We start from the raw sequence: 230,686 nt of genomic DNA, 5'->3' as shown, positions 1-230,686 counted from the left end.
AATTCTGAAGCGAGCTGGGACGACCTTGCAGGTAATCAACAAGGGCTACGCGCATTTCTTTTGCAGTGGCGAAACGATCGGTGGGATTTTTTGCCAGAGCCTTCAGGATGATAGCTTCAAGCGCCGGATCAATGTCTGGGTTGATCTCTCGGGGAGGAATGGGCGCATCTTGCACTTGCATGAGGGCAACGCTGACCGCGTCAGGTCCATCAAAAGGAAGCTGGCCGGTGGTTGCTTCATAAAGAACTACGCCAAGCGAATAAATGTCGCTTGCAGCGGTGAGTTCTTTGCCTTGTGCCTGTTCAGGGGAAATATAATGCGCCGTTCCTAAAACCGAAGAGGTTTTAGACATAACGGAGTTTTTTGCGCGAGCAATGCCAAAGTCCATGACCTTAACGTTGCCATCGGGCTGCACCATAATATTTTGCGGCTTGATATCACGATGCACGATATCAAGACCATGTGCAACGGAGAGTGCCTGGCACACCTGCGAACCAATCTCGGCAACTTTGCGTTGATTGATAGCGCCGCGCTCAATAATGGCGGTCTTAAGATCAGAACCGCGGACATACTCCATAACAATGTAGTAAGTGCCTTCGTCTTGACCCCAGTCATAGACATTTACAATAAAGGGGCTTTGCAGGTTGGCTGCAGCTGCAGCTTCTTGCTTGAAGCGCTGGGTGAAGCTGGGATCTGCGGCATATTGAGGCAACATGACTTTGACCGCAACTAGCCTACCCAAGACATTGTCTTGAGCTTGGTAGACTTCGGCCATGCCGCCGATGCCGATTCGCTCGGTAATTTGGTAGCGGTTATTGAAAACCCTGCCAATCATGCTTCCGGTCACGTTTAAACTCCTTTTGGTCACATGCTGGGTTATTCGCGATGTAAAATCATTATAGATTAAATGATACTTCGCACCAGCATACTATATTTTAAAGTGCTCCTTGTACCTGCAATGCAACTCTTAACACATTTTGCGCTTTTGCGGCGCCAACTCCCTCTTCGCCATCTTCAATTATGATGGCTACCACGACATTGGGGTTGTCGGCGGGAGCCATGCCAACAAACCAGCTGTCGTTGCTGTCTTCTTTCTCGGCGGTACCCGTCTTGCCTGCCACCTCTACGCCTTCTATTGCGGCGCCACCACCAGTACCTTGCGTTACTACGCCGCGCAGAATATCTTTTACTTCTTGTGCGGTTTCCTTGCTGGTGGCTTGCATAAGCTTACTTGGCGTGGCGGTCAGCGAACGTTCGCCATTTGCGTTGTATACGCCATCTACCAGGTATGGCTGCATAATGACACCATCGTTGGCAATGCCAGCACCAACAAGCGCCATCTCAAGTACGGTGGCTTGAGGTCCAGCAGGGCTTGGGTGATTGTTGGTTTCGTTTTCGCCAACGGGCTCACCTGCGGCTGCCCAAGCTGTCTCCCACTCGGTCATATCCTCAGGATTGGGCATGAGCGAGGTATAGAGCGGCAAGGCGAACTCAATGTCGTGATTAAAGCCAAACGCATCGGCACCTTCCACCAAACGTTCAGAACCAAGCTCAGCGCCTACCTGGCCAAACACGGTGTTTGATGAAAGCTCGGTTGCGCGCGCAAGCGTAATATTGCCGTAGTCGTTTTTATCGAAGTTTGAAACGGGCGCGTTGCCAATATCCATGGTACCGGGGGAGGAAAAGACCTCATCAGCGGTTGCCACGCCGTCTTCAAGCGCAGTGGTGAGCGTCACTATCTTAAACGTTGAACCGGGGGCATAAAGTGCTTGTGTTGCACGGTTAAGCAAAATGGAATCATCTTGCGCATCCCCAGCATTTGCCGCATCAAGCAGGCTTTCAAAATCTGCTGCATTGTAGGTGGGCGATGACGCCAATGCCAGCACTGCACCGGTGGTCGGGTCAAGCACCACGCAAGCCCCTACGCGATCAACAAGTGCATCTTGTGCGGCCTGCTGAATCTTGGAGTTGATGGTGAGCGTGACGTCGTTGCCCGGAGCACTTGCGCCAGCCATATAGTTCAAGACGTCGGTAAAGGTGGCGAAATTACGCTCGCCTTTGAGCGTGTCGTTATAAGCTGCTTCAATGCCTGAAGTACCAAAGCGCGATGAGGCATATCCCACAACATGCGCGGCTAAGTTGCCCGCAGGATAGACGCGATCATATGTGCCATTTTCGTTTTCAACGCTTTGTGCCAACACTACGCCATCATAGGTTGAGATGGTGCCGCGTTCGTTATGCGCTTCTTTCATGAGCGTGTGGTTGTTGCCCGGTAAGTTTTGATAGTACGACGCTTGCACCACCATAATATAGGTGAGGTTAGCCACCAGCAGGGCAAACATAAGCGAGAATAAAAGCATGCAGTTAGTCAGGCGTTTTCCCATAGATACACGCCCGAGCACACTGTTGACGTTGATGGTGCCCGTAGCGCTTGTCATCTCAGCGCCTACACCGGTGCCTTCGTCGCCACAACGCAAAAGAAAGCCAACTGCAATAAAGCTTGCCAACAGCGAAGAGCCGCCTTGGCTGATGAAGGGCAACGTCAAACCTGTAAGAGGAATCAGCTTGGTGACGCCGCCAACAATAATAAAAGCCTGCACTACAATCATGGAGGTTAAACCTACTGCTGCAAAAGAGCTCACGTCACTCTTTGCGCGCGCGGCGGTCACAAAACCACGAATGGCGAAGCACAGGAATAAAAGCAAAATACCCGAAGCGCCAAGCAGACCAATTTCTTCGGCAATATCGGCGAAGATGAAGTCACTTTCAACAACGGGGATGGGGATATCGCCCGCCAAACCACGACCAAGGCCAACGCCAAAAAGGTCACCATCGGCAATGGAGTAGAGCGCTTGGGTGAGCTGATAGCCCGTATTTTGCGCATCGGCGAAGGGGTCTAACCACGTATTAACGCGCACTTGTACATGGTCAAATGCCATGTAGGCTCCTACGCAACCCACAGCAATGAGCCCCAAGCCTATAACAAGGTAGAACTTCTTTCCTGTTGCAGCATAAAGCATGATCAAGAAGAGGAAGAAGAATACCACTGCGCTACCAAGGTCTTTTTCAAAGACCACAATAAGCAATGCAATAAGCCACATAAACAAAAGTGGCAACAACGTCCTAAAATCAGGTAGGCGAAACGGTCCAATATGCCAGGTGAAAACGGAGAGCATCTCACGGTTTTGCGCAAGATATCCCGCCAAGAAGAGCACAATGATGATCTTTGCTAACTCACCTGGTTGGAATGAAAAACTGCCGATATGCAACCAAATACGTGAGCCGTATATCTCTTGGCCAAGCCCTGGAATGAGTGGTGAGAGCAATAGTGCAAAACCGACAATCATCAGGGTGTATTTATAGTTAGCAATCTTGTCGAGGTTGCGACAAAATGCCAATACCAACACCATGCAGCCAATGCCCAAAAACAGCCATATAAGCTGGTTAACTGCCAAATTGGGCACGAGGCGTGTGACAAAAGCAATGCCGGTACCTGAAAGAGCAAAGGATATGGGTAAAAGCGCCGGGTCGGCGCCGGGTGCTAGTTTGCGAATGGCCAAGTGAGCCACGAAAAACGCTCCGAAGATTCCAAGCGGAACACCCAACGTGTTCATGTTGAGCGAAAGCCCTTGGTTGATGGCCATCATGGCAAAAAGCAGCACAACAAGCGGCGCTGCAATGAGGAGTAATACCAGTTCCAGGTTGCGTCGCGTCATGCTGTGGCCTCCGATTGTTCGGGGGCGGAGGTACCAGTAGCGTCGGGTGAGTCTTCGTTGCCCGTGGCGTCAGCGGAGTTGGGCGCATCGGTGCTACTATCAGTTTTGTTGGCGTCATTGGCGTGTGCGGCTGCTTCACTCTCGTATTCGCGCACTAGACTCTCGGCTGCCGCAAGATTGTCCACTTGAATACCTGCTTCAAGCCGGTATGCGGTGCCAGGTTGTAAGTCTTCAACGGAAACATCGGTTACCCGATTGAGCTCAGAAAACGACAGTCCCATCACGCTGCCAGGGACGCCCGTATAAATTGCAACTTTGCCATCTACTTCTGACAGATAGGCACGTGAGTTCAAGTAAGTATAGCCGCCCCATATAGCACCAGCAATTATGGCGGCCAAAAGCAGCAAAATGAAAAATACTGTGAGGCGTGCCTTGAGCTTAACGCGCTTGAGGCGCTTTTTTGCTTGACCAACAACGTCAACAACAATGACGGTAACGTTGTCATGGCCACCAGCAGTGATTGCTTCGTTGACCAGCTGTGATGCACAACGTTGCGGATCGCGTACGCGGCGAAGCGTGTTTTCAATCTCAGGATCTCGAAGCATTCCTGACAAGCCATCAGAGCAGATGAGCAGCCTATCTCCCGCTTCGACATTGAGTTCAAAAATATCTGGTCGCATGAGGGGGTCAGAACCCAATGCGCGTGTAATAACTGAACGATTGGGATGGAATCGTGCCTCTTCGGGCGTAAGTTGACCCGCCTCAATCATGTCGGCCATAAGCGAGTGATCACGGGTGAGCTGCTGTAAGTGTCCCCGATGGAGCAGATATGCGCGCGAGTCTCCGACTTGTGCAATGACAAGGCGCTCGCCCTCAAGCATAGCCGCGGTAACGGTTGTGCCCATGCCTTCTCGGCCGCGACCGTCATGCTGCGCAAGGATGACTTCGCGATTTGCCTCTTCAACGGCGCGCTCAAGTTGTTCGCCATCGGGGTGAGCGGGCGCTTGCTGCTCAAGTACGCTTACGGCAATTTCGGACGCCACTTCGCCAGCGGCATGTCCGCCCATGCCATCAGCAACTACATATAATGGTGGCGCAACAATGAGGCTGTCTTCATTGTGATCACGCACGCATCCAATGTCAGTGCGACTGCCAAAGGTGGTAAGTGCGCTTTTACGCGTGCGCGGAGTTGATTTGTAGGAGCGAGACTTCGCCATACTAGGCATACCTTACGCGAATGGCCACGTCGCCCACGTTTACGACGTCGTTGTTGTGCAGAGCAGTGGGTCCGTCAATGAGTTGACCGTCAACACCAGTGCCGTTCGTTGAGCCTAAGTCCTCAACGAACAAGTTTTGACCCATGAGCGAAAAACGCGCATGACGACCGGAAACATATCCTGCGCCAATAACGATATCGGCACCGGGTGCGCGACCCACAATGACGGGGCCGCGAACAACTACGGAAACGCCGCGCAACTCTTTAGGGCCGCGTTCCACCGATAGTGTCCACGTGCGGTCTTTCTTGCGTTGGCCTTTGACCAACCCAATGCCGGTGCGCATGATGGCGAAGAGGAATAAATACAACAACGCAACGAAAAGGAGTCGGATGATGAGAAGAACAATATCAACCACAAGCTACCCTTTCAGTTGCGCTGTATAACTCTTATGCGAATAAGGCATTACGCCTGCGAAAAGACGAAATTGGTGGTGCCGATTGTGATTCGGTCGCCGTTCGTGAGCGGCTGTGAGGCAATTTCACGTCCGTTTACGAAAGTACCATTAGTTGAGCCAAGGTCCGTAAGCACCCAGACACCTTGTGGTGAAAGTGTTAACTCAGCATGGCAGCGAGAAGCGTTGATGTCGGGAATGGTGATGGAGTTCTTAGACTCGCGACCAAGCGACAAACGGGAACCAACCAGGTCGTAGGCGCGCTGCGTATTGGTGTCCACCAGGCGAGCTTGCACAGCACCTTGCGGAACGCCACCAACAAAGGCAACGGTTTGTCCAGGTTGTGCAGCAGCGGCTGCTTGCGCAACGCCATGAGTGGCAGCTCCGGTTGCGCCGGGAACTGCAGAAGCACCGGGAGCCATGCCAGCGGCAACACCTGCGCCCACGGCGGCAGCGCCTGCTGCCACGCCAGCTGCGGCAGCTGGATTGATGGGCTGGCTAGCACGTTGTTGGAGCGGCTGGCTAGCGCGCTGCTGCAACGGTTGGCTGGCGCGCTGTTGGAGCGGCTGACTTGCATGTTGATGCTGGTCAAAAGGTTGGCTTGCACGCTGGTCAAACGTTTGGCTTGCACGCTGTGCTTGCGGCTGCTGCGCTACGGGGCGACTAGGCAGCGGCACTGAGTCGCGATATTCGTCATAGCCTGCGGCATTGAAGTCGCGACTGTTAAAAGTATATTCGCCATAATCAATAGAGTAATCAAGCTCGTCTTCCGGCACATACGGAAGGGGCTGATGACTCAAGTTTTCAGGTGAGAGATCATCGTAGGTTTGTGCACCCGGATGACCTTGTGCACCGTATCCTTGTTGACCATATGCTTGCGCTTGCGGGTAACCTTGCGCGGCACCGCGATTAGCTGCAGGGTATCCAGCTTGTGGCATGCCCTGGCCAGCAGGTGCGCCATATGCTTGCTGCGGGTAAGCTGACTGAGCGTAGCCGCCACCAAAGGCAGCACCAGCAGGAGCAGCCAGGCCATAACGCTGCATCTCTTCATTGCGCAATTGCGCAACAATAGGAGCTGCAACGGCTTCAGCAATGACGTCAAACTTGCCATGTTTCAAGGAGTCATCAACGATAAATCGTACGAGGGGCTGGCCGTCCATTACGAGGCCTTGTTCGGCGGCTTTAGCGGCAAGGTAGGTTTCGGTCTCTCCAGCAAGCGTTGGGTAATAACCAAACAAGCGCTGATCATCATCAGCGTTTACCAGCACCGTGTACAGCGTAGGAGCGTATTGCTTGCCCGCGCCTACCATCTTCTCACGGCGCATCTGCTTCTCTGCTTTTTTCGCTATTTGAACGGGAGAAATAGGGGCGTCGAACATTTTGTCCGCTGCTCCTTCAAACGTATCTTCCATTCTGCCTTCGAACTTCGAAAGAAAGCCCATGGTGTCTCCTTTGTGTGGGGCAGCCATGTCGGCGCGGCGTTTAAGAATGCCCGTGCTTATATGAGGCGCCCGTGTTGTGCGCTTGCTCAAAAAGCAGTGCAAATAAGGCCGATTTGGCTGCATGCCGTTTGCTTGGTTGTATGTTAGTTGCTGCGTTTCGCTTAACGACTATGCAAGCCTTAATCATGCCACAAAATTCGACAAATTTCTCCACACTTTACGCAATCGCCACGAATGTTAAGGGTTGTGGCAGAAATTCTTAAGGCCGAACTTGTCTCTTGCGTTTCTTTGCATGATGCAAGGAGGCGAACCCAGCGGTGTTTTGGCTCAGTTTGCTATTCCTCAGTATCAGCAGATTCCACCAGGCGCATCAACTCTTGTTGCGTGTGCACATCAAGCTTTCGGTAGATGTGGCGGATGTGCGTTTTGGCGGTTCCTTCCGAAATAAAGAGCTTCTCCTGAATGTATGAGGAATTGTGTCCTTTTGCTAAAAAGAACATCACTTCGGTTTCTCGGCGTGACAAAAAGTAGGTATTTGCAACGGTTTCGCATTTAGCGCGAAACCGTCCGCGTTTTTGATCGGAGGAGTCATCACGAAGTTGTTGGCCCAACATAGCGCGTCGCGCATCGCTCACCTGCGAGTCATGTGTTTCTTGTAGGGTTGTAGTCTCGGTCTGTGGCGGTACAGCAGATGCTGGGGATTCTGTTTGAGCGGTAGGGTGTGTTGTTGCCGCGGCATTTTGAGCTGGCATGCCTGTGACAGAAGTTTCTATTGGCGGCTTTGTGTTGGCTGTTGCCAAGGGCTGTTCTGTTGCAGATGCCTGAATAAAGTTTGGGGTGCTTTGTGCGTTTGCTGAGGTTTGATCTATGTTGTGATACACCTGGCGTACGAGTGGGCAAGGAATGACAATAGCCTCAATTTCACGTTCGCGAGGCAGCAACGCATATGCCAAAACCATAACCGCCATTGCGGCCATCAGAATAATTTCTTCCCGGAAAGGCGTGCTATCAAGCCAGCTCACAAGAGCGCCGGGCAACAAAGAAGCTGCCAATATGGCAACCGCTAAAAGACCACGGCCAATGCCGAAAACAAAAATAGGCGACAAACGGAAACGCTGTGAGATTTCGCCAAAGAAAATCCAAAGAAGCGCTTCAAAGCATAAATAGCCCGTAATCAGAAGGAAGTCAATGAACGTCGTATTACCTGTAGCAGACACCGGAATGAGCAGTACGGTAAGTGCAATGAAAGGAATAAGAGGGCGGAAATAGACATTCCATTTATCTGCTCCGCCTAAAGCAATGATAGTTAAAAGCACCAAGATAGTTGCAAACCCGCCACCGAGCAAGATGACAAGCTGTACGCTGGTGTCACTTGCAGGGATGATAAATTGCACTGAGATTTGACGCATCATGCCAAGCGCAAGGCCGAAAGCGAAGACAGGAAGACCAAAGCGCGCAATGAATTTTGCGTGATTGACAGGCAAGGGCTTAAAGATTGGCAGCTCGTTGCGCTTGTCAAAGGGGTCGGGCGTGTATTTATAAAGGATGGCCAGCTCAAGCAGTGGCACAATCCCTATGAATAGACCCGCGAAGGGAAACGGCAGCAGATTGAGAGCTGCGCAATAGACCGCCATTGAAACGGTGATAGCCACGCCAGTATTGAGTACGATGGACGATGCGTCACAACGCGCGAAGGCTGTGCCCCAAAACAAGAGCAGAATTGCAGAACCAATGCCGGTGAGAACGCCAGCAATGATTTCAATGACTTCCAAGTAAGGCGATGTGCTTCCAAAGGGGAACAACAAGCAGAGCGTTCCTATGCTGCAAAGAAGTGCACCAGCTGTTAAAACACGCTTTGACACATAGAACTGCAAGAATTTCTGATCGGTTAAACCGGCAAACAGCAGACAGAGTGCATATACCACAATAGAGACAAAATGCGTGAGTGTTACGTGCGTGCTATAGAAGCCTTCAATCATGGCATGTGTGCCATAAAAGGTTGTGGCGTTAAAAATAGCGGTAAATACCCAAGCTTGATGTAGACCATATCCAATTGATAGCGCATTAAGTTCGCCAAACGCAGAATCATCCCCAAAATCAGCGTTGATGGTAATGCGCGGAACACGTACCCCCATACAAAGTCCCTTCAAATATATTTTCTCCCACTGCCTATATTACGAATGTTTGAAGCTTTGGTATAGGGTGAGAGCGATAATTATTTTCACTTAGGATTTATTGCCGTGCTTCTGTACTGGGGTTTTAGAAAAATCATCCTGCAGGGATGATGTGGACACAAAGTGACAGGGCACAAAAAAGAAACGCGCAAAAGAGCTGGTCGACTCTTTGCGCGTTTCACGTGCGTGCAATTTCTCTAGGCTTGCACGGTGATGACCACGTTGTCGAAGCGCTCCAGGGAGGTGTCTTCGCCACCCTTAGAAGCGGTGTCGTATGTGGTCTGCGTGCCGGGCTCTTGCGTGCCAGCTCCATACACTTCAACGGTGTAGTTGGAACCTGCAAGGCGGTCGGCAAGGCTCTCGACGTCGTAATTGTGGATGGCGTCGAGACCATTTTGATCCTGGCTAGACATGATAGCCTCATCAAGGCAAACTGCAGCATTGCTGCCTTCCGGAACGAAGATCAGGCTTGAAGTGACAGCGCCGCCAGTAGCGGTTTCGTCAACGACGCAAAAAATTTCAATTGCGCCCTTACCATCAGCTGCGTCCGAAACTGCTTCGTCATGCACGTGGTAAAACGCGTATGCCGGAACAGCGATAAGTGCTGCGCACAGGCAGGCCAAAATGGCGATGGCAAAAATCTTTTTGCCAGAAGCTACGTTGGTCATTAGTGCCCCCAATGCATTTCGGGTGCTCCGCCATGCTTCAACGTGCTATTGATTATGAGTGCCAAGTATTGGTAGGTCAAGGCTGAAATATGCGCGGATGACCATGTCAAAGCTGACTAAAATCGCAGTTCACGCCCATAGTATGATGAAAGTGATCCAAGAATAGACCTCACGGGATGATGGGGTTGTAAGCGCGGTGCCTATACTAAATCACGAAGAGGATATCGAATAACAATCTGAGGAGGTGTGCTGTATGGCATCACCGTTTAGTGACGCCATTGATGCGCTGGATGCGCTTGAGGTCATTTCTTTTGAAGAGGAGTTTGACCCGCTGGCCATCAATAACGAGGAACTCAATCAAGAAGAGATGGATGATGATAACCCTTATGACATCGTCGATTATCCGCTTATTCGCAATATGCCCGAAGGCATGCGTCGCGAAGCCGTTTTTACACCGGCTCGTCAAGGCAGTGCGCAACAGGCAATTTTGTCAATGGTTCATCGAAATCCTGCGCGCAGACCGGTGCTCATGGGAATCGTGAAGCTGTGCGAAGGTGGATGTCCTTCAACTGAAATCACCGCGCAAGTTGATGCTTGGCAAGAGCACAATCGTAGCGTGTATGCGCCCATGACTTTGTGTCGCATGTTAGAACGTGCGGGTGCGCTTACGCTGGAAATGCCTGAAACGGCTGACGAATGTGAGGATGTTGCGGAAGGTGTGGCCTATTTGGATATCACCGAGTCGGTGGATCCTATTTGGCATGCAACTGAGGCAGGTCTTGAGGTGTATGACCTGATTATGGGCGGAGATCCATTTCGCAAGATCGTGCTTGGCGAAGACGTCAAATACCTTGAGGTGTATGAATCAGTAATGGACTATGTTGCTGAAAAGCCTCGTTCGCGCGAAGAAATTGAGAATTTGGTAGACACGTTTGAGATCGTAAAAAAGCCGCGCCGTTTCGGCGGTCATTTCATTGACATGCTTGAACAAACCGACGCAATTATCTGGCGTGACCGTGCGTGGAATATGACTGATTTGGGAATGCGTTTGCTGCCTGAAGTGAAAGCGGCAAGGGGGTAAATGATGGAAGAGATGCAAAAAGAGTCGGTTGATGTGGCCGAATTGATGGAAATGCGCGCACAGGTTTATGGCATGCTGGCGCGACTGTATCGAGTTGAAGTGGATGCAAAAACGCTCGACGAACTGCGCGGGATGCGATTCCCAACGGCAACAGGCAACACAAAGGCAGACGAAGGTTACCATCAGCTGTTTGCTTACTTGAAAAACACTTGGGATGACTCGGTAACTGAGCTGGCAATTGATTATGTTCGCACCTTCATTGGTCATGGGGTTAATGGGTATTCGGCGGCATATCCTTTTGAGAGTGTCTACACCTCAGAACGCAGACTGTTGATGCAGGAAGCACGTGCAGAGGTTTTGCAGACGCTTCGTGACAACGGCTTGAAGCGCGGTAGTTGGACCGAAGGCGAAGATCATATTGCGCTTGAGCTGGAGTTTATGCAGCGAATGAGCCTGCGTTGCGCTGAGGCGCTTGCTGCGGGTAATGACGATGAGGCGTATAAGTGCGTCGAGAAAATGAGCACGTTTATTGAGGAGCATTTGCTCAACTGGGTGCCGATGCTTGTTGCGGATATGCGCATGTATGCACGCACGATGTTTTATCAGGGACTTGCACAACTCACCTTTGGTCAGTTAGAGCAAGACCGTGCTGTGTTGGCAGAATTGTTGGAGAGCGCTCAACAAGCAGCGTAAGGGATTAATGCAGCGCAGGTGCTCTGTGAAATCCTGTGCATTTTGAAACGATTTGTGAGCCAGGTTTATGGCAGCAGTGTAACAAGCTTGCTGCTATGACCTGGCTTTTTTGTTGCTTTGCATTCTTTCGACGGCTTTCGTGCTCATACAAAGCGTGAAGCCTTTGCACGCAGCCAGCAAAAAAGCTGCCCAGGAAATAACCTGAGCAGCTTTTTATACGAGAGAAAGAAAACCTTGTGGCAATAAGCAGCTTGGCGTTGCTTGCTTACTGCTCGAACTCACCAAGCACTGCTTGGCCGCCAACGGTACTTGGCGTTTGTGCTCCTGCTTCGGCGATATAGCAGGTAGGTCGCACGATTGCTACGCGCTCATCGTTGACGGAACGAACGCGCACAACTTGCATCTTGGTGCCTTCAGCAAGTTCAAGTGGCGCATTGCTAAAGGTGGATAGCACAAGCAATTCGGTGGCTTTTTCGACACCTTGAACGAAGAGCTCGCGCTGGCTATTGAGGATTGCCTCACGCTCCTCATCAGTGGAAACAACCTCAAAGGCGTTGCGATTCGGGATGAATCCATCCACGCAACCAGCAGCAACAACAATACGCGCGCTGCAACCAACAAGTGCGTCGTATGATCCAAGGCGAATTGCGTGAGGGTCGTTGGCGAAGTGTGGCTGCAGCTGTGCATCGCGAACGAGCGCATAAACGGCATCAACAGTTTCGTCGCCCTCAAGCACTGCTGCAAACTGGGCAAACGCACCATTTTCTTGGGCTCCCACAACGCGAAGCAGCGCGTGACCCTTGCGTTGTTGCACATCAGCAATACGCTGTTGACCCTCATCAAAGCGATCAGCAAGCACATAAGCACGCAAGAACGGCTCTTCGGCATCTTCGGCTTTCAGCGAGCTCAGCGTGGATAAAGCTCCCAACAAATCCGTGTTGTGTTCGTGAGCAAAGGTAAGCAGGCTATCCCACGCGTCTGAATTGGTCAGATAGTTGCCATATCCGCACCATGCGCGCCATGCAGCGCCGTCGGAAGGATTGGCAGCCAAGTTGAGCAGGGTATACGCCATGAGCGACTCCGCTTTTTGAAGAGTTCGCGGGTCTCCACCAAGCGTATCAAATCCAGCCTTTGCTACCTTGAAGCCACGCTTAATCAGCATTGTTTCTAGTGCACGTGCCCATTGCTTGTTTGGAGCAATCACGAAAATGTCGCGCTCAAACAAGTCCGGGTTTTCGTCTTTGATAAGGCGAAGGTACTTGGTGAGTCCATTAAACTCATCCTGAGGGGTGTTCCACTTAATGGAAAGCACGCCCGAAGGTGCAGAAGAAGGAGCTTTTACATCCGAGGTCAAGGGCGAATTGTTAGTTGCAAGCGCTTGGCGAGAAGAAGCCAAGGGTGCATTTTGCGGGTCTAAAGCGATGATTGCATCTGCAAAAGAGGTTACATCAGGGTTTCCATATGCGCAGGTCAATTCAAATACGGTTACGCCACGACGCAAGGTGTCAAAGTTGGCAAACCCTTCAGGATGCGGATAGTTGGTAGCGCATGCAACCGTTTGTGCCACGTTGCCAGCAACTATCAATTGCTGTTTGGCCAGCAGACAGATGCATTGTTGTTGTGCGCGCGAGAGATTTTGATAATCGTCGACCAAAACATCATCATAGGCTTGTGCGTCAGCGGCACCGATCTCGCTACCCAGATAGTGTGCACACAAAAAGGCAATCTCCTCGGGTAACATGGCATTCATGAATTTCAAGAGCTTCTGCCCGTGCTCATACACCGTTTGCTCTTCGCCTAAATCACAGACCTCATCAGCGGCAACGCAATCGCACAGACGCTGTTCAAAGTGGCGAATCATACCACGCAGTCTACGCGTGGGAGTGCCGAGCGTCTTGAGATCCTCCAGAAAGAAGTTGCGTTCGAAAGTGTTGAGAACACGGGGCGTGCGGCCGGTGGCAGCTTGCGCGCGCTCAGTTGCCAACAAGGAGAGGCACACCTCTTGTATGCTGTGAACATTAATTGCGGCAGCGGAGGTAGCGTCGGCAGCGCCGGTGGCAGCTGTGGCAGCGTTGGCAGCAGGAGCATCTATAGCATCTGCAGCGTCAACCAGCGCTTGAACAAGGCGATCGCGGAAAGCTTGCGCACCATCAGCCGTTGAGGTGACTACCAGCACAGACGCTGGATCTACGCCTTCGCCAAGAAGACGAATACAGCGGGCAATGAGCGCTTCAGTCTTTCCTGTGCGACCAGCGCCAACAATTTTGATAAGCCTGTCGGACGAACAAGCAATTTCTTCATGCAACATGTTCTCTCCTTAAGCTACAAACGCGTTTGTCAGCGAATCAAAATCGCGCTCGGTGCCATCGGCGTAGTGAATTGTCCACTGAGAAAATTCCAGCTCATAGTCGGCCTCCGGAAGCGTGTAGCGCGCCTCCATCTTTTCGTGCAACTCAGCTTCTTCGGCAATGCGCTTTGCCACTATCTCTTCAGCAGTCATTTCATTTTCTGGGCGCGCCAGATCCGCTTCAACGCGCGCTTTAAGAACGGGGTCTTGTGCCTCGCGCTGCGCAGCCTGTTTTTTTGCGGCCTGTTCAACAAGCTGCGGAGACTCAAGGAACAAGGCATCAGCTTGTGCCTCAGCAACATCGGCTTGTGCTTGCTTCTCGGCGGCAATGCGTTCAGCCTCTGCAGCAGCTTCTGCTTCGCGTGCAGCTTTGGCGGCCATGCCCATACGCGCTTGCTCCTCAAGAGAGGTTGCGCTTGGCATGCTCACCGAAACAACCTCTTCGCCAAGAGCACCCGCATTGAGCGCCGCGCGAAGTGCATCAAGGTTGGTGCACACTTCAGGAGATACGCCGCTTGCTGAATCAAGCTTAATACGGGCAATTAGCTTGCCATTCTCAAGGTTGATTTCAAGCCACTCAAACATGAGGGGATCGGCGCCTTCTTCGCGCTGGCGAAGGTTGTAAATCTTCATCTGGTTGTCCAGCTTGTGAATTTGGTTGTAGAGCCAATGCAGCAAAATATCGTTCCATAGAGCGTCAGCGCCTTCTGCTGATGAATCAAGGTAGCGATGTGTGCCAAGGTTGTTGATGTTGAGGCGCATCACGTTGCGCACGGGGGCTTGGTTATCCGCCTCAACCTGAGTTCCCTCAACGGTTGCGATAGTCTCAGGAGCATGCGTGCGAATGACCGGTGCACCAATATATGAGTAGCAGCGATCAATTTCAGCACGAAGCGCCTTAGAGTCAATGCGCTCATCCAAATCTAAGATCAGAAGCGGGGAAGGATGCAGCTTCTTTTCCATCTTTTTGTCCTCTCTGTTTGGTTATCCTCTTCGCAAAAAAGTATAGATGCAGGTAAAAAGCCGAAATAATCCGAGCAGGATGACCTTTTGGATGATTCAGCACCCCATAAACATACGCACGTTATGACTGAGAAAACGAACCTGTCCATAAACTGAATCTCGTGAGGCAGCGAGGTTTGTCGCCATCACGCAACCAGTCGAAGGTTCTCCTTCCCTCCTAGCGCCTTGGACGCTTTGATGGTCATCAACGGCGAAGCATAGTCGCGGTTGGCTGGTGAAAATGCGAAGCTCACAAGGTGTGAAACATCGTCCCCTTCGATGTATCTCCTCCCAAGCTTTCGTTGGTTGTGTGACGGCGGCAAACACGCTGAAAGAGAGAAACGAAAAGAGAGGAGGGGAATATGGCGAAACTTTCACTAACTCGTCGAAGCTTTTTGAAGGCTGCTGCTATCGCAGGTGCTGCAAGCACGTTGAGCTTTGCTTCCGTACCTTCGACAGCACTTGCTGAAGGAACTGACGAATCTGCCGGTGAAGTTGAGCGTATTCGTTCCTGCTGCCGCGCATGCGGCAAATGCGAGTGCGGTGTGTGGGTGACCGTGCAGGATAATAAGGTAATCAAGGTTGAGGGTGACGAATCAAACGCCCACAGCCGTGGTCACTGCTGCGCGAAGTCTCAGTCATCCATGCTTGCACTGTATCACCCCGACCGTTTGCGTTATGTCATGAAGCGCACCAACCCCAAGGGCGAAGACGATCCCGGTTGGGTTCGTGTTGGTTTTGCTGACGCTATGGATGAGATTGGTGCGAAATACAACGAACTTATTGACAAGTACGGTGGAAAATCAATTTTCTCCATGGGTGGTACGTCTCGCGTATGGGCACAGCCCCCGTATGGCACGCTGAAGTCAGTCTTTGGAACGCATAACTTCCACTCAGCATACGAGATCTGCAAAGGCCCGCGCCACTTTGGCGGCGTGTTGACCGACGAAAAGGGTTCTCCTTGGATGGAAGTTGAGCAGGGTCCGATTGTTTATCTGCAATGGGGTACTGCAGCTGAGTATTCAAACTACGACTCTACAAACCGTACAGTTGTAGACTGCTCGCAGCGTTCTTACAAGCACATCTTGGTTGACCCGCGTATGACGCCGCTTGGAAAAGAAGCTGATTTGTGGCTTCCGATTCGCGTCGGTACTGACCTGTGCTTGTCATGCGGTTGGCTCAAGTGGATCTTAGACAACGATGCATATGACCGCGCTTTCGCCGAGCGTTGGACCAACGGTCCTTTCTTGTGGAATCCCGAGGAAGACGGCAAGACCGTCAAGGGCTACTTCCTGGAAATGAATGGCGGCATTCACATGGAGAGCCGTTTGATTACTGAGGCTGATTTGGATCGCGAATGGGTAAGCCAATATTGGGAGCCTGCTGATCCGCAATATTCTTATCGTCGCTTCATCTGCTGGGACGAGAACAACAACAAGCCGACGTACTGGGACGCAGAAGAGTGTCAATGGGAAGGCGAAAAGCACAAGATCCCAACGACAGGCGTATGGATTGAGCATCCCTACAAGCCCATCATTGCTGATGCATGGCTGCCGGATCCTTCGAAATTCGCTGACCCTGCTGACGCAACGTATGATGCATATTGGACGGGCGAAGGCAACGAGAAGGGTGCCAAGTCAAACCCGGCTGGTCTGCCTAAAAAGCCCGCACTGTTCCCCAACGGAGTAGAAATCAAGCTGGCAAATGGCAAGACCATTGAAGCTAATACGGTATGGGAAGAATTTGCTCATTCACTGGAAGAGTACACGCTTGACTATGTATCAGAGGTGACCGAGGTTCCTGCGGACAAGATTGAAGAGGCTGTTCGCATTTATACCACGCGTCTGAACCCCCTGCATGGCAACGGTGGTATTCACTATCAGCTGGCTCCCGACCAAACGGGTCATGCAGTACAAAACACTCGCGCACTGCAGCTTATTGCATGCTTGACGGGTAACTCTGACGAACCTGCAGGTAACCGCGGTTCTTCTAAAGCACAGGTTGACGGCTGCTGCGGTCGTGCCAACATGATGAAGACTGATCACGACCCGGTTGACTGGGGAATTCGTGAGGGTATTGGCACGATGGAGCTGGGCAATACTCCGCGCGACCTTACTATTGAAGAGCAGATTCCGCTCATCCAGAACTTCGTACAGTATCTTATTGACGAAGAGTCTCCGCTTGCTGAGCGCTATGGCAATCATGTTCCCACTGATGAAGAGGCATGGTGGATTGCAGAGCGTAAGGGTGGCGCTTACAAGAGCTCGCGTTCTTACCCGGGTCTTAAGACGCCGTTTGAGGCAAACGAGGATCAGATTTCTGCTGAGCGCTTCCCGCTGCTTCGCTTCTGGAATAGCTGGACCGACGCAAGTTCAATTTGGGATGCAATTCGCGAGATTGACTCACCCTATAAGCTTCATGGCGGTATCTGCATGTCCGGTGACTTCATGAATCAGTCAAACCTGCTTGAGGCATGGGATGCATTGACGCAGCTGGACTTCTGGGTAGACATTAACTTGTGGTCATGCCCCAACAATGGTTGCGCTGACTATGTCTTCCCGTGCTTGCACTGGCTTGAGGTTAACACCGGTCGTGTATCGCAAGGCGCTGGTGGCATCTTTGGCGCTGGTCAGCGTGCTGTTGAGCCGATTGCAGATTGCGTATATGACCCGACGTTTGTGGTTTGTCTGCACAAGTCTATGGGTGTTCCGTTCAATGATCGCGATCCTGAATATGATGAGTGGCTCAATCTTGACTACCACGACTTCGTTCAAAACGGTGGCACCGTTGGCTACGAAGAGCAGGAGTATCGCGTACTCAAAGATGCAACCGACTGGTGGAAGACTGAAGAGTTCCCCGATGGTCCTGACTTCCCGCAATATGCGGCTAAGTTCCAGGAAGAGGGTTGGTTTGACTGCCGTAAATGGCATCCCGAGCGCTGGGGTACGTATCGCCGCTGGGAGATGGGCTATCGTCGTCAGCAGGCAGGTTACAACCTCTATGCTGCTGTTGATGAGAAGTGTGCATTCGGTACACCTACGGGCAAGGTTGAGATCTGGTCAACCATTGCTGAGTCCTATATTGGCGATGACGTTGAGACCTTCGCCGAGGTTTGCTCACCTGATCGTGCGGCATATGCAGGCGATATTCCTGATATCGACAAATTCCCGCACTGGTTTGAGCCGAAGAACTCTCGCGTTGCTAACCCTGAATGGTACGACGCAGAGTTGGTTGAGAGCGCTCAGTACAACTCCGACAACTACCTCAACAAATCCTTCACGGCTATTGTTGATCCGTTTGGTGTTGGCGCTAATGCAGACGATGGCGAACCGGACAACTTGGAAGCCTACAAGAAGGCTGTCAAGGAGAACCCGGAGGCAACCTTTATCTGCACGTCAGGTGCTCGTCAGCCTGTCTATTTCCACTCCGAGCATCGCCAGTTGCCGTGGTGCCGCGAGCTGTGGCCAAGCCCGCGCTTTGAAATCAACCCCAACGACGCTGCACGTCTGGGACTGGAGCAAGGCGACTGGGTATGGGTACGCACACCATGGGGTGCAATCCGCGAGGTAGTGGACTTGTATTACGGCATCAAAGAAGGTACCGCAAACGCCAACCATGCATGGTGGTATCCCGAGGTTGACACGGCCTCTCATGGCTTTGAGCTTGTTGGCATCAACTGCACGATGGACAAATATGCTCAATGCTGGATCTGCGGTGCGTCGCAGTTGCGCGGTAATCCTGTTGTTGTTTACAAGGCAACGGCTGAGAATTCGCCGTTTGGCAACCCAGTACCGTGTGATCCGGAAGGCAATGAGGTTATTACGAACGCGAATGACCCGCGCTTGAAGGAATGGTTATCTAACGACCCGCGTCTTGAGGATTCAAAGGTAGAGCTTACCTTCGCCAACCTCAACGCAAAGGGCTTACAGACTGCTCGCAGCTTGATTAAGGAATAGGAAGGAGGTTTTCAGCATGTCGAATTACGCAATTATCACGGACTTGAACCGCTGCACGGGATGTCTTGCTTGCACTGTTGCGTGCAAAGCTATCAACGGCGTTGACGTGGGCAACTTCTGGATTAAGACCCTGCGTGTTGGGCCCCATCCTACCGAAGGTGGCTCGGGCACGTTCCCGGATGTGGAGATGTACTTCCTTCCGGTGCAATGTCAGCATTGCGAAAACCCTGAGTGTGTAAAGGTGTGCCCAACAGAGGCGTCATATATTGCTGAAGACGGCACCATTCAAATTAACAAAGAGAAATGCATCGGTTGCCAATTCTGCGCTATGGCTTGCCCCTATGGCGTTCGTTACCTCAACGAAGAAGAACGCGTTGTTGAGAAGTGCACCATGTGCGAACAGCGTATTTCACAAGGCGAGTTGCCTCAGTGTGTTGCGCAGTGCGGTGCACGTGCACGCTTCTTTGGTGATCTGGATGAAGGTGTTGAAAACTTTGAGGCACCAGCGCATCCGGACACGCCAGGCTGCCAGTATGACGAGATGACGCAAACCCGCGTCAAGCTTAAGGATTACGTGGAAGCCTACACCGATGATGATATTCACCACCTCACGAATACAGGCAATGATCCCAAGATCATGTACCTGCTTCGTGAAGGCCGTAAATGGAGGGAATAACAGATGGAATTGCAATGGCCTTTGATTCTCTTCACCTTCTTTAATTGCCTGGCCGGCGGCATCTTTTTGATGCAAGGCGTTTTGACCCTGATGGGTCATGGCAAGAAGATGCAGCTTGCATCGCTCATCTCTGCTCTTGTGGCTTTGGGCGTAGGTGGTTTGTGTGTATTTATGCACCTCCAGCATTGGGAGCGCATGTTTAACGGCTTCGGTCATATCACCTCAGGCATCACCATTGAGCTCATCTTCGTCGTGCTCTTTGCAGTGGCGCTGGTGCTCTACTTCTTGATGATGCGCCGTTCTGAGAGCGGTTTTGCTCCGAAGTGGTGTGCGGTGGTAGCAATTGTTGTCAGCATGGCACTGCCTATTGCAACTGGCGATAGCTACCTCATGGCAGCGCTTCCTGTGTGGAATACGCCGCTGTTGCCAGCCTATTATGCCGCGAACACCATTTTATTGGGCGGCTTTGCAGCAGCAATTATTGCAGCTGCAGTGAAGGTTGACGATGTGGATGCTACGGGCAAGGTTTGCATGCGTGCAGCATTTGTAGGTGCGGTAGTAACAGGTGTTATCACCATCATCTACGCGGTACTCATCAACGGCATGACCGATATGTATACCGATGTTCAGTATTACTTCGATCCCACTTTGCCTGACGTTGGCATGGTTGATGTGGCGTCATATACCGGTGCCATCTTGAGCGGATCTTTGGCACTGCCGTTCTGGCTTGGCAATGTGATTGTTGGCTGCGTTGTCCCAGCTATCATTTCTGGCTTGGCTATGGCAGGCAAGCTGAAGTGCGAAGGCACCACGCTGCTAGGTGCTTCAGTTGTTGCTCTGATCTGCGCAATCGTGGGTTCATTTATCTGGCGTGCGCTGCTGTACATGGTGGCAATTAGCGCGCTGCCGTTCTACTAAGAAGAGCGTGAGGTGAACAAGGCGCTTGGCAATTCTGGTCGGTTGCACGGTGCCTTGTTCGCCACAGAGTTTTGAAAACTCATGATAGACGGGGCTTGATCTTATTCTTGCTCCGCACATAGCTTCAACGACAAGCCCCGTTGTTCATGGATTTTCAAGCTGGTCAATGTGGATCTGGCTCACTGAGCTACTGGTCAGTCTGGTTGTGTGTGTTTTGAAGAGGAGGAGCATATGACCGAGCAAAAGGATACGGACGTCAAGCAGGTTGCTTCGACGCCGTCTGAAAAGCGCGCGCATGAGCCTATGAGCGTGTCGCGTCGTTCGTTATTTATTGGTGTGGGGTCAACGGCTGCGCTTTTGGGATTGGGTGCCCTGCGTTATGTGGGTCACACCCCGGTAAATCGCCCGCCCGGAGGACAAGATGAAGCAGCTTTAGTGAGCGCGTGTATTCGTTGCGAGCGCTGCTATGAGGCGTGCCCGCGCAAAATTATTGTTCCGGCAACTATTGAGGATGGCCTTTTAGGAATGCGCTCTCCTCAGCTGGACTTTTCGGCAAATTATTGCGATTTTTGTCGCGAAGAAAATGGTGGCGTGCCCCTTTGTACGCAGGTGTGCCCCACGAATGCTTTGCAATTGCCTGCCGATGCAGTGCTGGGAAATCCTGAGACTGGTGAACGTGGCAACGTCATCATCGGCATTGCCAAGATTGATGAATATAGCTGCTTAGCATTTCGTGATACGGGCTGTCGTGCCTGCTATGACGCATGTAAATATGACGCAATTCGTCTTGAAGGAACTGATACAAACCCGCGCGTGTATGTAGAGGCAGATAAGTGCAATGGATGCGGTGCATGTGAGTCAGTGTGCAAATCGTTATCGGCAGGTTCAATTGTAAGTGGTGCCACGCATCGTGCCATTATCGTTGAGCCGGTTGAGGCAGAATAAGGGGGCTTACATGAAGACGAAAAATCTGCGTACCGCTATTGCGGTTGGTATCTTTGTCGTACTGGCTGCCGGACTGATTTTCGGCGTTTCGTTTGGTACGCTTTCGGGCTTTGGTTGGGATGATTTCTCGGTGCTTTGCCCGCTTGGCGCTTTGGGCACCATGATTGCAACTAAGACGATGATCCCGCGTGCGGTGGTAAGCCTAGTTGCAATGATTTTGTTTTTTGTGGTGCTTGGGCGTGCATTCTGCGCTTGGGCATGTCCGGTTGGAGTGTTTGATCGCATTCGTGCATTCTTTCGTTCTCCGAAAAAGCGTAAAGAGATTGAGCAGGCAAAACATGATGAAATGTTAGCCATTTCTCGCCAAGAGCTTGAGGCACGCGGCGTTGCAGTCAAAAACGCAGAGCACGCAGATGCTCAGTGCACGCATTCGTGCAAAACGTGCGGAGGGTGCCAGCCTTTTAAACATGGTAAGTTGGATAGCCGCCATGCGGTTTTGGGTGGCGCGCTGTTGTCCACGGCAATTTTTGGATTTCCGGTGTTTTGCTTGGTTTGCCCGGTGGGTTTGACGTTTGCGACTGTTTTGGTGGTGTGGCGCCTGTTTTCAGCGGGCGATATGACGTGGTCGGTAATTTTGATTCCGGCGTTCTTAATTGTTGAGTTGGTGTTGTTGCGTAAGTGGTGCACGCGTTTTTGCCCGTTGGCAGGTCTGATGAATTTGTTTTCGCGTTTTTCTAAAACGTGGGTTCCCACCATTGATGATAGTAAGTGCTTAGAAACCGCCAAAGAAAGCGCATGCGGCCGTTGTGCTATGGCTTGTGAGGCTGACATTAATATTCGCCATCCTGAATTTGGCGAACGCACGATGGCAGATTGTACGCGTTGTCGAGCCTGTATTGATGCATGTCCGACCAAGGCAATTTCGATGCCGTTTTTGGTGCGCGCGGGTCACAAAGTGACACTTGCTGATGCTGAGCAGGATGTACTTGAGGGTATCCAGGGCGCCGAGCGGCGTGCAGAGGCAGCGTTCAGCCCGCTTGATAAAGCAGGTGAGTAAGATGACTAACTGCGGGCAAGCAAATCGCAGTATCATCGGTGCCTTTGAAGCAATTGATGGAGTTGCTATTGCGGTTCATCAAGAGCGATGCGCAAAGGTTCGCAATCGCAATGTGGCATGTTTGAAGTGCGCCGATGCGTGTACGTCAGGCTGCATCTCGCTGGTGGATGGTCAACTGGTTATTGACGCGCAGAAATGCGTGGGGTGCGGGACGTGTGCGACGGTGTGCCCAACGTGCGCCCTTGAAGCAAGAAATCCCACAGATGCAATGTTGCTGTCTGAGTGCCTTGCTCATCGCTGTGGTGACGAAGTGGTAATTGCGTGTACGCCGCTGCTTGACGTGGTTGGCGAGTCCGATTGCGCAGCTCATCTGGCAGAGCTTGATAATGCTGCGCGTGTGGTGTGCTTGGGGCGCGTTGACGAGTCGGTTGTGGTTGCACTGGCTAGTGAAGGAGTGCAGCGCATTCGCTGTGTGTGCGGATCGTGCGAGCACTGCGAACAAAAGCATGGGCTTGCCACAGCGCATGTGGTGGCGCAGACAGCGAACGATCTGCTCGTGGCGTGGGGCAGTGCTGCGCGCATGGAGGTGGAGATGCTTTCCACAGGTGATGTGCAACTTGGATGCGAGCCTATTCGCGCTGATGGGATGGAAGATGCCTCAGCGGGCGTAGAGAGGTGTGCACCTGCTTCAAGCGCGGCGCCGATGCGCGTTATGAAAGATGGTACGCTTCCGCACTTTTTGCCCGACAGGCGCGAGCGTTTGCTGAATGCGTTGGCTGATCTTGGTGAAGCGCAAGATGAGACCCTTAATACGCGTCTTTGGGGGTTAGTTGTCATCAATGGCGCCAAATGCGTTTCATGTCGAATGTGTGCGACGTTCTGTCCGACTGGAGCGCTTACCAAATTCGATGAAGCTGATGGCGTGATAGGCATCAACCATTATCCAGCTGACTGCGTGAAGTGTGGAAGTTGCCGCGATATTTGCCCTGAAGATGCCATAGTTTTGCTGGATAGCGTCAAGACGTCGGTTGTGATGGAGGGGCACGTGCATCGCTATGTTATGGATCCGCGTGCGGTTGAGTTGCGCAACAACCCTCACCAGATTTTGCAGACCATGCGTCAAAGCTTTAACGGAGATATTTTCGAACGATAGATGGTCGAAGTATCCCCTCGGCCTCCTGTCCTGTGCCGACATGCACCATCATCCTCTTCAACTGGTGCGTGTCGGCTTTTTGTATGGGCGCACTCTGTTACGTATGTACTTTGCTCCAGTAGGTTTTGCGCCACTAGGCATTTTGCATAAAATACTGCATGATTTACAAAGTTTGGTGAATTTGAGGTAGCCAAGTGTGGCGGCCGAATGTGACGGTCGTAAGCAGTAGACCAACTCAGTTGACGAAAAGAGAAAGAGCCCCATGGTACGAATTCCTCATGCTCGAATTGAGCAGATCATTGCCGAAGATGTGCCCTACATTGATCTGACCAGCATGGTTTTAGGCATTGATTCTCAGCGTGGAAAAATGGAATTCTATACGCGACAAGATTGCGTGTTGGCTGGTGTGCAAGTCGTTAAACACATAGCTGAGCAGGTTGGATGCTGCGTAATTTCTTCCTGCGAAGATGGCGAAACTCTTGTTGCGGGGAAAACTTTCATGACACTTGAGGGGAGCGCGGCAGATTTGCACGTGGCGTGGAAGGTGTGTCTTAACACTTTCGATCATCTCTCGGCCGTGGCTACAAAAACACGCGAGATGGTTGAGGCTGCACATCGCGGAAACCCCAGCTGTGAAATTCTCACAACCCGCAAAAGCATGCCAGGTGTAAAAGACCTGCTCACAGAAGCCGTGCTGATAGGCGGTGCATTTCCTCATAGGCTCGGGCTTTCAGAAACCGTGCTCGTTTTTGATCATCATATGACGTTTCTTGGCGGCTTTGATGCTTTCCTGGAGCAAATCCCCTCTATCAAAACGCGTTGCGTGGAAAAGAAGCTCTTTGTGGAAGCTAATGCTGAACAGGCACTCCGTTTGGTGAAAGCCGGTGTTGACGGCATTCAGCTGGAAAAGATTCCTGTCGAAGAGTTGGCAGCACTTGTGCAAGCTATTCGACAGATTAACCCGCATGTAACGCTGGTGGCTGCAGGAGGAATTAACCCGGACAACGCACAGGCTTATGCCGCAACGGGAGTGGATGGGCTTGCAACAACAGCACCGTTTTCAGCGAGCCCCTTAGATATGAGCGTTCGCATGTTAGCTCTCTAGTTCGCCCAAAACTGCTTCAACATCCACAGGCGCAAGCTGCTCGGGCAGCACTCCGGATGTGGCGTGCGCAGAAGGGGACGTGGTGTCGGCGGTGGAAGTGTCGGTGGTTGCGGCGTCGCAGGTGCATTGCTCAGCGCGCTTTTCTGCGCGAAGTGGCAAGTATTCGCTGATCACGATGCCGGCAAAAATGAGCGAAAACCCAATAAAGAGCGGAAGGGTGAGAACTTCGCCCAAAAAGAGAATAGAAAAACTCACGCCAAAAACTGATTCGGTAGCCAAGAACAACGATGCGGGCGCTGGGTCAACGTGTGCAACAGCGGTATTTTGGAAAAGCAGCGCAATGCATGAAGCAAAAATCCCGAGATATCCGAGATTAATCAAGGTGTCGGTAGAAAGCGTGGTGAAATTGGGCGTTGGCTCGGTGATGCCGCCGACAACAAAGCCTAAGATACCTGCAACTAAAAATTGAATTACAGTGAGAAGTGTCATATTGCGACCTGGGGCATATTTTGCCGTAAGCAATACATGAATGCTCAAAAAGAGCGCCGAAAGAAGCGTGATAAGGTCGCCAAAACGCAAATTAAAACCACTGCTGCCGGCGTAAGAGACGCATCCCACACCAGCAACGCACACTAATGCAGCCACAATGTTATAGGCGGTGGGTTTTTTATGAGTGATAAGCCAACCTAAAAACGGAATGATGACGACATAAAGCGTGGTTAAAAACGAGCTATTTGAAGCGGTAGTGTCGGTTAGTCCTGTTGAGTTTGCCCAATACGACAAGAAGAGAAAGAGACCCAAAATAGTGCCAGTACGCAGGTGCGATGCGTCAATAGAACGCACTCGACGCAGTGAAAGTATGCCTAAAAGAATGCCTGCAATAGTAAAGCGTACGCCGACCATCCACGAAGGGGGAAACGCATCTACCGTTGATTTGATTACAACAGTACCTAAGCCCCAGATACCCGCTGCTACCAAGAGCATGATTTTGTAGCCGGCGGATGAAGATGCTTTGATGCGTGTTATTGCCATGCAGTTACTTCCCCCTGTGATACTGGTTCAATTGTTCTTTGAGAACTTGTCTATCGCGTAACTAAATTACAACTAAGCAACTACTGTTGAGCGGAGTGCTAAACAATAGGTTTGTAGCTGATAGAGTAATTAGAGTATAAGAGAAATAGTCTCAAAGGTGAACTTGAGGAGGTGCCTTATGCCAACCATAAAAGAGTTCGTGCAATTTGCGCGCGAATCACGGCAAGATAAAGGTACCGAAAGCAGAAAACGCCTTCATGAAATTGAGCATATCGTGCGCAAATACCATGTCTTTTCAGGTCTAACACCCGAAAAGGCAACGCATTTGCTGGAGGACTTGGGGCCAACATTTGTTAAAATGGGGCAAATTGCGGCGAACAGAAGCGATATCATCCCGCAAGCATATGCTGATGCATTCAAGCAGCTGCGTGCAGACGTGCCTCCAATGCCATTTGAAACAGTAGAGGCAACGCTCAATGCCTCGTTGGGACATCCCTGGACAGAAACGTTTGATGTGCTTGAGCCGACACCGCTCGGATCGGCCTCTATCGCGCAGGTGCACAAAGCGCGTATTGCTGAAAACCCGCGTGGTCCGCGCAATGCGAAGGGCGAATACGCACCTATTTCTGAAGATATCCTCGTGCCTGGCATGTGGGTAGCCGTGAAGGTGCGTCGGCCAAATGTGGCTGAAAAGATGCTTTCTGATCTGGCGCTTATTCGCCATGTGGTTGCGCTTGTTGGATTGACTAATACTACTGACGGCATCAAGTTGTCGCTCATGGATCTTGTAGATGAACTTGAGCGAACCACCAAACAAGAGATTAATTTCTGCGTTGAGCTTGAAAATCTAGTAAAGTTTCGTCGGCTTTTGGCAGATCAGCCTGGTATTGAATGTCCACGACCGTTTCCGGTTATCAGTTCTGATGACGTGTTAGTTATGGAATATGTTCAAGGTCCAATGATTAATGATCTTGAGGCTATTCGTGCTGAGGGGCTTGATCCGGCGCAATTGGGACACACACTGGCAGAGAGCTACGTTACACAAGTGGTGGAGAATGGTTTTTTCCACGCAGACCCGCATGCAGGCAATATTTTGGTGCGCGATGGCACTATTGTCTGGATTGATCTGGGCATGGTGGGCACGCTTAATGCCAGTGAGCGCGGAACTATCATGCGCATGATGCATGCCGCTGCTGAAAACGACGCTTTCGCAGTTATGGAAGCACTATTGGCATGTTCTACCACTCATGGCGAAGTTGATCATGGTCGGCTCTTGGAGCAGCTGGCGAATCTGCTTACGCTCTATAGCACCATTAATCTTGCTGATATTGATGTAGGCGCAGTTCTCACGCAGATCTTGGAATTACTTCGTACGCAGAACATGTCTTTACCGCCAGCATTTACTCTTCTGGCACGCAGCATGGTTGCCGTTGAGGGTGTGCTGGTTGAAGTTGCGCCGCAAGAAAGCATAGTCAAGATCATTTCTCACCATGTGCGCAGCCATGATTTGAATCTTGAAACCATAGAGGCGAAGGCGCGCGAATTGACGATAGCAGCTCTTTCATCTGCTGAGTCATTAACGCGCTTGCCAACGCAGGCATCGCACACGCTTCAGATGCTTAATCGCGGGCAGATTTCTGTCGGTGCTGACCTGGAGATTCCGGCAAATGCTTTGGCGGCGTTGTATTCCGTAAGCGGAACCATTGCCATGGCGCTGATTTCTGCGGGCTTATTTGTGGGCTCATCAATGCTGTGCACCACGAACATGGCGCCTAAGTTGTTAGGCGTGCCCGTTTTGGGCGTGCTGGGCTACATTGGAGCGTTTGTGCTGGGCGCATATGTGGTATGGCGAAATATCGTGATACGACATCGCCAGAAAAACGACGAAAGATTGTAGTGGTGTATAAATGCGCCAAACAAAAAACTCCCCAACGCCAGAGGGATGACATTGGGGAGCGAATAAGCCTGTGCTTATGCCGTTAGCAGCACATTACTTCTGATCAGCTACAACCGCATCGTCGGGCTCGTCAGAAAGCGCCTTGTCAACGGTGATGACGAAATTGGGGTTAGTGCCTGATTCGGTGTCAGAAACAATATCTGCCTCGTGTGCACTTTGCAATGCGTCCATCTCGTCAAGTGCGATATTAGCACCAGGACATGCGCTGATGCATGCTGGCATTTCTCCGCGCTGACGACGATCATAGCAGCCATCGCACTTAAACGTCGTGGAGCTTTCCTCGTCATAGCTGGGTGCGCCATAAGGGCAAGCGCTTACGCAGGTCTTGCATCCAATGCATTTGCTGTGGTCTTGAAGAACCGTGCCATCCTCAAGCTTGCTGTAGGCTCCCGCGGGGCAGTTCTCTAGGCATGCCGGTTCTTCGCAATGGTTGCACGACATGGAAATGAACGAGAATGCCTTGGGGTCGTCTTGGCGAATAGTGGTTACTTCGCGAAGCAAAACACCTTTGTTAAGTTGCTTTTCACTTTTGCATGCAATGGAGCATGTTTTGCAGCCATAGCAGTTTTTGTTGTTCATCCAGAAACCGATAGCCATGATGTTACGCCTCCTTCTTCACATCAACGAGGGTCTGGTTGCAGCAGTGGGTTCCGCCAAGGGTCTTCCACTTGTCATTTGTTACGTGGCTTGAAGAGCCGCCTTGCTGCTCCCACCAACCATTCTGCAGACCGATAACACCTTGCTTGATGAGGCCATTTACGCGAGCAACGCCATGGTGCTCACCGCGATCGTTGAATACTACAACCTTGTCGCCGTCTTTGATTCCGCGCGCATCTGCATCGTCGGTGTGGATGAGAATGTGTGCCTCGGTGTCGCAGATTTCGTCCATCCACGGGAGGGCGTGGAAGGTTGAGTGAACGCCGCGATAGGTCTTTTGCTGCACGCTGAAGAGCGGATACTTCTGAGCAAGCTCATTGTCGTTACGGGCGTCTTCTTCAGAGCGGGTGTAGGTTACAATCGGGTCGAAGCCTTCCTTTTTCCACGCCGGAACCCAGAACTCGGCCTTTTTGGAAGCGGTCAAGAATTCGCCATCCTTGTAGGGGATGTAGTCTGGACCTACCACGTCAATAGCCTTCTTCTCTTTGAGTTCGTCAAGCGTAACGCCTGTGGGCTCAAGAACATTAGAGATGAGGGTGTCCATAGGAACGTCGAAGGCATCGCCAAAGCCAAAGCGCTTTGCCAGTTCTGTGAAGATCTCCAAGTCAGATTTTGATTCGCCTGGACCGTCAACAGCTTTTTCGACAAGCTGAATCCAGTGTGAGCGAGCATTTGCCAGCACGCCTTCCATTTCAAACATGCCCGTACAAGGAAGCACGAGGTCAGAGTAGAGTGCGGTTGAAGTCATGTAGTGCTCAACGGTGACAACAAAGGGGATTTTCTCCAACGCTTTGCGAACCATATTGGTGTTTGGCCATTGGGTCATCGGGCTGCCCGTCATCGACCAAAGCACGTTAACTTTGAGCGGATCCTCATTAAGGACTGCCTCGCCAAACTTAAAGCGTGGAATTGCGGGAACTTCGTGGTCAAGTTTAGGAACCTCAATAGGTGTGCCAGTTTTAACCTCGTTCATGCCACCTGCGTCAGAAACGCCATCGCCGATATGGCCAACTTGACCGCAGAAAGCTGCAAGATATGCGCCGATAGCTGTTGCATAGGTGCCATTCTCAGTGCGCATAAAGCCACCCATGTTTTGGATGATCATGGCATGTTCTGCCTGCGCATATTCGCGAGCAATACGCTCAATATCTGCAGCATCAACGCCACATTCTTCGGCGGCTGCTTCAGCTGTCCAAGGAGCTGCGTTGGCAGCAATCAGCTCAAACTCGGTGTTGTAAGAGTCAGCTTCAGGCAAGCCATCAAGGGTGAGTGCTGGGGTTGCGCCTGCGGTGTCATGACGAACAATTTCGCCACTGGTGGTGTCATAAACCACAAACGACGCTTTGTCTTCGGCGTCTTCCAGGACTGGTTCGCCCGTTGCTTTGTCTACGAGGCATGCTGCGCAGGTATGTGCAAGCATAAACTCTTCGTCATAGAGCTTTTCGGAAATAATGGTGTTGAGCATGGCCAAACCAAGCGCAGCATCGGTGCCAGGCCAAGGAGCCAGCCAGTCGGTTGCCTTTGCGGCTGACTCGGTGTAAACCGGGTCAATTACCACCAATTTGCCGCCGTTTTCGACAACTTTCTCGAAACGCTGGAAGTAACCTTGCTTAGAGATTGCAGGATTATTTCCCCAGATCACGCAGTATGTGCTGTTTTCAATTTGATTGCGCGTATCCAAGAAACGCTGACCGTAAATAGGCGTAATTGCAGCACTTGTACCTGCGCAGCACAAGCTACCAACAGTCGTTGAGGCGCCACCCAAGTGAGCGAAAAACGCCGTGGCAACTGGACCATGCATAGCGCCGAAGTTGCCCGATCCTGTCACGTAGCAGATGGACTCTACGCCGTCAGTGGCAATGGCGTCTTCGAACTTCTCCTGGATCAGATCAAACGCCTCATCCCAGGTGATCTCTTTGAATTTGCCCGAACCTTTGTCGCCGTCACGCAAAAGCGGTACGGTAAGACGATCGGGATCGTTGGTCATGTATGCGCGAGCAATACCACGTGCACACGCAGCGCAATCGTTGAGCTCAGATGACTCAACCTTTACCAGCTTGCCGTCAACGACATATCCCTTGAGATTGTGATGTTGGCACTCGGGCGGGCAGGTTGAATAGAAGATTTCTGCGTTTGCATAGGGATCTTCGCCCGTAGTTGGCAAATCGCCCTCTCCCTTAGACGCATCGGTAGCGCCTTGGTCGGTGGCTGCAGAACAGCCAGCTAAGCCAACGACAGCAGCGGTTGCTGCTGCAGCACCTACGAATGTGCGGCGCGTCAGCTTTGGTTCGGCGACGTTGTTCAAAGAACGTTTCGTCATAGAACTCTCCTCCTCCGTGTAGAAACACCCTCATCAAGTGTTGGACTGGAACCTCCTCAGTATTCCAGTACCACTTGTTGGGATAATTGTGGCAACTGGGCGAAAACGACTCAATGTTTTGGTGCATAACTTTGTATTAAAAAACTGTGACAAATATTAAAAAAGAATTACCTTCGTGTTGGGGTCTTTCGCCAAGAAACAAAGATCAGTGATAATAACAAAGATAGGCGAAGGAGGAGTCGTGAGGGGCGACAAACCTGCAACAAGCGATGAGCCCATCAGGGCAATTCGCTATGGCATTCGATTTAAGATTTTTCTCTCAATTGCCGCCATCATGGTGGTGTTGATGGGTATTGATATTGCCTGGAATGTCTATCTGCAAAATGAACAGGTGCAAACAGAAGCGCGCGAAAAAGCGGAGGTGTTAGCCGCGGAAATGCGCGCGGCGTGGGACTTTGTTGATATGAACCAAAATGTTATCAATCGTGCAGAGGATGGTACGTTTCGCACGAAACATTTGGTGTGCGTGGTGGCCGCGAAATCAATTTCGATGCTCTTCACAACTGAGACCGACTATTCCATTCGATTCACCAATGAAACTCCTCGTCAGTTAGCAAACGCTCCCGATTCCTTTGAGCAATCAGCGCTTGATGCTTTCAATGCGGATTCTACGCTTAAAGCATACTGGCGCGTTGAAAAGAATGCAGATGGCGAAAGCGTTTTTCGTTACTCTGAGCCGCTCTACGTGACCGAGTCGTGTTTGGAATGTCACGGGGAGCCGGTGGGTGAACTTGACCAGTATGGATACCCAAAAGAGGGTATGGTTGTTGGCGAAGTTGGCGGCGCTCTTTCTATTACCGAGCCCATGAATATCTATCAAAGCGGCGTACAGACGAGCGTCATTCAGCAGGTCATCATGGTGCTGTGTATGATGTTGGCAGCATTTGCGGGCGTGTATTTTGTGACGAGTAAAATCATTTTGCGACCCATTGATGAGCTGCGCAATGCAGCCGAAAAAGTGGGCGAGGGCAACTTTAATTATGCGCTCAACACCAAGCGAAAGTTTATGAATCAACCCGATGAGTTGACTGAGCTGACAAGCGATTTCGACAAAATGGCGCAAGATTTGCAGGTGCTCTATGATGACCTGGAAGGGCAAGTTCGCGAAAAAACCGAGGATCTCATGGTCTTGAACGACCTGCTCAACTACCAGAAACGGGAGCTCAAGCTAGCCATTGATCGGCTCGGTGAAGAGGTTGCTTACAAAAACGAGTTCTTCGCCATTGTTAGTCACGAATTGCGCACGCCACTTACGTCTATCTTGGCATATGCGCGCATCTTGTCTGAAAACGATACTCTTGACGCTAAAACGCGCGACGCGGTGTGTGAGATTGAGATGAATGCAACGTTGCTTTTGTCGATGGTAAATAACATCCTGGCAATTTCAAAACACGCGGCGAAAAAAGACGAGCTGCTTCCTGAACCAGTTGACTTTGTTGATTTGGTGGGTCTTGTGAAGCGCTCGCTTGAGCCCATTGCGCAAAACAAAGACGTTGCGCTTTGCACTAGTGTTGGGGCGGATGTTCCTATAACCATGGCAGATTGGGAGAAGCTGCGCCGTGTTCTGGAGAATCTTGTTAACAATGCTATTAAGTATACTCACCGCGGTGGTTCAGTTGAGCTGGCGGTCTCTTTTGATGGCGAAGATATCGTGATTAAAGTTGTAGATGACGGTATGGGGATTGCGCCTGAGGATATTGACGAAGTATTTGAACTTTACAAACAGGCTGGTCAGTCAGCAAATAGACGCTATCGAGGAACAGGACTCGGTCTTGTTGTGGTGCGAAATGTGGCTGAGCTGCATGGAGGAAGCGTGTCGGTTGAAAGTCAAGTGAAAGTGGGAAGCACTTTCACGGTACGCATACCTTATGTTGCTCTTGACGAGGGAGAAAGCGATGAAGATTTTACTTGTTGATGACGAACCTCGCATTGAGCGACTGGTGAGAGATATGGTGGTGGATGCGGGCTATGAATTCGCCTACGCCGAAAATGGCGCGGAGGCGTTGCGTATTATTGAAGAATGCAAGCCTGATCTCGTCATCATGGATGTCATGATGCCAAAAGTGGATGGTTTTACAGCATGCAGAGAGCTGCGCGCAAAAGGCATCACTACTCCCGTTATTTTTCTCTCCGCAAAAGGTGACATTGTTGATAAAGGCGTCGGGTTTGCCGCTGGCGGTGATGACTACATGGTTAAGCCCTTTGATCCGCGTGAGCTGCTCATGCATATCGAAGCACTCCTTCGACGAGCTCATATGCAACTACTTCAGCCTTCGTCTAACAGCGCGATTACCCTTGGTCGTCTGGAGCTTGATATGGGGCAACATCGCATGCTCAAGGATGGGAAAGTGGTTCCGCTGACGCCTAAGGAATTCAACATAATGTCGGTGCTGGCACATAATCCCGGTGTGGTGTTTTCGCGTGAGCAGCTGGTTGAAGCGGTATGGGGACCAGAGTTTGTGGGTGAAACGAGCAGCATCACGGTTTTCATCAAGAAGCTTCGCGCAAAAGTTGAAGACGATCCAACACAGCCGCTCATTATTGAAACGGTATGGGGAATTGGATATCGGATCAATCCTGATGAGTGTTAGAAGCGCGTGACGTAACTCACGCTGGGTGCTGAGCGCTTACTTGCGATGATTTCGCGATTGTATCTTGTTTGTCTGCAAGCGATTCGGTATACTTCATGTTCGCGCTTATTGAAGCGCCTTTGCGCCAACGTGGCTCAGCTGGTAGAGCAACGCACTCGTAATGCGTAGGTCAGCGGTTCGAATCCGCTCGTTGGCTCCAGAGTATTTTGAAGGTCGGCAGGCATTTGCTTGCTGGCCTTTTTCTTTTTATCCCTTATTTCGTGAGGTTTGGCAGGAAAGGCGTCCGCTTAGATGGATGGGGGTAAAGCGTGGCTGACGTTTAGCGCATCTGTTGTTGCGGTGAGGCCGTTAGCGGGGTTTATTTATGAACAAGTCACCAGGTCATAGGTTATACTGCATCAGGAGTAATGCTGGTGAATGGCTCGGGTGGCTTCGTGCTGAAATTGCGTTGCATGATGCCGGATCGGTTTGCCTGGCTCCAGCAAAAAGAGCGGCTTCGGGGAAACAAGATAGCTCACATATATGCGCAGTTATTAAGGGAGGCTCGTTTTCATGCACTCCGCCGCGGATGCAAAACAAACTGTTCTCATCGTAGATGATTCTGCTATGAATCGTGCGCTTTTGGCGGACATGATTGGCGAAGAATATAACATTATTGAGGCTGCTAACGGTCTTGAAGGCGTGGGGTATATTCAGTCGCTCGGCACAGCAATTTCGCTGGTGCTTTTGGATATTGTTATGCCCGAGATGGATGGCTTTGAAGTATTAGCCGTCATGAACAAAAATGACTGGATCAAAGAGATTCCCGTCATTATGGTGTCCTCGGAAAAGGCTTCAGCATATATTGAGCGCGCTTACGAATTGGGCGTTACTGACTTTATCAGCCGGCCTTTTGATGCCAATATTGTCCGCCGCCGCGTGACAAACACGCTCATGCTCTACGCTAAACATCGTGCGTTGGTGGGTATGGTTGCAGATCAAATACACGAACGCGAAAAAGGCAACAGCCTCATGGTTGCGGTTCTTGGCCAAATTGTCGAGTTTCGCAATGGAGAAAGTGGCCTGCACGTTCTGCACGTCAGCACGATGACCGACATTTTGCTTAACTACATTGCAAAATGCACCGACCAATACGGCCTGACCGCAGAGCAAATATCGCTCATTTCCATGGCATCGTCTTTACATGATATTGGCAAGATTTCTATTCCTGATGAGGTGCTTAACAAACCGGATAGGCTCACTGATGAAGAGTTTGAGTGCATGAAAACCCATACCATCATTGGCGCTCAAATGCTTGATGATCTAGCGCTGTATCAAAATGAACCTCTGGTAAAGGTGGCCTATGAAATCTGCCGTTGGCATCATGAGCGTTATGATGGCCGCGGATATCCTGATGGCCTCAAAGGTGATGAAATTCCCATTTCAGCGCAAGTGGTCTCTTTGGCTGATGTGTATGATGCATTGATCAGTAAGCGTGTTTACAAGGACGCATATTCGCATGAAAAGGCAATGGAGATGATCTTGAATGGCGAATGTGGTCAGTTCAACCCATTTTTGCTGGAATGCTTCAAAGAGTGCTCTGAAGAGATTCGCGGACAGTTGGACAGTACGTCATTAACGGGTCACTCAAATCGCACAGTTAATCGCATTGTTGAGAGCGTTGCGCGGCCTGAATGCGTTGCCGCGTCTTCGCGTACGCTTTCAATGCTGGAATATGAGCGCATGAAGTATCGCTTTTTTGCCTCAATGTCTAACGAAACACAGTATGAATATACCGAGAATCCGCCCATGATGGTGGTGTCAGACTGGGGTCATAGCGAACTCAACAGTGAACAAGTCATTATGGATCCCTATCATAACAAGCGCATTGTTGGAGCTTTCGGCGAAGAACTGCTCAAGTTAGTTCACGATGCACTTCGCAATACCACGCCTGATGATCCAATTGTTCGTATGGATTTTGAAGGAATGGTTGATGGTAAGTTGCGCTGGTATCACTTTACGGCGCATGCAATATGGTCAAACGATGACGTGCCTGTCTACACGGGCTCTATCGGAAAAATGGTAGATATCCACGAGAGCCACCAGCACATGGTTGAGCTGCAGCACAAGGCAACACACGATCATCTTACGGGACTGATGAATCATGCGTATGTTCGCAAAGCAATTGCTGAGCGCATGGCGGCACATCCAGATCACACCTTTGTATTTATGCTCATTGATCTGGATAATTTCAAAAAGGCCAATGATACTCGGGGCCACCTCTTTGGTGATCAGGTATTGCAACACCTTGCTGGGCAGTTAAAAGGCAGCGTTCGCACTAATGATATTGTGGCTCGTGTAGGTGGCGATGAGTTTTTAATGTTCATGGAACTCAATACGGATCCCTGTGCACCTATTGCACGTATTTATGGTTCTATTGGCGGTGCGTTTGAAGGATTTGAGATTTCCATTAGTATGGGAGTTGCTATTGCGCGGGGAGAATCAACGGATTACGATACCATGTTTCGCCATGCTGACCAGGCGTTATATGCAGTAAAACGCGCTGGTCGGGGGCAGTATGCGTTCTTCGAGGATATGGAAGATGTGATCGAAGAAATTGATGCACAAGATACGGCTCTGTCAGCTATTGATCTGTCTGAGGCGTAGGGTGCGAAACTGACGGGCAGAAAGGTTTCGCCTAGAGGAAGGAGACGTGTGTATGTCGCTTGAAAGCTGCTATGAGCAATTTGGCGGAGACCTGGAGGGTGTTCGCGGGCGATTACTCACCGATGAGCGCATCAAAAAGTTCATGAGCATCTTCTTGCAGGATACCAGCTATCAGCTTTTGCTGGACTCATGGGAATCAGGCAATACCGCAGAGGCTTTTCGCGCGGCACACACGATGAAGGGTACGGGACGAGATCTGGGATTTACGCCCCTGTATGAGGCCAGCGCTGCGTTGGCTGATGCGCTGCGTCTGGATGAATCAGGAACCCCCGCCAACAGAGATGCGGCTCCTGCATTACTTGAACAAACGAAACAAGCATATGAGCTGGTTATTGGCGCAATCACGTCCGAATTGAACAGGTAGCATCTGGTGTGAATGCCTCAGAAGGCATGCGCACTATGGATAAGAGTTTGCACGAATTGGTGAAGGCTGGCAAAATTACCAAGGAAATAGCATTGAGTTGCGCCATTTGCCAAAAAGCGCCGAAGAAGCGCTTTGAGGCTGACGGGCTCTAAGTCATAAGGAGACATAACGTTCATGGGACTGCGATATGCGGGTGCGCGCGTTATTAGTGCGGCATCAACCTGGGGTTTAAAGCACCTTTTCCATAGGCCGGCAGCAAACTTTCCCGGCAAAGTTGCACTATATGTGGATCCGCAAGTGATTGGCGATGCGCGTGGCAAACTTGAGCGCGGTTCTGTTGTCGTTGTGGGCACGAATGGCAAAACAACGGTGACGAACTTGTTGGCTGATGTGCTTGAATGTGCCGGAATGAGTGTGGTTTGCAATCGCACGGGTGCAAATTTAGATTCGGGCATTGCAACGTCGCTTTTGCATGCGGGTCATGCTGATTGGGGTGTCTTTGAGAGCGATGAGCTGTGGCTGGCGAAAGTGTTGCCGCAGCTTCAAGCAGATTATGTCGTACTTCTCAATCTGTTCCGCGATCAGTTAGATCGATGCGGTGAGATAGATAGAATTCAAGATAGCATTGTGGGTGCACTTGCGTCTTCGCCCAAAAGCGTTTTGGTTTACAACGCTGATGACCCACTTTGTGCCTACATTGCCGAGCAGGCAGCACAGGCGGTCGGTCGTGAGCATACCCCTTCGATTGCATTTGGCGTCAGTGCGTCCATGGGACTTGCGCAGAATACCGTTACTGATGCTACGATGTGCCAGCGGTGTTCCACCATGTTCACGTATGATTTTCGCCAATATGGACAGCTGGGCGAATATATCTGTCCTAGCTGCGGTTTTAGCAGGCCAGCACTTGAATTTGCTGCAGAGAATGTAGAGCTTGCATCTGATCATGTGGCATTTGAGGTAGTGCGTCCGAGCGAAAACAATGCAGGAATATCACTTAGTGCGCCGTTTAATGGTGCGTATATGGTGTATAACTTGCTGGCGGTTGCTGTTGGAGCCGAGTTGCTGGGCTGCAGCGGGAAGGCAATTCAGCAAGCCATTGACGCGTTCAATCCACAAAATGGTCGTCTTGAGACTTTTGATATTGCGGGACGGACTGTTTTGCTTAATCTGGCGAAAAACCCCACGGGATTCAATCAGAACCTCAAGATTGTGGCACAAGATGATCAGCCTAAAGTAGTCGCCTTTTTCATTAATGATAAAGAAGCCGACGGTCGTGATGTGTCGTGGTTGTGGGATATTGATTTTGAAGAGTTGGCAGACAGCGGGCGCATGCAAGTATTCGCAGGTGGCATTCGAGGTAAAGATATGCAAGTGCGCCTGAAGTATGCCGACATTCATGCTGATGTTGTTGAGAGTGCAGAGGATTTGCTTGCGCGCATGCAGAAGCTGCCCACTTCGCACAATGCCTACGTGATTGCAAACTATACGTCGTTGCCATTGGTTAAGGCCGCACTTGAAGCTGCAGCAGCGGACACGAGTACAGCTGAGTCAGCTGTGGAGCTAGCCGCGAGTGCTTCCGACCCATCAGCAGCTGCGGGCACAGTTGAGCCAGCGGCGGGCGGAGTTGAGGAACCTACGGACAACCCTGTTGTCATTGCGCATTTGTTCCCAGATCTGCTTAACCTCTACGGTGATGGCGGTAACGTACGCGTACTTGAGCAGCGTTTGCGCTGGCGCGGCATCCCTGTTGAGGTTGTTCGCGTACAGCATGGTGACACCATTGATTTAGCGCAGGTGGATCTTGTCATGATGGGTGGCAGCCCTGACCGAGAGCAACGCCTTGCTTCTGCTGATGTGGTTGCAATGCGCGATGACCTTAAAGACTATGTGGAAAATGATGGGCCCTTGCTTGCTATTTGTGGCAGCTATCAGATGCTTGGTCATGAGTGGCTTTTGGACGGTCAAACAGTTGAAGGTCTTGGGCTGATTGACATGACCACGCGACGACCGGGTACTTCGGCAGACAGACTTACCAACAACATTGCGCTTTCGTCGCCTTTGGCAGCCCATCCGGTTGTTGGCTACGAAAACCATGCTGGTCGTACCTATTTGGGCGAAGGAGTAGAGCCGTTCGGGCAGGTTACTTCATCGGTTGGATGCGGCAACAACGAACAAACTCATGCCGATGGCGTTCGCTATAAAAACCTCATTGGCACGTATTTGCACGGTCCTTTGCTTGCGAAAAACCCCGAGATAGCCGACCATCTGTTGACCGAGGCACTCAAGCGTCATACGCGTCGTAGCGGCATTAAGCATGAGCCACTTGCGCCGCTTGATGATGCGGCTGAGCTTTCGGCGAATGCTGCTATGGCGGCCAAGCTGGGTGCATAGGGGCGCAGAAAAACAGAGCGCAACGTGACCGAAGGCTGTTCGCGCGACTCCTTTCGCCTGTGGGATTTTCTCAGAGATAGGCGCTTTGTCTTGCAAGGAAGCGTGTAGCCATGTCAAAATACCTCCATGGACTATAAACGCAGCAATGAATCAGACTATTATGCCCATGACGATGCGCCCATGCCTCAGCATGCGGGTGCAACGCGTCGTATGTCTTCGCGATCGCAAACTCCTGCATCGCGTTATTCACGAACTCGTTCTCAAGAGCAGTATGGCGAATCAGTAGGGCGGGTGCGCCCAGAGCGTCAGTCTGCGCAACAATCTGCGCGTTCGGCAGCGCATTCACAAGAACATGCGCGAGGGCGTAGCGCAGGGGATGACGCGCAAGCTTCGCGTGTTTCGCCGACACCGCGCATGAGTCGCAAGCAGTACGTGGCGCGCCAATCTCAACGACGCAAAAAGGTTGTTGTGATTGCGGCAGCTGCTTTGGCTGTCGTGCTGTTTGCTGCTACTGCTGCATTCGGATACATCGGTGGCATTTTTGGCAATTTTGGCGCGGGTGTAGACGACGATCTTCGCAATGTTTTAGTTGAAACCGATATGGCAAATGAGCCATTTTATATGTTGCTCATGGGAACCGATGGTTCTGCTGAGCGCGATGAATCGGGAGATTTTGGCGAAGCGTATCGTACTGACTCAATTATGCTCGCGCGAATTGACCCGGTGGACAAGCAAGTTACGTTGGTATCCATCCATCGCGATACGATGGTTGATATGGGCGAATACGGCTATCAGAAACTCAACGCTGCCCATGCGCTTGAAGGTCCAAGCCTTAGTGTTGAGGTAGTTTCGCAGATGTCAGGAGTGCCAATTTCGCACTATGCCGAGATCAACTTTGACGGTTTTCGCGATGTTGTCAACGCGCTTGGCGGCATTGAAGTTGATGTGCCTATGACCATTGATGATGCAGATGCGGGCGGACATTTGGATGCTGGTTTGCAGACGCTCAATGGTGATCAGGCGCTCATTCTGTGTCGTTCGCGCCATGCGTATGACGAAATGGGAGATGGCGATTCTTATCGTGCGGCAAATCAGCGTTTAGTGCTTTCCGCAATTGCCAAAAAGCTGCTGTCATCAGACATTGTGACCATGACAAGCACTGTGCAGACGCTCTCAAATTATGTCACTACTGATTTGTCGCTGACTGACATCATCGGTCTTGCTCAGGCAATGCAAGGACTTGATACGTCAACGAGCATGTATACCGCAATGGAGCCCACTACTTCAGAATATATCAACAACATTTGGTATGAGATTACCGACGAAGAAGCATGGGCAGAGATGATGCGCCGTGTTGACCAGGGGCTGCCGCCTACAGAAGAAGACATAGTTGATGAGGTATCAGGCACCATTTTGGCCGATTCAGGAACAGGACAGTTTGAGGGGCGCGATTCAAGCTTGAATCCCGATGGCTCTCTTAGGCGCAATGGTTTGGTTACGGTACGTAATGGAAACGGCATCAATGGTGCAGGTGAAGAAGCTGCTGGCCTCATTCAAGAGATGGGTTATCGGGTAGATTCGGGCAACGCTGACAGTTTTGATTATCCGCAAACGATGGTGATATATGGCGCAAGCGCAAATCAAGAGTTGGCGCAAGAATTACAGCGCAAGCTTGGATGCGGAACGCTATTTTTGAACGACGGGACGTTTGCTTTTGATGGCGATTTCTTGGTAGTGCTTGGTGCCGACTGGAAATCTCCTGCCGCCTCTTCTGACACGAATTAATTGCTCTAAATTACAAACCGAAGACGAGCAACTTTACTAAGCCGAGCACCAAAATGTGACCGGGATAGTAGGCGTAGAAGAACCACTTGAGGGGTTTTCCGCGTGTGCCATTATAGGCAAGCAGGAGCGGAATGCACATGCCGCTACCAACAAAGGCATAAAGCGCATAGGGGAGTTGTACCAGATCAAGCGTAGCAAAGTATGCCAATAATGAGGGAAACCCAATGCTGAAGATAATAAGCAGAATGGCAAAAATTATACGCTCTTTATTATGAGGAACCGCGTGCATGATAAGCACAACAACTGGGCCGATCATGCCCCAGTCGCATTGCGAAGTCACAATTACGATACCCACAAACGCAATCCAGAAAAGCGTGCGATTGTGCATGTGGTCGTAGAGATGCATTGCAAGCAGACTCAGGAGCAGCGTGAAAAGCACGTTTGCTTCAAACGCCACCAAAAAGAGGCTGAAAGGAATTTGCGAGATAAGGGCAAAGATAAAAAGCCTTAGCGCGTATTTGCGAATATTCGACGTATGTTTGTAGCCCTCTACGAGCAAAAATGCCATGGTGGGAAACGTGATGCCTCCAATGGCAAAAAAGATGAAACTCACCTCAAAGGGGAGATAGGCGTTAAAGATGTACGCGGCATGATTACATGTCATGCCAACAATGGCGAAGATTTTAAGCGCGAAAGAAGAGAGACCTTTTTGGGGAGTAGATGCTTGCGAGAGATGTTGACTGGTCATGTGAGATCCAAAACTATAGGAATTCCTTGTGACGTTCACAATTGTTTACGAGTGTCAAAGTATACTAAATTTGTCGTAGTTCATGCTGCTTGATAGACGACGTTCAGGCAACAACGTGTAACTAACAAAATGCACCAAAGCGCTCGGTATATCTGAGGGATTGACATGATTAAAGATCAAGAAAATTCGCAAGCGTTTTCTTCGCCCTCTGCTCATGCTGTCATTCTTCACCCCTTTCTTGCGTTTGTTGTTGCTTTTGTTTTGACGCTGTTTGTGTTTCAAACCATTCCTGCTTCAACGCCTGTATGGTCGCTGTTTCAAGGTTTGCTCTTAAGTGCAATTTTGCTGGTCATCATAAAGTTTTCAGACAAACGAGCCTTGGCAAAACCTGCATCTTCAGGGGTGCTTGGTCGTTGGGTGATATATGTGTTGCTGGTTGCGGCCATTAGCGGCTTGGTGACTTTTTATGTGACAAATGGCAGTTTGCGCGGGCTTGACCAGGGCGTGCTCATTATGCGCACGTTTGTTGTATGCGGCGTTTGCCTGGTTACGGGCATTTTTGAGGAAGCACTGTTCCGAGTGCTGGTTATTAACGCTTTTTCGCGCATCCAATGGCCAGGAAAGGTTACGAACCCCAAATTCAAAGCTGCAATTCTTTCCGCGTTACTCTTTGGGTTCTTGCATGTATCAATAGCGGGCGTGACTTCGCCCTATGCGATGGTACAACTTCAGACGTTTATCAAGTTCATTCAAGCGTCGCTGTTTGGATTCATCATGGCGGCGTTTTATATCAAGACGAAATCGCTCTGGTCTATAGCGGCAATGCACGCTGTTTTCGACATCCTCTATCTTGGTCCGGTGATGATGGCGTACGGTATTCCAGCCTCACTGGTGACCAACGAGCCGGTGAATCTCATTTTGTTGGCGGTCACCTCTGCGCTGCTGCTTGCACCTGCTATCTCCGCAGGTCAGATGCTAAGTGAGACAAGTCCGGACATGTGTGAGCGCGAGGAAATCTGCGCATATGAATAAAAGTACTTGCTTCGTTAAGGTAAGTACGATAAGATAAACGACGCTTTTCGTGTTCTTGCGAAGCATTTGCGGGCGTGGCGGAATTGGCAGACGCGTACGGTTCAGGTCCGTATGGGGGCAACCCCATGAAGGTTCAAGTCCTTTCGCCCGCACCATTTTCAAAGATACGCCAGTCAAGTTTCCTTGGCTGGCTTTTTTGTTGCAGCAGACTTGTAGCGACAACCTAGCTGCCGCAGTTTTGCTGCCCGCGTTCGCCTGTTTCGACATAATGTTGCTTTGAACTGGGGGTATGGCGAAATCTGGCGAATGAGGGCGACGAGCTGGCGAATCTGTGCAACGTTATTATTACGGCGATGAACTAAAATTTGGCGGTTCTTGGCGAACTTTGGCAGGGAATGTGCCCAATTAGGCGGTTTTTGAAGGACGACCCACCTAATCGGCAACTTTTCCAGCCATTTTGAGGCCCAATCCACCTAATCGGACACTTTTCCTGCCAAAGTTTGGTGTTTTATAGAAAGTTTTATAAACAAGAGAGATGCAGCGGCTGTTTCTGCGTGGATGAACAGCCGCTGCGTTTTGTATACGAAGTATGCGTGTTTGAGTTGGCGGCATTACACGTTGAAGGCGCGTTCGACCGCATCATATTGCGCGAGGCTTTGTGCACGCGTTGGCGTGAGGTAGGTTTTAGAGTAAAAGTAGACATCCCCGTTGGTTGCCTGAATTCGCTCAATGTCGTCGGCGCGTCCCTGATCAAGCGCGCTTGCAAATGCAGCCTCTACTGCTTCGGCGTCCATAAGAAATGGCGGATTTGCAAGATTGGTAATGGCCATAGGGCGAGGGTAGGTGCGCGATTCATCTCGGACGCATTCAATAAAGGCAGCAACAGGGTCATTTTCTGCAGCAAGGTATGACCAGCGCGCATAGGTGTCAGTCATGACGCGCGAATCGTAGAGATAATAGCTGTTTGCGCCCATGAGGAGGCGAATGTCGATGCATTCAGGGTAGCTCTCGCGAGGGTCGGGTGCGGGACTAGGCTCGGGCTCGGGCGCTGGCTTGACCGCGGTGTCGGACGCTGGCTCAAGCTCGGGCTCGGGCGCGATGTCCTCTTCTGCAACTTCCAAAGGTGCTTTTGCGCGCCGCTTAAAGCCTGACATTCCTACTGCGCGGCCTGGAGAAGACGAGTATTTAGAATGAGTATGCGGATTTACGCGCCGCCGAGCATTGTGGGCGCCATCAGGTGAAACACTAGAAGCTTCGCCAGCAGCATCTTCCGATGATGAGGGCTCTAATGGCGCAAGCGACTGATCTAAGTTACAAGCCTGTTGGTATTCCATGAGATGGTCATAGACTTCCATCTCAAGATCTTCGCACGTCATAAAGCTTGGCACGATTCCGCATGCTTCCCAATCAGCGGGAGTGAGCAGCCTGCTTGCCTGCGAATATGCGCGCGCCACGTCAAGCGCGTGCGCAATAGCAGCCGCGCGGGCTTCGGGCGTGTCAACATCAAGAGTGTCAGCCTCGGCTACGTCTGCTTCATCGGCACTGAGAGGTGTATTTGCTCCATCAACTTGTGGGAGCAATTCGGAAATGTCTTCACCTGCTTCTTGAGCAGCTAAAAGCTCAATAACTGCCTGGCGAATCTCTTCTTCTTCGCTCATGCCTGCTCACCACCGGCAATAACGGGCTGCGCTGCTTCTTCGTCATCCCAGTCTGCCATGAGCAGATCAGTGCGAATATCGCGAAGCGAGCAATGCTCACACATGAGGCAAGCAACAGAATAGGTATCGCAGGGAACAATCGCGTCAAGCTCTGCAAGCGACGCACCAGAGCGCACCCAGAAATCTCCAACAAGCGCGCGGATTGCCTCCACCGCAAACGTAAGCGTGTTAGCCTTGTTTGCGGGCACGCCGTCTACTGCTGTACGAATGTCCTCGGTTGTGATGGTAAGCGCCTCATCAAGGGTTTTGCCCTCAATCATCGCACACGCCGCGCTTGCGCAACCGGTCATAGCAAGGCATCCGCGTGTCTTAAATCCAGCAGCCTCAATGATGCGTGTCTCGGGATTAATCCGTGCGAACAGACGAAAGGCAACTTCGCCGCGTTTTGATTTGCCTACCATGGATTGAGCATTGGCGCCCTCAGGGATGCCGTTGTTTTTGAAATTTGCCACTATGGCAAGCAGTGTATCGGAATATCCCACAACTCCGTTATCGACATTTGTTTGATACACGTCCGCCGTGCGGAGTAGCACCTTTTGCGGAAGCTCGTGGTAAATATCTCTTCCTTCGCTCATGATCAGCCCCTTCTATGTATACGCATGCTTAATAACGTATTTCATGGCGAAAAGATACCATGACAAATCCACTCCAATTACCCTCTTTCAGGTGACGTTGAGAAACGGATTAGTAACCTTAAAAAACTTGTTAGACACGCCCCGATGTAGCGGCGAAGACGGCGCGGGCAAGGGTGGCGGCAAGGCGGGAGATGCCGGCGGCACGCGGCTGCCGAAGGTGATGCCGGCGGCGCGGGCAAGGGTGACGGCGATGTAAGACGCGAGTAACAAAATCGACACTTGTAGTCATAAGCGTACATGAATGAATTATTATGAAGATGCTTGTCTTTGCATGGGGAGGATAGACGGCTCCAGTGCCCGATGTTCTATCGAAGGCAATACTGGATGTGGAGGAGCGCATATGAATGCGGTGTGGAGCGGTATTACTACGCGACTAAAGGTGTTTTGGCCGATGCTGGTAGGCATCGTATGTGCCAGAACTGCACTTATAGTTGCGTGCTATGGAAGTTATTCGTCAACAGATAATGGCATTTTTACCGATGGCGCTATGCTGGTTGTTTGTGTCATCTTGGGTATTCTGCTGGTGGTGTTTGGGCGCTCCCGATCAGAGCTCTCTGCGGATTTTGTTCGCGTGCTGTTCGGCATAAGCGTGGCGCTTGCCGCGGGATGCTCAATTGCGTTGTCGCTGATAGATAGCACTGACGGTACCCTTTTAAGCGAAGGTTTCGCGCTGAGCGTGGTATCCACATTGGCGCTGTCGTTTTGCATGTTTTACTGGTTGCGCAGCTTGCGTGGCTCTGATGAAGTGACAGCGGCGCTTTTTGTGTTCTGTGCTTTTATGGTCAGTGTGGTGTTGGTGTATGCCATTTCATTCGCGCCACTTCGCGTGCAAAACATCATTGGTGCAGTATTGATTGTGTCGCAATTTATCCTGATGGGACCAGCAGAAAAGCATCGACAAATGCTGCCAGGTAGATCACACGGGCGCGCACGCACGTTTTTCACCTTCGCACGAAACAGAATGCAGGACACGCGTTTTTTGGTGGCATGTACGGTTGGCGTAGGTGTTCTGAGCTTTGTTGATGGCTTTCTGCGCGGTTATCCTGATGGGCTGCCAATTGCTTTTACGCCACCGACGCGGTTTGCCTATATGGTGTCGTCTCTGCTGGTATGTGCGTTCATGCTGGTTTTGGTTGTTCGACGCAGAGAACGTGCAATGACCATTTGCTATGTCGTCATTATGGTTTCGCTGGCATCTCTGTCGCTCGTGCTCTTTGGCGCATTTGACCAGCAGTGGGAGATTGGCGCGGTTGCCGTTAACACCCTCAACATTTTAATCTGCGCATATTGCTTCTATGTCATCATTGCTTTTACCAGTTTTGGTGACAGAGACCCCTATGTTTATGCGGCTGTTGGATGGGTGGTCTGTTTTGGATCGCGCTCGGTGGCTCGCATGTTGCTTCTCTATATCTATCCTCTTGCAGGCAATGATTTGTTTATAAACTCCTTGTTGAGTGCGTTGATTCTGCTTTCAGCGTTGGTTGTTTTGATCCAATTTCTTGCAGCTGAACGCGGTGAATACTCGCTTGATATAGAGCGAAGCGAGGCTGAAAAAGCTGAAGTGATTGCGAAGGCGCAACACGATATGGAACTGAGCAACGAAGCGCTTGAACAGGCACAACAGAAACTTCTTGAAACGGTGCGCCAGGCTGCTGATCAGCGATCTGCTGACCTTGAGGCAGCTTATGCGGCATTGATGTTGGCGCGTGCGCAGCGTTGTATTAAGTGCACCGAAGGATGTTCACCCACAACGCCTCTTGCGGATTCTCGCGTGCAAGAGGTTGAAGATGAAGTGCGTGATATAAACCCCGACGCCAGCATAAGCCAAGAAGAGAGCAGAGTTTCGGCAGTGGCGTTTGGAGTAAACGAAGAGTTTGCAGTGCCAAATACCCTGAGTGATTCAATGCGCCGAAGCGTTCGACAGATGGGCGAGCAGTTCTTGCTGTCAGACCGCGAAATGGATGTGCTTATGCTGTATGCGTTGGGGCACACTCAGAAAAAAGTTGCCGAAGAGTTGCACATTACCGCGTCAACAGCGCATACGCACATTAAGTGTATCTATAGCAAGTGCGGCATGCATTCGCGTCAAGAGATTCTGGAATACCTGGAAGCATATAGCGAATAATCTTTGCATACGTATTTTGAGACACTGAAAGCGAGAACCCCGCCCTCGGGATGGAGGCGGGGTTCTCGGGAGACCCTTATGCGGGGTCAGTGCTGGAGGGCGAAATATTATGCGTCAGGTAAAAGTCCCAGTTCTGCCAGGTCTTCTTTGACGTCGGGCATGTCATAGTAGTCAAGACATTCTGCTGTGGGGCAACCAAGTTCAGGATCCCAGCCAAAGCAGTCATATACCATGGTCAAGCCCTTTTGGATGTCTTCTTTGTCCATCTTGTCGGTGCCTTCGGTGAAGACTTCAATGTCAGGATCTTTCGTAAATGGCCACTCGGTATACACGTCGTGAATGTTACGGAAGTCGTTGGTGCCCATGTTTCCGGCTTCGTCAGTCATGCCACGAGCGGTGTTTGCACGTTGCAGCGTCATGATCTTTGCAGCAGCTTTGTAGAGCTCTTCTGTGGTGTACTCTTCGCCCGTAACGGCTTTCATGAACTTCGCTTCAAGATCAAGGTCGCCACGATAGTCGCGCTCTTTTGTCGGGCTCATAGCCATCGGCCATACCCAGTTGCACAAGGTCAGCGAGTCATGAAGCACGTCGGTGACAACGCTCCACCAGACAAAGTTCGCCTTGTACTCGTTCATTGGCGTGTAGTCCTTATCGGGGTCAACCGCCTCTTCGCTACCGAAGATTTCTGCGCCAATTGCCTTCTTAAGCTCAATAGGCAGGCCGCAACCTTGCAGGTTAACAGCTGAGTGGATCATGTCGTCGCGGTTAAACAGCGTGTTGTAGAGCATGCCAACCTGACCGAAGCATTCCTGTGAATGGTGCACCGGCCAGCCGCGCGGGCTGATCATGCAAGAGGCAACGGTGTCATTCCACTTCGTGTCGTCCCAGCGCTCTGTCCATACATAGGTGCCATGTCCAACATAAGCAAGTTCTGAGTCGTTCTGAGCAATCTTAGTAAGCAAAGCCGGCATTTTTGAAGGATCATTGTTAATAAACATATCCCAGTCAATTGAGTTGTATTCCTCTTCAGGAAGAACGCGCTCAAAAACACCAGTTGCATAGCAGTGAGCGATATCACGATACAGCTGTGCATAGTTACACCACAGACCCAAGTCGTCCACGGTAGAACCAATAACCTGGTTCCAAATGAGGGATTCTTCGCTATCATCTTTAACAGTGGTGTTGTCGCCCAAAATGCCAATCATATATTTGAAGGGGAAGTTTGGTACGCACGTATTACCGGTGGTTTCGTAGCCGCCATCTGCGGCAACTTCGCCAACGCGCATGTCTGAATAGCAGTGGATCGGGCAGCCGTGGCAACCATTCATCTTGATGGTGTATTGCTCAGCAGCCGGACCGTCGTCCTTTGTTGACTTCATGCAACGATAGCCAACTGTGTTGATCTCGCCTGGCTTAGGTTCGCCGGTATTGATGGGACCACCTTCAGCAAGTGCCCAGTACAGACCATCACGAGCGGTCCAACGTGATCCTTTGTCGAAGTATTCAGCCCACTCTTGCTGAGTTGACGGGACAACGTGGTTGTTGTTTGATCCAACGATATCGCGAAGCATGTAGTCAGACAAATTCGCTAACTCTTCAGGATCGGCTACATAAATAGGCTTCGTACCGCGAACAACCAGCGCCTTGATTTTCTTTGAACCCATAACGGCGCCCAAGCCAGCACCGGCTGAGTGGTTACGTGAGTTGATCAAGCAGGAATAGGGAAGCAGGTTTTCACCAGCGGGGCCGATAGTTGCAACGCAAAAGTCCGTGCCTTCGCGACGTGAAAGCGCCTCAGTGGTGGCGCGGGTGCCAAGACCCCATACTTTGTCAGCGGACTTGATTTCAACATCGTCGTCATCAATCTTGAGATATACCGGCTCGTCGGATGCGCCTTCCAAAATAACGGCGTCATAGCCAGCTTTCTTGATGCCAGCGCCAAGCATACCGCCGCAGTGAGCATCAACAACTTGATGGTCTTTGGTATAGGTTGAAAGTGAACAAATAGTTGTACGTCCTGCCAGGGGTACGCCTGATGCAGTCAGCGGACCAACGGCGAAAACAACTTTATTCTCAACAGAGAGCGGGTCGGTGCCAGCGGGCACTTCGTCGTACATGATCTTATTCGCCAGGCCCATACCGCCGATATAGTCTTTATAAGGTTCGGTTGATTCGGTGGTGATGGTTCCATCGGTCAGGTTGACCCTCAGGATGCGTCCGGTCCAGCCATACGACTTGGTCGGGTCCAGTTTCGTGTCTGCCATGATGAAGCTCCAAATCTCTTCGTGTGCTCTTTGTTGCGCGGCACGTCGGTAATCTGGAGTTGTCGTTGCTTTGTACTATAAATGAGGGGAAAACAGGGTACGTCCCCGAAATGAGGGGACAAAATATGACGAATCGTTGACGAGAGTTTTACCAAGAGCAAGCAGGGAGAAAACGTCTTCAAAAACCCCTCAATTAGGGTACACAAACCCTCCATTGATGGTTAATATGCTCATCGTTGCGCGGCGTTAGTAATCTCGAGTTCTCTACTGAGCGAAATATTAGAGCGAGGGGAGTTCACGATGACTGACACCCATAAAAATGAATCGGTAGAGCCAAAGGTCACACCTTCTGAGGCTTCTACGACTTCTACTACTACTGAAGCAGCTGCGCAGACAGCAGCTTCTGACGCGAAGGCTACAGCTGCTACTGCACCTGTAACTGACACTTCTGCAACTACTTCTGAGGCAGAGCCCAAACACTCAAACTTTACCCGTCGATCAGTTCTTGCTATGGCTGGATGCGGCGTTGCTGGTTTGGTAGTTGGTGGCGTCTTGGCTTCCTGGGGAGTAACCAGCCAAGCCATTGCCTCTGGACGCATTGATCTGCGTACCACCCCAACAAAGATGATTGTGACCGACCGTGCCCGTTGCTCGGGTTGCCAGCGTTGCGAAATGATGTGCACGCTGAAAAACGATGGCGTTACCCAGCAATCAATCTCACGCGTTCATGTGTGGGAGCACTATAACTTCGGCGAAGGCGTAGGAACCGGCGGCGGCATTTTTGCTGACTGTCAATTCACCGTGCAAGGTTGTTTGCAATGCGCTGACCCGCAATGCGCAAAGTACTGCCCGGTTCATGCAATTTATGCTGATCCCGAAACAGGCGCACGTGTTGTTGACGACGAAGTGTGCATTGGTTGCGGCATGTGCACCGCTGCATGCCCTTGGAATATGCCGCGCGTAAATGCACAAACAGGCACTTCAACCAAATGCATCTCATGCGGCCGTTGTGCCGAGCAGTGCCCCAACGGTGCAATCAAGTTTGTTGATTGGGAAGACATTGCACAAAAGGTACTGGATAACGGAGTTGTTTCAACCGCAACGCTGATTCCAGATGCCACCCTCGTCGAAGGTTTGTCGTAGGCGAATTCGCCAATCGATATACCTTCTAATAGAGAGGATAGAGCAATGATGACTAAGGCAATTACCAGGCGTGGATTTGTAGCCGCCAGTGCTGCCACTGCTGCGTTAGCAGCATCGGGCACGTCACTGTATGGCTGCGCATCGGACGCTGCGGAAGCCGCCGAACATACCGCTTCGGTTGTCAACACGCAGTGCAGCGCCTGTCCTAAACAGTGCGGATATGCCGCATATGTAGTTGACGGATCCTTGGATAAAGTGATCGGCAACTCAACCCATCCGTATGCTGCAGGAACGCTGTGTGCGCGTGGCTTTGGTTCTGCAACCGCATCTCAGGTTGAAGAACGACTCAACACGCCGCTTCGCAAGAATGCAGCTGGATTCTATGACGAAATTGACTGGGATACCGCAATCACTGAGATTGCTGCGAATCTCAAAACCATCGCAACCGACCAAGGTCCACAAGCAATTGCTGCTATTACCGATGGTACCTCCACAGCGCAGTGGTATACCACGCGTTTGTTGGCGGCCTTCGGAAGCCCGAACAGCTACGTGAGTGCTTCTGCGGCGAATAGTTCAATTGCTTCAGGATTAGCGCTGGCCACTGGTTATAGCGCTTATGAGCCTGATTATGCTCATGCGAAGGTGCTTGTCATTTTAGGCGCAAGTGTTATTGACGCTCCTGACCCTGGAACAGTGGCAGGATTGGAAGCCGCAAAAGAGGCTGGCGCTCAAATTGTGATGGTAGATAGCCGCTTGAGCCAATCTTCCAGCTTGGCCACTGAGTTTATGGGCGTTCGCGCTGGTACTGAGCTTGCGCTTGTATTGTCGCTTGCGCACGAGCTGCTTAACGACGCAGCTTTATATCAAGCTGCAGCTGCCACCATGGAAGGTCTTGCTGAGTGGAAAGCTGCTCTGAGTGACTATACGCCTGCATGGGCAGCTGAAATAACCGGCGTCCCAGCAGATGCAATTGTGTCACTTGCGAAGTCTTTGGCTAATGCAGCGCCGGCCGCATGTATTGACGTGACCTGGATGGCAATGTTTGGTGGCTCGTATGCCAACACGGGCGAACTTGCTCGTGCGGTTGCACTTACAAACACCGTTTTGGGATGCTGGAATACTCAGGGCGGCGCATATGTTGCAGCCCCTGTTGACTGGACAAGTTGCGCTTTTGCTCCAGTTGCAACTACCGCAACCGACATCACGGCAACCGAAGCTCCGCTGGCAGTTGACGGATCAGCTGCAACGCTTATTCGCCTTGCACATGATGGCAGTGTAGGCGGCCTGGTTTTGGTGGATGCAAATATTGTGGCTGAATATCCCGACCCCGCCTATGTTGAACAGGCGCTGGCAGCTTGTTCGCTCACGGTGGCAGTGACGCCAATCATGACAGAAACGGCGCAGCAGTGCACCTATGTGCTTCCCGAATTAGAGTGGAGCGAAAGCGCTCAGATCCCTGTGGTCTCAGGCGCAAAGACGCCGGTTGTAACAGTGTCGTCTGCAGTAGTTGAGCCGGCTGTTGATAATGCTTGGTCAGTAGCTGATATTATGACCGCCGTGGCACAATCAGCTGGTGTTTCTACACCATTCCCGCAGACGGTTGAAGAAGCTGCAGAGGCGTTGTGCTCTTGCTTGGGCACCAACTACGATGGCGCTTGCACGGTTGGTACGGTTTCTTGTAACGTTGCCGCACCTGAGGTACAAGCTGGTGCTTGGCCGACCGCAAGTGGCAAGGTTGAGTGCGTAAGTGCTGCAGCCGATGCTGCTGGCGTGAGCGCTTGCCCGGTATGGGTTGCTCCCACTGCTTCAGATGAGACCGAAGGTTTGTATCGTCTGACAACAGGAAATCAGGCGCTGTTGTTCGCCACCGAATTAACCAACTTAGCGCCGCTTGCAGACATTGCCAAAGAGTACGACCTGGAAGGCATTTGGATTAATGCTGACGAGGCTTCGCGCGCAGGCATTGCAGAAGGCGACAAGGTTACGATATCCAATGATCATGCAACCGCCACGCTCAACGCGCACGTTACGCAGCTGATTGAGCCTTCGGCAGTTTATATGGCTTGCCACTATGGTGTTGAAAACGAAGACGAAAAGAATGCGAATGACTTAGGTGTTCGTCAGGCAAGCTTTGTACCATTTGCCCTTGAGACCGGCTACGGCGCACCGCTTTTGCAGGAGAGCATGGTCACGATAACGAAGGCAGGTGCATGATGACACGCTATGGAATGTTGATCGACACGACCAAATGCATTGGCTGCTATAGCTGTCGTACGGCGTGTCAGAGGCAGAACGATCTTCTGCCCGATGAAGGATTTATTCGCTACGAGCACAAAGAGACCGGAACGTATCCGACGGTCAGCGTAGAGTCTGTGCCGCTGCAATGCATGCATTGCGAAGATGCTCCCTGTGCAAGTGTGTGCCCAACCGGTGCTGCGCATATGGGTGCTGATGGTATTGTCGAGGTTGACCAGGGTCGATGCATCGGATGTCTGTATTGCATGTCTGCGTGCCCTTATCAGGTGCGCGTGCGCAATTCCAAGACTGGTGCTGTTGATAAGTGCCGTTTCTGCGCGGTGCAAACTGAAAACGGTACGACGTCTTGTACCTGCGTAGAGGCTTGCCCGACGCATGCTCGTATTTTTGGAGACTTGGATGATCCGAACTCAGAATTGTCGAAGGCAATTGTTGAGCGCGATGCTCATCCGATTGCGGGCGATTTAACGCGCGCGAAGATCTATTACGTGAGGTGATTGAGATGACCTACGAACCCATTTGGGGATCCATCATTGCGTGGTATCTCTTCTTAGCTGGTTTGGGTGGTGGCGCCTTCGTCACATCCGTATTTATCCGCTTCCGCCATCCGGAATGCAAGAAGCTCATTTTTGTGGGGCACATTATTGCGCCAGTTGTAGTCATCATTGGCTTGTGCTTGTTGATGGCTGACGCTTACGCAGGATTTACGCACCCGCTGCGTTTCGCTTTGTTGCTGACGAACTTTGGCTCCGTTATGACCTGGGGTGTTGTGTTCCTGGCGGTGTTTGTGGTGGTTGCACTTATTGTGCTCATCATGGACTTCATGCACAAAGAAAGCCCGAAATGGCTTGATATCATTGGCATGATCATGGGCATTTGTGTGGCCGTATACACTGGCTGCTTGCTGGGTGTGTGCCAAGGATTCCCGCTGTGGAACAATGCAATACTGCCGATTCTGTTTTTGGTATCTGCTATGTCAACTGGTATGGCTGCTGTACTGTTGGCTGGTGTGTTTGTGGCGCCAGCTGAGTTTAACGCTGTCGTGTCGCTGAAGAAGTTTCACTTCTGGCTGCCAGTTGTTGAGATCGTGCTGGTTATGGCGCTGCTGTTTATCACGGCCGCAAACCCCTCGCAAGCTGGCTGGGATAGTGTCATGACGTTGCTGAGCGGCTCATGGGCAATCGCGTTTTGGGTGCTCTTTATTGCGATCGGTTTGGTTATTCCGATTGCGCTTGAATGCTGGATGCTCTGGTTTGCTGGTCACGAGATGGAGACTTCTCGTACCGGGCAGATGATCAGCGGATTCTCTGATCTTGGTGTACTGATTGGTGGCTTTGTGCTTCGTCTGCTGATTGTGAGTGCAGCACTTCCGATCACGATCGTGCAACCGTGGATTTTCTAGTGTGCGCATAGCGGTTCGCACAGCAATATAAAGCAGTAGGCTCTTCGTGCCTCGCTCGGAAAGGTGCAGCTCACAAGGTAGCTGCACCTTTCTTTTACGGCAATGGGGGTTGACCTGCGACAACAGCAAAATAGGGCGAAATTTGCCGAGACTGGTGCGAGACTGTGTGAATCTGAGCAAAGCTGTGTGGGTCTGCGCGAGACTGGTGCAGGTCTGTGCAAACCTGCGCAAAGCTGGTGCAAATCTGGTGCAACGATTTTGTTACAGAGATGAACAAAAATATGGCGGTTTTTGACGAACTTTGGCAGGGAATGTGCCCGATTAGGCGGTTTTTGGAGGACGACCCACCTAATCGGCGACTTTTCCAGCCATTTTGAGGCCCAATCCACCTAATCAGGCACTTTTCCTGCCAAAGTTTGGTGTTTTATAGAAAGTTTTATCACACCGCTCATTCCGACAGCCGCCTGAACAGGGTGAACACCAGCCCGGCCGGGGGCGTCTGATCAGTGCGACCACCAGCTCGGTGCGCGCATTTTCGCCATCTTCCTAGGTCGCAGCAGGGTGATCACGCGCGTAATGCAGGTCGCGCCGGTGTTGTTAACTTCCTGGCATCTCTTGGTCGCCGTCTGAAAACTTTTCGACCGCATCCAAAAGTTCCTGCTTGCTGTTTACGCCGGTTTTTGCATAGATGTGTCGAACGTGGGTTTTTACAGTTCCAGTTGTGACGAACAGCTCATTTGCTACGTACGGCAAAGATCGACCGCGTACCAGATAGCCAAGAATTTCTGTTTCGCGGGCAGTAAGACCGTGCATTTTCGCGAAGGTTGTTTCGTCAACAAGGGGTGGCGTACTTGTGCCGGAGGGCGAAGAGGCAACAGGTTCATCGCTTGGTGTAGCGCGTTTGGGAACAAGTGCAAGTAACATGAAAAAGAGGCCGAGCACGCTTGCGCCGCAGGTGATATCAAGCACCAGCGAATAAGCTCCGAACCACGTAAAAAGCAGCTTGCCTAATAAGTTGCCAGCAAGCAAGACGCCAGCAATAACCGCTTGGGCAACACTAAAAGACAGGAGTGGAGACAAGCCTTCAGATCTTGTTGTACGTGTGACGATTACATAAATGAGCGGTTGCAAAAAAATCGCACATCCTTGAATGAGAGCGCCTCCAACAGCCAAGCCTCTCGTGCCAAGGATCATGATCAGAATCAGCCCAACCACCGTGAATGTGATGGTAATGCGGTAGAGCTGAGAAACGGCGAACGCCTCGCGGCTTGCAGTGAACGGGATGAGCGCCATGAGCGCTATAAAGCTGCATACAGCAATACCTCCAGGAAAGAGGCTTGCAGCATCGTCGTAGGATGTGCCCATGATGAGAGAGGCGATGGTGCTTCCAATAAAAGATGCTACTACGATAATGCCGATAGTCCTCCAAGGTAAAATGCGCGATTCCCAAATGCCTGCCGTGACCTCGCCCGGCATTGATTGTGGTTCAGTTGAATGTGGCTGAGGGAACACCTCGCGAGATCTGTCGTGGCGAGCGGACGCGTCTTTGAGCCACAACAGCCATGAAAGAATGGGAAGCAGTGCAGCAATGATTCCTGCAACATGAGCAGGTAAGACGTTAAGTACAAGATAAAGCGCATATGCGGCAAGAAACGACAGAAGGATGATGCTGGAAACATCATGCGATTCGAGCGAATACCGCGTGCCCCAAGCTGCACCAAGAATTGTTGCTGCAACGCCGCTCGCAATACCGCAAGCAATAAGCAAGATGAGATTGTTTGAGGCGAGGGTAATTGGAAGCGAAAAGGTTGCCGCAGTAAGCAACACCGCACAAGCAAATAGGGTAGCGCGCCCAACAGAGAGCGCATATTTGCGTGTTGCTAGCAGCAAAAAAGCTGCGAAAATAACGACGGTTGCTTGCGATACGAAGAAGCCCATCTCAAGTTTAATGTCAGTGAAGAGAGTTTCTGATGGCAAGATTTCGGGAATGAAGATGGGGCTCAGGTAAGCAAGAAACCCCCATGCCCAAAGTGCGCTTGAGCCAATAATGACTGTTGCCCATGAGCGTTTTCCACCAATGGCTTTCATGTGAGCCTGATGAGTCTTCATGCTGTTATTCCCTCCTTATATGAATAGTAGCGCAAGGGCATGCCTGTGAACTCGGCATTTCAAAAAGTCTTTAATAAGATGCCTTTCTGATCAGGTGCTTTGTAAAAATCTACCCTTTCGGTAGATGGCTGATCCCTTCCTGACATGTCAAACTCCGCCTCAATGTGGCAGCGCGAACTAAGGTAAGTCGCGCGAAAACATCATACGAAATGGAGGGAGTTACTTATGAGCAAGAATGGGGAACACATGACGCAAGAAACGCATTCACAAGGGGTGAGCCGCCGTGGCTTTTTGGCTGGTATGATGGCTGCTGGTGCAGTAGCTGCTGCGGGCATGGCGGGCTGCTCTCCGCAAACTCCGCAAGAGGCAGCGTCAAGTGCTGCTGCGGATGGTAGCGTAAGTGATGCTGCGGCTAGCACAAGCATGCAGACCACTGATCCTGCGAAAGCAGTATGGCCTGTTGTAGAGGAAGTTACCGTTGGCTCTGCGGGCGAAGGTAAGATCGCATTCGTGGCCGAGCCTATCTCTGCAGACGAAATTGTTGCGACGCATGATGTTGATGTTGTCGTATGCGGTTTAGGGCCAGCAGGCGACGCCGCGGCGCTGTCGTGCGCCGAGCATGGTTTGAAGACGGTTGCTGTTGAAAAACAAACGCGCGGCAACTATAACTCCGCGACAATCGGAGGCACCAACTCTGAGCTTCACAAGTTTTGGGGCATGGAATATGACACACAAGAGTGGATGTCAGACGCTATGATTGGCTGCTCTTTCCAGGCAGACATGACGCTTTATCAGCATTATCTTGAAAACAATGGCGAAGCAGTTGATTGGTATATCAGCCATTTTGATAACCAAGATTTTAACGATTATCCGCTCACGTTTGCCGCAGGGGACTTTCCTGATTTTCGCGAGCAGTATGATCCAACGGCATTGAGTCGCTCGTGGAACACATCACTGAATTTGCCGTACGCGCCAGGTGATCTTGCTGATATCTTGGCAGGATTTTTGACCGATGCAGGCGTTGAGCTTCGCTTTGAGACTCCGGCATGTCAGTTGGTAACTGACGAATCGGGTAAGGTTACTGGCGTTATCGTGAAGAGCGCCGATGGATACGAGCAATACAATTGCGCAAAAGGCGTTGTCCTGGCAACAGGTGGTTATGAGTTTAATGAACAGATGCTCAAAGAACGCTGCCGTCCGCGTGGTGTACCGGGTGCTTGGCTGACGGGTGCTTTTGGTAATACGGGCGACGGCTTGCAGATGGGCATTGCAATTGGTGCTGCTGAGGACGAATTCCCGCAGCCCATTATGCTTGACCCTGAGCAGCTTATGCCATTTGTTCGCGTGAACAATTTAGGCAAGCGTTTTACGCCTGAATACGATCCTTATGGCCAGTTAGCGATGGCAATTCAGTATCAACCAGGCACCTACGATTTCTATATTGTTGACAGTGCGCTTGATACCAAGATTGACAAAATTTGGACGCCAAGCTCGTCGTGCTATGGTCCCAAAGAAGTTTGGATTGCGGCCGCTCAAAGCGAAAATGCCTTTAAAGCTGATACCTTAGAAGAGCTCGCAGAGCAAATGGGTGTAGACCCAGATACCTTTGTGGAAACGATTGAACACTGGAACGAAATGTGTGCTGCGGGCGAAGATACTGATTTCGATATGCCTGGTTCTATGATGATGACTATTGATACGCCGCCGTATTATGCAACGAAGGAATTTGCGGACGGCTTGTGCACGGCTGGCGGTTTGTTGGTTAATACTGACTGTCAGGTGCTCAAAGTTGATCGTCAGCCAATTGAAGGTCTGTATGCAGCTGGTATCGTTTCGGGTGGTATGTTCTATAACACCTACCCGCATAACCTGAACTGCTTATCACACACGCGTAATTGCCTGATGGGATATACCATTGGTAAGGTGCTGGGCACGAAGTAAGTCTCGTTTACACCTGTACGCTTGATCACTCATTGGGCGGCGCATTCCCTCCCTGCGCCGCCCGTTTCATCTTCGATACAACCGCTTCAAAAGACAGGCACGAATGCCCTCAAAGTGTTTCTTTATGCTCTGATATTCTCTTGATCGGCGCAGAGGAATATAATGACTGCGCTCATAAGAGATACATCAACACAAAAGAGTAATAGGAGGATGTATGTTTCAAATAAGCAACTTTGAGGGTAACGACGATGTTTCTGTACTCAGTCAGCTTGGCGCATTTAAGGTGATTGAATGGAAGCGCGACTTGTCAGTTATGCCCGAAACAGCATCCACAGCATGGTTTAGTTCTGAGATGAATGTTCGTCGTCGTCAGGTAATTTGCGATCTTTCGCAAGCGCCTGTTACCGTGCAAAGCGGTGCCATGCAGTGGATGGTAGGCGACGTTGAACTGACCTCTGGCGTTAAAGGCGCTGGTGACTTTTTGGGAAAGATGGTTCGCGGTGCGGTGACTAGTGAGTCCGCTGTGAAACCTGAATATAAAGGCTCTGGCGTTTTGGTTTTAGAACCCACCTATAAGCACATTATTTTGCTGGATGTTGCCGAATGGGGTAATAGCATTGTGCTTGATGACGGGCTCTTTTTGGCTTGCTATTCAAGCCTCCAGCACTCAATTGTGATGCGCTCGAATATTTCGTCAGCGGTTGCTGGTGGCGAAGGCTTATTCAATCTTTCAATTAACGGATACGGCGCCTTAGCACTGGAATCTCCCTGTCCACGTGAAGAGCTTATTGAGATCACCCTTGATAACGACACACTAAAAATTGATGGCAATCAAGCACTTGCTTGGTCGTCTTCGCTTAACTTTACGGTGGAGCGTTCGTCGAAGTCACTGTTGGGATCAGCAGCTTCGGGCGAAGGTTTGGTAAACGTGTATCGTGGAACGGGCAAAGTGCTCATGGCGCCGACCGCGTTTGCAAACTAAAGACTCAAAGCGCACTACATGAGAGTCATTCCTGCGCCCCAAGCCTGACCAACTTCTTCGCCTACTACGCGATAGATACGGCGAGTAGAGTCATAAACTATGGGGCGCATTTTGTCGAAATCAACGCGGCCTTCTTCGTCAAGCATAGATTCATCTACGCGCGTGTTCACTATGCGACCGACGATGCGCGCACCCTGTTTATCTCCTTGGATGGCCGTTACTTCGCACTCCATGGTGAGCGGAAACTCCTCAATGACCGGCGCATCCACAAATTCTGATTGAGTAAAAGTCATGCCAGACGCGGCGGCTTTATCCGTGTCGTTTCCTGATGCAATTCCAAAGTAGTCAGCCTCCACCACGTGTGCGGCATCGGCCGGTGCTACCGTAAACGCACCCCGCGCCACGATATTTGCTGTGGTCTTGTGGTTGCCAATGTTGACACAAATTTCGTGACGACTACATTCGCCAGCCCATGCTGCATTCATGGCATTAGGCGTGCCGTTTTGGTCATAGCTTCCAATGATGAATACTGATTGAGGAAAGAGTTCGCCAGCGCTTCCGAGGTTTTTAAAAGCCATAGGTCTTATCCTTTCGGTTGAGTTTGTTGCAATTTTGAGTATCCTGCATTGCTAGAATGAAGACTAGTACTGTCTTGAATGATAGTATCAGCGGCCCTGCAAAGCGCTGCTGCAACAAGCCTAAGGTCAGGAGTAGGGTATGGCGAAAGTGCGCGCTATTGATGGCGAATATTTCGAGGGGACGGGATATAGCTACACGTTGTCGCTCATTCAAGGCAAACATAAGATGCCTATTTTGTATTGCTTGATGGAATACCAGCCAGTGCGCTTTAATGAAATGCGTCGTTACCTGGGAAAAGTTACTGATCGGACGCTCTCTGCAAATCTTAAAGAGCTTGAGGCTGATGGGTTAATTGTTCGGTGCGATTACCAAGAAGTGCCTCCTCGGGTGGAGTATTCGCTCACCGAGTTGGGAGAGTCTCTCATGGTGGTGCTGGATCAACTTTGCACGTGGGGCGAAGCTCATCAAAAACGGTAAAGCTGAGAAGTGAAGACGAGTTGATTCAAAACTCAAGTAGCTTGTCCCATAAAAGCACCAACGAGCTGCTTGTTTTCATGATATTGTAGCAATATCGCATGAGAGAGTCGGAGCAACAAAAAAGCCCTTTCGGGCTTTAGTGAGTCAAAAGAATTAATGGGCGGATATCTAAAGAAGCTGCTGCGAGAAGACTTTGACAAAAACCAGAAAGACAGCCGCGAAAGTGCTGGGTGAACAACATGTTTCAAAAACTTAGCGATATGATTGAATCAATGATCAAATGGTTCTTTATCTTAACGGCGATCTTTATTTTTTTGATTTGGTGCAAGTTCGGATTTCCTGACTTTATAGTAAAAGCTTTTTTGTATCTTGCTAGTGTATTTATTATTACCTTTATAGGATGTATAGTTGTCGATAAAATAAAAAAGAATCGATAGGTTTCTATATCTTACTTATTTCACTTAAAAACCGCTTTTGAGCGGTTTTTTTATTTTGTATCACAGAAAGGAGGTGTGTGTGGCAGGACGTAATAAACAACCTGTGGACGTAATTGAAAAGCGCGGTAAAACCCATCTGACTGTTTTGGAGCAGTGACAATCTGACTGGTAGTCAAACTGGTGACACCACGTCTTGACCGTGTCGCAAGAACGGCAATCGAAGGTTGCGTGACAGTTCGTGAATTAGTAGACAAAGGCGTGATCGTGCGTGTGCTCAATATGGGAACTGTTGAAAATACGCCTATGGGTCGAATGATTTTAACTGTCATGTTTGCCATGGCTGAATATGACCGTGATATGATCGTCGAGCGTTTGGCATCGGCTAGAGCGGTAGCCAAACAAACAAAGCCTGACTACCACGAGGGGCGAAAACGCCTTGCGATAGACGAAGATGAGTTTTTAGAAATGGTGAATGCGGTCGAAGCAAACACGATGAGCAAGCGAGAAGCTGCCAGACGATTAGGCATTGGGGATGCTACATTTCGCCGCAGGATGGAGGAATACAATGCCGCTTAATAACTATTTGAAAAACTTAGCCGAGCAGAAACGCATTTGTCCGAGGTGTCACGAAAACGAATTGGAGATACTGCCTATCGGACAGGGCGTTCGAGATTGGGGAGTGGAGGTTTGCTACGAGTGCGGGTATTCGAATTATGTTTATGCGCCAAAAAATGCGTGTATAGGCAATGACCCTACCTATAATCCGTATGTTATCGACAAAGAAGACGAAAAACTGACGAGGGTGCTCAAGGCTTTGCTTATTAAGTCGCTAAATCACGACGCGACCGAGAAAGTAAAAGACCAGGAAACGACAGTTTATCACCGATCAGAGGACACGTGCGATAACGAGCAGAAACGCGAGTGTGTGATCATCAAACCAACGTTTAGGCGTTTCGACAAGTAATCAAAATAGTTAGTCGGGGGGAATCAAAAAACAAGGAGAGGTATCGCAAAATTGCGAACCTTTTCTTGTTGGGAGTCCTTTTTGAATACACAAATTACATTAGACGCAATCATGGCAACCGTAGAGGCCATAGAACAGACTAGCGCAGAAGTGCTTGAAGACGCTTTAACAATGTTGCGAACGCTTGCTGAGGATCGTCAAAAAGTCGCACGAGCGTATTCGCGTTATATACGAGCGTTAGCCGGTTTTGGGGCAGTGACAATCTGACTGGTAGTCAAACCGAGCTGCCCCCACAAGCTGGTTTACTTGCTCCTGGGTGAATGTTTGAGAGCCACCCGCGGGCTGGTTCTCGTTTTCCTCTTGCTGAGTAATTTCTTCGGACATTTCTGCCCCTTCCCCGCGCCCTAGTGCGTATCACGGTGCGGCTTCCTCCCGCACCGTGAGTAGGTGCCCTTTTGGGCATGAAAAAACGCCTGGTGAAGGCGCTTGATTCTAAAACTGGCACACCGCCGAGGACTTGAACCTCGATAGCTGGTTTTGGAGACCGGCATTATACCCTCGAATTAGCGGTGTACATATTTTTGTTAAATTATCTGATATGATTGGCAACATAAAAGGCGATTCCTACCGGGGTTTATTCACCGGTGTCTGGGCGCCTTTTTCTATCTGTGCATAAGTTTTATAGCCTTGTCGTATCCAACTAACATAACACTTGTTATTTCTAAATATTCGTTACTATCAAAGATTTCTTTAACGTAGGACTCCATGTCTGTAACTAATGCATTGTTTTTTTGTTCCACTGATAACAAGGTTTGGTGTTCCTTTGCCAATTGCTCTCTTGAATTGATTTTTAATAGTTTTTCCATTCCATTTCTCTGGTACTTTGATTTCCCATGTTTCCCCATCTATTAAAACATCAGGTGTTTTAATATGTGATTCATTGATCTCTTTAAGAAATTTGATTTTCCATCCACGGTGAATAGCAAGAATCTCTGCAACTTCACGTTCTTTTTCTAATGGTTTTGCGCCTATTTCCTTAGTAATAAGCTTTTTTGTTTTTCTTTCCTTATTCTCTAAATATTTTTGGTAAAGAGCATCAGGGTCATAACCTTCAACCTGTGTTTCACCTTCAAAACCTGGCACTATTCGGCAATCACAATTAGGGTGATAGTGATTTGTGCTCCCTGCCGATTGTTTGCTAAGGAAGGCAAAACCGCGGCTAGCTAGCATGATGCAGAATTCGCAGGTATCATTTCCTGTTGGTACACGTGGTTTTGGAGCAGTGGCAATCTGACTGGTAGTCAAACGGACAACTGCATCTCGCACGCTTTCATAGCAGAAAACGTTAATGGCGTAATTATGTTTATGGATCCACAAATAAACCTAGATGACGCATCACATTACTTCGACTATTCAATGGCTGGTGGTACAATGTATTCTCGAATAGACAACCTAGAGCTAAATAAAAACATCAGCAACTACTGCGATGAGAACAAAAAGAAGCAACGATGATTACTATTGACAGAGCAAAAAAAATTGCAGAAAATCATATTTCTGATGCTTTCTATATATCGTCAATAAGCGAAGGCAATCTGTACTGGTATTTTGGGTTGAAGAACGCTGAAGGGTTTATTGTTCCTGGTGTTTCGCCGTTAGCAATAGACAAAAAAACTGGACATTTAGCAGGAATGCCATCTGTTCCTTATTATATTCATAAAAGAGAGCCACTTCCCATTGAACTTGATTATGAAAGTTCTACGACTGTCATGTAATCTCTTCGGGGTGTTTTTGGCTACGACTATCAAAGCATAGCCATTGATTACAACAGGAGGTTTGTATCGTGGAGATGCATCATGTTGTTTGTTTTGGAGCAGTGACAATCTGACTGGTAGTCAAACCCAATTAGTGTTTGCGAAGCTTAAGGAATAATTATCATGACTACCTGGTTCGGGGAACCTCCAGCAATGCCATTATTTGAGGAACTGAACAACAAATACGGTGCTCTTAAATTCTTGAAAATGTTTTATAACGATGACGGAGAACTAAAAGCCGACGCCCCTGAAGAACTTAAGAAGGAGTTAGCGACGCTTCATGCTTGGTTTGAGGAAGGCTAACTTATGGGCTCCGTGTTTTGGAGCAGTGACAATCTGACTGGTAGTCAAACTACTTATGCTGATTGTGGCTCTTAAAGCCATGAAATAGCGAAGCCGCCCCTGCGGTAAGGAACGGCTGACGCTTTTCCAATTTCCAAGCAGCCGTCCCCGTTGCCTCGGGGTGACCGCCTGCCACGTATTATACAACTTTTGGAGGTTTTCGTAATGACGTACTATCCCGCAAATAAACGCTATGAAGCCAAGGCGCTACGCAAGATGACGATAGCTTTTAATCGCAACACCGAATCCGATCTTTTGGAATGGATTGAAAGCCAAGAGAACAAGGCAGGCTACATTAAGCAGCTTATTCGCGAAGATATGGAGCGTCAGCAAAAGCACTAGTATCGTATTGAGCTGTTCGGGTTGAGCGGGACGCTGCCCTCAACCATCGCGACTGTTCGCGACAATACATAATCTTCATTGCCCCAGTGGGGTTTTGGAGCAGTGATAATCTGACCGGTAGCCAAGCTCGTTGCACTTCTCTGCGCGCTTCGGTATGTGATTGCCGCTCACACGGGCGATGTGAGACTGTTGCCGCTGTCTCGCGCGATGATGGAATTATGGGAGATGTGTCGCCTGACAAAAAGAAACCCCGCCGAAGCGTGGTTCAAATTGGCGATAACTGCATATGCTTAGATGGTGCCGAGGTATTTCGCCTTTTCCTCCATCCAGTATTCGTAGTCCTCCTGGGATGCGTATTCTTTGATGTGTTCATCAGCGAATACAGGAAACCACTTGGTTTCTCCCGATCTAATGTGTTCTATTATGCGCGTCACTGTTTCCCTACTTTTGTCTCCATCTAGCCTAGTCATTAGATGTCCTTAAATCTATACAAGTACCCAAATCTTTCGGAATTGACAACAAGCCAATCATGCATAGTCGATTTTACCGCAATATTCGCAGTGCGCTCTGCGTCGAAATCGACAGGAAGTTCCTTATCTTGATAGTCTCTAAGCCAGATCTTATACAGCTCAGCATGTTTTAGAGCAATGACAATCTGACTGGTAGTCAAACCGAGCTGCCCCCACAAGCTGGTTTACCTGCTCCTGGGTGAATGTTTGAGAGCCACCCGCGGGCTGGTTTTCGTTTTCCTCTTGCTGAGTAATTTCTTCGGGCATTTCTGCCCCTTCCCCGCGCCCTAGCGCGTATTGGGGTGCGGCTTCCTCCCGCACCGTGAGTAGGTGCCCTTTTGGGCATGAAAAAAGCGCCTGGTGTAGGCGCTTGATTCTGAAATTGGCACACCGCCGAGGACTTGAACCCTGATTTCTGGTTTTGGAGACCAGCATTCTACCCTTGAATTAACGGTGTAAACCGTGATACAGTTAATTCATTAGATAACCCGTCTGGCTCTGAATAGGGACTTGCGGGTTATTTTATATTGGTACAATTTCATCGTTTTTGTTAACGAATAACACTTCTTCTATTCCATACTCTTTCTTTTGTCTAGCAATTTCTTTTGCGATTGCTATATCGTCTCCGTCGTGATAATAGTTTTGGAGCAGTGAAAATCTGACCGGTAGCCAAACTCGTCGCACTTCTCTGAACGATTGATGGATGCGCCGCTTCGCTGGGCTTTTGCAATGGGCACAAGGTGGGGTAGGTGTCGCTTTGGGCAAAAAGAAACCCCGCCGAAGCGGGGTTGATGAGTATGATTCGTGACTGAACTACAAATCTTCTAGGTGCTCTGCTTTTTCTTGCATCCAGTATTCGTAGTCTTCTTGACTGGCGTATTCTTTAATAAAATCATCTGCGGTCATCTTGAAACAAATATAGTCGCCACGCTTGAGCTGATCTATCGCGGATTGTGCATACTTCGGCAGCGTATCGCCGTCAAACCGATATATTTTATCGTTGGTCATCTATCCTCCTCGTTCTGAACCAGCGTCAATATGACTGGTAGTTAAGCCGTTCGACACCTGGATATTACAGTCATGCTCTTCTTTGCTTATTAAACATCTTCAAGAATACGGTCTAATTCATCTGGTGGTAATATCCCAAAACGCCAAGTGACAGGAGCGTCAGTTGCTCTTGCTCGTTCTTCGTCCGATAAAGCAAACCAGGACAATGGCGGCATGTCGCTCTCTGGATGGTTAATGCGAAAGTTATTCATAAGTTCTTCCATTTCTGGAGTTATCTTTATTTTATTCTTCGCCATATTATTCCATGACTTCCACTATATTCATTCATTACTCATTCAGTTGCATCCCAGGGGGATAGTTTATAACCTCTTGCAGCTTTCTCAACCTTACTATCAAATGAAATAGGCTCTATATTCAGTTTTGGAGCAGTGACAATCTGACTGGTAGTCAAACTGTTGTGTGGTTGGCGAATTATGATGATTTGGCTAGGCTAAAAATTGCAGCGATAAAAGCACTGATGATTACAATAATCGCGGTCAATATGAGTTTGAGTACTTGACCAGTAATTTTTAATGCTTGCATAATTGCGCTCCCCCTTTTTAGTAATGACTAACAATCAAATAACCGTTAAATGTTGGGTCTTCAATAATCATGCCATAGTTTTCTTCGTAAAAATTACGGTTACAATCGTACCATGACAATTCAGCGCGTACACCCTCCGCGTTGGTCAACATGTTTTGGAGCAATGACAATCTGACTGGTAGTCAAACCAACTGTCAAGAACACCTTTGGTAATAAAGGTGAAATTGGGTTACTGAACGCTATCGAAGAAAGATTTGGTATAAAAATTGAGCATTTTTGCTGACACAAATAAAGTTTATTTTCAGCTCAGGGCGATGTTCCCAGAAAGAAACGATTGGATGCCAATTGAAGAGTCTGAGAGCAAGCTCACCGAAGAGCAGTTGGAGCGTCTTAACCTTGAAAGAGAGATTGTCATCGAGCTTGTTGATAATGGCATTCATATGAAGGATGCGGTAGACGCCATAGATAAAGAAATCGAAGCTATGGGCCTAGAGCCTATGCACTTCAATCCAGAGCTAAGACGCGAAGACTTCATCTGACTTTTATTCTAAGCCCGTCTAACGGGCTTTTTCTTTCTTGGCTACACCTGACTACAATAAGGGCATGAGCGAAACGAAAGAACAAACCACAGTGGTTCAATGGTGCGATTTTGAAGGTATTCCGGTCTTTCATATTCCTAATGGCGGGAGCAGCGACAATCTGACTGCCAAACAAGAAAAGAAACCCAATAACAGGTATTGCTATTACGCATCGTTACTGGTGGTATCGTTTTACCCCATTTAGCAGATTAGAGGAAATGAGTAAATGACGTGTCGGAAGAATGAGCGATATAAAACCTTTGAGTTGATATTATTCAGATATAGAGAAAAGAGGGAAAATGGTAACAGCTGCACAAGTTAAGGCAACAACGAAGTTCATCAAAGAACATACTCAGCGTTATACACTCCAATGTAATCGAGAAAAGGATAAAGATATTATTGATCATCTAGATTCTATAACAGGAGTTAATGTGTATATTAAGCAGCTGATCAGGGAAGATATAGAAAAGAATCAAGAATAATTAGACTTAGCCTGGTGACTATATTTTTTTTAAAATATAGTCACCAGTTAAGGAGAAAGGAGCCTTACCATGAGCGAAAGGTTAGATGATATGTCAGTAACCGAAACCCTGCTAAGTCAGTTCTGTAAGGAGCTGATAAGGAAGATGAATAAGCTTGAGCAGCTCGATCTTCCGGATGAAGCTTTGATTATCATTAAGGAAGTCAAAGAAGATTCGACAGAGATGTACGGAGCAACTAAAGGGTAAATGAAGTAGGAAGTCGATAGGGCGACCCCCTTTATGTTGACGAAATCCTAGGTAGCATAAGAGTATCGGAAAGCCACCTCTTTGGGTGGCTTTCTTACTGTATGTGGCACGTCAATATAATATATCTGCAAGGATTTATGGCATGCTTGCGGTTTCCTTTCTTGCCCAGCGTAACCTTTCGGTGCGTCAGGCAAATTAACAATAAGGGGCGTATAGTTTTGGGGCAGTGGCAATCTGGCTAGCAGTCAAACTTGCCACACTTCTCTGAGCGATTGATGGATGCGCCGCTTCGCTGGACTCTTGCAATGGGCACAAGGTGGGGTAGGCGTCGCCTGGCAAAAAGAAGAAACCCCGCCGAAGCGGGGTTGATGAGTATCGTCTGTGATCGGACTATGAAGCATCTCGGTACTTTGCTTGTTCTTGCATCCAGTATTCGTAGTCTTCTTGAGACGCATATTCTTTGATATATTCGTCTTCATGAACGTCAAGCCACTTTTTATCTCCTTGTTTGAGGGCGTTAATTGCGTTTTCGGCAGTTATATAGTCGTAATTGTCTGCTAGACCTTTTATTCTTGGCATTTTTATACCTTCTTACTGCTGTAATGAAAACCGTAGTTTTCTGCATTGTTCTTAAGCCACTTGTGTAATTCCAATTTTAGCATCTTGTCTGCTCTTCTGTTTTGGATCAGCGACAATCTGACTGCTAGTCAAACGATACATCGTTCTGCCCTTGAAATAGCGACGTGCATGGTGATAGAATCAAGCTATTAGATAGCCTGTGACGCTCTGAATAGGGAGCCATGGGCTATTTCTATATCGGTATAACTTCTCCCATTTTGTTAATGAAAAGCACTCTACCTATTCCATGTAGAAACTTTTGTTGTTCGATTTCTTGAGCAATAGCTCTATCGTCTCCATTATGAGTTTTGGAGTAGCGACAATCTGGCTGGTATCCAAGCTTTGATCGCGGCGTAGCAAATAGTTATGACTAAATGTAAACTGTCATCTGTTGAAGCAACTGAAGTAGTCATGAACGAATATGTTGAAAGTCATGGAATTGTATGGCGAAGAATAAAATTAAAATAACTCCCGAGATGGAAGCGATGATGGACAACTTCCACGTCAACTTTTCTCATGAGCCTATGCCTCCTTTATCTTGGTTTGCTCTATCTGATGACGAGAGGGCAAGAGCAAACGACGCACCCGTTACTTGGAGGTACGGAATATTGCCACCAAAAGAGTTTCGAGAGTTTATTGATTCTATTGACTAATCAGCCCCGTTTCGGCGCGGTTTTTGTTCAGGTTATGTGACAATCACTACCGAAGATTGTGCGTGACGGTAATCCCGACGCACGAGGAGTTTTGGGCAGAGACAGTCTGACTGGTAGTCAAATTTGTTGATACAGCTTCGGTTAATGTGGTGTGAACTGACAATTTGCTATTTCTGATAGAGCAAGATATTTTGTTAAACAATCCTAATTAGGAGGAGAAGATGATTACAAAAAACGAAGCGATCAAACTAGCAAAAGAACACAATAGCGCATATGACTATTGCACTGAATATGAAAACGCATACTTATTCAGCATAAAGGATTCTTTATCAATCGGAGGCTTTGATTCTCCTATTGCAATAATGAAAGAAACTGGGGAATGCTTCAATATGACGCATTTTGTTGATTGTGTTGATGAGGGTGCTCTAGTTGAAGAAGGCTATATCTAGGGTTTATGCAAATGCAAAGAGATATTTCAGCCGCTTAGCTACGATCGGCTTTTTTGCTTGGAGCAACTATGAAACGCGACATAGATTTAGCATGCTAATTTCTTTCTGAACTGGAAAGCTTAAACGAAGTATTAGACGCAAGAGTAGTTACTGGCAGCACACATGATGAACAGTCAATCGTGCATCACTTTGAAAATTGCTCCGTTAGCTTACGAATAAGCTACGAGAAGGAGTGGTCGGAAGACATTAAGCCGCATGGGGCGTCGTCAAACCAGAGGTTAGCTGGCTCATTCGTTTCGTGAAAATACAAGTTAGAGACACTAAAAGGCAAAGTCATTAATACGATTAAGCTGTTTTGGAGCAGTGACAATCTGACTGGTAGTCAAAATAAAGCAATGGAGCAAGTGGTTAAAGAACAACAGGATATAAGGTGAGAAAAATGCGTTTAATTCCATTGTTTATGGAAAACGAAAACTGGTTTACTACTCCACAAAAAGAAGGCATAGAGGATGTTTTTTTCGAAGATGGACGCGGCTATCATCTAACTGACGAAGCGCCGCAAGAGGCCATAGATTCATACAATGAGTTTTATGCCGAGCCTGAGTTCTATGATGAAAACGGAAACTCCTTCAAAAGGGAAGGGTGGCATATTCAAGCTTAAGTATCGGTCTAACAAACGATTTCAAATAGTATCCACCCTTCGGGGTGGTTTTTCGCTATAGGACAAATAACAAGACAATTGCTAGCATGAGTTTTGGAGCAGTGGCAATCTGGCTAGCAGTCAAACTTGCCGCACTTCTCTGGGCGATTGATGGATGAGCCGTTTTGTTGAGATTTTGCAACGAGCACAAGGTTGGGTAGGTGTCGCTTGACAAAAAGAAACCCCGCCGAAGCGGGGTTGATGAGTGTCATTTGCGATCGGACTATAAAGCATCTCGGTACTTTGCTTGTTCTTGCATCCAGTATTCGTAGTCTTCTTGAGACGCATATTCTTTGATATATTCGTCTTCATGAACGTCAAGCCACTTTTTATCTCCTTGTTTGAGGGCGTTAATTGCGTTTTCGGCAGTTATATAGTCGTAATTGTCTGCTAGACCTTTTATTCTTGGCATTTTTATACCTTCTTACTGCTGTAATGAAAACCGTAGTTTTCTGCATTGTTCTTAAGCCACTTGTGTAATTCCAATTTTAGCATCTGATCTGCTCTTCTGTTTTGGAACAGCGACAACCTGACTGGTAGTCAAAAGCTGCTGCTTCCTACATACCCATGAGATGTATATATTGCCGCGCATGCTTCACGTTCGCCTGAAATAGGTGTTACCGCCATAGTATCTTCTTTGTTGATGGGATTATGGTCGGTTAGCTGTCGCTTTGGGTAAAAAGAAATCCCGTCGAAGCGGCGTTAACGAATCATCCTAGTTTGCTAGTCAAAAAATAATGACCCTTGATTGAGCTCGAACTTAAGCCTATTGACTGGCCTATCTATTTCGCATATAGCGCAATACGCGCCAAAATATAAACGAAACCACAAAGGCAATAACAAAAGTCTTCATGCTGTGCATTTGCTTCTTTCTCCTTCCTCGCGCGATTGTGCAAGACAAAACGAGTTGGATTATTGCAAAAAAGATAGATAACCAAGGTACATCTATGGGACACGTGCAGCAGCAATTTTGGTTTACGATGTGTTGTAATCTGTAAAGCAAAACAGTTCAAAAAGCGTGCAGGATAAAAGCTGTTGGACGTTGCAAATGAAATGTTGGCAAACACGATCAGCGCTGTTGTAAGAATATGACCAGCAAACGCACGGACATAAGATGGTTAGACATAGGAGATGCTACGTTTCGTCGCAGGATGGAGGAAAGAAATGCCTCTTAATAATTACCTCAAGGCGCTGGCAGCGCAAAAACGCATATGTCCAAGATGTAAATGTAACGCTTTGAGATTAGAAGAGTGGAATAATGGTGAGCGGGATCACGCTACAGAATATTGCGATTGTGGTTACTTTGCTATCGTCAATACACCTCCTCAGTATTGCATTGGTATTGATCCTGAGTATGTGCCGACCGAACAGCAGATAGAAGTGCAAAAGCTTCAAAACATACTCGATCGTAAGAAAAGGTTTAAGGAGCAGGCGATCCAGCCTGAAAAAAGCAAACAACTGTCTTCTCAACAAGGGAACAGGGGAACAGGAAGAATTATTGAGGTGCAGTTCAAACCAAAGCACTGAGACAGTGAGGTGGCTCGGTGCAAGCGCTATTTTGTGATATTCATTATTTGTAGTCTGCCAACAGATAAACAGGCATTCATTGCACAAACGAAAGAGATTGTCATGGTGAAGGTTCAAGAAAATGTGAGCGAAAACACTGCGCTGCTTCGACAGTGGATTGCGCAATGTAAACCCGGCCAGATGGTATTTTTCGGAGGAGCTGGCGTTTCTACTGAGAGCGGCATTCCAGATTTTCGCAGTTCAAATGGTCTCTTTGCACAGAAGTACCCGTACCCTCCTGAAGAAATGGTAAGCCACAGTTTCTTTGAAGCTCACCCACAAGAATTCTTTGATTTCTATTGCGATAGGATGTTGGCGCTTGATGCGCAGCCTAATGCCTGTCATCGCAAGCTGGCTCAATTGGAGTCTCAGGGAATTTGTAAGGCAGTTATAACGCAAAACATTGACGGACTGCATCAAGCTGCGGGCAGCAACAACGTTATTGAATTGCATGGGAGTGTCCACCGTAACTATTGCCAGGCATGCAATAAATCTTTTTCTGTTTACGAGCTCTTGGATGCACGCGCTGCTTCTGAGGATGGCGTGCCGCGGTGTTCGTGTGGCGGCATCATCAAACCTGATGTGGTGTTGTACGAGGAGCCATTAAATGATGAAGATTTAACACGGGCAGCAAAGGCCATTGCCTCGTCGAATTTGCTGGTTATAGGCGGCACTTCGCTCAACGTGTATCCTGCAGCGGGGCTTGTTCGATACTTTGCGGGAGACCATTTGGTGGTAGTGAATCTTGCTGCAACGCCGTTAGACAAAAATGCTGATCTTTGCGTAACTGAACCCATTGGTCAGGTATTCAACTTTGATCTGACATAGGGCAAGAGAGCGGCTGCTTAGTGAAGGTTCTCAGGGGCTGAATTGCAAACGGGCAGTGCAATTCAGCGCTTCTTTACATACCCAAATGCGTTGATAATCACGCTGTCCAACTCGGCGGCAATTTCGGCAAATTCCGTATTGAGACATAGTGTTTTGCAGCCGAGTTGGTAGCCATTATCATCCCAAAAATCGTTGAGACTTTGCTCGGAAGTGCCTGCATAAATGAGCATTGCTGAAACATTATTGCCCGGTCCGGTGTGCGTAGCATAGTAATAAATCTGACGAATGTGGCTTGAGGAGAGTATTTCTCTTCCGTAGTTCATGGAGAAAATGCGACCATAGCATTTTGCGTCGATGATGAGTGTGTGCTGGCCGTCTGAAATAGACACGTCGGTAAACATAGAAGGAACAAAGGCAGGAGCTTCTTTACTTGGTCTGATGGAGTTTTGTCCTACTACTTCAAGTGAAGGATAATGTGTCTTTGGCGACATGACTATTCTTTAGCAGAAATTGCAAATGCAGTTGGTAGAAGTAAATCAACCATCTCACGAGAGCTAAAACGCAATATGATCTGTATTGAAGACAACATATTGCGCTATCGAGCTTCAGCTGCACAAAAGTTTTATATGCGTAGGCGTCGGAAGTGTCGCAAGCCTCGCATTTTGGATAATCCGCATGTCTTTAATGTTGTTGCATATTGTTTCTTGGAACATCATTGGTCACCTGAGCAAATAGAGGGACGGCTATACCTTGAAGGAGGATCGGCGGTAAGCGATAGCACCATTTATCGCGGCATTGCTCTGGGGTTGCTTAATGGTTTGATAGGGGGACACAAAGCGGCATGCAGACTAAGACACAAAGGTCACAGGCGTAAAGACCCCAATGACGAACGACGTGGGAACATAATAATCAGCCACAGCATAGAAGAGCGTCCAGAGATAGTAGAAGAGAGATCTCGGATTGGAGATTGGGAAGGCGACACGGTAGCAGGCAGAAGAACCGGTGCTTGTCTTGTTACGCTTGTTGATAGGAAAAGCGGCTATCTCGTGGGAGGAAAGGCATCATCAAAGTGCGCAGAGCCAGTTAAAAAGGTTATGGTAAGAACACTTAAAAATAAGCCTTGCCATACGATAACCCTTGATAGGGGCAAAGAGTTTGCTGATCATCGCAGTGCAAGTGATGCTCTTGGTGCCGAAGTCTACTTTGTACTGCCATACCACCCTTGGCAACGTGGTACTAATGAGAATACTAATGGGCTTTTACGTGAGTACTTCCCTAAAGGTTGCTCTCTCAACAATGTAACCTCCAAAGAGGTATAGATGGTGTACGATGAGCTCAATCACAGGCCACGCAAGCGCCTAAACTACAAAACCCCGTACGAAGTCTTTTATTCGACATCGTTGCACTTGGTATGAAGATTCAGCGACAAAACTTGTAATTTCATTGATCGACAGAAAGAGAGTTAGTTTCTGAACAGAGAATCCAGCGTCTGCTTTTCGCTGGTTTTCCATTCGATCCATCCATTATTCGACCCGCCAAGTATAAAGTCAGCAGCGCCGCTTGGCGAAGAAAATGAAATCGTCTTTGTGAGGTGCGCCACTTTGCCGTCGTCAACCAAAACCCCTGATGCAAGAAGATTATTGCGCAGCATTTCATATCGCTTAAGCTTAGGTGCTACGGTTAAATCTACGGGAGATCCTTCCAGTACGTCAAATGTTTCACCGGTATATATACCATGCGCTATGATTCCGCGGCGTGAGGTGTAAAACACTACAGCGTCCGTCATTGCATCCCCGCGGCTCTCAAGTTGATATCCAAATGTTCCCATTACAAAAGCTATCTCGTCATAGATTTGTTCAATTGTGGGCTTTTGATATTGGTCAATTGTGTAGCGAGGGTTAACTTTGTTTTCCATGGTGTAGCGTTTGGATTCGGTAGCTTGTTCAATAGCATATTTCTCAAGTGCGCTTAGGTTGTCGAGAGAAAATGATTGGTTGTCATCAGAAAGAAATAGTATCGCCTTGTTCCAGAATGTCTTTGTTGAATTATGGTCATCAAGTCTCATGATGCCTTGTTGAGTTTGGCCGATGTAAATGCGAGAAATAACCCCGTCCTCATCGTTGATGAGATAGTAAACGCCGCGCATTGGTAGATCTGGAATTTTTTTAGCACTGCAGAGTAGTGGCCTCGGAATAAAAACTGTTGTCATGGTTGATAGCGTGCATCTGCAAATTCGAACCCCACTAGGATCGCCATCAATGAATTGCGTTGTCATAGTTTTAAGTCGCGACATTTACACCCACCTAGCGATAGCTTGCATTTGACGTTTAGTATACATAAAGAAACGCAAAACCTTCACCTTTTAACCTCCTCGGGAGAGACGAGGAACAAAGTGATCGAGGTCAGCGCGATTAAAACAAGCCGTCTCTCTGCATCCCAAAAAGGGAGCTAGGCACGGCAGGTTCACTGCTATATGAAGAGTAATTGGCGGATCACTGAACTGTTCGTGAATTATTGCAAATCGTGCGGCGACTAATGTGCATGCAGATAAACCGCAATTTTTTCGAGGTGGGCATTAAACCCATTGAAGGGGTGGATAAAGCGTCCGCAAGCGTCCTGGATTATCTTTGAGAGATCGCCATAAGTGACGGTTTTTTACCAGCAGCTAAGCAAGCAAGGATTCCTTTTATGGTGTCTTTTGTTGCCTGACTAATTTGACCTGCATCTTCACTTGCTGCGATGCTATCTGCGGTTGCTTCTGCGCTCATATCCGCCCCCACGTTTTGCCTCTTTCTCGGCTTGCGTTTTGAGTGCCGAGTGCCTTACTTTTCGTGTGGCTATTATACTTCGAGCGTTGTAAATCATGCGGCTTGCACTTTTCCTGCCAAAGTTTGGGAAAAAGAACGTATTGGTCGCGGGGGCAAGATTTGAACCTCCGGCTTTCGGGATATGAGCGGCCTTTAGGGGGGTGTAAGGTAACTAAAACTATGTGTTGAGCTGGTGTTTAGAGTTACGCCTATCATGCAGATTGCGGGCACGGGATCCGCTTTGCGCTCGGATGAGGGGTACCGCCTTTTGGCTGCTCGTTTCTAGGCATCTCGTAGAAATTTCAGAAGGTTCGGGCAATTTGGTCGCCTAGCCTCTACTGGGACTTGCCCCACACATATGCGGTAGAGCGGCCGCCTCCAGTCTTTTCGATCTTGCCATCGTCTACGAGCTTCTTGAGCACACGCTCGATGGTCGTAACCGAGATATCAGGGCATTCCCTTGCGATGTCTGATTTCTTGATAGAACCCAATGAGTTCTCAACGCACTCTTCCACTCGTTCAGCCTTTGTTTTTGATCCGCTGAGCAAACCCGATACCTTCGATTCGAAATCGGCGTACACCGCTATTTCTATTCCCAGAAGGTAGTTAACGAACGGAGCATAATCCGCCTTTCCTTCATTCCAACCTCTCGAACTTGCGGCGAGGGCGTCGTAATACGAATCATGCGATGAGAACCAAAGAATCTACGATCTCGCTTTCTATACCCATAGCATAGCTTGCGCACAGCTCTTCCATTGCTCCTGATACAGCGATGAAGCATCGCGTGCATCTGCAAAATAACGTTCGGGGTGAGCTGCATATGCTCGTAGCTTTCATGGATAAGGGCTAGGACATCACGATAGCCAGCGATTTCCCGTTCTGCTCGGCTGGTTGGCTCGCTCTTCTTGGCCATGAGCTCGTTGAGGCGTTTATCTGTAGTGCTTATTCCTTCGATTCTATTGGAAGCATCTGCCGATCGAATCTTGGCCGAAGTGCACAGTTTTTCTAGCACGTCAGGACGTGCCTCTAGATACAACACCTGCTTCCCCTTGTATTCGCGAAGCGTTGCAATCTTCTTCACGATATCGGGAGTTAGCAAGTTGAGCGGATCGTTGTAATCAAAATGCGGCACGGATTCTCTTTCTGCCTCATGGCTTTCTATTCTGCATCATATTGCAACATTTGATGAAGAATAAGTGCCGTATGGTGCAGGTAGGTTTCTTGGAACAAAAGAATGCCGGAGGACTGCCCTCGGCGCTTGGAAGTAGCCTATTCGACCACTGATCAAATAATGCCATGACTGAATGGCACAATCAATGCATCCGGTATCTACTTACTATGTGTAAGACATGATTATATAATTGTCTTACAAATAAGGAGGTAATCATGACTACCGCATCAGTCACCGTTCGAGTGGATGAAGCCACCAAGCAAGCAGCAGCATCAATCGCCGAAGACTTCGGGTTCGATCTGTCTTCTGTCACCCGCGCCTTCTATCGTCAGATTGTGCGGGAGCAGAGGATTCCCTTGAATCTTGAATATCCCAAACCCAATAAAGAATCTCTTGAGGCACTGAAGGAGACCGAGGAGCTTGTTGCCTCTGGTCATCCTGGCTATGACTCTCTCGATGACATGTTCAAATCGATGGATCTGTAGATGCTGCACCCAGACCTCCAGAACCCCTAATCCATATTGGGGTTCTGGAGGTCATTTAGAAATGTATAGTTAAAGACAGGGTATCAAGGCTATAGCTTCACTATCTCGCTTGAATACTCCATACGAGAAACAGGGTCTTCATCAGGATCAATCTCTAGACTCGAAGAGTCATCCTTGACTAGCTCTCCCATGTCACTTCCGCTTTTGACGAATAGGATCTCCGAGAACCAGGCCTCCTTGTCTATGCAAATGAAACCATTACCAAGATCAACCAGTATCGCCTGAGTGTAGATGATCTCTGAATCCTGTACGTCACCCGAATAATATTGAACAACATCATTAGCGATTGCGAAGCTTACCACGACTTTGTCGACTGTTCTTACGACCGTCTCTCCTGGCATATCAGGTACGAGTGGCGTTTCATGCGACGCCTCGAGAACCCTAAGAACACTGAACTCGTCTGACGAGCCCTTGTCATCTTCAGAAATTCTCTGTATTGAGCTAACGATGTCTATGGCCCGGCTTTCAAAATGCAGGCGCACCGTGCTCCACGCATCGTTGCCGCCAACGCATTTCATCTCGTAAGATTTGAGCTGCATCCCCTCAAAGGCCTTCAGGATGTCGATTTCATCCTGGTTGAGTGCTGCGTCTGTCCTAATCATTATTTCTCAGACTCTGTGGGAATTACAGTTAAATCAGTTTCATTGTTCACGAACGAATATACGGGTGTGCCATAGCTTCCTTTGCTAGATACGCTTCCCATTAGCTTATCAATAAAGAACTCCACCCATTCCTCCGTGGGCGGTTCTGCGTCTTCTATTTGAGGGGTGATCCAGATTCCACTCATAGGCTCCTTCGTAACCACATCCAGTGCAATTCCCATCTCGCAATCAAAGAAATCAAAGGTGCAAATGAATGCTTGGGGCTTACCGCTGCCCTTAATTACGACTCCCTCGGGTATTTCGCCTTCGACGATCATGGCACGCCCAAGAATTACACCATTCTCCTTTTCGAATGCATCAAGTGTTCCGACCTCACGAAGGGTGTTTTCTATGGACGAAAATGCATCACAGTCTTTTAGCATTCTTCTCTCCCTACGAAATTTCAGTTGTATACCCTTTGACAAATATCTTTCTATACGAGAAAGTTCATAACAAGCGAAACCATGATTTCCTTTTCGGCTGGCTTCGACTCTGCAATCATGATGGTTGTGGCTACAAGGGCGCTATCGCTTACGACCTTCTGATCATCTTTATAGAGGAGGCCGTTTTTCTCCAAGAAATAGAGGAATACGGTAGCGGCGATGCGCTTGTTCCCATCGTGGAAGGAGTGGTTCTTCACAATGAAGTACAGAAGGTTGGCTGCCTTCTCTTGAACAGAGGGATAGAGATCCTGTCCGCCGAACGACTGGTATATCGTCGCAATGCTGCTTTTGAACGAGTCGTCCTTCTCGATGCCAAACAAGCTGCTCTCATCGTTGAACCTGAGAGCCCTGATTAGCTCCATACACTCACTATACTCAAGAATATAGACCGAACTAGTTCCAGTAGGTTTCTCGACACGTTGATGATCGTAATCATCAAGAAGATCAAGCGCCGATGCATAGCTTTTGACCACTTCAAGTACTTGATTAGTATCTAACTCGTCAGAAACACGCTCAATAAGAGCAATGGTTTGGGAGAGCTGCTTTAGCCTTCGCTCATTCTCAGCACGGCCTTCAATAATATACCTTCGAAGAACGTCTGTTGCCCATCGTCTGAATTCGACTCCGCGTTGCGATTTGACCCGATATCCCACAGAAATTATGACGTCCAAATCATAATACTTGACCCTGTAATCTTTCCCGTCAGTCGCAGTTGTCAAGGATTCCTTGACAACTGAGTTCTTGTCCAGCTCTCCTTCTTTGAAACAATTACCTATATGACGGCTCACATTCTGTTTTGTCGTGTCAAATAGAAGTGCCATTTGATCTTGGTTAAGCCAAACTGTTTCCATATCGGTGGATACATCAAGAGCAATGGTCCCATCCGATGACTCGAATAGAACAATTTGCGTGTCATTGATGGCTTCAGCCATTAGAGCTCCATTTCCTCAACTAAAAAAGACTACTTGCGCTCGTACCCCTTAGGCGAAATGATTATGTACCCGTTAGCCCCTTGTTCAGTCTTTTCACTGCACATACCGCGCTTCATCAAAGCTCTGACGACATTACTGTTAGAAGTATCCGTCGGGACACTTATCTTCTTCCCATCAAGAAGCCTCACGTAATCTTGAGCTCCCACTGCTTCAAAGCATTTTCGGACGCATTCACGGTCTGTGATTAACGAGTCTCCAAGATTCAACTGAAACGCTATTTGTTCCAATCGATCATTGGCAGAAAAGCTTGGGTCCCTAAGGATTTCGCAAAAGAGTCCAGATGGTATAGGTATCTCTTGAGCAGTTATCTCATTAATTCTTGCAACGGCTTTATTTTTAATCGACTCCTGCAGCAGTTTACCTCCAGGTTCAAATTCATTGAGAAGCTGAGGTAAATCATCGATATCAAAATGGTCATTGATAATCTCGATTTTGAGCAAGTCAGGATACAAAGTATTTAGATGAATAGGCGATGTGAATAGTTTTGCGATTTCGACTTTCTTAGACGGGGTAATTTGATCAGACTCAAATAATTTCAGCCCAACGCTTTCGTCGAATTCCAGGGCATCGTCGTCTGCGTAAAAAAGCTTAAGATACGCATCGATATCCGAGACGGCAAAGAGTGATTCACAGCTCGGATAATTCGCTCGAATAAACTGCGCGTTGCTTTCTGTAACAAAAATACGCTTTGCTTGCAGTACGACAGCAACCCGCGACTGCCCCAAGTCTTCCATATTGAATTCGGCCAGAGCAGCAGAGCCTTCGCCAGATAAAAGGACTCCGATGTTTTCATCAGTTAAGTTCGAATTCACGACGGCAGCCCAGACGAAGTCTTCGTTGCCTGACAGCGCGTCTATTACGACCTTTATGTCTTCCTCGGAATTAAGATGATTTTGAATGAATCCTGCTAATGCGTCATCGATTACGTTTTCGCATGCAGAGAAGTAATCAAGTATGTTCGTTTCAGAAAACTCTGGGATATCAAACAGCAAAAGAGCTCTTTTAAACGCTGGGTCTTTAATCCGGCTCAAGTCTTGAAACGTGCAATTCTCTAATCTCTTTACAAAGGATACGGCCGCTTCTTGGTTATCTGGTAATGTGTTCAATACCCAAGCTAAAATATCTTCTGATTCAGATAAAGGAGAGTCGTCAGCATCAATAATGGAGAGAATAAAAGTCTCCATGTTTTCCTCCACAAATTCATGGAGCTTCTCGTCGGAAAGTGAGTAGACGATGGAAATAGCTGAATGCCTATTTACGACATGGTAGGGGAATCGATTCTCAGCCCATTTCATCGCTAATGCAGCATTGGGCTCATATAGCGATTTCTCATAGACAATGTTAAGGAGCCCCTTGTCCGCGGTCTCAAATTCAATATCAGACAAAGAAAGGACGAACTTGTCAATATTTCTTCTGACCCCCTCCAACAATGTATCGCCTACGGATAATAATTCGGGATCGGCGTTTGCAAACGCAACAAGGGCGCTTTCTGTCGCATCCAAGTTCCAATCATCTTTGTAACACATAAGTTTATGGACAAAGTTTCTACGGTCTTCGAAAGAGGCAGTCTCATCGGCAAGAACAATGCTTGCTTCGTTATCGAAATCGTTCTCTATTACACTAAAAACACTGGGAATGAATTGATCGGAAACAACATAACCAAGAAAGAAATCAGCATGATCTCCGCGTTGAAGACCTGCTACAAATTTCGAAAGTTTGTCCGTTTCTTCTTTATTAAGTATTTCTTTAAGAATCGAGTGGTTCTGGACGCCTGGAACCATCAGAAATTCATCGCGTATTCTCATGAGAACATCGCCAGGCTTATCGAAAACATATGTAGGATCAATAGGCCTTCGACCTTGGATTATTGCCAGATTTCGCTGATCGGCAAGAGATAGTCCTCCTGGTCGGACACGTATTATGAATCTCAATGAAGATTCATCAATGAGATCCGTGCTCAGAAGATGCTTTAATAACGAAAAGTGTTGACTCTGCTGAACAGTTCCAATTTCACAATCTTTGAAGTCAGCGCTTCTTTCCAAATCTTTTTCTTCGATAACGAAGACATCATCATCCACAGACTCTACCAGTAATTTGCCTAGTGTGCTACAGCTTAGGTGCAATAGTCTGTCATCTATTTCTTGTATTCTTGCAAGATACTCTGATTTCCGCTTGTCTAGGTATTCTTTCGGTTCTCCGTAACGCTTTAAATTAGTTTCGTCGCTTAAATATTCTTCAATTACCTCATCTAGCTTTTTGCTTGCTTGATCGTTATCTCTAATTGCTTTGATAACCTCTGTTGTAGTATTTGCGTTATATATTGCGTTTCCGAACCTGGTGAAATTTGACTTATCAAAATAACTTGTGAGAATCAGCTCATCCAAGTTAAATTGATTTTTCTCATCTATTTCGCGAATCGCAGATGAAAGCTCTTCTTTCTCAGCTTCTAGCAAGCGCCTTTGCTTAGCAATCAGAATTTCACGCTTTCTTAGAAGCTCTGACACAAAACCTTTTCCACGTTGAAAGTTTGAAAAATCAGTTGGAAAAACAACCTTATAAACAATTGCTGCTACAAGATGTTCAGCCTCGCTTTCGGATAAAGGCTTATCACTGTCGTGAAAAATATGTTCTTGGTAATGCTTTGCCTCGTTAACAATGTCCTTTAAAGCACGGGGGTCGGGAATGAAAGAAGATATTTCATAGGTGAATAAATCGCTCACATTCAAGCCTAGATTACTCAAACCGCTTCTTAGTTCATCAAAATTTCCATCTGGATCTGAAAAAGGAATGATTGGGATAATGAAATCAAAGAACTTGACCCGATCTTCTGGTGTTTCGAATAAATCTTCTCGAACTAGGTAGAAAAATCGTAAGGGCTTAAGCTTTTCCAATCTACAGTCGTTGGCGAGACCGTTAAGTTCTCGAAGCTTTTCAAATATTTCAATCGAATCATCAAAACGATCGAGGTCCTCAAAAATATAAACATCGGATCCGGAATTATTTAACAGGTACAGGACGTCGTCCATGTATTTATTGAATATTGGATCGTGCGATTCAGAACCGTCTTTTTCAGCCTGATTCTTGTCGAATTCAAATAAATCGACTTCATTTCCGAATAGCTTTATTCGTCGCAAAAACTTATCTGTTTTGTCTCGACGGAATGCAGAGTACAGAATTGCAACTAGCCCAATTGCCCATACGCATATGGCAATCCATATCGGTTGTGCAAATCCTTCAACATTTTCAGGAAACGTAATATCATCTTTTATCAACAATGTAATAAGTGCAATGGTTAATAAGCCATATCCTACGCAGGCCGTTGCTTTAATAAAATCAAAGATTCTGCGATCGTCTTGCGTATGCCTAAACCTGCTTTTTGGAATCCGGCTACGTTTGGTCTTATGAATTAGCTGATTAAGTATTTCACCTTCTACTGCACTGGTTTCGTTATTTGATCCGTGAAAATGGGCTAGCGAAATAAAGGTGCTCTCGTGGCCATCGCCAGCAAGAAGCTGCTTTTCATCCCATGTCTCCATAACAGTGCTTTTGCCAGCGCCATAAGTACCCATCAAAGCAATGTTTCGAATCTTTGGATTGTGAAAAACGAAAGAAAACTCCTTCTCGTAGAGCTTGTACTCCTCGTCTGACAAACGAGTCGGTGTAAGGGCGTTTAGGGATTTGTCCGCAAAATCATCACTGGTTTTCATACACCAGCTATTCACCCTCCGTGCGAGCTTAGCAATTGTCATCCTAACGCTCATTCGCTCACCTTCCACGCGAACGGCCAGTCAGCAGGCTGTGGCTTCTCATTCAGTGGTGGTAAACCGTTTACGATGTCCATTGTGTCCATGGCTACGGTAACTAGTCGTGGAATCAAGCCGCTGATATAAGTCGGGTCATCGCTGTAGTCGTTGGGGTCGTTTACGATGCCTGATGCCTTGTCCATCTTTACCTGATAGCGATCGATCATCCATTCGAGCGGGCTTCTGCCATTGACCTTGTAGTCATTGGCAACTTCTGGGATTCCCGAATAAGCCAAGTTTTCGTTATAGATGAGCGTCGTGTAGTCATCTACCTTTTTGCCGGTTTCAGGATCCTTGCACTTACCCCATTTCATCTTCTCTACGCGCCCGGGATTCTTTTCATTTCCTCGAACAGTTAGAGGATAGGGCTCAACGCTCTCGTAGTTGAGATGAAGCTCTGCCAGACGCCTTCCCGCAAGTGAAAACGCACGGAAGTTTGCAGCTAGCGGGATTCGTGGCAGTTCCTTCTTGAGGTTGGCCTCAAACCGTTGGCGATATTCAGGTGAGTGGAGGATGCCGTAGATGTAATAAAAGATGTCTTCCTTTGTTAGCTCAATTCCGCCGTTCGCTTTCGTACGTGCTTTGAACTTGTCATGCACATCAAAGGCTCGCGGATATACTTCCCGAAAAACCTCAAGTGCCTCATCGGTAATCGCGTCATGTCTGATATATTCCTCGGACTCATCTGCGAACATTCCGCCAAGTGAGTCCTTCTTCTCATACCAATAGAGCGGGAAACATTGTGAATCTCCCACATAATGTAAATCTGGCACCAGATTTGATATCAACTGGCTTGATTTATCGCCATTCGTAAAAGCTATATAAATGTTTTCATGCTCTATAGTTGGAAAGAGCTTTGACAGTTGGTAATGGCTCCAGTTGATTGTGTCGTCGTAATAAAGCCATTCTTTACAAAATGGCCTATATGCGGATTTCGTAATACTTGCGTCTACAGGCTCAATTCTCTCAGACTCATAAACGCGATCATACAGCTTCTTGTCCCACTTAATCTTCGCAGGTTCTTTTTCAACAATTCTCTCGACTTCATCTTTAGATGAAATAGCTGATCCGTGTTTATCAATCTGCTCATTAAAGAAACTAGCTAAAGTTTCAATTTGGTTTACCAGCGCATCGCGCGAGAACGAGTACATCCAGGTATCTCTATGCGTAATTACCCCCGATGACCATAATTCAAATATCCCTCTAGGTGCTTTAAGCTTTGACAAGCCGAGAGGCGCAAAATCGTACCAGCTTTCATCGCGTTGGTTTAGCCAATCACCATGCCTGTCTGGTTGTATACTATCCCACTCAAAACCCTCACCGTTTATTGAAGATGCGACTATTGCTAGCTTGGTTTCGCGATCGAGATAATCTCCGATGTCGTGATAGTGTATCGTTCCATGCTCTTCGGATGATGGGTTCTTCACGAGCATAGTAATAGTGATAGGGGCACGTGATCCTGATCCAAAAATCTTGCCGCCTTCTTTACGTGATTGCTCGCCCTGAGTTCGCTGATTACCTCGAAGATTAAAAACATAGATTGAGCTGAACTCTTCAACTAGGCATTTTCTGAATCCATCCATTGCCTGTGCATCAAGCCATCCTCCGTTGGTCACGAACGAAATGACTCCTCGCTCACCGATTCTGTCTGATGCCCATCTAAATGCTTCTATATACGAATCATATAGCGCCATTTTTTTTGAGCCGTTGATCGACTTGGCCGCATACGTATTTCTAATCTTCGCGATTAACGTTGGATATTGCGTATTTTGATTACTGTCGTCTGCATTCTTTTGCCCTGATGAATACGGAGGGTTACCGACTATTACATGAATCGGTGTTTCCATTTCACGCAAGATACGTTCCGTGTTATCTACGAACATCTCAAGATCGAGCGGATCTCCCTTTTCGTACATCTGAAAGGTATCCGTAAGCACTGCGCCTTCGAACGGTGCGTACTCTCCATGAATGCGTGAATGGTAGGCATACTCGATGTTTATGGTTGCAATGTAGTAAGCCAGTAGAAGAATCTCGTTGCACCAGATCTCGCTCTTGTACTTCATCGGGAGCTTGTCCAAAGGCATGAGCTCTTCGTCCTGAAGCAAATTCACAATGAAAGTTCCAGTACCAGTGAACGGATCGAGGATGTTCACTCCCTCATCAGCTAGACTCTGCCCGAATTCCTTCTGCAGTAAGCGGTTCGTCGCATGGAGGATGTAGTTCACCACCTCATTTGGCGTGTAGACGATGCCCATCTTCTCCGATGTCGCTTTGAAGGCCTGACTGAAGAACTTCTCGTAGAGCTCTTTGATGATGCGCTGGCGTCCAGCATCGGTCTTCACGCCTTCGGCGCGTCGTCTCACGCTCGCATAAAGCTCGTCAAGCTCACGTCTCTCCTCAAGCGTCTCGATGTTGTACTCACGTAAGGTATCAACCATACCTTCCATGGCTATTGATATCGGATTGCTCTTGGCAAACTCCGAACCCCCAAACAGCGCGTCAAAGATTGGCAGCGTGATCATGTGCTGCGCCAACATCTCAACAGCTTCCTTCTCTGATATGCCCTCATTCAGGGAATCGCGCAAACCTTTCAGGAAAGCTTGGAATTCGTCGGACGCTTCACCGCCATCGAGCACAAGCTCGCCGACACGCTCGATGTGACGCTGGGCGATCTTTCCAATGTCCTTTGCCCAATCGTCCCAATAGACCTTGCTGCCACACTTCTTGACGATGACCGCATTGACCGCCTCTTGCAGCTCATGCTCGGTGAAGTGCATCTGCATTTGCACGCCTTCTCCGTCACCATCTAACGGCGCATCGCCTTCTGTATCCCCGTCGCTTTCCGGTGTGACGTCGATGATAGTCACCACGTCATCGTCTTTCTTGTCCCCATCCTTCTTGTCATAGGGGAGCGCGTTTATACGCGCCTCCAATCGTTCGTCATGACTCCTGAGCGATTTCACTATGTCCCAGACAACCTGGAATGGCTCGTTTGCGTCCAAGGCCTCCTCCGCCGTCATGCCAGCTGGGATGACGATAGGCAGGATGATGTAGCCGTAGTCCTTGCCTTCGAATTTGCGCATGACGCGCCCGACTGCTTGGGTAATGTCGATTTCAGACTTCTTGGGCTGTAAGAACATGACTGCATCGAGGTTCGGCACATCCACGCCTTCTGCCAGGCATCTCGCGTTCGAGAGGATGTGGCATACCTCTTCGCCATCAGCTGTTGCATCCTCTGTCTCGGCCAGCCATTTCAGCTTCGCCTTGCGCTCCGCCGAGTCCATGGTGCCATCAACGTGCTCGATGTCGCAGTGAAGGAGCGGGGTATCGTTCTCCTGCTCCTTCTCGTATTTGATGTAGGCATCCACGATCTGCTTGAAGTACTCCTGGATGCGCTTCGACTCTGCGATGGTCGTACAGAACGCTACCGCGTTCTTAAGCGCATGCCCAGCTCCCCCATCACCTTCTCCGGCTAGTCCTTTCCAACAGCCTATGATCTTGGCGGCATCCGGTATCTCGAACCCCTCATCGTTTGCCATGGCTTGCTGGTAGATCTGGCTCACAGCATCCTCGGCTACGGTAAGCGCGATCACCTTGTAATCGGTCAGCAGCCCTTCATCCACAGCCTCGCCGAACTTGAGCCTGTGGAATTCCTTGCCGAAGATGCTCTCGTCATCCATCGAAGATATGACGTAGTCCTCTTCCTTCGCCTTCTTCTTGGCAGTCTCGCCGTAGATGCGTGGGGTCGCCGTCATGTACAGGCGCTTCTTGCCAGAGACTATCGAATTGTCATGAACCTTAACGAACTCCGTCTGCTCTTGCTTGGATGTCCCTGCGTCCTTCGCGCCTGTTGTCCTGTGCGCCTCATCGCAGATGATGATGTCAAAGGGCGGCAATCCGAGATCTTGAGCATCGGATACTACTTGTATCGATTGGTACGTGCTGAATACTACATTGAAGCCGTTTGCAAGTGGTTCCTTCATCTGGTCGTAAAGCGCCTTGGGATTGGTGGTTGCCGGATATGGGATATCTGATAAGGACGATTCCCATGCATCCACACCTGCATCCGACGCCTTTGCATCCGAGCACACAACAGCGCAGCGTATCGGCACTCGTGCTTGGTTCGCCCAGGCTCGCATTGTCTGTCCGACAAGTGAGATCGAAGGTGCCAGGAAGAGAATGTACGAACCAGCCTCCAGCATCTCTTCGGCAAGGCGCAGGGAAGTCAGCGTCTTGCCGGTGCCGCAAGCCATGATCAGCTTGCCGCGGTCGTTTCCCTCAAAGCCCTTAATGCAATCGGCTATGGCTCTCTCTTGATGGGGAAGTGGATCGAAAGTCTTCCTTTGTGTAGCAGCTTTCCCGTCTAAGAAAGGCTCCCAGTCGAGTGCAGCTTCATCCATCTGGCTTGGAAATACCCTGACGGTATCCCATTCGCTTGCGACCTTGTCCAGGTGATTGGTTAGATTCTCGGTAGTCGAGATGAGCATGTTGTGGCCATAGGTATCTTTGTTACCAGTCGCACCGTAGAACGTTGAGACCGTCTTGTAGTCAAGGGTCGAATCCTCGTCATAGCATTTGCACTGGATCGCCCAATACGTTCCATCCTCAGCATCTTTAGCCACGAGGTCTATTCCGATGTCAGCGCCATCGTGCGTTGGCGCGTTCTTCCATAACCACACATCTTCCAATCTTGCCGACCAAAGTGGATCATTCAGGAGGTAATAGCGTGCAGCACGTTCAAACTTGTCGCCCTTCTCGCGCTCACTTTCCGAAGATTCGCGGCACCAGTCGATGACCTCGTAAATGGTTCGAGAGGGCGTATCTGAGTAGTTCAGTTTTACTTCTACTTCGTTTTCGCCCATTTCACAGTCCCTTCTTGAGCTCTTCGATAAGGCACATTCTCACGAATGTGCTGAATCCCATACCTCTCATCGCGGCTGCTTCTTTCGCAGCATCGCGTAGATTTTTAGGTAAACGTATCGTGATTGCTGTTGTCTCGCCATCCGCTAGGTACTGTTGAATATCTGTTTGGCATGCCTCAGATTTGACAAGTTCCGCGTAGTCCATGACGACCCTTTCGGCTAGTAAACCGTTTTGCAATACATCTGCAACTATTATACCCTCCCAACCCGATCTAGAAAATGGATGCGTACTTACTTGCGACGCGTAATAACACTAGTCGGTTTTCTCTGAAAAAGAGTCCTGCGAACGCAGGACTCTCGGCCGTGAATCTTTCTTGTCTTTTAGCTTTCGGTTGTTGAAGCTACCGAAAGCGATTGCCTCTTCCTATGACGCTTCGGCTTCTGTCGATACCTATCTAAGAAAAGCATCTTCTTTTCAACGAGCGCTTCGGTATCCAACTTGATATCAGCAAGTTTCGCGTCAACTGCCTCGACGTCTTTGAGTGCCTTCTTGATCTGTTCGGCCATCTCGGCATCGATCTGCTTTTCATGGTTTATCTTGAGCGCAATGGTATTGAGCGAATGGATGGCCTGATTTAGTAGGAGCCCGTTTTTCCTGATCAGGTAATCTAGGATTGATACAGCTTTTGGTTCGATGATTATGTACGAGTCAGGGTCACCTCCGGCTTTGACCTCCACCGGCAATCGTGTCAGCAACCTGATGTAGTCGCTCGTGTTGATATCCAATGCCGCGGCTTCGCTTGTGAGCTTCTCGAAGTCAGCCTCATCGAGGCGACATGTGATCGTGTGAGTTTTCTCCTCTAGCATGGTTGTTCCTTTCTCTAGGGGCGCGGGGGATCCCCCGCTGAGGGCAGAGACCCGGACGATCCGCGGTGGCAACATTTCGGAGTTGCCACAAGGTTCGAACTCTGCCCGAAGCTCGCTTGCACGGCTCGCCCGGCAAGCGGAATCCATAGTGGAATGACGAGCGAAAATGCGCTCGGTATTACACAATAGGCTATTTGCCCCTACTCTTTTCTCAGACGTCCGAGCAATCCTTTTGAAACCTGCGTCGGTCTGTGAGATGCATGCGCTTAGATTGCCTTAAAATCACTCGGTCATTTGCTGCTTCTTTTGCCACCTGGATGGCATCTTGCACTTTCGATGGTTCGATTCTTTCATGGGTAGGAGGTGGCAACGTTGGCAACGCTTCCTTGCTCGCCTATCACTCGATAGGCACGCTGGACGCCATAGATTCCCACACGATGCTTGCCCTCTAATGGCTCGATCCCATCAACTGCGTTCTGCAGCAAGCTGGAGACTTCCATCTGGTCGTGCCGTTTTTGCATCTCCCGCGCAATGCCAAGAGCTTGCTCTTTAAGAACTCTTCAAAACGCTCAGCAGTGTTGTCTCTTTTGTGGGTTTCATTCTTATTGCAACCTTTGCATCTCCAGCGTTGACGACCAGAGCTATTAAAGCCATTTCTTTTCATTTTAGACCCGCAAATTGGACAAATCTTGGTCTTCATCGTAGACACCTTAAAAAGAGAGAATATTTCTCTCTTTTATATGTGCTCAACTGGAAAAACTTTCAAGATTAGACACGTTTTTTGTCCGAGTGGATTTTTTCAAAAAAAGAGAAAATTGGGGTTAAAAATGGGTGCTGACCTGCATCAACACTAATTTTTCAGACACGTTTTTTGTCCTATAACCCATCTTTTGTAAAACAAAAAGGTCAGCCACCGAAATGACTGACCTATGAATGCTTGGTCGCGGGGGCAGGATTCGAACCTATGGCCTCCGGGTTATGAGGACATTAAATCCTCAGAACGGTTCAAAACAATTTCAAACAATCCGCAGGTCAGATGTCATTTCCGAGCAACACCGCATAACGCTCTAAAACGCCTCTTTCGGCATCTTTCCGTCATGAATTCCGTCATGCTCCGGATGCCTCTAGCTGAGCCGACTAGCCTCATTCGCAGCTAAGAAACGTACGCCTATTTTGGTTTCGGCGGAGCAACTAAATAATAACATGTAAGGCTTTCTGCTTTATTGGATATAATGTGAGCATTTATTTGCCATATATAAACATGCTATTAATACATAGCAATGCTTTATATCTGATTTGGAGTTAAAAATGCAGCAAGATACTAAAAAACTAACCAAAGGCAACTATTTTTATCTCGTTGGTTTGATTATTGTCATCATTCTACTTGTTATGTTCCTTTTTAATTCATGCAGCAAACCTTCCATTGTTGGGTACTGGGAAGATACCAATCAATCGTTTCATACAATCGCCTTTAACAATGATGGCACTTGGGAAGAAACTGACGTTGCTGGTTCTGGAGATGGCTTTCAATTTGTAGAAACCCAAGGTGAATATACAATTGAATCTGGTGATCGTTTACGTATGACTTCTCCTTCATGGTCAGAGCAATATCGCTCATACGAGAATGCTATAGAAGAAAGAGCTCTGTCTGATGGAGAACGCTATTACTATTTCGATAATGATAAATTGATTTTTAAAGGTATTGAATTCAATAGACACTGATAATGCATTTGTAAATCAGTTGTCTCGCCAAAGAAAGGAGAAGTTAATGAAATCTATTAGCCAAATCAAGATTCTTTTAATAGCGTTTATTTCTTGTCTGATGGTTGTTTCTCTATTAGCATGCTCGCCTGGAAGTTCAAATAGCAGTTCAACTAGCAGTTCAACTAGCAGTAATTCTTCAACAGAAACTAATGATGATCCAGAATCTATAGATGAAGAAATAGACTTAGATGAAGATGATTCTGATGATGGTGAATATGGCCCATGGACTCTGGATGAAATGTTAGCCATTGGTAGCTATCAATATTCCAATGATTTGTTTATCAAAAGAGGAAATGAATATTTTTCACTCGATTCAGATACTTTTTCAGGGCCTAACCCTTTAACTCAAGATGAAGAATACAAAGGTCCTATGGCCGTTCTTGATAAATCGGCTGGCGAAGAACTCGTTACAACCAGCATATGGGAACATAATGATATTTATGGAAGTGAAGATGGTGTGCGTGTATACAAAATCATCGGTGAAGAGTATGTTCCATCAGAATATCCAGTAAATTGGACTATATGCGATGAAATCAATGGAATCGAAGTATCTACTCTATCTGGTGATGATACGGATGAAAGAATTGCAAATTATTTATTAACGCTTGGCATAGAGATGGATGTAGATTCAAATACAGTTTCTAGCAAAGAACCAACAAGCTTCACGATTGGCACATATGTGGGCACTAAATTCGAGGAAGAAGTTATTGATTTAAGCGAACACGCTTATTTAGCTGATACAGAAAACTTCATGACCTTACCATTAGAGAAAACCAAAGAAGGTTATTTTATTGTTAATACAGAGCAACTTACTAGCGGTATGTATTCATCACTGTATGCTTCCACCAATACCGGCGTCCATAAATATTGTATCTTTGAGGTTGTTTAATTCTGAAGAAGTGAATCTCATCTAAATTTTGATATGTAAAGTACAGATGCTATACCGTAACGAATCTTTTTATTCACCTCCAACTACGAAAACTTAGTTGGAGGTTTTTATAATTTCACGAGATGTTTCACGCTTCCATCGGCAGTTCCTACCGCAATGTACCTCGTTGATCCGCTATAGGCGGTATAGTGCGCTCATACATAACCGTCAGCGGTCACTGTATCGGCAGCGATGCTGTAGATATGCTCGCCGTAGGAATATGATGCTACTTTGCTTCCTGATAGGCTCGGCTTGTCTCTTACGTTCAGGCTTGATGCCACAACCTTGTACTCACCGGCGATGATGCGTGCTACACCGGTCGAGGTTCCAGCTGCACTCACTGTCCCAGAAAGCAGTTGATTCACGCGCTTCTGCACAGCGTTAAACTTATCGCCAAGGGCGGCACGCCTTGCATCGCCGTTGCCATAACGTCCGGCTATCACTACCTGCGCTAGCTCATCAATATCGCCTGATACCGCCGTCGCAGTTCCGCTTCCACTCGGGGCATTTCCACTCACAACTACCACTGTATGGCTGTTGGATACGAGAATATCTCCGACTTGCCACTTCACAGTCGAGTTCGCATAATCGCTCGTTGAATAAACATCCACTATTCCGCTTGCTTCGAAGCATGCAACTTGATTACCCGTATAGCAGAGGTTTCCATCCTTGTAGATGTAGCTTTCGGGGATCCTCGCTGCTATTCCGCATATGCCAGCCAAGCTGGAGCAGTCGCACTCGCACGCCGTTGTTATCTTCGACAAGCCCCAGCCAGCAGCCCGCGCTAGCGGAAGGATCGTATTCCGCTCACCTTGGTCGTAACCGTTCTTCATGTTGGAAACCGCTGCAGCCATAGCCTGCCCGCATTTCAGTGCCTTCGCAGGGTCTCGGAAACGTATTAGACTATGCCAGTTATAGAGATATGCAGCTCGGGTGTTCAGCTCCGTGCCGGTTTGGTTTCCAGCCTGACCTTCTACATAGCGCACGTTCTCGTCGCAGGATGCCTGCCCGATGTATGTTGCCATGTCTACTTACCGCCATTTCCAGCTGCAAGCTTCTCGGCATCCTCAACCTTTGGCGTCTGGCTGAACAGTTTTCCTAAGGGCGATGCCACAAGCTCGTGGTTAAGCGCGCACAGGTTCTCGAAGACGCTCACGATCTCAGTAACGATGATATAGACGCATATCGCAAGCACGCTCGGCACTTCAAAGCCAAGGTCAACACGCCCAGCTGCATATTGGATCACATAGGCAAGCACGATCAGTCCGATGAACCCAGCTTTGTGCCAAAGACCGCTTCTTAGATTCTCGGATTGAATGTCCTTCTGTTCCACGCACCGGCGAAGCCAAACACGATGTCTAGCACGATCGTCACGCCTGTGACTACGAGGATTTCTACATCCATCCCCAAACCCCTTTTCTTGATTCTCATACATCAAAGAAGAGGTTAAGATCGCGTCACAAATCAGCCCTTCGCCGTGAAGTAGCCAGGCCTTCCTCCCATGCCATCAACTCGGGCATATTTTCCACTCACGTATTCAGCTTGCGTCGCTGTAGTCACAGTCAATCCCGAGCCTTCTCCTCCTTTGAGCACGCTGCAGTTGTAGAAGGTGTTTTGCCGTTTTCCGCACCCTCTATCGTCGTATAAGGAGGGAAGTAGATCGTCGTCAGCTTCAAGCCGCCGTTGAACATCGAGTTTATGGTGTCCAGAAGGCAGTTCCATTCGCACTTACTGAAGTCTATGTATTCAATCGCATAGCACCTCTGGAACATGTATGCCATGCTCTCAAGGTCCCAGAAGTTGCAACGTCCGAACGTCACCGATTGGAGCTTCTGGCATCCATTGAACATCGATTCCATCGTCTTGCATCTTCTGCCGATACACCATGTATCCAGTCCTGCGATAGTCGCAAGCGAGCTACAACCTCGGAAGCACTCCGTGAAATCCTCCACGTTTGAGACATCCCAGTTGCGGACGGATAGGCTTGTAGCGGTCGTGCAGTAGTAGAACATGTACTTCATGTTGGTTACGTTGCTCGTATCTTTGCTATCCAAAAACAGGCTGAAAAACGAGCTGCAGTAGTAGAACATATACGCTAAGCTCACGGCTCTGCTGGTGTCTAGCTTTGTAAGATCGAACGTCATGCAGTTCCTGAACATGTAGAACCAATAGGCGCATGTCGCTGGTGTCACGTCATCGTCGAATATCATCTGCCATGGCTGCAATCTCCGGCAGCTCCACGAACCACTTTCTTTGCATGAGCTCTGCCGCTTGTTTGGAGTCAATGCCACAGACGGAATCGATAAAGTACCTGCCATCGAGCGCGAGCTTTAGGATCAAGGTGAACTTGCCGATTCCCTGATGCTCGATGAGCACGGGCATGTAGTCGAACGTGCAGTCTTGGTCGAAGGTGCGAGCGAGCGCTGCTCCCATGAGAAGGCGCTCCACCTCGCTCGTATAGTCATCGCTTGCAGCACCAAGGAACATCTGCATGAGTGTTCCTACGCGCCGAACTCCGTCCCATTCAGGTAGGGCTCCCAGCAAGTTGATGATGGGATTCACCTGCGGCTTGCTCGCAGCGATGGTCAGGGCATGCTAGAAGTCACGCTCGCTCCCGCAATCGAAGGCCTCTTGTGCATAGGTATATCGCGCCGAGTCATCGGTCGAAGCCCATAGGAAAGGCTGCGCAGCTCATAGGAGATCTGTTCTCAGCCAACACGCAAAATGAAAAAAACTTGGTGATAATTCGCCACAAGTAGATGCGCTCATCTGCACCGCATCTGCACCGACCCCTCAAAATCCATCTTTTGTAAAACAAAAAGGTCAGCCATCGAAATGACTGACCTGTGAATGCTTGGTCGCGGGGGCTGGATTTGAACCAACGACCTCCGGGTTATGAGCCCGGCGAGCTACCAGACTGCTCCACCCCGCACTGTTAAGAAATTTCTGGTTATTCAATTATCAAAATCGCTGGGTTATGAGCCCGGCGAGCTACCAGACTGCTCCACCCCGCAATATGTATGCCTTTAATGGGCAAGAAATTACGTTAACAAACACAAAGACGAAATGCAAGAACTTTTTTGCTTTCAGCATAAAACTGCACACATCGCGCACGCACGCAGGCGATGGGGAAGCCTCGCGCATTGCCCGTTGCCCGCACTGCCCATTGTCCGCCTCCGCGTCACTTGCTGTCGAGGTCGTAAGAAAGCCGTTGTCATAAGGTGATGGAGCCGCAAGCTATTAAAAGATCACCTGTTTCATAATGAAGTTGGCTCCGCGCGTTGCTACACGCTCGTAACGCGCGGTGTCGTTTCGAGTTTCGCCGCCTGAGGTTGCTTCTCCAAGCAAGTGCCGCGCCAGAGTGCGCCGTGCAACAGCAAGTCAATCCAGCGTGGCTTCATAACCCGGAACGCAACACAGTCATGAACTGCGAAACGGAGGTCGCTATGAATAAGTTCTTCGCCAAAGTACGATCAAATGCCATTATCCAGGCAATTCTCTGCGTCGTTTTAGGGGTCTTTTTGCTGATTTCTCCTGCAACAGCTACGCTCACGGTGGTGTATCTTATCGGCGCGTATTTGGCTATCACTGGCATCATCACGCTCATTTCTTACTTCCGCAGCGGCTCAAGCAAATACCGCGAAACCCCCATCCTTATTACCGGCGTGGCGTGGCTGGTGGGCGCTTTGCTCGTTTTCATATTCCCCGAATTTGTCGGCGGTTTTCTCTCGCTCATCATGGGAATCTTCCTGCTGATCAGCGGCATTGTTGATGCGGTACGCTCCTATGAAATGCGCGCGTTTCCTGCAAGCGCATGGATTCCGATGCTTGTCGTAAGCGCCATTGTGGCCATTGGTGGCATCGTGATCATTATGAATCCGTTCGGCGCTACCGTGACATTTGTGATGGTGCTTGGCATCTTGCTTATCGTTAAAGGTGTGAGCGACCTCGCAATTGACTTGCTGACCAGCAACGGTATGAAAGCGGCAAAGCAGCACTAACTTCCCCTGCCCCTTATGCAATCATGACGAACAACCCAGCACGCTGGCTGGTTTCTTGCGAAGCCTGCGCTTGCATGTGCCCCAAAGCGCGTACAATGAACGCACGATAAGACACGCGTGTGTCTTTGTCATGACAAAGAAGGGGCTCTTATGCAAGTAATCACCGAACAAGTCTATGCATTTTCCAAGGATAACCAGCCGGTTTATACCGCACAACCTGGCGAAGTGCTCATGTTTAAAACGCTCGACTGCTTTTCAAATCGCCTGACGAGCGAAGAGGTCACCATGGCTGACCTCTCGTATGGATATAACGACGCAAATCCTGCAGCAGGCCCGGTGTTTGTGGAAGGCGCGGTTCCGGACGACGTTTTGGTGGTTGATATCTTCGACATTGACGTTGCCCCTGTTGGCACGGTCGCCACTGATGACCATTGTGGTCCGCTGTTTGAAGGCATGCCGTATCAGACCAAAAAGGTTGCAATTGAAGGTGGTATGGCAACGTTTAACAACGTGCGTTTCCCCATTAACCCCATGATTGGCGTTATTGGTTGTGCTCCCAGCGGCCCAGACGTAATTGATGGTTACGTGGGCAGCCATGGCGGCAACATGGATTGCAAGCTTATCACCAAAGGCACGCGTTTGTATCTTCCCGTGCGCGTAGAAGGTGCATTACTCCAGATGGGAGACGTGCACGCCGCAATGGGCGATGGCGAATTATGTGGCACAGGCATTGAGATCCCGGCTGAAATCACCGTGCGTGTATCGCTGCTTAAAAACTTCGAGCTGCACTGGCCGGTGCTTGAAACCTTTGGCCCTGCGGGCAAGTGGTATGTCAACGCAAGCGCGCAAGAGTACAACGAGGCTGTCATGTGCGCGGCGAAAGAAATGCAGCGTCTGCTCATGAATGCCACTGGTTGGTCGGCAGCTGACACCTATATGTACATGTCAATTCAAAGCGATGTCGAAATCAGCCAAGGGTGCAAACCGTGTGAAGTGCAGCTGAGTCTGCGCATCGGAACGCCGAAATTGCCCGAGTTTTCGCCATTAGTGGGCTAACGCGTACGCAAGTATCGCAATTCCACACGAAATTCAGTCATAATTTGCCATTCCTTGTGATGGTTCGCGTGTGTGCTTGTGCGAACAATCATTTTTGTCTCACAACTCAGAAGAGAGGAAACCATGGCGGACAAAATTGTCGAGCCGACTATAGGCCTGGGAGAAGACATTGAGGCCTTCGGCTACAAACAGGAGCTCAAGCGTGGGCTCCAACTGCGCGACGTCATTTTGTATGGCGTGCTGTTCATGGTAATCATCGCCCCGCAGTCCATTTACGGCGAGATCCAGCAAAACAGCCACGGCATGACGCCGCTCGTTTACATCGTTGGCTTTATTGCCATTAGCTTTACCGCACTTTCGTACATGTGGATGTCGAAGAAGTTCCCCATTGCGGGTTCAGTGTACTCATATGTGCAGCGCGGTATTAACCCTCATGTTGGCTTTATTGCTGGCTGGCTTATCTTGCTGGACTACGTTTTTGTTCCCGCATTGCTGCTGGTCATGGTTGCAAACTGGGGTGTAGCGCTCGTGCCAGGAAGTCCGTGGTATCTGTGGATTATCGTTTTCGTCGTGTTTAACACCTTCGTAAACATCCGCGGTATTTCCATGTCGAAAGGTATTGACTGGATCATCTTTATCGTTGAGATCTTGGCAGTCATTGCCTTTATTGCAATCGGCACATCATTTGTGCTTGGCGGAGGCGGCTATGGCGAGCTGTCCGTTGACCCGCTTTGGAAAGCAGGCGAGGTAGACGCGCACTTTATTGCGATGGCTGTGTCTATTGCGTGCCTGTCATTTTTGGGCTTCGACGGCATGTCAACGCTGGCCGAGGAAACCTATCAGCCCGAAAAGAACATTGGCAAGGGTATCATCATCGCACTGTGCATCATGGTTGTTGTGTTCGTAGCTCAGACGTATGTCGCAGCGCTGATCCAGCCCGACTGGGAGGCAATCTCAATTGAGACTGGCTTCTTTGATGCAGCTGAAGCAGCTGGTGGCGTGGTACTTCGCAACATCTTGCTGGTGGTAAACATCGTTGCTGTTGGTATCGCTAACATCATGAATGCGCAAACCGCATCAGCTCGTTTGCTGTACTCCATGGGTCGCGACGGCGTGATTCCGCGCTTCTTTGGCAAGGTTCATCCGAAGTATCAAACCCCGTGGGTTGCTTCGCTCGTTTTGGGTGGTTTGGCACTGATCGTGACGGCATTCTTTGGAGACATGGTTATGCTTTCACGCTTCGTTAACTTCGGTGCGTTGTCTTCGTTTGTGCTGCTGAACTTCGCAGTGTTCTTGTACTTCTTCGTGAAAGAGAAGCAGCGCAACACCTTTGGCGACTGGCTGAAGTATCTCATCTGCCCGTTCCTTGGCATTGCCATTTTGGTGTTTGTGTTCACTGGTTTTGACATACCGACCTATGTGGTAGGTGTAGTTTGGTTGATAATTGGCCTGATCATTGGTGCAGTTAAATCCAAGGGATACAAAGAAGTTCCTGAGGCATTTAAGAATCTTGAGTGCTAGATTCAAAGCTCATGCATTTGAATTCTTGCACGTAAGTTCACATGGCGCGCATTTACAAGGATGATAGATAAAGGCGAGGTCACAGCGGCCTCGCCTTTGCTTTTGGGGTGTTGCGCGCGCGGTTTTTGCCGTGGTCGCTTACGAGAGCATGCCGGACGCCAGCCGGGATGCCGACCGCGCCTCGCAAGCCTGGTTGGAGGAGACTCAAGAGTTCGCGAAGTGATTTTTTGTAGCAAATTTCGAAGTTTTGGCTGAAAAAGGCCTCTTGTCGGGGAATCTGATGAAAAATTGGTTTAAAAAGTGCCCTTGTCGGGGAAATTCGCTTGATTTCGGCGCCCAAAACACCGACGAGGGCACTTTTCCAGCCAAAACCTGCAAATTCTTAGATGCTTTTTGGCGGCTACGAAATGAGCTGCAACATAATGCCTGGTCGCGCGGTTGGGCGCGGTTGCGCGCCGGCGGGCAGGTGCAGCGTGGCCAGGCTGTTTGTTCACGCAATTCTTCATATATGCTACAAAATCTCCAACATTACATTTCGATGGTGAGCATTGCTGAACTGGGAAAACTAAGTGAATAGGTCAATTAATCAGGTGAAATGCCGAAAAAGTGTTGCCAATTGGTTGATGTTCTGTAGCAATAAAGATATACTTTCGCTATCGTATGGATTACTCTGCGATAATTGTGTATGCGCAGGTGGGGATGAATAATTCATTTGAGGGAATGAATCTGTCTGCCCAGCAGTTATTAAGGGGTCTTTCTGCGAGTTGCTTGAGAAAGCAAAAGCTCGATGAGGCGAGGCATCTAAGCGTGACGACTGTTGTCGGAATGGGCAATCTATAAAGCCGCCACTGATGCTGTAATAAATAGCAGGTCATGCCGCAAAAACGTACCATCGAACATTGAAAATTTAGCGCACATAACAACCCGACGTGCGTGTTGGGATGAGTGCAGAAACTGTTCTCATCGAAGAGAAGCTGGACAAAGGTCACAATTATGAAGAATGCCAAGGTATCTTCGGAACAACAAACAACTTCGCGCCAAGCTAAAGCAGGGCAGACGCTAAGTGGCTCGCATCAAGCCGCGCGGCAGAGTAAAGCGGCGCAGCAGGGGCGCGCCGCGCAGCAGAGTCGTGCCGCGCAGCAGGTAGGCGCATCGCCATTTGGTGATGAGCTTTATGCCGCCATGCCTTTTAGGTCGCGACCATGGGTGCGTGCGCTATCGGTGGTGATGTCAGTGCTTCTGGCAGTCACCATGTTTGACACAACAGGGCTGTCGCCGCTTGTTGATAGAGCGTCGGCTGATCCGGTTCCCGCAGCAGATATACCTGCGCTTCCAGGCACGACAGATGCGCTCACAACGAAAGCGCAGGATGATCCAGTGGATGAAGACGACGCTGAATCCCCAGATGAAGCAGCGGATGCCGCCGACGAGGCGGCTGTTGACGTTTCTGAGGACGAAAAAAATGACGCCTCTGAACCTGAAGTTTCAACGGTTGAAGACACCGAGGAAAACCGCCAGGCGCTCTTGCCTGAGGGCTTAGTTTCGGCTGATCGCGTGCTCCCTCAGGTAAGCGAAGATACTGAAGACATCGATGACCGCTTCACCCCGTCATTGGTGCTTTTTGGCGCTCCTATCAGCGACGAAGGCACGTTCTACGTGAAGCAAGGAAACGTATCGGGAGAATACGAGCTTGGCAATTTGCTCGAGTCGCTTGAGGGTGGCGTTTTGGGCGGATCTGCTGAAGGCGATGCGGTTATTCTCACCTTCGACATCCCGTATCTCTACACTGACGCCGAGGGCAATCTGGCCTCTACCTATTCGGAGGAAAGCTGGAAGCTGCAGCGCGGCTTTGATCCGGCGGCTGATTCCAACAGCGGCGTGCAAGCGCCAATGCGCGCAGCATTGTTTGCTGACGATGTTTTTGAAGGCTGGTCTGTGTGGCAAGAGCACGAGGGCAGCTACATTCAGTTGACCAAAGAAGATCTGCAGGCAGGCGTGTCGGGCAAAATCGTCTTGCGCTACGAGGGCGAACCAACGTATGACGAAAATGGCGAAGCAATTGATGCACAAACCGCCATCACCAATGCAACCGCACCGAATGCTCGACCGGGCGCAATGAGCGCACAAGCAAGCCTGCCGAACTTCGAGTTTGGCTTGGTGGGCGACGTTCCCGCAGACCAAGCGGTTGAGGTTTCGTTCGGCTATGAGGCTCACAGCTTTACGCCGCAAGCAACAGAGGAAAATCCGAATCCGGAGACGCTCTATGGCACGATCCTTCGCAAGAGCGTTGGAACTTTTGCGCTGGTAAACGACGAAACCACCGCAAAGGCAACGTTTGATGTTGAGCGCTTTGGCGAAGAACCTACGTTTGCTGATGGTCTGGGCTATGCGCAGCATCTTGTTCACATTGCAGTTCCTGAGGATGGTTTTGCAGCCGAGTCAGTGGCTTTGAGCGTGGCATATCCGGCGGATTGGCGTGGCGTTTTTGGCCAGACGCTCGAAGATTTGATGGCTTTTAAGGTGAGCGAAGACAACACCCCAGAAGCGAACACTTTGTCCGATGGCAGCGTTGACACCTCGCAAGAAGCTCGAGACGAAGAGACCTTTGTTGGCGTGCCGGGGCAACGTGGCGTGTTGGTGTATGACGTAACCGATCTTTCCGAAGAGCAGCTGGCAAGCCTCAATCCAAAAGATGCTGCAACCTTTGATGAGCTTGGCTTGAGTCCTGTTTCTTACCATGTAGCAGGGGATGCTCGCTTGCAACTTCAGCTTACCGGAGGTGACGGCGCAATCTCGGCAGGCACGGAGCGCGTGCTCTATGTAGCGGCGCCTTATAGTGCTGATCAGCTGGAACAAAAGACTACGAATGCGGAGCAGTTTAAAGCTGCACAAGCTATTTTTGACGTTCAGGCTTCTGTCAAAATCAAGAATCATACGTTCTCGTTGACCGACCATCGCGTGATGGGCATCTCGTTTGCGCGCGGTGTTGACACGCCGGCGGCTGACGGCGACGGCTCGGGTGACGGCTCGGGTGACGGCTCCGACGATGGCTCCGACGATGGCGAAGACGGAGACGACAGCGAAGAGCCGGGCGCAGACCTTGGTAGCACCGATTCGATAGAGACCACAAACCCCGACAATACTCAGCAGCAAATCACGCTTTCGCCGGAATCCGTGCTCGGCACCGTGGGAGGTGCGCTTCCTGGTGTTGCGAACACACCGCTGTATGGACAAGCTGCCGCAGATGGCTTGTTGAACAACACACCTGAGCTGGACGATTCGCTCATAACCTTCCTCTATGAGACCAACGCTCCCAAGCCGCTGTATGCCTCGGGCATGATTATGCCGTTGGCAGAAGGCTCGGTTGCCGGTCTTCTCGACCCGAACTTGACGGCTACTGCTGGTGGTGGTCAGAGCTTGGGCTCAAACATGTTCATGATCAAAGACACTGATTCGCCCACCGTCACGATGGACGCAACGCCGCGCTTCACCGATGGCTACCTGGGCACCTCAAGCGACGTTCCTGCTGAGCAGGCTCGTCACGCGGTTGTCTTTACGCTCTATATTCCGTACTTGTATTTTGACGCAAACGGCGTCATGCAAGAAACCTACGACAAGGCAGAATGGGATCAAAACCAGGCAAGCGCCGGCGGCAACCCGCTCAACAACGGCCAGCGCCTGACGGCCACTATCGGTTCGGACTTCTTTACCGACCAGCGCTGGGCACTTTACTCTGAAGACCTGCGCATGAACATCACCAACTATGCCACTTTGAACACGTTCTTCCCGGGTGGCACGTTGACGGGTCGCTTCCAGTTCACCTATGTCGGACCCAACCGCGACTATCGCATGCCGCGTAACTTCGGCCCGCTCACCATGAATGTACGCTTTATGGGTAACATCCCAGAAAACACCGGCGGCACCATCATGGAGGGTGTAAAGTGGAGCGCTTACACTAATGCAAATGGCGAAACTACCACTTCGCGTGTTGACGAAGTCATCCAGCCAGGCGCTGCGTCGTCAACCGGCTCTTCGCGCCGCGTAACCTATATCAAAACTAACCTTGACTGGACGCCAACCATTAAATGCGTCAGCGAGCCTATTTTATGGGATCGCTACAACTACATGGCATATGAGGTTGAGGTTAAAAACATCTCTGAGAGTGCCGACTCAGTAATTGATTACCTGGGCTTCATCTTCAACTTCCCGAGTGCAGTGCTCAACTATGGCGAAGGCATGACCACGCAAGATGTGTGCCAGTGGTCCATGGATCCATCCGGTGCGGTGTCGAAGGTAGATCGCCCCTCAATTGGTGCTGGTCTGACGTACACAGGCATGCCCAAGCAAGGCGGTATTTTGGTCTATGACATCACCGATGCCCAGTCGGACCTTTATGATCAGCTCGACATGGAAGACTTCCATAATGCTGACGAACTAGGGCTGCAAAAACTTACCTATACGACAGCTGGCCAAGATGGACAGATGTCGCTCATCATCCATCCTGAAGCGAACGAGAACGACAAAACGCACAATTTCATGGGTGGAGTTTTGCAAGCTGCCCCTGAAGGAACGCCGGCTGATCAGGTTCATGACAGCAAGAAGTTCCTTATCGCATTGCCCTTCACAACTAACTTTGTTGGCGAATATGATCCCACATCGCCGTCGGGCATTAGCTATAAACCGGTACAGCTTCGCACGACGGCAACCGTATACTTCGGTGGTCGTGGCGAAGGTAACGACTATGCCTGGGCGAAGCAAACCACCGTCAGTTCAACCTTCAAGGCAACCGAGCTGAACTTCGAACAAAGTAAATATGTTGTGAATCCTATAACAGGATCAATGGCGCTCAGTGCTGAAGCGCCATTGGGCTATCCGGTTTCATACGTGGTTGAAGGCTCGAATTCAAACGGTTCAAATGTGCCGCTTTTCGGCCGTGATCTTAATACGACCTTCGGTGCAGAGCTGGTTGACCAGCTGCCTTCTGGTTTCGAACTTCAAGGCTTAGACATTACTGTTAATCGTTCTTCGCAAACGCCAACGGCTGCCGACCCGTCATTGTCAGACTGGTACGATCTTGCTGGCCAAGTTGTTCAGTTTGAGGTAACCGACAAAGCGGGTAAGACCTCATGGGAGACGCTGACGCTTCCGGTTGAAGTGAGTCGCACTGCTGATAGCGTGGTATATCGCTTAGGCCACAACGACCCAGACTCAGCGCAGATGAATGGCGATACGTCTGCAAAAGGCATTGCTCAGTTGCTCGAAGAACGCGGCATCGCAGCTATTCCGCGCAAATCATATCCGGCAGGCCAGACTCCTGCAAAGACATTCACGGGCAAGTTCCGCCTTGTTTATAAGTCTCCGCTGCCGAAAAATGTTTCCATAGCAAGTTCGCTTAAAGTTACTGGTACCATGCGCGTGGCGAACCAGTCCTATCCTAATACGGCTCAAACGCTGTATGGTGAGCGTCGTTGGATTACTGCAGGTGCAGGACAATTCATGTCGTTGCCGCATGAAAGCGAAATTTCCTCGGCAACATTTAATCCGGTAGTGACGCGTCCTCAGGTTACTGCGCGCGCATATTCTACTTATAACGGTGATTATCAAACCGCACCGGTTGGTTATGAGAAGCAGCGCAAAGAAGCGCTTGTTAAAGAGCCAGATGCTGGATGGCGCTTCTATGTTTCCAACACCTCTAAGTCAAAGATGGAGCCGGCAACGTTTACCGTGGCAGGCCTGGCGCAGACCGATCCGCTTACTAATTTGCGAGATGACTTTACCACGCGCCAAGTGCGCATCAGCAAAGCGCTCCTAGATCACGCAAGCATCGATAATGCGGTTATCACGTATTACCCGACTGTTGCCGGGGCAGCTTTGCCGCTGACGGTCACGCTGACCGAAAGCCAACTTCGCAGCTATATTGACAACAACCCAACACTATCTGATGGCACCGATAACCCAACCTATGGCGATGTTATTTTGCCGCGTAGCTTGTGGCGTGACGGATTCTTCTCGTCAATAGTTTTGAATCTCAATTACTTCGATGGCAATGCTCCTGAAGCTGGCGAAAATGCCTTTGTCGAAATCAATGGTACGCCAACGCGCGTGCAAGACATTGTTATGACGGGCACGTTCGCTACCAACTATGGCCTTAACGCTGGCAACCAGACGCACACGCAGCAAGCCACGTTGGTGAGCATGTATGTGCCAATTCGTCCGACGGTTACAGCAAATTATGGCTATAACGACGGAACGCGCACCTACACCAACGACAACGATACGTCCACGTCAATTACGCGTATGCCATATCGTTGGGGCGACCAAAAGTCCGAAGAGGCATGGTACTCATTTGCGCTTGAAAATGATTCCGATTACCTCATGCGCAACTACAACATGGATATTGTCATCAATGACATGATTGAGACCACCGACTCAGAAGGCAACGCGGTGGTTCGAGGCTTCATTCCCTACACCGTGCGCATGAATGACTTCCACTATGGCGAAATTACCGACCTGGATGGATCAACTCATGACGGCTGGATGCAGCAAGGCGATGGCATTGTTGACTATCTTGAGTTCTACGACAACACCCAAACGCTCACAGGTGATGCGGATGCAGATGCCGCAATTACGCCGGTTGGCCGTTTGACCATGGACGACATTGTCGCAAAAGGCTATTTGACCGAGACAACTCCTGGCTCGGGTGTCTATACCATGAATATTCCGCTTGACGAATTGTATCCGGGCAAGCTGATCAAAACGACGCGCGTGCACTATACGCAGGTGCGTCGCCGTGCGGTCAAGAAGAACAACACCGCTTCAGTTGTCTATATGCTAGGTCGCGTTGATACACATGGAACGAATTTCAACGAGCGCGTAACCGCAGATGTTTCTGCATACCCAACCACCAATGAGTATGGCTCAAACATGTTGCGCAAGAACAACACCACCATGCATATTCAGCCCTTTGCCGCAACAGTTACCGCGCAGGCAACTAAGCCCACAGGCGTGCGTCCCAATCCGGGTTCTGCGAAGGTAGGCGGCAACGGTGCAACGTCCACGAGCGGCGATTATGTTGAGATTGCCAATTATGCAGAAGGCGTGGGCTACACCTTTACCGTCAAAAATCCGGCAGCTGCCCGTTCCGATAACGCAGTTGTGAGCTTAGACGTGCTCAGCTTGAGCGACTATCTGGATGTTCCCGTTGCAGGTGTTCGCGGTTTCTGGTCCAAGCAAATCACCTTTGATCAGGGTCTGTTTGCGCTTGGCACCAAGGTGAACGAAACGGGTCAGCCGAGTGCGTTTAAAGAAGCGAAGTTCTTCTTCCGTGCTGCTGATGGAACGCATGCGCCAACGGGCGACAATGCGGTAGCTGACGTTACCCTTACAGCAGATGAGCTGCGCGCACTCTTTACTTTTGCTGCGGACGGCACCGGAACGGCAACGGTTGATCTTGCTAGTGGCAAGTTCGCATCGGTGTCTGATTTGTACCTTGAGCGCGTTGATTTGGTCTATGACGAAATTGATCCGGTTGATGCCGCTAAGGTGCTAAAGGTTGACGTAAAGGGTACGGCGAACTGGTGGTATCAGCGCATTGGCTCAACTGATATCAATGACCTTAATGCGCGTATGACCATTAAGCAGAATGGCGAATTCGACACCAAGAATTCGTTTAACCGCTTGACCTCGCTGGTTATTTTCCGCCCAGCCCTTGAGCTGCATACGTTTGGTCAGTATGGTCAAAACAACTACACCGACACCTATGCCTCTTCAAACTCTGCAAACTCCGACGGCAATCGCACCCGCGTGACGGTGCCTTATGACCGCGACTTCAAGATGTGGGCGCGTGTTGAAAACGAGCGCAATATTTCAACGCTCGACGATGTCGATATCAACGTTAAGATGCCGCTGAAGTGGGAGAGTGTCGCTCAATTTGACGGCACAACCGTCAACGCTTGGACCGGCTTCCATACCACCAAGATCACGGTGACCTCTTCGTTGTTTGAGACATTCAAAAATGGCACCGTGGGTACTATTGAGCTTACGGGTTATCCGGATCTGAATAATACCGAGCAGCGCAAAATTGTGCTTGAGCCCTCTGATGACTACACGCCAAAGAGCGGCACGCCGCGCGCGTTTAAGGTGCAAAGCTCAACGATTACGCCTGGCGAAGATCCAGATGGTCGTTTTGATGAGATTCTTGTCACCGATGAGGGTCTGCAAATTGGCGAAGAATTCATCTATCACTATGGCATTGCGAACCTGACAACATGCGAGCTTCATTCATGGAAAGACATGGATTTTGAAGACAGTGCAGCAGGCAACGGCTCTCAAAACATTATCTTTGACGGATTCGATGACTCCAACTTCGCTTCCGTTGAAGTCATGAGCGCACGCACAACCAACTACCTAAATGGTTTGCGCACACCAGTGCTCAACAACCCCTATACCGTAGTTCGCACTGACGACTCAGATATTTATGTCTCGAAGATGTACTTTGACGCGGTTAGCCGTGCGGGCCTTTATGACGACGGCTCGGGTGTCTCGGGAACCGATCGCTTTAACCGCTACACGCAAGGTTCCAACGACAGCTGCCATTGGCGTCACACCAACGCATCGAATGGTTGCGATGGTGAGCGTAACGCTGCGCTTGAAGTGGGGTATAAGTCTCAAGTTTCGCTCATGAGTGACTTCAGACAAGTCAATAATGCTCCGCAGCAAAATGCGCCTGAATGGTCATGTGGACACAACGAGCAGCAAGGCATGCCCTTTGTTGGTTCGTTCACCTACAACTCTGGTGCGCTTTTGCACGTGACGCAAAATGTTCCGTCAAGTGTATTCGACGCATACTATGTCAAGATTCGCTCTGCCGCGGTGCCTTATGTTGAAGGCATTACGGTTACCTATACCAACGGCAAGACACTCTACGTTTCTGAGCAGGAAATCCGCGACGCGTGGGCAGATGGTTCTGCCTATTCTAAGCAGACCGACATCAATGGCCAGAAGTACTTCCGCTTAAATCTTCTCAAGACTGACGCAGACGGCAACCCTGTTGCCAGCTTTGGCTCTTCGGCTTCTGAGGATGCGTATGCACGCAAAGATGGTATCGAAGACTACAACGATCCTGATGAGCCTGGCAATCCGGTGAAGTCGATCACCTATGATGTGTCTATCAACCAAAACCAGTTTGCCAACGCCGAAAACCTCTTTACCGACGGTACGTTTGATGCAAATGGCGATGCATGGCAAGCTGAGGGCAACCCCGATTATGGTACCTGGTATGGCATTTCAAATGGCGACTGGGCAAGCTGGGTTAACAACATGGCCTTTGAGGTAACCGGTCGTACGTATCGCATCACCGCTGCTAGTGGCATTAATTCGCAAACTGAAATCACGATGGAAGTTGGCGAAGATGAGGGCGGTAATGTTCGTCCGCAGCACAAGGCGGTAAAGCGCTATACGAAGGCCAACAATCAAAATGCCAGCGGCGTGAAATCGAACTGGGCATATCAAGACTACCATCGCTATGGTGACTACTGGAGCCATCTGCATCATGAGGCACGCATGCGTCACCTCATCTCAAATTCGAGCTTTATTATTGTTGAAGATGGTAACTATGTTCGCAAAGACACCGTAGTTAACTCTGCAGGTGCTTATGGAAATCGCATTGGTAACTATGGTTACGAGGATGCTCGTTTTGCAGACGACTACCATTACGCCATTTCGTTCTATCGCAAAAATATTCGCAACAAGTTCGATACGTTCTATAACTCCTATGACTGGCGAGAGGGAGACGACTGGTGGGATACGTATGTCTCGTTTGCTGATAGGGTGACGCTGACTGACACCTTGCCAACGTGTTTTCCTGATGCAGACTTGGAATACTACGGTTATTTGTCCACCGGCTTTAAGTTCTTGCCGAATGCTGGAGTATGGCGTCATTTAAAGACCTATGACAATGCTTCTATCACGCTCACCACGCAAAAGTGGGATACCGTGAATGCAAATCCGTCCGATCCGGATGCAATTCCTGATTACGCCGAAGGGGCTACGCGCGTCATTGTTATCAAGCGCGATGGCCAATATCTGCAAACTGGTTCGGGAGATTCGCTCGCGCTGACCAAGATCAGCGATCAGGGTATCGACTACATGGCTGCTCATGCGGGCAGCGACAACAACTTCTATTTGAAGTTTGGTCGTCTCGACGAAAATGAAGCAACCGACATCAAGAACGCATTTGGTGTGTCAACGACTAACCCTGACGGCACTGAAAGCTATACGCGCACGGGCGCAGAGCCGGCTACTGTTGAGTTGGACAAGAACGAGTTCGTCAAGCGCTACACCTTTGATCTGGGTCCTTATGTCGGCAATGGCGATACCACGTCAGAAATTACTGGCGAAAAATGCGACTTGGACGCAGCCGAGGCGGCAGCGGACTTCTATCTCATGGGTCGCCCCTACATTTATAAAGGACAAATCAATCCGCGTCCGCAAAGCGCAACAAACCCCTATGGTGGCATGGCACAAAACGATGGTACGCGCGACGCTAAGAACAATATCTATTCGTCGTACTATCGTTATAACGATTCGCCTTTGACGCCGCACAACTCTATTAATTGGCGTGCGGATTACTACACCTCGGATCGTCCGCATCGCTACACCGATGATGCGTACTATCTCGGCTACCTCATTCCGTTTGCCTATCGCCATGATCTGAGTGCGAAGAACGGAAATGATAACGACGTCGATATGTATGACTACAAGATCGACAACAAAGAGCCGAACTTGGCAGAGTATGAGGTTCGTTTCTGGAACGACGAAGACCGCGACAAGACCATCGCGGATCGCGATCAGCGCGCTGATGGCTCAAAGCGTATTACGCATATTTCTGGCGTGACCTTAACCAATGATCTTAATGACAGCTTCCGTCTGCAAAAGATCTATATGCCTTCGCAGTTCGTAACCACCGACCCGGATCGTGATGCGCTGTGGTTTGGTGCAGGGGCATTGCAGGTATGGCTCAATGGTTCAGCTTCCACAACGCCTACCATCAGCTTAACCTGGCAGCAGATGATTGACGAAGGCATCTTGAGCGAAAAGCCTCTGTCCACCGGATCTCATGCGGGAGATTACGTCATTGACCTGGAGAAATATCTGCGCAACCATTACGCAGAACTCGGTCTTTCTGGTGTGGAATACGAAGCAGTTGAAGATACGAATACGTTGCCTGACAATGGCAGCGGTTGGGCAGCTGATACCAGCGTTAACCACACCTATGCTCAACCGTGGGTGTCAAAGTTCTCATTCCGCTTTGAGTCTCCCAACGCTGACCGCGCTCATCCTGAAACTATGCTGGACTCGGGTGAGTATCTCTCGGCGAGCAGGCAGTGGCATTGGAGTGCAACATCAAGCAGCACCGCTGTACTGAAAGACAAAGAAGGCAACACCCTGCCGGCTAATACCGTGCCTGATTACACATTTGCCTATGATGGCGTCTATGTTGATCGTACGGTTGATAACTTCAAAGGTGCCACTGAGACAACAACCACCGATCTTGATGCAGGCAACTGGGACACTTCGTCCACGCCAACGTTCTGCAAAGATGGCAACGCTTTTGATCCGTGGGAGCGTCGCAACACGCTGACTTCCACCAACGTGTCCACCAAAGACCCGAACTTCGACAAGCTTGAGACGCAGCCTGCTAGCACGCAAGACTACAACATGTATCATCGCTTGGGCTTGCTTGAGACGAGCGTGACGCGCGGCAAGACCGTCACCAATGCAGATGGTACAAAGCGCACGGTGTTTGCCTACGACAAAGACGATGCATCGTTGACCTCGCCTGAAAGCTACAATCCAGATGCTGGTGTTGCTAACGACATCACCAATGGTAACCTGTACGCAGGCGACTACGTAGAATACATCTTATATATGGGTGCTCAGCCCAACCAAAACACCCCTGCTGGCTCGGGAGCGGCGCTGCCTCTTGAGCAGCTCAATGCTCGCTTTGAGGCCAATAAGGGTCAGCGCATCGTTGGTTGGGAAATAGCAACGCAAGATGCCGCTGGTAATCGTGTTGCGGGCAATACGACCGGACACGAAGTGACAGCATGGCTGACCGATGCCGCAGGTGGCTCTAAGCGCAAGGTTGAGCCGCAGACAGACTTGTCTTACTACGATCCGACAAGTACGCTCACCTCGCGCGCTTTTGATGGCGAAGGTGCAGATGTGATTTCTGTTCAGGCAGCATCGGGCAACACTGAGGGCATGGCAGAAAACCGTAACCTGCTGTTCTCGGTTTCAACCTATGATGCCAACAATCCTACGGCAAGCCAGATCAAACCTGGTACCGGAGTGTATATTCGCGTCATTACTCAAATGACCGATGAGCTTGAGACGGTTGACGATTACAACACCACCGACAACGAGGCGTATACCGACAACGAGCCGGCATATAAAGGACAAGACGTTCGCGCAACGCTGTATGCTGCACCTCGTCCGCTGCATGGTTATACGCAGTATCGTTCGGTGCTCAAAGGCGTATATGGTTCAGCGGTGTATAACTATTACAGTGACTACGACAACAAGACGAGTTACCACACCGATACCACGTCAAATGGCTCAGGCGTCGGTCCTATTCATTACAGCTCGCTTAATGAGGGCAACCTGGCATTTGATGGCAAGCTACAACTTACGAGCCGCGTATATTCAACGACGCGTTTCCACAATCACACGAACAAGCCAGTGACGGTGGATGCTCAGTTCACAACCAATACGCTGACGAACCCCAACCAAAAGGCTGACGGTGATGGTAACCCAGCACAACTTACGGTGACGGGCATTAAGAACTATACGCAGCACACCAACGATGTGCGTGTGACCGTTCGTTTCACCAACTCAAATGACGGGGGAGATCCGGCTGGTCTTCGTATGTTTGAGTTGACCGAGAAGCCCTATATCGCTGCAAGCAATACAACGGTTAAGCAAGAGGGTGGTCAAAAGGTTGCGCTTCGCTACCGCACCGATATGCCCGCAAGCAAAAACCTCACCTATACCGATGAGTCGGGAGCAACCCAAACAGGTCGTCCTCCGATCAAGATTGAATACTATGACGCTGAGTGGAATGTGGCTGCCGCAGATGTGCAAACGCATGGCGCTTTGGCGAAGCTTTCGGATGACGAAGCAGCCATGGCAGCAGCAGCGCTCATAGATGGTGATCAAATACCTGAGCCCACCGAGGAAGAAAGCCTCTTTGAGGCACCGAATGATGTGGCAACAGGTGATGAGCCTGATCAGGGAGAATTGCTCAACGCGTTAGCGCAAAGCGCACCCGATGCATTGGCGAATTCCGAAGGTGCGTGGGTCAGCTATGAGGATCTTGAGGCGAAGTATGGCGCTTCATCAACTCCTGAGGCAACTCCTGAGGGTCACTCCTCAAATGCCAACGTATTCCGTACCGTTACGGGTATTCGCTGGACGTATTATGATGTGCCTGCAACTGAAGCCAACGGATCAAGCGATTATCTGCTTGAAGATGTTGCGCTGGTCGGCGTTGCTCGTTATTCTGACACACGTCCTGGAACCGCTGCGATTACTTCTTCTGAGCAGCCGAATAGCTGGAATCCCGCAACTGCAGTTGATGCTGCCTTTACTCACTATCATGACGAGTCTACCTCGCTTGATTACTACACAGCTGCAAATGTAGCCTCTGCAAGTGGTGCGGTAACGCGCAGCGATACCGAGGCGGTAGAGCATGGCGTTTGGCGTACCAAGCAAGACGAAGAGAAGACGAAAAACATCGTCATCTATCGTCGCACGCCCGTTATGCAATTCCAGACGCAGACCTTCCAAACAGAAGAGCAAGCAGCAACGCCTTATGCAAACAATGCAGCGCAAAAGACGGGCTACATTCCTGGCGAGAAGTTCTATTACAAAAACACGCTCATCAACGTGCCTAAGAACACCAACCCAGGCATTCGTCAGTTGGAGGGCGAACTGTTCAACCCGGTGTTCTATGAGCTCGTTCCGGTCGATTACCTCAAGACAGATGAGTCTGAAGAGATCGATGCGGATTACTTACTTAATAAAGTGACGGTGAGCTGGAAAGACCGCAACGGTAAAGATGTGTTGGCAAGCCGCACAACCGGAATGCATCTGAAAGTTGAAGCGGTTGATACCTATACTGACTTTGAACAGCCTGACTTTGGCGGCTCAATGGTCTACACCTCTGGCGGTGCTGGTTCATATCGTATCTTTAGCGACTTAAACCCCACGGCAAAAGATGTTTCGCGCAGCACTACCTATACGTTGTTTAAGATTTCGTGGGAGGCTGATACGCCTGGTCAAGGTGGTTCGATCATCACGCCCGAAGACGAAGCAACGCGTCCTGTGGACGACACAACTCCTGGTAGCACACGCATGGAAGTAGGCGACACTATCGAGTTGTACTATCCGGTGCGCTCTGCATTGGATGGTCTGCCACAGGTTTATAACCAGCTTGGAAGCGGCACGGGCACTGGTTCACTCAACAACACAGGGCTTGAGCCGGCATACTTCCCGCGCATGGGTGAGTACTACTACTATGACTACGCCTATTCCAACTCTGCTGCTGGACGCATCAACCCGCTCAATGGCGGCGCAATCAGCTTAAACAATGAGGCGTCATCGGCAACGTATGTCAATAATGGCTCGGTCATGATGGATCTCGATTCGCTCCATTTGGATGCAGCATTCTCAGGCGACAAGCCAGAGCAGACTGACACGTGGGAGATGTTTGACGGTTCGCTTACCTATATTCCGGGTGTAGCAACCAATATCAATTACTATTACGCCTGGTGGGATGTGAATAACTGGGGTGTTAATGGTGGTCAGAACCGCGACTCATACGGCAACCCGCGCATCGTCTTTATGGACGAAGACATCCGTACCGCACGTAACTATCAGCAGGTTCGCTATACTCCGCGTCCGTTTAGTGGAAGCGTTGCTGAAAGCATGGACTTGCTGCCTTCAAATACCCGCTATGAGAACTGGTGGGATAGCGGAAGCGCTAACGAAGGTCCAAGTGCGCGCGCAAACGACGGTGGTTCTGCCTTCACGAACCGCGAGCTGCGCACCTATTATTCCTATGTCACGCAACCGCGTACACAAGGTGATGTAACCAACCGCACCGAACGCTGGGCATCTGAGACGCCACTGGTGTGGTCAGAGACGCGTGTGCATCTGCAAAAGGCCTGGTTGGCAACGTCATCTGACTTCATTTCGCAAACTGAAGGCTCTGACTTGAAGAGTGCTCGCAAGTATGACAGTGGTGTTGATGGTCGCTATTGGTGGCGTGTGGGTGACACCGATTATGCAGGTCAGTGGCTGCGTGATCGTCGTGGTACGCTCAACGACCAGTACACCACCGCGCTTGAATACAACCAAGACTTCACCGCGCAACTGCGTGCATATAACTATGGCGACCGTACGTTGGACGGTATTGAATTTACCTATATTATGCCGCGTGGTGTTGAGCCGAAGTTCATGGCTGACGATGCGGCGGATTCCATTGACGTAAGTGATTTGGACGCACTAACTGCCCTCATGAATTCAGAGGCAACGGCCAAGGCGTATCTCATGACCGGCAAGGGATCTCCTGCTGGCGAAGGTGATGATGCATATCTGAGCGGTGTAACCTGGGAGCAAATTGACCAGAGCCTCGTTTCTATTGAGGTTGTACAATCTCCAGCAAGCGAAGACAAGGGCTATCGTGCTCCGTCAGCATCGCAAGATACGGCGTCGTATCGCAAGGGAAGCAATGCTCGTCTGCTAAGCACCGATGACTTGGCGGCTGATACGGCGAAGTCAACCTATTCGAATAACCCCTCAACGGCCACGACCATGCATGACGCTGCTTATCGCGATAGCTCGCAGCCGTGGGTAGTCAAGATCAAAGTCAACAAGGATCTGGGCAAGTGGTATGCACGCAATGCTGACAACCGTGCCAACAACCAAGCCGACCCTGACGCCTATGGCGATTACGGATATCAAATTGCTGTTAACTTGGCATCGCATGTGTTCGCGAACAACGAAAGTGGCGCGTGGTATGACCGTGTCTTGACTCGTCCGATTGACACCAAGCCTATTGGTGATGACACTATGGGCGGGGAAGAGCCATCGCGTTCAAGTGCGTACTATCAGATTTTCGACGTTGATCATTTTGAAGGTCGCGCTGCAACCGGCTATAAGAACATGCAACCCTATGGCATGGACTACAAGTATTCCATTCGCACGCGTCATATTTCAGCAGGCAGCTACCAGCAGCAGTCTGGCTCTCCCAACATGCCTGCCATCAATGGCTATACCATCCAAAACCTCACGGTGCGCACCGACACGGGCAATCCGATGGGCTCGGTGGTTGCCAATGATATCGATAATTTGTGGGGCTTGGCATACAAGGGCGCTACGAATACCGACAGCTCCTGGTCAGGCACTGGATCAGGCGGCGGATACGACAAAGACGACAGCGATGAGCCGGGTGTTGACAACAACATGGAGTACAACTTCGCCAAGTCCTATGTGCTTGAGAAGGCGGCTTCTAATACCGATCCGGACATGGCTGACACCGCACAAGCTGGCGACACTATTCGTTATACCGTCACGCTCAATAACACCGGTCAAATTGACACCGATGAGATGCAGATCATCGACACATTCTCAGGAAATGTAGATGACCTGGTCTTTGACGAGGCAACTCAAGTTGAGCGTGCGGACAATACCGCTACGATCACGATGCCGGCCACTAAAGCGGGCACTTCGTCATCGGTAAGCTATGCTTACACCATTAAGGCAGACGACACGCTTATCACCAACTCAATTGGCGATGATGAGTCCCAAAAGACATCCATTGCCGTTGCTGATAATCATGATTACTCGCTCACGAAAGAAGTGTCGCTGTCTAAGACGTCAGGCAATGCTGACGAGGCGGCTGCGTTGACTCCTGAAGTTGGCGACACGCTGACCTACACCGTATCGCTTACCAATAACGGCAACGTTGCTACCGGTGAAGTTGCGGTTACGGATACGTTCTCAGGCAATGCGGAGCTTTTGACCTTTGCCGATGGCGTTGACTATACCGTGATTGAGAATCCGGAGCGCGATGACGTGGTCTACCCGGATGGTTACTACGAAGATCCCGATACCGGCGAACTCTACTTTAAGAACCCTGGTACCGGCGAGCTTTCGCCGCTTGATGGTCCGGCACCCGATGGCTGGGATCCTGAGCTGCCGTGGCCGCCGTTTGATCGCGTCGTGATTCCTGATAATCATGAGGTCGCCTTTACGCTGCAAAGTGCTGAGGTTGGTCAAGCCACGCAGGTGAGCTACTCATATGTGATCCAGGAAGGCGACACCACGCTTACCAATTCAGTTGTCGAAGAGGGTGGCGACGCTCAGAGCACAACGGTAACGCTTGGCGAAGCACTGCCGGCACCCGAGCCTGAGCCCGAGCCTGATCCTGATCCCGACACCAATCCTGATGAGCATGCACAAATGCCAGAAGCCTCTACTGCTTCGATGAGCACCTTTGCAGCCAATACGCTTGGAAACGCAGTTGCAGTTGTGCTTGAACAAGCCGCGGCATCTGACACCACGGCATTTGCAACAGCGCCGAGCATGCGTTCAGGTGGCGGTATTACTACCAATGGCGAAACGACCATCTATGCCGAGACGGGCACGCGAGCCGTACAGCGTCAGCCGCTCGTTCGCGTGTGGAATACCATCGGCGAAAATGGTATCTCAGGTCCATCAACCGATTACTACATGGCAGCAGAAACGGCAACGCGCCAGCTGAACATTCATGTTGAGAATCGTTACTGGTGGGATAGCTATGCACGCTACTCATGGGAGAATTGGGTACAAGAACAGCGCACGGCAAGTTACTCAACTAACGGTGGACAAAAAGGCTCACTGGTACTGCCAGTTGTTACAACGGTGCTCCCGAAGGGTGTTGTGCCGGTGCATCGCACCACGCGCGCTCCGTATGGTAAGTGGGTCGACGTTGAACAACCCTTTGAGTTGGAAGACTGGGATATTGCCCTGTCCACCAATGCACAGCGCGGCAACACCGCACAGGTAACCAACAACAACCAAACCGATGAGTGGAAAAAGCAAAACTTCACGGCAACGGTTACCTATGAGCAGGTGTCGCCCGAGTATCAAATAGAGGGCGAAGACCTTGAATATCGCTTCGTCATTCGCTTTATTGCTAATGGCGATGACTTGGATCACGCAGACGCAGATGAGCAGCGTATTGATGCCTATGACATGGATACGTTTAAGTTTGATATCGCGGTATCCGATGAACCCGATTGGCCAGAAGAGCCCAACAACACTGAGGCGGCACGCTCAAGCGGTAACATTCGCACGTATGTCACCTCAAAGATGACCGGCTACAAGTTCTTGGCTGACACTGATATCTCCGGCAACCCCTACACGGTGGGTGCTCCGGCTCGTTATCGTGGTGAGACCTCGTCGGGCAACAACCACCATGTGACCGATCGTAACTACGATATGCGTCTTGACGCGCCTATCGCTTCATATCGTTATCAGTACGGTCCGTGGCAAGATCACTACAGCTATGGTCGTCCTCCCGGATATAGCGGTTCGGCTGTTCTGCATAACGACTTGCAAGACTACATCACCTACGATGTAAACCGCCCAGGTCAGCTGGTATATGAGACCGATGGCTTCAACAAGCCTTATGTCCAGCATGCGGCATACGGAAGCGGCAACGGTTCTTACTTCACGCAGACCGGTACCCTTCCGCGTAACTATTACAACGACGGAACGCAGACGGTCGAAGGCGTGCAAAACAACCCGCTTACTGGCTACTATGGCAAATACACCGAGTCGGGTGGCACCTTTGGCAGCGGCCTGAACAGCGTTGGATTAGTAGGACCTGCAGGTAACGCCGGTCTGAACGCTTCTGACTATACCTATCGCACGCAGGTAGGTTTGTCGGCTGCTACCACGAATAATTTGAACGGCAATAATGTGGCAAGTGTGACAGAACCTTTTGTTGCGGCGAATCTTGGCACAGCTGCCACCCATGTTGACGGTGGTGCTTATTGCACCTTGAAGGTACGCTTCATGGCACCGACGCTCAGTTCGAACTACGAAGTTGAGATGGATCCGTCTGATCGTCCGCTTGATAGCGACGAATCAACGTGGAGTGCAACCCTTGCAGCTTCTGAGCTTCCGGGCGCGAATGCCGGAAGAAGTGCTTGGTATGGCGTCCCAACATCAGGTAGCACCGGTCGCGGCGCACAAGCCAACAACGTAATGAATAACGATGGCACGGTAAGCGCGCAGGGAGACGCTGAAAAGCCGCTCGAGTATAACGAGACGCCCTGGTTTGCAGCAACGCTTCGTGCGTCGAACCCCAATGGTACTGCCGGTGTTGGTGGACAGGGCGCCATCAACCATGGCCGCTTGGTGTTCGCCATTAATTTGCCCAAAGAAGTTACCTTCTTCGATCATGACAAGCTTATGGATAATGCCGCAGACGAGAACTTAAGCGTCTTTGAGCGTTATCTGGCTAACTACGAGGGCGACGACTATTCGTTCTACGTTGAGCGCACCTATAAAGATAGGCATACGGGCACCTTTGTGCATGAGAAGCTCACGCCAAAACAGCTGATTGCACAGGGATGGACAGTTAATATCACCTATCAGCCTGACTATGATGAGAATAACTTCACCAACAAAGACTATGGCAAACCCGATCGCGATGATCCTAATGATCTTGTGAGCGATGAGACCATCAAGTCAAAGTCGCATGAAGGTGAGACCATCGTTATCGAGCTTGCTGCTCCTGATGATGCAACTGACGAGGAATTCGACAAGCATGACAACTTGCTTTCTGCATATTGGGCCGGCGTGCATCCGGATGGCTGGTTTGGCTATCAAGACGTCATCACGGTGAAGTTGCGCACGCGCGTTGATAACCTCGGTTCAGAAGACACGGCAACTGAAGGTGCCGTCAATGACGGTCGCGCAGTAAGCTATCAAGAGCAAATGAATACCATCCGTTCTTGGGATGGCGATATGTCGGATGCTTACTACACCTCTGAGGATCGTCAGCTTGAATGGATGGGTGATGGGGATTGGACTCACACCTATTCAGATTCGTATGCTGACGAATCTAAGCGTGGTACGACGGCGTATAAAGATACGCGCCCGGCTGATCCGCTTGGCGAATATGGTGTGGCTGACTTCGCAGCTCAAAAACCTGCCCTGTTCCAGACCGCAAGTACGAAATACTATGACCGCGGCGCGTTTATTGACGTGGTAACAGGTGAAAACATCGATGCTATTGACTATGACAAAGATAGTCTCTATGACGACGTTTATATCTCTGCACGTGCTGGCTGGTTCCGCGTACGTAAGCCTATGGCAAGCGTTCGCGCTGATACTGCCATCCTGCGTCAGCCGCTGACAGACCCGCGCTTCCCCAACGTTAAGTTGGCAGAAGACGGACACGATGGCGGTTCTAACCAGTTCTATATCACGCAGGCCATCAATACTGGTGGTGCGGTGAACAGCTTTATTGTGGATTGGCAAGTGCCCTTCTGGTCAACGGGTGGCTCTTCGGTATCCGATGCGCCATTCCAGAGTACCGACATGGCAATTGGTCGCATTGAGCCTAACATTCGTCGTGTTCAAACTGGTGTTTGGGAAGTGCCCGGCGCTGAGTATAAGTATGTCAATGCCGCAGGTGATGAGGTAGAGGAAGGAACTGCTGGTGCTAAACGCGTTCCGGCGAACGAAGCTGCAGTAACTGAATCTAAGCTGCGCGTATTCGTCTATGTTCGCAAGGCGTCCGCCAATCCCACCATCACCAACTCTGGCTTTGATGAGCAAAATGGTTCTACCTATCAGGATCATGAAAACTATGCGCTTGCAGGAACCGATGCTGACCGTGATTATTTCTACGGCGAAGATGACATTTCTGACCCGAATACGGCAGACAACGCAAAAGGCACCTGGCAGATGGTTGGTTCTACCACAGGTTATAAGGTCTCTGACAAGACCAATACCACCATCATGATCAACAATGGTGCCAACGAAGACGTCAAGCAAGTGCGTTGGGTTATCAAGGCAGTTGGCGAAGACGGCAATATCAATTCTGACTATGAGTCGCATCGCACAGCGGTACCGCATGGTTTCCGTTTGGCGGTTGACGCATTGCCGGACAACGACGCATCGCAAGACACCATCGACGCGACAGCTGGTTCGCAAGAGCCTGATGACGTGGATCCTGGCCGCCATAATACGGGTTGGGAATACTACACCATGTCAAATGGTGAATACATCTTGGATGACGACGGCAACAAGATCATCAAGAACGGCACCGTCATGCCTGATAGCATCACCAAGAATGCCGCAGGTATTTTGAGTCAGACGCTCATCAGCGAAGACCCGTCTGTTCAGCAGCGTCCTATTCCGGATATGCCGCTCTATAACATGACGCGCATCAATTCGCATCTGTATGCATCCGGTACTGAGGCTGATGGCATTGCGCTGTTGGCTGAGGGAGATGCAACCGAGTGGACCACCGCTTCGCACATCAACCACTTCGTCAGTGCAACACCGCGCTATGACGATACGAAATTCGTTGAAACCGAGCGTGACCGTGCGGGCTTCTTCCGCGATCCGGAGTTCCCGTTCTTGAAGCTTGATATGGTGCAGTCATACTTTATTGGTAGCTGGAATTCGTCATATTCATGGGTATCGAACGACTTGGCGATCGACCCCACCAGCTCGCGCATGCTTCGTTATCAAATTACCTTGACGAACTTATCAGCTGAGCAGGCTGAGGCGTTAGGTGTACAAGGCAAACCGCAGGTTGACTACTGTACCAACCCGCAAATTTCGTTGCTGTTCCCCTTCATTGAAGGTTACGGTGCAGCTTCGGCTTTGACATCTGATGGCTTTACCTATGTTCCTTATTCAGAGGCTTCGAAGTCAACTCATCCGTTGAGCTTGGATTATCGCTCAGATGCTGTCATTACGCGTGAACCTTTGCTTGGACCTGATGGCAAGCCAATGTATATGCTTGATGGTGATGGCAACAAGATTCCGGTCCTTGATGCTGACGGCAATCAGGTTATGGATGAGAACGGTGATCCGGTTTGGGAGATTCTCTACAACGATGTAGTTGAAGAGCCCGCCCACAACCTCAATAGCACCACGCCGATGTGGACATATCACATCGTAAATGTGTCGGATGACTTGCAGACGCAAACACCCGTTGATGAGCTTGGTTCATCTGATGCACAACTTTCCAATCCAAAGGTTGGCGGAGACCTTTTGGTGGAAGACAAGATTGCTTCTGCTACGTCGAAGTACAATCGCAAGTTCATGAACTGGCGCTTCTCGGGTCAGCCATATTCCGATGGCACTCCTCGTCGCGGTAGTTTGGACATGGGTCAAGCGGTCGTTATTGAGCTTTTGATGCCCATTCGCTCCGATGCTAACTCTGCATTGGCACAAGAACTTCTGCGTACAACCGGATATGGCTACAAAGACGGTAACTTTACCGGCTACGTTCCTGCTGTTCAGACGTCGAAAAACAAGGTTGCTTTGGAACGCGACTCCTTCGACGCAAACTTGGATAGCAAGACTGACCAAAAGATGATCACCATGCAGCTTGAAGCTATTGGCTTTGCAACGCGTGAGACCATCAGCCAATCGAAGGTGTCCACTACAGATCTGAATACGCGCTTTAACAAAGACGTAAACGGCCCGGCAGCAGCACCTGAAGGTTCGGACTACTCCTATACCTTGGATGCCATTAATGAAGGTGGCGACGAGGAGAAGGCAAATGGATACATCCGCACAGCATTTATGGATGTTATGCCGTATGTGGGAGACACACAGGTTAGTCAGCTGAACAACAAAGAGCCTGTTCAGCGTAATTCAACGTGGAATGGCTGGATGCAAGATCTTGATTCTATCGAGATGATTCTGGTTGATCCGCGTGACGAAGATAACCCTGAGGGTCGCGTGCTTGCTATTGATGGAAGCGAAGCAAGCGTGTGGGTAGGACCGATTGCCACACGTGGTTCTCAGTTGGTTCCGCTTTCTGAAGCGGGCATGACAATGCCCTATGCTATGGGTGGAGACCCCTTTGAGCAGCGTAATATCATCAACTGGATGGGTGAAAAGAGTGCCACGGATGCTGATATGACTACCATTAATATGGTGAACGTCAATACGCTGAAAGACTATATTGAGGCACATCCAACCGAGGCTGATAAGCTGCTGAAGTCTATCCGCTTTGTTTGGGGTAAGCTCACCGACGACAACATCAACTTGCCTCCGCAAGGTTATGTAACGCTGCAGTATCGCTTACACACCCCGCTCAACTTGCCGAAGTACACCGGCAACCTCACAGGTGACCCGATCTTCGACATGAACCTTGATATTTCTCAACCAGACCTCAATCCTGATTTGGCAGAGCGTTTGGCTGAGGTGACCCAGTGGAATACCTACGCACAGCGCGTTACCACAAATGGTCGCATGAGCGGAAATGATGAGCTTGTTGAGCTTCGCGAAGTGAGCCAGGCTGGTGTTTTTGTTAACGCACCTGACGATCGTGGCTATCTTGGCGATTATGTCTGGATGGATCCGGATTGGGATGGCTTGCAAAATGACACGTTAGGTGACACGGTTAAGGATGCACTTGGTCGTGAAACCACCTATCACCAGGCAGCAAACGGACGCTTCCTGATCTCTACCGATAAGACGGTTGACGATGAGACTGGTCAGTGGACAGGCCTCTATGGGGACGGATTGCATACCGCTGACATCTTGGAAGACGTCAACTTTGATGGCAAGGTAGAAGATCCAGGCATCAACGGCGTCAAGGTTGAGTTGCTGAACGAATATGGTTTGCCGTGTAACCGTGATGGCGAAGTTGCTGTACTTCGCAACGACGAGCTGACCAACTTTGAGGATGCATGGGTTGTGGCTGATCCGCGTACTGGTGTGCCGCTGCGTAACGAACTTGATGGTTACATTGGTGCAACAACTGGTGAGCCGTATAGTTATGTAACCGAGTCTGACTACTATGACAACAAGGGCTATTGGATCTTGTCTAACTTGAAGCCAGGCAAGTATAAGCTGCGCTTCACGTTCCCGCGTGAATACTGCCAGTACTCACTCACAACAAAGATCACCGGTCCTGATGATGCACGCAACCCGTTACTGGTTACGCGCGACAACAACCAGATGGTTGTAACTACACAAAACGCTATTGATGTTAAAGCTGTTGAATATGACAAGGATGCCTTCGAGGCTGGTCAGCCAGACTTGGTGCATAAGCGCTATGATGCGCGTGCAACCAGCTATGACGTGGGAATTGCTCGTCCTGTTACCTATACAGGTGTGGTATTCCGCGATGACATGCTTGATGATCAAACCGAAGAGGATCCCGATGACATCAATGGTGTCTTAGACTACGTTGGCATTGACATGAGTGCTGCCGATCCGATGACGTCAGGCAAACAGCAGCGCGAGCTTCGCCTGCAAAATATGCGGGTTACTGTACATGAATACGATCCGCTCACTGATACGTGGAAAGACGAGGCAGCTATTGACGCTGATGGCAACAAGGCGTCGCGTGATTCAAACGCAAATGGCGAATTCAGCTTCCGCCTCAAGCCGGATAAGTACTATGTCATTACCTGCGAAGACTTGCGTCCGCGTTTGTTGAAGCCCACGGTATACACGTGGAATGATGATGCTTTGGCACTCCCGGCAGCAGGTTCAAACGTGTGGGATAACGACTTGCGCTACGAAGGTGGCATTGGTCAGACCAAGCCGTTCTTGGCACAAGTACCCACAAACGCTGCAGGCGTGGCAGTCATGGAAGACAACAACAATACGTGGCTGGGATATCGCTACTATCGCAAGCTGGCCTTTGGCTGGGTTGATGGTACGAAGGGCTATCTGGGCAACTATGTATGGAATGACGAAAACTATGACGGCGTTCAAGGTTCGCTCGAAAGCGGCATTGGCGGCGTGCAGGTATCGCTTGAGCAATACTGGTGGCGCCCGACGGGTCATGTTGGTGGCACGACCGCATCCGACAACCTGCTTGGTCGCGGTGAATGGGTTTTGGTTCCTGCTGATAAGCAGCCTAATAATCTCGTTCAGGCAACTACGCCATCTGGCCAGTATGTGTTCAAGGGCATTTCCACTTATGTAGCTGACCCCGAAGCACCTCCCACCATGGCAGAGGACAACAAGCCGAAGTATTTGGCGGGATATCGTATTCGCATTGACCGTTCGCTGCTCAAGAATCATTCCCAAGACTGGGGTGTGACCTTGCGCAATAGCGCAAAGACACTCAATGAGTCGGGCGACGTCATGGTTACCGACGAAGAGCGTGACTCTGATATTAATTCGCGCGCTCTCATCTCTGGTCCATTTGGTGGCGGCCTGGCGTACTACTTTAACGAGGACGGTGCGGCCACCGATCGTGACGAGACGGCGTTTAACTCTATGATCGTTGTTGCAGGTGAGGTAACTGAAGATACTTCTGATGAGTATATTTCGGTTATTCGCCAAGGTGGCGCGCTCATGCAATATGACCTGTCCACCGCAAATCGTATTGATCATTGGGATGCGGGTCTTGTTGAGGTTCCGCGCTCAGAGGTAACTGGTCGCGTATGGCAAGACGATAATTATGATGGCTTGCAAGCGAAAAATGATGACGGCACCTACGCCGAAGATGAGCCTGGCGTACCTGATCAAGCTGTTGTCATGACGCAGTGGTACTACGATCCAAGCAGGACCAACGAAGACGGCGTTAACGGTCATTGGTTCATGAACGAACGCTTTGGTGAAGATAGTCGAACCTCGCAGATGACCTTTGATGAGGAGGGCAATGCTACAGGCGTTATGGCTCCTGTCGTTACCGATGGTGTGGCAAAAGATGGTACGGTAACCGTACTGACCAACGAAGACGGCGAATATGTCTTTGATAATTTGCCGACTGCCTACACCAATGACGAGGGTGAGCACTTCTTGGCAGGCTATCGTATTCGCTTGGCAAACCTCAAAGTAGAAGATGGCAATCACTGGTTGTTATCTCGCTACCATGCTACAGCCGAAGAGGACAAAGATGGAGGAACTGATGGTGCGTTGTCACTGGCAACTGACTCTGATGTGTCCGACACCTTTGTTGACACGGGTGCTGGTCTGCCGTTACAAGGACGTGAGTTCTTCAACGCAAATAACCGCACAGTAGGTACACGTGCTCATGAAGGCCAGATCATTTTGGCTGACACCACTACCGATGCTCGCACCGGTCATGGATCTCGTGTAAGCATAGCGGGAAGTGAAGTTGCAGTTGGAAAGACCGGCAGTGTGACCTATGACTGGCTGACGGCGCGCACCAACGAAGATGGAGAGCGGACGGTTGCAGGTGGCGACGTTGGTGAGTTACCGGCTCCGCAGCGTGACATTGTTGGTGTAATTTGGACTGACGCAAACAATGACGGTATCCAAAATGATGCAGATCCTGATGACCCCAAGTCTCAGGCAGAAGAGGGACGCAACGGCATTCGTGTGACCTTGGAGCGCTACTACTTTGATGATGCAGCTGGTGATTGGGTACCCGATCCCGCTTGGGGCGACTGGGAAGCATATGAGCAAGATAATCAAACAGGTGTTGGTTCTGATGAGGCTGGACACAGCCAGCTGACCGCAACCGGCATAGGTCCTGATGGTGAAGAGCAAGATGGCGTATATCGCTTTGAAGACCTCTTTACCCAGACGCGCGTGGACAACCAAGGTGTGATATATGCCTATCGCGTTCGCGTGACCGACCCGCAATACAAGCTCAATGCATATCTCATTGCTAAGTATCAGCAAGGCGATGACTTCACCGTTGACTCTGACCTCGTGCTTCGCAATGCTTATCTCATGGGTGATGATGAGTATGACGTTTTGCTGGATACCGCGGATGCCACCTCGGTGCCGGCAAATGAAATAAGTGCACTGCCTTCGCAAAATGCAAACCAAGACAAGGGCTTGGGTGTTGATGAGGAGAGTCGCACAAAGCTTGCGGGCAACGGCATGGTGAATATGCTCTCTGAAGCCGATCAAACGTTTAACCTTGCACGTACTGGCTTGGTGAAATACGACTTGGCAAATGGATCGGATCGTGCGTACAACCATGGTGCATTGTTGGATGTTCCGTTCCAGACCATTTCGGGTTACTTGTGGATTGACAAGAATTACGACGGCCTGCGCAACGACGAAGGTTCAGGTCTGGCAAACAAGACCGTTATCCTTCGCACGTGGTTGTGGGATGAAGTTGCTCAGAAGTGGATCACGCTTGAAGAAGCTGGTTTGGGAAGCGAGGGCTCAGTGGTAACAACAACCACTGATGCTGATGGCTACTACTCGTTTGAGAACTTGCTTGTCTCAACACGCCGCGATCCTGTTGATCATGCTGATGATTACTCACTTTTGGGTTACACCGTAGAAGTACAAGGTGAAACTACCGAAGACGCAGAAGGCGTGCTTGGTTTGCCTGTTACTAATTTGTTGGTGAGCTCTCAGGTTGAAGATGCTGAGGGTAATACTGATGCAACGAACTCAAAGGTACATCGCATTAATGACGCAACGCTCACGCAAAATGTTGGCTACGCGGATCGCGGCAACTATGCACTGGCATGGGGTGAGCACAACACTGATGAGGATCGTCAGGTGCTGGATGGCCGTCTGGTTTTGGCTTCGCTTGCTGACGAAGGTACGCAGCCTGACTACCGTATTGAGGGCAACGGCTTGTCCTTCGACATTGCTTTTGGTGTAGACGAAACGCGCATGAATGGTGGCTTTGGTCCGTTTGGTACCTCAACCATTAAGGGTATCGTTTGGGATGACCAGAACTACGATGGTTTGCGCGATGTTCGCACTAATTTGGATGATCCGGACGCGTTCTTCAGCATGCTGGAGCCAGCCGTTCCTGGTCAGCCGGTTTATTTGGTGCAGTACTATCTCAATAACGATGGCGAATGGGTTCTCAACACGCGCTTTGGTGACGGCGCTCCGCTTGTGGGTGACCTGAAGGCAACCGAGGATACCATTACGGTTGTACATCCTATTGAAGGTATTGAATACAGCCTTGATGGAGTGACCTGGTATGGTGGCAATGCAACTCCATGGCCTGCAGAAGAAGGTGTCTTTACTGCCGATATGGGTGTTGTTCCTGCTACTGAGTTTGCGGTGAGCTGTCGTCGCGCTGATGAAGATGCGGCAGATGGTTACGTCTATTGCGAACAGCCCATGAAGATCCTGACGAAGGGCGCAATTGGCTTCTATGGTGATTCAGGTGATTTCGATGTTGACGGCACAACTGCGACACTGGTTCGTACGCCGGGTGGTCATGATGCTGAATTCGGCTGGGAATACACGCTTGATGATCCGACGGCAGAGAATGCTGAGTGGGTTCGTCCTGACGAAGAAGGTAATCTGGTATTTAGTGGTTTGAACCCGCTTACTAATTACACCATTACGGCACGTACGGCTGGCTCTTCTGTACAGGATGGTCCTGAGGTGCAAGCCGATGAGCCTGGGACGTCGGTTGATCCTGGTGAGGAAGGCGACCCCGACAACCCAGATAACCCCGACAACCCAGAGGACCCCGACAATCCTGGTGAGGTTGTTGAGCCAGGTGAGCCATTGGCACCGACGATGATCACCACTCTTGCTGGTGGTGCGGGTAATTCGGTTGGATACATTCCGGCTGGTTCAAATACGCCGCAGATTTCTGTGATGCCTATGCCTTTAGGTGCACGTGGTGCAATGACCGACATACAGGGTGTGTATACCTTTGGTGATCTGCCAAGCTTCGTCCAGCTCGATGCTGATGGCCAATGCGTGCCTTATGGAACGCCGGGTGCCGAGGATGAGGTATATCTGGCAGGTTATAGGCTGACGCTGGGTACGACACCTGCAGGATTTGCGCCGTCTCGTTTCCAGGTGCAAGGCAGTCCGATAAGAACGAACTCTGACGTATATCGTGACGAGAACGGCATGTTGCAACTGGCAGAGCAGTTCATTGAGGGCGGTGCGGTTCGTTCGGACGGTTATGTCTTGGTGGGTGTTGCAGCGCAAAGCGACGATGGTCACCAATATGAGGATAGCTACAACGGCGTGACCTACGATACGCCTCGACCCATGAGCTTGCAGCGTGGTGGCGATGCAGGTTTGAAAGAGACTTCGCCGGCCTATATTGCTGGTACCGTTTGGAACGATGCTGATCAGAGCGGAACCTTTGATGAAGGTGAGCGCGGCATTGCTAACGTGCCTATGAAGCTGACGCGTTATTGGTATAGCGTTAACGATGCGGGCGAAGAAACGTGGGTCTACGACGCGGCCTTCAACGATAGTGAAGAAGAAGACGCGTATGTTCGCGAACAGCTGACGGCAGCTGATGGCACGTATAAGTTCGACGAGCTAGAAACCACTGGTTTGCAGGTTATCGATAACGAGGAAGTCATGGTGGTCTATGGCTATCGCGTTAACATGGTTGAGGTGCCTGCTGAGTTCAGCGTGACTGCAGCTAATGTCGGTAGCGATACGACGGTTGATTCTGACCTCAATGAAGCCACAACGCGCATGATGCCTGATGATCCTACTGATGGCTTGGTTGTGTTGGCTACTTTGCAATTGCCGGGCGAGGCTGAAGAGATGCTCATTGATGGACCGGATGGTCATCGTTGGTCAATCGCGGGCATTAATCCTTCGGATAACAATGACGCTGGTTTAGTGCATTTCAATACTGCACAGATTTCAGGTCATGTATGGTTTGATCCTGAGCAGGATGGTTTGCAGACTGAAGAGGATGAACGCCTTGCTGATCAGACTGTGGTGCTTGAGCGTCGCTCTACTGCGGTTGCTGATGCCCTTGAGCAGGGATGGAAGAGCCGTATTGGTGACGGTGCTGCAGGCTCAAATCTGGATGGTACGGGCGAGCCGCTTGAAGCTGCTGAGCGCTATATCGAAGAATACATAGACGACACGCCTAAGCCTGAAGAGCCAACGGATCCTGAGGAGCCTGGCACACCTGAAGAGCCTACGGACCCCGAAGAGCCTGGTACGCCTGAGGAGCCGACGGATCCTGAAGAACCTGGCACGCCTGAGGAGCCCGGTACACCCGAAGAGCCTGGCGAGTCGACCGACCCCAGTGAGCCGACCGATCCTGTCGGACCTGAAGACACGAAGACGGTAAGCCTGCACATGGCGCGTGCTTTCGCTCTTGATGACGAGGCTGCTGAAGATGGTGCAGATGAGGACGAGCCGGTGCTGGAGCGCTTGGAGGATGACGGCATCTTGCATGAGGGCGTGTGGACACAGGTAGCTCAGCGTAGGACAAACGAAGACGGCGAATATAGCTTTGATGGTCTACCGCTCGTTGATGAGCAGGGCAAACCATACGAGTATCGCATTCGCATGGACAAGCCAGAGGGAACGTCATACATTCCAATCCATGTGGGATCTGACGATAACCTTGACAACGACTATGCTCATCTGAATGTCCTCGGTGAAATTACGCCTGAGGAAAAGGGTGTAACCGATGTGCTGCCAGTAATTGGTACGCGCGCGGCAGGCCCGAATGCATATGGACATGCGTATACCGTGCTCCAGAATGGTAGCTGGAATGCAGATGCTGGTCGTTCGGTTGACTTGGGTATCTACAAACCCGAAGAGCCGGTTGACCCCGAACAGCCGATAACTCCAGATACGCCTGTGACGCCGCATCCGGAGACACCTTATGTGCCTGAGACGCCTGCAACGCCAGGAGAGGAGACGCCGCTGTTGAAAGACTTGCCGAAGCTGATGAAGCTTCCCAAGACAGGCGATACCTCCATGTTGACGTTCATGCTGGCTGTATTGGCATTGCTGTTGGCGCTTGCCGTCATCAAGCGCCGCCGCGATGACGAAGAGGGTAGTGAGGCATGCCAAAGGGTGCACTCATAAGGTAAGAGCCGCAAGACCAAAAGAGCCGAATCCATTTGGGTTCGGCTCTTTTTTGCTCGGGGAATCCAGATGTTATTTCTTTCCAGATAGCATTTCACTGTGTGCATGGTACAACATAGCATCCGCGTATCTTTTTGTTACATTGCTGAACTAAAAAATGGCGGTTTTTGGCGAAGTGTGGCAGGGAATGTGTCCGATTAGGCGGTTTTTGAAGGTTGACCCACCTAATCGGCAACTTTTCCAGCCAATTTGAGGCCCAATCCACCTAATCAGGCACTTTTCCTGCCAAAGTTTGGTGTTTTATAGTAAATTTTATCACGAGGGGGGCTCGGACACTTCTCCGTCCGCTCCAGCAGCCATCTGAGCAGGACAAATGTGCGAGCGCCGACACACGCCGCCGCGTGTGGTGACAGTCAGCGAGGCCTGCGAATATTGGCACCACCAGCAGATGCCAGTGCGGTCGCCACACGCGCAGGAACGTGCAAGGGATAGTTAGTTCAGCGGCAGATGCACAGTAAATGTAGCGCCTTTTCCACACTGGCTTTCAACCGTGATGGTGCCTCCATGAAATGCAGCAGCATGTTTGGCAATAGCAAGTCCAAGACCGGTGCCGCCTCGTTCCTTGGAGCGAGACTTATCAACACGGTAAAAGCGCTCGAAGATTTTTTCTTGATCCTCGGGACTAATGCCAATGCCGGTATCTTTGACGCGAATATACGCTTCGGATTGCGGTAAGTCTTCATTGAGGCCTTCGGCAACCAGCGTCTTATCTACCATGACGGTGACTTCGCCACCACGATTGCTGTATGCAATTGCATTACCGATTACATTACGTATGATCTGCGTGAGGAGGGTAGGGTTACCCACAATCTCTGTTTTGTTGCCAAGCACACGAACAATGACCTCATTTTTCTCTGCAAGCGGCAAAAGCGCCTCCGCTGCAGTTTTAGTGAGAGCGAATAGTTCAATGGGCTCTTTGCCAGCATTTTCAAGAACCGGATCATCAAGGCGCGAGAGCGTGAGGACATCATCTATAAGTTCTCGCATGTGCATTGCCTCTTCTCCTATAACAAGGGCAAAGCGCTGCGCATCTTGTGGAGGAATGTTGGGCGACGCTAAAAGTTCGGCATAGCCAGAAATTACTTGCAGTGGCGTTTTGAGTTCATGGGAGACGTTCGCAGAGAACTCTCGGCGCAAGTTCTCTGCGCGTGCTAATTCCTGGTTCTGTGCTTTGAGTTGGGATCTCTGTGTATCAATGCGCGTAAGAAACGGCCGCATTTCTTCGTAAGTGTCAGTCTCAAGTGGCGCCGAAACATCAATATCCTCAAGGGGTGCTACTAATCGACGCGTGATAAGACGAGATACCACGCTTGAAAGAGCAGCCGAGATAAGCAGAGCTACAAACAGGGGAAATGCCAGCGATTCCGTGAAGGAAAATACAGATTCACGCTGCTCAGAAAGGCGAAGTATGCTTCCAGAATCAAGTTCAATTGCTGCATAGAGCAAATCTTGACCGAGCGTATCTGAATGTCGAACCACCGCGCTTTTACCCGTTTTGATGGCTTCTATGACCTCGGGTCGGTCGGAATGATCTTCGCTGAGATCTCCTTGACTGTCAAAAAGAACTGTTCCATCAGCATCAATGAGTGTATAGCGAATGCCCTCATTGAACTGGTAATGCAAGATTGCAAGTGCGTCGGTGTCAGGGTCAATGGGCGCAAGATCATCTGCCTCAGGCGATATGGTGGCAAGTATGTTTGGATCTGTGGTGGTAGCTGTGCTACTAGAAACCGCTGCCGCCATATCAGCTGCAGAAATGTCAGTGCGCGTTCCCGCGGCATTGAGCGCTTGAGCAGCGTTTTCGGCAATCATCTGCAGGTGATCTTCGGCGCGATGTTCGCTGCTAAAGTAGAAAACAAACGAAAAGACGCCGCCAAAAAATACCATGATGAACAGCGAGTATGCCATTATAGTGCCCAAGATGGCAGTGGAAAGCCGGCGGCGCGTTGTGTGGCGTGCCATAGGATCAGCCTCGGAGGGTGTAGCCAACACCACGGATCGTTTCAATTTGCGCGGCGGCTTTTGTGCTGGCTTCGCCAAGCTTTTGACGAAGTGTTTGTACATGCACGTCAACCGTGCGGGTGTTATCGGTAAATTCCCAACCCCACACATGTTCAAGCAATTGAGAGCGTGAAAGCACGCGATCTTGATGCTCGATAAGCATCAGTAGCAAATCGAACTCTTTGCGCGTGAGCATTACTTCAACCCCATCTGCCCAAACGCGATGCGCTGCTTGATCAAGCTTGATAGCGCCACAGATCAAAGGCGCATTTTCTGGAATTGGAGTGGTGACAGTGAGAGAAGGAAGGGCAGCACGGCGAAGGAGCGCGCGCGTGCGGCTTACCAATTCCATCATGCCATAAGGTTTTGCCAAGTAATCATCGGCACCCAGATCAATGCCGGTAACTTTGTCTATTTCAGCTGATTTTGCAGAAAGCATCATGACGGGGATGTGTGCGGTCACAGGATCTGTCTTGAGATCGCGTAGAATGCTCAGACCATCTTTTCCGGGCAGCATGATGTCTAACAAGATGGCATCGGGGAGGTTCTCTTTGCATGCTTGTTCAAAGGCGTCTGCATGGGAAAACCCGACAACCTCAAGACCGGCTTGACGAAGCGCATACATCGTCAAATCTGCAATGTTAGGATCATCTTCAACGTAATAAATCATAGTGTGCATTGTAACTGAGGGTGTATCTGGGTCGTAAGAGCTCTCTTTAAACTGTGTGAGATTTGTAGCATAGACGCCATAGGAATAAGTATGGCGCGAAGCTTTGCCGAAAGAATTAGCCAAATCGTCCTGCTACATAATCTGCGGTGCGTTTGTCGTGGGGGTTGGTGAAGAGCGTTTGTGTGTCTTCGCATTCAACCATTTCGCCCATAAGGAAAAATGCTGTTTTGTCTGATACACGTACAGCCTGTAGCATGTTGTGAGTCACCATGATGACCGTAAAGCGATCTTTTAATTGGGCAACCAGTTCCTCAATCTTAGCGGTAGAGATAGGGTCAAGGGCACTGGTGGATTCGTCCATCAAGAGCACTTCAGGTTGCACAGCAAGTGCGCGGGCAATGCAGAGACGTTGCTGCTGACCGCCCGAAAGCCCAAGCGCGCTTTTCTTGAGGCGATCTTTTACCTCGTCCCAGATGGCAGCATCGCGCAGTGATTGCTCAACAATAGCATCAAGCTCGTCGCGGTTTTTGATGCCGTGGGTTTTGGGTCCAAAAGCTACGTTTTCGTAAATGCTCATGGGGAAGGGGTTAGGCTGCTGAAACACCATGCCAACGCGTCGTCGCAAGTCATTTACTCCAATGTCGGTGCGGATGTTGGCGTCATCTAACGTGATAGTTCCTTCAATTCGGCAATTCTCCACTAGATCATTCATACGATTAAGTGATTTAAGTAGTGTGGATTTTCCGCAACCAGAAGGTCCAATCAATGCGGTGACCTGGTTTTTAGGAAAATCAAGCGAAATATCTTTGAGCGCATGGAAAGAGCCGTAGTACAAATTGAGGTGAGATACGCTCATTTTTGCTGGAACGGGGCATGGTGAATGTGTGGCAGGGTTATCGCTTGTTACTGAGACATGCTCGCAGAGAGAAGAGGAAGGGGCTGTTCCAGAAGCGGTTGGCGACATCGTTATGTGAGACTCTTGGAATGAAGAGTTTGGCAAGATGACGCGGGGAGCTGATTGCACAAGAGCAGACATAAAATTACAGCCTTTCTTTTGAGAGCTTTTTGGCTACGGCATGGGTGATCATGTTAAGCACAACCACCATGACCAGCAGCACGACTGAGGTGGCATAGGTTTCGCCGAGGTGTAACCCCTCGCTTGCAAGCACATACATATGAACTGCAAGGGTTCGGCATGATTCAAAGAGCGCGAAAATGCCTTCGCCACCAAAATTGGGGATCTGCGCGACAGTGCCTGCAGTAAAAAGCAGGGCAGCAACTTCGCCAACACATCGTCCAAGGGCAAGCAGTACGCCACCTAAAATGCCTGGCAGCGCAGAAGGAAGCACGCAATGCAGAACCGTGCGAACGCGCCCTGCACCCAAAGCAAAGCCACCTTGGCGAAGTGACTGCGGGACTGCCATCAGCGCTTCTTCAGTAGTGCGCATGATGACGGGCAGCACCATAATGGCCAGCGTACAAGCGCCCGAGAGCAAGGAGAGTCCCCATCCAAGTGCAGTGGTGAAAAACAGCAAGCCAAAGAGGCCATAGATAATTGAAGGAATGCCTTGCAATGTTTCGGTGGTGATGCGCACGATACGAACAAAACGGCTGTTTGGGCGTGCGTATTCAACAAGGTAGATTGCCGAGGCAACTCCTACTGGCACCGCCATTACAAGGGAGAGCCCAGCCATAATGAGGGTGCTAATAAGCGCGGGCATAAGCGAGACATTCTCAGAAGTGTATTCCCATGCAAAGAGCGACAAAGAGAGATGGGGAACACCTTGTATGAGGATGTATCCCACAATGCTTACCAGTGCAAGAGCGCTCAGGGTTGCACCGGCGTATGTGCAAAACTTGAGAAGCTTTGAGCTCATGATTTCTCTCCTCGTTTCTTAATGGCGGCAAAGAGTAGGCTGATGAGCATGATGAGCACAAACAGAACCACACCCGTGGCAATAAGTGCACCTTTGTGCAGGTCAGCGGCGTATCCCATCTCCAGCACAATGTTCGCTGTTAACGTGCGCACACCGCTTAAAAGAGACTCTGGGATTACGGGTTGGTTGCCCGCCACCATAACTACCGCCATGGTTTCGCCAAGGGCGCGCCCAATGCCCAGCACAACCGCCGCCATAATGCCTGAAAAGGCTGCGGGAACCATAATGCGAAACACCGCGCGTTCATGGGTGGCACCCAAGGCAAGTGCTCCTTCGTAGTAATTCTTCGGTACAGCATCAAGGGCACTTTTTGACACGGTGATAATAGTTGGCAGAATCATGATGCCAAGGATCAACGCGGCTGCTAAGAGGGAAAAGCCGTTGCCTGGAAGCGTTGTACGAATGAGCGGTACCACCACCATAAGAGCGAAAAAGCCATATACCACCGAAGGTATGCCTGCAAGAAGTTCTATGCCTGGTCGCAAAATACGAGCGATGCCTTTTGAAGCAAACCGCGAAAGATATATAGCGGTAAAGATGCCTGCAGGTACACCAATGATAATGGCACCGACTGTTACATAAATGCTGCCAATGATCATGGGGAAAATGCCAAACTCATCTGCTGTTGGTTTCCACGTTTGGCCAAGAAGAAACTCCGGAAGCCCAATTTCTGCCAGAGCAGGAATGCCGTTAGCAAATAGAAAGATGCAGATGAGGGCAACTGCCACAATAGAGAGAGCTGCTGCGGCCATAAAGCAAATGCGCGCTGCGGTTTCTTTGAAAGACGATTGACGCATGATGCTACGCTCCCGTTGTGTCGTTTTGTTTGGATGTCTGCTGCCACGAAGGAAGTTCGCCAAACGTTTTTATCTCACCAGAAAAAATACGGGCAACTTCGGTACTGCTCAGATCATCAAGAGGAAAGTCGGGATTAACAATTACCGCAATGCCGTCATATGCCAAAGGCGTGGCAACCATGCCGCTTGCTTCTTCTGATGACGTGAGATCACGCGAGGTCATGCCAATGTCGCAGGTGCCTGATTGCACCATGGAGATGCCGGTAGTGGAATCTGATTGCTGTACCTCAATGGAGGCGTCTGGGTTGAGCTCTTCGTAAGCTTCTGAGAGTTTTTCCATGATGCCGGTAACCGATGAGGATCCTGCAATGACAAGCTTGCCATGCGGGCGCTGACTGGCTGCAGCGCGTTCATACAAGGCGGGATCGCTTAGAGCACTTACAAACCCTTCGCTTTCAATAATGGCTTGTCCTTGTTCGCTTGAAACAAAGCGTAAAAAGTCATTTTTGAGAATGCTTGTCTCTTGGTTATGAGTAGAAGACGTCTCTTCAAAAGGGGCATCGGTCACAAGAGCAAAGGTGCGATAGACCTTATAAGATCTATCCTTAATGGTTTCAATACTAGGCACTACTCCATCAATGGCCAGTGCTTTAACGGAGTCATTGAGCGAGCCATAAGAGATATATCCGATGGCAGCAGGGTCGCTTGCAACCGAAGTCATCATAACGGCTGTTGAGTTGGTAACAACAGCAGTAGGCGTAATGGTGTCAACTGTTTTGTCGTTGATGGTAGTCTCAAGACCAAAGAGTGAAGCGAAAGCGCTGCGCGTGCCCGATCCGTCTTCGCGCGAATAAACCGAAATAGGCTCGGTATCGAGGTTAGTTTGTGCGCATCCAAGACTAACAAGTGCAGCGCCTGTTGCGCAGAGTGCAAAAAGCAGCGTCAAGGCTTTGCGGGCAAAGCTGCAAAGAAGCTGGTAATTCACTGCAGGACGTTCCTTTCTTCGCAAGGAGGCATCTAAAAGCCTGCATTAGAAAGGATGACGTGTGTATGTAAAGAGAAGATCAAGTGCGAGCAAATATCATGCAAAAGCTTATCTACCATGTGCCGTATGCACTAAACGCGCATTGAGCGCATAACGCTGCGCAAAAGATATGCTCATGCGTATTAGAGGGCGTCAGTAAAGCGCAGGTTCATATCAACCGGCGTATTGATGCCTGCAACGCTTCCTGAGCCACTGAATTGCCACATGACAATGTCCATTTGTGCGGTGGGGTGGGGTTGGTCATATTCCGCCAACCAAAGAGGAATCCCTTCAAGCTCTTTGAGGTTATAGCGAAGCAGATCATTGCGGTTGCCATAAATCATGACGTCGTAACCGCCCGCTTCAATACGCTCGCAAAATGCCAAGGCGCACTGGGTGAGCGTTTCGCGATCCAAATTGTTGGCGCGTGCGTTTGCTTCGGCAACCGATTCGTGGTCAAACGCAACGGGGAGCTCAAGCGATCTTCCGTTGAGTTGTTGAAGCGCCATATCAGCCTCTTCGCGAGCTTCTTCAACTGTTGTTGCTTGCGAGAAAAAGTATGCGCCGCACGCAAGACCTGCGGCTTGTGCTTCGTCTAAGTTGTACTGGGCGTTTGCGTCTGCAAACAGGCCGCCTTCGGTGTAGCCGCGATTGCCCAGTCTTACCATGGCAAACGAGATACCGTCGGCTGCAACTGCGTTCCAGTCAATGTTTCCTTGAAGTTCAGAGATATCAATGCCTACCTGAGATTTGACTTCGCCATCTTCTGAATAAGTGAAGCGACCATCCTGTTCAACCATGCCGTCCCAGTTGTAGGGCGACACATAGGTTTCCACCTCAGGCACAGAAACCGCACGTAGGGAGCTTGACCCGCACTGTGACACGCTTATTGCCACTAAGGTCACACTGATGATCACCAATACAAGGACAGCAAGAGCGAAGAGTGATTTGCGACGCTTCGCTTTTTGTTGCTGCTCGGCAAGTGTGTTATGGAATTGTGTGGTTTGGTAGTTCTGACGATATTGAGGCGCACTGCCCGATGGTGTGGCTGTTGTGTGTCGTGCGTGCGTATGGCTCTTAAAATGCTTCATGGGGGTATCGTAGCAGATCACTCATGGTGATGAGGTTGCAAACCCGTGACGAATAGGGCTGCCCACACGATAAAAACCGACCCGCTCAGATGAGCGGGTCGGTAGTTGGTGAGTGTAGCTGCTGCTGGGGGACGCGCTTATTTGTTGCGGTGGGTGTTGCGGCGATGGCGCAGCCAAAGCAGAACTGTTGCCGATGCGCAGATGAGCATAACTGCAGCAACGAAGAGTACGCCAAGCGAATCGCCAGTTTGGGGCATCGCGGACGCTGTGTTTGGTGCCTCGTTGTGAGCGGGGGTGCTGGTATTGGCAGCTTCGCTCTTGTTGGTGGTGTTTGTTCTTTCGGGTGAGCCAGAAGCTGCATTAGGGGTTTCACTTGAGGTTGTGCCTGCATTAGAACTTGCGTTAGAGCTTTCGCCTGAACCGGCAGATGGTGCGTCTTGGGCTGGTTTATCAGCTTCGGCGCTATTGTCGGTTGAGCTATTGTCGCCAGCGTTGTTGCTGTCACCTGCGCCTTCATTGTCGTCGGCAGAGGTGCTGTCATCAACTGAGTTGTCGTCGTTGACGGGGTCATCAACTGCTGGTGGCGTAGTGCTACCTTCGTCTACCAATAAGTCATCTGGCAGTGTTGTGAGGGCGGGCGCATAGAGCAAGTTGATAATGTTATCCTCAGGGGAGGTTGATACCTGAATAGATGAGGGGAAGCTCTCCACAAACATCAGATCATCAATTGCAACCGCATGATCTTCTCCGGTGACAGGGCGGTTGAAGCGCAAGCCGTTAAGCTGGTATTCGCCAAGCTTGGTGAAGAGAATGCTTTCGCCACCAATTTCAACCAAATCACTTTGGAATGACTGATAAGTTGCATAGTCGTCGGTGGGATCTTCGCTCATGATGTAGTAGTTCACTGTTGCGCTGTTATTCTGTGTTGCGAAATAGTGCAACTGAAGATTATTCTCCTCGGGGTTTTCGCTCAATACGTAGCTTTCGGCCCAGCCATCAAAGAAAAAGTAGCCATCAAGGTTTTCCACGTAATCCCACGAGTTAAACGTTTCGCCTACCGGTAATCCGTCAAACGTTTTTGTTTGGAGAAGACGCATATTTGAGGGATGATCAATAGATTCATCAAAGGGCATAATCTCGCAGTAGTAAACCGTAAGCGAGGTTGTTTGTGTGTCTGCCGACAACGTCAGATCATCGGTTTTATGTGCAATAGACGCCAGGGGCAACTCAGAGAGATTCAAGGCTTCGTTGGTTGTGGCGTTGTTTGTTGTATTGCTCGCAAAAGCCAAGAGAGGCGATGCGGCTAATGTAAGCGCTAAGGCGCCTGAGAGAACCAAGATCTTCAGGCGGGACAGCGCACGGGATGAGTGCAAAGAGTAAGACTTCATAACCTTGTCCATTCCTTCAAGTTAGGCACGAGCGTAGTGCGATGGTTGGTAGCAGTCACACAGTAATGCCACGTGATGCAAGTGATAGTTTAACTGCGTGTAGTGAGCTTTCGTTTGTTGTGCGATTGCTCGTGCTAACGATTATTTGAAGCAAGGAAATTTGCTTCTAGAAAGATTGCCCAGTCCTTATAGAAGCATGTTCAAAGTAATGTCAAACAAACATAGATGTGTGAAATAGCAAGCGAATAGGTGTGATTTGAGTTCGTTTCGCCATGGGCAGAGTGTACTAAAAATGGGACACTATAACAAGAGGAATTACTAAAATATAAGGTCAAAACAGAAGAATTTACAAGCCCTTTACAAAACTTCATCAACGAAACAAAAAGCAATCCACCTAACTAAAGAGACGTTAGAGCTCGTCGGTGTCAAGGACAATAGTAAACGGTCCGTCGTTGAGAAGCTCCACCGCCATATCAGCGCCAAAACTTCCAGTTGCTACCGGAAATCCCTCTTCGCGAACGAGTTCAACAAAGTACTCGTAGAGTTGGTTGGCAACATCGGGCGCACCTGCTTCAATAAAAGAAGGGCGGTTACCCTTTTTGCAGTTGGCATAGAGGGTAAACTGTGAGACCACGAGAACTTCGCCATGAACATCAGCAAGTGAGCAGTTCGTTTTGCCGGCCTCGTCTTCAAAAATGCGCAAGCGAGAAATCTTGCTCCAAAGTTTGCGCGCTTGCTCTTCGCCGTCGTCGTGTCCAACTCCCAACAAGATTAAGAATCCGTTACCAATCTTGCCGATGGTTGCATTGTCAACTTTTACGCTTGCGTGGCTTACTCGTTGAATGACAGCTCTCATGATACGGTTGCGTCCTTGCTATTCGGTGTCTTCTGCATAGTGAGACGGCAGGCGAGAGGCAAGACGATTCTGCGCCAGTCGCGTGCGTGCTATGCGAGATGATAGCAAATGAGAGGAGCGCAGACGTGGTTTTATGGTGCGTGCAGGATTGAGCCACGCGTTTTTGACGTAGCGAGCGGTGTAGAGAATTGACACGAGAGACCCAGTTGTTTTTGCTGATTGCTGCGCGAGGTTATCTTTGGAAGGTGCGGTGGTTGCGCGCGTATCGCGTCGTTCGATATGCTGGCGTATCAAGTTGAGTGCCCAGACAAGAGCTGCACCTACAAAGGCAAATCCCAGGTCAAATGTTGTCAGATCCATTGCAGGCAGAGGGATGTCAAGCGTGAGAGGGCCGCGGGCAATTGCCAAAAGTGATCCTGCCATCATGCCAATGACGAAGAACATTATTTGCGCGCGGTAGTGTTCAAGGCAGTGTTTCATAACATGCGTGAACAAGAGAACTCCGCAAAAAGCTCCTGCTGCAAAGATACCAAGCACCGCCACGTAGTTCATGTCAAAACTTAGCGTTGCGCGAATTGCTGTCATGATGGGAGCGTATAAGCCAAATACCAACAGCAAGGTAGATCCAGAAATGCCAGGTAGTACCATCGCGGAGATGGCCACCATGGCAGCTATGAACACATAGAGCACCGTAGAAGGTGAGAGCGCATCATTTGCCAAATTAACCGTTGAGTTAATCACGGGAGAGGCGAAGGTTACCAGGGCAACTAAGGCAAATCCAACAAGGGCAAAGACCCATGCGCTCGAAGTGCTGCGCAACTCGGTTTTGTGTTCGCGCACCAAAAACGGAATGGAACATGCAATGAATCCCATGAACAACGAGCTTACGGCATAGACATGATGCTCAAACAGGCTTGAGAGAGCAAACGCCGCTAATGCAAAACCAACGACCCAACCTATGCCAAGTTTTGCTAAGAAGCGCAGAGCGGAAAGTCGCGCGGGGCGTGTGCCGTGTAAAGCATCGTCAATGGAGGTAATGAATCTATCGTAAAAACCTAGAAGAAAGGCGACGGTTCCACCTGATACGCCTGGAACGCTATCGGCAAGCGCCATGCAAAAACCACGAACAAAGTTGGTAATCATAGGTAATTTCCTCATAATTATACTTAACCGAGAATAATGAGTGCATAGCTTGCCAGCCGTTGACACGCTTGTCTATGGTTTTCACAACTCTTGCTTTGCGTCTTCGCAATATCATCAAAATTCTGTCAATTTGGTAACAGGCGTGGGGGTTGTATTTCAAATACGTGAAAACATTTTGCCAAGCGTTGCGCGCGCGAAAGTGAATGCGTAAGGTAACTTCAGACAATAAAGTTGACTGAAGGAGTAATCCATGGCAAATCAAACTCCCACACGTATTGGCATTTTTGGGTATGGCAATTTGGGCCGCGGTGTTGAGGCTGCTTGTGCGCAAAATGACGACCTTGAATTGGTTGCAGTATTTACGCGTCGCAACCCCAGTGACCTGAAGTTGCGCACTGAAGGCGTACCGGTTTATTCCGACGACTCGCTGTCAGCGCACACCGACGATATTGATGTTTTGGTTTTGTGCGGCGGCAGTGCAAACGATTTGCCTCGTCAGACGGCTGTTTGCTCCGCGCTTTACAACTTCGTTGATTCGTTTGACACGCATGCAAAGATTCCGCAGCATTTCGCTGAAGTTGATGCTCAGGCACGCCAAGCCGGTAAGGTTGGCGTTATTTCTGCAGGATGGGATCCGGGTCTGTTTTCGCTGGCACGCGTCTATGCTGGCGCAGTTTTGCCCGAAGGTCACGACTATACCTTCTGGGGTCGTGGCGTTTCTCAAGGCCACAGCGATGCCATTCGCAATATTGACGGTGTGGCAGATGCGCGTCAGTACACCGTGCCCGTTCCGGCTGCGCTTGAGGCGGTTCGCAACGGAGAGAACCCTGATCTAACCACGCGCCAGAAGCACACACGCGAGTGCTATGTTGTTGCCGAAGAGGGAGCTGACCTGGATGCAATTGAACAGGCTATCGTGACAATGCCGAATTATTTTGCTGACTATGACACAACTGTTACGTTCATTAGCCAAGAAGAGCTTGATGCTAACCATGCAGGTATTCCGCATGGTGGTTCAGTAATTCGATCTGGGAACACGGGCTTTGATGGGGCTACCAACCATGTAGTTGAGTTCTCGCTTAAGTTGGACTCAAACCCCGAGTTTACCGGCAGTGTTTTAGCGGCAACTGCTCGTGCGGTGCATCGTATGAGCCAGGAGGGACAGGTTGGGTGTCGCACATTATTTGATGTGCCGCCGAGCTATCTCTCGCCGCTCTCTGATGAAGAGTTGCGCGCTACGATGTTGTAATGCGTCGCCGCTAAGCGTCTTCAATGCGTCCACCTTGCGGTGGGCGCATTTTTTTACACAATGAGCAGGCGTTTGAGTTAGCGGTCAGTTTCGTCTGCTTCTACGCTCACTTGATTAATGCGGTCGGCAAGGTCGGCGCCGCGTTCGTAGAACAGCAAGTTTTGGTTGTGTGTGAAGTAGCGCTCGCAGCCATGATCATTGATGAATGCCATGCCGTAGCGATTGACAGACAAGTCAGTGACCAGCAGTAACATCTCTTGACCATCACCAAAGGCTTCCTCAACAAATTGAAATGCATTGTCCAAGGCGGCGGAAGCTTTTGCAATGCGCTTATCAAGAGAATCCAGCATCTGGCCGAACAGGTCTTTGACGGTGGCGAAAGAAACGCCCGATCCTCCAGTAATCTCTGCGCGCATCGCCTGATCTAAAAGCGCAAGCGTGCGCTCATAGGCAACGTAGCGTTCATCTGAAAGCAAGCCGCCTGCGCGCTCAACTTCAAGTCGACGCTGCAAGTCCGCGGCCTTCGCACGGATGAGACCCAGCACATCACAACTGTCAACGTCAAAAGAAGAGGGGTCGCTGCTCGGCTGCAGATCGGAGCCACGCACAGCATGTTTGGCTTGGGCTTCATCGCGAATTTCGGCAAGTACTCCATGCATGAATGCTGCTGCACGATCTTCCAGCACTACCTCTTTGAGAAGTGTGCCCAAAGCGTCAGTGATAAGCCCCATGAGCGAGACGCGCTCGTCAAAGCCGGCATTGCGGGCACGTTCGACAACCACATCATCGGCTTCACCAGCCAAAATGCGATCAATCTGGTAGTCAGCGCGGTATTTTGTAAACAGGTCGTAGTAGACGCTAAAACGCTTTGCAATTTCGCCATTTTGCACGTACTGATCAACAAGAAGCTCGTCAACAGGGATATCCTGCTCTTCATAAAGCTTCATCATGGCCGACAGGTCGTCCCAACCGCGCGCGGTGACAAACGACGTGCCGTCAACGGTGGTTTCCACGCGATAGAAATGGTCGCGCTCAATATCCAAATAGGTGATTACTGCAGGATGCACGCCACTTTCCACGGCGAAGTCTCGCCACGCGTTGTAGTCAGGCTCCACGTCGATGCGCTTTAAGCGGTCCCATGTTGCAATGTCGAAATCATGCGCGGTGCGGTTGTATTCTGGCGGATTACCTGCGGTTACCACAATCCAGCCGTCTGGTACACGATGGCGACCAAATACCTTGTACTGTAAGAATTGCAGCATTGCCGGGTTAAGCGTTTCAGAGACGCAGTTGATTTCGTCCAAAAACAGAATGCCTTCGCGCCTGCCTGTGGCCTCCATGCTGTCATATACAGCAGCAATGATTTCGCTCATTGTATATTCGGAGACGTCATATTCCACTCCGTCATAGAGTTTTTTCTCAATAAACGGCAGGCCAAGCGCGCTTTGTCGCGTATGGTGAGTCATAGAATAGGAAACAAATCCCACGTCTAAGTCCTGGGCAATCTGCTCCATAATTGCTGTTTTTCCAATACCGGGCGCACCCAAAAGAAATACAGGACGTTGTCGCTCGGTTGGCAGGCGATAATTGCCAAATTCGTCTTTCAGGAAATAGGCGAGCATTGCATTTTTGATCTGCTCTTTTGCTTGCCGAATGTTCATGAGTCGTCCTCCATGATAATCGTTTCTTCCAGTGCAACTTTCATTGCCCACGGGGGCACTTTAACTTCGTCAATGCCATCGTCGACGAAAACAAAAGCGGTGTCGTAGTTGGGCTTTCGTTTTGGATAGGTGCCATGGCCGTCGGTAAAGTAAATGAGTCCGCCAAGATTAGTGAGTTCGCCGCGCGCTAGAGCATCATCTACGTAGGCGAATACGGGACGAAAATCTGTGCCGCCAAGACCTTGAATTTCTAGCGTGTCAATGTAGGCGTTCAAATCTTTGAGTGATCCTATGCGCGTGACCCGCGTTACTGCTGCATCGCATTGGATAATAAGCACGTTCATGTTGGCGAAAAAGCTTGTTTCGTCAGCCAAGATAGAGTAGGTCTTCTCTATAAATTTGCGAACGAGCCCGTCTTTTGTTGAGGCGGAGGTGTCTATGGCAATAACGAAATCTCGGATGCGCTTTTCCTCTACGAATTCAAGTGGCTCAATGAGAGGTAAGTTTCCGTAACGCGCAAGTCCAAAGCAGTAAAACACGTAGTCGAACTCGTTATCATTGACGCGAATCTGTTCTCCCATGCGCGCAAACTTTCGCAAGAATGCTCGGTAGTCTTGGCGCTCTCGTGTAACTGCGCGCAAATTCATGGAGAGGTTGGAGCCTTGCGTGCCCCAAAGCTGCAGGTAGGAATCTAGTTGAACGCCCATTTCATAGGCAACATTTTTCCACTGGTCACGCGCACGATCAAGCGTGATAGAGTCGGCGAAGCGGCCAGCTTGCACGCCTCGCGCCTCTTCGGGTGCATCTTTTTTGAAGACGTCCTCGGAATCCATTGCTTGATGGGATTTGCGGGTTTGCTTTGCCTTCTTCGCTTCGGGTGGCAGCGTCATGTCTATGCCGTTATCGCTTGGTGCTTTGCCAGCGGCATCAGCGCGCGAGCCGTCAGGGTCCTCTTCGGCTTGTTCGTCACGCTTTTTGCGAGCCGTTTCTTCTTCAACACGCATGGTGTGCCAAGGCGTGTGATCGTCAGCGAAGAAAGGCTCGCGCATGGCAGCAATGTCAGCATCGGTGAGGTTATTGGCATCTCGTTGTTCGCGCAAGTACCGATAGAGTGTTTCTGCTGTCACGAGCGGAAGTGCTGCCTTGACGAGTGCGGCGGTTGCGCTTTGGTGGCGCACGCGTGCAGACTGAAGGGCAGGCAGATTGAGGTCGCTCATGGCAAGCTCAACGACGATATCGCAGGCAGTATCCCACAACAATTCATCACTGTGAGCACCGGGGTAGAGGTGCATAAACACGTTGTGAAGTACCATATGAAGATAGGTACGCGTCAGTTCCGCCTGATCATGTGCATAAAGCTGGGCAAGCTGCTGGGCGTCATAACGAATGTATGAACCATCGGTTGCCAATGTTGCATTGCTCATTGGCAGTGGCTTGAGGCGTGAAAAGGCAGCGTTCATGAAACGCAGATTCACCAAAAGAGAATTTTTGGCGATATCGAGCGCTTGGCGAGCGTATGAGTCGAACTGATGCGCCGACATGTGTTGCTCCTTGGGCTGCTTTGTGATGCACCATTGTTGAAATCGTGAGTAAAGTGTAGCATGTGCTCAATGAAGGGTAAACAGACATTGGGTAGTGCTGATTAATCGCTTTATTGTCATATGCGAGGCTTCGCCAAAACTCACATAAGGTCGCTATATCTGCAGATGAGAGACGAGTAAGTGATGGATATTAAACAGATTGCTTATCAAAACTCAAGTGAAAACACCGAGGAACTCCTTGAGCAAGTGCGCAACATGAGCTATGAGCTTACGATCTCCCAGGTCAATGTTGTAGACGGCGGTAAAGCAATTGAAGGTGAAGTGTGGGCACCTCAGCTTGAACCTTATGAGGACTGGGCAAAAGGTCCTGCTGAAGGTTTCGAGGAAGGTACAGACGGAGACCTGTATCCCGTTGGCGTTTTGGGAATGGGTATTTCCGATGAGCGCCGCGAAGAACTCGTTGAGCATGCAAAACTGGTGCGTCAGCGACTACAAGAACAAGCCGCTGCCGCTGCCGGCGCGCCTGCTGCTGCCACTCCTGCCGCCGCTGCCGGCGCTGCGCCGAGCGCTACCACCACGCCTGCTACCACTGCTGAAGATGCAAGTGCTTGTGCTTTTGATCAGGAGTTACAAGCTATTTTTAGCGTGCGCCACGACGAGGGCGGCTGGGCGCTTTGCGGTGTCAATCTGCGTCGCATTGCTGAGCTGTTGGACGCGCGTGAAGGGCTTGTTGTCGTGCTGCCGGAGCGCATCGCGGGTGTTCCTGTAGTGCGCGTAGCTGCTGAAGCCTTCGCCCGGCGACTTGTTCAGGGTGTGGGTGTCTCGCTTCTTGTGGTTCCTGATAGCGTTCAATCTATTGGTGCCGGCGCGTTTGGAGCGTTGTCGGCTACTTGTGTTCAGCTTGGGTCTGACCTGGAGACATTAGGTGAACAAGTGTGTGATTTGGCTGGCGTATCACCGCGATTGTGTAAGCGATCTTATGCCATCAGTTCGCGTAATGAGACCTACTATGTTGAAGATGGCTCTCTCTATAAGCGCGGCGAAGAAGGTGATGAGCTGGCTTTTCTTGCTTCGCCTTATCCTGAACAAGTAACTATTGCGTCCAATGTAGCTCAAATTGGCTCAGCAGCGTTTGCTCAAGGGTGCGACATGCCGCGTGTCGTGCGTTGCTCTGCGCACTTAACGCGGGTGATTGCGAAAACTTTTGATGATGCGGTGTGGATCTGTCCGCCCGAGGCTCCGGCGTATCATCAGTTGAGTCGCAGAGGGGTTCGCTTGGCTAGCGAACAAGCGCTTGAGCAGGATGGATGCTGGTATGACTTCGTAAACGGTGAGGCTGTTTTGGTGGCAGGACCACCCGCGCCTGCGTCGGTGTCCAAGCGTTTTTCAGCTGCAGCAGCGGTTCGGGCGGCAGTTATTCGTGGCGAAAATGATCGAGCTGAGGTTCCTTCTTTGAGCGAAGAGGTAAAAGCAGCTGTTGAGGATTTCATTGCGCCACCGCAACCCACTGATTTGTTGGTTTTGCCACGCAGTGTAGCGGGTTGCCCGCTCACACGTATTGGCGTGCGCGCATTGCCGCATGCGCCTGCAACGCTCATAATTCCAGATAGCGTGCGGATGATTGAGCGTGAGAACGCCTGTCGAGGCACCGTTTCGCTCACGCTGCCAGAGGGGTTGCATGCTATTGGTGAGCACTGCTTTTGGTCACGTACGCTACAGGCTCCCGTTGAGATTCCTGCAAGCGTTAGTTCCATTGGGCAGGGATGCTTTGAGTATGCTGTTTGTCGCTTGGGGCATACCGGTGCTATCGTTCACCTCTCAGCTGACCAGCTCTTAAGCTGCTTTTTGGTCAATCCGAGCGACGGCATTCCTTTTGATTTTGAGCGCTATGATGAGCTGCTTACTTCTGGCAAAAACTTGCCTGATCGTTTGGGCGGAATGCTTCATCGTATAGCAACGCCATTTCGTCTGGCTGAGGAAACGCGGGATACACTTGTCCGAATGTTGCTTGATCGCAAACGCGAGGCAATGGAGCGTGTTGCGCAAGATGGCGACGTAGTTATGGTTGAGCAGCTCGCACGCGCAGGGTTTATTAATAGCGAAACATTCGATCGGCAAATTGAGCTTCTCCGTGCACGGAATCGTACCGATTGCGTGCTCTATCTGATGGAGTGGCACCGTCGCGAACGCGAGTTGGGAGATGCAAAGCCAGCAACATCCTCGGTGGATGTTTCGCCCGAGAATACCTCTGCGCAATCGGTTGCCCCTAACGCAACAACCAGGGAAAACGCCTCGGAATCGCCAGCTAAGAAAAACGCCTCGGAGCTACCAGCTAAGAAAAACGCCTCGGAGCTACCAGCTAAGAAAAACGCTTCTTCCTCACGTGACCGCTATGCACTTTGACCGCCTGCTCGCGATAAAACTTTCTATAAAACACCAAACTTTGGCAGGAAAAGTGTCCGATTAGGTGGATTGGGTCTCAAAACGGCTGGAAAAGTTGCCGATTAGGTGGGTCATACTTTAAAAACCGCCTAATCGGGCACATTTCCTGCCACACTTTGCCAAAAACCGGCATATTTTAGTTCAGCGCTGTAATAAAAACGGATAGACACCAAAACAAATATGTACACTGACCTGGGATTATATCTTTTCTACTTTCAGTAAGGCAATTCTCGCGAAAAGAGTAGTTGCTGGTTTTCGTGAAAACGTTGAGACTGCGGTCGAATTCGCATTTTGAGGTGACTAGCAATTTGATCTGCAACTTTTCTAAGTTCAGCGGGATTGCTTGCCTGCTGTTGGGTTACCACGATCACCTTGTAGCCGCTTCTCTCTAATGCGCAGCGACGTATTTCGTCGTGTCGTTTCTGCTCTGGCGAAAGATGAAAACGGTTTGAATCATATTCCACGATGAGTTTTTCACGTGGCCAGCACTCGTCAGCTATATAGAGCAGACGATCTGCAAACTTTTCGGCGTATTTAGAGAGCAAAATACGGTAATTGAGTTGTGGTTGCTTGAGGTTAAACCCACCCAAACGATAGGGCAACGTCAGCTTCATTGCCAACAATGCCTCTTGTGGTGAGGCTGCGTTTTCTAAGACAAGCGGAAGCGTTTTTGTAAGCAGCCGACTTCCTTGATGTGGGCTATGAGATTGAGCAAACTTTTTCAATTGGCGAAGGTTCGTGAGGGGGTCGCGGTTGATGGGGGATGTATCTACTTGGGTTGATATTGCGTAAGTGCCACAGAAGGCATACGCGTACATAATCAATTCGTGTGGGTTGGTATTGCATGCTGCCTGGAGAAGCGACAACTCCGGCGAGACGACATAGATGCCATGCGATATCGCGCGGATAAGCTTCTTGTGAGAGCGGTTATTTGAGATGTGAGTTTTCGTATGCGCTAAGGTGCGGAGGTCGTCATGAGAGAAAACCAGCACATGATAAGGCTTTGGCAAGAAAGGGAATTCGCGCTCAAGATATTCCATAGAAGCTGCCGTGGGACTGCAATTTGCCAGGGAAGGGATATGCTGTAAAGGCGTCGCAAAAGGATTTGACTTCGCGCGAAGCCACCACTCGCAGGCAGTTTGTCCGTACAAAATGATTTTCATGGCGAAACATCCTATACGACACTCATAGTTAAAACTACACGGTAATTCAGAAGCAAACCAGATGAGCTTCGCGCATATTTCCTATAAATCAAATGCGAAATAGAGACAGATTATGTGCGGATGCATCAAAACATATCGCCTATCTCATACGGGTTAAACACGAATATAAGACCAGTTCAAAGTATGAATTTGTTGAGAATTAATCCACAATTCTTGTCACAAAACTACTGTCAATCATTGGGCTTCTTGCTATACTGAAAACCCTGCAAACGAAAGACTTGCTGCCGGTAGGGTGGCTCGATCGGGGCGGTTGCCGCTGCCGTCTGAGCTGCCAAAGCAGCACCAACACAAGCACTTACTTAATGCAGTGCTGATAAGCTAGTACTAATTCTAACGATGCGAACGAACCCACACTGAGGTGCGCCATGATAGATGAAATCCAAGTTGAAAACGTTGCGCTTATTCGCGAGGCAACTCTTGAGCTGGCGCCCGGGCTTACCGTCTTGACCGGTGAGACAGGTGCGGGCAAAACTGCGCTGTTATCTTCACTTAAGCTGCTCATGGGCGAGCGTGCGGACAAGTCTGCCGTTCGAGATGGCGAAGACGCGCTTTCAGTATCAGGGCGCTTTTTCCTTGCAACACCTCAGGAAGAAAACGAACAGGGAGTTTCAGGGGACGAAGAGCTGGTTGTTACGCGCCGCGTTTCGGCTGATGGTCGGTCGCGCGTAAACATCAATGGGCATATGGCAAGCGTTACGCAGCTGTCGGAGCTCATTGCACCCACGGTAGATCTGTGTGGCCAGCACGAGCACCAGCAGCTTATGAAACCTGCTTCTCATCTGCGAATTCTTGATTCATGGGCAGCTGAAGCAATACATGAACCACTGCAAAAGTATCAGACAGCTTATGCTGAGGCGCAGGCAGCTGCTAAAGAGCTTGCCCGCGTGCTTGAGGCCGGGCAAGAATCTTCTGCAAAGTTAGATGAAGCGCGTTTTATTCTTAAGCGCATTGACGAAGTGCAACCACGCCTTGATGAGTACGAAGAGCTTCTGGCAAGTCTTTCGAAGGCCGAACACGCAGAAGCCCTGGCGCTGGCAACCAATACTGCCGCCGAGGTGCTCTCTGGCGAAGATGGCGCAACTGATCTTTTGGCGCGCGCAATACATGAGCTTGACGGCGTTTCAGCGTATGACGAGCAGCTCAAAGCATGCGCTGAGTCATTGCGAGAAGCAAGCTATGTTCTTGAGGATGTCGCTCGTGAAACACGCTCTTACTGCGACAGTATAGATTTTGATAGCGAATCTCTTGCCGCTGATCAGGAGCGAATGAGTGCACTTCAAGGTCTCCTTCGCACATATGGTCCGCGTATGGAAGATGTCATTGCCGCACGCGATGCTGCTGCAGAACTAGTCTCGCTTGTTGATGATGCAGCTGAACGCGAAAGCGCAGCTCGCAAGGCGCAAGAACAAGCCGAGGAGATGCTTGCCGATGCAGCGCAAACACTCTCCGATGCTCGCAAGATAGCGGCGCCTCAGTTTGCGCAGGCGGTAACCAACCAACTCAAGCGCTTAGAGATGGGCGGAGCGCAGCTTACGTGTGAAGTGGTTGAACTGCCTCGTAACCAATGGACGTCGCAAGGCTCCACATCAGTTGAATTTCTCTTCCAGCCTGGTGCTGGCATGCAACCAAGACCTCTTGTTCGCATTGCTTCAGGGGGCGAAGTTTCGCGTGTAATGCTTGCAATCAAGGTTGTGCTGGGAGAAGCTGACCGCGTGAGCACCCTCGTGTTTGACGAAGTAGACGCCGGCGTAGGTGGTTCCACCGCGGTGGCGCTTGCGGATGTGCTTTCTGATTTGGCAGACACGCATCAAGTACTTGTGGTTACCCACTTGGCACAGGTGGCAGTTCGTGGTGATATCCACTATGTGGTGGAAAAGCTGAGCGCTGAAAATGGCATGCCAGAAACAAGGCTCCGCGCACTTTCGCCCGATGACAGACCTGCTGAAATTGCACGCATGCTTTCGGGCGAAGTGACTGAAACCTCCTTGGCGCATGCTCGCGAGATGCTTAATAAATAGCCCCTACACACTCGCAGAACACGATCGTACTAAATACTTGCTGCCACAGCCTCATCATCAGCCAAGGCTGAGTCTTGCTCGGCATGTTCCAGTTTCGGCGGTAGGGTGGTGTCATGGTCGTCGTGGTCGTGCTTGTCAGTGTGACGCGGAATACCTTCGTCACCGCGATTTTCAAGGTAGCGTTCCATAGAAAAGCGCGTGATGTCGCTGCGGTTGATGACGCCAACAATGTGACCGTCGTCCAAAACCGGCACCTTTTTCAGGTGGTTTTCGCCGAGCACACGACATACTTCAGGCAGGTCAGCATGCAGATCAACGCCAATGATGCCCTTCGCACCAATACTGCTTGCAGGCTTGCCCATGAGCTCATCAAGCTTGCGAGCGAAGTCTTTATTGTCTCCATCTGCCTGCATGGTCTGCACGATCATAACCACAGGATCCATTACCATTGCACTGCGTTTTGAGAGATAGCGCATGATATCACCGTCAGAAACGAAGCCAACCGCTTCGCCGGCAGCATTAACCAACGGAACTGCGCTGATGTTCTTGTCAACAAGAAGCTCCATAGCCTCAGCTACGGTGGCATTTTCGGGAAGCGTGTAGACGTCGCGCTTCATGATAGCTTCAAGTACAGAAGAGCGCGCGTTATCCAGGTCGCGTGTGCGAGCTTCGCCCGGTTTATCCTTGACGAGAACAGCCACCATAATAAAGGCAATAAGGCAGAGAAGCGCAGAGACGGCGAAGGCTGCGTCAATGCCAAAGAAGTTTGCTGCCGGCTGTCCGAGCGTTGACTGGCTCAGGTTAGTTGCGATAGTGGAAACCGAGACAATAATTGCTGTTCCTAAAGAGCCAGCAACTTGGCGAAGCGTGTTGTTAACAGATGTACCATGGTTCATAAGTTCGTTACTGAGTGCATTCATGCCCCAGGTGGTAATAGGCATGTTGACCAGTGATAACGAGAAGAGTCGAAGTGTGTATACAATGGTGAGCCAAGCAAGCGAAGTAGCAGGACCCAAGAAGACAAACGCAACAGTGGTAAGCGTTAAGACGCCCGTACCAATCAAGCTCAGCACGCGCGGTCCGTGGCGGTCAAAAAGACGGCCGGCAATCGGACCCATAGCGCCCATGATAACGGCGCCAGGCAACAACACCAGACCAGAAACGGTTGCAGAAAAGCCCATGTAGGACTGCAAATAGATTGGCACCAAAATGCCAGCAGCCAACAGCGCGCCTTGTACAATCATGCCAATGATGGTGGCAACCAAAAACTTGTGATTTTGCAGTACGCGCACTTGCAGCATGGGGTGTTCCATGCGCAGCTGACGGCGGAAAAAGAGCACAATGCAAACCGCGCCTACAATGGTTCCAATGGCCGAGTCAACGCTTACTCCATATGAACCAATAAGCGATAAACCATAAAGCAGACCACCAAATCCAAGCGAAGACAAAACTACCGACAAAATATCCAGCGTAACGTTTTTGTTGGTTTCGCCACCGCGCTCAAGTGCAAAAAATCCAATCACGAGCACGATAAGTGAGAGGCCTGCAATAATGGCGAACATGTCATGCCAGGTGGCGCGGTCAATAATAATGCCTGCAGCGGTCGGGCCAATAGCCGGACCAAATGCAATAACGATACCAAACAATCCCATTGCGGTGCCGCGTTTGTCCACTGGGAACGTCCACATGAGTACCGTCATAACAAGCGGCATCAAAATACCTGCGCCAACCGCTTGTACCAAACGACCTAAGAGCAGAACCTCAAAAGTGATTCCCCAGCTTGCAAGTCCGCTGCCCACGGTAAAGATAGCCATTGATACCAAGAAGAGGCGGCGCGTGGTAAAGCGGTCGCTCAAAAACGCCGTAATTGGAATCATGATGGCGTTTACCAGCGTAAATCCGGTTGTCAGCCATTGAGCGGTGGCTGCGTCTACGTTCATTTCATCCATAATGGAAGGTAAGGCAGGCGCCACAACGGTTTGGTTTAAAACGGTGACGAAGGTGCCGAATACCAACACAGCCAACATGACAATCTGTTTGCGCGAAAGTCCCATACGTAATCCTTTGCTATAACTAAGAAAGACTCCGTAAGGAGCCTTGAGGTGAGTTCGTAAGCAAGCCCACGAATGCATCTTGAAACATATTTCACTTCGTAGCGTACGCTCGTAGGCACATGCCTGCAAGTCATTATTGTGCAACAGCATAATTTCGTCGCATTGACGAAGGCTTGGGTTTGTGTGAACCGCTGGACGAAATGCGCCTCTTGCAGAGCTTGGGTATCTCGTAGGTAGTTTGTTGGTGAAATGACGCTTGCCAATGCTTATCAATATGTTAAAGTATGCGCCACAACCAAATACCTAAACCGATGAGGCGAAGGTCAAGCTATCATGGGCACTCACAGAGAGCGGGCGCAGCTGAGATTCCCGTAGGAAGCCGGATAGTAAATGGATCGCCGAGGGAAAGGGGAAAGGTTTGAACTTTGAAATAGGCAGCAAGCTTATTTCAAACACAAACCGAGTATCTGGACCGTGAGCCTGCGTTAATGGCAGAACATGTGATGGCATGTTCGTGAGAGGGTCTTGTAATAAAGCAAGATCAATAAAGGTGGCACCGCAGACCGAAAGGCCTGTCCTTTATGCGAAGGTAATTCGCGCAAAGGACAGGCCTTTTTCATTTGGCGAATGGATTTGGTTGGCTTGCATAATTGCAAGACGCGTCAAGAGAAAAAGGAAGAAAGGAACCTGACATGACAACCGAAACAACCAATACACCCGAAGTCCTTGCTGGCAAACCGCGCGAGATTGTTGGTAAACCGCGCACCGTAGCGGAACAACCGCGTAAAGTAGCAGGTCAGCGACGCACTGCAAAGAGCGTTGCTCAGACGCGTGCGACAAAGCAATTGAGTGTACAAGACCTCATTTTAGTTGCAGTTCTCTTGGCGGCAGGTGCAGTACTTAAGCTTACTGTCGGCAGTTTGCTGGCGTCGTTTGGCATGAAGCCAAACTTTATTATTGCGGCATATTGTCTTGCTATCATCATTATTCGACCAAACCTTGCGCAGTCAGTAGTGATTGGTCTCATTGCTGGTTTGGTCTGTCAGATTCCCATGCTGAATGCCACGCCGCTGCTTAATATACCGTCTGAGGTTTTAGGCGCATTAGCCTGTGGTTTGTTCATTCGCGTTCCTCTTAAAATTGGCAAGCTTGATATTAATCCGCTTGTGACCACGTTTGTTTCAACCTGCATTTCTGGTTTTACGTTTGCTGCATTGTCGGCCTATATCAATGTGGTGTCAGTCGGTGGTGATTTTGCGGTAGCTATGGCAGCGTATGTAGCTATCGTGTTAGGAACTGCGCTGTTCAACTGTGTATTTGTACAGATTCTTGCCATTCCGCTTAAAAAGGTTCTCAAGAAATAATGAGCAGCTCTGGTGTGTTGTTGATTACCAAGAAGCGACCGCCCTACGGAGAAAAGATGCAATATGATTCAGTTCAATAATTTTAGTTTCAAGTATCGCGAAGGCATTGAACCGGTGCTCTACAATGTCTCGCTCACTATTCCCGATGCAACATTTGTAGGCATTACCGGAGCTGCTGGTTCTGGTAAATCAACGCTTACCTATGCTATCAACGGCATCATTCCTCATTGCTATCCTGGAGATTTTTATGGCGAAGTATTTGTGGAGGGCCTCGATACCGTAGAAAGCACCCTGACTGATATATCAATGTTGGTGGGGAGTGTGTGCCAAGATATTGACTCGCAGATGGTTTCAACCGTTGTAGAAGATGAAATCCTCTATGGGCTTGAAAACTTTGGAGTGGCGCGCAGTGAAATTCCTGCACGGGTAGACGAAGCGCTGGATGCTATGGGAATTGCCGATTTGCGCGAGCGTAGCATTGATAGTCTTTCAGGTGGTCAAAAGCAGAAGGTGGCGTTGGCGTCAGTTATTGCGCTTCATCCTCGTGTGCTCGTGCTTGATGAGCCTACCGCTGAACTTGATCCTGCCTCGTCGCTAGCAGTATTTGAGTTGCTTGCCCGTTATGCGCATGAGCATGGCACAACCGTTGTTGTTGTCGAGCAAAAGATTGCGCTGCTTTCTGACTACGCCGACATGCTCGTTATTGTTGACGATGGGCACATTCGCTTCGCTGATAGCCCCGAAAACGTGCTCGCGCATTCTGACGAGCTTTTGGCACTTGGTGTTAACTGTCCACGCTCAACAACACTGATGAATGAGCTTTCAAAACGTGGCTGCTATAGCGGGCCTGCGGTGCGCAATGTTGCCCAGGCAACTGAGGCTTTAATGGAGGTTTTGGCATGATTGAGTTTGCTCAGGTAACAGCCTCATACGATGATGACCTTGCCGTTTTACACGACGTGAGCTTTACCATCAACGACGGTGATTTCGTAGCATTTGTTGGAACGAATGGTGCGGGCAAATCAACTACGATGCGCCTGATAAACGGTTTGCTTAAACCCAGCGCTGGCGAGGTGCTTATAGATAAGATGCCAACAACCCAGCTCAAGACCAGCGAGCTAGCACGCAAAATGGGGTTTTTGTTTCAAAATCCTGATCGCCAAATATGTTGCAATACGGTTCGCGAAGAGCTGCTTTTTGGATTCAGTGTGCAAGGTGAGGTAGGGCAAGCTGAGCTTGATCGGGTGGATGCTCTTATTGAGCAATTTGGCTTTAACCCAGATGATGAGCCTTACTTGCTTAATCGTGGAACACGACAACTGTTAGCTTTGGCATCAATTATTGTGATGGAGCCGCCCGTTGTTATCCTTGATGAACCAACGACGGGTCTTGATTATCGTGAGTGTGAAAAAGTGATGGGTATTGTGCGTCAGCTCAATGAGGGTGGCACAACAGTGGTCATGGTTTGTCATGACATGGAGGTTGTGGGTGATTTCGCCCAGCGAGTAATTGCTATGACCGCAGGTCAAGTAGTTGCTGATGGACCTACCTTTGAAGTGCTTCGCAACAGTGAGGTGCTCAAAGCAGCACATATTTTGCCTCCACAAATCACCGAGATTTCTCTTGCGCTCAATCAAAATTGCGCTCAGCTTCCTTTGCCAATTGCTCAAGCCAATACGGTAGACGAGATGGTCTGTGCGCTGGTGGATGTTGAAAAAGGAGGTTTCTAAAATGGCGAAGTTTTTGGAGTATGTGCCCGGCAATTCAATCCTGCATCGCCTTAACCCTTCAGTGAAGCTTGTGTGTGCGGTTTTGTTTGCAATTGCCTGTTTTGTGTGCAGTAATCTCGTGTTTTTATTAATTATGCTGGCGTTAGCATTAACCCTTGCTTTAAGTAGTGGTTTTGGCCGCGAAACGGCGGGGTTGTGCAAGGCGGTATTTGCGTTTTCGCTCATTTTGGCACTGGTGATTCTGTTGACCACCCCGAATGGTGTTGAACTTATAGCGCTTCCTTGGGGTTATATTGGCACGGGGTCTCTTTTGGCAGCATGCACCGTTGTGGTGCGTCTGATGGCCGCCGCTATTCCGCTTTTCTTGGTTTTTTATGCGACAAAGATGACCGACATTACTAATTCGGCTGTAAAGCAGCTGCATGTGCCCTATAAATATGCGTTTACCTTTACATCAACGGTACATTTCATCCCGGTGTTTATGAACGATATGTCTGCCATTATGGAAGCTCAGACAGCGCGCGGTGTGGAATTCGACACGTCAAACATTATCAAGAAAATTCGCCTGATGGTGCCGCTTTGTGTGCCGCTTTTGGTGAGCTCGGTTCGCAAAACAAACAGCGCCGCTATAGCGGCGGAGGTGCGCGGATTCAACCTGCGTACGCGTAAAAGCGGCTACAAAGACTACCCCATTGGGTTGCTTGATGGAATGGCGTTGGGGGTATGCGTGCTCATTGTTGTTGCAGCTTTTGTTGTTTCGCTGATGGCGTAGAGCGCAGCAAGGATATGACGCATTAAAGCAGTGGTAATTAGGGCGATTGCTGAGGTATGTTCACGCTTTTATAAGGTATATGAGGTCTTGTGAGCTTGCGAATGATGTCACGTAAAACTGCACAGAAAGCCGTATAATATGCGCGCACTGTTTATGAAGAGAAGGAGAAACTTATGACCGACCAACCGCAAGAAACACCACAGCCTGCTCAACCTGCTGAGCCTGTCGTGCCTGTGCAGCCGCAAGCGCAATATACGCCACCCACGTATGCTGCGCCTGCGCCTGCTCAGGGGCAACCTGATGCTTGCCAACCGCAGGCAGCCCCACAGCAAACCTATCAGCAACCACAAGCAGCCCCGCAGCCGGTCTATGTGCAGCAACCTTATTCGGCGCCGGTATATACCACTGCAGGAACGGTTTATGCAATGACTGATACCGATCGCACCCTTCGTTTGATAGCCTTCATTTTGAATCTTATTACGACAGTTGCTTGTGCCATTCTTATTTTTCCGTTGGCATGGATGATCCCAATGACCGTGCATTCATGGGGCATTTATAAGGGCACAAAGGCTAATACCGTTGCATTTGGCGTATGTACCCTTATCTTCCTTGATTTTATTTCTGGCATTTTGTTGCTGGTTTCAAACAAAGAAGCTTAAAGGTTCAACAAGACATCGTCCTGTTTCCACTCGTCTTTGTGACGACGCATATTACAGATAGAAAAGGAGCTCGCGCGCATAATGTTAACTATTGGCTGTCATCTTTCTTGTTCAAAAGGATATGCCAACATGGCGCGCGAGGCTGCTTCTCTTGGTGGTACAACTTTTCAATTCTTTACGCGCAATCCCCGTGGTGGCAAAGCAAAGGCGCTTGATCCGCATGATCTGGAAGCCTTTGCCGCTTTGGCTGCCGATGCGGGGATTGAACGTATCTTGGCGCATGCTCCCTACACACTTAATCCTGCTTCAAGCAAAGAGCAAACGCGCGAGTTTGCTCTTATGACGCTTGCTGATGATCTTGCGCGCATGGAAGAGGCAACCCCTGGTCAGCTTTATAACATGCATCCGGGATCGCACGTGGGGCAGGGTGTTGAAGTAGGAATTGAGCAAATTGCTGAAGCTCTCAATGCAGTGCTTAAGCCAGACATGACAACCACGCTCTTGTTGGAGACCATGGCGGGAAAAGGGAGTGAAATTGGCGGTACTTTTGAAGAGCTAGCGGCCATTATTGAGCGCGTCAATCATGATGAGCATGTTGGCGTTTGCTTAGATACCTGCCATATTTGGGATGGCGGCTACGATATTGTTGAAGACCTTGACGGCGTGCTTGAAGAATTTGATCGCATTATTGGACTTGATAGGCTGCGAGCAATTCATCTCAATGACAGCTTGAATGTGCGTGCTTCTCACAAAGACCGTCATGCACGCATTGGTGAAGGTCATATTGGGTTTGAGGCGCTCTCGGCAATTACTAATCATCCCAAACTTGCCCATTTACCCTTTTACCTGGAAACACCTCAGGATGAATTATCGGGTTATGCCGAGGAGATAGCCGCGCTTCGTGCAGCTTATGCACCTGTGCTTTCGTAATCGGATCTTTGCAACTTGTTAACGCACGAATGACTAAAACTTGCACCCTTCTTTAGTTTGACATAAGCCCTCTTATACTCCTTTTCAGTAACCTTTTGGAAAGGAAGTGCCATGTTAACCATTGGATGCCACATGTCAGAAAAAGAGGGCTATCTGGCCATGGCCTTGGAAGCAGAATCACTTAATGCGAACACCCTCCAGTTTTTCACGCGTAACCCTCGTGGCGGCCACGCAAAAAAGCTTGATCCACAAGATGTGAGTGCTTTTATTGAATACGCAGATAAGCATCATATTCGCCCTATTGTTGGCTATGCCTCTTATACGATGAATCTTGCAGCCGGCGACGAAAAAGAGCGCGATTATGCGCGAATGCTTTTTGCCGAGGATCTTGCACGCATGGAAGAAACGCCTCATCAGCTGTATGCCATGCACTGTGGAAGCGCAACTGATCAGTCTGATGAGGATGCGCTTGTAGATCTTGCAAATGGCATAAATGCTACGCTGACGCCTTCGCAAACAACAACAGTGGTGCTTCTGAACGCACCAGGCAGAGGCAACGAAATTGGATCAACGTTTGAGCAACTTCAAGCAGTTGTGTCTCATATCAGCCTTGCGGATCACATCAAAGTTGGTCTGGATGCGTGTGCGTTATGGAACGCTGGCTATGACATCGTGAATGATTTGGATGGCGTTTTAGAGTCCTTCGACAAAACAATTGGACTTGACCGCCTTGCTTTAGTGCACTTAAACGATAGCGAATACGGCAAAGGCTCGCACGAAGGAAGGCATGCACGCATCGGTCAGGGAACAATTGGCTTTGAGGCGCTGGCGCATATGTTGAATCATCCATGGCTTAAACAGGTGCCGTTCATTATTGAAGAGCCCCATGGAACGCTGGAAGAGTATAAGGAAGACATCGCTCATTTCCGCGCGGCTTATACAAAGTCAAACTGAGTTTTCGACTACGTTTGTTTACAGCTTGTACACCAGTTGGTGTATTTCCATGACGCAACTATGACAATCCAGCATCGAGTTATTTTCTCGCATTTTTTGGATGATAACCTGACCATATGACTTGAGTTATGAATCGTGGTGAAGGCTGAAATATGGCTTATCTCCACTATGACGATAAGGAGCGTGAATACATGACAGAAATGAAAAATGCTCAAATAGGCGGTTCGCCTGAGCCTCCCAAACCTGAAGGAACTGAGCACGTTGAGCACGTTGAGCAGACAAGTGCTGCTTCGGTTCAAAATGCAAGCGCAACGGTGTCACCGGCTGCCGCTGACACGACAACTCCGGTTCCGCCTGCTACTCCGACGGCACCAAGCGCCACAACGCCGCTGCCTCATCAGACCATGCCGCAGTATTCCTCGGCTCCTACGGGACCAACTCCTCCAGTAGTTAACCCGCAACATGTTCACAGCCATGAGAAAAAGAGCGGCACCGGAAAGACGTTCTGGCTTGGTTTTGCAGGTGCAGCTGTTGCGTGTGCGGTTGGTCTTGGTTGCTTTGGTATTTGGCAGGCAAACGTTGGCAATGCGCCCGCTACCAACTCGCAATCACCGCTTATTTCGCAAGATAACTCCAGTTCAGCAACTATTACCCAAGAACCCGAAACGCTGCCTGAAGAAGTGGCACATAAGTGCTTGCCTTCTGTTGTAGCAATTGATGTCTACACCGACACTTCAGCTGGAATGGGCATGTTTGGTGCATCAAGCGACTCAGGTGAATTGGTTGCTTCGTCTTTAGGTTCAGGCGTTGTTTTAACTGAAGATGGCTATATTGTGACGAACAACCACGTGGTTGAAGGAGCGGATGCGGTAACCGTAACGGTTGAAGGTGTTCAATACGAAGCCGATGTTGTGGGTACTGATCCAAGTTCTGACTTGGCTGTTGTGAAAGCGCGCGACGCAAGTGGTTTGACACCTATGGATATCGGAGACTCCGACGACCTTATTATTGGCGAATGGGTCATGTCAATCGGTAGCCCATTTGGCTTAGAGCAATCAGTAGCAACAGGTATTGTTTCTGCGACAAGTCGTTCTCAAATTATGCCCGCCTCAACTGATCAATATGGTAATGCCACTGGTCAGGCATCGGTGTATGCCAACATGATTCAAACTGATGCTGCTATTAACCCGGGCAACTCGGGCGGCGCATTGGTGAACTCAGAAGGCGCACTCATTGGCATCAACACTCTAATTACCTCGTATTCGGGCAATTACTCAGGTGTTGGGTTTGCCATCCCGGTAAACTATGCGGTTAATATCGCGCAACAAATTATGGACGGCAAGACTCCTACCCATGCTCAGCTGGGTGTATCGCTATCAACCGTTACTCCGCAACTTGCGCAGCGCTATGGTTTAGCAGTTGACTCTGGCGCTTATATTGCCGCAGTTAGCCCGGATTCCGGCGCTGCAGCAGCTGGCCTTGAGGCTGGTGACATCGTAACGAAGTTCGATGATCGCGATGTTGCTTCTGCTGACGATCTCATGCTTGATGTTCGTGGTCAAAACCCTGGCGACACCGTTGTGCTGCAAGTGAACCGCAACGGTGAGGTAAGTGATGTTGAGGTTACTTTGGGTTCTGATGAAGCTTCCCAGCAGGCGGCTCAACAACAGCAGCAACAAGGAAACGGTTCTGGTGGATTGTTTGGTAACCGCTAAAAGATATGCTTTGTAAGTGTACTTGCGTGTAGTGATTCAAACGCAAGTGTGTAAGTAAAGAGCATTTGATAAGTTTTCAAAGGGGTGATCTCGTAAGGAGATTGCCCCTTTGCTTTGTCTATTGCATGAAAAGAGATTAGTCTGGCGTCTTTTAGGTGTGCGATGTATTGGTATTCTAGTACCATAAGCTAATATCAGTTATGCGAGCGTATGAGAGGATAAGCCTATGTCTGATGACTACCAGTACAAGCGCGTGTTGCTTAAGCTTTCAGGTGAAGCACTTGCCGGAGATCTTGGGTATGGAATTGACCCAAAAGTTGTTGATGATCTGGCTGAACAGATTGCCGAGATTGTAAACGGCGGTGTTCAGTTGGCAGTTGTAGTTGGCGGCGGCAACATTTTCCGCGGACTGGCGGGATCAGCTGAGGGTATGGATCGCGCTCAGGCAGACTATATTGGCATGCTTGCCACCGTCATGAATGCACTTGCGCTGCAAGATTCGTTTGAGCGTCATGGCGTTTTTTCTCGCGTACAAAGTGCTATTAATATGCAGGAAGTTTCTGAGCCCTATATTCGCCGTCGAGCCATTCGTCATCTAGAAAAGGGTCGCGTGGTTATTTTGGCTGCTGGTACGGGTAATCCTTACTTTACAACCGACACCACTGCAGCACTTCGCGCGTGTGAACTTGATGTTGATGTTTTGATGAAGGCTACCAAGGTTGATGGCGTGTATGACTCTGATCCGAAGGTTAATCCTGATGCAAAGCGCTATGATCGCATTAGTTACATGGATGTTCTTTCACAGGGTCTGCATGTGATGGATTCCACGGCAACCTCGCTTTGCATGGATAACGAATTGCCTATGATTGTCTTTGACCTAACCGAAAAGGGTAACATTTCGCGTGCATTAAAAGGCGAACCGGTCGGAACCACGGTAGAATAAAGATGCGTTTATCTGTCAGATTTTGAGCCAAACGCCAGAATCAAAAGGGAAGGAACCTATGATGGTTGATGAAATTATGCTGAACGCAGAGGAGCGTATGCAAAAGGCACTTTCCTCACTTGGTGAGGCGTTTTCCTCGGTGCGCACGGGTCGTGCAAACGCAATGGTGCTTGATCGTATTCGTGTTGATTATTATGGAGCACCCACACCTGTTAATCAGCTGGCAGGCGTAAAGACTCCTGACGCACACTTACTCGTTATTGAGCCTTGGGATAAGGGCTCGCTGGGTGCCATTGAGCATGCCATTTTAGAGAGCGATCTGGGCATTACGCCAACCAATGATGGCTCAGTAATTCGCCTATCATTCCCGACGCTGACCGAAGAGCGTCGTCGTGAACTGGTAAAACAGTGCAAAGCTTATGCAGAGGAAGCGCGTGTTGCGGTTCGCAATGCTCGCCGAGATGCCAACACCGCTGTTGAGCGTGCGGTGAAAAATGATGGTCTGCCCGAAGATGATCAGCGTCGTGCTGAGGCGGAAATTCAGAAGCTCACCGACAAATATATTGCTCAGGTTGAAGAGCTCTTCAAGAAAAAAGAAGCTGAGGTAATGGAAATCTAATTGAGCGGTTTTAATAACCTCTTCCAGATTAATGAATAAGCCGCTTGACTACATATTCCCTCATCCCCCCGAAGGTCTTGATCCGACCGCTTTAGACCTTACGCGCATTCCTGAGTCCGTTGCCGTCATTATGGATGGCAACGGCAGGTGGGCGAAGAAGCGCGCTCTGAATCGTCTTAAAGGTCATAAGGCGGGAATTGAAGCGGTGCGTGAGACGATTCGTTGTGCTTCTGATCTGGGAGTTCGCTACCTTACCATCTATTCGTTTTCTACGGAGAATTGGAAGCGCCCTCAAGAAGAAGTTGTTGGCTTGATGGACCTATTTGCCAAAACAATGCTTGCTGAGGTGGATGGCTTGCACGAAGAGCATGTGTGCGTGCGAACCATTGGGGATCTATCGTTGCTGCCGCAAGAAACGCGTGATGCCTTTGATGAGGCGTGGGAGAAGACGCGCAACAACGATGGTATGACGCTGGTAGTGGCAGTTAATTATGGCGGACGTCAAGAAATCTTGCGCGCGTGCCAGCGGTGTATGGATAGAGCTGTTCTGCAAGCCGAAAGCGGTCAAGAGATGCTCAGTGTTGATGAACAGCTTTTTGAAGAGGGCTTATACACCTATGGAATGCCTGATCCTGATCTGGTAATTCGCACCTCAGGAGAAATGCGTATTTCTAACTTCTTGTTGTGGCAGATTGCCTATTCTGAATTTGTGTGCACCGATGCGTTGTGGCCTGACTTTAATCGCTATACCTTTTTGGAGTGCTTGTTAGAGTATCAAGGTCGCGACCGAAGATTCGGGGCGGTGAAGTAAGGTGGATGATCAAGAGCGCACGCGCGGTCAAAAAATCAAGCAGACCGTCCACAATAAAACGCCGCAGAAGTTACGCAACCCAACTGATTTACAAGTTCGTTTCCGAACGGGTTTTGTGTATGTCACTGTCTCAGTGCTTTGTGTAATTATCAATAATTGGACAACGCTCTTGCTTTTGATGCTCACAGCAGGAATTACTGCTGGTGAGTTTTACTATATGTTGCGCTCGGACGCAAAGTTACCTAATGAAACGCTGGGAATTATTGCAGCCGTACTCTATCCGGTTGGTGTGTTTTTCTTAGGGCTTGCAGGCGCAATGCTTGTGACGCTTTTGTTGCTCTTGGCGCTTATTGTTTGGTATGTCTTTTGGCAACGCGCTCGTGTCCCTGACGTTGGTGTGAGCTTTTTTGGTGCCGCTTATTGCGGCATGTTGCTCAGCGGCATTTTGATGATTCGTATGTCGCTTGATAATCCTTGGGGTGGCGTTTTGGTGCTGCTCATCTTCTTGAGTGTATGGGGCAATGACTCCTTTGCTTACTTAGTTGGGTCGAAGTTTGGCAAGCATAAACTTGCGCCGCGCACTTCTCCAAAGAAAAGCTGGGAAGGTTTTGTGGCAGGTTTAGTTGCTTCGGTGCTTTTCTGGTGCGTGATGTCATTTGTCCCAGGTGTTGTTATGCCCATTCCTATGGCTATTGTGTTTGGTCTTATTAGTGGCCTGATGGGCGTTTTGGGCGACTTGGCTGAAAGTCGAATTAAGCGCAACTCTGGATTTAAAGATTCTGGGACAATTATGCCTGGTCATGGTGGTCTTTTAGATCGCTGTGATTCTCTCTTTTTAGTTTCTGTAACCGCGGCAATTTTACTCATTGCTGGCGGCTGTATTCCCTTTGTGGGATAGTTTCTTCTCAACACAACGCAGATAGGTTTTAAGTATGAAGCGTATTGTGATTTTAGGTTCAACAGGTTCTATAGGCACACAAACGCTTGATGTGGTTGCGCAACATCCTGAAGAGCTGAAGGTTATTGGTCTTGCAGCTCATTCGCGCATTGATGAGCTATTTGCGCAGGCGCGTGCTTTTAATGTCCGTCATGTTGCATTGGGTGATGAGCGCATGGCAGAAACTGCATCTGCGGAAGAACTCAAAAATTGGATTGCGCAAACAAATAACGCAGGCAGCAAAGCGCGTACTTCTTCTCTTTCATCAGCGCTTTCATGGGTTGAAGGCGGCAGACAAGGAACAGTGGGGTTTGGGGCAGACGCTGTTGTTGAACTGGCGCAGTTGCCCGAAGCCGATGTAGTAGTCAATGCGTTAGTTGGAGCGGCTGGCCTTCGAGCTAGTTGTGCTGCTCTTGAAGCGGGAAAGGTGCTTGCGCTTGCCAACAAGGAATCGCTTGTCGTGGGGGGAGATCTTATTATCCCATTGGCGCGTGAACTTGATCAGCTACGCAGGGCAAACGGACAGGCTCCACTTTACGGTCCTGCTGGGGCACTTATGCCTATAGACTCTGAACATGGCGCAATCTATCAGTGTTTGCTTGGCGAAGACGCCAAGACCGTTTCTCGGTTATGGGTGACAGCTTCGGGCGGTCCTTTCCGAGGCAAAACGCGCGCTGAGCTTACCAATATCACACCAGCACAGGCACTTGCTCATCCCACATGGAATATGGGCGCAAAGATCTCAATTGACTCATCAACGCTGATGAATAAAGGGCTTGAAGTAATTGAGGCACATCATTTGTTTGCCATGCCTTACGATCAGATTGCTGTTGTGGTGCAGCCGCAAAGCGCGATTCATTCTATGGTTGAGTTTGCTGACGGCTCGGTTATTGCGCATCTTGGTACAACCGACATGCGTATTCCTATTCAGTTTGCTCTTTCTTATCCGCAGCGTTGGTCAGCTCCGGTTGAGCCGCTTGATTTTACCAAACTAGGCACCTTGCAGTTTGAAGCCCCTGACACAGATACGTTTCGCGCTTTGGCGCTTGCATATCATGCGGGCGAGGTTGGTGGTACGCTTCCTTGCGTTATGAATGCGGCAAACGAAGTTGCTGTTGCTGCATTTTTAGCAGAGAAAGGAAGCTATCTGGGCATTGCGGAGTGCGTGGAGACGGTCATGGAGCTGCATGAGTCACAAGGTGTACAACGCGTTGAGAGCGTTGAGCAGCTGCAGGCAATAGATGCGTGGGCTCGTCAGGCTGCCAATAGCTATATCGATGCGCAGGCAAACTAACGAGTGTGTTTCGTAGAGGATGGCTAAGCAGTAAGATTATGCGCGCTTGTCTTTGGTGCTGAAAGAGAGAATTATTGATGGACACACTGATAACGTCACGTAACAAGGAGCACTATAAGGTAAGGCAAGTGGGGTTGGAGCATTTAGACCAGCTGATGGCATGGCGTAAAACGGCACTCGAAGAGATGGCGGGATATCCAACTCATCATGAGATGTACGCACTTTTAGCAGCTAATAGAGCCTACTACGAAGCAGCTATCGTACAAGAGCAACACATTGCTTGCTTTGCTTATGAAGATGATATTCCTGTGGCATGCGGGGGCATGTGTATACAAAGCGAGCTGCCTTCGTTTAATAACCCTCAGGGCAAAAACGCCTATTTGGTAAACATCTACACCACACCAGCTCATAGGGGTATGGGGGCAGGACAAGCAGTTGTGGAGTGGCTGGTCGAACAAGCGCGCATTCGAAATATTGAGAAAGTGTATCTTGAGACTACTCCTTTGGGACGTGAGTTATTTGAAACGGCTGGGTTTGTAGACTACAACGGGTTTATGCATAGAACTTGTGCGGATCCGCTGAACCAATAGTACGCCCCAGCTGCGTGAAAAAGTACACGCAATTCAAGAAGGTTTCGCTCAATAATTCACCTCAATCTCACGCAGATTGCAGTGGGATGCCTGTAGGTTTCATGGCGCGTATAGAGGGATCTCACATAGATTGCATACTATGAGCGTATCTTTTGATTAACGGAGCGTGTTTGTTGATAGTGTCCTTAATATGGGACAGCAGTCGTGAATAATCTGCGCGGGAGATATAGGATTTTCCTGGAATTGCACACCCAAGAGAATTGCTTCGTATAATAAGGCGAACTTCTGACGAATTTTTGTTTCCGTATATGTGCCGCAGCGAGTTTCACCTCAGGTGAAAGCGGTATTGCATGCGTCCATATTCGGGGTGAATCGTATATACGAGAGAGATGTGTCTATGGATATTTTGCTTATGGTGTTTTATGCAACGCTGGTATTAGGCTTGCTGGTCTTTATACATGAAGGTGGCCACTACTTAGCGTCGCGCTTATTTGGCGTGCGAGTGACTGAGTTTATGTTGGGGTTGCCAGGTCCAAGCATTGGCTTTACCAAAGGAGGCACCAAGTTTGGTGTTACTCCCATTTTGCTCGGTGGTTACGCAAAGGTTTGCGGTATGGAACCGGGTCCTTTGTCGGATCATCTTGAGCCTGTGTTAGCTGCACTCTATACCCGTGGTACGGCAAACATGGAAGACATTGCTCAAGACTGTGGTATATCTGATGATGAGGCATATGAGGCGCTTGAACAATTAGTGGAGTGGGGGTCAATTCTTGGACCCACGAAAAAGGATAAATACAATACGTATCGCACGCCTGAGTATGTCCCTTCTAAAAAGGAGATTCGTGAAGCGCTAGCAGCTGGAAAACCTGCTCCTCAAAAGCGCGAAACAGGCATTCCTATCCTTGTTGAAGACTCCCATGAGTTGTATGAATCTGAGTACCATCAGCAGTACCGCAGTTTACCTTTTTGGAAGCGCTCCGTTATTTTGCTGGCAGGTATAGCAGTAAACTTGTTGTTCGCCATGATGCTCTTTATCATCATTTTCTCCTTTATTGGGGTTGATATGCAGCATCCAACTACTGGTGTCATGCACCATGTGGTGCTGGCCCCGCTAGATGCTATTCAATTTGGATTTTCCTATATTGGAATGGTTGTGCAGATGGTGGCCAACCTCTTCAACCCAGCAACTGCAGCTGACACCATCTCAAATTCAACTTCCATCATAGGTATTGCTGCTATGTCGAAAGGCGCCTTTGATGCTGGTTTGGTGAGTGCTCTTGAATTTGTGGCCATGATTTCAGTGTCGCTTGGCATTATGAACTTGCTGCCTATTCCTCCTTTGGATGGTGGGCGTTTTGTCGTTGAGATTTTTCAAAAGGTGTCAAAGAAAGTTGTTTCTGCAAAGGTGCTTAACTATCTTTCCGTTGCCGGCATGGTGCTCTTTTTGGGATTCTTCCTGGTGATGGCTAATCAAGATATTCAACGTTTCGTCTTTGGAAATTGGTAAACCAAAAGGCATTGCTCACCTAATTGTTTGGTGAGAAGTCGTGTGAAACATGAGAGAGGGCGCTACAATACGCTAAGCGGCGTTTGGGCGCCCCTCTGTTTATGAAGCAAAGGATCAATGTGACACAAACATTTGTGACGAAAGAAGCATCGTCGCGTTCATTACAACCCCATGATCTGACCCATCAGGTGATGGTGGGCAATGTTGCACTTGGTGCAGGTGCGCCTGTGTCGGTGCAGTCTATGCTTAATGTACCCGCTGATGATGTCTCCGCAAATTTGTCGCAAATTGACGCGCTGGCTCAAGCCGGGTGCGAAATCGTGCGCATGGCAATTCCGTGCCGTTCGTGTTTGGATGCGTTCGAGCAGGTATGTGCTCGCTCGCCGTTGCCCGTGGTTGCTGACATTCATTTTGATGCTCAAAGCGCCATAGAGGCTGCACAAAGAGGTGCGGCAAAGCTGCGTATCAACCCTGGAAATATCGGTGGGCTTGAAGCGACCGATGCGGTGTTGGCGGCCGCAAAAGCAGCACGCATTCCCATTCGCATTGGCGTAAACGCGGGCTCTCTTGATGACGAAATTGCCGCACGGGCAGATCTCACTTTGCCTGAAAAGCTGGTAGCCTCAGCTGAGCAGTACGTTCGTTATTGCCAGTCACAAGGCTTTGATGATCTGGTTGTCTCTGCGAAAGCACACGATGTAATGACCACGGTGGAAACGTATCGTTTGCTCGGTGATCGCTTGCCTGAGGTGCCGCTTCACATAGGTGTAACAGAGGCGGGAACTGCTTTTCAAGGCACCATTAAATCTGCGGCTGGTTTAGGCATTTTGCTTGCAGAGGGCAGAGGCGACACTATGCGTATCTCGCTGACGGATGATCCTGTACAAGAAGTGCGTGCTTGTTGGACGCTGCTTGGTGCACTTGACATACGAAGGCGCAATCCTGAACTTATCAGCTGTCCTACCTGCGGTAGGTGTCAGGTAAACCTCATTGATTTAGCAAAGACAGTTGAATCTCGCATTGCCGAATTGGACAAACCGCTTAAAGTGGCTGTCATGGGGTGCGTAGTGAATGGACCGGGCGAAGCGGCCGATGCCGATATTGGTGTTGCGTGCGGTGCTGGCTCGGGCGTCATTTTTTCTCACGGAGAGATCGTTCGCAAGGTGGATGAAGATGCCATTGTGGACGCTTTGATGGAAGAGATAGGAAAGTTATGACAAATCCCAACATCATCAAAATGAGCAAACTCTATGCTCCTACGTTGAAAGAGGATCCGGCTGATGCAGAAATTGCCAGCCATCGTTTGCTTTTGCGTGCGGGCTTTATTCGCAAGACCGCTTCAGGCGTGTATACCTTTTTGCCGCTTGGTCAAAAAGTGCTTTCAAAAGTGGAAAATATTGTTCGCGAAGAGATGGATGCAATTGGCGCTCAAGAGATTATGATGCCAGCGCTTCAACCTGCTGAGCTGTGGCATGAAAGTGGTCGTTGGAATGCATACGGACCTGAACTAATGCGCCTCAATGATCGCCATGATCACGAGTTTTGCCTAGGACCTACTCACGAAGAACTTATTGTGGCACTTGTGCGCAACGAACTGCGCTCCTATAAAGAGTTGCCGGTTTCGCTTTATCAGATACAGGTGAAGTTCCGTGATGAAATTCGCCCGCGATTTGGTCTTTTGCGCAGCCGTGAATTCATGATGAAAGATGCCTATAGCTTTAACGAAAGCTATGAGTCAATGCAGCAAACCTACGATGAGATGAGTGAAGCATATGGCAAGATTTGCGATCGTGCTGGGCTTGACTATCGTCCCGTTGAAGCTGATGGTGGCCAAATTGGTGGCAGTGTGACCTGCGAGTTTATGGCGCTTGCTGAGGCGGGCGAGGCAGAGCTGGTTCATTGCACCTGTGGTTATGCGGCAAACACCGAAGCGGGTGAGTGCATTGCACATCCTACGGTTTACGACGTAGCGTTTGAGAAGATTGCTACACCCAACGTGCATACGATTGCCGAGCTGGCTGAGTTTTTGGATATCCCAGAATCATCAACGGTTAAAGCGCTTTCAGGAAAGAACGATGAAGGCAAGCTGGTTGTCTTGTTTGTTCCGGGTGATCACGAGGTTAATGAAATCAAAGCAGCGCGCGCAGCTGGTGGCTTTGAGCTGCTCACCGACGAAGAAATGGAGAGCTTCGGCCTGCATAAGGGCTCAATGGGTCCGGTTGGTTTGCCTGAAGATGCCTATGTTATTGCAGATAGAAGTCTTGAGTCTATCCCGCAATGGGTTGTAGGTGCCAATGAAGATGGATTCCACTATGTTGGCGCTCGACTGGGCGAAGACTTTACTGTTGACCAGTGGGAAGACTTGTCGGTGGTGCGTCCAGGAGATAGCTGTCCTCATTGCGGTCTTCCTTTGGAGGGGGCTCGCGGCATTGAGGTTGCGCAGGTCTTCCAGCTAGGCGATAAATACTCAAAGGCTATGGGTGCTACGTTTATGGATGAGGACGGCAAGGAAAAGCCGTTTATCATGGGTTGCTATGGTGTTGGTGTTTCGCGCACGGTTGCAGCTATTGTTGAGCAGCATAATGACGAATTCGGCATTTCGTGGCCTATGTCGGTTGCTCCGGCTCATGTTTGCGTGATCCCGCTGACAGTCGGCGATGACCAGGTGCAACCTGCTGCTGAAAAGCTTGCTGACGATCTGGCAGAAATGGGCTTTGAAGTAGCGCTGGATGATCGCAGTGAGCGCGCAGGTGTAAAGTTTGCAGATGCCGATTTGATTGGTTGGCCAATTCAGGTAATCGTTGGCAAGCGTGGTCTTGCTGAGGGCAAAGTTGAGGTGAAGCGTCGCTCAACAGGTGAGCGCAGAGATATTGCGCTGGCTACTTTGGAAGAAGCCTTTGCCTTCGCTAAGCGCAACGCAAAAGGTCGCGCCTTTGAGGCAAACCTGCTCCAGGGTCTTTTCTCATAAGTAAGCTGGAGCTATTCCTGTAACACCTTTATTGTAAATGTCTTCGCCTTGATCTTAGTTAAAGAGATAGGCGGAGGCATTTTTTGCTACCCACGATTGAGCAACTTCCAAAAAAGCTTTCGTGGCTGCAGATGCCGTTTCGCGAGAGCGAATAGCAATGGCAATCTCGCGCGAAGACTCAACTTCGGTACTGAGGATTGCCAGCGGGAAAGGTGGGTTATGCAAGATGAGGTCTGGCAGCACGCTAAAGCCTAGACCCGCGCTTACCATGCTCATAACTGCATAGTCACTGTCAACAGTGAATCGCACATTGGGCGTGACGCCATTTGCGGCGAACAACTCGTTCATTTCTGAAGGGCGAGAATTGCTCATAAGCTGAATATAAGGTTCCTCTGCAAGGGCGCGTTTGGGAAAATACTTTGCATGAGCAAGCGGGTGATCAGGGGAGACAACCACGTAGAGCGGGTCGTGCTTAAGCGGGATTGTAAAAAGATCGCGCTTGGTGGGAAGGACAAAAAAAGCGCAGTCAGCCTCTCCATTCCATACTGCGTCACCGACGGCAAGTTCGTCGTCGTTGCAGATCAGCTTCAGGTCAATGTTGGGATATATCTGTAAAAAAGTCTTAGCAATACCAGGAAACCACTGTATGGATGTTGATGTAAAAGCTGCCACGCGAACCAATCCGCTTTCAAGATGTTTAAGTTCAGCCACACGAGTGGCAAGCTGACGCTCGTCGGTACACACTTTCTGAATCCAAGGGAGCAGTTCACGCCCGTCAGCAGAGAGAACTGTTTCACCGTAATCGCGTACAAAAAGCGTCATGCCAAGCTCTTTTTCAAGTGACGTTATGAGATAGCTGATGCCTGCTTGAGTGTAGCCGAGTTCTTCGGCGGCTTGCTTGAAACTGCCAGTATGAGCAATGGTCAAAAATGCTTCATATTTTGGATTTGCCATACGAAGACTCCTTGGGTGTGATAGGTATGAATAATTTCTAGTATTCACTCTTTTGCTCGTATGCACAATCGCTTTGAACAGGAAACATAAGAAATTCTTTAAGAGTTTCAAAGAAAATCTCGTTTTACTTTTCATCACAGCATCAGTAGTATAAGCATCGTCTCGATTTCATAAGAAAAAAATGGCTCTTATCAGGGAGTTTAGCTTTGTGCGCTCTTTTATAGCTTACGAACTCTCACGATTGCAGCCAATAACGCAATGCAAAGCGGGGCATGCAAGGTGGCATGCAAGATGGCGAAGTCAGGAATTGTAGTATGGAACGCATCAAAAACGCACGATGGCTCTTTATTGCCGCGATGATTTTACAAACCATTATCTTTGGGTCTGGGAGTGCTTTGACAAAAGTTGCTTATGACTCAGTTACTCCTTTATGGTGTATGGCGTTGCGTTTTGGTTTGGCTACTGCCATTTTCATGCTTATTTTTGGACCGCGGATGATGCGTCAATTACGTGGTGTTTCAGTTCGTATATGGATGCCAGCAGCAACATGTATGGCAATTTCATTCATTGCTTGTAACGTGGCTTTTAGTTTTACCGCGGTTACCACGGTGGGCTTTTTGGTAGCGCTCCCGGTTGTGTTTACGCCAATTTTGGGTGCGATTGTCAATAAACAACGCTATCCGCTCGGGTTTATTCCCTTCCAGGCGGCAGTGGTTTGCGGTCTGTATATGCTGTGCTGCAATGGTGGTGCGCTCACGTTTGGTCCGGGCGAGGTACTCGGCATCATCGCTTCTGTTGCTATGGCTGCTTCCATCGTGTTTTCGCAGCGACTCCTTTCGCAAATTGACGCGATAACTGTCGCGGGCACCCAGGTGGGAATGGCATTTGTGCTTTCGTTGGTATGTGCGTTGGCGCTTGAGCCGCCTGTTAATGTTGCTGCCATTGAACCTGCGGCATGGGGCACCATCGTGTTTTTGGCGGTGCTGTCTTCATGTGTGGCATTCTTGTTGCAGAGCGCAGCACTGAAAGTGCTTTCATCAACAACCGTTTCGCTTTTGATTACGGGTGAGCCAGTTTTTACTGCACTGTTTTCCTTTGCAATCTTGGGTGAAACTCTTTCGCTCTTAGGATTTGCTGGGGCGGCCATGATTATCGTGGCCGTTGTTGCGGCAACGTTGTATGAGGGTCGTCAGGGCGAGCACGGTGTACCCGCTCCTGTTTCTGCTCCGAGCAGCCAACCAGTATCCTTGCAGGCTGCAAGTGTTAAACCCTCACGCGCTGTAAGTGTGCGCGCCGCCACTCCTGTTTTGGCGCTTTCGCAGCGCATGGTTTCAGCTGCTTCTACGCGCATTTCTCAACGTGCGCAAACGGCTGATCGTCTGCTTACTAAAAATCCGCCCTATCTTGGTGCTACGCGTTTTGTGGCAAATGAGTTTGCCACACAAGAATTCGGCGTGAGAGATTTTGCAGGAAGGGAGAAAGTAGTACATCCGGACCGTGCTGCATAAATGCAAAAGTCCTTTTCGCCATTCGTAATTCTTACGTTGAAAAATTGTCACTGAATCATTACCATATTGCTTAATTATATAGTGCGTTCAACGCGGTTGAAGCTTCGTGAGGGTCTTGCGAAGCTTTGTCGCGTTGAACGCGCATATGAGCCCTGACATTAAAACCGTAAACATGATCAAAGGGGTGTGAGCAGGATGGAGACAGTGACAAAGAAACTGTCGCGCAGCATGTTGGCTTTGCTGCTAGCAGTTTCGCTTATGATTCCTGTAGGGGCGCTGCAGTCCCAGCAGGCATGGGCAGACGATGCGCAAGAATATGCTGATTCAAGCGCGGGGGAAGATGTGGTGCTTGAGATTAAAGCAGGCGCTGCAACGCTCAAGGAAATACGACAAACACGTATAAGTTTCCAAATTTGACAGTTGTGTCAAATTCAACGCGTCCAATCAAGGGCATTACCATTCAATTTACTTCAGCAATTACCAGCGCTGATCATATTGACTTGAATGGAAGCGGCAAGTTTGAGCGCTTTGCGGGTAGCAAGGCGGGTAATGTTTCCATTAATGTCCCTGCGGGTGCTACGGCAGATGAATGGGCAACCTATCTGCGCGAAAACCTTGAAATCACCCTGGATGGTTCTACTACGAAAAGCTTGCGCATGATTGCAAGTTTTGATCCTGTGTCAACGCAATATGACTACAACGCCAGCAACGGCCATTATTATGAGACTGTTCGTCAAAAGGTAAATTGGGAAACCGCTTACGAAGCTTGCAAAACCAAAAAATGCATGGGTATGCAAGGCTATCTGGTAACTATTACTTCCCAGCAAGAACATGACTATGTATATACCATGATTGCTGAAAACTGCTGGATGGGTGCAACAAGTTGGGATCCTTATACATCTCCGGTAAAAAATACCTATGCTGATTTCTATAAAACAAAAGGAATCACTATTCCTGGCACCACTCATACGGGAAGCACAGAGTTTTATTATTGGGTGTCAGGACCTGAAGCTGGCAAGATTGTCAGTTACGGACCACTGAAAGCACAAATTGCTGCGCCTGATCCTGAGGGCGGCACCATGTTTACCAACTGGGCAAGCGGTGAGCCGAATAACTCCAGTGGAGAAATGTGCGCTCATTTCTATACAAGCCAAAATGGTCAGTGGAATGACTATGCCAACAATAACCAGTGCTTCTATGTTATCGAATACGGTGGCATGCCAGGCGATGATGAGAGTGGCGTAGGTTCATCTGGTGGAGATGGTGATGCTAACGTTGACGTTTTCGTGAAGGTTGACATCAACATTGACCCATCAGGCAAAACGCTTACCACTGAGTCTTCTGATGTATACGTTGGTCAGCCGCTCAACATTCGTGAGAACGTGAATGGTGGCGAGGTTGAAACCATTATCGGCCTTGATTCCGCGGGCAAATTTGTCACTGAGCCCGCAACGCCTGATCGCACGTATTATCAGCTCAAAGAGGGCGGCAACCGCAATAATCCTGACCACTGGATCAAGCTTGACGCAGAGCCTACGCATGTTGGCACCTATAAGGTTGTGTCGAATTGCGTATTCCAGACTCCTTTTGAACAGGCGGATGGTCAGCACGGCGGCCTTGTTGAATACGTTCCCGGCGAAAGCATCTTCCGCATTCGTCCCCTTGAGATTGACGTGACAAATCCTGCTACACCCACGCCAACTCCTGATAATCCCGAAGGCAAGCCCGTTGGTGGAGAATTCATCAACGCTGATGGCTCAACCACTGAGGTGCAAGGTCGCGGCTTTGCGAAAACATATGATGGCACCCCATATATGGTTCCTGGTGCGGTAAACATTGCCGATGCAACCGTTGCGGGCGCTCAGGCATATCTTACTTTTGAGCATGCTGAGTTTGTCTCAAAAGATGCTGGTCATGTTGAACTTAAGCTGACAGGTGTGAAGGTTGCTGGCAAGGATGCTGCGGACTATAAGATTAAAGGTCTACAAAATGGCGAACTGACGGTTAACGGCACTATTTTGCCACGCTCGTTGGAGATTGCCAGCACCTATGTCAATGATCTTGGAAGCGAAGTAACCAGTTGGATTACGGGCATTCCTTTCTTCAATACGGCAGCAGCCATTGGTAGCAATGCAAACTACAAGCATAACGCTAGCGCTTTCGATGCTTCGAAAGCAACTCAGAGTGACACTGACGGTCAAAACACATGGCCGGTGTCGTGGCCTGCCAACCTGCTGGCTCCTGGTGATAGCTTAGTTGACGTATTGGGCAGCGTGACATACACCTCGGCAACTGCGGGCGGTATGCGACTCAATCGCGCTGATCCTTCAATTGGAACTTATCTCCTCACTCCGAACTTCTCAAAGGTTTCTCGTACGTCAAAGGGTTTTGTGACGCAAGACGGAAACTATGTTTTGAGCTTTGTGAAGGGCAAGCTTGGCGTAACTGCACGCCCGTCAAACGTGATCAACAAGGATCATCCGATCATTATTGAGACAACGGTTACCCCTGATGGTGGCGATGATCCTGTCACGAAAGACGATTTGAAAGATATTGTGGACAAGGAACTTGGGGGAGATCCTGATCCTAACAATCCTGACGACCCGCGCGGAAAGATTCCTGAGGGCGTAGACCCGATTATCACTATTACAAAGGGTGGTACCGTCCAAGAAGAGATTGATCCGACTGATCCGGGCGAGTACAAGGTCATTGTCACGTATCCAAGCCCTGACGGTACAGATATTGAAGTTGAAATTGATTATGTGATTGAGAAGGATCCTTCGCCGTCACCTGCACCTAATATGTTTGGAGTAACAACCAGGCTGAAAGGGGCAACAAGCGGTGCAACCATTACGCCTTCGCAGAGCGTTCGTCCCGGTACCAATGTTGATATCAACTGGACGCTTGGTCCGAATTCCTATGTGGCACTTGTTGAAGTAGATGGCAAGGTGGTTTCACCCACGCCTGCTGACTATACGTTCGCCAACATTAATGGCAACCATCAAATTGTGGTCACGCTTGCCAACTATCCGGTGTTGCCAGGGCAGACATCGAAAGGCTATTACACCGTGACGGTGAACAAGTATGGTGGTGCCTCGGGTGTCACCGTGAGCCCTTCGGCAACGCTTACGGCAGGCTCTTATGGCGAAGCAACCTGGAATGCGGAACCAGGTTATCTGGTAAGCAGCGTGATGGTTGACGGTGTTGCTCTCAGCCCTGAAGTGGTTGCATCGGGCGCTTATGCTTTCCCGAACATTGCTGCAAATCACGTGGTAGATGTGTATTTTGCTCCAGCGTCAGGCGCGCCTACCATGAGCCAGACCGACCTTAATATCACGACGAAGATTGTTGGTGGTCCTGGTTCTATTACGGGTGGCACCACTATTTCGCGTGGTGATAGTTACAACATTGCTTGGGAGCCCGTCATCCAGACCACTCCTGATTACAATAGTCCTGACTATGCGGTCTTTGAGGTTGCAAACGTTGAGGTCAATGGTAAAACTGCCGCTGGCAGTGACGACCGTGATCTAGAGCTAACCAACATTCGCGAGAACAAAGATGTTGTTGTGACCGTTCGCCCCGTCCTTTATGACGTTTCAGTTTTGAAGTACGGTAATGGTAAGGTTTCTAACTCGCGTACCTTCTATAAGGGCCAGCGCTACGTAAACATCTTCGGTACGCCGGCAGAGGGTTCACACATCTCATATATTGAGATCGATGGCGTGAAGTATTATGACGAGCGTGATGCAGCAACAACTACATCCGAGGAATTGGCACAAAGTGATGAGACGGTAGTGGCTTCCGCTCCTTCGCAGAAGAAAGCTTCAGCTGACAAGTTGAGTGCTTCTGCTGGTGAGTCTACAGTTGCTGATGCGTCTGCTTCAACCGAAGATGCCCAGTTAGACGATGACGCTACAAGCGTTGATGAGACTGTGGCAGCCGAAGGCGAGAAGCCAAGCGTTGCAGAAGGCATGGCAAAAGGTGCAGTAACAAGTGCGGTTTCTGAGGCTGTTTCGGTTGCTGATGAGGTTTCTGGTGGCGCAAATGATGCGAACGCAGCAAATGATGCTGTTGCTGCAGCTCCAGAAGATGAAGCGGTTGCCAAGGATGCTGCAAATGTCGATGACGCTACTGACGTGGTTGTTCCGGGCGCAGAGGTTCCAACTGCTACTCAAGGTGATCACATCATTGCTACTTCTGCAGTTCCAAATGTGGTGCGTGCTGCCCAAACGCGTGCTTCTGATCCGGTATTTGAGCCTGAGGTGACTGACGCAAAACAATTTGACCAAGTGGCTCTTGATTTGGACATTACGGGCATCAGCAATGATCATCGCGTCATGGTTTACTTTGCTGAAGATGGCGAAACCGCCAACCCTGATACCGTTAACGACGACAAGCATGTTACGGTGGTTCCAGGTGTTGAGGGTGGTCCTGGTGAAATCACTGGTGGTGGCATTATTAACACCGAGAAAGATCCTACGCCTGAAATAACTTGGACGATTCCGGAAGGTTATGTGCCCGACGGCATCTGGATTGATGACGTGTACTATCCGCTGGATCCTGATGACACTTCGTTTAATGTGCCAGAGGGTCTTGACCCGAGCATTGAGCACACAGTGAAACTTGAGGTCACCAAGCGAGTTCCGGGTGATGAGGATTTGCCAGTACGCGATTATCCGGTGCTTGATACGACTGGTGCTGGAACCGTAAAGCAGTTCATGATTTATACCGAACTGACCGGTGGCCCAGGTACTATCAGTGCTTCTGTACAAGTTGTTGAAGGTTCAAGTCATACCGTAACGTGGACGGTTGGTGAGATTGACGGCATCAAGTACCGTGTGGCAAAAGTTCTTATTGATGGCGTTGAGCATCCTGAGTTGTTGAATGTAACTGAATATACCTTTGACGATATTGCAGGTGCTCACACCATTCAGGTTATTCTTGAGCCTATTGAGAATGTGGTTGACCCAGAACAGCCAGCTCCTGTAGATCCGGAAGATCCACAACCTCAACTTCCTACTGAGGATCCCGAGGAGCCCGCAGGAAACCCGACGCTGCACAAGCTTCCAAGTACACAAGGAGAGGTTGTTGCTGTTGCAAAAGAGGCAGCACTTGCTCGCACGGGCGACCCACTGGCAACTACAGCTGCAGCTCTGTTTGCGGTAGCAGTTGTGGGTGCTGGCGCACTTGTTTTGGCTCGTCGTAAGGAGCAGCGCGACTAACTGCTGAGCACCAAACATTGTGCTTTACCTGAAAAAGCGGCTTGCATAGGCAGGCCGCTTTTTAGTGTCTAGATGCATTATGCGCCTGCCGCCGTACTTGCTTTATGTGCTTTCGAGTTGTCTTTCGTGCTTCCTGCTCTGATTTCTTGCCACGCCTTATTTGAATTTGATGACAAGCAAGTATCTATTTGCGAACAAACGTTGAGTGACTAGCATATTATCTATGGGCTCACGCATTATGAAAGTGACGGGGTTGCTTGAACAATGGTTGTGTGAACACCTCAGAAAAGGTGCAAGCAAAACAAAAGAGCACAAGGAAAGCTCCGTTATCTTAAAGAGGCGCAGGCATGGAGGTTCATTATGTCTAACAGTTTTGGCGAAGGTTTAAAAGATGTCTTTTTGGCTGGTGTTGGAGCCATGGCAATGACGGGCGAAAAGGCGCAAGAGTTAGTTGACCAGCTCATTGCAAAAGGTGAAATCACTGTTGAGCAGGGAAAGCAAATTAACGAAGAGCTCGTCCAAAAAGCAACAGATACGGCAAAAACCATTCGTATGGATGCCTTGGAGACCGCCATGGCCGCAATGACTCCAGAGCAGCGTCAGGAGTTTGCAGCAAAAGCAGCGCAGTTTGCTGCCGCCACCAAAGACGAAGCAGCTCAAGCTGACGCGAAGGATGCCACCCAAACCGAAGGTACTTCCTGCAAGGCATAACAGCACCAAAGTTTTGTAAAATACCAGGTAGAATGTACGACGAAAATATCGTGCTACCTATAGTTGCGCTAAAATTCCAACTGAAATCGCTAGAATCAGCGACATGTGGGCGATACTATGTCACACCATGAAGAAGAAACTATGCAACAAGAAAGGTAGCTTATGAACTTCGAGATAGCCAATAGACTAGCCGCTCGCCGTCGCAATGCCGGGCTTTCGCAGGAAGCATTAGCGGACAAGATTGGAGTGTCGCGACAGGCGGTATCTAAATGGGAGCGCTCGGAGTCTTCTCCTGACACGGACAACCTCATTGCTCTAGCGGCGCTTTATAATGTCTCGCTCGATAAACTGCTCTATAGCGATGTTGCCAAAGATTGCACTCCAGATGTTTCTGAAGAGGTTGAGGCTGAGGTTATTGAAGAAGAAGCTACAAATAATTCGCAGGCGCACGCGGACGGCAACGCTTCAGATTCAGTACACGTGAGCTGGGATGGTGTGCATGTAATAGACAACAAGGGAGCTCAGGTGCATGTCTCTTGGAAAGATGGCGTGCAGGTAAGCGATGGCAAAAATGGCGAAAACGTTCAGGTCAACGCTAACGGGGTTACCATTAATGGCAAACACTTTGACTCATGGAAAGACGTGCATTATTACTATCACCCAACTTCTGTAGATGGGTTAACATCAGAAGAAAAGAGGAAGAGTGCAGTTGCGCGCGCGTGGCTTTCTTTCCCTTTTCCGCTCGTTGTTATAGTGTGCTATCTCATCTGGGGAATTGCTGCTAATGGGTGGGGGGTTGGACTCTTTTTGTTCTTCCTTGTTCCCTTGTATTACATGATAGGTGGCGCGCTTCGCACAAAAAAGATCATGCCGTTTTTGTGCGGCGTGTATCCTCTGGCAGCAACAGCCTGGTTTTGCTATATGGCGTTCATATTAAATGCACCTCATCCAGCGTGGGGGATTTTTCTCACCATTCCGCTCGTTGAGGTGCTTATCATCTGGGCGGCGAAGCACTTTAAGCGCGAACAGGCGCAATAGCAATACCTTCGGCTTCAAGTGCCGTGCGAATCTTCTGCACAAAAGCAAGCGCGCTGGGTGAATCGCCGTGTACACAAAGTGTGTCTGCATGAAGCTCAATAAGCTTGCCTGTATGGGAGAGGACAGCACCCTCCTTAACGGCGCGAATGACGCGCTCAATAGCAACCTCTTCGCCGGCAATTAAGGCATCAGGCTGCGTACGGGGAACAAGTTGTCCGTCGTCGGTATAGTTTCGATCAGCAAAAAATTCCTGTGCACATGTTAAACCAAGTGCTTGACCTGCAGCAATGAGCTGGCTATTTGCAAGGCCAACCAATACAAGGTGCGGATCTACATCATGGACCGCTTGTGCTATGGCATCTGCAAGCGCTCTATCTCGTGCAGCCTTGTTGTAAAACTGACCATGTGGTTTTACATGCGCGAGTGCGGTGCCTTGCGCGTCGCAAAAACCGCGCAGGGCACCGATCTGATACACCGTAAAAGCATATGCTTCATCAGGCGAAAGATTCATATCACGACGACCGAAGCCCTGCAAGTCGGGATACCCCGGGTGCGCACCAATAGCAACGCCGGCGCTTGCAGCTAGAGCCACTGTTTTGCGCATAACCACAGGATCTCCAGCATGCATACCGCAGGCGACATTAACGCTTGAGACGAGGGGGATGATTTGATCGTCTAAGCCAAGCGAATAACGACCAAAGCTTTCGCCTAAATCAGAATTCAAGTCGATGCTATACATGAGCTACCCCTTAAGATCAACGTTTTTGGTGTCGGTAATCAGCATGCAGCCGGGTGCATGCGTGATGGCAAACGGCGGCTTGCTGTTCATGACGACCGACTGAGGAGTAACTCCACAAGCCCAGAATACAGGCACTTCACCAGGATATATATCAACCGGATCTCCGAAGTCTGGTTGCGAAAGGTCACTTATTCCAATGGCAGCTGGATCTCCAATATGCATGGGTGCACCATGAACTTTTGGAATAGCGCCAGAAATTTGCACAGCTTTGATCACCTGATCAGGCGGAAGCGGACGCATGGACATCACCATCTTGCCGCTCATTGAGCCAGCGGGAATACACTCTACATCCGTCAGGTACATAGATACGTTGCGCCCTTGCGTGTTATGGCGCATCTCTATGCCTGCTTCAACAAGTTCGCTCTCAAACGAAAATGAGCATCCAATCACAAATGACACCAGGTCATCGCGCCAATAGTCAGCCACGTTGTCCACTTCAGCAACCAACTTGCCTTCCTCGTAGATGCGATAACGCGGAAAGTCGGTGGCAATATCACAGTTGGTGGCACAAAGTTGCGTCATGCGTTGACCAACATCAGTGACCTCCAAAAGCGGACACGGCTTGGGGTTTCGCTGTGCAAAGAGCAAAAAGTCATAGGCTTGCTCTTTGGGAAGCACAATCAGATTCGCCTGGGCAAATCCGGGACACAGGCCACTCGTTGGAGCGTTATAGCGACCCTCACGAATAATATGGCGTGCCTTGGCGGGCGTTGCTTCAAGCATCTGAGTCCATACCTCCTCAGACACACCTGTTGGTTTGGTTGGTTGTGGTGTCATTACACTTCACCTTTTAAGAATCGTTCGATAAAGCTTGTATCAGCTTTGCCTTCGCGAAACGTTTCGTTCTCCATGATGGCAAACTGAAAATCTAGATTGGTATCCACGCCCACGATAACCATCTCTTCAAGGGCGGTGCGCATCTTCGCAATTGCTTCGGTGCGGTCGCGTCCACGTACGATAATCTTGGCAATCATGGAGTCGTAGTAAGGCGAAATCTCGAAACCGTCATACGCTGCGGTGTCTACGCGCACGCCCATGCCACCTGGAAGATGCATCTGAGAAATCACGCCCGGACTTGGCATAAAGTTGCGCTCGGGCATCTCTGCGTTGATGCGGCATTCAATGGCGTGTCCCTGCAGCACGATATCATTTTGCGTGAAAGAAAGTGGGTCGCCTGCAGCAACGCGAATCATTTCACCCATAAGATCTCTATGTGTAACCATCTCAGTGACGCAATGTTCAACCTGAATGCGCGTATTCATTTCCATGAAGTAGTAATTACGGTTTTCATCCATAAGAAACTCAATTGTTCCCGCAGAGGTATAACCAACCGCGCGTGCTGCTTTTACCGCGTCGTCCATCATTTGTGCGCGCAGTTCATCATCAAGCAGCGGCGAAGGACTCTCTTCAATCATTTTTTGGTGGTTGCGTTGCACTGAGCAATCGCGCTCACCCATAGCAACAATGTTGCCGTGGTTGTCGGCGATGATCTGCACCTCAACGTGGCGAGGGTTGCGCACGCAGCGCTCCAAATACATGGTGTTGTCACCAAAAGCATTCACGCTTTCGCGCTGAGCAATATTGAATTGGTCGAAGAAATCCTCTTCGCTTTCAGACACGCGCATGCCTTTGCCACCGCCACCAGAGGAGGCCTTAATCATAATTGGCCATCCAATGCCACGCGCTTCAATGATGGCCCGCTCAACGTCATGGATGCCCTTTTTCGTGCCGGGTACAACCGGAACGCCTGCTTCCATCATAGTTCGACGAGCTGCGCTTTTGTTGCCCATGCGGTCAATGACTTCCGGGGTGGGCCCGATAAAGGTGATGCCGTTGTCGCGGCACATTTTGGCGAAGGTTGCATTTTCTGATAGGAAGCCATATCCAGGATGAATGGCGTCGGCGCCTGTGCCTTTTGCTGCGGTCAAAATTGCTGTGGTGTTCAGGTATGAATCGCGTGCAGGAGCCGGACCAATGCAGACCGCCTCGTCAGCTAAATAGGTGTGAAGCGCTTGTTTGTCTGCAGTGGAATATACCGCTACTGTCTTGATATTCATGGCGCGACATGCGCGAATAATGCGCACGGCAATTTCGCCACGATTTGCTATGAGAACCTTATTAAACATGCATCTCTCCTGAGAGGTAAGCTTTAAGCTATGTGCTGCGCAGTTTATGCAGAGGCGGCATGCGCGCTAAAGCTGCGCAGTGACAATTTAGGCGGTGGGTTCTGTTGAGATACGGAACAAGGGTTGGTCGTACTCAACTTGCGTACCATTAGCTGCAAGGATTTCGGTGATGACGCCCGGAGCAGGTGCGGTGATTTCGTTCATCATCTTCATAGCCTCAACAATAGCAAGCGTTTGACCTGTTAAGACTTCTTGACCGATGCGTACAAAGGGATCCTCATCAGGGCTTGGAGCGGTGTAGAACGTACCAATCATGGGGCTGCGAACAAGCGTGACTGATGTTTCGTCAACGGGCAAGGCTGCGCTTTGCACGCCTTCGGTAACGTTTGCGCCGTCGTCGCGCGCGCTGAGCAGTTGTCCGACACGCTCAGCTAAAGGAAGTGCAGCTGCAGATGAAAGCGAGGTACGAGAACGTTCAAGCTCAATCTTAACGGTGCCATCGTCAAATCGAAGTGCAGTTAAGTCACCTTCGTCCATAATGCTCAGTAACTCTTTGATCTCTTTGGTTTCCATAACGTCTCCTTTATGCCCGCTCGATCATTCTGTCGGGATGTTTGAGGTCTTCTTCAAGTTCAATCCACAGTTTGTGTCCATTGCTGATGCGCGCCTGCTTTTCTAAGATAGGAGTGAGGCGCCGCGCTGTTTTTCGAGGAGAAGCGCCGCCATAACAGGGCCTTCGCACAATTTTCTCAAGCGCTTGAATCTCTTCTTTTTCTTTGCGAAGAAGCTCTTGAGCAATTTCCACGCTAATAGGGGTGAAACGAATTGATTTACCCGGCTTGCACTGCACTAATTTGGGGATATCTACCGATGCGACGGTGCCAATTTTGGCATAACCGCCGGTAGTTTGCCGATCGGCAAGCATGATGATTGGCCTACCGTGGCTCGGTACTTGTATAGCACCAAGTGCAATGCCATCCGAAATAATATCAGAACCATTTACGGTTTGAATTTCAGGTCCTTCCAAGCGATACCCCATACGATCACATTTGGAGGTGGTTTGATATGCCTGTGAATAGAAGGTAGTAATGCCTTGTTCACTAAAAAGAGATTCTTGTGGACCGGGAATAACGCGCAGCATAATTTCATCTTGGTTAAAGCCGTAAAACCCTGCGTCGTCTTCTAGTTTGTGGCTGCCAAGGTTTGCCAGATAATCTAAGTTGCGCGTTTCAAAACGAAGATAGTCTCCTGTTGTAAGTGCGCGTCCTTCAACGCCGCCAATACCACATTTGAGGTTGGTGGAACGCGATCCCATGACTTCAGGGAGAGCAAATGAGCCCCCGGCAACTGCTAAGTAGCCATACATGCCCGTTTGAGGTGCGCCAAAACTGAGCATTTGACCGCGTCGCACGAAATGTGCTTGATACGAGGCTATGGGCTTGCCGTCAAGGCGGGGAGAAAAATCTCCACCAGTAATGGCAATGAAGGTATTGGTGGTGAAACGCAGGGTGGGACCTGCAAGCACAAATTCCAAAACTGGTGCATTTTCCGGGTTGTCTACCAGTAAATTCGCAATCCGAAATGCACGTTTGTCCATAACGCCAGAAGGCGAAAATCCACTACCTAAGTAACCACTACGTCCCGCATCTTGGACAGTAGTAAGAATTCCAGGCTTGTTGACGGTAACTCCCATAATCTAGCGCTCCTCAAGCACAACATCGCACACATATGTTCCCGCTTGAACTCGCGCATCAATGGTGAAGTAGTCTGATTTTGAAATAGGGACAAAGCGCATGTAGTCTCCTGCTGCATATAAGATGGGTGGGTTACGATCAGGATCGTAAGGTTTCACCGGAGTTCTGCCGATGATCTGCCAACCGCCAGGTGACGGAAGTGGGTAGACGCCGGTCTGTGCTCCGCCAATGCCCACTGATCCGGCTTCAAGACGTGTGCGCGGAGTGGCAAGACGGGGGGTGTGTAGACGCTCATCAAGGCCGCCAAGATAGGCAAAACCCGGAAGGAAACCCAGCATGTCTATGAGGTAGTCGTGGCCTGAATGAAGTGCGATAACTTCTTCGGGCGTGAGGTGTGCGTGAGCTGCCACCGTGTGCATGTCGGGTCCAAATTCTTCGTCATAGCAGACGGGTATCTTGACGATGCGCTTGACTGTCTGCGTGCAAGATGTGAGATTGCGAAGCTTGCCGCGCACTCGTTCGCAGAGCTCATCAAAGCCGATGACGAGTGGGTCATAAAGCACCATCAGAGAGCAAAACGTGGGAACTAGTTCGGTTACTCCGTCAAGAGGATCAGCCTCAAGGGTTTGTACGGCACTTCGAATAACCCCATTTGTCTCAGGGGAAATAGTGGTTCCGAAGACAAGGTTTATAGCTGAGTCTCCGGCAATAGTGATACTAAACTGAGCCATAGCCGTCCGCTTCTATGAGGTTGCTGGTGAGGGTTCAATCTGATACCGTTTGAGCGATTGTTAGTAGATAAGGATTGTAGCATATATGGATAAGGCGCTTTTTGTAGCGGCGTTTTTCTTCGCGTATACGGTTCAAGCTATTACTGGTTTTGCAGGCAATCTGTTTGCTATGCCGGTAGGTACAACGCTGTTAGGGCTCACCAGTTCGGTAGCCATACTTAACACGATGGGCTTTTTGGCGTGCGGCTCGCTGGCGCTTATTAACTACAAGCATATTCATTGGCGAGAGCTGGCAAAAATGGTGAGCGTTATGCTGCCTTTTGTGTTGATAGGAATTTGGCTTGATACGCTGTTGCCGCTGTCGGCGCTTCTTAAGGTCTATGGTGCCCTTATTGTTGTCGTGGGCTTACGTGGTCTTTTGGCGAAAAAGCAGCGGTTTTTGCCTGAGTGGGCGCTTTGGATTGTAATTGGTTTAGCCGGTCTTATTCAGGGTATGTTTGTTTCTGGTGGCGCACTTTTGGTGATCTATGCTATCCAGAAAATCACTGATAAGCAGCAATTTCGCGCTACGCTTTCCGCGGTATGGATGGTTTTGAATTTTCTCTATGCATGTATAGCCTTTGGGCAAGGAAGCTTTACCTCGTCTGTCTTCGACGTGATTGTGTGGTGCATTCCAGCGGCAATTGTGGCAACGCTTTTGGGGCAGCGGCTTCAAAAGCACTTAAGCCAAGAGCGCTTTTTGAAGTGTACCTACGTTATCTTGCTGGGAATTGGTCTGGTGCTTCTTGTAACTTCCTCGTAGAGTTTGAACAACTGATGCTCTGTTATACTTGTTTTGGGCGATCAACCGATGAAAGGACGGGATCATGGCTCAACGATATAAGCGCATCTTTGCTGCTCTTGATGGCGGCTCTACGCAAGAAGCTGTTGCACAACGTGCCATCGCTTTGGCTGCAGGAAACCATGCTGAATTGGTATTCGGGCATGTGATTGATTCGGTGCCTTATGAGGCGTCCGGTGTTGATTTTGAAGCGTTATGCGCTGAGAGTCAGCAGCGTATTGCAGAAGAACTTTCGGAGGTATTTGCGGAAGCTTCAGATAATCCCAATATCCCATCCGTCGAATTTATTGTTCGTGCTGGTCGTGTGACTGATACGCTCGCCAAGCAGCTCATTGAGCCGATTGATCCGGATCTGGTTGTTTGTGGAGAGCGCGGTCTTTCGAATATCAAATACGCATTTGTGGGTAGTGTCTCCACATTCTTGATCCGCTCCATGCGTTGCGACGTCTTGGTCGTTAAACAAGATTAGTGGCTTGTGATGATTCATCCGTAAGCCCTCTCTTACGATATGAATAAGGGAGTTTCCACCAAGTGGGAGCTCCCTTTTTGTTGGTAGGCGTGCGCTCCGTTTTTGAGCCGCTCTATCCAACTATGAATAATTCCCCTTAAAAAAGGATCTACGGAAGCCCCAAACAAGGAGATGCCCACAGCGGCAGATTGAAGCTTCCTTCGACCCTGTTTCACGGTCATAACTATACGTTTTTGATCAGTATTTATCAATATCTAGAAAATTGATAATAGATATATCCGCATTTGATAATATACTTATCCTAATTTGATAATACTAATATCCCTTATTGATAATAAGAAGCGCTCGGCACTAATAGTTAAAGCGCACCTGTGAGGATGGAGATATGGCGCGAAAGATCAATCATATTTCAGCTGAGGACTTGCTTCATCTTTTGTGCGATGATCGGCTTCGCAAATTACGAACCGTTGCTGATCAGGGGCTTTTGTTGCACGAAAGCTTAGATGATTACGAGTTGCCCGAAGGCTACACCAAAGACGAAGTCTGGATGATCCTCACGGCAATTCGCAAGCAAGCGGCATTTTTTTTACCTGATGATCCTTTTCGCAATGCGGACTTTTGGTTTGTTACTACCAGTGCGCTTTCGTTTGATTCTAAGATGCTGGAGTTGCGATGCGCTACGCACTTCCCGCTGGATTTGTCTTTGCAGACACTGCAAGGGTCTCCTTATATCACGCGTTTTTTGGAGCAGACTCTTGCGCGTGGGCTTGAGGCGGATCGGATTACGGTGTCAGAAGAGCGCATTCACGAAATCTTTGTGGGCGCGCCTTTAGAAAATGATATAGATCGGGTTATTTCAAACTATTTCGTCTTGAGTAATATGGCTGAGCATTTGGCAGAACGCGAAATCACACACGGGCTGATTGAGACGCTGTACTATCAGCTTATTGAGGGCGTGGATGCCTCTCATCTGCCATGTCGTGGTGAGGTTTGCAAGCTTGACGAGCGCCTCTTGCCTCCTAGCGCTAAGGATTGCATGGATGCAATTTGCGAACGCGCCAGTGATGATTTTGGAGACGAGTCTCGTTTTGGACCCGTATTGCGCATCATTAATGTTTCGTGGTTCTTTTGGAACTTCGATGTCTTTCCCTCTCTTAATACACTCGTGGGCATTTTGCTTCGCAACATTATGGCTATCAAGTGGGGTTTTCCCGTCTTGAGTTGGCTGCCGGTTGGGTATTATCCTTTCGGTAAACTCAACACACCGCAGATGGAAGCGGTCTTTAATAATTGGTCACGAGATTATGGCTTTGGGTTTGACTTCACTTCGTATTTCGCCGTGAATGTGCAACTCTATCTTGAAGAGCTTGATCGGCTTGAGCTTGCTATTGGAGAATTGGAACGGCTCAATCACCGTATTGATGAGCTGCTCTCTTCGGATATCAATCATCGACAGAAATCCATCTTGGCATCGCTTGTACGCGAACCAGATGCCTTTTTGCGTATTGCTCCACATCAGCGTATGTTTCGCGTGGCATATGCAACGGCGCGCTCTGACTTTTTGGAGCTTGAGCAAGCGGGTTTTTTGGTGCGCGAGCAAGAAGGTAAGGCTTTTGTGTTTCGTGCGTGCGATGACTTGCGAGAGCGCATTGTTCGCCTGGGCGAGGCAGCGCTCTCGTTGCAAGCTTCGCAAGATGCGTCTAATGAGACGTTTTAAAGCGCTACGGTCTTTCGCGTAAGGTCAGCCAGGTTGTAATAAAACGCTGTGCGTGCATGCTTTTGGATGTCATCGCAAAAGGTGTTTATCCAACCAAGATGGTTTTTGGTAAAGATATCAAGCTCAGCCGCTAAGGCGCAAGCTTTCTCTTCGTCATTTGATGCAAGGGCATCAAGTGCAAGTTGAGAGAGGTGCGCGGTAAGTTCGAACTGAAGTGCAATATGGTCTTCGGGAAGATCAAATGACGCATCAACGGCTAGACCATAATGCTTATACAGTTCAACCATTTCATCGCGCGCCTCTTGCATAAGCAAGCCCTCTTCTGAGGTGTACACAGATTCGTAGGGGGCAACAGGATGAGAGCTCATGCCCAAAAAGAGTTGATTAAAGTCTGCGGCTAAATCGGTGCGCAAAGCTTCACGGTCAGCATCATGTGCTTCTTGATAAAACTCAGGCAACAAAGCTTGTGCGCTCGGTTCATCAAGTACAACATCAATAAAGGCCTTGTCAGGAGCTCCAATAAAGGCACGTGATAGGAAATGGTAGGCAAGATTGCTTTGTTGCAAGAGCTCTTGTAGTTCAGCGGTGTTCATAAACCCTCCTTTTGGACGTGAGTTGATCGCGTGAGTTAATGCGTTGAGATCAAAGTATAAGACAGGCGCCGCTATCTGGGAGGGAAGGGGCGACGCCTGTCTTGAGAATGGATCAGACCGCTTTGGTCTGGAGTAAGTTAAAGCTTGGTGTTGGACTCTTAGGAGACAAACACGCTCGGGGTGGTTTCGCCATCAAGACGTGTACCGCCCTTTGCCTTCGCAGCTTCTTCCATCTCAGAAAGCGGACCGAAGTGAAGTGCTTGCACGGGGCAGGTTAGAACACAATGAGGCTGCTCGTCTTCGCGGCCGATAGAAAGACAGGTGTCGCACTTGTCCATCTTGAAGCCGCCACCTTCAACTTCTGTGTACTGCGGCACATCAAACGGGCAGGCGCTTGAGCAGGTTTTGCAGCCGATGCACAACTCGTCGTCAACAACTACAACACCGTCTTCGTCGCGCTTGCTAATGGCGCCTTGGGGGCAGTTAGCAAGGCAGAGCGGGTTTTCGCAATGCATGCATGAGAGAGACTCAAATTTACGCTTGACCTCGGGGAACGTGCCCTCAACGGTCTCTTGGACATTTCGACGAGAAACCGTACCTGCTTCAATTTCATGCCACTGTTTGCAGGCTACAACGCATGCCCAGCACTTGATGCAGCGGCTTGTATCTACGTAGAATCCGTATTGTTCAGCCATGATTTACCCCTCTACCTTCGAAATCTTGACCAACGTTTGCTTTGCCATGGATGACGTGAAGCCGTCGTAGTTGGCCATATTGTCGTCATACAAAACGTTTACTTCGCTGCCGCCGTCTAATGCGCCATAGCCAGGAAGTCCCAGCTCTTCGCAAGGCTCCCACCAACCACGCTTGGTCATCAGCACGTTAGGGTTAATGGCTTCAAAGTAACGCGCAACCATCTTGATGGATCCATGCGGAGATTCGATAAGCATCCAATCGCCGTCTTCAATGCCATACTCTTTTGCGGTTGCCGGATTGATTTTGACCCACGGCTCCGGTTGCAACTCACGCAGATACGGTACGTCGTGATAGTAGCTATGGTTGCAAAGGCGATATGCATGAACGTCAGAGATGACCAACGGATACTCAGCAGCAATGTCGGGAGTGCCATCCAGACTTTCCGGAGCGCCTTTGTAGACAGGAAGGCGCTCAATCATGCCGGTGTCCATAGCGTTTGGCTTGCCGCCAATCCATTCGTTTACGCACTGTACTTTGCCCTCGGGCAAGGAGGCGAACATTTTCTCATAGTTCTGGTATTCAGGCTCAGTGGGCTGGGCACCATCGGTGCGCTCTTTAAAGATGTAGCCCTTTTCGCGCAGCTCTTCAAGGGTGATGCCTGAGCCATCAAGCATTTCGGAGAGCATTACGTCAATGTCGCCGTTCCAGAAATCGTCGCCATAACCCATAGCAACCGCCAAATCCAGGTAGTACTGCCAGTCAGAGTGGCATTCGCCCATGGGTTCAGAGATCACCTGGTTGATACCAATGAAGGTGCCAGCCGGTGAATTCTTGATGGCGAACTGATCAGCGGATTCATACTGCGTGGTTGCCGGCAAAACAATGTCAGCGTAATCGCACGATGAGTTCCAAGCCACATCCATAACCACGTAGTAGTCAAGCTTTTTGAGCGCTTCAGCAACGGTCTTCGGCTGGCGAGTTGCTGACATGGGGTTAGATGACTGACCCAAGATGCAACGCAGCGGGAAGGGGTCTTCGGTCAAGATTGACTGGATACCTTTGTTGTACGCGGTTGTTGGGCCTGATTCTTGGGTCTCCATGGTCTGGAACCAACGCGGGGTCTCCGGGCCAACCAGCTTAGAGACGCCAGCCATCCAACCATTGGTTTTGTCTTCTTCGCTTGCAGGCAGACGATCCGAGAGAAGATCAATATCGTTTGTCTTGATGAGCGGCTCGGGCATAACCATGCGAGCACCGCCACCGCCAGCAATACCTAAGTTGCCGGTGATTGCCTCAATCAGGCATACGCAAGCAACCGTCCAATGGCTGTCGGCTGATTGGTCACCAATGCCGTTGCCGATATAGATGCCCATTGGGCTGGTGGTTCCCATAACGCGAGCAACCTCAATGATCTGCTCCTCAGGAATGCCCGTGATAGGAGCTGCCCATGAAGGCGGGTACTGCTTGATGTGCTCTGCAAGTTCGTCAAAACCGAGGCACCAATTCTCAACGAAGTCGTGATCGTAGAGATCCTCTTCGATGATGACATTCAAGATGGCCATTGCCAAAGCGCCATCAGTGCCAGGAATGATGGGCAGCCAGTAATCGGCATGCGAGCCTAAGCCTTCCTGCATGGGGCGAATGTCAATTACCTTCGTACCATTTTCCTGTGCATCCAAGCGACCGTTCGGATTGCCCTGGTTGATTGCGGAGTTTTCTGAGTTGTAGCCCCAGGCAACCAACAACTTGCACTTGTCTAGCTGACCAGGCTCGGTGCTGGTGGCGCCCAGGTGATTTGGACCGCCCAAAGTTACCAGGCGAGAGAACATACGCTGCGAATTACAGATTGCAGAGTGCAGGTAGTTCGGTGAACCATGAACGTTTAAGAAGCGACGACCAAGCGTTCCTAGTACTTCGTAGTACTGCGGCGACAAAACGCCATAGGTTTCAGCGCCGTATTGCTCTTTTTGCTCTTTGAGCTTAGCGGCAATTTCTTCGATAGCCTGATCCCAGGTGATTTGCTCGAATTTGCCTTCGCCTTTTTCGCCCGTGCGTTTCATGGGGTAGAGCAAACGGTTGGGTGAATAGACGGTGTGCATAGCAGCGTTGCCTTTAGCGCACAAGGTCTTTGAACCGCGGCCGTAGTTGTTGCCGGCCTCGGGGTTGCCTTCTACATGAACCCAGCGACCGTCTTTGATGGTGCATAGTGTTGAGCAGTGAGTGCGAGCAGGTCCGCACATCTTGCACCATGCATGTTTAACTTCAACAACTGGCTCTGCGCCTGTGTTGTCTCCGGTTTGCGAAAGTTGCTCTTCGTCGGTGGTGAGCGTTTGGGATGTGCAGCCACCCAGCATTGCAGCGGCACCTAACGCGGCGACGCCTTGAAGCAACGTACGACGAGTTAATTCAGCCATAAATTCTCCTCCTCTTATTCGTGTCCCTGTACCTTTTTTGCGGCTTATCTCTCCCTAAAGATTAAGCCCCCTCTCTCAAGCATTTAGAGAAGCCCCTTTAAGAGACACAGGGGTCGCACAAGCGACACCTATGAGGTTATCGGTCTTGCGTATTGAATAAAATCGTAGGTTTCGCATATTTCTAAAAAGGTATTGTGACCAGGAAATACATATAGATCATATGAGCTTTTTTTCGCGCGAGAAGCGCTTTGTAGTATTGCCACGTTCCTTTGAACTGATAGACTTTTTTCGAAGTCTTTGCTCAGAGACGCGGTCCTTTTTTAGAGAAGGTACCTTAGCAAAGCAGATGCAAACGGCAAGGATCGGGAGGGGATCTCAGTGCCGAATAAGCCGCAAGAGCAGCTACCCTTTTCTGGCGTGACAGAAGCAGTTGGTGGTATACGTGCTCATCTTAATAATGTGACGCTCGCTGATATATTTGATCGGCGTGTGTTAGGGTTTGCTGCAATTCTGGCGTGGCAGTTCATCACTTTCTTTAGCACTTCTATTCACTATTCAACTCGAAACGACATAACGCACTTTAATAGTGTTATGGGTTTCGCCAGTTTAGGCATAATTGGTGTTCTGCTTGTAGCGGCGCTTGCATCAAACGGTTTCGCGCGGTGTATGCGCAGACGAGTAGTGCAATGGGTTGCTCCTGTGCTTGTCTCGGCAAGCAGCATCTTGCTTGCTGTCATTGAGCACGTTGACGCATTTGAGCAGCCGTGGTGCTCTCTTGCATCAACGGTGGCCGGCGTGGGTGTGGGCGTCATGATTCTTGGATGGAGCAAGGTGTTTGTGCGCATGAACATCTTGCAGGTTATGGCAAAAACCGCCACATCCTTTTTGTTCTCCGCGGCAATTTTTGCAATTGCTGTTGCGCTTCCGCTTGCAATTAGCATTACTGTCACCGTGCTGCTGCCCATAATCAGCGGGTTCGTGCTCTATCAACGCCTTAATATTTGGTGCGACGAAGAGGGGTTGACGCAGTCAACGACGCCTCTTCGTGCAGGAGCTTTTTCGGTGAATGCGGTGCTTTCGTTGGGCGTTTTGGCTTGGTCGGGCGCGTTTGCGCAAGCGCTTCTCTTCGATCCGTTGTTTCTTATTGATAACGGAAGCTATCCGTGGTTTTTTGTGATCGGAACTATTGTGGCAGTAGTTGTCATCTGCGCTCCGATGCTCTCAAGCGACTCGCTTGATTTTGCGGGCGCTTATCGCTCGAGCGTTTTTAGTATGGGGCTTATCTTTTTGTTGGTGCCCATTGTGAGTACAGGTACGGCTTTGGCGGACGTTTTAGGATTGAGTATCTATTGCATTGTGCTGCTGCTTGCCTGGGTGGTGCTTGCGCGCACCACGAGCCTCTATCAATTGCCCGTGTTGTTTACGTTTGGTATTGGCTGGTCGGCGCTTATGGCAGGTTCGCTTGCGGGGACGTTTCTGGGCGGCCTGGTGCGTACGTTTGCGGATGTGACGCCGCGACTGCTGTCTGTTTGCACGCTTGTCTGCGTGGTGTTGCTGTTTTTCGCTTACTTGTTCCTTTTCACGGAAAAGTCTATGGCGCGGCTTTTGGGCGGTCCGATTTCGCAAGGAAAGCGGCCGTTTCACGAGCGCGGACATCAAATTGCGCTTGACTATAATCTGACAAAACGCGAAGAAGAAATCATGATGCTTATTGCGAAGGGCCGCACGAATGCGCGCATTTGCGAAGAGCTAGGCGTAACGCCGGGAACGGTGAACACCCATCTGTCGAATCTCTATAAAAAGCTTGATGTCCACGACCGTCAAGAGGTTATTGATCTGGTTGAGAAGAACGACTAGCTGGCCGTATGCTAATCTAGCTGCAAACAATTTCGCCAGTGTGTTAGGAGTTTTACGATGATCAATGAGCGGATGTTTGGGTTGGGTGCAGAACCAAGTGCTATTCGCGAGCTGTTTGCTTATGGTTTGGCTCGTAAAGCCGAGATTGGCGAAGAAAACGTCTTTGACTTCAGTATTGGCAATCCGAGCGTGCCTGCTCCGGAGATAGTGAAGGAAACCATGCTTGCGCTGTTAGAGGGCGATCCGGTAGCGCTGCATGGCTATTCACCTGCGGCAGGAGATCCGGGCGTCAAGCGCGTTATTGCCCAAAGCATCTCTCAGCGCTTCGGTGTGCCAGCGGATCCTTTGCACCTTTATCTGACGGCGGGAGCTGCGGCTGCTCTTGCTATCTCGCTTGCGGCGCTCACTGCTCCAGGTGACGAGGTTATAGTTAATGCGCCGTATTTCCCGGAATACAAGGTTTGGATTGAGTCTGCTGGATGCAGGTGCGTCGAGGTGCCAACAACTGTGCCTGAGTTTCAGCTTGATATTGCTGCACTTGAAGCTGCAATCACTCCGCGGACAAGTGCCATAATTATCAACTCTCCCAACAACCCCGTAGGTTCTGTGTATACGCGTGAGAACCTCGAGGAACTTGCAGCTCTGCTTGAGCGCAAAGAGAAGGAGCTTGATCGTCCGCTGTATCTTATCAGTGACGAGCCATATCGCGAGATTACGTATGGTGCTGAGGTTGCTTTTGTGCCTACCATTTGGCCGCGCACGCTTGTCTGCTATTCGTATTCAAAAGCGCTTTCGTTGCCAGGCGAGCGCATCGGCTATGTCTACGTCTCCGATCTGATGGATAATGCGAACGAGGTATCGTGTGCCGTGGCTGGTGCGGGTCGTGCGCTTGGGTATGTTTGCGCACCGGTGTTGCTTCAAAAGACTATTGCCGCTTGCGTGGATGTGCCTTCTGATGTGGCTGCTTATGCCGCCAATCGCGAAAAGCTCACGCGTGGTTTGGCGCAGCTTGGTTACGAGTTCGTTGAACCGCAGGGTGCATTTTATCTTTGGGTGCGTGCGCTTGAAGAAGATGCGCAGGCTTTCAGCGAACGTGCAAAGGCGCATGAGCTTTTGCTGGTGCCCTCTGACAGCTTTGGTGTTGGTGGCTGGGTACGCATCAGCTATTGCATTGCGCCTGAGGTTATTGAGCGCGCTATGCCCGCGTTTGCGGCGCTTAAAGCCGAGTACGATCAGTAGGGGATTGAGCGCGCTTGGTTGGTGTTGTTGCCCACTCACGCGCTCACCATCGCTGATAGCGTAGGCGAAGAAGGGCACTCGGTTGGTGTTGTCGCCGGACAGGCCGAGCGGATGTGCTGATGTGCCGGGCTGCGTGGCAGGTTGCGCCCGAAATGTATAGGTTCACGCGTGGACGCGAGTGTGCGAAAGCCGAGGGGTGGCAGGTTCTGCCCGAAATGTATAGGTTTCATACATTTCAGGCACAACCTGCCATTTTTTCATACCCCTATTGAACTGGGGTTTTACAACGTTTCCGCAGGTCATAGGCGATGGCAGTTTGTTCCCGATTTGTATGAAAATCGCCCCGAGTTCTGGGAGCGCCCCGAGCCTCGAGCCGCAGCTCCAACCCGCAACCCCAACCCGCAGCCCCAACCCCGCAACCTCGAGCCGCAGCCCCGAGCCCCAACCCGCAACCCCGAGCCCCGAGCCTCGAGCCGTAACCCCAACCCGCAACCCCGAGCCACAGCCCTGAGCTCGAGCTCCCGGCCCGGCAGCGCCTGCGACCCCCCAACGATCTCACCACTTGCAGCGAGTCGCTACTTCCAGTGCCGTGGCTTAGCGCTGAAAGAGTAGACTGCTCCAAACATGATGCTGCAGTTGCGACCAATCGTGCTTCGATGGACGTCGACGAATTCCAAGATGCTTGTCAAGTAAGCTGACAACGGACAAAAAAGATGGCCAGCTATAAACTTGTTTTTTGGTGAGCGTCAAAACAGTAAATCCCATCGACTCTAACGCGATGCGCCTCCCTGCGTCCTGCGAGATTTTTTCTGCGCCAGTGTGATCGAGGATCCCGTCATATTCAACAATGACCTGCTGCTCTTCCCACAAAAGATCCGCAAAGAGACAACGTGATCTGACCAAGGGGTATGCGTCAGTAGGAACGGGAAGGGCTCCGTTGAGTTGCATCGTCGGGAAAGCCTGACCTCCGCGTTTAAGTGGAAGCGTTAGTATGGTTGCAAGGGCTGATTCCATGGGGGATCTTGAATTGTTGCGCACGTATTTCACGAGCTGACGTGCGCGCTTGACGCCTGATAGGGGGAGTTGGCGTCGAAGAGTTTTGCTAATCGTCTGCTGCGAGGTAAGCGGCTGAGTGCACATGTAACCTCTTTCAGTAAAGTTGTTTATCCGGTATGCCCCGCAGAGCTCTGCGCCGACGGTGATGGCCTGCGTATCCGGAAGCGATGCCGCCAGCTGTATGAAACAGATTTCAGGGCGCACGACTGCGAGGTGAGGTTCTACAGCAAGCGAAACACTCTCAAGATCAACCTTGGTGCACACATGATTGATCACCGACTGATGTTGAAGGCGATGGGCGTTGTCTGACACCATTATGTGAATTGGTCGCGAAAAGTATTGTCCATAACGCGCAAGAAATAAAACCAGCTCTTTTTTAGTAGGCTGCATCTTGCCGTTTGATCTTGACGAGGGATTGGTGTCTACTTGCGGTGTGTTGCTTAAAGAAAAACTCGCAAGATCTTGGCAGCTTCGCCTCATTGATTCGTGGACTGTCAGCTGTGGCAAGTGCCGGTAAAATTCAAGTGCCGATATGTCTGATAGCGTAATCATAATGCCGGCAGTCTAGCACGTTCAGAGATTAAAATAAAGCCTGATCAAAAGCTATTTTTAGGTGAAAATTGGAGGCAAAAAAAGAGATAAATGTGACAGAGAAATGCGCATTTGCAAGACAAAAGATGGCGAATTATGTCAGAACTGCATGAGAGCCAGACGAAAGCGACGAAGGTGGAAACATGCGGCGGCGACACGGTTAGCGAGGGCGCAAAAGTAGACACCCATGCAGTCAAGCAAGACTTAACAGCATGGGTGTCATGGTAAGGAGCACAGAGCGCCACAAGTACAAAACGAAACCTATAGCAATTCGATGAGGGCATCAACATCCTCTGGTCGCGTTGCCCAACTGCAAGCAAAACGCGTAACCGTGCGACCATCAGGAGTGCGCTCCCAAAAGCTAAAGCTCACTTGTTGTCCAAGTCTCTCGTACGTCTGATCATCCAAGATGGGGAAGAGCTGGTTGGTAGGCGAATCAATAGCAAGCTCATATCCTTTTTCGCGAAACGCTTGAGCGAGCCGCTGGGCTTGCGTGACGCCATGTTTGCCAGCTTCAAGATATCGAAGCTGGCCGCCTTCTTCATTTGCAGAGAAAAGCTCGTCGAATTGAATTCCGAGCATACGTCCTTTGGCCAAGAGCGCTCCACGCTTTTTCGTGATGGTGAAGAAGTGCTGGTCAATAGCACGGTCTTCGCCTTTACGATGCCGGCATGTCTGCGGACGTGGGAAAACCACGGCTTCGCCAAAAAGAGCACCAACTTTAGTGCCACCAATATAGAAGGCGTCGCACAGACGAGCTAAATCAGGAAGTGCAACACTGCCTTGGGGTGCACCAAGCGCATAGCCCAGGCGTGCCCCATCAACAAAAAGTGCCAGGTCGTACGTGTCGCAGACAGCGCTTAATGCTTCAAGCTCTGCAAGCGAATAGAGTGTTCCGTATTCGGTTGGTTGCGAAAGGTACACCACGCCAGGCGCTACCATATGTTCGCGGTTTGCATCGCCGAAATACGCTTCACACAACGCGCGCACGTCCGCGGCAACCAACTTGCCATCTGTTGAAGGCAGCGGCAAGATCTTATGTCCAAGTCCTTCAACTGCGCCCGCTTCGTGCCCGTTAATGTGTCCCGTGGAAGCGCTGATGACGCCTTCCCAAGGCTCAAGGATCTGATCAAGTACCACTGCATTAGCTTGGGTTCCGCCGACTAAAAAGGAGATAGCGGCATCCGGCGCGTTGAGTGCTTGTGCAATTTTGTCGCGAGCGCTTTTGCAAATCTCATCGGTACCGTAACCAGCAGTTTGGTCAAAATTAGTTTGCGTTAAGCGCTCAATAATTGCTGGGATGGCGCCTTCCATGTAGTCGCTGTCGAAATGAAGCATTTGGTGACTCCTTGGGTGTTGTAGCTGCCAAAGGGCGGCGTCGTAGGCGCTTGATCCTTACAGAATCATTTCAGGCGTGTGCTGATTTGACGCAAGATGTAAGAGATGGCGCGGTTAATTATGTATGAGCGTTATGATAACACTATGTGAAATACGTATTACCTAATGGAGGTTGCTCATGGATTCACGTGTATACGATCTGCTCAATGACCAGATCAACAAGGAAATGTATTCTTCTTATCTCTATCTGTCTTTTGCAGACTTTTACGAAGAGGCAGGGCTGAAAGGCTTTGCTAATTGGTATGAGATCCAGGCAAAAGAAGAGATGGATCATGCGCTCATTTTCCGCAACTATCTGCATGAAAATGGCTGCAATGTAAAGCTTTTAGCTATTGATCAGCCGGACAAAGAGTTCGACAACTTCTTGGCTCCGCTTGAGGCGGCTCTTGAGCATGAGAAATATGTGACGAGCTTAATTGACGCTATCTATGCTGCTGCAGTAGAAGCAAAAGATTATCGCACTATGAAATTCTTGGATTGGTTTATTGCTGAGCAGCAAGAAGAGGAAGACAACGCTGAGACGATGGTAACGCGCATGAAGCTCTTCGGCGATGACGCCAAGGCTTTGTACGATCTGGACCAGGAAAATCTCGCGCGTGTTTACAGCACGCCAAGCCCGCTTGCTGGCAAGTAAGGCATCTTGAAGTACGCATCATTTATCTAAGCTGGTTGCAGTTATTGCTCCTGAAGCGTACAACAGAGGCTGTTCCGCTGAGACGTATTTGAGCGCCGTTTATCTGAACGGCGCTTTTTCATATTTTCACCATTATTCTGGCGAAAGCTACATTAAGGCAACGCCTCCGGGAGTAGCCAAAGCGATGCCACTTTTGCAAAAGTGCATATAATTGCAGGATTTTCGCATAGTAACGAATTGTTAAATTATGTGTCAGTTACTTATCTTAGTGATTACGTAATGGTAATAGTTCGTTGATCACCTGCACAAAAGCGTTCAAAGGGGTGGTCAAAGTTGATAAAACTCGTTACAATTCGCGATGTCCGACAGTTGAATAAAACGCAAGAGAGTCTGACTATCTTCGCCAAGTAAAACAGTCTCCTACGACTTTTGCGAGCATTCAATGCATAGGCTGTAAAGATAAATGAGCCAAAGGGTACTGTCGGTATTCCTTTCGCGGAGCCAAGTTTCTTGGCTCCGTTTTTTGTTCTGTGCTATCGAACATGTTGCTGTGCTATCGAACATGTTGCTGTGCCCCTCATGTTGGTGTATCTCGTTGGTGGAATTGCCAGGTCGTGAACAAATGTATCTTGATCATGTGCCCTGTGTGTCATATCTGCGAGAATTGTTCAGGTACAGTGCGTATGAGTAAGTAAAGGTTCGTTGTTGAAACTCTTAGCAGCGCAAGTGACAGGCTTGTCAAGTTGGATGCCAACAAGCAAAGCAAGACAATAAACGAAGTAATCTAAGCAAGAATGAAAGGGACAGCCATGCAAACAGCGCTAATGTGGGCAGGCATTGGGTGTGGATTTACCTTCTTGATGACCACCCTTGGGTCGGCATCAGTTTTCCTCTTTCAAAAACGCAATTCACGCGTATTGCAGCGCATTTTTATGGGATTTGCCGCCGGTGTCATGATTGCCGCATCGGTTTGGTCACTGTTGATTCCCGCTATTGAACGTGCTGAAGAATCGGGTCAGATTGGCTGGATTCCAGCAGCGGGTGGATTCATTCTTGGCGTGGTGTTTTTGCTTGTATTGCATCAGGTGATACCTCATATGCATCCCGAAGAAGATGCGCCTGAAGGACTTCCAAGCAAGTGGAATCGCCCTACGCTGCTCTTTACAGCTGTAACACTTCATAACATCCCTGAAGGTATGAGCGTTGGCTTGTTGTTCGCCATTGCATTTCAGGGCGAAGGTGATCCGGTGATGTTTGGCATGGCTACTGCGCTTGCGCTTGGTATTGGCATTCAAAACATTCCTGAGGGGGCTGCTGTATCATTGCCGATGATGCAGGAGGGAATGAAGCCGATCAAAGCATTTGGAATGGGCGCGTTGTCAGGTTTGGCAGAACCCGTATTTGGTATCTTAGTGGTGCTTTTTGCTAGCGTAATTACGCCATATATGCCCTGGATGCTGGCGTTTTCTGCAGGAGCGATGATGTATGTTGTTGTAGAGGAACTCATCCCTGAGGCTCACCTTGGCGAACATTCAAACGCTGGAACACTTGGGGTTATGGCGGGCTTTTTGGTGATGATGATTCTTGATGTTGCGCTGGGTTAGAACAGCATCACAAGTGCACAGCTGATTAAGCCACATATGAGCCCAAGAAGTGCACCTGCAACTACATCGCGAACAAAGTGAACGCCTCCAAACACACGACACGCTCCAAGCCCTATTGCGCACACCCAAAGGAGCACGGCTACAAGGGGGAGTCGGCACAACCAAAGTGTAGCTATTGTTGCAGCGGAAAAAAGATGTCTGCTGGGAAATGACTCTCCTTCACCTTCACGCTTGATCAGCGGAACGAGATTGCACGCAGCTGCGGGTCGTGGTGCGTTGTGTTTTCTTCGATGCCAGCTTACGAATGCAAAACCAGCAGCCGGAACAAAGATGAGGCTTAAAAGCGCGTGTGAAGAAGTGCAGGCAATAGCTATAAGCAGCAATCCATAAGCAGGATAAAACACCCAGGTGAGCGCTTTGTTGGCGCCGCGCAAAAAAGCAAGCATGCGAGGGTGTTTGCCAAGATAGGCGCTCCAGATGGCAAAATGCTGCGCATAGTGTGCCTGATAGGTCTGCTGATATGTTTGCGGCTGTTGATCCATGTAACAAGCATAGCAAATATGGCTCACGCGTGCGCTATACTACCTAGCAACTTGTGCGTCTTGTATACGTTGTGCAGGTGTGAATGAACTGGAGAGATCATGGAGAACTTTGAATTTGTATCCCCGACATATTTTGTGTTCGGAAAAGAGGCCGAATGCAAAGCGGGCGAAAAGCTTGCTGAACGCGGCGCTCAGAAGGTCTTGCTGCATTATGGCGGTAAAAGTGCGAAGGACAGCGGCGTACTTGATCGTGTTAAGGCGTCACTTCAAGCTGCGGGAATTGCATGGGTTGAGCTGGGCGGCGTACGTCCAAACCCTGAGATTGGTCTCGTGCGTGAAGGTGTTGCTTTATGCAAGGAGCAGGGCGTTGATTGGGTGTGTGCCATTGGCGGCGGTTCGGTAATTGACTCGTCTAAGGCAATTGCGGTGGGCGCTTGCTATGAGGGTGATGTTTGGGAAATTTACGAGAGCAAAGAGCCGCGCACTGACATTTTGCCGATTGCTGTGGTGTTGACCATTCCTGCGGCTGGATCAGAGGCGTCAAAAAATGCGGTAATCTCTAATGACGAACTAGGCATGAAGACTGGTTACGCAAACAACGGTCAGCGCCCTAAGATCGCCTTCATGAATCCGGAACTGACGTACACCTTGCCGCCGTTTCAGACTGCAGCTGGTATCACTGATATGTTCTGCCACTTGCTGGAGCGCTTCTTTGACGATGTTGGCTCTGTCCCGGTGACAGACAATTTGTGCCTTTCGATCATGAATACCGTGCGTGCTGAAGCGCCTCGTGTGCTGGCTGAGCCTGATAACTATGATGCCCGCGCCAATATCATGTGGGCCGGTATGCTGTGTCATCAGGGCTATGCGGGCGTTGGTCGCCACGAAGATTGGGCTACTCATGGCATGGAGCATGAGCTGTCTGCTTATGATACTGAGATTACCCACGGAGCTGGCCTTGCGGTAATGTTCCCTGCCTGGATGGAATATGTGTATAGCGAAAACCCTGAACGCTTCGCTTTCTATGGACGCGAGGTCTTTGGCTTGCGTCCGACCGGCGATGTAGATGCAGATGCGCTTTCGGCTATTGATGAGACGCGCAATTTCTTTGCTTCGCTTGGTATGCCTACCACCCTTGGCGAGCTGGGAATTACCGAGGATACTATTGAGGATGCTATTGAGTTTATGCTTCCGACGCTCAAGATTAACAAGGGGGAGCCTTTTGGCAGCTTCAAGAAGCTGACCATGGAAGATGCAGCCAATATTTATCGCTTGGCACTCTAAAGAAAACGTATGGTAAAGACTGCGCGGTAAAGGCATTGCGCCAAACACCGTGCTGCATATAAAAAATGAGACGCACCGGTGGGGCTGGCGCGTCTCATTTTATTAAGAAGAGCAAAACCGTCAAGAAGAGAGAGGAGAAGGGGAAAGGGAGAAGAAGGAGAGGGGAGTTACACCTAAGGGGGTCCTGACAGTTATGCTCTATGTAAAGGTGCGGTTTACGCTTCTGCGCTCGTACCGAGAATTGCATTCATGATCGAAGAAACGATACTGATTACGATGGAGGCTACAAACGCGCTTCCAAACGAATCGATAATGAAGCCCACTTGGAAGATTCCATTTGCAAGCCAAGCGGCTACATAGAGTAAAAGCGTGTTGACTACCAGATAGAAAATTCCCAGCGTAAGTACAGAAATTGGCAAGCTCAACAGTTGCATAATCGGTTTAATGCTAATGTTGATGAGTGATAGGAATAACCCGAACACCACAATGCCGACCCATGCTTGTGATCCACCAATAACCTCGATGCCTGGAACAAGCCATACAGCAGCACCTACTGCGATAGCTGTAACCAACCAACGAATTATGAAGCGCATGAGTGACTCCTTTCTGTTTGCGGATAATCGGCTAACTTGGCTACCCCAGTACTCGTTTCGCTCAACGTGTACAACCGTTTTGCTAACCATTTCGCTATGAATACTATACGCAAGTACGCGTGTGTCCAATCGAGTAAAAAGCGATAGTTTGCTGTCTGCAATTATTCTGTTACGAGTTGGATAACAAAAAGCGTACACGTCTTATTGCGAGTCATTTAAACCTTTGAACTGGGATGATGTGGATCATGGCAAAGAAGGCGCCAATGGCAGCCGATGCAAGAAACAAATAAGGCCAGGTCGCTTTTGCAGCCTGGCCTTCATGCTGTACGTGTACGCACCAGCAAGATGCGATCGTGCGGTAGTAGGGTTGCTCTTACGGCGAACCCACACGTTCAAGCGCGTTTGCAGTTTAGAAACGCAAGCTCAAACAGCTCAAACCGCCGTCAACTTTGCGATACTCAGACGTATCAACTACAAGCGTCTCATAGCCCAAATCCTGGATTGCCTTCAGTACGGTGGGATATCCTTCGGGTACAATGACGGTTCCATTAACCCAGATGCAGTTTGCGCCATATGCTTCGTCTTCGGGCACGATAACTTTGTTGTACTGGGCAAAGTCGGGCTTCTCAATGAATTCGCCAGATACCAGCATGTTGTTGTCTTCAATGTAATTAACGCCGGTCTTTAAATGCAGTACCTCTTCAAGCGGAACCTCAGAACCTTCAAGACCCCAGCCTTCCAAGATCTCACAGAATTGGCGAATGCCTTCTTCGTTGGTGCGAGCAGAGCGGCCAACATAGAAATGATCGCCAACCATCATGACGTCGCCGCCATCTAAGGTACCCGGAGCTTCAATGTGCTTGACGTGTTCGTCGTCAAAGAACTGGCGAATTGTTGGCTCAATCTCGTCCTTCTCGCCGTTACGTGTTGAAGCACCGGGATTGGTAATAATAGCGCCCATGCGCGTAATAACCGCTGGATCCTCCACGAAGCAAGAGTCGGGATACTCTTCCAGGGCAGGCAAAACCGTTACTTCAACGCCACATTTTTTGAGCGCCTCAATGTAGTCATCATGTTCTTCGATGGCGCGTTCATAAATGGGTTGTCCCAGTTCAGGAGCGCTTGTGATGCCGTCACAGAGCGATTTGCCCGGTCGACGAACAATGACGTTTGAAAACTTAGTCATGGAATCTCCTATCGGTTTTACACGGTCTACCTCATTGCCGTGTCGCGTATACTATAGTGTACTCTTGAAATGGATTGAATGAACGAGTTTTTATGGCAAATCACAAGCAATCAAAATCGCGAAAACCACAGACGTCACCGCAGCGAAAAAGACCCCTGCGGAATGCCCAGGTTGACGCAAAGTCGCGCTGTCCGGTGGCACATCTTTGTGGCGGCTGTCAGCATATTGATGTTCCCTACGAGGAACAACTGGCGAAAAAACGTGCAAGTGTCCAGGAACTATTCGCTGATATTGTGGCACCTGAGTGCGTTGAAGCGGTTATGGGCATGACTGAGCCGTATCATTACCGCAACAAGGTAACGTCGCCGTTTGCCCCCGGCAAGCGCTTGCGTTCAAATCGGGGTGAAAACCAAAAATCGTCACGCGGCAGCCTTCCAGCAAAAACACGCAAAAGCAAACGAAATGCGCCAACGCATGAAATTTTGTGCGGTATGTACGCGCAAGGAACGCATGAGATTATTCCAACTGATGCGTGTCTGATAGAGAATGCGCAAGCGAAACTTATCATCCAAACCATCAAAGAGCTTATGGTGTCATTTGGGTATGAGCCTTATAACGAAAACACTGGCACAGGATTGATTCGCCATGTGATTGTGCGCGTTGGTCATACTTCAGGTGAGGTGCTTGTGACGCTTGTGACAAATGCGCAGACGCTCATAGGATCAAAGGCATTCTGCCGTGAGCTGGTAAAACGTTGTCCATTTATCACAACGATTGTGCAAAACATTAACGAGCGACAAACGAATGTTATTCTTGGCGAAAAGGAGCGCGTGCTCTATGGTCCAGGTTTTATTCTTGATAAACTCTGCAATTTGAGCTTTAGAATTTCTTCGCAATCATTTTACCAAGTCAACGCAGTGCAGACTGAAGCTCTCTATGAGCGAGCACTTGATTTGGCCGCACTTGATGGCACGCAGACCGTCTTGGATGCGTATTGCGGTACAGGTACGATTGGGCTGGTAGCGGCTCAGCGGGGCGCGGCGCGTGTGATTGGTGTAGATTCGGTGCGCTCTGCCATTCGCGATGCAAAAGAAAACGCACGTCATAACGGCATTGAGAACGCGCAATTTGTCGTTTGTGATGCTACTGAGTTTTTGCTTGATCTTGCCGAGCGTGACGAGCGGATTGACGTGGTGTTAATGGATCCGCCGCGTGCAGGTTCCACGGAGGAGTTCTTAAGTTCAGTTGTGCGTCTAGCTCCTCTGCGTGTGGTATATATTTCGTGCAATCCCACCACGCAAAAGCGTGACGTTTCCTATTTGGTGAAGCACGGATATCGCCTTGAGCGCGTGGTTCCTGTTGATATGTTTCCTCACACCGATCACGTTGAGACCATTGCGGTGCTTACCCATAATGCATCTCAGTCAGCCAACTTGCCTCTGGCTTTCGCTGCGTGCGAGGCGCAAGCTGTCAGGCCATCAGAAAGCGAGAACGCATGAGCGATACTCCAAGCACAATTCTCAAACACATATCCGAACAGGCGTTATCAACGATGCACGATCGCGAACTTCTGTCTTCAGAGACACCATGTTTGCTGATGGTTTCGGGCGGATCTGATTCGGCGGCTCTTGCCTATATAATGGCTGACCTGCGCGAACAAGGAAAAATTGGGCCGCTGGCTCTTTTGCATGTGAATCATCAGCTTCGTGGCGAAGACGCCGCGCAAGACGCGCAGTTTGTAGCTCAGATAGCTCAGCTCCTGGATATACCGCTCTTTATGTGTGAAATAGACGTGCGTGGTGAAGCCAAAAGAAGTGGCGAAAACTTAGAGGCAGTGGCCCGACGTGAGCGTTATCTTGCAGCACATGAAGCGCTGGCAAGCATGTGTATGCACGAAGCATATCCGCTCTCATCAGGAAGAATCGTGACAGCACATACTGCCGATGACCGCATTGAAAACTTCTATATGCGCTCAATTGTGGGAACCGGACCGGGTGGTTTTCGCTCTATGCTGTACCAAAACGGTCCAGTTGTTCGTCCGCTTTTGGACCTGAGCAGAGATCAACTGCGCACTTATCTGCAAGCACGCGTGGCGCTTGATATGCCTTGCATGAGAGATGAACATGGCGAGCTTTGGCGTGAAGATGCCACCAATGCACATACTGATCGGTTCCGTGCGTATGTTCGCCATGAAATTGTTCCTCGCGCGAAAGAGAGAAATCCGCAGCTCACTGAGACATTGGTGCGCTCCATGAATCTTATTGCTGACGAAGATGATATGCTTGAATCCTTTGTGGATGAATTGTTTGAACGCTACGTTGACTGGCTTGACGACCAAGATCCGACAGCGGGTTGCATCTTGGCGCCTGACTTAGGAGCTCAGCCGCTTCCGCTTTTGCGCCGTTTAATTGTGCGCGTGCTACAAATGATGCTCGGTGCTGATGCACGCGTAGAGAGCGTATCTGTTGACGGAGTGCTGGATGCCTGGGTGGACGCGCAGATTAACAGCGGATACGTGACAAACATTCAAGGAAATATCGCGGTAAGTGCAAATAAGCAAGGTGTGCGAATTGAGCCGATGGCTGCATTTAGGGCCCGTCGTAAGCGCGTATAAGTTGCACCTTGGTTTCACCTGTAAGTGAAACGAGGGATGTCCGCAGCTCTGTACGGCTTTAAGCATCTGCTAGGGTTGTCAGCCAAACGAACAACGTGACCAAATACCATGAAGTATTATAAGGAGCAAATCAATGACCGAACAAAACACCCCCTTAGATCAAGAGCAAAAGAGCGCACAAGAACAACCAGAAATGCCTGATCAAGTTGATATATTTCTGGCAAGCGCGTCACCGCGTCGCCGCGATTTGCTCACTCAAGCGCATATCTCTTTTGTCGTGCGCACGCCGCAGACGCCAGTTGATGAGACGCTTGAGCCAGATCTACTTGCCAACCCCGAAGAAGCCGTAAAGAAGCTGGCCGAGCGCAAGGCAGGCGCGGTTGTGCAAGAGGTTCTTGCTGAGAACTACACGGGAATGGCTGCTGTTTTGGGTGCAGATACTGTGGTGGTACTGGATGGAGAAATCTTTGGCAAGCCGGCAAGTTTGTCGGATGCCAAACGCATGTTGCGCAAGCTTGCTGGCAGGACACATGAGGTGCTCACCGGTGTATCGGTGTGGCTTTTGGCCGCACCAGAAGCAGAGAATATTTCATTGGGATTTCGTACCTTTGTTGATAGGACAAGTGTTACATTTAAAGAGCTTACCGATGACGAAATTGCCGACTATCTGCGCAAAGGGGAGTCGTTTGATAAAGCGGGTGCATATGCTGCTCAAGGCGAAGGCGCTTCGCTTATTGAGCGAATTGATGGTGACATGGATAACGTCATTGGACTGCCAGTTGGACGTCTTATGCGTGAACTTCCTGACATTTTTGTGCCCCATCCCATGGAAAAATGATGGCAAGTTGCAAGCTTCGCGCGATTGGCTCTCATCTCAAAAGGGGCAATGGTACACTAGTACGAATTAACTTTCGCGTAGAGCAAAGAGGTTGATATCGTGCATAGTGATATTTCGGAAATCATCTTTAGCGAAGAAGATATCCTTTCACGCGTACAGGAAATGGGCGCCGCCCTTACGAAAGACTACGCAGATCGCGCCGATGAAGGCATCGTGGTTATTTCGGTGCTTCGTGGAGCTGCCATTTTTATGGCTGATCTCGTGCGTGCAATTGATTTGCCGCTTGAGATGGACTATATGGCGGTGTCTTCGTATGGTAACGGAGTTAAAAGCTCAGGTGTTGTGCGAATCATTAAGGACTTGTCTTCCGATATTTCTGGAAAACACGTCATCATTGCCGAAGACATTTTGGATTCAGGACTGACGTTGCAGTTTTTGTTGGAAAACCTTGCAACGCGTAATCCGGCATCGCTTGAAGTGGTCACTTTATTGCGAAAGATGACCAAAGCGCAGGCAGAAATAAACTGTTTGTATACCGGTTTCGAGTGTCCTGATCAATTCATAGTAGGCTATGGACTAGATTATGCAGAACGCTATCGCAACTTGCCCTACATTGGCATTTTGAAACCCGAGATTTACGAATAAGAGATTTAGTATATGGCACAAAATATTCCGAATAAACCGCAAGCACCACAACCAAATGCAAGAACAACCATTATTTCAGTGCTCTTATTTTTGTTGGTAGCTTTTTTTGTTGGTCAGCAGTTTATGAGCTTGTCGGATGCTGAGGGTCCGAAGATTACCGACCGTTTGATTATGTCGGAGTTTGAGCAGGCTGTTGAACAGGATCGTGTAAACAACGTGGTATATAGCGCAGGCGATGGCACGGTGTCGGGAACGTATTATCCCGCTATCACCGCAGGTTCTGCTGCGGCTGATGCCTTCAATTCAGCTTTCCGCGCGCTGGATGCACGCATGGCAACTGTCACTAATCCTGATACGGGCAAAGCCGCAGGTGGCATGGGCACAACCGATGTTGACATGGTTGAGCTGGGAAGCGAACACAATTATGTTGCTACGGTGGATGGCTCATTGGGAGAGCTCATGGCCAAGCACCCCGATATTCCTTATGAGGTGCAACTGCCAAGCCCCTTTGGTGACATCTTCTTGACGCTGTTGCCCATTCTTCTGATTGGCTTGTTCTTGTTCTTCTTCTTCTCTCAAATGCAGAAGGCTAACAATTCACAGATGAGCTTTGGTAAGAACAAAGCGAAAAAGACTCTTGAAGAGCGTCCTAATGTGAAATTCTCTGATGTAGCTGGTGTTGACGAGGCTGTTGAAGAGATGCAAGAGATTAAGGACTTCTTAGCAAATCCTGCGAAGTACCAGTCCATGGGTGCAAAGATTCCTCGCGGTTGCTTGTTAGTTGGACCTCCGGGTACCGGCAAGACGCTTCTTGCACGAGCTGTTGCTGGTGAAGCAGGAGTGCCCTTTTTCAGCATCTCTGGTTCTGACTTTGTTGAGATGTTTGTTGGCGTGGGTGCTTCGCGCGTTCGCGACTTGTTCAAGGAAGCAAAAGAGGCTGCACCTGCCATTATCTTTATTGACGAGATTGACGCGGTGGGTCGTCAGCGTGGTACCGGTCTTGGTGGCGGCCATGATGAACGCGAACAGACGCTCAATCAGCTTCTCGTAGAGATGGATGGCTTTGAGGCTAATGACTCGGTTGTTCTGATTGCGGCAACCAACCGCGCTGATGTCTTGGATCCTGCTTTGCTTCGTCCGGGTCGTTTTGATCGTCAGATTGTCGTTGATGCCCCTGACGTAAAGGGTCGCGAAAAGATCTTGCAGGTTCATTCAAAAGACAAGCCGCTTGGAAGCGATGTTGATCTGTCTAAGGTGGCCAAACTTACGCCTGGCTTTACTGGCGCCGATCTGGCAAACCTCATGAATGAGAGTGCTCTTTTGACAGCACGCCGTGGCAAAAAGATTATCACGCAGCAAGAAGTAAGCGAATCTATGGAGCGCGTCATTGCTGGTCCTGAGCGCAAGGGCAGAGTCATGGACGAGAAGACTAAGCACACTATCGCTTACCACGAAAGTGGTCATGCCTTAGTTGGCCACTTGCTAGATCACGCTGATCCGGTACATAAGATTTCAATCATTTCGCGTGGTCGTGCGTTGGGCTACACGCTGTCTATTCCGAAAGAAGACAAGGTACTCAATAGCCTTGGTGAAATGCGCGATGAATTGGCAGTATTTATGGGCGGTCGCGTTGCTGAGGAGATTTTCTGCGACGATATCACCACTGGTGCAAGCAATGACTTGGAGCGCGCTTCAAAGATGGCACGCGCCATTGTGACGCAGTACGGTATGTCTCCGCTTGGCACGCAGGTCTTTGGCCAGCCTAACCATGAAGTCTTTTTGGGTAGAGACTATGGCAATACTCAAGATTACTCAGAAGAGACGGCTCGTCGTATTGACGAAGAGGTTGCGCGCATCATGAAAGAAGCGCATGACCGTGCATATGACATCTTGACAAGCCATAAAGAGCAAATGGATCTCATGGCAAGTGTGCTTTTGGAACGTGAGACGGTTGAGGGCGAAGCCTGTGAGGCACTTCTCAATAACGAGTGGGATGAATATCTCTCTCACGAAGATGAGATTAACGCACGCAAAGAGGCTGAAGAAGCAGCAGCTCGTGCACGTGATGAGCAGTTGGCAAATCCGAACTGGCGTGATGCTGCTGTAGAGCCTGGTGACCAGAATGCTAATGGTCCGTATAGGCCGGCAGCACAGGATGCTGATCTGAGCGATATGCCAACGCAGGCACAGGTTGATGCAGAGATTGTTCGCGAAGATGTTATGGATTCAACGCCCGAGGCGCCTGCCCCTGCAGGAGAAGATCCTTACGCAACGTCGACGGCTGACCAACCAACTGATTCAGCGTCTGCTGACAAAGAGTCTGATGACCCGAAAGGTACCAACGAGTGATTTGGCACTGCGGTAGTTTTAGTTTTGACGCTCGGATGCCCATAATAATGGGCATCCTTAACGTCACGCCCGATTCGTTTTCTGACGGCGGTAAGTATGTTGAACTTGATGCGGCGCTTGAGCAGGCACATCGTATGCTTGATGAGGGAGCGCTCATAATTGATGTGGGTGGAGAGTCAACGCGTCCAAACGCAGACCCTGTGACGCCCGAAGAAGAGCTTCAGCGTGTGTTGCCGGTAGTAATTGCGCTAGTGGCAGAAAACGTCTGCGTTAGCGTGGATACCCGACATGCGCAAGTTGCCAAGGCGTGTTTAGAGGTTGGTGCTTCTATCATTAATGATGTTTCAGGATTTCGTGATCCTGCTATGATAGAAGCAGTTGCCGCTCATGATTGCGGCGTCGTGCTGATGCATATGCAGGGCACGCCGCAGACTATGCAAGATGATCCGACCTACCAAGACGTTGTTGCCGAGGTGAGTCAGTATTTGCAAGAGGGTGCAAAGCGACTTGAAGAAGCGGGCATTGCGTGTGAGCGAATTTGCATAGATCCTGGTCCTGGCTTTGGTAAAACAGCAGAACAAACACGTATGCTTACCTACAATTACTTTGAGTTTGCTCGCCTTGGTTATCCTGTTATGGTGGCTGTTTCGCGCAAGAGTTTCATAGGGGCGTACTATGACATCCCCAATCCGATTGATCGTGATGAGGTGTCTGCTCAGATAGCGCTTCTTGCTTGCGAAGCAGGGGCTACCATCATTCGTACGCACAATGTTGCAAAAACAGCAGAAGTGCTCAAAGATTTACGACCCTATGCGCTTATAAGTCTGGGATGCAATGTGGCACTCGTTGCAGAGCCAGGCGAAGAGCTTGAGGGTAAGATTGCCATGATCAATCAAGCAATTTCAGGGATTTGCACCATTCCTGATACCGATATTATTGATATTTCATCATATTACGAAAGCGAACCGGCATATTACCTTGAGCAGGACACGTTCGTAAATGCGGTTTTGATTGTGCGAACAGGCCTTCCGCCGCGTGAACTGCTGAAATACCTCCAAGCAATTGAAAATAGTCTTGGTCGTGTTCGCGAAATAGAAAACGGACCGCGTACATGCGATCTGGATATTTTGGATTATCAGCTCTATGTTTGTGATGACGAAGAACTGACGTTGCCCCATCCGCTTTTGCTTGAGCGAGATTTTGTAGTGGCACCGTTAGAAGAAATCCGTCCCACGCATGTCTTAGCCAATGGAAAATCTGTAGCAGATGATGCAGTTGAGAGATCTGCTCGGGTTGGCTGGTCACGCAAGATAGATCAGGTATAAGCGCTAAAGCCTCGTTTGATTGTGATTTGCTATGTTTACGGTTCGCACCTTTGATGAGGTTACCTCTACAAATGATCTCGTTAAACGAGCGCTTGAGGCAGGAGAGCCTGAAGGGCTTGTTGTTCGTGCGCAAAAGCAGACGGGCGGATATGGTCGTCAAGGAAGAGCGTGGGCAAGCCCCGAGGGCGGATTGTACGCTTCTTTTCTTTTGAGGCCTGAGGTTGATCAGGCGCAACTACCAACACTGAGCTTGGTGGTGGCACTTGCGGTTAGGCGAGCTCTTGCAGCGCTTGTTGATGCGCCCTATGTATCTGCAATTCAAGTTAAGTGGCCAAACGATGTGGTGCTCTCGCGTGAAACGAGCTGCGAAGAAGAGGGATCAGCAAGAGCAAAGGAAACAGGATTCTCTAAGTTGTGCGGCATTTCCCTTGAAGCGCATGCGGGGGGAATCTGCGTAGGCGTGGGAATTAATGTCGTGGCACCCAATGAAGTGGCGTTTGACATTCCCGGTAAGAATCGTCCTGCGTATGTGGCTGATATGGCTTCAGCGCTTAAGCCATTGGGTACTCAAGCTGCACTTGATGCAGTTTTTGAAGCAGAACTCTCGGCATTTCAAACGCTTTATAGGCAGTGGCTCTCAGAAGGCTTTCAGCCATTCGTGGAGCTTTTTAATCGCTACTCAGCTTTGCAAGACCTACCAGTTGCAATAGAAGATCGTCTGGGTAATTTACTGGGCGAAGGTTGTGTTTGTGGCATAGATTGCGCTGGTCAATTGCTGCTTACTACACCTGATGGAGCGTCGGTTGCGCTTGCTTCGGGCGAAGCTCATCTCATACCGTGTTCATAAGTTTTGCCGTCTGCGCCAAAGCTCAAACGCTTTGAAAAATTTCTGATGTGAAAGATTCTGATCACGCTAAAATTATGTCTCTTTCAGTAAAGGTTGTACTTTATCTGCATGGCAAGAGATAGGCGGTGTTTTCCGAGCAGGATACATGCGTGAAAGGTAGTAGAAGCATTATGGCACAGCAGCAGCCTGGGGTAGTCGAAACGGCAAGTCCAGCACAGCACCCATCAATGGCGCAAAAGCCAGACAAAGTTACTCGCATGGGGTCTGCGTCTATTCCTAAACTCATCGTAGAATTTGCTGTTCCTTCCATTTTGGGAATGCTTGTTAATGGCGCTTATAACCTGATTGACTCAATCTTTTTGGGTAATGCCATGGGTGAAATTGGCCTTTCAACTGCTACGGTGGCAATGCCTATCATGACTGTATTTATGGCAATTGCTATGTTGGTGGGCAATGGTGGCAATGCGCTTGCCGCGCTTCGGATGGGCGAAGGTAATCGTGAAGAAGCTAATCGCTCCCTGGGAAATACCGTAACGCTTTCGCTTATGTTTGCGGTTGCGGTGATTCTTGTTGCGCATATTCCCGCAACGGTGAGTGGCTTGCTGACTGTTTCAGGTGCTACTGCTGAGAATTGGGTTTATGCACAAGAATTCATCCAAATCATCTCAGTTGGCTTTATTTTTCAGTGCATTGGCATGGGTGTGAACAACTTTATTCGCACTACGGGGGCGCCAAATCGCGCGCTGTTAACTATGGTGATTGGTGCTATATCATGTACAGCATTTAACTATCTGTTTGTGATGGTGCTTGGATGGGGAGTGCGAGGAAGCGCATTCGCCACCATTTGTGGTCAGGCAATTTCATGTGCCACGGTATTGTATTACTTTATCTTCACCAAAAACGTTCCCATGAAGCTCAGGCTCGTTTATATGCGACCAAAAGCTCACACTGTGGGTATGATTTTGTCGCTTGGGCTGGCAAGCTTTGCGGTGCAGGCTGGCATGGCTGTTGTGAACTTTGTTCTCAATAATCTGCTTAATTTGTATGGTGGTCAGAGCATTTATGGTGCAGAAGGTGCATTGGCGTCTATTGGTGTTGTCCAACGCGTTTCAATGTTCTCCGTACTACCTCTTATTGGTATGTCTATTGCCTTGCAGCCGCTTTTGGGTTTCAACTATGGCGCGAAGCTCTATCCACGCGTTCGAAAAACACTGTGGTGCGGCATTGCTGGTGCTACGGGTATCGCGGTGATTTTATGGGCAACAATTCATCTGTTCCCGAATACTATTGTGGGATTCTTTGGCATGACTGACGACAATCTGCGCAGTTTCACCTGCTTTGCTTTGCAAATTCAATTGGCAATGCTGCCCTTTATTGGTTTTCAGATTGTTGGTGCGAACTATTTCCAGGCAACAGGTCAGCCTCTTAAGTCAATCTTTTTATCGCTTACGCGTCAGATTTTATTTCTCGTTCCGTTATTGGTTATTTTTCCTCATATCCTGCCTGCATTACCGTGGCATCTTGATGGCCTTGATGCTCTCTATTTTGCCACGCCTGCGGCTGACTTCCTTTCAATTTTCACCACACTCATATTCATTGCGCTGGAGATGAGACGCCTGCGCAAGCTTCAGAGTGGCGAAAATACCTGTAAGTTTTGAGGGAGAGAAGAGGAACTATGAAAGAAGAAGTGAAAACGACGCTGAATCCAGCGGAAGTAAAAGCAAAACCAGTCTCAAAAACGCGCTTTGTTGTCTTTGTGGGTCTCTGCATTGCCATTATGGCGGTGTCGGCATGGGTGGTTATTCCCTTTGGTCCGATACCCTTTACGCTGCAGATATTCGCAGTCGCGTTTGCTATTTTGGTATTGCCTCCAAAACAGTGTATGGCCGCTGTGGGCGGGTATCTTTTGTTGGGAGCTATTGGCGTTCCGGTGTTTTCGGGAATGCGCGGCGGCATTGGTGTGCTGGCAGGTCCGACAGGAGGTTATCTGTGGGGGTATTTAATCGGCGCGGCCGTGGCGCTGCTCTTTTTGTGGGCGGCAAAAAAGCTGCTGGAAGACACGTCAAAGAAATCGCATGTCAAGGGCATACTTATTGATATTATTGCCGCGCTTTTGTATGTAGCGGTTGCGTATGTCTGTGGCTGGGCGCAGTATATGGTTGTGTCAGGAGTGAGCGCTGAAGCTGCATTTTTGGCCACCGTTGCACCCTTTGTAGTGGTGGATATTGTTAAGGTTGTAGCTGCGGCATTTTGCGCGCGCGGCGTGCGTTTGGCTGTTCCAGAACGCTAGTTTTACACCCTGTTTATGTGGTAAAAGCGTTTTTAACTAAGACGCTTTGCATTTCACCAAAAGCGCCCCTTTATGGGGCGCTTTTGCGTATCTTTATAAACAACAAGCAGAATATGTATGGCTTGAAAGAGGGTCGTTATGCCTCATACAACACAGCACCAGAGGTTAAACCAGCGCCAAATGCAACCATAATCACCTTGTCACCAGGAGAAATCTTACCACTGTCATATGCATCAGAGAGCGTCATAGGTACACAGGCTGCCGAAGAATTCCCACGATGCTCAATGGAAATCTGGAAGCGATCAAGGCTCAAGCCCAGCTTTTTTGCAGCGTATTTAATGATGCGCTCGTTTGCCTGATGAGGGACGATAAGCGCGATATCGTCTAAGGTAAGTTCAGCGCGATTGAGTACTTCAAGTACAGCATTGGTCAGAGCATTTCCCGCAAACTTAAATACTTTTTGACCATCCATGCGAATGGATTGACGCGGCTCGCCAGCAGCAACGCCTTCAATTACACCAAGTTCTTCGTCAATACGGTCAAGAGATGCATCGGCAAGAAGTGCAGCAGGATCTTGTATGGCTATTTCATTCACACCGTTTTGATCAAAAACAAAGGACGAGTCAAAGGATGCTGGACATACTAAAGAGTTCGTGGTGTCATCATCATTTTTAATGTAGCTGCTGATAATGCCTGGTGCATCATCGCGCCATTCCACTACTACAGCGCCAGCGCCATCGCCAAAAAGAACGCAGGTGTTACGGTCTTGCCAATTGGTGATGCGCGAGAGGCGCTCAGCGCCAACAACAAGTGCGCGGTGGTAATGGTTGCGACCTGATGCGCCAGCAACGTGAGCCTGCGAAGCAGCCATAAGTGCTTCGGCCACGGTAAGGCTATAGACGAAGCCTGAGCAGGCAGCATTAAGATCAAACGACACGGCGTTGACAAGACCAAGACGACGGCGAAGCAAGGCAGCTGAACTGGGCAAAAGAGCATCGGGGGTAAGCGTTGCAAAAAGTACAAGATCAATATCTTCGGGCGCAAAAGCGCTTTGTTGCTCAAATCCTGGTAGCGCGCCTTCCCAGCCGAGAGCTTGACGAGCTGCTGTTTCAGCTAAATCAAGCGAAGATTCTTCAATTGAAATGCGCCGTGATCGAATGCCAGTGCGTGTGCTAATCCATTCGTCACTTGTATCTACCAGAGTTGCTAACTCGTCATTGGTGACATCAAGTGCGGGGAGTCCTTTTCCGCATCCAACAATGCAACATCCCATTACTGTGCCTTCTTTCATAGGGAGGGGAATTTATTTTGATTGTCTAAGTAATTAAGTATACCAAACTACTCATACTTAAATGGAGGTCGGTTGGCTGGTACACGAAAACCCCCGACACATGGTCGGGGGTTAGTGAGTCAGAGTACGTTGTGAATGCTTTATGCCTTAAAGCGATAGCCGTAACCGCGAACTGTTTCAACTAATGCAGGATCATAGCCAGCGGACTCAATTTTGTCACGCAAACGCTTGATGTGCGTATCAACCGTCTTGGTTTCAGTGAGATATTCCCATCCCCATGCATCGCGAAGCAAGTCTTCACGAGAGACAACCTTGCCAGCGTTTTTCATAAGGCTTGCTAAAAGCTCAAACTCACGCGGCGTCAGTTCAATTTCGCCATGTTCGCCTGTAGCGGTATGGGCGTCTTCGTCAAGGGTGATATTGCTTGCGGTTACCGCATGGCTTGCGCCGGGGAAATCTCCACCAGATCCACGACGAAGCAATGCTCGTACACGTGCAATCAGTTCGCGTACGCCAAAAGGCTTTGCCAGGTAGTCATCTCCACCAATTTCTAGGCCGACAACCTTATCAAGCTCTGTGTCACGTGCTGACAAAAAGAGAACTGGAACGGTGGTCTTAGAGCGAAGACGACGACATAATTCATACCCATCCATGCCAGGAAGCATAATGTCTAGGATGAATAAGTCGTAAGAGTTTTTGCTGGCTAAAGCGAGGGCATCTTCTCCGTTGTCGACAACATCACTAAAGAAACCTTCTTTTTTCAGTGCGTAACTTACGAACTCCGTGATTGAGGGCTCATCGTCAACAACAAGGATGCGATGTGGGGTTTCGTTCATAGTATGCCTTCCTTCTGCACATGTCCTGTGCACTGTTGGCGGGAAGCACGTTAGGAGAGTTACGTACGACTATCCCGTTTTATATGCAGCTTTTAGGGTAACACAAAAAGTGCTTTTTGCTACTATAATATGTGCAAAACAGTTGTCTAATTTAGGAACATACAGAATATGCTGCTTGCTGTTGATGTAGGGAATACTCAAACCGTGATAGGTGTTTTTAGGGGCGAAGAGCTCTGTCACCGCTGGCGTTTTGCTACCAACAAAAGTCATACTGGAGATGACTTGCGGGTCAAACTTATGGCGCTTTTAAACGGAGAAGGCATCTCGTTTGACCAGTTAGGCGGTATGGCGCTTGCCTCGGTTGTTCCGCACCTGACCGATGCATGGGATGAGGTGTCATATTCTCTGACCAAAACTCCCGCGCTTGTTTGTACGGCGCAGACTGCTGGAGAGCTTTTTTCTACCAATTACCCGCGTCCTTCAGAGATTGGTTCTGATCGCATTGCTGATGCAGTTGCTGCGCGCGCAAGCTACGGAGCTCCTGTGATAGTGGTTGACTTTGGTACGGCAACAAATATTGAGGTAATTGACGAACAGGGTTCTTTTTGCGGCGGCGTTATTGCACCGGGCCTTGAGACTGCTGCACATGCACTCTTTAACCAGGCGAGCATGCTAGCGGGCATTCATTTTGTTGACCCTGAAACCGCTATTGGCACCAATACCGCACAAGCGTTACAGATTGGTATTTTGTATGGCGAAGCAGATCGTGCTGATGGATTGATTCGTCGTGTGTTTGATCAGCTGGGATACACCGCTCCTGTCATTGCGACAGGGGGTCTGTCCGTGCGCATTGCTCCTCACTCCCAAACTATTACCCAGGTTGACCGGAATCTGACACTTTTAGGACTTCGTCTGGTCTTTGAGCACAATTTAGCCGCAACCGCAAACGCCTAAGGTTTTGCCATGTATACTGGTGTTTCTGCGTTGAAGAGACATCTTTGATGGTAACCGCATTGCAGGTGCGCTTTACTGCGTGCTCATGCTATGTTGAAACACTCTTCTTCGCATATTAATTATTTGGGAATCAACAAGAAGGAGAGTGAGGGCCCGACATGTTAACTGACATTGAAATTGCCCAAGCAACAACCCCCAAGCACATTACTGAGATTGCTGAGGTGGCCGGTGTGCCAGAGTCATATTTGGAAATGTATGGCTCAAATAAGGCTAAGGTTGACTATAACCTGCTTGTTGATCAGCCTCATGAACCAGGCAAACTCATTCTGGTCACCGCCATTAATCCTACGCCTGCGGGTGAAGGCAAAACTACCACTACTGTTGGTTTGGCAGATGCGTTATCGCTGTTAGGCAAAAATGTGGTAGTGGCATTGCGCGAACCATCTTTGGGTCCGGTTTTCGGTGTGAAAGGCGGCGCCGCAGGAGGCGGATATGCCCAGGTCATTCCTATGGAAGACATCAATTTGCACTTTACGGGAGACTTCCATGCAATTGGTGCTGCTAATAATCTTTTGGCGGCAATGCTTGACAACCACATTCAGCAAGGAAATGAGCTTGGCATTGATGTTCGCAAGATTACGTGGAAACGCGTGGTTGATATGAACGATCGCCAGCTTCGCAATGTGGTTGATGGTCTGGGAGGCAAAGCTCATGGCGTCCCGCGCGAAGATGGTTTTGATATTACGGTTGCTAGTGAAATTATGGCAATCTTTTGCTTGGCAACGTCAATTTCTGATCTCAAAGAGCGCTTGGCGCGCATCGTTGTTGGCTATACCTACGACGATAAACCGGTAACCGCAGGTGATCTTAATGCGCAGGGTGCCATGACGGCGCTGCTCAAAGATGCGCTTAAGCCAAATTTGGTGCAAACTCTTGAAGGCACGCCGGCGTTTGTGCATGGTGGTCCTTTCGCTAACATTGCGCATGGTTGCAACTCTATTATGGCAACGCGCATGGCCATGGCGCTTGGTGATTATTGTGTGACCGAGGCTGGCTTCGGTGCTGATCTGGGTGCTGAGAAATTCTTGGATATCAAGTGCCGTTTGGCTGGATTGAATCCAGATGCGGTTGTAGTAGTAGCAACAGTTCGTGCGCTGAAAAACCATGGTGGCGTGGCGAAGGCTGATTTAAATGACGAGAATCTTGAGGCGCTTGACGCTGGCTTACCCAATTTGTTGCAGCATGTAGAAAACATCACGCAGGTGTATAAGCTGCCGTGTGTAGTAGCCATCAATCGCTTCCCAACCGATACTGAGGCAGAGTTGCAGCTTGTTGAAAAACGCTGCCGCGAACTGGGTGTTAACGTTGCTTTGTCCGAGGTTTGGGCAAAGGGCGGCGAAGGCGGAGTAGCGCTTGCTGAAGAGGTTGTGCGCCTGTGTGAGCAGCCTCATGATTTTACGCTCGCATATACTGACGATATGTCGCTTGCTGAGAAGATAGAGGCAATTGCGCAGAAAATTTATCATGCTGACGGCGTTGATTTTGAACCGAAAGCGGCTGCTGAAATTGCTAACCTGGAAAAGCTTGGGTTTGGTCATATGCCAGTATGTATGGCAAAGACCCAGTACAGCTTCTCCGACGACGCGAAGCTTCTTGGTGCACCGCGCAACTTCCGGATTGTAGTGCGCAATGTAAAAGTTTCAGCAGGTGCGGGCTTTGTGGTGGCGCTGACGGGCAACATTATGACTATGCCGGGCTTACCGAAGGTGCCTGCAGCTGAGCGCATTGATGTTGACGACACTGGCAAGATCAGCGGTTTGTTCTAGCAGCAGACAAGACAAACCAGGTGGGCGCGCTTTTAGAGAGGCGCGCCCTTATTTTTAAGAAATCGGAGGATGTCTTATGGACACGCGATTCATTGAGTCCCTAGCAAGCGCAGATCCCACTCCTGGTGGTGGTGGCGCAAGCGCATATGTGGGTGTTTTGGCATCCTCGCTTGCTTCTATGGTGGGTAACCTTACGATCGGAAAAAAGTCATATGCCCAGGTGGAAGCAGATGTATATATTACGTTGGAAAAACTTGCGGTACTTCGCGAGCGTTTGCTTGAATTGATTGATGAAGATGCGCGAGCCTTCGAACCATTGGCCGCAGCTTATAAGATGCCCAAGGACACACCGCAGGATCGCGTGGCGAAAAACGATGCGTTGCAGGCGGCGCTGATTGGGGCGTGTGATGTGCCGCTTGAGATCATGCAACGTGTAGCTGATGTAGTTGAGCAAACCACCTTTTTGGCGTACAACGGCTCTCGCATGGCGCTGTCTGACGTGGGCGTTGCGGTGGCTTTTGCTCGTGCCGCTTCTGATGGGGCATCGCTCAATATTTTCATTAACGCTAAGTCTATGGATGACGAAACAAAGGCAAACTGGTATCGCGATGAGGCTGCAATTTTGGCTGCAAACACCCGCGCAGCTTGTGATGAGCTCTTCGCCTATGTTAAAGATGAAATCTCTTAATGATCAGGGATAGGAAGTTTCATGGCTGAGGTGCTAAAAGGAAAACCTGTTGTTGATGCAATGGCTCGCGACTTAGAGTTGCGTGTTGCGCGTTTGCGTGAACAGAACGTCAAACCCACCCTTGCAATCGTGCGTGTGGGACAGCGTCCTGACGACCTATCCTATGAGCGCACTGCGCTCAAACGCGCTGAATCGCTCGGGATTGATGTGCGTTCGGTTGTGCTTGACGAGACAACATGTACCGAACAGCTTGCGGAGGCTATTGAAGCCATTAATAAAGATGTAACTATTCATGGTTGCTTGCTTTTTCGTCCGCTTCCTCCCTTTATTGATGAGAATGCAATTTGTGATTTGCTCGTGCCCGAAAAGGACATTGATGGCATTACGCGTGCTTCGTTGGCCTCAGTGTTTGTCGGTCAGGGTGTTGGATATGCGCCTGCAACAGCAGCGGCGGTTATGCGGATGCTTGATTATTACGAGGTGCCGCTTAATGGTGCGCACGTCGTGGTTGTTGGGCGCAGTTTGGTCATTGGTAAGCCAGTGGCGCAGCTTTTACTTGCGCGCCATGCTACGGTAACAACGTGTCATTCACGCACTGCTGATTTGCCCGAGCTGATGCGTGCGGCCGATGTGGTAGTGTGTGCTACAGGGCGAGCTCGCGGCTATGGCAAGGAGTGCTTCAGCGCTGGTCAGGTAGTTATTGACGTGGGCATCAATTTTGATGACGAAGGCAACCTTTGTGGCGACGTGGATTTTGACGCCGTTGAGCCTGTGGTGGGAGCCATCACGCCGGTGCCGGGTGGCATTGGGTCGGTGACCACATCTACGACTATGGCCCATGTGGTTGAAGCGGCGGAGCGTGCAGCTGGTCTTTGGTAGTGCGCTGAATTATTGAGGCAGGCATCAAAACGCAGCGTGCTGTATGTCTGAAGACTGCCGCATGAGACGAAAAGAGTTTCCGTGCTTTTTTCGCATATGAAACCGATGGTTTGATGCCGTGGTATGATAGACGTATGGGAAGCAGTCTGACATATACGCGTAAAACGACATCGCCGGAATCTACAAAACAGCTGGCGGCAACGTTAGTCCCGTATCTGCACGAAGGTGATACCATTGTGCTCTCAGGAGATCTTGGCGCAGGTAAGACGCAGTTTGTGCAGGGATTAGCTTTGGCGTTGGGTATTCGCGATGCCATTGTCTCGCCGACATTTAATATCTTGCTTGCTTATCAAGGCACACCTGATGGGTTGCCCCTGTATCATTTTGATCTTTATCGGCTTGACGACCCTGAACAACTTGAAGACATCGGGTTTTACGAAACGATTGATGGCGACAGCGTGTCAGTGATTGAATGGGGCGAAAAGTTCCTTGACTCTATGCCGTATTCATATTTGGATATTGCTATTGCTCGTAGTCAAGATGAGGACAACGATCGCAAGATTACGGTACGCGCGATAGGTGATCGTGCGCGACAGCTGTTGCACGTTTGGGCAACGGATTCAAAGTCACGCCTAATGAAAGCATAGGAAATTGCATATGACGTACGTGAATACGGAAACGGCCGATCCGGTCGTTTTGGCATTTGACACGGCAAACGAAGTGATTGCGCTGGGTGTGGGTCGCTTAAATCGTGTCACACGTGAGATTTGCGTGGTGGCATCAGTGGAAGTGGCTGCTCACCGCGCGTCAAATACAAAGTTGCTGCCTTGTATTGATGAAACTTTGCGTGAGTGTGGCATTTCGCGTGACGAGATAGCTTGTGTTTGCGTTGGTCGTGGTCCAGGATCGTTTACAGGCGTGCGCATTGCTATGGCAACAGCAAAAGGTATTGCTTCTGCCTTGGGTGTCGCACTCATTGGCGTTTCAACACTTGATGCGGTGGCGTGGCAAGGTTGGGCATCGGGGCTTCGCGGATCTGTTGCGGTGGTGGCTGACGCCATGCGTAAGGAAGTCTATCCTGTTCGGTATATGCTGCAAGATACAACTGCCAACGAATCCGCAGTTCAGCGACTTGAAGCTGACCGAGTGGTGAAGGCTGAGCTTGCAGCCAGTGAGTTGGCAGGAGACGAAGGCGCTAACTTATTGGGTGCGCCGCCTTTGGAGACAGCTGCAGGAAGTGCGCTTATCCTTATGGGTGACGGTCTCAAAAAATATGCAGAGTTGTTTTTGCCGTGCGGGCAGTTCGCTGAAGAGCAGCTTTGGACGCCAACAGGTCGTGGTTTGTTGCTTGCACTTCAGGCTGCGTGGCGCTCAGGTGAGGCTGACCCCTTTGATGTTGCGCGGCACAATCCCGCTTATGCATTGCCGGTCTACACCAGATTGTCGGACGCTGAAGAGAATGAGCGCATTCGTCTGGCGAAAAATGATCCGCGTAATTTGACAACAGGCGTCAATGATGTTGCTGAGGCAAGCCTTCGCCGTGATCAGCGAGCCACTATGCATGACAGCGCCGTGCTTAACGCTCGTGCTGATGCATCGGGGGTGACTTATAAGCCGCTGGATGCGGCTCACGCCGGCGAGGTGGCAGCGCTTGAGCGCGAGATTATGGGCACAGATGCCTGGTCAGAAGCGCTGGTTATGGACGAATTGCCGCGCCCCGATCGCGTGTGGTGGGCAGCTTATACCGATGATGCTCTTGGTGGCGCGCCTGCGGGTCAGACTCTTGTGGGTTATGCGGGCGGATGGATTGTTGACGGGCAGGTACAGATTCTTAAGGTTGGCGTGGCGCCAGAGGCACGTCGCCGCGGAATTGCGCGCGAGCTTTTAGCGCGCGTGGCAGCGGATGCACGAGATTTGGGCGCACAGGAGTGCAGCTTAGAGGTGCGGGCGGCAAATGCTGGTGCGCAGTCGTTGTACGAGGCGCTTGGTTTTCACGCACTTGGGACACGACCTCGCTACTATTCAGATGGCGAAGATGCCCTGATTATGCAAGGTCCGTTGCCGATTGCATCTCACGACGTAGCAGGCATGGAGCTGCAAATTGATGCAGCACGTGCAACGCAAGTGACTGATGAGCGTGATATTGCTGCAGACGCGAAGGGCGGCAATACGCTCTCTTGTGCTGAGGTATCCGCATACAAAAATGAGGGCACAAAAAAGCCTTCACCACGAATTCTTGCAATTGAGTCGTCGTGTGACGAAACTGCTGCAGCCCTCGTGGATGGAGCAGGCGAGTTGCTGTCTGATGTGGTGGCATCGCAAATTGACTTTCACGCACGTTTTGGTGGCGTGGTGCCTGAGATTGCTAGTCGCAAACACATTGAAGCCATCTGTGGCGTTTGTGATGAATGCCTTGAGCAGGCGCGCATGAACTGGGAAAACATTGATGCTGTAGCAGTGACGTATGCGCCGGGTTTGGTGGGCGCGCTGGTAGTGGGTGTAGCATTTGGTAAAGGTGCAGCATGGGCGCTTGAGGTGCCCTTCATTGGCGTGCATCATTTAGAAGGCCACCTCTATGCCAATAAAATTGGAGCTCCGGATTTTGCGCCGCCTGCGGTGGTGTCGTTGGTTTCCGGTGGCAATACGATGTTGGTATACATGCGAGACTGGGGTGATTATGAAACCCTGGGCTCAACTATTGATGATGCCGTAGGTGAAGCGTTTGATAAGGTGGCGAAGGCGCTTGGTCTGGGATATCCCGGCGGACCTATTATTTCGCGCGAAGCGGCAAAGGGTGACCCTGATGCTATTGCTTTTCCGCGTGCCATGATGCATTCAGGAGATCTACGCTTTTCGCTCTCGGGTCTTAAAACGGCAGTGGTCACTTATATCAACAACGAACGAGCTGCTGGTCATACCCTCAATATTCCCGATATTTGTGCAAGTTTTCAGCAGGCTGTTGTGGATGTACAGGTTAAAAAAGCAACTGATGCGCTCAAGCAAACGGGTGCGAAGACGTTTTGTCTTGGGGGTGGCGTTGCGGCAAATCCGCGACTTCGCCAAGCATATGAGGAAATGTGTGAGCGTTTGGGAGTTCGTCTTATCATGCCGCCACTGTCGGCGTGTGGTGACAATGCGGGCATGATTGCACTGGTAGCGCTTGATCGGTATGCGCAAGAGCGCTTCTTTGGTCTTGACGCAGATGCTTATGCTCATGCTAATTTGGATGAACCCTACTAAGTGTCGTAAAGCTTGATCTGCCTGCAAAAATGCAAGACCCCCCGCAACGGGTGAGGGTGATGGTGCTAGGCTATAAGCCATCGGACGGCCGATTTTTGTGCGTTCTGAGCTGAATCGTAAGATTAATGCTGTGGCGGAGGGGTAATGCAAGCATTTGACGTATTTATTAACATCCCATTTGTAGTAAAGCCTGCTCAGGGTATTGACAGCGGGGTTTTAAGCGGCGTGAATCCGGCTATTAAGCGTGCGTATGTGGATGCCATTTTGTGCGATATCGAGAGTTTTGCCGAGGAGTCTGCTGTGTGGGAGATTCGGTCACTCACGTTGGGTGGCGGCACGGTCAGCTCGTTTTCGCCAGAGGATTTTCGGCGACTTATGTTGGGGCTGAAGCGCCTTTTGCCTCTTTCGCCCACTACGTCGGTGTTTGCAACGGCTGACCCGGCCGGATTGACGGTGGGGCACACCAATGAGCTGCGGGCATGCGGGGTGCCGCAGGTAATGATGCGCTATTTTACTGCCGATGTGCGCGAAGCTGCTGTGTTGGGTGTTCGCTCGCCTGAAGCTGAGATGGGCAAAACTGACATTCTCCTTGAGCAAGCAAGCATCACGCGTTTAGGGATGAAGATTGCTGTTGGTATTGCAGGACAGACGCCTGAAACGCTGCTTCGTACCCTTCGACTGGCAAACCGAGCTGGCGTGGAGCGCTTTGAATTAATTTGCGTGAATCAAGAGCGTGATGCAGAGTTATTTGATGTGGCTGTAACTTGGTTGGTTGAGCATGGTTTTGACCGCGTGACCACGTATGATTTCGTAAAGCCTGGTGGCGAAAATCCGCTCATTGTGAATTGGTATCATGCGGCAACGGGTGATGAGCCTGTCTGCGGACGCCTAGCGTTTGGATGTGCAACACTTTCGGTGGACGAAGAGATGATGTGGTCGACGATTGGGGATGTGGATACCTATATTCGTCATCCCGGTGAATATGAGGTAATAACAGAAAGCGTGTTAGAACTTACCGAATCCGTGCGACAAAAACAACGCGAATTAGATCGTGTATATCGTGGTGGTGCTGACGGATTATTTTTGTAGTCTTGCCGGCATGCGTCCGTTGCACATGAGGCGGTGATGCACCCCAGGTGCGAGCGTTGTGCTGTCGTGCCTGGGGTGCAGGTGGTTGTGTTTAGACTTCTTCGTGATCAGCGTTGTATTTGATCTTGCCAACTGCCTGTTCGTATTCGCGGACAAATTGGGTGCCTTCATGGTTGCCGAACAGATTGATATTTTTCTTGAGCTCATGTGCGAACTGCTTGGGCGGCCATTCGCGATATGACTTGTCGTTGCCATCCTCTTTTTCAACAGCCTCTGCCCATGCGACAGCTTTTTCCTTTGCATGCTCAAGCGCTGAGGGAACTTCGCCTTCAGCTTCTAAACGCTTCATTTCGCGAACAACGCGTTCTTGCAGTTCAATTACATGCTGATATTGCTCTCTATGCGACATGGTATGCCTCCTTTAGCCACGGGTTTTGATGCGGGTTGCCTGATGCAACACTTTCTATACTAGAGTTCTGCGTGCCAGAAGGCGGTTCGCAATGTGTCAATTATGCCGAACTGTAGAGGTCATGATACGTGCCTGCTAACAAAGGAGCGTGTGATGTTATACAAAGACCCCGCGACGAGGGGAGGGTTGTCGCGGGGTCGGAGGGTGTAGCAAGAAAATGCTGCACGACTCTTTGTGGAGGGGAGTAAAGCTTGTTGCCTAAATGGCCTACATGGGCGGACCACCCTGTGGTTGGTTGGCGCGCTGTTCTGCCAGCTCAGCAAGCTTTGCGGCGTACTCATCAGCATAAGCTTTATCGGCTTCAAGGTTCTGGGCGATGTGTTCGCCAGTGCAGTAACCTTGCGTGATTGCTATACCAACTGAATTGCCAGCCAGTGCGGTGTGATACTGGATTGCATAGCGACCACCAGCGGTGTTGCCACATGCGTACAAGCCCTTGATGATGCTGTCATCAACGCGGCGAACCTGCTGATTATCGTTCACGAGAACACCTGACATTTGCACCATACCAGAAGCAACGCGTCCTTTGTCCGCAGTTCCAGCCATACCAAAGAAAGGTGGCGTATCAAGAGGCGTCATGAGCGATTCATCGCGACCCCAGTCAGTATCTTTGCCGGCTGCGCACATCTCGTTGTAGTGAGCAATTTCGTCAAGCAATCCTTGCTTTGCTTCGCCTTCATATCCAAGAATGTCAGCCAATTCTTCAAGCGTTTCTGCGGCATACATCTTTGACTTATTCATGCCAAAGCCGGTAAAGCCATAGACCTCAAAGCCATCGGGACCAGTGGTGTAGTTTTCCATGCACTCTTTTACCAGATCCCACTCACGAGCGCAGGTGGTTGAGGACATGTTGTGTTCGTAGCCTTGATTCATGATGTTTTCTTCCCACTTGCCATCAGCAATGGTGCACATCATGTCGCCACGAGGACGGCGGGCGAAGAACCCTTGGCCGCCGAATTGCAGCTGCGAGTCGTTATAGAAGCGCTTGCCATCCGGACCAAAGACCGGGTAATTGCCAATAGCGGTCAGGCCAGGGGCGCCCATGCCGTTACCGAAGTTCATGGCAGCGCGAGGGCCAGGCTCCATGACGCCACCTGCCCAGCAAGCAAGCTTGTGACCCATGCCGTCTTGACCCATGCCCATGAAGCTTGAAGGATCAGAGGTGTCAATGTCGGAAGTTTCTGCTAGTTGGCGAACCTCATCATTGAGAGCAAGTACCATCTCGCCATTACCTGAGAAGTCGCCGCATGCCAGCAAAACGGCGTCGGCATTTACGCGGACAATGCCCTCCGGACCTTCGCCATAAGCACCGCATACGCTACCTTCTTCATCCTGAATCAGTACAAGAGCTGAGGTAGAGAAGAGCCATTCTGCACCAAGCTCTTGGGATTTTTCAATGCTGTAGCGCATAATGGGACCCCAAGCTGGTTGGTTTTCGCCATTACCAAGCTTGTTGTTGAAGTCACGGTGAGAAACCGTACCCGGGAATGAAGTGTAGCCAGAGTGGTTGACGGCAACGCGATTACGGCCGTTGGGGAAACTATAAAGCACCTGGTACTCGTCAAGTTCTTCCTGCGGAGCAAGCTCGCAAATCCAATCGTATGCTTCACCGGAGCGCGTTGCATACATTTTTGCAACGGAGGGCATCGTGCGGCAGTAGCTGCGCAGTTGCCACTCGTTGAGGACCTGCATTTCGTCTACTGCTTCTGCGCCTGTGTTGAGATAGGTTTGCGAATTGATTGTTCCAACGTCGCAACCGATGGGTGCCCACGTGTCTTCAGGTTGCTTCTCCATTACAACAACCTTCATACCAAGCTCGGCTGCACGGCGAGCGGCGGGTAGGCCGCTTTCGCCGCCACCAATAACGAGAAGTTCGGTGTCAATGGTGTTTACGACATCTGCTTCGTCAATGACAGGGGCATCGCCAAGCCATGCAGGGTTGCCAGATGCTGAGGTGCCCGTACCGGTAGCAGCAAGATCTTCGGCGTTTTGTGCGTCACCGCTTGCAGTGGGCGCGCAACCGGCAATCATAGATGTTGCCGCTGCGCCCACGCCAGCAAGTGCAGCGCCCTTGAGGAATGAGCGGCGAGATACGCCCTTCGTTGATTGTTTCATGAACCCTCCTGAGGTCATTCTCCCTTGCGACAGTCAAGCTCTCTCGTAACTTGTTGGTTGCTGTCGCCTTTCGCTGCTCAAGATAGCTTGAAAGGGGTAACCACAAACGGGTGGTTTTGTAAAAATCGCTTGTCATCAGCGCAAAAAGGGCGTAATTTGATTTCATAGCACGTTTCGGGGAAGGGAGGGAACCGTGACGCAAAGCATGTCAGTTTCGCGTGCTATCTTGACTATAGTGGGCTTTGGCCTCTTTTTTGCCTGGCAAAATGCGGCGGTTTCGTTTCTCTTTCCGTCTTCGGCGGGTATGAGTTTTTCACCACTGGCAGCAGGCGATGTGAGCGCTAGTTTATTGCTTGTCTTCTGCCTAGTGTCATACAAACAAGATCGCGCAGCATTTTCGCCTACATGGATGCTTGGACTTGGTGCGCTTGCGGTAGTGATAAGCACAATTGCCATTGTGTTGCTCTCGCGAACGCTTTTGCCGCTTTGGGGAATCTATCTTGCGGCTCTTGTGGTGGGTTTTTCGGTTTCTGCTCTTGCCTATGTTTGGGCAACCGCTCTTGCTAACTATAGCCGAAGCGATGCTTTGTGCTGCGCATGCGCAGGCATGCTCGTGGGCATTTTTGTTGACTACTTGCTCATGAACGGTGCAGAGCTGGGTATTCCGGTTTTAGTATCGTTGTCAGGTGTTGGGTCGCTTGCTTGTTTTGTTGGCAGCATGCGAAAAGTGTCACTGGAATCAAGTCCCTTACTTATTCGTCCAAGGCACCCTTCAGAGTTTGCGAAGTTGGCGGCAGGTATTGCATTATTCGCCATTGCGCTTGGCATTGTTGCGGGAACAACTGCGGATGGTTGCACCGAAGACAACATGCGCACCATTAACGAGAGCACTGCAATAGTGGGCATGGTTGTTTGTTTGGTTCTTGTGGTAGTGCTTGTAATTGGTCGCAAGCGCATACAAACTTTGACGCTGCTAAAAGGCTTTGCGGTGTTTGTACTGGCGGTTATTCTGCTTAATATTGTGTGGCTTGATCTGGCCTCTGTATGGTTGTCGGCAACACTTTTTGCATGGCAGATGCTCAAAGTTTTCGTACTTTTAGTACTCGTGGGCACGCATCGTCGTGCCATCGTTTCGCTTTCGTTTTTGTTTCCGGCGGCTTGGACAGTGCTTGATGTGGGACACGCCATCGGTGTTGTTATTGGGCAGGTGCTCATTCCGCTCGGTGGCAATAATGCTCAGTCGCTTATGAACAGCGTGGTACTGGTTGCTTTTCTTGTTGCTATAGCTGCCATTTTGCTGCTCAGTAATAAGGTGGTTTGGGAAGCGGCTGGAACAAGCAGCGTTTCTGGTGAAGTAGGTGTGGGCGGCATTGCTTTAGGGGCAACACCGCAGGCAAAGCAAAGCTCCGCAATTGCTACAACCTCTCCGCAAGAGCATGAACAGGATGCCGAGGCGTCGGATCAAACGCCCGACCCTCATGCGGCACGCTGTGCTGAGCTTGCATACCGCTATCGTCTAACGGAGCGCGAGAGTGAAGTATTTCGCTATTTAGCGCAAGGACATACGCGTGCAAGCATTGCAAAGCGCCTCTTCGTTTCTGAAAACACCGTACGTGAGCACGTGAAGAGCATTTATAAGAAGCTGCATATTCATTCAAAGCAGCAGCTCATTGATATGGTTGATAAGTCCGCATCGTAAGATCGGTGTTTCGCAATCTCATCTTTATACAATCTTAATACTCACCTTAAAACCTTAATGGGGCATTTATGCGTGTCGCCGTATGCTGATCCCGTCAGATGAAAGGCAGGCAACCATGTCATTTCTTACGGGTTTTGTTGGTGCGGCAGGATTGGCTTGTGCGGTGTATCTGCTGGTCGTTTTGTTGCATGGCGGCGATGGTCGCTAGTCTAAGACGTCGCGAGATACGCATGTAAGGTGGTGCAAAATGATGGATTTAGCGCAAAATACCACGGTACAAGCCTGGTTTGGCTGCGCAATTGTGTTGGCGTTAGCGCTTGCGTGCGGTTATGCGCTTAGCGGATATCTCAACCGTGTTATGGCAGGTGAGCGCACGGGTATTGGCCGTGTATTGCAACCAGTTGAACGGGTGATTTACCGAGTGCTTGGAACAAACCCGCAGCGTTCAATGTCATGGAAACGCTATTTGCTTTGCGTTATTGCATTTTCGGTCGTGTCCTTGATTGGATTGTTTGCCATTCTTATGTTGCAAGGTGTCTTACCCGGCAACCCTGAGCATCTTCCGTCATTGAGCTGGGATCTTGCGCTCAACACAGCTGCAAGTTATGTAGCCAATGCTAATTGGCAGGCCTATAGTGGCGAACAAACCTTAAGCTACTTGTCACAAGCTGTTGGCTTGACGGTTCAAAATGTCGTAACGCCCGCTGTAGGAATTGCTGTTGTGTATGCGCTTTTTCGTGGCATGGTAACTGACGATGATGACGAAGGTCGCGTGGGCAACTTCTGGGCGGATGCAACCCGAGCGGTGCTTTATGTGTTATTGCCGTTGTGCTTGGTAGTTACACTTGTCAACGTAAGTCAAGGTGTTCCGCAGACTTTTGATGAGTATCAGTCAGTAACTTTGCTTGAGCCGCTTTCTCTTGACGATGAAACTATTGCAAGCGAAAGCGCCGCAACAGCGCAAGAGGATTCCTCCGATGACGCTGCGGATGAGGATGAAATCACGCAGCTTGCACTGCCGCTCGGTCCGATTGCAAGTCAGGTTGCACCTAAGCAGCTCGGCAGCAATGGTGGTGGTTATATGGGAGCAAATGGTGCAAGCATCCTTGAAAACCCAACACCGCTTTCAAACGTTGTTCAAAGCGCGTCTATTATTGTGATTCCTATTGCACTGGTGTTTGCGTTTGGTCGTTTTGTGGGCAATCGCAAGCAAGGCTATGTCATCTTAGGTGTCATGTTGGTGCTCTTTGTGGCTGCCTTAGCTATTGTTGGTATCTCAGAACAAGCTGCAACACCAGCGCTTACTCAAGATGGCGCAGTATATACCGGTGGTACGAATCAATCTGCTGGCAATATGGAAGGTAAAGAAACGCGCTTTGGCGTCCAAAGCTCGGCGTTCTGGACAATGCTTGCAACGGGAACCTCAAATGGTTCTGCCAATTCGTCACTTGTTGCAATGACTCCACTTACCACGCTGGTCTCTTTGGTGCTCATGGGCATGGGCGAGGTTGTTTTTGGTGGCGTCGGCTCAGGCTTGTGTTCCATGCTATGCTTCGCCATTCTCACGGTTTTTGTGGCTGGTCTTATGGTTGGTCGTACACCCGAGTATATGGGTAAAAAGATTGGGCCGTCTGAAATGCGAATGGCTGCTTTGGTAACTATTACAACGCCTATTTTGGCGCTGGTAGCCGCTGCTTTAATGGCGCTTGATCCGCAAACAGCGCAAGAGCTAAATGTGCAAGGTCCCCTCGGCTTTACGCAGGTACTTTATGCAGCTATCTCTACTGCTGCGGCAAACGGCTCGGCGCTTTCTGGCTTTGA

General features: G+C 49.8%; 175 protein-coding genes and 5 tRNA genes (2 of these 180 only partly in view). 101 read left to right on the top strand and 79 right to left on the bottom strand.

What is annotated here, in order from left to right:
* The 7 genes from pknB to NFR28_RS01825 all read right to left on the bottom strand — a co-directional run.
* A protein-coding gene (pknB, locus tag NFR28_RS01855) for a Stk1 family PASTA domain-containing Ser/Thr kinase (RefSeq protein WP_420840395.1) crosses the window boundary here: on the bottom strand, positions 1 to 835 show its 5' portion. The gene continues 1,187 nt to the left of window position 1, outside the view; 835 of the gene's 2,022 nt are visible here — the first part of the coding sequence; the start codon lies at positions 833 to 835; its stop codon lies beyond the left edge, outside the window.
* A gap of 100 nt (positions 836 to 935) precedes the next feature.
* Positions 936 to 3,716 (bottom strand): FtsW/RodA/SpoVE family cell cycle protein, encoded by a 2,781-nt coding sequence (locus NFR28_RS01850; RefSeq protein WP_251178135.1) that lies wholly within the window; start codon positions 3,714 to 3,716, stop codon positions 936 to 938.
* Positions 3,713 to 4,933, bottom strand: coding sequence for a Stp1/IreP family PP2C-type Ser/Thr phosphatase (locus NFR28_RS01845; RefSeq protein WP_251178134.1), 1,221 nt, complete (start codon positions 4,931 to 4,933; stop codon positions 3,713 to 3,715). The genes NFR28_RS01850 and NFR28_RS01845 overlap by 4 nt, the downstream gene beginning before the upstream one ends.
* Position 4,934: 1 nt before the next feature.
* On the bottom strand, positions 4,935 to 5,348 hold the full coding sequence (locus tag NFR28_RS01840) for an FHA domain-containing protein (RefSeq protein WP_251178133.1): 414 nt from the start codon (positions 5,346 to 5,348) through the stop codon (positions 4,935 to 4,937).
* Between the two features lie 47 nt (positions 5,349 to 5,395).
* Positions 5,396 to 6,826 (bottom strand): FhaA domain-containing protein, encoded by a 1,431-nt coding sequence (locus tag NFR28_RS01835; RefSeq protein WP_251178132.1) that lies wholly within the window; start codon positions 6,824 to 6,826, stop codon positions 5,396 to 5,398.
* Positions 6,827 to 7,161: 335 nt separating this feature from the next.
* On the bottom strand, positions 7,162 to 8,961 hold the full coding sequence (locus NFR28_RS01830; RefSeq protein ID WP_251178131.1) for a LuxR family transcriptional regulator: 1,800 nt from the start codon (positions 8,959 to 8,961) through the stop codon (positions 7,162 to 7,164).
* Positions 8,962 to 9,197: 236 nt separating this feature from the next.
* Entirely contained in the window at positions 9,198 to 9,668 is a 471-nt protein-coding gene (locus tag NFR28_RS01825; RefSeq protein ID WP_251178130.1) for a hypothetical protein, read from the bottom strand.
* 253 nt (positions 9,669 to 9,921) lie between these two features.
* Here NFR28_RS01825 and NFR28_RS01820 point away from each other — a divergent pair, with 253 nt between their 5' ends.
* On the top strand, positions 9,922 to 10,749 hold the full coding sequence (locus NFR28_RS01820; RefSeq protein ID WP_251178129.1) for a hypothetical protein: 828 nt from the start codon (positions 9,922 to 9,924) through the stop codon (positions 10,747 to 10,749).
* Positions 10,750 to 11,442: a TorD/DmsD family molecular chaperone gene (locus NFR28_RS01815; RefSeq protein ID WP_251178128.1), complete on the top strand. Its 693-nt coding sequence runs from the start codon at positions 10,750 to 10,752 to the stop codon at positions 11,440 to 11,442.
* A gap of 265 nt (positions 11,443 to 11,707) precedes the next feature.
* On the opposite strand, the gene NFR28_RS01810 is transcribed toward NFR28_RS01815, so the two are convergent.
* Positions 11,708 to 13,750 (bottom strand): UvrD-helicase domain-containing protein, encoded by a 2,043-nt coding sequence (locus NFR28_RS01810; RefSeq protein ID WP_251178127.1) that lies wholly within the window; start codon positions 13,748 to 13,750, stop codon positions 11,708 to 11,710.
* 9 nt (positions 13,751 to 13,759) lie between these two features.
* The gene (locus NFR28_RS01805) at positions 13,760 to 14,752 is read right to left on the bottom strand and encodes a hypothetical protein (RefSeq protein ID WP_251178126.1); all 993 of its coding nucleotides are present in this window, start codon (positions 14,750 to 14,752) and stop codon (positions 13,760 to 13,762) included.
* A gap of 401 nt (positions 14,753 to 15,153) precedes the next feature.
* On the opposite strand from NFR28_RS01805, the gene NFR28_RS01800 reads away from it, so the two are divergent.
* The 7 genes from NFR28_RS01800 (at position 15,154) to modD (ending at position 24,601) form a co-directional block, all read left to right on the top strand.
* Complete coding sequence (locus tag NFR28_RS01800; RefSeq protein WP_251178125.1) at positions 15,154 to 18,747, top strand: molybdopterin dinucleotide binding domain-containing protein; 3,594 nt, start codon at positions 15,154 to 15,156, stop codon at positions 18,745 to 18,747.
* 16 nt (positions 18,748 to 18,763) lie between these two features.
* Entirely contained in the window at positions 18,764 to 19,423 is a 660-nt protein-coding gene (locus tag NFR28_RS01795; RefSeq protein WP_251178124.1) for a 4Fe-4S dicluster domain-containing protein, read from the top strand.
* Positions 19,424 to 19,426: 3 nt separating this feature from the next.
* Positions 19,427 to 20,341 (top strand): dimethyl sulfoxide reductase anchor subunit family protein, encoded by a 915-nt coding sequence (locus tag NFR28_RS01790; RefSeq protein ID WP_251178123.1) that lies wholly within the window; start codon positions 19,427 to 19,429, stop codon positions 20,339 to 20,341.
* Positions 20,342 to 20,572: 231 nt separating this feature from the next.
* Positions 20,573 to 21,286, top strand: a complete 714-nt coding sequence (locus tag NFR28_RS01785) for a 4Fe-4S dicluster domain-containing protein (RefSeq protein WP_251178122.1) — start codon at positions 20,573 to 20,575, stop codon at positions 21,284 to 21,286.
* 10 nt (positions 21,287 to 21,296) lie between these two features.
* The gene (locus NFR28_RS01780) at positions 21,297 to 22,343 is read left to right on the top strand and encodes a 4Fe-4S binding protein (RefSeq protein WP_251178121.1); all 1,047 of its coding nucleotides are present in this window, start codon (positions 21,297 to 21,299) and stop codon (positions 22,341 to 22,343) included.
* Between the two features lies 1 nt (position 22,344).
* A complete protein-coding gene (locus tag NFR28_RS01775; protein WP_251178120.1) occupies positions 22,345 to 23,496 on the top strand; it encodes a 4Fe-4S binding protein in 1,152 nt (383 codons plus the stop codon).
* 262 nt (positions 23,497 to 23,758) lie between these two features.
* Positions 23,759 to 24,601 carry a ModD protein gene (gene modD, locus NFR28_RS01770; protein WP_251178119.1) on the top strand — a complete coding sequence of 281 codons (843 nt, stop codon included), beginning with the start codon at positions 23,759 to 23,761 and terminating at the stop codon, positions 24,599 to 24,601.
* Here the strand turns inward: modD and NFR28_RS01765 are convergent.
* Positions 24,590 to 25,633 carry a DMT family transporter gene (locus NFR28_RS01765; protein ID WP_251178118.1) on the bottom strand — a complete coding sequence of 348 codons (1,044 nt, stop codon included), beginning with the start codon at positions 25,631 to 25,633 and terminating at the stop codon, positions 24,590 to 24,592. The genes modD and NFR28_RS01765 overlap by 12 nt on opposite strands.
* A 178-nt stretch (positions 25,634 to 25,811) precedes the next feature.
* Between NFR28_RS01765 and NFR28_RS01760 the strand changes: the two genes are divergently transcribed.
* Positions 25,812 to 27,530 (top strand): ABC1 kinase family protein, encoded by a 1,719-nt coding sequence (locus tag NFR28_RS01760; RefSeq protein ID WP_251178117.1) that lies wholly within the window; start codon positions 25,812 to 25,814, stop codon positions 27,528 to 27,530.
* 93 nt (positions 27,531 to 27,623) lie between these two features.
* Here NFR28_RS01760 and NFR28_RS01755 read toward each other — a convergent pair whose 3' ends face one another.
* Both NFR28_RS01755 and NFR28_RS01750 read right to left on the bottom strand, forming a co-directional pair.
* Positions 27,624 to 28,187 (bottom strand): 4Fe-4S dicluster domain-containing protein, encoded by a 564-nt coding sequence (locus NFR28_RS01755; RefSeq protein ID WP_251178116.1) that lies wholly within the window; start codon positions 28,185 to 28,187, stop codon positions 27,624 to 27,626.
* Positions 28,188 to 28,191: 4 nt separating this feature from the next.
* Positions 28,192 to 30,567 (bottom strand): molybdopterin-containing oxidoreductase family protein, encoded by a 2,376-nt coding sequence (locus NFR28_RS01750; protein ID WP_251178115.1) that lies wholly within the window; start codon positions 30,565 to 30,567, stop codon positions 28,192 to 28,194.
* A gap of 241 nt (positions 30,568 to 30,808) precedes the next feature.
* Here NFR28_RS01750 and NFR28_RS01745 point away from each other — a divergent pair, with 241 nt between their 5' ends.
* From NFR28_RS01745 to NFR28_RS01715, 7 genes are all read left to right on the top strand, one after another.
* Complete coding sequence (locus NFR28_RS01745; RefSeq protein ID WP_251178114.1) at positions 30,809 to 32,542, top strand: ATP-binding protein; 1,734 nt, start codon at positions 30,809 to 30,811, stop codon at positions 32,540 to 32,542.
* Positions 32,523 to 33,218 carry a response regulator transcription factor gene (locus NFR28_RS01740; protein ID WP_251178113.1) on the top strand — a complete coding sequence of 232 codons (696 nt, stop codon included), beginning with the start codon at positions 32,523 to 32,525 and terminating at the stop codon, positions 33,216 to 33,218. Before NFR28_RS01745 ends, NFR28_RS01740 begins: the two co-directional genes overlap by 20 nt.
* Positions 33,219 to 33,341: 123 nt before the next feature.
* A tRNA-Thr gene (locus tag NFR28_RS01735) sits at positions 33,342 to 33,417 on the top strand.
* A gap of 353 nt (positions 33,418 to 33,770) precedes the next feature.
* On the top strand, positions 33,771 to 35,864 hold the full coding sequence (locus NFR28_RS01730) for a bifunctional diguanylate cyclase/phosphohydrolase (protein ID WP_251178112.1): 2,094 nt from the start codon (positions 33,771 to 33,773) through the stop codon (positions 35,862 to 35,864).
* 52 nt (positions 35,865 to 35,916) lie between these two features.
* Positions 35,917 to 36,288: an Hpt domain-containing protein gene (locus NFR28_RS01725; protein ID WP_251178111.1), complete on the top strand. Its 372-nt coding sequence runs from the start codon at positions 35,917 to 35,919 to the stop codon at positions 36,286 to 36,288.
* A gap of 174 nt (positions 36,289 to 36,462) precedes the next feature.
* On the top strand, positions 36,463 to 38,679 hold the full coding sequence (locus NFR28_RS01720; protein ID WP_251178110.1) for a MurT ligase domain-containing protein: 2,217 nt from the start codon (positions 36,463 to 36,465) through the stop codon (positions 38,677 to 38,679).
* Between the two features lie 126 nt (positions 38,680 to 38,805).
* Entirely contained in the window at positions 38,806 to 40,464 is a 1,659-nt protein-coding gene (locus tag NFR28_RS01715) for an LCP family protein (protein WP_251178109.1), read from the top strand.
* Positions 40,465 to 40,474: 10 nt separating this feature from the next.
* On the opposite strand, the gene NFR28_RS01710 is transcribed toward NFR28_RS01715, so the two are convergent.
* A complete protein-coding gene (locus tag NFR28_RS01710; protein ID WP_251178108.1) occupies positions 40,475 to 41,212 on the bottom strand; it encodes a TraX family protein in 738 nt (245 codons plus the stop codon).
* A 165-nt stretch (positions 41,213 to 41,377) separates the two neighbouring features.
* Between NFR28_RS01710 and NFR28_RS01705 the strand changes: the two genes are divergently transcribed.
* Together NFR28_RS01705 and NFR28_RS01700 are read left to right on the top strand one after the other, a co-directional pair.
* Positions 41,378 to 42,244 (top strand): CPBP family intramembrane glutamic endopeptidase, encoded by an 867-nt coding sequence (locus tag NFR28_RS01705; RefSeq protein WP_251178107.1) that lies wholly within the window; start codon positions 41,378 to 41,380, stop codon positions 42,242 to 42,244.
* Positions 42,245 to 42,312: 68 nt separating this feature from the next.
* Positions 42,313 to 42,399, top strand: a tRNA-Leu gene (locus tag NFR28_RS01700).
* 456 nt (positions 42,400 to 42,855) lie between these two features.
* Here the strand turns inward: NFR28_RS01700 and NFR28_RS01695 are convergent.
* Positions 42,856 to 43,902, bottom strand: coding sequence for a hypothetical protein (locus tag NFR28_RS01695; protein ID WP_251178106.1), 1,047 nt, complete (start codon positions 43,900 to 43,902; stop codon positions 42,856 to 42,858).
* Positions 43,899 to 44,537 carry an iron-sulfur cluster assembly scaffold protein gene (locus NFR28_RS01690; RefSeq protein WP_251178105.1) on the bottom strand — a complete coding sequence of 213 codons (639 nt, stop codon included), beginning with the start codon at positions 44,535 to 44,537 and terminating at the stop codon, positions 43,899 to 43,901. The genes NFR28_RS01695 and NFR28_RS01690 overlap by 4 nt, the downstream gene beginning before the upstream one ends.
* Positions 44,538 to 44,937: 400 nt before the next feature.
* Here NFR28_RS01690 and NFR28_RS01685 point away from each other — a divergent pair, with 400 nt between their 5' ends.
* Positions 44,938 to 46,722 (top strand): helix-turn-helix transcriptional regulator, encoded by a 1,785-nt coding sequence (locus NFR28_RS01685; protein WP_251178104.1) that lies wholly within the window; start codon positions 44,938 to 44,940, stop codon positions 46,720 to 46,722.
* A gap of 107 nt (positions 46,723 to 46,829) precedes the next feature.
* Here NFR28_RS01685 and NFR28_RS01680 read toward each other — a convergent pair whose 3' ends face one another.
* Positions 46,830 to 48,986 carry an aldehyde ferredoxin oxidoreductase gene (locus tag NFR28_RS01680; RefSeq protein ID WP_251178103.1) on the bottom strand — a complete coding sequence of 719 codons (2,157 nt, stop codon included), beginning with the start codon at positions 48,984 to 48,986 and terminating at the stop codon, positions 46,830 to 46,832.
* A 300-nt stretch (positions 48,987 to 49,286) separates the two neighbouring features.
* On the opposite strand from NFR28_RS01680, the gene NFR28_RS01675 reads away from it, so the two are divergent.
* From NFR28_RS01675 to nrfD, 4 genes are read left to right on the top strand one after another with little or no spacing between them, the layout of a single operon-like run.
* Entirely contained in the window at positions 49,287 to 50,129 is an 843-nt protein-coding gene (locus NFR28_RS01675) for a 4Fe-4S binding protein (RefSeq protein WP_251178102.1), read from the top strand.
* Between the two features lie 45 nt (positions 50,130 to 50,174).
* Positions 50,175 to 52,343: a molybdopterin-containing oxidoreductase family protein gene (locus tag NFR28_RS01670; RefSeq protein ID WP_251178101.1), complete on the top strand. Its 2,169-nt coding sequence runs from the start codon at positions 50,175 to 50,177 to the stop codon at positions 52,341 to 52,343.
* Complete coding sequence (locus NFR28_RS01665; protein ID WP_251178394.1) at positions 52,343 to 52,882, top strand: 4Fe-4S dicluster domain-containing protein; 540 nt, start codon at positions 52,343 to 52,345, stop codon at positions 52,880 to 52,882. The genes NFR28_RS01670 and NFR28_RS01665 overlap by 1 nt, the downstream gene beginning before the upstream one ends.
* Positions 52,883 to 52,887: 5 nt before the next feature.
* The gene (gene nrfD, locus NFR28_RS01660) at positions 52,888 to 53,787 is read left to right on the top strand and encodes an NrfD/PsrC family molybdoenzyme membrane anchor subunit (RefSeq protein ID WP_251178100.1); all 900 of its coding nucleotides are present in this window, start codon (positions 52,888 to 52,890) and stop codon (positions 53,785 to 53,787) included.
* Positions 53,788 to 54,384: 597 nt separating this feature from the next.
* Here the strand turns inward: nrfD and NFR28_RS01655 are convergent.
* A complete protein-coding gene (locus NFR28_RS01655) occupies positions 54,385 to 55,896 on the bottom strand; it encodes a helix-turn-helix transcriptional regulator (protein ID WP_251178099.1) in 1,512 nt (503 codons plus the stop codon).
* A 225-nt stretch (positions 55,897 to 56,121) separates the two neighbouring features.
* On the opposite strand from NFR28_RS01655, the gene NFR28_RS01650 reads away from it, so the two are divergent.
* Positions 56,122 to 57,837 (top strand): FAD-dependent oxidoreductase, encoded by a 1,716-nt coding sequence (locus tag NFR28_RS01650; RefSeq protein WP_251178098.1) that lies wholly within the window; start codon positions 56,122 to 56,124, stop codon positions 57,835 to 57,837.
* Positions 57,838 to 58,051: 214 nt separating this feature from the next.
* Positions 58,052 to 58,819, top strand: a complete 768-nt coding sequence (locus tag NFR28_RS01645; protein WP_251178097.1) for an AIM24 family protein — start codon at positions 58,052 to 58,054, stop codon at positions 58,817 to 58,819.
* Between the two features lie 14 nt (positions 58,820 to 58,833).
* On the opposite strand, the gene NFR28_RS01640 is transcribed toward NFR28_RS01645, so the two are convergent.
* Positions 58,834 to 59,397 carry a flavin reductase family protein gene (locus NFR28_RS01640; protein WP_251178096.1) on the bottom strand — a complete coding sequence of 188 codons (564 nt, stop codon included), beginning with the start codon at positions 59,395 to 59,397 and terminating at the stop codon, positions 58,834 to 58,836.
* A 139-nt stretch (positions 59,398 to 59,536) separates the two neighbouring features.
* Here NFR28_RS01640 and NFR28_RS01635 point away from each other — a divergent pair, with 139 nt between their 5' ends.
* The 3 genes from NFR28_RS01635 (at position 59,537) to NFR28_RS01625 (ending at position 61,276) form a co-directional block, all read left to right on the top strand.
* Positions 59,537 to 59,875, top strand: coding sequence for a winged helix-turn-helix transcriptional regulator (locus NFR28_RS01635; protein ID WP_251178095.1), 339 nt, complete (start codon positions 59,537 to 59,539; stop codon positions 59,873 to 59,875).
* A 617-nt stretch (positions 59,876 to 60,492) separates the two neighbouring features.
* Positions 60,493 to 60,888 (top strand): recombinase family protein, encoded by a 396-nt coding sequence (locus NFR28_RS01630; RefSeq protein ID WP_275556955.1) that lies wholly within the window; start codon positions 60,493 to 60,495, stop codon positions 60,886 to 60,888.
* Positions 60,878 to 61,276: a hypothetical protein gene (locus tag NFR28_RS01625; RefSeq protein WP_251178093.1), complete on the top strand. Its 399-nt coding sequence runs from the start codon at positions 60,878 to 60,880 to the stop codon at positions 61,274 to 61,276. The genes NFR28_RS01630 and NFR28_RS01625 overlap by 11 nt, the downstream gene beginning before the upstream one ends.
* 237 nt (positions 61,277 to 61,513) lie before the next feature.
* Here NFR28_RS01625 and NFR28_RS01620 read toward each other — a convergent pair whose 3' ends face one another.
* From NFR28_RS01620 to NFR28_RS01610, 3 genes are all read right to left on the bottom strand, one after another.
* Positions 61,514 to 61,660, bottom strand: coding sequence for a hypothetical protein (locus NFR28_RS01620; RefSeq protein ID WP_251178092.1), 147 nt, complete (start codon positions 61,658 to 61,660; stop codon positions 61,514 to 61,516).
* A 115-nt stretch (positions 61,661 to 61,775) separates the two neighbouring features.
* Positions 61,776 to 61,849: transfer RNA gene (locus NFR28_RS01615), tRNA-Trp, on the bottom strand.
* 177 nt (positions 61,850 to 62,026) lie between these two features.
* Complete coding sequence (locus tag NFR28_RS01610; RefSeq protein WP_251178091.1) at positions 62,027 to 62,581, bottom strand: VG15 protein; 555 nt, start codon at positions 62,579 to 62,581, stop codon at positions 62,027 to 62,029.
* A 203-nt stretch (positions 62,582 to 62,784) separates the two neighbouring features.
* Between NFR28_RS01610 and NFR28_RS01605 the strand changes: the two genes are divergently transcribed.
* From NFR28_RS01605 to NFR28_RS01595, 3 genes are all read left to right on the top strand, one after another.
* Positions 62,785 to 63,048 carry a hypothetical protein gene (locus NFR28_RS01605; protein WP_251178090.1) on the top strand — a complete coding sequence of 88 codons (264 nt, stop codon included), beginning with the start codon at positions 62,785 to 62,787 and terminating at the stop codon, positions 63,046 to 63,048.
* A gap of 162 nt (positions 63,049 to 63,210) precedes the next feature.
* Positions 63,211 to 63,390, top strand: a complete 180-nt coding sequence (locus tag NFR28_RS01600; RefSeq protein ID WP_251178089.1) for a hypothetical protein — start codon at positions 63,211 to 63,213, stop codon at positions 63,388 to 63,390.
* Positions 63,391 to 63,594: 204 nt separating this feature from the next.
* Positions 63,595 to 63,771: a hypothetical protein gene (locus NFR28_RS01595; RefSeq protein ID WP_251178088.1), complete on the top strand. Its 177-nt coding sequence runs from the start codon at positions 63,595 to 63,597 to the stop codon at positions 63,769 to 63,771.
* Positions 63,772 to 64,061: 290 nt separating this feature from the next.
* On the opposite strand, the gene NFR28_RS01590 is transcribed toward NFR28_RS01595, so the two are convergent.
* The 5 genes from NFR28_RS01590 to NFR28_RS01570 all read right to left on the bottom strand — a co-directional run bounded on the left by NFR28_RS01590 (position 64,062) and on the right by NFR28_RS01570 (position 65,584).
* Positions 64,062 to 64,241, bottom strand: a complete 180-nt coding sequence (locus NFR28_RS01590) for a hypothetical protein (RefSeq protein WP_251178087.1) — start codon at positions 64,239 to 64,241, stop codon at positions 64,062 to 64,064.
* A gap of 159 nt (positions 64,242 to 64,400) precedes the next feature.
* Positions 64,401 to 64,547, bottom strand: a complete 147-nt coding sequence (locus NFR28_RS01585) for a hypothetical protein (RefSeq protein ID WP_251178086.1) — start codon at positions 64,545 to 64,547, stop codon at positions 64,401 to 64,403.
* A 116-nt stretch (positions 64,548 to 64,663) separates the two neighbouring features.
* Positions 64,664 to 64,737, bottom strand: a tRNA-Trp gene (locus tag NFR28_RS01580).
* A 356-nt stretch (positions 64,738 to 65,093) separates the two neighbouring features.
* Positions 65,094 to 65,288 (bottom strand): hypothetical protein, encoded by a 195-nt coding sequence (locus NFR28_RS01575; protein WP_251178085.1) that lies wholly within the window; start codon positions 65,286 to 65,288, stop codon positions 65,094 to 65,096.
* 89 nt (positions 65,289 to 65,377) lie between these two features.
* Positions 65,378 to 65,584, bottom strand: a complete 207-nt coding sequence (locus NFR28_RS01570) for a hypothetical protein (protein WP_251178084.1) — start codon at positions 65,582 to 65,584, stop codon at positions 65,378 to 65,380.
* 624 nt (positions 65,585 to 66,208) lie between these two features.
* Here NFR28_RS01570 and NFR28_RS01565 point away from each other — a divergent pair.
* The 3 genes from NFR28_RS01565 to NFR28_RS01555 all read left to right on the top strand — a co-directional run bounded on the left by NFR28_RS01565 (position 66,209) and on the right by NFR28_RS01555 (position 67,176).
* Positions 66,209 to 66,409, top strand: a complete 201-nt coding sequence (locus tag NFR28_RS01565; RefSeq protein WP_251178083.1) for a hypothetical protein — start codon at positions 66,209 to 66,211, stop codon at positions 66,407 to 66,409.
* A gap of 338 nt (positions 66,410 to 66,747) precedes the next feature.
* On the top strand, positions 66,748 to 66,930 hold the full coding sequence (locus NFR28_RS01560) for a hypothetical protein (protein ID WP_251178082.1): 183 nt from the start codon (positions 66,748 to 66,750) through the stop codon (positions 66,928 to 66,930).
* A gap of 69 nt (positions 66,931 to 66,999) precedes the next feature.
* Positions 67,000 to 67,176, top strand: a complete 177-nt coding sequence (locus NFR28_RS01555) for a hypothetical protein (protein WP_251178081.1) — start codon at positions 67,000 to 67,002, stop codon at positions 67,174 to 67,176.
* A gap of 390 nt (positions 67,177 to 67,566) precedes the next feature.
* On the opposite strand, the gene NFR28_RS01550 is transcribed toward NFR28_RS01555, so the two are convergent.
* A complete protein-coding gene (locus NFR28_RS01550) occupies positions 67,567 to 67,755 on the bottom strand; it encodes a hypothetical protein (protein WP_251178080.1) in 189 nt (62 codons plus the stop codon).
* A gap of 482 nt (positions 67,756 to 68,237) precedes the next feature.
* Between NFR28_RS01550 and NFR28_RS01545 the strand changes: the two genes are divergently transcribed.
* The 3 genes from NFR28_RS01545 (at position 68,238) to NFR28_RS01535 (ending at position 69,557) form a co-directional block, all read left to right on the top strand.
* Positions 68,238 to 68,447 (top strand): hypothetical protein, encoded by a 210-nt coding sequence (locus NFR28_RS01545; RefSeq protein ID WP_251178079.1) that lies wholly within the window; start codon positions 68,238 to 68,240, stop codon positions 68,445 to 68,447.
* A gap of 221 nt (positions 68,448 to 68,668) precedes the next feature.
* Positions 68,669 to 68,896 carry a hypothetical protein gene (locus NFR28_RS01540; RefSeq protein ID WP_251178078.1) on the top strand — a complete coding sequence of 76 codons (228 nt, stop codon included), beginning with the start codon at positions 68,669 to 68,671 and terminating at the stop codon, positions 68,894 to 68,896.
* Between the two features lie 439 nt (positions 68,897 to 69,335).
* Complete coding sequence (locus tag NFR28_RS01535; RefSeq protein WP_251178077.1) at positions 69,336 to 69,557, top strand: hypothetical protein; 222 nt, start codon at positions 69,336 to 69,338, stop codon at positions 69,555 to 69,557.
* A 262-nt stretch (positions 69,558 to 69,819) separates the two neighbouring features.
* On the opposite strand, the gene NFR28_RS01530 is transcribed toward NFR28_RS01535, so the two are convergent.
* Complete coding sequence (locus tag NFR28_RS01530) at positions 69,820 to 70,008, bottom strand: hypothetical protein (protein ID WP_251178076.1); 189 nt, start codon at positions 70,006 to 70,008, stop codon at positions 69,820 to 69,822.
* Between the two features lie 752 nt (positions 70,009 to 70,760).
* Between NFR28_RS01530 and NFR28_RS01525 the strand changes: the two genes are divergently transcribed.
* The gene (locus tag NFR28_RS01525) at positions 70,761 to 71,123 is read left to right on the top strand and encodes a hypothetical protein (protein ID WP_251178075.1); all 363 of its coding nucleotides are present in this window, start codon (positions 70,761 to 70,763) and stop codon (positions 71,121 to 71,123) included.
* A 102-nt stretch (positions 71,124 to 71,225) separates the two neighbouring features.
* Complete coding sequence (locus tag NFR28_RS01520) at positions 71,226 to 71,990, top strand: NAD-dependent protein deacylase (protein WP_251178074.1); 765 nt, start codon at positions 71,226 to 71,228, stop codon at positions 71,988 to 71,990.
* Positions 71,991 to 72,052: 62 nt separating this feature from the next.
* Here NFR28_RS01520 and NFR28_RS01515 read toward each other — a convergent pair whose 3' ends face one another.
* Positions 72,053 to 72,481: an McrC family protein gene (locus tag NFR28_RS01515; protein WP_251178073.1), complete on the bottom strand. Its 429-nt coding sequence runs from the start codon at positions 72,479 to 72,481 to the stop codon at positions 72,053 to 72,055.
* Between NFR28_RS01515 and NFR28_RS01510 the strand changes: the two genes are divergently transcribed.
* A complete protein-coding gene (locus tag NFR28_RS01510; RefSeq protein ID WP_251178072.1) occupies positions 72,464 to 73,309 on the top strand; it encodes an IS30 family transposase in 846 nt (281 codons plus the stop codon). The genes NFR28_RS01515 and NFR28_RS01510 overlap by 18 nt on opposite strands.
* A gap of 143 nt (positions 73,310 to 73,452) precedes the next feature.
* Here NFR28_RS01510 and NFR28_RS01505 read toward each other — a convergent pair whose 3' ends face one another.
* The 4 genes from NFR28_RS01505 to NFR28_RS01490 form a co-directional block, all read right to left on the bottom strand.
* Entirely contained in the window at positions 73,453 to 74,283 is an 831-nt protein-coding gene (locus NFR28_RS01505) for a GIY-YIG nuclease family protein (protein WP_251178071.1), read from the bottom strand.
* A 328-nt stretch (positions 74,284 to 74,611) separates the two neighbouring features.
* Complete coding sequence (locus NFR28_RS01500) at positions 74,612 to 74,758, bottom strand: hypothetical protein (RefSeq protein WP_251178070.1); 147 nt, start codon at positions 74,756 to 74,758, stop codon at positions 74,612 to 74,614.
* 374 nt (positions 74,759 to 75,132) lie between these two features.
* Complete coding sequence (locus tag NFR28_RS01495) at positions 75,133 to 75,345, bottom strand: DUF7343 domain-containing protein (RefSeq protein ID WP_251178069.1); 213 nt, start codon at positions 75,343 to 75,345, stop codon at positions 75,133 to 75,135.
* Positions 75,346 to 75,386: 41 nt separating this feature from the next.
* A complete protein-coding gene (locus NFR28_RS01490) occupies positions 75,387 to 75,929 on the bottom strand; it encodes a Fic family protein (RefSeq protein WP_251178068.1) in 543 nt (180 codons plus the stop codon).
* Positions 75,930 to 76,183: 254 nt separating this feature from the next.
* On the opposite strand from NFR28_RS01490, the gene NFR28_RS01485 reads away from it, so the two are divergent.
* On the top strand, positions 76,184 to 76,453 hold the full coding sequence (locus NFR28_RS01485) for a type II toxin-antitoxin system RelB/DinJ family antitoxin (protein WP_251178067.1): 270 nt from the start codon (positions 76,184 to 76,186) through the stop codon (positions 76,451 to 76,453).
* Positions 76,454 to 76,542: 89 nt separating this feature from the next.
* Here NFR28_RS01485 and NFR28_RS01480 read toward each other — a convergent pair whose 3' ends face one another.
* The 8 genes from NFR28_RS01480 to NFR28_RS08920 form a co-directional block, all read right to left on the bottom strand.
* Positions 76,543 to 77,115, bottom strand: a complete 573-nt coding sequence (locus tag NFR28_RS01480) for a hypothetical protein (protein ID WP_251178066.1) — start codon at positions 77,113 to 77,115, stop codon at positions 76,543 to 76,545.
* On the bottom strand, positions 77,115 to 77,537 hold the full coding sequence (locus NFR28_RS01475) for a hypothetical protein (protein WP_251178065.1): 423 nt from the start codon (positions 77,535 to 77,537) through the stop codon (positions 77,115 to 77,117). Before NFR28_RS01475 ends, NFR28_RS01480 begins: the two co-directional genes overlap by 1 nt.
* 50 nt (positions 77,538 to 77,587) lie before the next feature.
* The gene (locus NFR28_RS01470) at positions 77,588 to 78,529 is read right to left on the bottom strand and encodes a virulence RhuM family protein/type II toxin-antitoxin system death-on-curing family toxin (protein WP_251178064.1); all 942 of its coding nucleotides are present in this window, start codon (positions 78,527 to 78,529) and stop codon (positions 77,588 to 77,590) included.
* Between the two features lie 29 nt (positions 78,530 to 78,558).
* On the bottom strand, positions 78,559 to 82,296 hold the full coding sequence (locus tag NFR28_RS01465; protein WP_251178063.1) for a YobI family P-loop NTPase: 3,738 nt from the start codon (positions 82,294 to 82,296) through the stop codon (positions 78,559 to 78,561).
* Between the two features lie 50 nt (positions 82,297 to 82,346).
* Positions 82,347 to 87,254: a DEAD/DEAH box helicase gene (locus tag NFR28_RS01460; protein WP_251178062.1), complete on the bottom strand. Its 4,908-nt coding sequence runs from the start codon at positions 87,252 to 87,254 to the stop codon at positions 82,347 to 82,349.
* A 1-nt stretch (position 87,255) separates the two neighbouring features.
* Positions 87,256 to 87,459 carry a hypothetical protein gene (locus tag NFR28_RS01455; RefSeq protein ID WP_251178061.1) on the bottom strand — a complete coding sequence of 68 codons (204 nt, stop codon included), beginning with the start codon at positions 87,457 to 87,459 and terminating at the stop codon, positions 87,256 to 87,258.
* Between the two features lie 176 nt (positions 87,460 to 87,635).
* Positions 87,636 to 88,121: a hypothetical protein gene (locus NFR28_RS01450; RefSeq protein WP_251178060.1), complete on the bottom strand. Its 486-nt coding sequence runs from the start codon at positions 88,119 to 88,121 to the stop codon at positions 87,636 to 87,638.
* A gap of 448 nt (positions 88,122 to 88,569) precedes the next feature.
* Entirely contained in the window at positions 88,570 to 88,821 is a 252-nt protein-coding gene (locus NFR28_RS08920) for a transposase-like zinc-binding domain-containing protein (protein WP_420840393.1), read from the bottom strand.
* A gap of 608 nt (positions 88,822 to 89,429) precedes the next feature.
* Here NFR28_RS08920 and NFR28_RS01445 point away from each other — a divergent pair.
* Both NFR28_RS01445 and NFR28_RS01440 read left to right on the top strand, forming a co-directional pair.
* Positions 89,430 to 89,843 carry a hypothetical protein gene (locus tag NFR28_RS01445; protein WP_251178059.1) on the top strand — a complete coding sequence of 138 codons (414 nt, stop codon included), beginning with the start codon at positions 89,430 to 89,432 and terminating at the stop codon, positions 89,841 to 89,843.
* A gap of 46 nt (positions 89,844 to 89,889) precedes the next feature.
* Complete coding sequence (locus NFR28_RS01440; protein WP_251178058.1) at positions 89,890 to 90,774, top strand: hypothetical protein; 885 nt, start codon at positions 89,890 to 89,892, stop codon at positions 90,772 to 90,774.
* Positions 90,775 to 90,968: 194 nt separating this feature from the next.
* Here NFR28_RS01440 and NFR28_RS01435 read toward each other — a convergent pair whose 3' ends face one another.
* The 5 genes from NFR28_RS01435 to NFR28_RS01415 form a co-directional block, all read right to left on the bottom strand.
* Complete coding sequence (locus tag NFR28_RS01435; RefSeq protein ID WP_251178057.1) at positions 90,969 to 91,838, bottom strand: endolysin-like domain-containing protein; 870 nt, start codon at positions 91,836 to 91,838, stop codon at positions 90,969 to 90,971.
* Between the two features lie 2 nt (positions 91,839 to 91,840).
* Positions 91,841 to 92,146 carry a phage holin family protein gene (locus NFR28_RS01430; protein ID WP_251178056.1) on the bottom strand — a complete coding sequence of 102 codons (306 nt, stop codon included), beginning with the start codon at positions 92,144 to 92,146 and terminating at the stop codon, positions 91,841 to 91,843.
* 229 nt (positions 92,147 to 92,375) lie between these two features.
* Positions 92,376 to 92,972, bottom strand: coding sequence for a BspA family leucine-rich repeat surface protein (locus NFR28_RS01425; protein ID WP_275556960.1), 597 nt, complete (start codon positions 92,970 to 92,972; stop codon positions 92,376 to 92,378).
* A gap of 34 nt (positions 92,973 to 93,006) precedes the next feature.
* Complete coding sequence (locus NFR28_RS01420) at positions 93,007 to 93,375, bottom strand: VapE domain-containing protein (protein WP_275556954.1); 369 nt, start codon at positions 93,373 to 93,375, stop codon at positions 93,007 to 93,009.
* A 293-nt stretch (positions 93,376 to 93,668) separates the two neighbouring features.
* Positions 93,669 to 93,745 (bottom strand) — tRNA-Met (locus tag NFR28_RS01415).
* Between the two features lie 514 nt (positions 93,746 to 94,259).
* Here NFR28_RS01415 and NFR28_RS01410 point away from each other — a divergent pair.
* The 5 genes from NFR28_RS01410 to NFR28_RS01390 all read left to right on the top strand — a co-directional run bounded on the left by NFR28_RS01410 (position 94,260) and on the right by NFR28_RS01390 (position 128,426).
* On the top strand, positions 94,260 to 94,814 hold the full coding sequence (locus NFR28_RS01410) for an HdeD family acid-resistance protein (RefSeq protein ID WP_251178053.1): 555 nt from the start codon (positions 94,260 to 94,262) through the stop codon (positions 94,812 to 94,814).
* A 150-nt stretch (positions 94,815 to 94,964) separates the two neighbouring features.
* Positions 94,965 to 95,870: an acetamidase/formamidase family protein gene (locus tag NFR28_RS01405; protein ID WP_251178052.1), complete on the top strand. Its 906-nt coding sequence runs from the start codon at positions 94,965 to 94,967 to the stop codon at positions 95,868 to 95,870.
* A 123-nt stretch (positions 95,871 to 95,993) separates the two neighbouring features.
* Positions 95,994 to 97,391 carry an APC family permease gene (locus tag NFR28_RS01400; protein WP_251178051.1) on the top strand — a complete coding sequence of 466 codons (1,398 nt, stop codon included), beginning with the start codon at positions 95,994 to 95,996 and terminating at the stop codon, positions 97,389 to 97,391.
* Positions 97,392 to 97,671: 280 nt separating this feature from the next.
* A complete protein-coding gene (locus NFR28_RS01395) occupies positions 97,672 to 97,968 on the top strand; it encodes a hypothetical protein (RefSeq protein ID WP_251178050.1) in 297 nt (98 codons plus the stop codon).
* Between the two features lie 416 nt (positions 97,969 to 98,384).
* Positions 98,385 to 128,426, top strand: coding sequence for a DUF11 domain-containing protein (locus NFR28_RS01390; protein WP_251178049.1), 30,042 nt, complete (start codon positions 98,385 to 98,387; stop codon positions 128,424 to 128,426).
* A 492-nt stretch (positions 128,427 to 128,918) separates the two neighbouring features.
* Here NFR28_RS01390 and NFR28_RS01385 read toward each other — a convergent pair whose 3' ends face one another.
* From NFR28_RS01385 to NFR28_RS01340, 10 genes are all read right to left on the bottom strand, one after another.
* Complete coding sequence (locus tag NFR28_RS01385) at positions 128,919 to 130,448, bottom strand: sensor histidine kinase (protein WP_251178048.1); 1,530 nt, start codon at positions 130,446 to 130,448, stop codon at positions 128,919 to 128,921.
* A gap of 4 nt (positions 130,449 to 130,452) precedes the next feature.
* Positions 130,453 to 131,280, bottom strand: a complete 828-nt coding sequence (locus tag NFR28_RS01380; RefSeq protein ID WP_251178047.1) for a response regulator transcription factor — start codon at positions 131,278 to 131,280, stop codon at positions 130,453 to 130,455.
* Positions 131,273 to 132,193, bottom strand: a complete 921-nt coding sequence (gene pstB / locus NFR28_RS01375; protein WP_338025891.1) for a phosphate ABC transporter ATP-binding protein PstB — start codon at positions 132,191 to 132,193, stop codon at positions 131,273 to 131,275. The genes NFR28_RS01380 and pstB overlap by 8 nt, the downstream gene beginning before the upstream one ends.
* A gap of 4 nt (positions 132,194 to 132,197) precedes the next feature.
* Positions 132,198 to 133,034 carry a phosphate ABC transporter permease PstA gene (gene pstA / locus NFR28_RS01370; RefSeq protein ID WP_251178046.1) on the bottom strand — a complete coding sequence of 279 codons (837 nt, stop codon included), beginning with the start codon at positions 133,032 to 133,034 and terminating at the stop codon, positions 132,198 to 132,200.
* Positions 133,031 to 133,891 carry a phosphate ABC transporter permease subunit PstC gene (gene pstC, locus NFR28_RS01365; RefSeq protein WP_251178045.1) on the bottom strand — a complete coding sequence of 287 codons (861 nt, stop codon included), beginning with the start codon at positions 133,889 to 133,891 and terminating at the stop codon, positions 133,031 to 133,033. Before pstC ends, pstA begins: the two co-directional genes overlap by 4 nt.
* A gap of 4 nt (positions 133,892 to 133,895) precedes the next feature.
* Positions 133,896 to 134,876: a substrate-binding domain-containing protein gene (locus NFR28_RS01360; RefSeq protein WP_251178044.1), complete on the bottom strand. Its 981-nt coding sequence runs from the start codon at positions 134,874 to 134,876 to the stop codon at positions 133,896 to 133,898.
* Between the two features lie 182 nt (positions 134,877 to 135,058).
* Positions 135,059 to 136,006, bottom strand: a complete 948-nt coding sequence (locus NFR28_RS01355) for a glycoside hydrolase family 25 protein (protein ID WP_251178043.1) — start codon at positions 136,004 to 136,006, stop codon at positions 135,059 to 135,061.
* 137 nt (positions 136,007 to 136,143) lie between these two features.
* Positions 136,144 to 137,394, bottom strand: coding sequence for a hypothetical protein (locus NFR28_RS01350; protein WP_251178042.1), 1,251 nt, complete (start codon positions 137,392 to 137,394; stop codon positions 136,144 to 136,146).
* Between the two features lie 409 nt (positions 137,395 to 137,803).
* Positions 137,804 to 138,250 carry a D-aminoacyl-tRNA deacylase gene (dtd, locus tag NFR28_RS01345; RefSeq protein ID WP_251178041.1) on the bottom strand — a complete coding sequence of 149 codons (447 nt, stop codon included), beginning with the start codon at positions 138,248 to 138,250 and terminating at the stop codon, positions 137,804 to 137,806.
* Between the two features lie 18 nt (positions 138,251 to 138,268).
* Complete coding sequence (locus NFR28_RS01340) at positions 138,269 to 139,393, bottom strand: DUF368 domain-containing protein (protein WP_251178040.1); 1,125 nt, start codon at positions 139,391 to 139,393, stop codon at positions 138,269 to 138,271.
* A 250-nt stretch (positions 139,394 to 139,643) separates the two neighbouring features.
* Here NFR28_RS01340 and NFR28_RS01335 point away from each other — a divergent pair, with 250 nt between their 5' ends.
* On the top strand, positions 139,644 to 140,642 hold the full coding sequence (locus NFR28_RS01335; RefSeq protein ID WP_251178039.1) for a diaminopimelate dehydrogenase: 999 nt from the start codon (positions 139,644 to 139,646) through the stop codon (positions 140,640 to 140,642).
* Between the two features lie 77 nt (positions 140,643 to 140,719).
* On the opposite strand, the gene NFR28_RS01330 is transcribed toward NFR28_RS01335, so the two are convergent.
* Together NFR28_RS01330 and NFR28_RS01325 are read right to left on the bottom strand one after the other, a co-directional pair.
* Complete coding sequence (locus NFR28_RS01330) at positions 140,720 to 142,303, bottom strand: ATP-binding protein (RefSeq protein WP_251178038.1); 1,584 nt, start codon at positions 142,301 to 142,303, stop codon at positions 140,720 to 140,722.
* On the bottom strand, positions 142,300 to 143,844 hold the full coding sequence (locus NFR28_RS01325) for a vWA domain-containing protein (RefSeq protein WP_251178037.1): 1,545 nt from the start codon (positions 143,842 to 143,844) through the stop codon (positions 142,300 to 142,302). The genes NFR28_RS01330 and NFR28_RS01325 overlap by 4 nt, the downstream gene beginning before the upstream one ends.
* A gap of 183 nt (positions 143,845 to 144,027) precedes the next feature.
* On the opposite strand from NFR28_RS01325, the gene NFR28_RS01320 reads away from it, so the two are divergent.
* The gene (locus tag NFR28_RS01320) at positions 144,028 to 146,247 is read left to right on the top strand and encodes a leucine-rich repeat protein (protein ID WP_251178036.1); all 2,220 of its coding nucleotides are present in this window, start codon (positions 144,028 to 144,030) and stop codon (positions 146,245 to 146,247) included.
* 254 nt (positions 146,248 to 146,501) lie between these two features.
* Here the strand turns inward: NFR28_RS01320 and NFR28_RS01315 are convergent, their stop codons facing one another.
* Positions 146,502 to 147,449 (bottom strand): DUF559 domain-containing protein, encoded by a 948-nt coding sequence (locus tag NFR28_RS01315; RefSeq protein WP_251178035.1) that lies wholly within the window; start codon positions 147,447 to 147,449, stop codon positions 146,502 to 146,504.
* A gap of 425 nt (positions 147,450 to 147,874) precedes the next feature.
* Here NFR28_RS01315 and recN point away from each other — a divergent pair, with 425 nt between their 5' ends.
* A complete protein-coding gene (gene recN, locus NFR28_RS01310; protein WP_251178034.1) occupies positions 147,875 to 149,527 on the top strand; it encodes a DNA repair protein RecN in 1,653 nt (550 codons plus the stop codon).
* 29 nt (positions 149,528 to 149,556) lie between these two features.
* Here the strand turns inward: recN and NFR28_RS01305 are convergent, their stop codons facing one another.
* Entirely contained in the window at positions 149,557 to 151,581 is a 2,025-nt protein-coding gene (locus NFR28_RS01305) for an MDR family MFS transporter (RefSeq protein ID WP_251178033.1), read from the bottom strand.
* A 692-nt stretch (positions 151,582 to 152,273) separates the two neighbouring features.
* Between NFR28_RS01305 and NFR28_RS01300 the strand changes: the two genes are divergently transcribed.
* The 17 genes from NFR28_RS01300 to NFR28_RS01220 all read left to right on the top strand — a co-directional run bounded on the left by NFR28_RS01300 (position 152,274) and on the right by NFR28_RS01220 (position 169,374).
* Positions 152,274 to 152,945, top strand: coding sequence for a hypothetical protein (locus NFR28_RS01300; RefSeq protein WP_251178032.1), 672 nt, complete (start codon positions 152,274 to 152,276; stop codon positions 152,943 to 152,945).
* A gap of 63 nt (positions 152,946 to 153,008) precedes the next feature.
* Complete coding sequence (locus NFR28_RS01295; protein WP_251178031.1) at positions 153,009 to 153,848, top strand: energy-coupling factor ABC transporter ATP-binding protein; 840 nt, start codon at positions 153,009 to 153,011, stop codon at positions 153,846 to 153,848.
* A complete protein-coding gene (locus NFR28_RS01290; protein WP_251178030.1) occupies positions 153,845 to 154,675 on the top strand; it encodes an energy-coupling factor ABC transporter ATP-binding protein in 831 nt (276 codons plus the stop codon). The genes NFR28_RS01295 and NFR28_RS01290 overlap by 4 nt, the downstream gene beginning before the upstream one ends.
* Before the next feature lies 1 nt (position 154,676).
* Positions 154,677 to 155,447, top strand: a complete 771-nt coding sequence (locus NFR28_RS01285) for an energy-coupling factor transporter transmembrane component T family protein (protein WP_251178029.1) — start codon at positions 154,677 to 154,679, stop codon at positions 155,445 to 155,447.
* A gap of 173 nt (positions 155,448 to 155,620) precedes the next feature.
* Positions 155,621 to 156,106 (top strand): hypothetical protein, encoded by a 486-nt coding sequence (locus NFR28_RS01280; RefSeq protein WP_251178028.1) that lies wholly within the window; start codon positions 155,621 to 155,623, stop codon positions 156,104 to 156,106.
* Positions 156,107 to 156,187: 81 nt separating this feature from the next.
* A complete protein-coding gene (locus NFR28_RS01275) occupies positions 156,188 to 157,036 on the top strand; it encodes a deoxyribonuclease IV (protein WP_251178027.1) in 849 nt (282 codons plus the stop codon).
* Between the two features lie 111 nt (positions 157,037 to 157,147).
* Positions 157,148 to 157,990, top strand: coding sequence for a deoxyribonuclease IV (locus NFR28_RS01270; RefSeq protein ID WP_251178026.1), 843 nt, complete (start codon positions 157,148 to 157,150; stop codon positions 157,988 to 157,990).
* 191 nt (positions 157,991 to 158,181) lie between these two features.
* Positions 158,182 to 159,705: a S1C family serine protease gene (locus NFR28_RS01265; protein WP_251178025.1), complete on the top strand. Its 1,524-nt coding sequence runs from the start codon at positions 158,182 to 158,184 to the stop codon at positions 159,703 to 159,705.
* A 226-nt stretch (positions 159,706 to 159,931) separates the two neighbouring features.
* A complete protein-coding gene (gene pyrH, locus NFR28_RS01260; RefSeq protein ID WP_251178024.1) occupies positions 159,932 to 160,648 on the top strand; it encodes a UMP kinase in 717 nt (238 codons plus the stop codon).
* Between the two features lie 61 nt (positions 160,649 to 160,709).
* On the top strand, positions 160,710 to 161,267 hold the full coding sequence (gene frr, locus NFR28_RS01255) for a ribosome recycling factor (RefSeq protein WP_251178392.1): 558 nt from the start codon (positions 160,710 to 160,712) through the stop codon (positions 161,265 to 161,267).
* A 31-nt stretch (positions 161,268 to 161,298) separates the two neighbouring features.
* Positions 161,299 to 162,078, top strand: coding sequence for an isoprenyl transferase (locus NFR28_RS01250; RefSeq protein ID WP_251178023.1), 780 nt, complete (start codon positions 161,299 to 161,301; stop codon positions 162,076 to 162,078).
* A 1-nt stretch (position 162,079) separates the two neighbouring features.
* On the top strand, positions 162,080 to 162,976 hold the full coding sequence (locus NFR28_RS01245; protein ID WP_251178022.1) for a phosphatidate cytidylyltransferase: 897 nt from the start codon (positions 162,080 to 162,082) through the stop codon (positions 162,974 to 162,976).
* 34 nt (positions 162,977 to 163,010) lie between these two features.
* Entirely contained in the window at positions 163,011 to 164,309 is a 1,299-nt protein-coding gene (dxr, locus tag NFR28_RS01240; protein WP_251178021.1) for a 1-deoxy-D-xylulose-5-phosphate reductoisomerase, read from the top strand.
* A 77-nt stretch (positions 164,310 to 164,386) separates the two neighbouring features.
* Positions 164,387 to 164,899: a GNAT family N-acetyltransferase gene (locus NFR28_RS01235; protein ID WP_251178020.1), complete on the top strand. Its 513-nt coding sequence runs from the start codon at positions 164,387 to 164,389 to the stop codon at positions 164,897 to 164,899.
* Between the two features lie 397 nt (positions 164,900 to 165,296).
* Complete coding sequence (locus NFR28_RS01230) at positions 165,297 to 166,406, top strand: site-2 protease family protein (RefSeq protein WP_251178019.1); 1,110 nt, start codon at positions 165,297 to 165,299, stop codon at positions 166,404 to 166,406.
* Positions 166,407 to 166,540: 134 nt separating this feature from the next.
* Positions 166,541 to 167,623: a flavodoxin-dependent (E)-4-hydroxy-3-methylbut-2-enyl-diphosphate synthase gene (ispG, locus tag NFR28_RS01225; RefSeq protein ID WP_420840394.1), complete on the top strand. Its 1,083-nt coding sequence runs from the start codon at positions 166,541 to 166,543 to the stop codon at positions 167,621 to 167,623.
* Positions 167,620 to 169,374 (top strand): proline--tRNA ligase, encoded by a 1,755-nt coding sequence (locus NFR28_RS01220; protein WP_275556952.1) that lies wholly within the window; start codon positions 167,620 to 167,622, stop codon positions 169,372 to 169,374. Before ispG ends, NFR28_RS01220 begins: the two co-directional genes overlap by 4 nt.
* 54 nt (positions 169,375 to 169,428) lie before the next feature.
* Here NFR28_RS01220 and NFR28_RS01215 read toward each other — a convergent pair whose 3' ends face one another.
* Positions 169,429 to 170,328: a LysR family transcriptional regulator gene (locus NFR28_RS01215; RefSeq protein WP_251178018.1), complete on the bottom strand. Its 900-nt coding sequence runs from the start codon at positions 170,326 to 170,328 to the stop codon at positions 169,429 to 169,431.
* Between the two features lie 314 nt (positions 170,329 to 170,642).
* Here NFR28_RS01215 and NFR28_RS01210 point away from each other — a divergent pair, with 314 nt between their 5' ends.
* The 5 genes from NFR28_RS01210 (at position 170,643) to NFR28_RS01190 (ending at position 178,807) form a co-directional block, all read left to right on the top strand.
* Positions 170,643 to 171,836: a DMT family transporter gene (locus NFR28_RS01210; RefSeq protein ID WP_251178017.1), complete on the top strand. Its 1,194-nt coding sequence runs from the start codon at positions 170,643 to 170,645 to the stop codon at positions 171,834 to 171,836.
* 195 nt (positions 171,837 to 172,031) lie between these two features.
* Positions 172,032 to 172,253: a hypothetical protein gene (locus tag NFR28_RS01205; RefSeq protein WP_251178016.1), complete on the top strand. Its 222-nt coding sequence runs from the start codon at positions 172,032 to 172,034 to the stop codon at positions 172,251 to 172,253.
* Positions 172,250 to 177,058 (top strand): hypothetical protein, encoded by a 4,809-nt coding sequence (locus NFR28_RS01200; protein ID WP_251178015.1) that lies wholly within the window; start codon positions 172,250 to 172,252, stop codon positions 177,056 to 177,058. Before NFR28_RS01205 ends, NFR28_RS01200 begins: the two co-directional genes overlap by 4 nt.
* 360 nt (positions 177,059 to 177,418) lie before the next feature.
* Positions 177,419 to 177,769 carry a phasin family protein gene (locus NFR28_RS01195; RefSeq protein ID WP_251178014.1) on the top strand — a complete coding sequence of 117 codons (351 nt, stop codon included), beginning with the start codon at positions 177,419 to 177,421 and terminating at the stop codon, positions 177,767 to 177,769.
* Positions 177,770 to 177,931: 162 nt separating this feature from the next.
* The gene (locus NFR28_RS01190) at positions 177,932 to 178,807 is read left to right on the top strand and encodes a helix-turn-helix transcriptional regulator (RefSeq protein WP_251178013.1); all 876 of its coding nucleotides are present in this window, start codon (positions 177,932 to 177,934) and stop codon (positions 178,805 to 178,807) included.
* Here NFR28_RS01190 and NFR28_RS01185 read toward each other — a convergent pair.
* The 6 genes from NFR28_RS01185 to pxpB all read right to left on the bottom strand — a co-directional run bounded on the left by NFR28_RS01185 (position 178,785) and on the right by pxpB (position 184,157).
* Entirely contained in the window at positions 178,785 to 179,546 is a 762-nt protein-coding gene (locus tag NFR28_RS01185) for a LamB/YcsF family protein (RefSeq protein WP_251178012.1), read from the bottom strand. The two genes, NFR28_RS01190 and NFR28_RS01185, sit on opposite strands and share 23 nt — an antisense overlap.
* A gap of 3 nt (positions 179,547 to 179,549) precedes the next feature.
* Positions 179,550 to 180,383 carry a putative hydro-lyase gene (locus tag NFR28_RS01180; RefSeq protein WP_251178011.1) on the bottom strand — a complete coding sequence of 278 codons (834 nt, stop codon included), beginning with the start codon at positions 180,381 to 180,383 and terminating at the stop codon, positions 179,550 to 179,552.
* Entirely contained in the window at positions 180,383 to 181,732 is a 1,350-nt protein-coding gene (gene accC / locus NFR28_RS01175; protein WP_251178010.1) for an acetyl-CoA carboxylase biotin carboxylase subunit, read from the bottom strand. Before accC ends, NFR28_RS01180 begins: the two co-directional genes overlap by 1 nt.
* Positions 181,733 to 181,819: 87 nt before the next feature.
* Positions 181,820 to 182,305: an acetyl-CoA carboxylase biotin carboxyl carrier protein gene (accB, locus tag NFR28_RS01170; protein WP_251178009.1), complete on the bottom strand. Its 486-nt coding sequence runs from the start codon at positions 182,303 to 182,305 to the stop codon at positions 181,820 to 181,822.
* Positions 182,306 to 182,315: 10 nt separating this feature from the next.
* Entirely contained in the window at positions 182,316 to 183,425 is a 1,110-nt protein-coding gene (locus NFR28_RS01165) for a 5-oxoprolinase subunit C family protein (protein WP_251178008.1), read from the bottom strand.
* Between the two features lie 3 nt (positions 183,426 to 183,428).
* The gene (pxpB, locus tag NFR28_RS01160; protein ID WP_251178007.1) at positions 183,429 to 184,157 is read right to left on the bottom strand and encodes a 5-oxoprolinase subunit PxpB; all 729 of its coding nucleotides are present in this window, start codon (positions 184,155 to 184,157) and stop codon (positions 183,429 to 183,431) included.
* Between the two features lie 85 nt (positions 184,158 to 184,242).
* Between pxpB and NFR28_RS01155 the strand changes: the two genes are divergently transcribed.
* The 3 genes from NFR28_RS01155 to NFR28_RS01145 all read left to right on the top strand — a co-directional run bounded on the left by NFR28_RS01155 (position 184,243) and on the right by NFR28_RS01145 (position 187,184).
* Entirely contained in the window at positions 184,243 to 184,959 is a 717-nt protein-coding gene (locus tag NFR28_RS01155) for a sulfite exporter TauE/SafE family protein (protein WP_251178006.1), read from the top strand.
* Positions 184,960 to 185,023: 64 nt separating this feature from the next.
* Positions 185,024 to 185,467: a universal stress protein gene (locus NFR28_RS01150; RefSeq protein WP_251178005.1), complete on the top strand. Its 444-nt coding sequence runs from the start codon at positions 185,024 to 185,026 to the stop codon at positions 185,465 to 185,467.
* Between the two features lie 385 nt (positions 185,468 to 185,852).
* Complete coding sequence (locus NFR28_RS01145; RefSeq protein ID WP_251178004.1) at positions 185,853 to 187,184, top strand: Fic family protein; 1,332 nt, start codon at positions 185,853 to 185,855, stop codon at positions 187,182 to 187,184.
* Here the strand turns inward: NFR28_RS01145 and NFR28_RS01140 are convergent.
* The 3 genes from NFR28_RS01140 to NFR28_RS01130 all read right to left on the bottom strand — a co-directional run bounded on the left by NFR28_RS01140 (position 187,181) and on the right by NFR28_RS01130 (position 190,887).
* On the bottom strand, positions 187,181 to 187,777 hold the full coding sequence (locus NFR28_RS01140; RefSeq protein WP_251178003.1) for a TorD/DmsD family molecular chaperone: 597 nt from the start codon (positions 187,775 to 187,777) through the stop codon (positions 187,181 to 187,183). The two genes, NFR28_RS01145 and NFR28_RS01140, sit on opposite strands and share 4 nt — an antisense overlap.
* Before the next feature lie 158 nt (positions 187,778 to 187,935).
* Positions 187,936 to 188,472, bottom strand: a complete 537-nt coding sequence (locus tag NFR28_RS01135; protein WP_251178002.1) for a 4Fe-4S dicluster domain-containing protein — start codon at positions 188,470 to 188,472, stop codon at positions 187,936 to 187,938.
* Positions 188,473 to 188,475: 3 nt separating this feature from the next.
* Positions 188,476 to 190,887, bottom strand: coding sequence for a molybdopterin-containing oxidoreductase family protein (locus NFR28_RS01130; RefSeq protein ID WP_251178001.1), 2,412 nt, complete (start codon positions 190,885 to 190,887; stop codon positions 188,476 to 188,478).
* A gap of 378 nt (positions 190,888 to 191,265) precedes the next feature.
* Here NFR28_RS01130 and NFR28_RS01125 point away from each other — a divergent pair, with 378 nt between their 5' ends.
* Both NFR28_RS01125 and NFR28_RS01120 read left to right on the top strand, forming a co-directional pair.
* Complete coding sequence (locus NFR28_RS01125; protein ID WP_251178000.1) at positions 191,266 to 192,744, top strand: helix-turn-helix transcriptional regulator; 1,479 nt, start codon at positions 191,266 to 191,268, stop codon at positions 192,742 to 192,744.
* Positions 192,745 to 192,801: 57 nt separating this feature from the next.
* Positions 192,802 to 193,983 carry a pyridoxal phosphate-dependent aminotransferase gene (locus NFR28_RS01120; protein ID WP_251177999.1) on the top strand — a complete coding sequence of 394 codons (1,182 nt, stop codon included), beginning with the start codon at positions 192,802 to 192,804 and terminating at the stop codon, positions 193,981 to 193,983.
* Between the two features lie 594 nt (positions 193,984 to 194,577).
* Here NFR28_RS01120 and NFR28_RS01115 read toward each other — a convergent pair.
* Positions 194,578 to 195,591, bottom strand: a complete 1,014-nt coding sequence (locus NFR28_RS01115; RefSeq protein WP_251177998.1) for a DUF559 domain-containing protein — start codon at positions 195,589 to 195,591, stop codon at positions 194,578 to 194,580.
* 135 nt (positions 195,592 to 195,726) lie between these two features.
* Here NFR28_RS01115 and NFR28_RS08860 point away from each other — a divergent pair, with 135 nt between their 5' ends.
* Positions 195,727 to 195,858 (top strand): hypothetical protein, encoded by a 132-nt coding sequence (locus tag NFR28_RS08860; protein WP_275556951.1) that lies wholly within the window; start codon positions 195,727 to 195,729, stop codon positions 195,856 to 195,858.
* Between the two features lie 33 nt (positions 195,859 to 195,891).
* Here NFR28_RS08860 and NFR28_RS01110 read toward each other — a convergent pair whose 3' ends face one another.
* A complete protein-coding gene (locus tag NFR28_RS01110) occupies positions 195,892 to 196,968 on the bottom strand; it encodes a threonine aldolase family protein (protein WP_251177997.1) in 1,077 nt (358 codons plus the stop codon).
* A 178-nt stretch (positions 196,969 to 197,146) separates the two neighbouring features.
* Between NFR28_RS01110 and NFR28_RS01105 the strand changes: the two genes are divergently transcribed.
* Together NFR28_RS01105 and NFR28_RS01100 are read left to right on the top strand one after the other, a co-directional pair.
* Positions 197,147 to 197,662, top strand: a complete 516-nt coding sequence (locus NFR28_RS01105) for a ferritin (protein WP_251177996.1) — start codon at positions 197,147 to 197,149, stop codon at positions 197,660 to 197,662.
* A gap of 809 nt (positions 197,663 to 198,471) precedes the next feature.
* Positions 198,472 to 199,266 (top strand): ZIP family metal transporter, encoded by a 795-nt coding sequence (locus tag NFR28_RS01100; protein ID WP_251177995.1) that lies wholly within the window; start codon positions 198,472 to 198,474, stop codon positions 199,264 to 199,266.
* Here the strand turns inward: NFR28_RS01100 and NFR28_RS01095 are convergent.
* Positions 199,263 to 199,808: a phosphatase PAP2 family protein gene (locus NFR28_RS01095; protein WP_251177994.1), complete on the bottom strand. Its 546-nt coding sequence runs from the start codon at positions 199,806 to 199,808 to the stop codon at positions 199,263 to 199,265. The two genes, NFR28_RS01100 and NFR28_RS01095, sit on opposite strands and share 4 nt — an antisense overlap.
* Positions 199,809 to 199,907: 99 nt before the next feature.
* On the opposite strand from NFR28_RS01095, the gene NFR28_RS01090 reads away from it, so the two are divergent.
* The gene (locus NFR28_RS01090; RefSeq protein WP_251177993.1) at positions 199,908 to 201,092 is read left to right on the top strand and encodes an iron-containing alcohol dehydrogenase; all 1,185 of its coding nucleotides are present in this window, start codon (positions 199,908 to 199,910) and stop codon (positions 201,090 to 201,092) included.
* A gap of 215 nt (positions 201,093 to 201,307) precedes the next feature.
* On the opposite strand, the gene NFR28_RS01085 is transcribed toward NFR28_RS01090, so the two are convergent.
* Both NFR28_RS01085 and NFR28_RS01080 read right to left on the bottom strand, forming a co-directional pair.
* Positions 201,308 to 201,685 (bottom strand): phage holin family protein, encoded by a 378-nt coding sequence (locus NFR28_RS01085; protein ID WP_251177992.1) that lies wholly within the window; start codon positions 201,683 to 201,685, stop codon positions 201,308 to 201,310.
* 409 nt (positions 201,686 to 202,094) lie between these two features.
* Complete coding sequence (locus tag NFR28_RS01080) at positions 202,095 to 202,871, bottom strand: dimethylarginine dimethylaminohydrolase family protein (protein ID WP_251177991.1); 777 nt, start codon at positions 202,869 to 202,871, stop codon at positions 202,095 to 202,097.
* Between the two features lie 92 nt (positions 202,872 to 202,963).
* Between NFR28_RS01080 and rlmD the strand changes: the two genes are divergently transcribed.
* The 9 genes from rlmD to NFR28_RS01035 all read left to right on the top strand — a co-directional run bounded on the left by rlmD (position 202,964) and on the right by NFR28_RS01035 (position 213,779).
* Positions 202,964 to 204,370 carry a 23S rRNA (uracil(1939)-C(5))-methyltransferase RlmD gene (rlmD, locus tag NFR28_RS01075; RefSeq protein ID WP_251177990.1) on the top strand — a complete coding sequence of 469 codons (1,407 nt, stop codon included), beginning with the start codon at positions 202,964 to 202,966 and terminating at the stop codon, positions 204,368 to 204,370.
* Positions 204,367 to 205,485, top strand: a complete 1,119-nt coding sequence (gene tilS, locus NFR28_RS01070) for a tRNA lysidine(34) synthetase TilS (protein ID WP_251177989.1) — start codon at positions 204,367 to 204,369, stop codon at positions 205,483 to 205,485. Before rlmD ends, tilS begins: the two co-directional genes overlap by 4 nt.
* 133 nt (positions 205,486 to 205,618) lie before the next feature.
* A complete protein-coding gene (locus NFR28_RS01065) occupies positions 205,619 to 206,323 on the top strand; it encodes a Maf family protein (RefSeq protein ID WP_251177988.1) in 705 nt (234 codons plus the stop codon).
* Positions 206,324 to 206,422: 99 nt separating this feature from the next.
* The gene (hpt, locus tag NFR28_RS01060) at positions 206,423 to 206,968 is read left to right on the top strand and encodes a hypoxanthine phosphoribosyltransferase (RefSeq protein WP_251177987.1); all 546 of its coding nucleotides are present in this window, start codon (positions 206,423 to 206,425) and stop codon (positions 206,966 to 206,968) included.
* Positions 206,969 to 206,980: 12 nt separating this feature from the next.
* Entirely contained in the window at positions 206,981 to 209,317 is a 2,337-nt protein-coding gene (gene ftsH, locus NFR28_RS01055; RefSeq protein WP_251177986.1) for an ATP-dependent zinc metalloprotease FtsH, read from the top strand.
* Positions 209,314 to 210,642 (top strand): dihydropteroate synthase, encoded by a 1,329-nt coding sequence (gene folP, locus NFR28_RS01050; RefSeq protein ID WP_251177985.1) that lies wholly within the window; start codon positions 209,314 to 209,316, stop codon positions 210,640 to 210,642. The genes ftsH and folP overlap by 4 nt, the downstream gene beginning before the upstream one ends.
* A gap of 31 nt (positions 210,643 to 210,673) precedes the next feature.
* On the top strand, positions 210,674 to 211,489 hold the full coding sequence (locus tag NFR28_RS01045; RefSeq protein WP_251177984.1) for a biotin--[acetyl-CoA-carboxylase] ligase: 816 nt from the start codon (positions 210,674 to 210,676) through the stop codon (positions 211,487 to 211,489).
* 170 nt (positions 211,490 to 211,659) lie between these two features.
* Positions 211,660 to 213,147, top strand: a complete 1,488-nt coding sequence (locus NFR28_RS01040; protein ID WP_420840392.1) for an MATE family efflux transporter — start codon at positions 211,660 to 211,662, stop codon at positions 213,145 to 213,147.
* 17 nt (positions 213,148 to 213,164) lie between these two features.
* Positions 213,165 to 213,779, top strand: a complete 615-nt coding sequence (locus NFR28_RS01035; RefSeq protein WP_251177983.1) for a biotin transporter BioY — start codon at positions 213,165 to 213,167, stop codon at positions 213,777 to 213,779.
* 136 nt (positions 213,780 to 213,915) lie between these two features.
* Here NFR28_RS01035 and NFR28_RS01030 read toward each other — a convergent pair whose 3' ends face one another.
* Positions 213,916 to 215,052 (bottom strand): beta-ketoacyl-ACP synthase III, encoded by a 1,137-nt coding sequence (locus NFR28_RS01030; RefSeq protein WP_251177982.1) that lies wholly within the window; start codon positions 215,050 to 215,052, stop codon positions 213,916 to 213,918.
* Between the two features lie 158 nt (positions 215,053 to 215,210).
* The gene (locus NFR28_RS01025) at positions 215,211 to 215,906 is read right to left on the bottom strand and encodes a response regulator transcription factor (RefSeq protein ID WP_251177981.1); all 696 of its coding nucleotides are present in this window, start codon (positions 215,904 to 215,906) and stop codon (positions 215,211 to 215,213) included.
* 168 nt (positions 215,907 to 216,074) lie between these two features.
* On the opposite strand from NFR28_RS01025, the gene NFR28_RS01020 reads away from it, so the two are divergent.
* The 7 genes from NFR28_RS01020 (at position 216,075) to NFR28_RS00990 (ending at position 224,582) form a co-directional block, all read left to right on the top strand.
* The gene (locus NFR28_RS01020) at positions 216,075 to 216,860 is read left to right on the top strand and encodes a type III pantothenate kinase (RefSeq protein ID WP_251177980.1); all 786 of its coding nucleotides are present in this window, start codon (positions 216,075 to 216,077) and stop codon (positions 216,858 to 216,860) included.
* 158 nt (positions 216,861 to 217,018) lie between these two features.
* Positions 217,019 to 218,686, top strand: coding sequence for a formate--tetrahydrofolate ligase (locus tag NFR28_RS01015; RefSeq protein ID WP_251177979.1), 1,668 nt, complete (start codon positions 217,019 to 217,021; stop codon positions 218,684 to 218,686).
* A 76-nt stretch (positions 218,687 to 218,762) separates the two neighbouring features.
* On the top strand, positions 218,763 to 219,374 hold the full coding sequence (locus tag NFR28_RS01010) for a cyclodeaminase/cyclohydrolase family protein (protein ID WP_251177978.1): 612 nt from the start codon (positions 218,763 to 218,765) through the stop codon (positions 219,372 to 219,374).
* Positions 219,375 to 219,395: 21 nt separating this feature from the next.
* A complete protein-coding gene (locus NFR28_RS01005) occupies positions 219,396 to 220,253 on the top strand; it encodes a bifunctional 5,10-methylenetetrahydrofolate dehydrogenase/5,10-methenyltetrahydrofolate cyclohydrolase (protein ID WP_251177977.1) in 858 nt (285 codons plus the stop codon).
* A gap of 134 nt (positions 220,254 to 220,387) precedes the next feature.
* A complete protein-coding gene (gene tsaE / locus NFR28_RS01000; RefSeq protein ID WP_251177976.1) occupies positions 220,388 to 220,900 on the top strand; it encodes a tRNA (adenosine(37)-N6)-threonylcarbamoyltransferase complex ATPase subunit type 1 TsaE in 513 nt (170 codons plus the stop codon).
* Between the two features lie 10 nt (positions 220,901 to 220,910).
* The gene (gene tsaD, locus NFR28_RS00995) at positions 220,911 to 223,493 is read left to right on the top strand and encodes a tRNA (adenosine(37)-N6)-threonylcarbamoyltransferase complex transferase subunit TsaD (protein ID WP_251177975.1); all 2,583 of its coding nucleotides are present in this window, start codon (positions 220,911 to 220,913) and stop codon (positions 223,491 to 223,493) included.
* A 144-nt stretch (positions 223,494 to 223,637) separates the two neighbouring features.
* Positions 223,638 to 224,582 carry a hypothetical protein gene (locus NFR28_RS00990; RefSeq protein WP_251177974.1) on the top strand — a complete coding sequence of 315 codons (945 nt, stop codon included), beginning with the start codon at positions 223,638 to 223,640 and terminating at the stop codon, positions 224,580 to 224,582.
* Between the two features lie 91 nt (positions 224,583 to 224,673).
* On the opposite strand, the gene NFR28_RS00985 is transcribed toward NFR28_RS00990, so the two are convergent.
* Both NFR28_RS00985 and NFR28_RS00980 read right to left on the bottom strand, forming a co-directional pair.
* A complete protein-coding gene (locus NFR28_RS00985; RefSeq protein ID WP_251177973.1) occupies positions 224,674 to 224,991 on the bottom strand; it encodes a hypothetical protein in 318 nt (105 codons plus the stop codon).
* Between the two features lie 267 nt (positions 224,992 to 225,258).
* Entirely contained in the window at positions 225,259 to 227,166 is a 1,908-nt protein-coding gene (locus NFR28_RS00980; RefSeq protein ID WP_251177972.1) for an FAD-binding protein, read from the bottom strand.
* A 193-nt stretch (positions 227,167 to 227,359) separates the two neighbouring features.
* On the opposite strand from NFR28_RS00980, the gene NFR28_RS00975 reads away from it, so the two are divergent.
* Positions 227,360 to 228,865, top strand: a complete 1,506-nt coding sequence (locus NFR28_RS00975) for a helix-turn-helix domain-containing protein (protein WP_251177971.1) — start codon at positions 227,360 to 227,362, stop codon at positions 228,863 to 228,865.
* A gap of 247 nt (positions 228,866 to 229,112) precedes the next feature.
* Positions 229,113 to 230,686, top strand: the 5' portion of a protein-coding gene (locus NFR28_RS00970) for a potassium-transporting ATPase subunit KdpA (protein WP_251177970.1). It continues 259 nt past the right edge of the window; only the first 1,574 of its 1,833 coding nucleotides appear in the window; it begins with the start codon at positions 229,113 to 229,115; the stop codon falls past the right edge of the window.

Source organism: Adlercreutzia agrestimuris (assembly GCF_943193125.1).
In the GTDB taxonomy this organism is placed as follows: Bacteria; Actinomycetota; Coriobacteriia; order Coriobacteriales; family Eggerthellaceae; genus Xiamenia; species Xiamenia agrestimuris.
Note: the sequence above shows the minus strand (reverse complement) of the source record. Positions and strands in the feature narration are given on the sequence as shown.

Excerpts from the sequence above, each read along its gene's own strand:
- NFR28_RS01850 (WP_251178135.1), bottom strand. The coding sequence starts at position 3,716 with ATGACGCGACGCAACCTGGAACTGGTATTACTCCTCATTGCAGCGCCG.
- NFR28_RS01845 (WP_251178134.1), bottom strand. The coding sequence starts at position 4,933 with ATGGCGAAGTCTCGCTCCTACAAATCAACTCCGCGCACGCGTAAAAGC.
- NFR28_RS01835 (WP_251178132.1), bottom strand. The coding sequence starts at position 6,826 with ATGGGCTTTCTTTCGAAGTTCGAAGGCAGAATGGAAGATACGTTTGAA.
- NFR28_RS01830 (WP_251178131.1), bottom strand. The coding sequence starts at position 8,961 with ATGGGGGTACGTGTTCCGCGCATTACCATCAACGCTGATTTTGGGGAT.
- NFR28_RS01825 (WP_251178130.1), bottom strand. The coding sequence starts at position 9,668 with ATGACCAACGTAGCTTCTGGCAAAAAGATTTTTGCCATCGCCATTTTG.
- NFR28_RS01820 (WP_251178129.1), top strand. The coding sequence starts at position 9,922 with ATGGCATCACCGTTTAGTGACGCCATTGATGCGCTGGATGCGCTTGAG.
- NFR28_RS01815 (WP_251178128.1), top strand. The coding sequence starts at position 10,750 with ATGATGGAAGAGATGCAAAAAGAGTCGGTTGATGTGGCCGAATTGATG.
- NFR28_RS01810 (WP_251178127.1), bottom strand. The coding sequence starts at position 13,750 with ATGTTGCATGAAGAAATTGCTTGTTCGTCCGACAGGCTTATCAAAATT.
- NFR28_RS01805 (WP_251178126.1), bottom strand. The coding sequence starts at position 14,752 with ATGGAAAAGAAGCTGCATCCTTCCCCGCTTCTGATCTTAGATTTGGAT.
- NFR28_RS01800 (WP_251178125.1), top strand. The coding sequence starts at position 15,154 with ATGGCGAAACTTTCACTAACTCGTCGAAGCTTTTTGAAGGCTGCTGCT.
- NFR28_RS01795 (WP_251178124.1), top strand. The coding sequence starts at position 18,764 with ATGTCGAATTACGCAATTATCACGGACTTGAACCGCTGCACGGGATGT.
- NFR28_RS01790 (WP_251178123.1), top strand. The coding sequence starts at position 19,427 with ATGGAATTGCAATGGCCTTTGATTCTCTTCACCTTCTTTAATTGCCTG.
- NFR28_RS01785 (WP_251178122.1), top strand. The coding sequence starts at position 20,573 with ATGACCGAGCAAAAGGATACGGACGTCAAGCAGGTTGCTTCGACGCCG.
- NFR28_RS01780 (WP_251178121.1), top strand. The coding sequence starts at position 21,297 with ATGAAGACGAAAAATCTGCGTACCGCTATTGCGGTTGGTATCTTTGTC.
- NFR28_RS01775 (WP_251178120.1), top strand. The coding sequence starts at position 22,345 with ATGACTAACTGCGGGCAAGCAAATCGCAGTATCATCGGTGCCTTTGAA.
- modD (WP_251178119.1), top strand. The coding sequence starts at position 23,759 with ATGGTACGAATTCCTCATGCTCGAATTGAGCAGATCATTGCCGAAGAT.
- NFR28_RS01765 (WP_251178118.1), bottom strand. The coding sequence starts at position 25,633 with ATGGCAATAACACGCATCAAAGCATCTTCATCCGCCGGCTACAAAATC.
- NFR28_RS01760 (WP_251178117.1), top strand. The coding sequence starts at position 25,812 with ATGCCAACCATAAAAGAGTTCGTGCAATTTGCGCGCGAATCACGGCAA.
- NFR28_RS01755 (WP_251178116.1), bottom strand. The coding sequence starts at position 28,187 with ATGGCTATCGGTTTCTGGATGAACAACAAAAACTGCTATGGCTGCAAA.
- NFR28_RS01750 (WP_251178115.1), bottom strand. The coding sequence starts at position 30,567 with ATGACGAAACGTTCTTTGAACAACGTCGCCGAACCAAAGCTGACGCGC.
- NFR28_RS01740 (WP_251178113.1), top strand. The coding sequence starts at position 32,523 with ATGAAGATTTTACTTGTTGATGACGAACCTCGCATTGAGCGACTGGTG.
- NFR28_RS01730 (WP_251178112.1), top strand. The coding sequence starts at position 33,771 with ATGCACTCCGCCGCGGATGCAAAACAAACTGTTCTCATCGTAGATGAT.
- NFR28_RS01725 (WP_251178111.1), top strand. The coding sequence starts at position 35,917 with ATGTCGCTTGAAAGCTGCTATGAGCAATTTGGCGGAGACCTGGAGGGT.
- NFR28_RS01720 (WP_251178110.1), top strand. The coding sequence starts at position 36,463 with ATGGGACTGCGATATGCGGGTGCGCGCGTTATTAGTGCGGCATCAACC.
- NFR28_RS01715 (WP_251178109.1), top strand. The coding sequence starts at position 38,806 with ATGGACTATAAACGCAGCAATGAATCAGACTATTATGCCCATGACGAT.
- NFR28_RS01710 (WP_251178108.1), bottom strand. The coding sequence starts at position 41,212 with ATGACCAGTCAACATCTCTCGCAAGCATCTACTCCCCAAAAAGGTCTC.
- NFR28_RS01705 (WP_251178107.1), top strand. The coding sequence starts at position 41,378 with ATGATTAAAGATCAAGAAAATTCGCAAGCGTTTTCTTCGCCCTCTGCT.
- NFR28_RS01695 (WP_251178106.1), bottom strand. The coding sequence starts at position 43,902 with ATGAGCGAAGAAGAAGAGATTCGCCAGGCAGTTATTGAGCTTTTAGCT.
- NFR28_RS01690 (WP_251178105.1), bottom strand. The coding sequence starts at position 44,537 with ATGAGCGAAGGAAGAGATATTTACCACGAGCTTCCGCAAAAGGTGCTA.
- NFR28_RS01685 (WP_251178104.1), top strand. The coding sequence starts at position 44,938 with ATGAATGCGGTGTGGAGCGGTATTACTACGCGACTAAAGGTGTTTTGG.
- NFR28_RS01680 (WP_251178103.1), bottom strand. The coding sequence starts at position 48,986 with ATGGCAGACACGAAACTGGACCCGACCAAGTCGTATGGCTGGACCGGA.
- NFR28_RS01675 (WP_251178102.1), top strand. The coding sequence starts at position 49,287 with ATGACTGACACCCATAAAAATGAATCGGTAGAGCCAAAGGTCACACCT.
- NFR28_RS01670 (WP_251178101.1), top strand. The coding sequence starts at position 50,175 with ATGATGACTAAGGCAATTACCAGGCGTGGATTTGTAGCCGCCAGTGCT.
- NFR28_RS01665 (WP_251178394.1), top strand. The coding sequence starts at position 52,343 with ATGACACGCTATGGAATGTTGATCGACACGACCAAATGCATTGGCTGC.
- nrfD (WP_251178100.1), top strand. The coding sequence starts at position 52,888 with ATGACCTACGAACCCATTTGGGGATCCATCATTGCGTGGTATCTCTTC.
- NFR28_RS01655 (WP_251178099.1), bottom strand. The coding sequence starts at position 55,896 with ATGAAGACTCATCAGGCTCACATGAAAGCCATTGGTGGAAAACGCTCA.
- NFR28_RS01650 (WP_251178098.1), top strand. The coding sequence starts at position 56,122 with ATGAGCAAGAATGGGGAACACATGACGCAAGAAACGCATTCACAAGGG.
- NFR28_RS01645 (WP_251178097.1), top strand. The coding sequence starts at position 58,052 with ATGTTTCAAATAAGCAACTTTGAGGGTAACGACGATGTTTCTGTACTC.
- NFR28_RS01640 (WP_251178096.1), bottom strand. The coding sequence starts at position 59,397 with ATGGCTTTTAAAAACCTCGGAAGCGCTGGCGAACTCTTTCCTCAATCA.
- NFR28_RS01635 (WP_251178095.1), top strand. The coding sequence starts at position 59,537 with ATGGCGAAAGTGCGCGCTATTGATGGCGAATATTTCGAGGGGACGGGA.
- NFR28_RS01625 (WP_251178093.1), top strand. The coding sequence starts at position 60,878 with ATGCCGCTTAATAACTATTTGAAAAACTTAGCCGAGCAGAAACGCATT.
- NFR28_RS01620 (WP_251178092.1), bottom strand. The coding sequence starts at position 61,660 with ATGTCCGAAGAAATTACTCAGCAAGAGGAAAACGAGAACCAGCCCGCG.
- NFR28_RS01605 (WP_251178090.1), top strand. The coding sequence starts at position 62,785 with ATGATTACTATTGACAGAGCAAAAAAAATTGCAGAAAATCATATTTCT.
- NFR28_RS01600 (WP_251178089.1), top strand. The coding sequence starts at position 63,211 with ATGACTACCTGGTTCGGGGAACCTCCAGCAATGCCATTATTTGAGGAA.
- NFR28_RS01595 (WP_251178088.1), top strand. The coding sequence starts at position 63,595 with ATGACGTACTATCCCGCAAATAAACGCTATGAAGCCAAGGCGCTACGC.
- NFR28_RS01590 (WP_251178087.1), bottom strand. The coding sequence starts at position 64,241 with ATGACTAGGCTAGATGGAGACAAAAGTAGGGAAACAGTGACGCGCATA.
- NFR28_RS01585 (WP_251178086.1), bottom strand. The coding sequence starts at position 64,547 with ATGCCCGAAGAAATTACTCAGCAAGAGGAAAACGAAAACCAGCCCGCG.
- NFR28_RS01575 (WP_251178085.1), bottom strand. The coding sequence starts at position 65,288 with ATGACCAACGATAAAATATATCGGTTTGACGGCGATACGCTGCCGAAG.
- NFR28_RS01570 (WP_251178084.1), bottom strand. The coding sequence starts at position 65,584 with ATGGCGAAGAATAAAATAAAGATAACTCCAGAAATGGAAGAACTTATG.
- NFR28_RS01565 (WP_251178083.1), top strand. The coding sequence starts at position 66,209 with ATGCCAATTGAAGAGTCTGAGAGCAAGCTCACCGAAGAGCAGTTGGAG.
- NFR28_RS01560 (WP_251178082.1), top strand. The coding sequence starts at position 66,748 with ATGGTAACAGCTGCACAAGTTAAGGCAACAACGAAGTTCATCAAAGAA.
- NFR28_RS01555 (WP_251178081.1), top strand. The coding sequence starts at position 67,000 with ATGAGCGAAAGGTTAGATGATATGTCAGTAACCGAAACCCTGCTAAGT.
- NFR28_RS01550 (WP_251178080.1), bottom strand. The coding sequence starts at position 67,755 with ATGCCAAGAATAAAAGGTCTAGCAGACAATTACGACTATATAACTGCC.
- NFR28_RS01545 (WP_251178079.1), top strand. The coding sequence starts at position 68,238 with ATGGCGAAGAATAAAATTAAAATAACTCCCGAGATGGAAGCGATGATG.
- NFR28_RS01540 (WP_251178078.1), top strand. The coding sequence starts at position 68,669 with ATGATTACAAAAAACGAAGCGATCAAACTAGCAAAAGAACACAATAGC.
- NFR28_RS01535 (WP_251178077.1), top strand. The coding sequence starts at position 69,336 with ATGCGTTTAATTCCATTGTTTATGGAAAACGAAAACTGGTTTACTACT.
- NFR28_RS01530 (WP_251178076.1), bottom strand. The coding sequence starts at position 70,008 with ATGCCAAGAATAAAAGGTCTAGCAGACAATTACGACTATATAACTGCC.
- NFR28_RS01525 (WP_251178075.1), top strand. The coding sequence starts at position 70,761 with ATGCCTCTTAATAATTACCTCAAGGCGCTGGCAGCGCAAAAACGCATA.
- NFR28_RS01520 (WP_251178074.1), top strand. The coding sequence starts at position 71,226 with ATGGTGAAGGTTCAAGAAAATGTGAGCGAAAACACTGCGCTGCTTCGA.
- NFR28_RS01510 (WP_251178072.1), top strand. The coding sequence starts at position 72,464 with ATGTGTCTTTGGCGACATGACTATTCTTTAGCAGAAATTGCAAATGCA.
- NFR28_RS01515 (WP_251178073.1), bottom strand. The coding sequence starts at position 72,481 with ATGTCGCCAAAGACACATTATCCTTCACTTGAAGTAGTAGGACAAAAC.
- NFR28_RS01505 (WP_251178071.1), bottom strand. The coding sequence starts at position 74,283 with ATGTCGCGACTTAAAACTATGACAACGCAATTCATTGATGGCGATCCT.
- NFR28_RS01500 (WP_251178070.1), bottom strand. The coding sequence starts at position 74,758 with ATGAGCGCAGAAGCAACCGCAGATAGCATCGCAGCAAGTGAAGATGCA.
- NFR28_RS01485 (WP_251178067.1), top strand. The coding sequence starts at position 76,184 with ATGACTACCGCATCAGTCACCGTTCGAGTGGATGAAGCCACCAAGCAA.
- NFR28_RS01480 (WP_251178066.1), bottom strand. The coding sequence starts at position 77,115 with ATGATTAGGACAGACGCAGCACTCAACCAGGATGAAATCGACATCCTG.
- NFR28_RS01475 (WP_251178065.1), bottom strand. The coding sequence starts at position 77,537 with ATGCTAAAAGACTGTGATGCATTTTCGTCCATAGAAAACACCCTTCGT.
- NFR28_RS01470 (WP_251178064.1), bottom strand. The coding sequence starts at position 78,529 with ATGGCTGAAGCCATCAATGACACGCAAATTGTTCTATTCGAGTCATCG.
- NFR28_RS01465 (WP_251178063.1), bottom strand. The coding sequence starts at position 82,296 with ATGAAAACCAGTGATGATTTTGCGGACAAATCCCTAAACGCCCTTACA.
- NFR28_RS01460 (WP_251178062.1), bottom strand. The coding sequence starts at position 87,254 with ATGGGCGAAAACGAAGTAGAAGTAAAACTGAACTACTCAGATACGCCC.
- NFR28_RS01455 (WP_251178061.1), bottom strand. The coding sequence starts at position 87,459 with ATGGACTACGCGGAACTTGTCAAATCTGAGGCATGCCAAACAGATATT.
- NFR28_RS01450 (WP_251178060.1), bottom strand. The coding sequence starts at position 88,121 with ATGCTAGAGGAGAAAACTCACACGATCACATGTCGCCTCGATGAGGCT.
- NFR28_RS08920 (WP_420840393.1), bottom strand. The coding sequence starts at position 88,821 with ATGAAGACCAAGATTTGTCCAATTTGCGGGTCTAAAATGAAAAGAAAT.
- NFR28_RS01445 (WP_251178059.1), top strand. The coding sequence starts at position 89,430 with ATGCAGCAAGATACTAAAAAACTAACCAAAGGCAACTATTTTTATCTC.
- NFR28_RS01440 (WP_251178058.1), top strand. The coding sequence starts at position 89,890 with ATGAAATCTATTAGCCAAATCAAGATTCTTTTAATAGCGTTTATTTCT.
- NFR28_RS01435 (WP_251178057.1), bottom strand. The coding sequence starts at position 91,838 with ATGGCAACATACATCGGGCAGGCATCCTGCGACGAGAACGTGCGCTAT.
- NFR28_RS01425 (WP_275556960.1), bottom strand. The coding sequence starts at position 92,972 with ATGTTCAGGAACTGCATGACGTTCGATCTTACAAAGCTAGACACCAGC.
- NFR28_RS01410 (WP_251178053.1), top strand. The coding sequence starts at position 94,260 with ATGAATAAGTTCTTCGCCAAAGTACGATCAAATGCCATTATCCAGGCA.
- NFR28_RS01405 (WP_251178052.1), top strand. The coding sequence starts at position 94,965 with ATGCAAGTAATCACCGAACAAGTCTATGCATTTTCCAAGGATAACCAG.
- NFR28_RS01400 (WP_251178051.1), top strand. The coding sequence starts at position 95,994 with ATGGCGGACAAAATTGTCGAGCCGACTATAGGCCTGGGAGAAGACATT.
- NFR28_RS01395 (WP_251178050.1), top strand. The coding sequence starts at position 97,672 with ATGAAAAATTGGTTTAAAAAGTGCCCTTGTCGGGGAAATTCGCTTGAT.
- NFR28_RS01390 (WP_251178049.1), top strand. The coding sequence starts at position 98,385 with ATGAAGAATGCCAAGGTATCTTCGGAACAACAAACAACTTCGCGCCAA.
- NFR28_RS01385 (WP_251178048.1), bottom strand. The coding sequence starts at position 130,448 with ATGGCACGCCACACAACGCGCCGCCGGCTTTCCACTGCCATCTTGGGC.
- pstB (WP_338025891.1), bottom strand. The coding sequence starts at position 132,193 with ATGTCTGCTCTTGTGCAATCAGCTCCCCGCGTCATCTTGCCAAACTCT.
- pstA (WP_251178046.1), bottom strand. The coding sequence starts at position 133,034 with ATGAGCTCAAAGCTTCTCAAGTTTTGCACATACGCCGGTGCAACCCTG.
- pstC (WP_251178045.1), bottom strand. The coding sequence starts at position 133,891 with ATGCGTCAATCGTCTTTCAAAGAAACCGCAGCGCGCATTTGCTTTATG.
- NFR28_RS01355 (WP_251178043.1), bottom strand. The coding sequence starts at position 136,006 with ATGAAGCATTTTAAGAGCCATACGCACGCACGACACACAACAGCCACA.
- NFR28_RS01350 (WP_251178042.1), bottom strand. The coding sequence starts at position 137,394 with ATGAAGTCTTACTCTTTGCACTCATCCCGTGCGCTGTCCCGCCTGAAG.
- dtd (WP_251178041.1), bottom strand. The coding sequence starts at position 138,250 with ATGAGAGCTGTCATTCAACGAGTAAGCCACGCAAGCGTAAAAGTTGAC.
- NFR28_RS01340 (WP_251178040.1), bottom strand. The coding sequence starts at position 139,393 with ATGATTACCAACTTTGTTCGTGGTTTTTGCATGGCGCTTGCCGATAGC.
- NFR28_RS01335 (WP_251178039.1), top strand. The coding sequence starts at position 139,644 with ATGGCAAATCAAACTCCCACACGTATTGGCATTTTTGGGTATGGCAAT.
- NFR28_RS01330 (WP_251178038.1), bottom strand. The coding sequence starts at position 142,303 with ATGAACATTCGGCAAGCAAAAGAGCAGATCAAAAATGCAATGCTCGCC.
- NFR28_RS01325 (WP_251178037.1), bottom strand. The coding sequence starts at position 143,844 with ATGTCGGCGCATCAGTTCGACTCATACGCTCGCCAAGCGCTCGATATC.
- NFR28_RS01320 (WP_251178036.1), top strand. The coding sequence starts at position 144,028 with ATGGATATTAAACAGATTGCTTATCAAAACTCAAGTGAAAACACCGAG.
- NFR28_RS01315 (WP_251178035.1), bottom strand. The coding sequence starts at position 147,449 with ATGAAAATCATTTTGTACGGACAAACTGCCTGCGAGTGGTGGCTTCGC.
- recN (WP_251178034.1), top strand. The coding sequence starts at position 147,875 with ATGATAGATGAAATCCAAGTTGAAAACGTTGCGCTTATTCGCGAGGCA.
- NFR28_RS01305 (WP_251178033.1), bottom strand. The coding sequence starts at position 151,581 with ATGGGACTTTCGCGCAAACAGATTGTCATGTTGGCTGTGTTGGTATTC.
- NFR28_RS01300 (WP_251178032.1), top strand. The coding sequence starts at position 152,274 with ATGACAACCGAAACAACCAATACACCCGAAGTCCTTGCTGGCAAACCG.
- NFR28_RS01295 (WP_251178031.1), top strand. The coding sequence starts at position 153,009 with ATGATTCAGTTCAATAATTTTAGTTTCAAGTATCGCGAAGGCATTGAA.
- NFR28_RS01290 (WP_251178030.1), top strand. The coding sequence starts at position 153,845 with ATGATTGAGTTTGCTCAGGTAACAGCCTCATACGATGATGACCTTGCC.
- NFR28_RS01285 (WP_251178029.1), top strand. The coding sequence starts at position 154,677 with ATGGCGAAGTTTTTGGAGTATGTGCCCGGCAATTCAATCCTGCATCGC.
- NFR28_RS01280 (WP_251178028.1), top strand. The coding sequence starts at position 155,621 with ATGACCGACCAACCGCAAGAAACACCACAGCCTGCTCAACCTGCTGAG.
- NFR28_RS01275 (WP_251178027.1), top strand. The coding sequence starts at position 156,188 with ATGTTAACTATTGGCTGTCATCTTTCTTGTTCAAAAGGATATGCCAAC.
- NFR28_RS01270 (WP_251178026.1), top strand. The coding sequence starts at position 157,148 with ATGTTAACCATTGGATGCCACATGTCAGAAAAAGAGGGCTATCTGGCC.
- NFR28_RS01265 (WP_251178025.1), top strand. The coding sequence starts at position 158,182 with ATGACAGAAATGAAAAATGCTCAAATAGGCGGTTCGCCTGAGCCTCCC.
- pyrH (WP_251178024.1), top strand. The coding sequence starts at position 159,932 with ATGTCTGATGACTACCAGTACAAGCGCGTGTTGCTTAAGCTTTCAGGT.
- frr (WP_251178392.1), top strand. The coding sequence starts at position 160,710 with ATGGTTGATGAAATTATGCTGAACGCAGAGGAGCGTATGCAAAAGGCA.
- NFR28_RS01250 (WP_251178023.1), top strand. The coding sequence starts at position 161,299 with ATGAATAAGCCGCTTGACTACATATTCCCTCATCCCCCCGAAGGTCTT.
- dxr (WP_251178021.1), top strand. The coding sequence starts at position 163,011 with ATGAAGCGTATTGTGATTTTAGGTTCAACAGGTTCTATAGGCACACAA.
- NFR28_RS01235 (WP_251178020.1), top strand. The coding sequence starts at position 164,387 with ATGGACACACTGATAACGTCACGTAACAAGGAGCACTATAAGGTAAGG.
- NFR28_RS01230 (WP_251178019.1), top strand. The coding sequence starts at position 165,297 with ATGGATATTTTGCTTATGGTGTTTTATGCAACGCTGGTATTAGGCTTG.
- NFR28_RS01220 (WP_275556952.1), top strand. The coding sequence starts at position 167,620 with ATGACAAATCCCAACATCATCAAAATGAGCAAACTCTATGCTCCTACG.
- NFR28_RS01215 (WP_251178018.1), bottom strand. The coding sequence starts at position 170,328 with ATGGCAAATCCAAAATATGAAGCATTTTTGACCATTGCTCATACTGGC.
- NFR28_RS01210 (WP_251178017.1), top strand. The coding sequence starts at position 170,643 with ATGGAACGCATCAAAAACGCACGATGGCTCTTTATTGCCGCGATGATT.
- NFR28_RS01205 (WP_251178016.1), top strand. The coding sequence starts at position 172,032 with ATGGAGACAGTGACAAAGAAACTGTCGCGCAGCATGTTGGCTTTGCTG.
- NFR28_RS01195 (WP_251178014.1), top strand. The coding sequence starts at position 177,419 with ATGTCTAACAGTTTTGGCGAAGGTTTAAAAGATGTCTTTTTGGCTGGT.
- NFR28_RS01190 (WP_251178013.1), top strand. The coding sequence starts at position 177,932 with ATGAACTTCGAGATAGCCAATAGACTAGCCGCTCGCCGTCGCAATGCC.
- NFR28_RS01185 (WP_251178012.1), bottom strand. The coding sequence starts at position 179,546 with ATGTATAGCATCGACTTGAATTCTGATTTAGGCGAAAGCTTTGGTCGT.
- NFR28_RS01180 (WP_251178011.1), bottom strand. The coding sequence starts at position 180,383 with ATGACACCACAACCAACCAAACCAACAGGTGTGTCTGAGGAGGTATGG.
- accC (WP_251178010.1), bottom strand. The coding sequence starts at position 181,732 with ATGTTTAATAAGGTTCTCATAGCAAATCGTGGCGAAATTGCCGTGCGC.
- accB (WP_251178009.1), bottom strand. The coding sequence starts at position 182,305 with ATGGAAACCAAAGAGATCAAAGAGTTACTGAGCATTATGGACGAAGGT.
- NFR28_RS01165 (WP_251178008.1), bottom strand. The coding sequence starts at position 183,425 with ATGGGAGTTACCGTCAACAAGCCTGGAATTCTTACTACTGTCCAAGAT.
- pxpB (WP_251178007.1), bottom strand. The coding sequence starts at position 184,157 with ATGGCTCAGTTTAGTATCACTATTGCCGGAGACTCAGCTATAAACCTT.
- NFR28_RS01155 (WP_251178006.1), top strand. The coding sequence starts at position 184,243 with ATGGATAAGGCGCTTTTTGTAGCGGCGTTTTTCTTCGCGTATACGGTT.
- NFR28_RS01150 (WP_251178005.1), top strand. The coding sequence starts at position 185,024 with ATGGCTCAACGATATAAGCGCATCTTTGCTGCTCTTGATGGCGGCTCT.
- NFR28_RS01145 (WP_251178004.1), top strand. The coding sequence starts at position 185,853 with ATGGCGCGAAAGATCAATCATATTTCAGCTGAGGACTTGCTTCATCTT.
- NFR28_RS01140 (WP_251178003.1), bottom strand. The coding sequence starts at position 187,777 with ATGAACACCGCTGAACTACAAGAGCTCTTGCAACAAAGCAATCTTGCC.
- NFR28_RS01135 (WP_251178002.1), bottom strand. The coding sequence starts at position 188,472 with ATGGCTGAACAATACGGATTCTACGTAGATACAAGCCGCTGCATCAAG.
- NFR28_RS01130 (WP_251178001.1), bottom strand. The coding sequence starts at position 190,887 with ATGGCTGAATTAACTCGTCGTACGTTGCTTCAAGGCGTCGCCGCGTTA.
- NFR28_RS01120 (WP_251177999.1), top strand. The coding sequence starts at position 192,802 with ATGATCAATGAGCGGATGTTTGGGTTGGGTGCAGAACCAAGTGCTATT.
- NFR28_RS01115 (WP_251177998.1), bottom strand. The coding sequence starts at position 195,591 with ATGATTACGCTATCAGACATATCGGCACTTGAATTTTACCGGCACTTG.
- NFR28_RS08860 (WP_275556951.1), top strand. The coding sequence starts at position 195,727 with ATGTCAGAACTGCATGAGAGCCAGACGAAAGCGACGAAGGTGGAAACA.
- NFR28_RS01110 (WP_251177997.1), bottom strand. The coding sequence starts at position 196,968 with ATGCTTCATTTCGACAGCGACTACATGGAAGGCGCCATCCCAGCAATT.
- NFR28_RS01105 (WP_251177996.1), top strand. The coding sequence starts at position 197,147 with ATGGATTCACGTGTATACGATCTGCTCAATGACCAGATCAACAAGGAA.
- NFR28_RS01100 (WP_251177995.1), top strand. The coding sequence starts at position 198,472 with ATGCAAACAGCGCTAATGTGGGCAGGCATTGGGTGTGGATTTACCTTC.
- NFR28_RS01095 (WP_251177994.1), bottom strand. The coding sequence starts at position 199,808 with ATGGATCAACAGCCGCAAACATATCAGCAGACCTATCAGGCACACTAT.
- NFR28_RS01090 (WP_251177993.1), top strand. The coding sequence starts at position 199,908 with ATGGAGAACTTTGAATTTGTATCCCCGACATATTTTGTGTTCGGAAAA.
- NFR28_RS01085 (WP_251177992.1), bottom strand. The coding sequence starts at position 201,685 with ATGCGCTTCATAATTCGTTGGTTGGTTACAGCTATCGCAGTAGGTGCT.
- NFR28_RS01080 (WP_251177991.1), bottom strand. The coding sequence starts at position 202,871 with ATGACTAAGTTTTCAAACGTCATTGTTCGTCGACCGGGCAAATCGCTC.
- rlmD (WP_251177990.1), top strand. The coding sequence starts at position 202,964 with ATGGCAAATCACAAGCAATCAAAATCGCGAAAACCACAGACGTCACCG.
- tilS (WP_251177989.1), top strand. The coding sequence starts at position 204,367 with ATGAGCGATACTCCAAGCACAATTCTCAAACACATATCCGAACAGGCG.
- NFR28_RS01065 (WP_251177988.1), top strand. The coding sequence starts at position 205,619 with ATGACCGAACAAAACACCCCCTTAGATCAAGAGCAAAAGAGCGCACAA.
- ftsH (WP_251177986.1), top strand. The coding sequence starts at position 206,981 with ATGGCACAAAATATTCCGAATAAACCGCAAGCACCACAACCAAATGCA.
- NFR28_RS01045 (WP_251177984.1), top strand. The coding sequence starts at position 210,674 with ATGTTTACGGTTCGCACCTTTGATGAGGTTACCTCTACAAATGATCTC.
- NFR28_RS01040 (WP_420840392.1), top strand. The coding sequence starts at position 211,660 with ATGGCACAGCAGCAGCCTGGGGTAGTCGAAACGGCAAGTCCAGCACAG.
- NFR28_RS01035 (WP_251177983.1), top strand. The coding sequence starts at position 213,165 with ATGAAAGAAGAAGTGAAAACGACGCTGAATCCAGCGGAAGTAAAAGCA.
- NFR28_RS01030 (WP_251177982.1), bottom strand. The coding sequence starts at position 215,052 with ATGGGATGTTGCATTGTTGGATGCGGAAAAGGACTCCCCGCACTTGAT.
- NFR28_RS01025 (WP_251177981.1), bottom strand. The coding sequence starts at position 215,906 with ATGAACGAAACCCCACATCGCATCCTTGTTGTTGACGATGAGCCCTCA.
- NFR28_RS01020 (WP_251177980.1), top strand. The coding sequence starts at position 216,075 with ATGCTGCTTGCTGTTGATGTAGGGAATACTCAAACCGTGATAGGTGTT.
- NFR28_RS01015 (WP_251177979.1), top strand. The coding sequence starts at position 217,019 with ATGTTAACTGACATTGAAATTGCCCAAGCAACAACCCCCAAGCACATT.
- NFR28_RS01010 (WP_251177978.1), top strand. The coding sequence starts at position 218,763 with ATGGACACGCGATTCATTGAGTCCCTAGCAAGCGCAGATCCCACTCCT.
- NFR28_RS01005 (WP_251177977.1), top strand. The coding sequence starts at position 219,396 with ATGGCTGAGGTGCTAAAAGGAAAACCTGTTGTTGATGCAATGGCTCGC.
- tsaE (WP_251177976.1), top strand. The coding sequence starts at position 220,388 with ATGGGAAGCAGTCTGACATATACGCGTAAAACGACATCGCCGGAATCT.
- tsaD (WP_251177975.1), top strand. The coding sequence starts at position 220,911 with ATGACGTACGTGAATACGGAAACGGCCGATCCGGTCGTTTTGGCATTT.
- NFR28_RS00990 (WP_251177974.1), top strand. The coding sequence starts at position 223,638 with ATGCAAGCATTTGACGTATTTATTAACATCCCATTTGTAGTAAAGCCT.
- NFR28_RS00985 (WP_251177973.1), bottom strand. The coding sequence starts at position 224,991 with ATGTCGCATAGAGAGCAATATCAGCATGTAATTGAACTGCAAGAACGC.
- NFR28_RS00980 (WP_251177972.1), bottom strand. The coding sequence starts at position 227,166 with ATGAAACAATCAACGAAGGGCGTATCTCGCCGCTCATTCCTCAAGGGC.